The organism is Vibrio sp. R15-SG3-ISO1B, from assembly GCF_059833835.1.
This window is the reverse complement of the sequence record NZ_JCBDGG010000047.1, coordinates 1-230,686: the sequence shown is the minus strand read 5'-3', so window position 1 is coordinate 230,686 and position 230,686 is coordinate 1. Positions and strand designations below refer to the sequence as shown.

The window sequence follows — 230,686 nt, the reverse complement described above, 5'->3', positions numbered from 1 at the left end:
GCGTTTTGACACTGATACCGAGTTTGTTTGCCGACTCAGTTTTATTGCCCTCAGTTTCTTCAAGCGTATTCAAGATAGCGGCTTTCTCTAGCGTTTCCAGTGCAACGCCTGCGGGGACGAGGTTTTCGATGGGGGACCCTGTTTCTAGTGGAGGCGCATCAAACACTAGGTGCTCTTCACCAATGACGTCATCGGCCAGTATGAAAGCGCGCTCTATGGTATGTTTTAGCTCTCTCACATTACCAGGCCACTGGCTAGCGGCGATTTTATCAAGCGCACTGTCAAGAATGGTTTTTACTTGGTTTTCATTTGCATTGCGGTGAGCAATGAAATGCTTCGCTAGGCCGACAATATCATTCCCACGTTCTCTAAGTGGTGGGACGTAAATGGGGAAATGCGAAAGCCTAAAATAGAGATCTTCGCGAAAGAGTTGCTGCTCGATGGCTTCTTTAGGATCACGGTTTGTGGCGGCAATGACACGCACATTCGCGATGTGAACTTTGCTGTCTCCAACGGGACGATACTCTCCTGTTTCAAGGACGCGCAATAACTTAACCTGATGCTCAATCGGCATTTCAGTCACTTCATCAAGAAACAAGGTACCGCCCTGTGCTTGCTTAAATACACCATCATGCGGTTTATTTGCGCCAGTAAACGCCCCTTTTACATGCCCAAATAACTCACTGTCGACGAGCTCTGGGCTAATTGCTCCGCAGTTAATGGCAACGTACGGTTGCTGCTTCCTCTTGCTCGCAAGGTGAATTGTTTGAGCGACCAGCTCCTTACCAGAGCCGCTTTCGCCAACGATAAGGACATTCGCTTCGGTTCGAGCGACGCGACGCAGTGTCCTGTACAGGTCGTGCATTTGCGAAGAGGAGCCGAGCAACAGACCAAACTGGTCTAAGTCGCTGGTGGTAATGGCTTCGCCGTTGGTTTGACTTTGCTGATAGAACTGGCTGATCTCACTCAAAGTTTCATTTAAGACAGACACATTAACCGGCTTTCTATAATGGAAAACGGCGCCTAGATGAGGGAGGGCATCGATGTTGTCATGCGGATCGCCTGAGCTAATCAAAATGATCTCCATCGAGTCGAACAGATCTCGAGTACGAAGACGTTGGTAGTCGTCATGGTTGAGCTGCGTGACTTCAATCAATGCGACATCGGGCTGTTTATTTTCGAGTAGTGTAATCCAATCGTCTGTGTGAGAGCAGAGGGTGACATTAAAATTCGACAGCTCAGAGCTGGAATGAATCATGTCGCTTAATTGAGGATCAGACAACTGGATAAGCAGGTGGGGTAGCGACATAAACGTTGTCCTTTTTACTTTGATAGAGTCAATGTACGCGCATTATTGTATAGGTACAAGGAATGCGAATGTCATCATTCATTCAAATACACGAAAATAACCGAACCAGAAACAATATGAGTTGAGTTCAACGACTTGTGCAGTAAACGATCGCTGGTGAAAGTGAACACTAAAATATTACATGTGCGGTGTGTAAATAATTCAAAACCTTTCGACTTATGAAAGATGGTATTGCTAGGAAAATAATCTAAATCGTTAACATTCAGATGGTTACGTTTTTGGCGTGAGGTTTGCAACGTGACAGTGGCAAAAGTGAACACTCATTAGCAACGTCAATTATGGAGAGTAACAATGAATAAATTAGCCACAGCGATCGCTTTAACGACATTGATTTCCGTTCCAACAGCCGTATATGCGGAAAATAATTGGCAAGAAGAGGCAAACGATGCTTGGTTGGATGGGAAGGCAGAAACAACACTACTTCTAAATAGCAACCTCAATTCGTTTGATATCAACACGGATGTTAATGAAGGTGTGGTGACGCTCACAGGTTCTGTTAACAACGATTTGGAAAAGGCCCTCGCACAGGAGCTTGTTTCTGGTCTAGATGGTGTCAAATCGGTAGAAAATAAGCTCACGGTTTCTGAGACGCCTGCCGACGCTACTTCAGAGACACTCGAAGCGATGACAGACACAAAAATCACCGCAATTGTCAAAACCCGCTTACTGTTGGATACCAACGTCAGTGGCAGTGCTATAGAAGTTACCACGCAAGAGCAAGCAGTGACGCTCGCCGGACAAGTGAGTTCTGACGCCGAACACGATCTGGCTATCTTGATTGCCAGCAACACCAATGATGTGACACGCGTTATCGACAAGCTAGAAATTGTTCAATAGAAACGTCATCGCATTCAAATCCCGTACGTTAATGCAATACGTTCCAATAAGGAGTTTGTGATGATTCGTTGGATATTTATTTTCCTGCTGTTGGCGTTGGTTTCTGCACTCTTAGGGTTTACAGGCATTGCAGGTGCTGCAGCCACTATCGCACAACTTATCTTCTATTTGTTTGTTTTGTCTCTGATTGTTTCTTTGGTGATGTACTTTACAAGTAGACGTTAATAAAAATTGATAACTGACATAGGAAGGCGAAATATGAAAAACAATCACTCTATTATGAAATGGGTAATCCCACTGGGATTAATGTTTACCTTAGCGGCTTGCAGTGAAGAAGGCCCGATGGAAAAAGCCGGTGAAAAAATGGATGAGGCCGTACAAGATACTCAAAATGCCATTGAAGACAGCTGTGAGAATATTAAAGAAGAGCTGAAGGCTGAAGATGAAGATTGTTAATATTTTTCTTAATTTTTAGTAAGCAAAAAGGGAGGGTTAACCTCCCTTTTTTAGTCTAGAATAAATTTATTTCCCTAGAGGGAACGCCCTTACCTATCTTATTATCTTCATCACATGGGAGCTGAACTTAATTAGAGTTGGAGCTGCTTTTCTATTTCATCATTTTCCATCTGCATCGCCGCGACCCAATACGAAATTTGCAGGGTCAATGAACGATCCGTTATCTCTCGCAAATGAGTGCGAAGAGCTATGATCAGTTGGGTATTCGCATGATACATGTGCTGATAGTCATCAAACGATTGGTCATCTTTTGAGTGAGAACGTTGTGCGTGAGCAAGGCGTGACAATACCTGCTGAGACTTCTGTTTGAAAAGCAGCTTGGCGACTCGATTCATTAGCGCTTGCTCTACAACGACAAAGCGATGAGCACTTCTCGTTAATGTATTGTTGGGCCGTTTTTTAAGCAGAGTTAGACTACGGGCATGATGATGGATAATAGAGGTCAGCATATTCTCTAGCGTATGGGTAGTTAACTTCATTGATACCTCTCATGATTCATCAATATTATTTCTCACATTTCAATTTTTAAAAATCATCTGTTTTATTGTTGCAGGTAATATGCCAGTACGAGTTGTTTGTTTAGTGTTGTTCTTTATGGTGATATTTTTATTTGTTCTCTATATGCCATGAAAAATTTACCGACTTTTTGGCTTAACAAAGAAAAAATTACATTAACATTCAACCATGAGAGCATTTAAAGTCATTATTTGATGAGGTGTGGAAATAAATTTATGGGTGGCACGGTTCTCGCTTGTTCTACTTTGAACTCATTACTCATTGTTAGGAGATTTCCATGGCTACAGCAAAACAAACAACAGCGAAAGAAACAGCAGAGAAATCGAAAGAGCAGTTGGAAGAGGCGTACGAACTCGCAGAAAAAGCGGCGTTCGAAGCCGTTAATGCGATCAAGCAAGAAGCACAACAAAAGTGGGGTGAAAGCAGTCACCAAGCAGAGCAGGTCGCTCATTCAGCGGGCGATGTCATTAAGCAGAGGCCACTGTTGAGTATCGGCTGTGCGTTTTTAGCTGGTTGGGCAGTATCTAAATTGATCAAATAGCACTGAGACAAATACTGAACGATTGATGCGCGCAACAGGCACGTTGCGCGTTTGAATCCACCTGTTTAAACAGCATAACCAGTGAGTAACCGAATGACAAAAGACGAACAACACAGTGACAGTGTAGGTATCGACTCAGAGATGGAGAAAGCGCAGTTGAGCGAGCCTCATCGATCACAGCCTCAGGAGATCTGGGACGACTTGGCTGGCATCGCAGCAGAATCAGAACGCTTGAGCGTCCTCATTCGCTCTTGGCTGCTGTCGAGCGCGAAGCTATTTCGGCTAGAAAGTCAATTGAGTGCAAGAGCGTTGGGATCGGCGCTGCTATGCTCGATCCTATTTGTGCTGTTGTTGGTGCTTTTTATTTTTAGTCTTTCGGTTTCACTCGGCATCATCATTTATTGGTGGACATCCCAACTCCCGCTTGCGGTTTTGACTGCGCTATGTTCACTTGGTTTGAGCCTTATCTTGCTGATATGGCGACAAAATCAGTTACTGAGGCTTGTGGGCTATACACACACTAAACAGCAAATTAAGGAGGGTTGGGATGCGCTCACTCAAGCAGTTGAAAAAGGAAACCGAGCTCACTCGAATGGAGAGTAAAGTGGCACTCAATCAGTGCTTACTGCATTACCGATTATGTCGGCACTTAACGGCTCGTTTCATTGATAGGCACCCTTGTTTTGCCTTTGGTGGAATGGCGCTTTACGGTGCAGCTGTGGCACATCAAGCCATTCTGAGGCCGTCACTTTCGAGGTCCTTCAGTCGACTCGTTGTCCGGTCTGTGTTACCACGCCTCGCGGGGAGTAGATAGTTCGATGAAAAGTCGTATCACCATTTCCATGAGTCTCGTCCTATCGGTACTGCTTGTCGTTGTCACGGTAGTGCCGGCTCTTTACTTTGCGAAAGCGTTTTTGATGCCGCTGGTTGTCAGTAGTTTTATTGCACTAATGTGTAGTCCTTTCATCAACTACGTTGAATCCAAGGGGATGCCTCGAACCTTAGTCGTTGTTCTCGTGCTGTCTTGCTTAGTCGGCGTGTCGTTGGTAGGTTTTTCGGCTATGTCAGAGCCCGTCAAGCAGTGGTGGTCACAACTGCCTGATATCGTAAAAAGTGTCACTCAGGAAGTGAGCGAAGTGGCCAAGACCACAGAACAGCAAACCGGAGAGTCGCTATCGATAGCCGGTGATATGGATGACATGGGTGACAGTACGCTCTTTTCGTTGCTGAAAAGCTTAGCAACGGCAACACCCGCCATCGTTATTAACGCGATGATGGTGCTGTTTATGGTGTATTTTATGCTTAATCACGGACGTGGTCTATACAGGCAAATGGTACATTGTCTGGATAGCTTTTCGCAGCAAAAACAAGTCGTGGGGTTAGTTAAAGCGTTGCAAAGCGATCTCTCGCGTTATGTCAGTACCATCACTTTGGTCAACGTAGGGTTGGGTGTCGCGGTGGGCTTAGTGTTCTGGATATTAGGGATGACTGACCCCTTTCTTTGGGGGGCATTGGCAGGCATGCTGAATTTTGCCCCTTATGTCGGACCGCTCATTTCAGCCTTAAGTTTTACTCTTGTGGGCTACTTGCAGTTTGATTCCTTGAGCTTAGTGTTGGCGGCGACCTCGCTTTATTTAGTGTTGAACTTAGTTGAGAGCCAATTCGTCACGCCGACGCTGCTCGGCCGACGATTCAATTTGAATCCACTGGTTATCTTCGTATGGTTATCCTTCTGGGGATGGCTCTGGGGTGGCATCGGATTTTTGGTTGCAGTCCCTTTGCTCGTCAGTGTCAACTTGTTGAGAGAGCGTGTCCAATTGGTCGACTGGCCAACACTGAGCCGAGGAGGTGAGCATGAATGAATATGTGGATGAGCTCGATTTGGATCTGGGAAAGCGTCACCTTGTTGTTCAAAGGCGTTATGACGCCCTCGGGGCAGTCAACGATTTACTCATAGCGATTTGGTTTTTGGTCGGTAGTATTTTTTTCTTAAACGATGCACTTATGTTGGGTGGTACTTGGTTATTTATTGTCGGTAGTGCCCAGTTGCTTATTAAACCGGCTATCAAGCTAACTAACCTTGTGCATGTCAGTCACATCCAGCGCGAATGATGCCTACAAACATTGCTCCGTTCACAGTCATCTTTTTATCCATGAAGTCCGTATATATGAAAAATTGTCGTCGATTCGTTAATCGGTCACATTTCTCATTTATTTATGGTAAGTGTTTGACGATATTGGGCAACCTAACGTATTGACAACTATAATAAGTCTGTTGTGGTCAAGGATGGCACGCAGAGAAAAATGACGTCGTGAGATTGGTTGAACCGTTGATGGAGTACGGAATGAAAGAAAAAGAGATCGAATTGCTGCTAAGCAAAATGAGCCATATTTTCGATATGAGTCGAGATGGTTCATGGTTTATGGGTAGGGATAGAGTGATTCGACACTACAACCAGCACTTTTATAGTCAGTTTGATCTGCCCTCCGATGAGATTACTTTGGAACAGTGGTTGTCATTGGTTCATCCTATCGACAAAGCACTGTTGAGTGAACGTGTGGACGAGCATGAGCAAGGCGACTCTCGCGAAATGGTCACCGAGTACCGCGTGAAAACAAAGAGCAATGGGTACATTTGGCTTGAGGCAACGGGCGTCATTGTTGCCGATGAGGGAGGCAGTTATATGGTCGGCTCTCACCGTGATATCAGTGAACAAAAGTTGCTAAGAGAGTATTTCTATCGTGTCGCCTATCACGATGGGGACACAGGGTTGTACAACAGACTCAAATGGATCGAGGATATCGAACATAATGAGGATGGTGCTGTGCTTATCACTGTGTCTGTGGATAATTTCAAAGATTACGATCGACTTTGGGGTGGCAGCTTCGCGAAAGAAGTCGTTGCGCGGTTAGTCAAATGGGTAAATGAACAACAAAGTGACTACGAAATCTATCGAGTTTCCGAAACCCAATTTGTATTAAGAACGCTATCTGGATTATCTGTTGAGGCATTGACTCTGGCGTTGAAATCATTGCTTGAAGCGTTCAATGACGAGATCTATGTCGATGAGCATCTGCTGACCGATGATGTTGCAGTCGGCGGTTTGTATGAATGCGATTTGGATCGCGATAGCCCATTAAGTCTTCTTTATCAGATTACCGATTATGCGTCTGATAATGGCGGGATCACCGTCTATCAAGGGGATGTGAAAAATGCTATTGACCGCTGGTTTGTTATCAAAGATTCGATTCGATCGGCGATAGAAAATGAAGACATCACCATCGCTGTGCAACCGATTTTTGACAGTGTAACGAATCAAGTCATCAGTTATGAGGCACTCGCTAGGTGGACACATCAGGACTTAGGTTATGTGTCGCCGGTTGAATTTATTCCACTCGCCGAGCAGCGTGGTCTCATTTCTGCATTGGGAAAGCTAGTCTTTAGTAAAGCGTGTGAGTTTGTGCGTCGTTGCCCCATTGATAGTGATAATCGACCTAAGGTCAATATTAATGTGTCGGTGATTCAATTGAGAGATCCAGACTTCGTGACCGATATCGTGTCGATTGCAAATCAATACAAGGTGCCGACTTCGAGGATCGTATTGGAGTTGACGGAGTCTCACATTCTCGATAGTAGTACGGTGTGTCATGACCAAATCTCAAAAGCAAAACAGGCGGGATTTGAGATATCTCTGGATGATTTTGGCGCAGGTTACAGCTCAATCATAAGCTTATTTCGACAACCACTGAATCAAATTAAACTCGATAAAAGCTTAGTTGAAGATTGTCAGCACGATGCGTCCTGCCGAAACTTGGTGACTTATCTGGTTCAGCTATGCAAAGACAAAGGAATGAGCCTTGTCTCTGAGGGGATTGAAAGTGCGGATATGCAAGCTTTTATGCAAGAGTTAGGCGCTTCTCATCTGCAAGGTTTTGGATTGGGTAGGCCTGAACCGATCGAGGCATACCTGCACGAAGAGCCGATTGAAGAACTGAATCAGAGTGTCGAGTGATAGCACACCTCAGTGCAGAGGCTAAAGCTAGGCTATCTCACATCGCTATCACATTTGTTTGTCGACAGGTGGGCGTTGGAACCCACCTAGCGATACCTCAGAGTATGCTGCCACTCTGAGAGGTGGTCAATGTGCTCAGGTCCAATCCCACAACAGCCACCAATGACGCTCGCGCCACGTTTCGCCCATACTTTGGCGAGCTGTAAGTACTCTTGCGGTGAAAAGTGTCGCATTTCTTGGAGTGTACTGTTGGCTTGGTGCCCCGATAGAATAGGCGAAAAGCTATTGGCATAAACCCCTAGCGTCATCGTAGTATTATGGGCGTTGATGACCGAAGTCGTGTCGATAAGTGCTTGTTCGATCACTTCGGGAATCGAACAGTTAAAAAACAGACCATCTGCTTGGCGGCTTAGCATTAGAGTCACCGCCTCTTTTACCGACTCACCAGAACGAAGTTTTGCTTCCTCAGTGACTTCATCGATAAGCGTAAAAGCAAAGTGGACGGGCTTGTCGCTGATACTCATTGCCTTTGCTATCACGCGCGCTTCTTCCAAACTTGAAATCGTCTCGACCAGCCAGAGATCAACATAAGGCGCTTGAGCGTGATACAACGCGTGAGTCAAAGCGCCGGCTCTCTCGGCGTCGAACAATTCAGGCCGATATGAGCCAAAGAAAGGCGGAATAGCACCTGCGACAAGAACGTCGCGTTTGCTTTCGTCAGCGGCTTGTCGAGCGAGCTTTGCTGCTAACTTGGCCAGCTCGGTCCCTCGTTCTGAAAACAAGGTTTCACCCAGGTGAAATGGTACGCACGCGTAGCTATTTACTGTGATGATTTCAGCGCCTGCATCGATGAAGCTTTCGTGGGCTTGTTTCACGTAATGAGGCGCCTCAATTAGGGCTTGAGCACTCCAAAGTGGTTGAGAAAAAGGAGCGCCAATTCGCTTGAGCTCTCTTCCCATTCCTCCGTCAAGAATCGTCAATGTTGTCATTTTTAGCCATCTATACTTCTAAATTTCCTAAGTCCCAATGTAGATCACTTTTTCTTCAGAGTAAAACCCAGCCTTATTCAATTTCATCATGAGCTATGTACAGAAGATGCGCTCAAGTCATTTGGTCGAAGTCACAGATCAACGTTGGCGCCTGGCGTCTAAACATTTTGTTGAATAGTGATTTGTGCTGCCACCCAAGATTTAATAGCCGTTTTGCTAGGCTCTGGTTTTGTATGGTGGCCACCTCAACACCTCGATATTGGTAAGGGTGGCTTTGAATGTAGCGAATAAACCGCTTTAACACACCTTGACCACGCACATAGGGGGCAAAATTTACCGAAACAATGGAGAGTCTCTGGCTGCCGAGCGGGCAGTGAACCAAGCAATGTCCGTGTTCATGACTTATGGTGGCGGAAAACTCGGGAAATGGACTCGTTTGATGAAGTTCTGAGAGAGAGTCGTACTCTTGGCAAAGGTGTTGAAGTAAGTGCTGGGCGTGAGGATCCATAATTAGCCTCCAAGCTGGGTGCTTTGGGTTGCGATGCTTCAGCCGCTATTTTAAAGGTTAATGTAGGAAGAAAAACGGAAAAGAATGGCGAGGTGAATTGCCGCATTTTTTACATCAGCAGAAATGTGCGCTGGTTTTGTGATTCAGAACCAGCGCTAATAATGGAATGCGGGTTATTTGACGAACTTTTTAAAAGGCGCGTCGATCGGTGTATCAGCAAGGTGATTGGTGTAGTTACTCATTACTTTTTGTGCAAGTCCAAGTACGATTTCCAACAGCTGCTGCTGACTATAACCAGCCGCAAAGAATTGTTCGATCTGCGTATCGTCAATCACGCCACGCTGACGCACCATCTGCAGTGTTGTTTCGCGAAGCGTCTCTAGTTTTTGGTTCGCCAGTGGGGTTTGGTTAACCAACGCATCGACAATCTCTTGGTCCACTTTCATTGACGCTGCAATCGCGCTATGAGCTGGTACACAGTAGTGACAGCCATGTTCGACGTTGATGGTTTGCCAAACGACCGTCAATTCTTCTGCGTTGAATGAGGTGCTTTGAAACAGACCATGTAATACCTGATACCCCTCCAGCAGTGCTGGAGATTCAGCCATCACAGCATGAAGGTTGGGTAGCATCCCAAATGCTTTCACTGAGTTTTCGATTAGAGGCTTGGACTCGTTTGGCGCGTTTTCTGCGGTGTATAGTTTAAATTCTGCCATGTTTCATCTCCTGGTAGTGATGTTGATTAAGTTCGACAGAGTCAGCATAGTTGATTTTGAGCGGTCGCTCAATATAAAATTGAGCACATGTTCAAAAATGGTGGTTAATCATGGCGAATACAAAAAAATTTCAACGTGAGGAAGTTGTGAAGGTCGCATCCGATCTATTCTGGAAGAAAGGCTTTCACGCGACGTCTACCCGAGATTTACAAGAGAATGTGAACCTTCGCCCTGGTAGCATCTATGCGACATTCGGGTCTAAAAAAGGCTTGTATTGTGAGGCATTAAAGATGTACGTCGCGAATCTTCAGGCCCAGTTTGAGGATCACTTAGCGCAACATTCAGCGGTTTTGTCCGCGTTAGAAGCGTTTGTTTTAGATGTAGTGATCACGCAGCGCCATACAAATCCCAGTGCCATTTGTATGTTAGTTAAATCGGCCAGTGAGTTTGACGAAGGATTTGATACGCTTCGCTTGCAAACGCAGGGCTTAGCGAATCAATTTGAAGCTTTTCTTGTCACATTGTTCGAACAAGCGATTGCCAACGGTGAGGTAGAAGAGCAAGACCCACTGCACCTTGCACAATGGTTCCAGATCCAGTTCACAGGTCTTAGAGCATACTCACGTCGCAGTGACGACGAAACGTTAAAGGAATTGATCGCAACCATGATGAACGGTTTTCGGCGTGAATGGCCACACAAATAGCTGATTACACGTTTTTCTAAGATTAAACAGGAGTTTTTATGATAGTGATAACAGGAGCGAGCAGCGGTTTAGGTGCGTCATTGGCAAAGCGCTACGCGTTGCAGGGAGAGCGCGTTCTCATTACTGGCCGGAGCAAGCAAAAACTCGAAAGCGTATTGGATGGCATACCGACCACATCAGCCTGTTATGCTTGCGACCTCACTGATCATTTTGAGACAGAGTCGCTGTTTTCAAATATAAAGACGCCGCCTCATACCATTATTCATTGTGCTGGTTCTGGTTACTTTGGAGCGATTGATGATCAAGAGCCCAATAAAATCCGCACACTGATTGATAACAATCTGCACTCGGCGATCAATGTGCTACGAGAGGCCGTGCGTCGGTATCAAGATAAACCGGTGACAATTGTAATGGTGATGTCTACTGCAGCTCTTCAACCGAAAGCCGGTGAATCCACCTATTGTGCGGCAAAGTGGGCAGTGAAAGGTTTGATTGAATCGGTCAGGCTGGAGTTAAAAAGCAAGCCGATGAAGGTGGTCGCTGTCTATCCTGGCGGAATGGATACTGAGTTTTGGCCGACAAGTGGGAAATCGCTAGATACTCATTCGTTCATGCATCCGGACGAGGTAGCAGAGATGATACATAGTGCCTTGCAACAGGTAGGCAATGGATATGTATCAGATATCACGGTTAATCGGATCTAGAGTTAGGAACACCGGTTCACATTAATCTGCTAAACTCTTCGTCCTTTACCTGACTAGGAATCGCTGACAATGAGCCAAGAGCAACCCAATAACCCGTTACATGGTTTAACCCTTGAGAAAATACTTGTACGTTTACAAGAGCACTATGGCTGGGAGGGGTTGGATGCAGAGATTCCAATTAACTGTTTCTATAACAATCCTTCCATCAAATCGTCGCTGAAGTTCTTACGCCGAACTCAATGGGCAAGAGACAAGGTTGAAGCGCTCTATATTGAAACCTTCTGCCAATGAACAAATAAGCTCGTAAAGCTATAGGCTACTCCAACGTTATGCTTGAGAGAGATTGACGCAAGATACGGTTTGAGTGGCCGATGCAGTACTTGAGATACATCAAGTCGACTTTCCAAAATTTGCAGTATCTTGATATGGCACTGGTTGATTATGGAGTAAGCGATGAAAATGTTCAGAATCGAGACCTACACGAACGAAGTGAAAGAAAGTACGGTGAGTGTTCCATTGGCGTTAGCAACGATTGCTATAAAACCGTTCTTAAGCCGCATCATGACCACACAGAAAGACGTGATCTTAGCCGCGTTAGAAGACAAAACTTTTTCAGGTGTGATTTTGGAGCTGGATGATCATGCATCGGGTGAACGAGTGAGCTTTTCTGTAAGTTGAGCAAGACGTAGTCTACTTATGGAATTTGACCATTGGCTTCAAGAAGCAGTCATCGATGTTTCATCTCTTAAAATGTGCTGCATTGTAGTGGCTTTTTAATTCGACCAGAGTGATGTGGTTGTTGAGGGGTGAGATAATTTCGCAGCTAACGGTCAAATTAGCGTTATATACCAGTAATCAGAAAGTCGATAGCAGCGATAATTTCGTTTCTAAATGTGCTTAGATCGTTGACTGGGGTCGTGAGGATTTGAGTTGGTACACTGGCCATTTGTTGAGTAAGAATCACAAAGTCACCTTCATCAATATGGATCGTAGGGCACAGATGCCTAGGGGCTTTGTTCTCTAGCCGTTCGATAGGAGTTAAGGGAATGACCAAGCGACTATTTAGTGAATCGAGCAACTCGCTTTGAACATCAACAAAATACGGGTAAGTGCTTGCGGTGCTCTTATCGTTGTTTTTATAAAGTGTAAATTGTGACATTAGAATACTCGGTATGAATCAGAAAATAGTCCGTGTTTTGCAGTTAAGTCGTTACACGCTTCAATTGCTTCGGCGTTTTGTTCTAACCATTCGGCTTTCAATTGTTGCTTTACTTCTTTTTCCAAAGCCTTTTCCATTGTTGCTGATAGGTTGATGTTTAGGCGCTTAGCTTCGGCAAGTAACTCACTGTTTAAACTAAGGTTTGTCGCCTTTTTAGGTGCATGTGTGCTATATATATTTTTCATGAAGTGTTTTCCATGCGTATTAATGATGCGCATTTAGTATAGGTAAAAGCTAGGCATACGACAAATTGTCCAAGAGGGATTCATCCCGCGTGGCATTTTTACTATGCGGCTGTCAGTTTCACATTTGGTTAGGCCATGTGTTTATTGTTGGAGATACATAGCAATGGAAGTCACTATTGGGAATGATGCCGAGTTGATAAAGAGAGCTCAAACTATCCGCTATCAGGTGTTCACACTTGAGCAACAGATCCCTAAAGAATTAGACCTTGATGGACTAGATGAAGAGTCAATCCACGCGTTAGTTGTGGAACAAGATAAACCCATCGCCACTGCTCGCCTAACAGTGAAACAGGGCAGTACGTGTACTTTGGCTAGGGTAGCGGTCACAAAAGCATATCGAGGGGCTGGAGTTGCCTCAAAAGTTGTCCAGGCTTTGATGGGTTATGCGCAGAGTAATGGTGTTGAGTCTATTGTGATCCACGCTCATAGTTATCTTCGAAATTACTATGAAAGGTTTGGCTTTGAGTTCATCAAAGAAGTGGAGATTGTGGGTGAACATCAGTTAGTTGAAATGCGGCATCAAATAGTAAACAGGTAGTTGCTCAAAGGAAATCTGATGAAACTCTTACTGGATACCTCTTATTTCTCTACCATCTTGCAGGACTTCTTCAATCTCCGCTCCATCAAGCATTTTTCCTAGTGGAGATTGAGGAGTGATGACAACAACGCGGTCGTTATCGAGTTTGTAGCCACCACATGCAGGTAAAAACCAACATGTCATGCCATCTGAGAGCGTCACTATCGCGCCGAGTTTGATCTCATCTTCTTCGTCAAAATCAATAAGCGGCAGGGACTTAAGGCGATTAATGGTTATATCAAATTCAGCCACACGCTGCGATTGGCCATGTGCTAAGTACGCGGCCTCTAGTCCAACGGTATCGTACTGTGTTTCTGCGACACTTTGTTCATGCGTAGCAAGATCATGAGCGGTATCCGCCGCATCCAATGCATTTTTGCGTTGAGTGAAAAGGATCTCTAGGAGCTCGGTGCGCAGTTGTTCTTTGTTCAGCATGGTGTACAAGTGTTTGGGTAGACGCGTTGATAATACTGGATTAGCGATCAGAGTGCGATAGGGGATACAGCAACGATTTTATTTGTTCCAAAAACGGTGAAACCCCGATGTTGGTAGCATCGGGGTTTCGAATTTTTAGAAGTCTCGGTTGGTAAGGCCGATATTCTTTATGCAAAAGGCTGGATTACAATCCGGCTATTCCTTGGTAGGAGGAATTAGATGCGGATGAAGTCCATGTGCTCAACTTTTGGCTTGAAAGCGTGACGTTGAACGTCTTGTGGCTTAACTTTCACTTCAGCGCCGTCGATCACTAGAACGATACCTTCGTAAAACTCAGGCTTGTCCATTTGGTTAACGATGTCATCGTGGTTAAGAACGATCGATACTGGTGCAGCTTCGCCACCGTAAACGATAGCAGGGAATTTACCAGCGTGACGTAGGCGGCGGCTCGCACCTTTACCTAGTTCAGTACGTACTACTGCTTCAAATTTCATAGTAATTACTCTCAAATATGAAAAAATTAACTTCACATCTCGCAATGCGACCTTGCAGATGTGGTGTGCGCTTTAGAGATATTGGTCGTAACTCTTAAAACGAGCGCGGATACTACCATCCATACCGTTTTCTCGCAATAGATATTCGCCGTGCGCGCGACAATTTCGCCTATTTTGTTTCAACGGCTTAGCGCTTTTGCTTCTTGGTTGCACTCGCACGTTGCATGGTGAGGATGGCTTTCAATCCACCTTGAGCACCCGCTTCTAAGCTCAGTGCGCCGCGATAGCTGTGCGCCATCTCTTGTACAATGTTCAAACCTAGCCCCGAGCCAGGGGCGTGCTCGTCTAAGCGCACGCCGCGTTTTAGCACTTGCTGAATGTGCTCTTTGGCAATTCCGGGGCCATCATCTTCAATCACGATGGAGAGTTGATGTCCGTCGTCGGCTTCGCGTTTTGCTTCATCAGTGATGACATCCACACTGTAGATTCTTATCATGCTGCTGGCCCATTTATAGGCGTTCTCCAAAAGATTACCCAGCATCTCGTCGAGATCGGTTTGTTCCACGGCAAGCTCAATATCGGAGTCCAGTTCATTGATGACGGTTAAGCCCCGGCTGGCGTATATTTTGTCAAACGCGAGTGTGATGGCATCGACGCGCTCGGCGGGATTGGATTTTACCGCGAGAATGTTTTTGGCGCCGGCCATGCGCGCGCGTCCGAGGTGATAATCAATTTGGTGCTGAATTTGATCGATGGCTGGGGTCAGCTTCGCTTGTTCTACCTCCCCCAGTTGACGGATTTCATTCTTGAGCACAGACAGCGGCGTTTTTAAGGCATGCGAGAGGTTCCCAGCGTGATGACGGGCACGTTCAAGAAGCTCTTGATAGTGAAACAGCAGCGCGTTGAGGTCACTGATCACCGGAGCTACATCTTTAGGGTAGGCTTCATCAAGGCGATTTTTTTCGCCACGACGCAGCTCGGCCAACTCTTTCTTCATCTTGCCCAGTGGGCTTAATGACCACTCTACTTGCAGCATAATAACAGTCAGAAGCCCAAGATAGAGTAAGCCGAGAATCAGCCACAGCTGACCCATCAACTCGGTGACGGTCGCTTCGATGGGCTGTTCATCCATGCCAATCGTCACTTGAATAGGGCCGCTGTAATCGGGGAAATAGAGGGTCGAATCTATGGTGATGAGTTTCTCGCCTTTTGCCCCAAATACAGCGCTTTTGCCTTTGTGTTTTTTTACGCCTTTGAAGGTCAGCGTCTGATCCCACAGAGAACGCGAACGCAGCGTGTCGCTATCAGTGCTCGCTTGCCAGTAGAAACCACTATAAGGGCGAGTAAAGCGAGGATCGGATAAGCTCGAAGAGAGCGAGAGTTTACCTCGGTCATTGACGTTAAGCGCACCCGCCATTTCATCCATATAAATAGAGAGCTGATCGCGGCTGTCCTCAACCATATAGTGCAGAACTTGGGTCGGTACAGTCACGCCGGCGGCGATGATCATCGCCGTGAGCCAGATGATAGCGGCAAAGACCAGGCGACTTTTTAGGCTGAGCTTTTTAAGGTTGGCGACTCGGAGCTTAGGCATTGAGCTGGTATCCTAACCCACGCACGGTTTTGATGACGTCAGGCGCGATTTTTTTGCGGATACGGCCAATAAAGACCTCAATGGTGTTGGAATCACGATCAAAATCTTGTTTGTAGATGTGCTCGACCAGTTCGGTGCGAGAGATGACTTTGTCTGGGTTGTGCATAAAGTAGGCGACGACTTTGTATTCTAGCGCCGTTAGTGTGACGGGGGTTTGCTGCCAGAGTACGGTAGAGCTGCGGGTATCGAGGCTCAGGTTACCCACCTGCATGACGGGTGAAGCATTACCAGAGGCTCGGCGAAGCTGGGCGCGCACGCGGGCGATCAACTCGACCATCTCAAACGGTTTGGTGAGATAATCATCGGCGCCAGCATTCAGCCCTTCTACTCGCTCGCTGAGCGCGTCACGGGCACTGAGTATCACCACTGGGGTATTGATGTTGTTGGCGCGAATGCCACTCAACACCGAAAGCCCATCCAGTTTGGGTAGGCCCAAGTCCAATACAATCGCGTCCCACTCTTCGCTGGTGGCACGATAGAGACCATCCTCACCATCGGCAGACCACTCACTGACCCAATCTGCATCGTCAAAAGACGCTTGAATTTGTTGCCCAAGGCGAAGGTCGTCTTCAATCACCAATATTTTCATTCTAACCGAGGCTCCTTAGTCAGTGGGTTTAAGCGCGTCGCGAAAGTGTCGGCCTTTGATTTCCAGCATTTCTAAACTGGCTGCATTGTACTCGACTTTAATGATGTTGTTATTGTGGTTGAGTTTGAGCTCATAGATCCAAATGCCATCATCTTGATCCAGTTCGACTTGGATGATTCTACCATGCAAGTCACGCTCGACCGCTGCGTACATCTCGGAAAAGGGTCGAATGTCGCCATTTTGTACCGCTCTGTAGACTTCGTCTTGATCGCCATCGAGATCGACGCGGGTTCCCGGGTGGTACTCATCTTGAACTAGGGCGTGGCCGTCTTGTGCCGCACTGGGCAGAGAAAAGAAGACGGCACTAGCAAGAAGAAAGGAAGCCGGTAAAAATTGACTCATACGGGGTGTTCTCAGTGTATTCATCAGTATATTCCTCTGTTCAGAATCAACATGAGCATACACGCAACAAGATGAACCTTGAGTGAATTATCCGCTCAGCTCATCGTCAAAGATTTTATCGCGCATTTTCCAAAAGCGCCCGACCTTACGCGCAATCACAAACTGCGGCGGGCGAAAGCGGTGTTGGTTATCGACCACTTTACTCGGTGATAGGGTATCAAAGGGGCGATGCTTGTCCGCCAAATGCGGACGAACGAAGCGATCTTTGAAGGTCTTTTTCTGTTTAGGCGTGGTGAGAGACCAAAATTCATGCACCTTGGCATCGTTGTCACCCACGTAGCTGACCCGGAGCTGGTTTTTACCTTGGCCATCTTTGTGCAGCGAAAAGTCCATCGCCAAGCACTCAAACACTAAAGCATCTTTAAGATTTAACGCCTCTTTAAGCTTCTTGTCTGGGTCGACTAAGGTGGCGTCACACTCATGGCAAATACGCGCAGCTATATCGTTATCGGCGCCGCAATCACCGCAGTATTTTGCGCGAAAGCGGTAGTTGCAGTGCTCGCGCTCGCCCGTCTCTTCATCGGTAAAATACCCTTGGCACTTACGGCCAAAATGTTCAATTAAAAAGCCATTGCTATCGAGCTTGCCCCAAAAGTTGTTGTTAAAGCCACAAGCCGGACAGGGGATGGTGATGATCTCGCTGTCCGAGTCTGGTTTTGGATCGCCCACTTCGGGTTGATAGAGATCGTAACTGTTGCCCGCGTAATCAAGCACCAAGCAATCGCTTTTCCCCGGTGATAAACGTAGCCCACGACCGACAATCTGTTGATACAAACTGACCGATTCTGTTGGACGCAGAATGGCAATCAGATCCACATGCGGCGCATCAAAGCCCGTCGTCAGCACCGAGACATTGACCAGATATTTGATTTGGCGCTGCTTAAAGCGTTCGATGATGCTGTCACGCTCCGTAGTAGGCGTATCACCGATGACCAGCGCGGTGTGATCGCTAGGGAGAAGCGAAAAGACCTCCTGCGCATGCCTCACCGTGGCGGCGAATATCATTACGCCTTGCCTGTGCTCTGCGTGTTGGATGATTTGTTCGACGATTTGTGGTGTTGCGCGCTTGGCATTGTCAATCACCATATCAAGTTCTGACTCTTTATAGCGCCCGGTACTGGCGGGTTTGAGTTGCGAGAAATCATAGCTCAGTACCGGGGCATCGAGCAGCGTAGCGGGCGTTAGAAATCCTTCATCAAGTAAATATTGGATAGGCAGTTCAAAGATGCAATCGCGGAAGAATCTCGGTTCATCACTGCGCACTAAGCCACGTGTGTGGTACTGGTAAATCCAACCCATCCCAAGGCGATAGGGCGTGGCCGTCAGACCAAGCACTTTAATGCCAGGGTTAAGCTCGCTCAAGTGGCGAATGACTTTTTGATAACTGGTGTTTTTGTCATCTGGTACGCGGTGACATTCATCGATCACCAGTAGCGAAAATTGGTGACTGAACGCGTCCAAATTGCGCACAACCGATTGCACCGAGGCAAACACCACTTGCTGATCGGTCTCCTTGCGGCCAAGCCCGGCAGAAAAAATCGCCCCCTTTAACCCGTAACCTTCGTACTTGGCGTGGTTTTGCTCAACCAACTCTTTGACGTGTGCCAGCACCAAGACGCGCCCTTTTGCCAAACGCGCTAATTCTGCGATGACTAAGCTTTTCCCTGCACCCGTTGGCAACACAAGCACCGCAGGGGTTTGATTGGCGCGAAAGTAATGGATTACCGCTTTGACGGAGTCTGCTTGGTAGGGTCTGAGGGTGTACATGGTAATGCGTAGCTGAGAATTTTTTACAATTATACACAGGTAAAAGTGTTATTTTAATATGAATTAAATTCATATTAAAACTGTCTTTTGTTCTGTCTATACTCATCTCAATATGTGGTATCTTGATAGACAGTACTGATACGTAGACATTGTGTAGATAAGAGTGCAAATAAACAAACCCGTGTCACAATCAACGAGCATCGCCCTTGCTACATAGGGCTAGCCTTTGCTGTATTGGTGATAGAAGTTTAGCTTTAATCAGGGAAATCGATGCCAAAGGCCACCCATTTTGATTTTAATCTTTTGCGCGTATTTCTTAGCGTCTACAAAAGTCACTCATATACTGTGACCGCCGAGGAGTTGGATTTGACCCCCTCAGCGGTGAGTCATGCGGTCAAACGACTCAATACACAATTAGGGGAAACCTTATTTCAGCGTAAACACGTCGGTGTCGAGCCAACGTTTGTCGCGCATGATCTGTTTAAGCAAGTCGCTGAACCATTTCATTCGATAGAACGGACCATTCTCGGTTATGAGGATTTCTCGCCAAGCAAAACGGATCGAGCGTTTCGTGTCTATGTGCCTGACGTGTATATGTCAGACCTAATTCAGCGTTTGGTTGGCCAGCATGACATTAGCGCTGAGGTGATATTCGCCGCGTTACCCTCCGATCAAGATGACACTTATGATTCACTCGCCAGCGGGGTGGTCGACTTGGTGGTGGATTATGTTGCGCCCAGACTGGGAGGTATTGCCTCTCAACTAGCTAAAGAGGAGTCGATGGTGTGCGTGGTCCATCGTGATCATCCTCGTATTGGCGATACCATTAGTTATGAGCAGTATTTTGCCGAGTCTCACGCTTTTCTGAATTTGGTGCGATTTAATACTCGCGCTGCGGATACCTTGGCTAAGCAGCCGATCCCACAGCGTAAAATACACAGCGACCACAACTCACTGTACTCAATGCTACACACGATTGCACATACAGATGCTATTGGTATCTGTACACAAGACGTCGCCAGCCTTATGCAAGCATCATTACCCATTAAAACGATGGCTGTACCTTATGAGATCAACAAGGTCGCGCTATGGGTCAATTGGCCGAAGAAGCTGGATAATAACCCAGCGAATCAGTGGCTCCGCTCATTGGTGATTGAGTTGCTGGCGCAAGCGTAAAGGGTTCGCAGCGCGCAGTGAACTCTGTATACTGCGCGGCGAACACAGAGTGAGGTAAAAATGCGTTTAGACAAATTTCTCTGCGATGCCTTAGGTGCGACGCGAAAAGAAGCCACGAAAATCATCAAAAGTGGCGAAGTGACGGTCAACGATGTGGTGCAAAAAAGCGGTGCAGTTAAAGTTTCCGACACGTGCGTCGTCGAGTGGCAGGGTCGTGAAATCGGCAAACCAGGACCAAAATACATCATGCTTTACAAACCTGAGGGATTTGTCTGCTCTCATGAAGACGGTTTTAATCACACCGCGTTTGTGCTGCTAGATGAAGTGAAGATTGAAAACCTGCATTTTGCTGGGCGATTAGACGTCGATACCACAGGTTTGGTGTTGATTACCGATGATGGCCAGTGGTCGCACCGCATCACTTCACCGAAGCATAAGTGTGAGAAAACGTACCGAGTGTGGCTGGCCGATCCTATCGGTGACGACTATGCTGAAAAATTCGCCCAAGGCATCGAACTGCGTAATGAGAAAGAGCCGACGCTGCCCGCGAAACTAGAAATCATCAACGCGGATGAGCACGAAGTGCTGCTGACCATTACTGAAGGCAAGTACCACCAAGTGAAACGCATGTTTGCTGCACTGGGCAATAAGGTTGAGCATCTTCACCGTGAACGCATCGGTGCTATAGCGCTGGATGATTCGCTTGAACCGGGTGAATACCGTTACCTGACTCAAGCAGAAATTAATTCTATTTGGAATTAATCCCCCAATTTGGAAGAGCTTTATTTCCTAATAGGAACTAGTAATTTGATCTCAATCGGTTGAATATAGTCCGGTTGACTTCATTTCTTTTGACGAGCCGCCTTTCTGCGGCTCGTTTTTTCGCTATCGGATAGGAGACTTATGTCTGATACTGCTATGACCAAAACCGACACGCCTCAGTTGAGCTTTTTGTTGTTTTTGGTTTTGGGTGCCATTGGTGCCTTAACGCCACTGGCGATTGATATGTATTTGCCCGCGATGCCCTCCATCGCTGCCGATCTCGGTGTCGAAAGTGGCGCGGTGCAAATCACCCTTACGGCTTATACCGCGGGCTTTGCTATTGGTCAGTTGATTCATGGTCCATTGGCGGACAGCTATGGTCGTCGCCCGGTGCTGATCCTTGGCGTGCTGTTTTTTGGTTTGGCCTCATTGGTGAGTGCAACCACCACAAGTATTGAAGCGCTCACTTGGGTGCGTACCGCGCAAGGCTTTGCGGGCGCTGCAGCGGCCGTCATTATTCAAGCTGTCGTCCGTGACATGTTTGATCGTGAGGATTTCGCGCGCACCATGTCATTTGTGACCTTAGTCATTACCATTGCGCCGCTGGTGGCACCGATGATCGGTGGTCACGTCGCCATTTGGTTTGGCTGGCGAGCAATTTTTTGGATCCTGGCGATTTTTGCCGCCATCGTGATCGCTTTGGTGCTATGGAAAATTCCAGAAACCTTGCCAGTGGAAAAGCGTCAGCCGCTGCGTTTTCGCACCACGATGCAAAACTACGCCCGTTTGTGCGCCAACCCTGTAGCGATGGGGTTGATTTTTTCCGGTGCGTTTTCATTCGCCGGTATGTTTGCCTTTTTGACCGCAGGCTCGTTTGTCTACATTGATATTTATGGCGTACGCCCAGATCACTTTGGTTATCTGTTTGGTTTGAACATCGTTGCGATGATCATCATGACCAGCATCAATGGCCGTTTGGTACGTAAAGTCGGCTCGCACGCCATGCTAAGATTTGGTCTTGCGGTGCAACTGCTCGCCGGCATTGGGATGTTTATAACCTGGATGCTGGATCTTGGCCTTTGGGGCACCGTACCTTTTGTGGTGCTGTTTATCGGTACGTTATCGACTATCGGCAGTAACAGTATGGGACTGCTGTTGAGCGGCTATCCGTCGATGGCGGGTACGGCGTCATCATTGGCGGGCACGCTGCGTTTTGGTACAGGTTCCGTAATTGGCGTGGTGGTTGCGATGTTGCCAAGTGATGCGACTTGGCCGATGATAGCGACCATGACGGCATGTTCGATACTCTCTGCCGTGTTGTATGGATTTTTTGGAAGAAAGGCGTAATGTCTGAATACACAGTTGAGATGCGCAAGTTAGTCACACTTGCGCTAGAAGAGCTCGATGCGCAGCATCGTTTAGGAAAGCTGACCGACGCTCCGGTCGCCAACAATCACTATTTAGTGCGTTGGGTGACCCGAGCGCTTAAAGAACAGCGTTTTCATCGCGTGGTTGGCAATGACCTGACGCGTTGGCAAAAAATGGGGCGCTCAAAAGGCAACGAAGCAGGACTATTGTTCACGTTTAAACGCATCGCTAAGCTGTACGATACCTTCTTTAGTGGTGAGGAACGAACGCTGAAAGACAGTGATATTGAGCAGTTCCTGGATCTGATGGAGAACGCGGATTGGGAAGTCTCTACCTCAGAACCCTTAGTGGGTGTGGGTAAGGTGCAACTCTTTACGGAAGGGCAAAATTCCTTGGCGATGTGCGCGGATCAATGTGACGCTTGCTTTGAAGGCGAGGCTTTAGTTAATCCGATGAGCTGGTTTGTTCGTGGTAATCACGCCGAGTTCGTTGAGAAAGCCACCGCCGCAGGCTTTTTGGTGCACAAGGTGACCGACTACAAGTCGAATGTGAAGTACCACGGTGAATATCTGATTTTTCCTGCCAATCGTGGAACGCAGTTGCCCGAAATTCCCCTTAGCTTGACGGCTTAGCCTGAGTTCTTAATCATAAAAACAACGCCTTGCTTCCACGCAAGGCGTTGTTTTTTTGGCTTTATTCTGCTGCCTTTCTCACAATAGCTCTGACCATGCCTTTGAAGATAAACAGGTGCGGTAGCATCATGGCAAACCAATACATTAACCCCCAAAAACCTTGCGGGTGCCACCAAGCGGTGACGCTGAGTGTGCGCTGGGTGCCATCATCCTCAATAGAAAATTCCAAACGGCCCAAACCAGGCCCTTTCATACCAAACAGCAATGAGAGAAACCGCTTGGGTTCACAGCGGATCACTTTCCACGAGTCAATAAAATCACCCACTTTAAGCTCTGGTCCGGGAGGTTGACGCCGAATCGGCGCTCCAGCGCCAAACAAGACGTCAAGCCATTCGCGCGTTCGCCACAAGCCATTGGCGAAAAAGTAACCCTGATCGGGTTGGCCGATGGTTTGAATGATTTGCCATAGTGCGTCGGAACTCAGTGGCGTTTTTATCGTTGCGCCTGCCTGTTTCGGGTAATAGCCATAGCCCGGTTGCCAGCGATTCTGGGCCGCAGGGTCATACCCCCACACGTTACTGCGCACGAATTCTCCCTCTTGCTCTATCGCGCGCTCAATCATGGTTTGAAAGTCAATTAAGGTCTGTGGGTAGCGAGTGCGTATCTCGGCTGAATCCGCGACAAAGTCATGAGACAGCCCCGCCAGAAGCGCTGAGCCGACTGACGCAGGAACGGAGGTCACCAAGGCGAGCCAACGCGAGGCCATCTTAGGCGTGAGCAGCGCAGTGCTGACAAGTCGAACCCGTTTGCCCGCCGCTTGACCGATAACCTGAAACTGTTCTCGATAGGTCAACACATCTGGGCCGCCCACTTCAAAGCATTGATGCTGAGTCACTCGCTCTTTGATCAGGCAGAGTAGGTAGTGATTAAGGTTCGCCAATGCGATGGGATTGGCTTTTGAATCGACCCATTTAGGCGCGATGAGAATAGGCAGGTTGTAAACAAAGTCGAGCATGATCTCAAACGCCGCCGAGCCAGGACCAATGATGACGCCAGCACGTAACTCGGTGATAGGCACGCCCGCTTGACGGATGATCTCTCCGGTCATCAAACGCGCTTTAAGGTGTTGTGAGTTGCCTGTTTGCGGTTGGAGCGCACTTAAATAAATCACATGTTTCACTTGGCTCACTCGAAGTGCGTCGCGAAAATGTTCTGCCAAGCTGATTTCATAATCGACAAAGTCTGAACCGTGGGCCATACCGTGTACCAAAAACAGGACGATATCAAAGGCGCGCACTAGTTTGATGGTCTCGGCGCGATCTGCCAGGTCTAAGTAAGTCAAGGTGAGGTTGGGATGCGGTTGGATACGCGCCTTCAATGCCGAAACATCTCGCGAAGCAGCAGTGACGCTGTAACCTTGTTCGCACAGCTGAGGAAGCAGTTGTGACCCGACATAGCCAGATCCGCCCAGCACCAACACTTTTTTCATCGACATTCCTTATGGCCTTGAGCAACAAAGTGATTCACACCTATAATAGCGACAAGTGGCAGCTCTGCCCAAACCCACCGCTCAACGCTTTGATCACCTTACCAAAAAAGGACGTGCTCTTGTTCATTTCTCAGGTTTTGTCGCACACTCGTGGCGATTTTATTCGTCGCCTTATTGCTATTGCGCTGCCCATCACCTTGCAAAGCATTATGTTCTCTAGCCGAGGCTTGGTGGATGTGATCATGCTGGGTCAGTTAGGTGAAGCGGAGATCGCCGCGGTGGGTGTGGCCGCGCGTGCGACATTCGTGACCACCATTATGCTGGTTGGGGTGACCACCGGAGGCGCACTGCTTACGGCGCAGTATTGGGGCGCCGGTGATCAGCAAGGGGTGAGGCAGAGTACGGCGTTAACTTGGCTTGTTTCGATGGTATTTGCGGCGTTGACCGCAGCGTTTTTCCTCCTCTTTCCGAGTGAGATTATGGCGCTGACAACGGATTCTGAAGAGGTCAATCAACTGGGCAGCGACTACTTGGTGTTAACCTCGGTGAGTATGTTTGCTGTGGCCTGCGTAGCCAGTATGTCTGTGGGTTTGCGCGCCATGCATCGCCCCGGCATTAGTACTTTCTTTAGTGGCATCGGCATTGTTGCGAACATCTTTCTTAACTGGGTGCTTATCTTTGGTCAATTTGGCATGCCAGCCATGGGCATCAAAGGGGCGGCGATTGCTACCGTGCTCAGTGGTGCGATTGAAGTGGGCACCTTGTATGGTTATCTCTATCTGCGTCAACACTTACTGGCGTTTGGTGTCGATGACATCAAGGCTATCCTAAAGCTGGACAAAGTCGTGCGCTTCTTAAAACTCTCTCTGCCGACGACCTTTAATTTTCTCGCTTGGGCTGGGGGACTGTTTGTCTATCACGCCATTATGGGACAATCTGGCGTGCAGGGTTTGGCGGCGCTCTCGGTGATGACGCCGGTTGAGTCGATCTCTCTCAGTTTGTTGATTGGTATGTCCAATGCAGCAGCCGTGTTGGTCGGCAATCAAATTGGTGCTAAAGCGTATAAAGAAGTCTATTACCAAGCGATTGGCGTCACGATATTGAATGTGGCGGTCAGCGTGATCGTGGCTATCTTACTCTATATGGTTCAAGGGGCGGTGCTTGGTGCCTTCAGTGCCCTGACCGATGAGACCCGCGCGTTGGCCGATCAGTTCATTGTGATTTTGAGTGTGGGGATTGTGCTTCGCTCTGTCCCCATGATGCTGATCGTAGGTGTATTGCGTGCGGGGGGCGATGTGAAGTTCTGCCTCTATCAAGATCTTGTCGCGCAGTGGTTGATAGGTATTCCTTTGGCCGCCTTTGCTGCCATAGGTCTTGGACTTGAGCCTCAGTGGATTTATCTGCTGTTTCTAACCGAAGAAGCGATCAAGTGGTTTGGATCCATATACCGTACCAAAAGTAAAAAGTGGATTCGAAATTTGATCGAAAATTAGACATCGTGCAGCGAAGTGGTGGGGTTTGATGCATATGTTGTGATCTCCCCTCCAAAACACTTTCTACTCATCACAATTTAGTGTAGATTCACAGTCCCATTTCTATCAAAGGTGAGACGGTTAATGCTACAACTTACAGACCTATGTAAAGGCTATGTCGACGGCGGTGAGTTTCACCCTGTCTTACAAGGTGCTGAGTTGTTATTAAACCAGGGGCAGCAAATTGCATTAATGGGCGAGAGTGGGGCTGGCAAGAGTACCCTGCTCAATCTGATTGCTGGGCTGGATGTCGTTGATTCTGGCATCATTCGCTTCCCTAACATGTCGATGGACAGCGCAACTGAAAGCGAGCGCACCCTCTACCGTCGCAATAATATTGGTCTTATCTTTCAGCAGTATAACTTGCTGCCCACTCTTAATATTGCCGATAACATTCGCTTCTGCCGCCAATTGAAAGGCTTACCAGAAGACGCCGGATTGTGGCGACAAATATTATCAGCGTTGGATCTCATGCCGCTGCTTGGCCGTTACCCTGAAGAGGTATCGGGCGGTCAGCAGCAGCGAGCCGCGATTGCTCGCGCGCTCTATATGGAGCCTAAACTGCTGCTTGCCGATGAGCCAACAGGAAGCTTGGATGAGCGCAATGCTGAAGCCGTGATGCGACTTTTGACCTCATTGAGTCGCCAATTAGATTGCACCCTACTGTTGGTGACGCACAGTGAGCGCGTAGCTGAACACATGCAAGGAAAGGTACGTCTGCAAGGAGGGCAACTCCATGTTATGGCCCGTCATTAAGGCATTACTGGGGCATTACCGACGTTATCCTTTTCAAATTCTGCTTGTTTGGCTTGGCCTGACACTGGGCGTCTCGTTATTGGTTGGCGTAACCGCGATCAATGAGCATGCGAGACAAAGCTACGCGCATGGCGAAAAACTCTTTTCTAATCCTTTGCCTTATCGCATCCGCCCCAAACACGCGACCAACAAGATTCCGCAAGGTTTTTACATTCAACTGCGCCGAGAAGGCTTTCATCAATGTGCGCCGTTTGATTTCGTTCGCGTCAGAACCAAGGATTACCGCGATCTGGTCGTCGTGGGCATGGATCCTATGTTCATGCTCAAAGATACGCCCGCGACACGCTTAAAAAGCGCTTCAATTCTTGAACTGATGAAGCCGCCATACCCGATTATGGTCAGTGCTGAGTTGGCTGAGCACATGCGTTGGCATAATAACGACTTTGTCGAACTTGGCGATGGCAGTAAGCTAGGGCCGATCATCGTTGATAAGCAAAATTTGATCCACGGGACTCGTATCGTCGCGGACATGTCGTTGGTACGAATGATTGAACGCAGTTCTGGTCTGTCGGTCATTGCGTGTGGTGAGATGCCGCTCGAGAAAGTCGAGCGGTTGAAAGAGCTCTTGCCCAACGGCATGAACTTGACGCGCAACTCTCGGGTTGAACTCGAAGCGCTCACGGAGGCGTTCCACGTCAATCTCAGTGCAATGGGTATGATGGCGTTCGTAGTGGGGCTGTTTATTTTCTATCAAGCGATGTCGCTCTCTTTAATTCAACGCCAGCCATTAGTGGGTGTACTTCGTCAAACCGGTGTCAGTGGCGTTCAATTGGCAGCGTCGCTGTGCATTGAATTAGTGGCGCTAGTCTTGGTGAGCTGGCTGTGTGGTAACGCCTTTGGCATGGTGCTCGCGAAGCAGTTGATGCCAGCGGTATCGGCAAGCCTTGGTGACCTCTACGATGCGAATGTTGGCTTGGTGATTGGTTGGAGTTGGTCTTCCAGTCTTTACAGCCTCTCTCTGACCTTACTCGGTGCCATTATCGCCTGTGGTTGGCCTTTGGTGAGATTGCTGCGCTCTCAGCCGGTCCGTTTAACCACTCGTCTCTCTTTAGTGCGCTTCGCCGGCCGTGAATTCTCAATTCAAGCGTTGATTGCTGTTGGATTAGCGGTGGCGGGGATCGCCATTTACCAAGCGCCACAAACTCAACAGACAGGCTTTGCCATTATTACCTGCTTGCTGCTTGGTGCCGCGCTCATCACGCCGTTTATTATCTGGAAAGTGTTCAATGTCCTTTCCTATAAACTGCGCTGGGTGAAAGCGCGTTGGTTCTTTGCTGACGCCGCATCAAGTATGAGTTACCGCGGTGTGGCAACCATGGCCTTTATGCTGGCGATGGCTGCCAACATTGGGGTGGAAACCATGGTGGGTAGCTTTAGAGATACGACGGATAAGTGGCTATCCCAGCGTTTGGCCGCCGATCTCTACATTTACCCGAGTAACAGTGCGTCGGTTCGAATGAGCAATTGGTTGACCAAGCAACCCGAAGTGAAGTCGGTCTGGTGGCGATGGGAAAAAGAGGTCACGGAGAAAGAAGGCGTGCTGCAAGTGGTCAGCACCGGTGGTTCCGAAGGGGAGCTAGAAGCGCTAACTGTTAAACTCGGTATCCCGAACTATTGGTACTATCTGCACAACACCAAAGGGGTGATGGTCAGTGAGTCAATGGCGTTGAAGCTCGGCATTCGTCCCGGTGATACCTTGGATTTGAAAGGTCGACTTGGCAGTGGTTGGCAAGTGGTCGGCATCTACTACGATTACGGCAACCCTTACAATCAGGTGCTTTTATCACACAGAAATTGGTTGTACGCCTACGCAGGACGCGGCAATGTGGCGCTCGGCGCTGTGCTCAATGATGGCACCGATTCCAGTGCCTTGAAACGCCGTTTGGAGACGGTGTTTAGGATTGACGCTGAGCGTGTGTTTGACAACAGTCATATTCATAAGCAAGCGCTGCACATTTTTGACCGCACCTTCTCTATCGCAGACACCTTGGGCAACATTACCTTGATTATTGCTGTGTTTGGTATCTTTTTCGCCACTGTCGCGGGCGAGATCTCGCGCCAAAAACACGTCTCTTTGCTGCGTTGTCTTGGCATGAAAGGGTGGGAGCTGATCGTGATGGGCGGTTTACAACTGTTTGTCTTTGGTACCATCGCGATGCTGATTGCATTGCCGCTCGGTTGGGTACTGGCGGAGTTGGTGGTGGACATTATCATCAAACAGTCGTTCGGTTGGACGCTTGAGCTGCAATTGATTCCGCAAGCTTATCTCATCACTGGTTTGCTGGCGATGGGCGCATTGATGGTAGCCGGGGCTCTGCCGGTATTGCGGATGGTACGAAACACGCCGATGAAATCGTTAAGGGATGCATTGTAATGACACAAGGTCGAGTGTTGAGTCGTTCAGCCATTATGGCAGTGGGTTTGGTGGTCGCAGGGCTCATTGCGCTGTTGATCATCTTTCGCGAGACGCCACTTGAAGAGCCAAATGACTTCGATAGCATGAATGACATGCTGCGCGCGCAAAAAAGGCAGGTCTTTGAGCCTGTGCTGCCCAACTACCCCGTGATTTTACCCAACGACTTTTCCTTCAATAATGAGTACCAGCACGGTTGGTGGCAGTTCTTCGCTAATGTGCAAGGTGAGGCCGGCACTGAATACGGGATTCAGTGGAGCTTTATTCGGATCGCCAGTCATGATCAACCTTTGCGTGGTTGGTTAAGCCCCGAGGTCTACGTGTCTCATCTTGTGATATCGAGTCAATATGGCGTTTGGAAAGAGCAGCGGGTCGCCAGAGGTGGGATTGGCCAAGCAGAAATGACGTCACAGCCTTTTCGCATGTGGATCGATAATTGGAACTGGCGCTCACTTGGCAGAACACCGTTTCCTGGCATGCTCACTGCGCAAACCGATGAATTTAGTGTCCAGTTGAGTGCGTCGACCAATGGGCCTTTTGTCCTGCCGGGTGAACGTGGCTACGTGGCCAAACACGATTTGCTGCCGATTGCGTCCTACAATATTTTCGCGCCTTTCCTTAATGTTCAGGGCTCAATTACATTGCCGGGCGATCGTCAGATTAAGGTCGATGGCAAAGCGTGGATGAGTAAAGAGTGGGGAAGTGGCTTACTCGCTGAAGGGCAACAGGGCTGGGATTGGTTTGTCGTCCATCTGGATGATGAAACCACGTTATCTGTGAGTCAGTATCGTCAAAACAAGCAACTTCCCTACTGGTTTGGTACCTTATCCAGTAGCGATGGGAAAGTGATTAACCTTGCAGACTCTGATCTTGTCATTACACCCAATGCGCCAAGTCTCGTCGCGCGTGGCAAGCGAGTGCCGATGAGTTGGACGATAGAAGTCCCCGCGCATAATATTCATCTCACCGTATCTGCGACTAATCAGAATCTTTGGCTGCCCTTCTTTGTGCCTTATTGGGAAGGACCAATAAAAACTACGGGTAGTCATAAGGCACAAGGCTTCATGCAGCTGATAGGGTATTAACTTTACGCATTGTTTCTAATTGATTGTCGTTGTTAAGAGCAGGTTATCTCAGGGTGATCTGCTTTTTTTTTGCATGTTCTATACTAATGATTCAGTTTGTTGATAGAAGTGAGGTTGAACCTATTCGTTGGTGCTATTTATGCTGGGCATTGCATTGATTTTATGGTTCGTCGCCTCAATTTGTGATACACAATCAGAGAGTTAGGTTGATTGTGTCCGACAGGTGACATGTTTAGCGACGACATCAATGCGGCATGATAGCCCTAGTGTCTCTAAGCATTCATTGGGTGTTCTCGTCAGGTTTTTATAAATAGCGTTATCAGATAGGTCTTAAATGATGAACAAATGGGTCCGTGACTTCTTCCGATTGGAGTCTGCCAGTGGGATTTTACTTATCGTCGCCGCTGTTGTGGCGATGACTATCGCAAACTCACCTTTAAATGAACATTATCAGCACTTTTTACACATCTATATTTTTGGGATGTCACTATCGCATTGGATTAACGATGGTTTGATGGCGATTTTCTTCCTGGTGATTGGCCTTGAAGTCAAGCGTGAACTGGTGGAGGGGGCGCTCAAGTCAAAGGAAACCGCCACATTACCAGCGGTTGCTGCCGTGGGGGGAATGGTGGTTCCTGCGTTGATTTATGCTGGTATGAACTGGGGCAACGACAACGCAATGGCGGGGTGGGCGATTCCTGCGGCAACGGATATCGCGTTTGCACTGGGTATTATGGCGCTCTTGGGTAAACGCGTCCCGATTGCCCTTAAGGTGTTTCTATTGGCACTGGCGATCATCGATGACCTAGGCGCGGTACTGATTATCGCTTTCTTCTATACGTCAGACTTGTCGACGCTTGCGTTGACCATGGGCTTTATCTCTACGGGTGTGTTGTTTTGGCTTAACGCGAAGCGTATCACGCGCCTGACTCCCTACCTGATTGTCGGGGCGATTTTGTGGTTCGCGGTGCTGAAATCTGGCGTTCATGCGACACTTGCTGGCGTGGTGATTGGTTTTGCTATTCCGCTAAAAAGTGAGAAGGAGCTCTACTCACCACTCAAATACCTTGAGCACTGGCTACACCCTTATGTCTCCTATGGCGTGTTGCCTCTTTTTGCATTGGCGAACGCGGGGATCTCGTTGCAGGGCATTGCAATGGACGGCCTAATGTCAACGGTGCCACTCGGCGTCGCGATGGGGCTATTGCTCGGTAAACCGATAGGCATCATGTTGTTCTGTTGGGCCTCACTGGCGCTGAAAATTACTGTGTTGCCAGAAGGCATCACTAAGCGACATCTGTTTGCCGTCTCTATTTTGTGTGGCATTGGTTTTACGATGTCGATATTCATCTCTTCATTAGCCTTTGGTTTCGATTTTGCCACGCTCGACACTTACGCTCGTTTAGGTATCTTGATGGGGTCAACACTGGCAGCGGTATTGGGCTACATTGCTCTGCGTGTTTCTCTGCCGAAAGAGCCTGTGGCGGTGTCCGCTTCATCCTAGTGATATAAACATCTAACTTCAGCCCGCCAGGTTACCCCGGCGGGCTTTTTTTTGTTAAGGGCCTGCGGAATCGTTCAAAGGGAAAGTACGCGAAGAGGCCAAAGTAAGTAACACGACAAAAAAGTGTTTCATCGTGTTTCGTAAATGTGACCTATGTGAGAGGGTGAAGTATCATCAATGCTTATGTCTGATGGTATTTCCTACTAATTTCTGCTTTGAGTTCGTTTTTTTCGAAAGAAGAGCTCCAGAGAAGCGAATGTTATTGTTAACAGGATTTGAATAAACTTTCGCACATTCAACGTAAGGTGAGCTAGATCAACTATTGTTTCACTAACGTGTGAGTTTCACTCATGTTCTAGTTTCGCTAACGCTTTATAGCTTGGAGGCTTTTTCGATGCTGTATGCAGTCCTGTCCGGTTTTTTCCTGGCAGCGTTTGTTCCTTGGCTGTTTCGCCAATTTGGTGAGAAGACCAGCAAACTGTTGGCACTTTTGCCCGCAGGTTTGTTTGTCTATTTCTCAACCTTTTGGACTCAGATAACAGAGCAAGGACCACTTCTGATTCGTTATGACTGGGTCCCTTCGTTGGGTATCAGTCTCGATTTCTGGTTAGATGGCCTGAGTTTACTCTTTGCGCTGCTGATCTCTGGGATCGGTTTTTTTGTCGTTATCTATACGGGCAGTTATCTGGCCAACAAACCGGATCAACGCAAACTGCTGACCTATTTGATGGCGTTCATGGGCGCGATGTTGGGCGTGGTGTTATCCAACAACCTGATGGCGATGTTTGTCTTTTGGGAGCTGACCAGTATTACCTCTTACATGCTGATCGGTTACTACCACGAAAAAGAGTCGTCGCGTAAATCTGCGCTGCAAGGTCTGTTTGTCACCGTCGGCGGCGGCTTGGCGCTATTGGCTGGTATTATTCTGCTTGGCAGCCTTGCGGGCACTTATCAGATCAACGAGATTCTTTCGCAAGGTACGCAGCTGCAAACGCACGCGCTGTTTAGCGTGATGATGTTGGCGATTTTGGGCGGCACCTTTACTAAATCGGCCCAGTTCCCATTCCACTTTTGGTTACCTAATGCGATGGCAGCGCCGACGCCGGTCAGTTCTTACCTGCACTCTGCAACCATGGTCAAAGCCGGCGTCTATTTAATAGCGCGTTTACAACCGACGATGGCGGGGCATGATCTCTGGACCTGGCTACTGACGTTTGTTGGCGCTACCACTATGCTCTTGGGCGCGGCTATGGCGGTGACCAGCACGGATCTGAAGCGCATTTTGGCCTATTCAACCGTGATGGCACTGGGAACCTTGACCATGCTGGTTGGTATCGGCACGGAAGCGGCGCTGGTGGCGGCGGTGGTGTTCTTACTTGGCCACGCCCTCTACAAAGGTGCACTCTTCATGGCGGCAGGCACCATAGATCATGAAACGGGCACCAAAGATGTGCGCGAGTTAGGTGGGCTACGTAAAGCGATGCCGTACACTGCGGCGTTCATGTCTCTCGCTGCACTGGCTTTAGCAGGCGTTCCGCCTCTTTTTGGGTTCATCGGTAAAGAGATGATGCTCGAAGGCGTGTTATCCAGCCCTTGGGCAGCGTTGCTTGCGCTTATGGCGCTGTTGACCTCCATCTTTATTGTCGCTTGTGCAGGGCTATTGGTGATCAAACCCTTCTGGGGTGAGAAGAAAGCCACGCCAAAGGAGGCGCACGAAGCGCCGCTTGGAATGCGTCTTGGCTTTACGGTGCTTTCGGTGTTAGGTCTGGTTCTTGGCTTGATTCCTTCATTGGCTTCGCCGCTTGTTGTATCTGCATCGACGGCGATTCTCGGTAATCCTGCGAGTAAGGTGGATCTCGCGCTGTGGCATGGTCTCAATCTTCCGCTGATGCTGAGTATTACGGCTATGGTGGTCGGTTACCTCCTATTTAAGCAGTGGGATAAACTCGGCAAACGTGCAATTAAAGCCAAACCATTACTGAACTACGGACCGGAAGCGGGTTACTTTGTCTTTATGGACAACATGGTGAAATTCGCCAAATGGAGTACCGCCAAACTGCAAAATGGTTATATGTCGAACTACATTTTGACCATTTTCCTCACGACGATCGGTTTGGTGGCGTACGCCATGGTTACCCGCGTTGGTTTCCACTGGGATTTGGATTTCTCTGACGTGACGCTCAAAGAGATCGGCCTATCGATTCTGATCATTGCGGTGATTACGTTTGCTTGTTTGACCAAAGTACGTTTGAGCTCGGTGGCGGCCCTTGGCGCACTCGGTTTTGCCATGGCGCTGATTTACGTCTTCTTTAGCGCGCCTGATTTGGCCATCACTCAGGTGCTGATTGAAACTCTGACGGTCATCATGTTGGTGTTGGTTTTGTTCAAACTGCCTAAGTTCCAAACGCTCTCAAGCGCGGATGTGCGTTGGCGTGACACCATCGTCGCCCTGTTGTTTGGTGCAATGATGGCGACGCTATTGATGACAGTAGTGCATTTCTCGATGCCAGGCGGTATTAGCGGGTACTTGATTGAAAACAGTGTACCAATCGCGAAAGGGCGCAATATCGTCAACGTGATTTTGGTCGACTACCGTGCACTGGATACGCTAGGTGAGATTTTCGTCTTGTCGTTGGCGGCGATTGGTGTGACTGCGATGCTGCGTTCGAAGAGGGACTAATGATGAACAAAACCAGTACTTCTATGATTTTGCAGGTCATCGCACGCTTTCTGCTGCCGATGTTGCTGCTGTTTTCTGTGTTTTTATTGGTGCGTGGCCATGATGAACCGGGCGGCGGTTTTATCGCGGGCCTGGTGGCGTCAGCGGCCTTTGCATTGCACTTGTTCGCGTTTGATGCCAAAGAGACGCGCAAGTTGATTGGCATCGACAGCACTTACCTGATGGGTGGAGGATTGATTATCTCGACGCTCAGCGGTTTTGTCGGTGTGATTAAATCTGGCAGCACGTTTTTGACCGCGCAGTGGTGGTACGTCAATGTGCCGGGATTGGGTGAGCTCAAATTGAGCACGCCGCTGATGTTTGATGTGGGCGTCTACTTTGTTGTGATCGGCATGGTGACGACACTGCTTTTCTCACTGGCACAGTTGGAGGATTAAATGACCACATTATTTGCTTTGGTGATCGGTGCGCTCTACGCCGCTGCTCTGTACATGATGTTGCGCCGCAGTGTGGTGAAGTTGGTCATTGGCCTCATCATTCTGTCGAATGCGACCAACTTGCTGATCTTTACCGGTGGCGGTCTGGTTCGTGGTGCGCCACCACTGATTGCTGAGGGTATGACGGCTCCGGTGGGGGCGATTGCTGACCCTCTGCCCCAAGCCCTTATTCTGACTGCTATCGTCATCAGCTTTGGCGTATTAGCCTTTGCCGTGGTGCTGATTAAGCGCGCTTACAGCGTGATCGGTCAAGATGACATGAACGAAATGAAGAGTACAGATTCACAATTATGATACTTCTATTGCCCGTACTGATCCCTATGTTTGCCGCGGCGTTGTCGATGACGCTGTGGAAACATCAAACGCTGCAACGCTGGATCAGTGTGTTCTCTAATTTTGCGTTGCTGATTGCCGCGGTCACCTTGTTCTACACCGTTTATAACGATGGGATCCAAGTGGTCACCTTGGGAGACTGGCAGCCACCTTATGGTATTTCAATGGTGGCGGATCTGTTGGCGGTGATTATGGTCACCGTGTCAGCGGTCGTGGCGTTTTGTATCTCCATTTATGCCTTGGCCACCATGAGTGAGGAGCACGAAAAGTTCGGCTTCTACCCGCTACTGCATCTGATGTTGGCAGGTGTCATTGGCTCTTTCCTAACCGGTGATATTTTCAACCTCTACGTTTGGTTTGAAATCATGCTGGTGGCATCGTTTGGCTTGCTGATTTTAGGTGGCGAACGCAGTCAAATGGAGGGCGCGCTCAAGTATGTGACGCTTAACTTGCTCTCTTCTGCATTGTTCCTCAGTGCGATTGGTTTGCTTTACGCCTACGCAGGTACGCTGAATATGGCGGATCTGGGGCAAAAATTGGCGACCACCGACAGCCCACAAGTGGTGACGGTGATTTCACTGCTTTTCTTGGTGGCATTTGGCATCAAAGCGGCGGCATTTCCGATGTTTTTCTGGCTGCCAGCCTCCTACCATACACCGCCTGTCGCTATTTCAGCGGTGTTTGCTGGCTTGTTGACGAAAGTGGGCGTTTACGCACTGTATCGCGTGTTTAGCCTAATCTTTGTCGGTGATATCGCCTTTACTCACGGCACTTTGTTGATGTGGATGGGTATTTTCACCATGGTGACGGGCGTGCTGGGTGCGGCGGCGCAGTTTGAAGTACGTCGTATCTTGTCTTTTCATATCGTGAGTCAGATTGGCTACATGATTTTAGGTTTGGCGCTCTTTACGCCATTGGCGATTTTGGGCGGGGTATTTTATCTCTTCCACCACATCGTGGTGAAAACTAACCTGTTCCTTATCGGTGGTGTGATGCATCGTATGCACGGCAGTTACGATCTGGGTCGGTTAGGTGGTTTGTATAAATCCGCGCCGTTCCTTGCGATTTTGTTTGCTATCCCAGCCATGTCTCTGGCGGGTATTCCACCGTTGTCAGGCTTCTTCGCTAAGTTTGTCGTGATCAAGGCAGGTATTGATGCGCAAGCATGGATAGGGGTGATTGCTTCGCTCGCCGTGGGGCTACTGACGCTCTATTCGATGGTGAAAATTTGGGCGGAAGCGTTCTGGAAGAAGCTGCCAGAGGATGCAGAAGTGTTGCCAGCGATGTCAGATTCAGAGCGATTCTTCCTTTACCTACCGATCATCTTGATGGCAATCATCACCGTTACGATTGGTATTAACGCAGAATGGTTTGTCAATCTCGCAAGCATGACCGCGGATCAGCTACTGGATCCTGCGCAATACATCGATGCTGTGTTAGGAGGTCAATAAGATGAAAGCCTTTGGTTGGAATATGTTATTGGCGTTGGCGTGGGTGATCTTATCGGGCACCTACACCATCTCAAATCTCTTTGGGGGCATGTTGCTGAGCTATGTGGTGTTGGCTTACGTGCTTCGCGATCAGCCAGCGTTCAAACGTTATTTCGGTAAGTTTCCTAAGTTTGTTAAGTTCGCGCTGTTCTTCATCTGGGATTTGGTTAAATCGAACGCTCGCGTGGCATACGATGTACTGACGCCGACGCATTTGATGAAGCCTGCGGTGATTGCCGTCCCACTCGACATTAAAAGCGATGCCGGCATCACGCTATTTTCGAACTTAATTACCGTTACACCAGGTTCACTAGCACTGGATGTGTCCACCGACAAAAAAGTCCTGTTTGTCCACCTGATGTATTTTGAAGATGAACAACAGCATGTGGCAGAGCTGAAAAAGCTTGAAGCCATGGTGCTGGAAATTATGGAGTAAGGCGACGATGGATACTGTATATACCCTCTGTTTTGCCATGCTAATTCTTGCGCTGCTGATCTCTTCGGTTCGTTTGCTGAAAGGACCGTCGCTACCCGACCGAGTGGTTGCGCTTGAGCTAATGGCCTCACTTACCGTCGGTTTGGTCGTGCTATATGGACTGGCATACCAAGAGCCAGCGTTCATTGATGTGGCTATTGTACTGGCGTTGACGTCGTTTCTGGCGGCTGTCGGGTTCTCGAGCTTTTTGGAGAAAAGAGGAATTCAAGATGATGACTGAGTTTTTTGTTGCGCTATTTGCACTGCTGGGCTCTTTCTTGATGCTCCTTGCCAGCATTGGCTTAAACCGCATGCCTGACTTGCTGACCCGTATGCATGCGACCACTAAAGCAGGTGCGTTAGGTGTGGGTCTACTGGTGATCGCCTTTGCGATTGTTTTTTGGAGCGATGCCGCCATCGTCGTTCGCGCAGCGGCGGTTGTCGTGTTCATCATGGTGACGGCACCGATTGCGGCGCATGTGGTGGCGCGGACCAGTTACTTCGTCGGTGTCCCTGTTTGGGAAGGCACGGTAAAAGATGCCATCAAAGAGCAGTACGATATGGATACGCACCAACTGTCTAGTCAAAACTGTACCGAGGCGACACCCAGCGCTGCAGAGATGCCCGCTGCGGTCGAAACGCCGGGAGTTAAAGACGAATCATCGTCATCGTGATTTTTTCGACGTCGAGTTGTAAAGAAAACCGCCCCCATTGCTCGCAGTGGGGGCGGTTGTTTTATTAGAGAGCCTTATCGATTTAATCCTTAAAGAGTCACTTATCGCAGTGTTACTTAGGAATAGTGGTAAATATCGTCCACTCTTTGACCACTTCTCGGCTCATGCCGACCACGGTGGCGGACACCTTGCGATCTAAGGCTTCAGTAGTCGCGTCACCCGCGCTTTCTTCGGCTGCGCTGTCTCCAAAACCAACAATGGCGATCCGCTCAGGCTCCACACCATAGTAGAGTAACTCTTGCTCAACGGCATTTGCTCGTAGCTTTGACAGCTCTAGATTGCGTTCCGCGCTGCCAGTTTTACTGGCGTAGCCTTGCAGTTGTATAGACGTCTCTGGGTATTGGGCAAGAAACTCTGCCATCGCTTCAATTTGGGTTGAATATTGCCAATCGACTTCGGCCGAATTGTTTGCAAATAAGATAAACAGCTGCGACTCTTCGCGTTTCGCGAGGGCTTGGCCGCAGCCATCGTTGTCAATAAGGGCTCCCAACGGTGTACCGGGGCAGAAGTCACGTGCGTTCACTACGCCATCACTGTCGTCATCGGTGAGATCAAACGGTTGTTCTGCTGTGGGAGTGTCAATATAGTCATACTGATCGTCTTCGGCTTGTGCGGTAAAGGCAAGCGCTACACTGAGCAGAGAAAACGGGAATAGCATCAATTTGTTCATCTTAATACTCCATCTTCTCTTGCCATTCTTTTGGCGTATCCACTAATAGTGCGTCGAGCAAGTTGCCGGTTGCATTCATCACTCGATACTTGGCGTACTGCTCAGCGTAGTGGGCGTCGAGGTAATCTTTACGCGCCTCAAACAGTTCGTTTTCGGTGTTGAGTAAGTCAAGTAGGGTACGTTGGCCGATACGATACTGTTTCTCGTAGGCAATCACTGTTTCTGAGGCAGAATCGACATGGTCGGAGAGGAACTGCTTTTGTTGCAAGGTCAAATCAAGCGCACTCCAAGAGAGGCGTAAACCTTCCTCTACTTGACGATACGCGTTGTCGCGTAAATCTTTGGCCTTGTTAAGTTGATAAGCCGCTCGTTCTGAGAGATCGCTGTCGCTGCCACCATTATAGAGGTTGTAGCGCATGCGAAGCATGGCAAGGGTTTCGTCACTACGCCCTTCATCGCCGCCAGCGTCATCTCGCCAAGTTTGACTCGCTTCAATAGAGAACGTGGGGTAGAAGTTACCTTTAGACTGCTTGTATTGAAAACGTGCAGCATCAACATCCGCGTGTGAGGTTTGAATCACAGGGTGAGAGGCAATCGCCTGATCAAGTGCCTCCTCGAGAGTAAGAGGAATACGTGATTCGTCAGCACGCGGGTAGATGAGCCCAAGCGGTGCTTGACCTACGACTCGCTGAAACTGAGTATGGGTATCAAAGAGGTTATTTTGCGCTGCCAGCAAGTTACCATGCGCTTTGGCGATACGCGCTTCAACCTGCGTAACATCAGCGGTTGAACCAACGCCAGAGTCGGCGCGACGTTTGATGTCTTTGTAGATGTCTTTATGGACCTTGAGGTTGCTCTCTGAAAGCTGCAATACCTCGTAGGCTTTAACGGCATCTAGGTAAATCTCGGTGACTTGAAGTGCAAGGTCTGAAGCCTGCGACAAAAGTTGTAGCCTCAAAGACTCCGCATCCGCCGCGGTGCGGTCGATATCGTTTAATGTTGCGTTACCGTCCCACAGCAACTGCGTTAAGCTTACGGTCGCTTCCTTTCGGGTGAGGTCGCTACTCCCTCCACCTACGCTTTCAGCATCGTTAATTCCTTCATAACCGATACCCGCATCTAAATCGATACTCGGCAAGTACGCACCGACGGCAGCATCGCTAGATTTCACGGCACTGCGGAACTCATTGTAGCTCGATTTTAGATCCGGATTAGTGGCAATGGTATAAGCCACCGCTTGTTCTAACGTTTGTGACTGTGCTGCGAGGCTCAACATCAGTGTGCTCGCGGCGACGCATGATAACTTCCAGTTCAAGGTGATCTCCCTATACATCTCGTTACAGATAAGACGCTGTCACATAAGGTGTTTGTATTTCGTTATAGTTGTTACTAGCTTAGCCTTTCTAATGACAAAGTGAGAGGGGCAAATTCAAAAAATGACCGAATGTAGTACTCATTTACAGGTGTTGTCTCATTTTTGAGATGTTGGAGGTGGTTTTTACTCATTGAGTTTGGGGTAGGACGCAATTTTATACCGAGTTTTTGTCGTTCATTTTCTTATTACTTGCGTAGATGCCGCTACACGCAATGGCTCTTATGACCTCCCGGTTTTTTTGATTCAGCTTATTAACTGAAATCATTTCGATTGACGTGGTCTATTAACACTTTTGTTTTGATAGATTAATTAATAATTTGATTCGATATTGCGAAAATGAGTTGCCAATTTCCGGCAAATTATGATACTTTCGCGCGCAATCTCGGAGAGCAGTCGTAATGACGCTCTGGGGGACACGCGTGAGGTCATTCGGGCTGAGTGAACAACACGTAGGGTAGGTATCGATAAGTCCTTTTATCGATAGACGGGATACTGTTGTCGTATAGCGACATATGAATGGGAAACCCAACATTGAATCCACTAAATAAACACACATTGATCAGCTTAGTTCTTCCTGAGTGCCCTGTTTTACAAGACAGTTGCATCACTGAACCTTGATTTTCTACTAAACGTCGAATCCATCCCATGTGATGGTCTGTTTATGCTTGGTTGCGATTTGCTATCGACACCGAGCCGTTTGCTGTTCCTTTTCCTCTCCCATTTTATCTCGGAAAAGGCCGAAAATTGTTTCAATGGAACTTATCATGAGCACAGCTTTTGAAGTCGATACCAACGCTATCGCAACCCCTTTTTCAACTCAGATTCCTGTTGTGGATGGTCTGTATGATCTCACGCCTGATCAAATTTTGCTTGATCAGCAACAGCACGAATCTGAAGTTCGCTCTTACCCTCGACGTCTACCGATTGCGATTAAACAAGCGTACGGTGCTTTAGTTGAAGATACTCGCGGTCAGTTATTCCTCGACTGTCTGGCCGGTGCGGGCACATTGGCTTTGGGTTACAACCACCCAGAGATCAACCAAGCACTGAAAGATCAGCTCGACAGCGGATTGCCATATCAAACATTGGACATCGCCACCCAAGCGAAGACCCACTTTATCAAGACGGTGAAGGAATTCTTGCCTGAGCAATTAGGCGACAATTGTGTGATTCAATTTTGCGGCCCTTCAGGTGCGGACGCTGTAGAAGCTGCGATCAAATTGGCGAAGCAGACCACCGGTCGTAACACCATGTTTGCTTTCCGTGGTGCGTACCACGGTATGACAAACGGCACTATGGGCATGATGGGCAACCTAGGTACTAAAGCGCGTCGTACTGGCCTGATGTCTGATGTGCACTTTATGCCATTCCCTTACAGCCTGCGCTGCCCATTTGGGTTGGGTGGCGATGAAGGCGCCAAAGCCAGCATTCGTTACATTGAGCGTCTCTTGAATGATGACGAAGCGGGCATCATGAAGCCGGCAGCGATTATTGTTGAGCCGGTTCAAGGTGAAGGCGGTGTCATCCCTGCACCTGCATTCTGGCTGCAAGGCCTGCGTCGTATCTGTGATGAGCACGGCATCCTGCTGATTTTTGATGAAATTCAATGTGGTGTAGCGAAAACAGGTTACAACTTTGCGTTTGAAGAGGCGGGTATTGTGCCAGACGTGCTCTGCCTATCGAAAGCGATTGGTGGCGGTATGCCGATGTCGCTGTTAGTGATCAACAAGCAGCACGACACTTGGAAACCGGGCGAGCACACGGGCACCTTCCGTGGCAACCAGTTGGCAATGGTCTCTGGTGCCAAAGCACTTGAAATCATTCAGCGTGACAACTTAGTGGAGCACGCTAACATCGCCGGTCAATACCTGCGCCTTGGTTTAGAAAATATCCAAAAGCGTGTCAACTGTGTAGCAGAAGTTCGTGGTAAAGGCTTGATGCTAGGCGTTGAAATCAAGAAAACCAACGACGAGAAGAACAAGTTTGGCGAGCCAGCCTCCGATGGTGCGATGACGTTGCGCATTCAACGCGCGGCACTGGAACGTGGTTTGATGGTTGAAAAAGGCGGCCGTGACGGTTCGGTTATCCGTTTCCTACCACCGCTGATTATTTCGTTTGAACAAATTGATTTTGCGCTACGCACACTTGAAGCGGCGATGATTGCTGCTGGCGCGGATTACGTTGAAGCACCTGCGGACAACCAAAAGTGGAACAAGCATTTTATTCACACCGGTGAGCAGGGTGCGGATGAGTTCGCGGCGGTGATGTCTCACACTACGCGTGTGATGAAAGCGATGTTTGAGCAAGTGGAAAAACCATACTCAGGTATGGACCCTAAATTGCTTGAAGCGCAAATCAATGCGGTCAACCTTGATGCCTCTGAAACCAGTTTGAAAGAGGTGATTGCCAGCACGACCGACTTGGTGGCGAAAAATGCCATTTTTACTCAGCACCCAAGCTGTATTGCTCACCTGCATACACCCCCTTTGATGCCATCTGTGGCGGCAGAGGCGATGATTGGTGCACTCAACCAGTCAATGGATTCATGGGACCAAGCGTCTTCTGCAACTTACGTTGAGCAAAAAGTGATTAACTGGCTGTGCGACAAATACGACATGAGCCAAGACGCCGACGGCATCATGACCAGCGGCGGCACGCAGAGCAACCAAATGGGTCTTATGCTGGCGCGTGATTGGATCGCCAACAAACTTTCTGGCCACTCTATCCAAAAATTGGGCTTGCCTGATTACGCCGACAAATTGCGAATCGTCTGTTCGGCTAATGCGCACTTCACCGTGCAAAAATCTGCCTCTTGGATGGGCTTAGGTGAGAAAGCAGTGTTACCCGTTCCAGCAAATATCGACGGCACCATGAAAGCAGAGCTGCTTGAGCAAGTGGTTGCGGATGCAAAAGCGCAAGGCTTGATTCCATTTGCGATTGTCGGTACGGCAGGGACCACGGATCATGGCGCGATCGATGATCTTGAGCGTATCGCCGAGGTTGCCGAGCAGCACGAACTCTGGATGCATGTCGATGGTGCATACGGCGGCGCACTGATTCTCAGTGGCTCAAAAGGTCGCCTCAAAGGTGTTGAGCGCGCAAGCTCCATCAGCGTGGACTTCCACAAGCTGTTTTTCCAAACCATTAGCTGCGGCGCTTTGCTAGTGAACGACAAAGCAAACTTTGCGTTCTTGCTTCACCACGCGGACTATTTGAACCGTGAGCACGATGAGTTGCCAAACTTGGTCGACAAGTCTATCGCGACCACCAAGCGTTTCGATGCACTGAAAGTCTTCATGACAATGCAAAGTGTAGGACCAAAGGCGCTCGGTGAGATGTACGATCACCTGTTAGAGCAAACTCAGCAAGTGGCGGATATGGTTGTGGCGGCACCTGGTTTTGAACTGTTAGCCAGACCTGCACTATCGACGGTGCTATTCCGCAGCACGCTGGGTGACGAAGCGAACTTGGATAAACTCAACCAGAAAGTGCGTATTGAAGCGCTGGTACGCGGTATCGCGGTATTGGGCGAAACCGTCATTGCGGGTAAATCAGCACTCAAGTTTACGATTTTGAACCCAACGCTTTCATTGAAAGATTTTGAGAAACTATTAAACGACATCAACCAGCTTGCGGTTGAACTAGTAAAATAAGGTAACAAAGACCATGGCAATTCTACAGATTGGTGCCGGCGGTGTTGGCTGGGTAGTCGCGCACAAAGCGGCTCAGAACAACGACGTCCTCGGTGATATCACTATCGCATCACGTACTTTAGGTAAGTGCGAGAAGATCATCGAATCGATTCAGAAGAAAAATAATCTGAAAGATTCAACTAAGAAACTAGAAGCGCGCGCAGTGAATGCGGACGACGTGGAGGCACTGGTTGCCTTAATCAAAGAGGTTCAGCCTGATCTTGTGATCAACGCGGGTCCTCCTTGGGTCAACATGGCGATCATGGAAGCGTGTTACCAAGCAAAAGTGTCATACCTAGATACCTCGGTAGCGGTTGATTTGTGCTCAGAAGGTCAGCAAGTGCCTGAAGCGTACGATTGGCAGTGGGGTTACCGTGAGAAGTTTGAAGAAGCAGGCATCACAGGCATTCTTGGCGCTGGTTTCGATCCAGGCGTGGTATCGGTATTTGCCGCGTATGCGGTGAAACACTTGTTCGATGAAATCGACACGATTGACGTGATGGATGTCAACGCGGGTGATCATGGTAAGAAGTTTGCGACTAACTTTGATCCAGAAACCAACATGCTTGAAATCCAAGGCGATTCTTTCTACTGGGAAGACGGTGAGTGGAAGCAAGTACCTTGTCACTCTCGTATGCTTGAGTTTGATTTCCCTAATTGTGGTGCTCACAAGGTGTACTCTATGGCGCACGATGAAGTGCGCTCAATGAAAGAGTTCATCCCTGCAAAACGCATCGAATTCTGGATGGGCTTTGGTGATCGTTACCTTAACTACTTCAACGTGATGCGTGATATTGGCCTACTGAGCCCAGATCCGCTGACGTTGCATGACGGCACTGTGGTTCAGCCACTGCACGTATTGAAAGCGTTACTTCCTGACCCGACCTCATTGGCGCCAGGCTACACAGGTTTAACCTGTATCGGTACTTGGGTGCAAGGTAAGAAAGATGGCGCAGAGCGTAGCGTGTTCATCTACAACAATGCGGACCACGAAGTCGCCTATCAAGATGTGGAGCATCAAGCGATCTCTTACACGACAGGTGTGCCAGCTATTACGGCTGCGCTTCAGTTCTTCCGTGGTAAATGGGCGGATAAAGGCGTGTTCAACATGGAACAGCTCGACCCAGATCCGTTCCTAGAGACCATGCCTGAGATTGGTCTAGATTGGCATGTTCAGGAACTCGAGCCTGGCCAACCCGTGATTCATAAACTCAAATAATCGAGTATCGGGTGTGAGTTCACACCCAGCGATGCTCATCAAAGCAGCCATTGGTCGTGTTCAATGGCTGTTTTTGTCATTTAGGGTTCTGTGGCGGTACAGCACAGTAGAACTCTTAAGCAGGAACTCGTGATGCACAACGAATTGAAAACTCCGTACTTTATGATCAACGAAGACAAGTTGATTGAAAACCTAGAGAAAGCCAAGCAGCTCAAAGAGATTTCGGGTGTTAAGCTGGTGTTGGCGCTGAAATGTTTTTCAACCTGGGGTGTGTTTGACATCATCAAGCCCTATCTTGATGGCACCACCAGCTCTGGCCCATTTGAAGTGAAACTCGGCTACGAAACGTTTGGCGGCGAGACGCACGCCTACAGCGTGGGTTACAGTGAAGAGGATGTGCGTGAAGTCGCGGACATCTGCGACAAGATGATTTTCAACTCGCAATCACAACTTGCTGCGTACCGTCATATCGTTGAGGGCAAGGCGTCGATTGGTTTGCGTCTCAACCCAGGTGTCAGCTACGCAGGTCAAGATCTGGCTAACCCAGCGCGTCAGTTCTCTCGTTTGGGCGTGCAAGCGGACCACGTTAATGCAGAGGTGTTTGATGGCATCGATGGCGTGATGTTCCACATGAACTGTGAAAACAAGGACGTCGATGCGTTTATTGGCTTGCTCGATTCTATCTCTCATCAGTTTGGTGACTACCTAGATAAACTCGACTGGGTGAGCATGGGCGGTGGCGTCTTCTTCACTTGGCCAGGTTATGATATTGAAAAGCTGGGTCTAGCACTCAAAGCCTTTGCCGACAAGCATGGCGTGCAAATGTATCTTGAGCCGGGGGAAGCCATCATCACTAAGACCACAGATTTAGTGGTTACCGTCGTGGATATCGTTGAGAACGGCAAAAAAACAGCGATTGTTGATTCGGCGACCGAAGCGCACCGCTTAGATACGCTTATTTACAACGAGCCTGCCTCGATTCTAGAAGCGTCTGATGGTGGTGAGCATGAATATGTGATCGGATCATGTTCGTGTCTTGCTGGGGATCAATTCTGTGTTGCAAACTTTGACCAGCCGCTTGAGATTGGTCAGCGCCTTCATATTCTTGACAGCGCGGGCTACACCATGGTGAAACTGAACTGGTTCAACGGCCTGCGCATGCCATCTGTGTACTGCGAGCGCTCGTCTGGTGAGGTACAGAAGCTGAACGAGTTTGATTACTCGGATTTCAAACGTTCTCTCTCGCAATGGAGTGTCCGTTAAACATCAATATAATGTGATAAATAGACGGTTCTACAAGCCATTTCTCCAAAACCCTGTCTTCGGATAGGGTTTTTTATTGTCGTCAGAATTGTCTGAAAATTCGACGCTTTAGCTGCATCTGGTATCAGGTTCGCTACAATTAACCATGATCTAGGTTAAATTCTTGACTATTAGGCGTTAACTGTGTGTACTAGATGTGCACATTATTAAATATACCTATAAAAAATTTGTTGCTGGGTTGTTTTTGATTCGGTTGTCAGGTGAGTTAAAGGCTAGGAGAGCAGATGCGCCCTATTATGTATATTGAAGTTGGCGGCGTCCTTTGGCAGATCATGCCAGATGGTAGCTGGCAACAAATCCCTTTCGACACCAGCAAAGAGCCAGATGTGCTGGTGATTACTCAAGATGTCGAGGGTGACAATCTTGTCCTGACGCCAGAGCAAGAAGAGGCCATTGAAGCGCAGCTAGACCAAGTGGTAGAAGAGCTGACTCAATACACGCTTAACAACCGAAGCGGAGAGGCGTACTCAGGCGCGAATTCACAAGAGAGTCAAAGCGCTTCTTTGATTAACTTTGTTCAAGCAACCCTTCAAGAAACCATCGCTAAAGCGGGCTTTGACACCCGTCCTAACGACCCTTTCGCCAACGATGATGCCCAGCCTGAGCCAGAAGTGCTCGATCTCCTTAATCAAAACGCCCAACTGAGCGTGGATATCCTCGATGGCGGAGACGGCTACGAAAACCGATTTGAATCGCCAGGTGTGGTGATCCAAGGAACGGCGCCGAATATTCGTGACGGTCGCACCGTCAACATCACCATTACCGATATCAATGGTAAGAGTGTATCAACCACTGCAGTGACGAATGATGAAATTTACTCGGTAAGCGGAGTGGATTTGACCTCTCTCGCCGAGGGACCCCTGTTGGTTAACGCCGTGGTCGCAGACAACTTTGGCAATAGCGTCAGCGCCCAAGACAACACCATCAAAGATACCCTTGCCACCATTGATGTCGACTTTGATGGTGAGGGTGACGAATACTACAACCAGTTCGAAGTGAGTAACGGCGCCTTAATCGGGCGTGTCGAGTTCGTCCAAGATGGTCAGCCGATCACAGTGCGAATCATTGACAGTGTGGGAACAACGTTAACACTGAGCTCTGTCGTTTCCGGCGGAACTTGGGCGATGGATAACATCGACCTCAGCGCACTCGCCGAGGGCACCTTAACCGTTATCGCACAAACCATCGATGTGGCGGGTAACCCTGCAATCGCGCAAGACACCATCACCAAAGATACGTTGGCGTCAATTACGGCGGATGTCGAAGATGGTGGTGACAACGTCATCAATATTAATGAAAAAGAGAGCGTGACGTTCTCCGGCGCCGTGGCCAATGTCGAAAATGGTCAGCCTGTTCATGTCGTGATCACCGATGGCAGTACAACCCTTGAATTTGACACTGTGGTGGTGAACGGTCAGTGGCAGGTCGAGGATGTCGATATTGGTGATTTTGTCGACGGCACTTTAGAGGTCACGGCCAGTACGCAAGATATTGCAGGAAACCCTGCAACCACGACCGATACGAGTACCATTGTCGATACCACTGTCCCTACCATTGATATCGACACCCTGTCGGGCTTTAGCATTTTAGATTTTCGCCAAGGCAATTTGACTACGATGCAAGGCACAACCACGGGGGTTGACGATGGATTGTTGGTCACCATTACCGTTTCAGACGGTACGCAGACGTTAACCTTTCAGGGCGCTGTAACGGGCGATACATGGAGCGTTGAAGATATCGATATCTCGTCGCTTGACCTCAGCCAAACGTGGACCATTGATGCGTCTGTTTATAACGCCATTGGCAACCAAGCTGTCGACGATATGCCGACGATCGTGCTGCCTGACTCGCTCTCATTTTCTGAAACCGTGGTGGGCATATTTGGCAGCGAAGCAAAAGATGCCAGTATTAATGTTGATTTCGCCGATTTTCGTTTTTATTCCGATCAAAGCTTTCTGACCGATAGTGTCACCTCTCAAAACAGCAGTATCACGGTGACAGTCGCTGGCGATGGGCAAAGTCTTGAAGGGCTGAATAACACTGATGAAGTGGTGTTCAGAGCACAAATCGTCGGCGATGAAGTTCGTGTCACCTTTTACAAAGCGATAGATCAAGGCGAAGGGTTAGATTCACTGCAAACGGCTCTGTTGCTTGAAGGGATACAAACGGACGCCGATGGGACAACCGAAACCGTGATTGCCCATTTACCCATTACGATCAAGGACTCCGATCCGCTAGTGTTTGGCGAAAGCTACACCATGACAGAAGGGACAACGTCATCAGGTAACTTGCTCAACAATGATATTGATTTGGATACGCAACTTCTGATCCGAGAAGTAGAAGTCGGTGCTGAAACTAAAGCCATCACCGGCAATCAGCCAGTCAGTTTTACCACCAGTGATGGCGTATTAACGGTATTTGCCAATGGTTACTGGACGTTCACCGCATCGCGAAACTTAGATCACAACGCAGAGCACTTGGTTTCTATAAACTACAAGGCGGGGGATGAGAGCAATGACTTTGGCACCGCAACCGCCACGATCACCATCAACGATGGTGGCGCGGGTGATATTCTAAACGGTGTGGCAAGTAGCACAGAATCCAACCTAAGCGATGTTTCTGCTTCTCTTAACGCAACGTTTGAGGTATTGGCTGGCTCGGATAATCCCGATCCGTCCTCCCTTGTGTTTGCCAATGGCACGCTCGCTTTGCTCGACGCTTTGGGTTTGCAGTCAACCTTAGATTTAGCCGATATCACCTATACCTTAAGTGGCGATGGTACCCTCATTACTGCCAGTTCGGCTGGCGAAACCATCTTTACCTTAACACTGAGCGCAGTCGCCAATGGCGATGATGTGACGGCAACGGTCACCCTTAATCAGTCGCAGCCCATCAGTCACACCTTAAAAAGTGATGCTGTCACTATTCCTCTTTTGATTGCCGGTAGCGATTTGGATGGAACGCCATTGTCATCCGGTGCATTTGAATGGGTGATTCACGACGGTGCGGATCCTGAGTTGGCCAATGCCACTAGCGTAACGCTCAATGAAAGCGATCTTGGCTCAGCACCGTTAAGTGCAAATGGTAGTTTTTCTCTCACGATCGGCAGTGATTACCTCGATAGTCTGTTTTTTGATTTGGCCGACCAACCAACGTTAAGCAGTGGCGGTCGTGATATTGTCTTTGTTTTGAATGACGACGGCTCGCTTTCTGGCTATACAGAAGATCTGCACACTCGTCTGTTGCCCGATGAACTGGTGTTTACCGTCACCTTTGCTCAGCCTGACAATGACGCGGATGCAACCGTTCCCTATACCGTCACACTCTATCAAGCACTCGACCAACTGGATGGTGATAGCACGTTGCCGATCGTGGTCACCGCCAAAGATAACGATGGCGATGAGTCGAAATTGACCTTGGATATTACCGTCAGCGATGGTGGCGTGCCGAGCATTGGTTCTGGGAACGTCGATTTGTCTGAAACGCCAAGAGCAACAGGCGTGACAGCGAAAGCGACCGCCGACGTTTCGTTTGATGTAAGTGCAGCGTTTGACCCGTTGGTTTATTTGGGCTTGGGCGTTGCAACGGGTGATGCCGTGTTGGACTCGAATGGCGATCCCATCACCCAAAACGGTCAAGCGATCACATGGCGAGACAATGGCGATGGGAGTTACGATGCCATTCTCGCCAGTGGTCAAACCGTTTTAAGCGTTTTTCTGCCTAGCGATTTTGTACTGGCGGCAGGCGACACAACAACGATTGATGTCCGTCTTGAGCTGTATCAGCAAATTGATCACAACCTTGCAGGCAATGATTTAAGCTTAACCATCCCCGTACCGGTCTACACAGTGGATTCAGATGGGACGGAAAATACCGTTGAATCGAGCATCACCATTTTTGATGGCGCGGATCCTCAAATTGAAGTGACTGGGTCGATGGATGTCGATGAAGAGGGGTTGACCTCAGGTCAGCAAGACAGCGGTATTGAAACGTCGACGCCTTCGATCAACTTGATTGAAGGTTCGGATGATATCGTTTCCTTGAGTTTAGATCGCACCGCCTTTGATGCACAAGGTTATACCAGTGGCGGCGTCGCACTGACATTGGCTGAGGTCGACATCAATGGTTGGTACTATGCGATGGCTGATGGCGACGAAGCGTTTCGTATCCGTTTCAACCTAGATGGCAGCGTTGAATTTGAATTGTACCGCCCATTGGATCACGAATCGGGGTTAGGTGAGAACAACCTCGAACTCAACTTTTCTTTGACGGCGACCGATGCGGATGGCGATATCTCAACTGCCGTAGACTACACCGTCAATGTCAAAGACGATGTGCCGATCTCGGTAGATTCGACGCTCAATTTGGTCGAAGGGGACAGCCAATCAGGCAACATGATCACCGCATTTGGTCGTGTTGGCGCCGATGGTGGTCAGTTGGTCAGCATCGGTTATGATGTCGACGGCAATGGTAGCTATGATCAGTATGTTTTTAGTGATGCCAATCCGTCATATACCATCAATCTCTATAACGACAACACCCCATCAGTCAGCTACGGCACGCTAACGGTCAATCGAGACGGCAGTTACACCTTGGTGACCAACGATAGCGTAGATGCAGACCCTGCATTGAATGACTTCCTGCAAATGGTAGTGCGGGACTTTGATGGCGATGAAGCCACCAGTGAGATTAGCTTTGTACTGGGGGACAACGAAGGCTTTATTCGTGTTGCTGATACGCAAACGACCGAAGACAATCTCGCTACGCTGGCGATTGAAGTCTCAACAGGGGATGTCGACCAAGAAGAGCAGGTGAAGCAAATCGCCATCAGCGAAAGTTCGCTTAAAGGTGGTTCACTCTATCTCAATGGTGAGCTGCTTGTTGCCGTTGACGGATTGATTACCCTCTCTGGCAGCCAACTCGATAGCTCGAATCCAAGTTTAGTGGTACCCAATGGTACGTTGACGTATCTTCCTGCGGAAAATCAGTCAGATACTACGTTGCCGGATCTTCCTCCGGAAAATCAGTCAGATACTAAACAGTCGATTTCTCTTGATGTCTCTGCGGTGATCAGCACGGATACGGGTCCTCGAGATCTAAAGGAAACGCTAGAGGTCTCGGTGTTACCGATTGCTGATACCCCTGAATGGGGCCAGTCCCAGTTTACTTACAGTACCGTTGAAGATGCCGACGAGGCGCTGTCACTGGATATCACGGCCAATCTTGTCGACCTTGACGGCTCTGAATCGCTTAAATATGAGATCTCAAATATCCCCGACGGGATCACCGTTACCCTTAATGGCTCGCCCATCAGTGAAGGTAAACAGTACACTCAACCTCAACTCGATCAGATGAAAATCGAAGCGGACCCGAATGTCGCGGGGAGTTTCACGTTCGATATCAAGGCGATTGCGATTGAAGCGGGGAATAGCTTTGCTAGCAGCGATGATAAAACCGCTGAAACCACCTCACAGGTGGTGGTCAACGTGAGACCGGATGCCGACACGCCGACCCTTGAAGTCAAAGACATCAAAGGGCTGGAAGATGAGGGGATCAATCTTCAAGATTACATCTTCGCTGACCTCACCGATACCGACGGCTCAGAAAGCTTGCGCATCAACATTCAAGTACAAGACGGCTGGACTATTGAAGGCGGCAGCGATATCGGTAACAACCAGTACACGGTGTTTGCGGCGGATCTTGCGGCTGGTTTAGTGACGTTGGTGCCTAAAGAAGACATCAGTTCCTACACGGAATCACTCTTTATCAATGTGACCGCTGTGGCGACAGAATCTACCCAAGATGGCTTGATTCCAGAGAACTCTGAAGCGTCAAGCAACACTGAAACGATTCAAATTTACCTCAAAGGCGTGGTGGATGAGCCGACGGTCATCGATGGCGGCCAAGGGCATTGGCAGTATGACGCTGAGAACAAGGTGATCAGCAATCAAGCGGACATGTTGGAAGATGCGCTAATCGCACTCGATTTTGTTGTCCAAACCAGTGACGACGATGTCTCAGAAGCGATCAATATTCTACTCACCGATATTCCAGAAGGTACCCAGTTAGTTGATGCTTCTGGAAACCCTGTTGCGTTAACCATCGCGTATATCGATGACACCACAGGTCCTGTATATCAGGTCAGTAATGACGACTTAGCGTCGCTCTATCTCAAACCAGTTAAAGATTTCAGTGGCCAGCTCACCTTGTCGGTGATCGCGGTGTCGACCGAGCCTGACGGTGATGCCGGCGAGTTCCCAATGACCGTCGAGATTGAGGTGTTGCCTCAGGTGGATCAAGCCGATGGCCAAGTGATTTCGACCCAAGGGGTCGAAGACCGATTGATTTCACTATCGCTTCAGCCGTCCATCAATGCCGATCAGGATGGCAGTGAGACCTTAACCGGTTACGTTATTACGTCACTAGATAACGACCTTACCCTCTACTTTGATGGGAAGCCCATTGAGATTGGAAGCGGCCTCGATTTGAGCAACACGCCCACCCTCGACAGTTTATTAGCCAGTGGCCGTTTGAGCGTGCTGGCCAGCGAAGACTTAAGTGGCGTGTTCAGTGTGGGCATTCAATACCAAGTGACAGATACCTCTAGCGAAGGCGCGACCGATGTTCGCTGGCTTGACGGTTCGCTGAGTGTCAATGTGAGTGCAAAAGTCGAGCTGGATACGCGTCTTGAAAGCTCCGGCAAATTGTACAGCAGTGATGATGGCTCCGCGGTGGATATATCGGATGCGGTCATTTTCATTGACGAAGATCTCGATGGCTCAGAATACCTCGATTACATTTTGCTCGTCGTTCCGGATGGGTACACCTTGATTGTGACGCATCCTAATGGTGCTAGCCAAGACGGTGATGGTAATTGGCTGATTCCAGCAGCGGGTTTGACCAGTGACAGCTTCCAGGAGAGCGTGACACAAATTCTAAATGGTGCGACTATCTCCAGCGCACAAAACACCCCAGTGTTGGATATCGTGGTTCGCGCGCGCGTGCTTGACGGCAGCGATGACCGCTTTATCGATACCAGTTTTGAACTGCAGATCACCGGTCATGATGGCAGCGGAACATGCGATCCAGTCGGAACGCCCGGTGATATTCAGTCAGGCGATATTACGCAACCGGAAGGCGACAACATCGACCTCTCTGGGCTACTCAATAGTGATGTTGCTAGCGATCCAGACAACGTCATCTCGTTCTTTGTGCCGGCCGATTCACTGCCCGAAGGCGTTGAGATTCAGGGCAGTGGTGTCACTGTCGAGTATGATCGTTTGGGGAACGTGATTGGCTATTCCATTACTGCTTCGGCGCTGGACAGTTTGGTCTTGACTGGTATCGATGAAGACTATGCGGGCATCCTTACTTTTACCGTTCAAACCATAGAAACCTCAGCCTGTAATGGCACCTCGGTGACCACTGACCAAACCATTACTATCAAGATTACGCCCGTGGTCGATGACATTGCGGTCACGGCTGATACTTACACGATTCAAGAGGATGCGGTCAGTGACCTCAACCTATCGCTCATTCTTGGCGATAGCATTGAAGACAGCCAGATGATCACTGGCGAGGGCACCGAAGCAACGGGTAAAGAGACAGTCAATAGCTTAACCGTGACTTTGACTGCCGGTGCGACGCTATCTGGCCCTGAGGATGTGTTGCAAGACAACGGCGATGGAACGTGGACTATTTTGCAGCCTGCTCGATTAAATGAAGTCGAGTTGGTGCCGCCAGCGCATTACAGTGGAGACGTCGTGATGACCTTCACTGCCAATATCACCGATGAAGCGAGTGACATCGCCGAAACTGACACACAAGATAAATCCACCACAGTCACCGTCAATGTTGAAGCTGTCGCTGATGAAGCGAATCTTGTGACAGAGAACGTAACTGGTGACGAAGACAGCTATATTTCTCTCGGCTCCATGAGAGCGGCGCTGATCGATCAAGACGGATCGGAAAGCCTCTCTTTGAGTTTAAAAGGTGTCCCTGATGGTGCGGTTGTAGTTTACAAAGTGGGAGACAGTTACGAGCTTGCACCAAACAATGGTCCTGATGGCGGCACTTTTAACGGCAGCAACACCTATGAGTGGCAGTTAGACAGTGCTCGCTTGAGCGATGTGTACATTCTTCCGCCACGTGACTTCAGTGGTGATATGCCTCTCTCCTTGGAAGCGATAACCCAAGAGCTTGAAAACAGTGATGTCAATTTCACCAGCTCTGAATTCATTGTCGGTGTATTGCCGGTAGGTGACCGTGTAGAGTTGGTCGACCTTGCTGATAGCTTGACGAGTGAGGAAAACACCGGTGTAGAGATTACACTCAATGCCTCGAGTTTTGAGACCAACAGTGACGAGTACCTACTACTCAGTTTTATTGTTGAACCGACTTCTGACGCTAGTGCGTTTACGGGCTTAGATCGGATAAAAGTGGGATTGCAAACCTCGGTGTTTTTGTCGACAGGCGATGGCCGAGCGATCGCGACTGTACAGGTTAAAGCGAGCGAAATTAACAACGTCACTTTCTTCCCGGGTGATGCTTTTGGAGAGTTCGACGTGACGATTTCTGTGTCGAGCTATGATCAAGCGATCGTGTTGGGTGAGCTTGCCGATGATCTGGGCGAGGCGACCGAAGAGAGTTTAACATTAACCATTACGCCGGAGCCTGATGCGCCCACTCTGACTGTGGATTATGACACCATTGTCGCCGATGCCGATGGCACCATACCATTGGGGCTGAGTCTTGAACTTATCAATCCAGCCGACAATGAAACGGGCAGCGTGATCATCTCTGGCTTACCGAGTGGCCTAGTGTTAAGCGCGGGTACTAGTCAAAACGGTAAGTACACCGTTGCGATGGAGGACATCGCTGATTTATCGATTGTTGGCGGCTACGATGGCGCCAGCGATTTTCAGTTGTCGATTGAGCCGGTGGCCAGTATAGGTTCCGATTCAGCAAGCGGTGTCGCGCAAGTTATTGACATCAGTTTGCAAGACCCAAGCGTTGTCTCAACCACGTTGACGGGTACTGATGGCGTTAATGACCGATTTGTGATTGGTCAAAGTAGCGGCACCGATACGATTACGGATTTTGAATACAGCGCCGATAGCGATGCCATCGACTTAAGTGCGATTTTAACTGGCGTGACCGACGGCGATAGTGCGGCGCAAAAACTCGATATTCGAGATGACGGCGGGGATGTCTTGATTGAGGTGACACCAGATGGCAGCACAGTTCAGCAATCCGTGCGTATTGCGGGTGTGAGTCTTAACGACTTCGCACCGAGTGTGAGCGGGGAAGCCGAGATTCTGCAAAAAATGATTGATGATCAAAACCTCATCGTGCAGTAAAAGATGGGAAAGAAGGCTATGGAACAAAACGGGGCGTTAGACCCTTGGTATGCGGCCCTTGAGTGGTGGGTAAACCACTTTGATAAACGTTGCCACAAGGATTTGTTGCTGACGGGGTTGCCGTTGTCTGAACACGGTAGGTTGGATCATCAGCTATTTTTCCGTGCGTTGGAACGGGCACAGCTATACGCGACGCCGTTGCCACTGTCAGAGATCACTCCACAATCCTTACCCCTCTTACTGGTGGATAAACACAGCAATCAACCTCATATCGTCACCAAATACGATGAGCAAGGCTATCAGCTGTGGTCGGAAGATGGCGAGAAGACCATGAGCGCCGAAGAGATCAAGCGGTGCTCAGAGCCCAACCTGTGGCGCATTGACGTTCAAGCACACTATGACGAGAGAATCGAAAGCTCGCAGCCTCGTTCCCAAGGGCATTGGCTATGGAACGTGGTCAAAGAGGTGAAGCCTTGGTATCGAGATCTGCTTGTGGCGTCTTTACTTATCAACGTGCTGGCCCTGGTTGTCCCGCTGTTCACGATGAACGTGTATGATCGAGTGGTGCCCAATCAAGCCTTTAGTACCTTGTGGGTACTGGTGGTTGGGGTCTGTGTCGTGATTGTTTTCGACTGGTTGCTGCGCGAGGCGCGAAGCTCAGTGACGGATGTAGCAGGGCGTTATCTGGATAACAAGCTGTCTGCCATCTTGCTTGGTAAAGTATTGGGGATGAAGCTAGAAAACCGTCCGCAATCGATCGGGGCGTTTTCTCGCCAACTTCAAGATTTTGATAGTGTCCGTGATTTCTTCACCTCCATTTCTCTGGTGACCTTGATTGATCTGCCTTTTACCCTGCTGTTTTTGCTTCTTATCGGCTGGCTAGGTGGGGCGATGATGTTGATTCCTATCACTGTGATGTTGGTGCTGATCGGGTTGTCGGTCGCGATGAAAGGCAAGATAGAACAAACCCAACAGGAGACGGCAGCGCTGTCGAGCCAGCGTCAAGCCCAACTGTTTGATTGCTTAAGTTCGTTGCCTGAAATCAAACAGAATAACGCACAAGGGACGATACAAAAGCGCTGGGAGCAGACGGTCGCGTCCTTGTCCGACTGGCAAAATCGTTCTCGTCATTATTCCAACTTAGTGGCGCACTCAATTCAATCGAGTCAGCAAATCGTCACCATTTGCCTTATCGTGTTTGGTGTCTATCAGATTTCTGAGGGCTTGCTCAGTATGGGCGGGTTGATTGCAATTGTGATGCTCAGCGGCCGAGCGGCGGGCAGCATCAATCAACTCTCTCTTCTCATGCTGCGTTATCAGCAAACTAAGACCGCTATCGAAGGGCTTAACGCTATCATCGATTTGCCTCAAGAAGATCAAGAAAGCAGTAAATTGTCCCAAGGCCAGTTCCAAGGTGGCGTGCGTTTAGACAAGGTGAGTTACCAATACCCTCAAACTCCCACACCTTGTTTAGAGAGCGTAAGTATTGCTATTCCCGCCGGTGAGCGTGTTGGGATTATTGGCGCTGCGGGCGCGGGAAAGTCTACGTTACTTGCCATTATCGCCAAGCAGGCCAATCCAACCCAAGGACGCGTCTTTTACGATGAGATTGATAGCCAACTTTGGCCGAGTGCCTCCATTCGTCATCACACCGGCTGGGTGGGACAAAACCCACAACTGCTCTATGGCACAGTGATAGACAATATCACCTTGGGCGCGAACGAGGTCGATCAGAAAAAGTTAGCGCAGGCGATACAGCTTTCGGGACTGGGTGCCTATCTCGATCGTATGAGTAACGGGTTGGAGACCCAAGTGGGTGAAGGCGGACGTTTTTTATCCGGCGGTCAACGTCAAGCGGTGGCGTTGGCGCGTGCGTTTTATCGCAACTCAAGTTTATTGATTCTAGATGAACCGACCGCTTCCTTAGATAGCGATGCAGAGGCGCGTTTATTCCATAGTTTGCAGTCGTTGCCGCGTGACAAAACGATGTTCATTAGCTCGCACAAACACTCCTTCCTCTCCTTGTGCGACCGTATTTTGGTGGTTCATCAGGGGCAGATCGTTGCAGATGGTTCACCCGCAGAGATCTTGCATGCGCGTAAAGAGACCAACAAAAAGCGTGTTCGCTCTGTCTCAGTGGTCAAAGGAGGCAAGCATGAGTAGCACCGCGTGGAACAACGCGCATCTAGCCTATCGCTCACGTCGCTTGATTTGGTTAAGTGGTGCGCTCATTGTTGCCATCATCGTGTGGGCAACGTGGGCCAAACTGGAAGAGGTGGTGGTGGGCGAAGGAAAAGTGGTACCGAGCCTTTCTGTCCAAACGATACAAAGCCTGGAAGGGGGCTTGGTAAAACAAGTGCTCGTCACTCAAGGTGAGCGCGTTGAGCTTGGTCAGCCCATAGCGATTTTAGACGACACGCGTTTTAAAGCGAGCTTTCAAGAGTCGGCTCAACAAGCGCAATCTTTGCTGGCACAAAAGCAGCGTCTGGAAGCCGAATTGATCAGTGTTCAAGTACAAAGCTCGCAAGTTGACTGGCGTGAGCAGGTCAACGTGGTCACCGCGCCCTTTGTGTTAGAAGAGGGCAGCCATAATGCACTATTTAATGAGCGCGCGAACTACTTGGAACGCATCGGCCAGCTCAATGCAGAGCTTGAAGAGTCGACGCTGCGCATAGAGCAGCAAGCGCAGGCCTACAACGATACCTTGAATGCCATCAAAACATTGCAAAGCAGTCTGGCCATTGTCACTCAAGAGCGCGACATGTTACGTGACGTCGTTGCCAGTGGCGCGGTTGCGGAAGTCGAACTGCTCAAGCTCAATCGCGATTACGTCAAGTTACAAGGTGACATCGCCAGCTCACAAGTGATGGCGCAAAAGCAAAAAGCCGCTTACGCCGAAGCGATTGCCGATAGGCGAAGCACGGCGCTCGATTTTCGCGCTAAAGCGCAAGGACAACTGAATGAAGTCGCCACTAAACTGGCTCAACTGCAAGAGAGTCAACAGGCGATAGCGGATCAACTTAATCGCACGCAGCTTGTCTCGCCAGTTGATGGACGAGTCAAAGAAGTCTTTGTTCGCACTATTGGTGGTGTGGTGAGACCCGGCGAGCCGATCATGGAGTTGATACCTGAAAACAGCACCTTGATAGTTGAAGCGAGGATCTCGCCGCAAGACATTGCTTTTGTGCGCAGCGGCCTTGCTGCGACCGTGAAATTCAGTGCCTACGATTTTGTCATTTATGGTGGATTAGCAGGCAAAGTCACCTATGTCAGTGCTGACGCCCTGCAAACGGAAGAGGGCAATGCCTACTACCGTGCTCACATCACGTTGGATGACAACGAAAAGGTGTCGCAATTTACCATTATTCCCGGCATGCAGGTGGCCGTGGATATCTTGACGGGGGAAAAAACCGTCCTGAGTTATTGGCTAAAACCTATTTTGAGAGCAAAAGAGAATGCTCTTCGAGAACGATAATAAACATAAGGATAGATAATGCGTTCCAAATCGTTACTGTTAGGCGTGTTGCTGTCGAGTTCAGCGCACGCCATTTCTCTGGAAGAGTCGGTGGCGTTTGCCATCGATTACAGCCCAGAGTTGTTGGCTCAGTATTCCCGCTATCAGTCTGTAGTGCGTGATGGTGATGCCGCAAGTGGATTTCAGCTTCCACAGGCCAACCTTTATGCTGCGGCCGGTTATGAGGAGACGCGCTACAACAGTGGATCATACATTGACCCAGATGATAGAGGCTTAACGCGCACCGAAATTGGCCTAAAAATCTCTCAGTTGCTGTTTGATGGTTTTAGCACCAGTTCAAATGTGGCTCGTTTGGGGTATGAGGCAGAAGCAGAGCGCCTAACGTTAATCTCAAGGGCAGAAAACGTGTCACTCGACATTGTCCGTATTTACTTGGAACTGCTGAAAGCGCAAACCCTACTTGAGCTTGCAGAGCGCAATGTCCGAGAGCACCAAGAGATCTACCAAAATGTATTGGACAAAACGCAAAAAGGGTTGAGCAGCAATTCCGATTTAGCTCAGATTTCAGCGCGTGTCGCCACGTCTCAATCCTCTCTTATCGCTTCGCAGAACAATCTCGTCGATCTTCAGACTCAGTATTTGCGCCTAGTGGGCAAAATGCCTACGGACTTGGTCGATCCTGTGTTTGATGACGCGCTGCTGCCGAGCAGTGCGGAGGTGGCGAAAACGCAGGCCATCGACAATCACCCCGAAATTAAGGCGGCGGTATTGGATTTGGATGCCGCTCGTAAAGAGGTCCGCCGAGAAAAAGGCGGTTATTACCCAGAGATCAAGCTTGAGTTACATGCCAACAAGAATGACAACGTCAGCAACGCTGAAGGGCCAGATGAAGATGCGCGCATCATGCTGACGATGGATTACGATATTTTCAATGGCTTTGCCACCGATGCGAGTGTTGAGTCTTCCGCTTGGCGCGTAGAAGAGGCTCGCGCTATCCGCTTGCGCACTGAACGTGAAGTCGAAGAGGGCACGCAACTGGCTTGGAACGCCTACGACATGTTAGAGAAACAGATGATGTTACTGCAACAAAACGTGGATGCAGTGAAAATCGCAGAGCTTGGTTATATCCAGCAGTTTAACGTGGGTCGCCGCAGTTTGTTGGATGTGCTGGATGCCAAAGTGGAAGTGTTCTTAGCGAGAAAAAATTATGTCTCAGCCAAATACGATCATACCTTAGCCGCATACCGACTGTTTAATGCGATGGGTATTCTTACTTATGCGCTTCGGGTCGAACATCCGGAAGAGTGGCAAGGGGAGGAGAAACAATGATGAAGTGGTTACCCCTTTCGCTTGTGCTGCTGACCGCTTGTGCGCAAGAGCCAAATATTGAAACGACGCGTCACCAAATTGATGATCTGACCGATGACGATCGCGACGGCGTGATCAACCAGCGTGACTTGTGTGCATCGACGCCGGAAAATGTGGCTGTCGACAGACAAGGTTGTACGCAGTGGCAAATTGAAGAAAAAGCCAACGTGATCAGTTTCTTCTTCGACATGGACAAGGACCAAGAAACGCCAGAACATCAGGCGCCCCTTGAGCAGCTTACGCAACTGCTCGATGCGCACCCCGACGCGTCGGTAATATTGCTCGGTGATACCAGTCCTGAAGCGAGCTTGGCGTACAACCAGGCTCTGGCTAAGCGTCGCACCTACACCATACGTTTGATGCTTGAGCGACAAGGCATCGACCCCAACCGTATTTCAGAGCAGGAGTTCACCCAAGTGACGGCATTGACTCAGTATCTGCATGCGCGTAAACGTCGTGCCATTGCCGTCGTCATGACCGACGTCATGAGCGTAAAGCCAACGTGGACGATTTTCAGCTCCGAGCAACAATTAACACCCAAAAGCAATGCAGAGGTTAAAAATGAACAGTAAACTTTTGCCACTGATGTCGACTGCGTTGTTTATTATGCCTTGGAGTATGGTCTCTAACGCATCGGCGCAAGACTCGATCACCGCAGTGGCGGTGGACAGTCATATGGTCTCTCTCATCGGTGCATTAACGGATGGCAAGTTTGAGCAGTTGGACATTCTTAGCCGAGAAAATATTCCTGCCGCTATGCTTAGCCGAGAAGTTAGGGTCGGTGTGAGCGCTCGTCGTTGGACGGACTTAGAAGTGGCCAAATTTGAAAAGCTCACCGGGTATCGTCCGACCGAGCTTTACTTTACCGCTGATGTGGTGGCCGTATTAGCCAACGAAGAGAACCCAAACCAAGAGGTGACATTGCAACAGCTCCGTGACGTTTTTGGTTGTAACGACGATGTCCTGCCTACGCGCTGGTCAACGTGGGGCAAAGAAGCAGAAACGCCGCTGATGCTGCCTTTTGCGGTGGATGAAGGTTTAAAACTCCATCATACCTTCCACGAGTGGGTCACGTGCAAGGAAGGCACCTATGCGGCGACGCAGTTTGTCGCGGACGAAGAGGGGCTGGAAGAGGCGCTGGATGATAACGAGCAAGCGCTAGCGTATGTGACCTATTCCAAACGTTGGCAAGAGGCGAATATCTTGTCGGTCGTCGATGACCGAGGTGATCGTTACGATGTGAATAAAGAAACCATCTTGTCGGGCCGTTATCCGCTGTCGAGTGTTTATTACTTGTATCTCGATTTGCCACCGCATCGAAATTACTTTTCACCGTCAGAAAAGCAGTTTATCGAGTTGGCACTGAGCCAAGAGCATCAATCGGTGCTCAATCGCTATGGTTTTATCAGTTTACCTGAACAGGCGATTTGGCGAAATTATGTCAAGCTAGGCTTAGAGCCACCTATCGTTGAGGGTGGTTATAAGTAACCATTTCACTGACACTAACTCATTCGATCTAAAAAGCCCCAAACGGGGCTTTTCTATTAATTGAGGCGGTGACAGTCCAATTAGGACTCGACCATGACGCGCGTATCTTCACTCAGCGATTCGAGTTCGTTGGCCACATCGTCAATGCTGATCTCCTGTGGCAATCGAATTGCCATGTTGGCGGTGAACAAACTCGAGCTCACTCCGCCACCGCCCGCAATAAAGACGCGTTGGCAATCCATGTCGAGAATATTAATACCTTGACCATCCAGTACGTGAGTGATCTCATTAACGATGCCGTTGCGATCGTTAGCGTCTAAACGGATTTGATAAATCGCATCCGAGGCATGAGCCGCTGTGTCTGAGTCGACAATTTGTACCAACAACTCATCATAAGATTGGAATGCGGCTTTGACGGTGTCTACGTTCTCCACCGGGACATCGACTTTGATCACGGCTGCGACTTGATCCTCAATAAAGTTCACTTTGCTAATCAGCCATTTACCGCCGTTCTCATGGGTAATGGCCGCGAGGTTTTTGATTGTGGTTGGCGTCGCTTTACCAACAAAATTGACAATAAATGTGTGAGTCATAAGTGCCTCCTGCGTTCTTGGACGAAAACATATCGTCTCATTTCAGTGTAGGATCGCGGTAAAGTTGAGGTTTGACTTAGGTCAATTTTTCAAGCTAATACATTGTTGAAATTGAGAATATTGGTACTTCTGACACAAAAAAGCGACGCATGGCGTCGCTCGATGAAGAAGTGTGAACACGAGACGTTGGGTTTAAAACGTCACTTTAAGCTCAAAGCCGTAAAAGACGGGGTCATAGGTTGCGCCTGAATTGAGGGCAAACGTCGCGGCCTCTTGGTTACCAAACCACGGATTGCTCACGTACTGCCACTCTGCGCTGCCGCCCCAGGCGTCAGTCACCCAGCCATGAATATGGCCAACGGGGTTCAAGAAAAACAGTGTTAAGTCCCCCATGCCTTGGGACCCGAACACTTCACCGCCATCGGCGACGATACTTTGTTCTGCTTCAAACATCATCTCACCAACCACGGCGCCAAAGAATGGGGTGATGAACAGATCTTGCCAAGAGGGCACTTCCGCAAACGCTTCCACCCCGTACTCCCAGAAAAACGCTGACATCGTAGCGGAATAGAGGAAGGACTCAAACTCATTGAATCCAGCGTGACGCGCCGCAGTGTAGTAGACACCCCCAAAATAAGGGTGCATGACGTAATTGAGAAAATGCTCGTCACGATCCCAAACTGGACCATCAGAGACGTTGTCTTTCCACTTCTTACCCAAATTACTCAGGTCACGACTCTCTTCATCCCACTTAGTGATGGACTCAGGCAGTAGAGTCATCAGACCGACAGTGGCGACGCTGAGGCCTAAAATGGTGTAGGTTTGGCCCATCAAGTAATCCCAGTCTTTCTCACTTTGCACCGTTAGATAGCGTGGGCGAGGAGGCTCGGAGAGTTCTAGCTCATTTGCGTTCAGACTTAAGGTAAAAGGATCACCGCTTTGGTATTGGTATGAGTGCGCGTAGAAGGTATGGGGCTTGGCAGGGATATAACTCAACTCTATCGGCTGAATATCATGTTGGCTTCCTGCTGCGGCATAAGACGACGCCGTTAATAATAGTGCACCCACGCTTTTTCTAAACACATGAACTCCAAAGGGTTGTTATATTGATCGCGCTCACAATTATCCCTTATAGAGGGGAGAATGCAAACCAGTAAATGTCATAAATAAGAAACTAGGTGATATTAGTAATGTCTGTCACTATAGAGCGATAACAAAAAGATAAGTTTCACGCGCTGACGCTACCAAATAAAGGAATTCATATGTTAAAAATTGCCATGTTAAGTACTGGGGAAGAAGTGCTCCACGGAGACATCGTCGACACCAATGCCGCTTGGCTGTCTGAGCAGTTCTTTACACACGGATTTTCACTAGCTAAACGTTCTACCGTTGGTGATGAAGAAAGTGCCCTAGTGGAAGAGCTGTTGATGTTGAGCTTTAACTATGACGTGGTGGTGGTTAATGGCGGCCTCGGACCAACCAGCGATGATTTAAGCGCGCACGCAGCTTCGTTGGCTGCAGATGTGGAGCTTGTGCTGTATCCCGAGTGGCTTGATAAGTTGACGGCCTTTTTTGCTGCCCGCAACATGGCAATGCCCGAAAGTAACCGCAAGCAAGCGATGTTACCTAAAGGCAGTGTCTTACTCGACAATCCTATCGGCACAGCGTGTGGGTTTAAGGTCGTGATCAATGACTGCGTGTTTTATTTTACACCGGGTGTGCCGAGTGAATTTAAGCGCATGGTCAAAGAGCAAATCTTGCCTGATTTAAAACAGCAGCACCCTCAAGTGCAGGGGTACGAATGCAGTCGACTCTATACGTTTGGCACGTCCGAATCGGCGTTGTCTGACACGCTCGATAAAGTGTCATTACCTGAGGGGTACACTCTGGGCTATCGGTCTTACCTGCCTTTTATTGAGGTCAAACTCTTTGGCCCGAAAGGAGAGCTAGAGACACGGGTTAAGCTACTGCAACTGATCTTTAATCTCATTGAACCTAGTGTGGTGTCGGTAGATGAAACCATGCAAAAGCATGTCGCGTTTTTAATCGAAGAGCGTAAATCATCGATTGCGACCGCCGAGCAATCGACGTTTGGCGCGCTATCTCAGTGGTTGCACGCTGAGCCCGAGGCAGCGCAATACTGTGGTCATGGCTGGGTGATTGGTCATGCGGTCTCGGTGGGCGAGCAAAAAGAGGATTCATTAGCGGCGGCGTTCGCCTTGGCGGGGGCGACTCGCGAGAAATGCGCGACGGATGTCGCTATTGTGACGGGCAAGGTCATAGAGGGAGTATTCTCCCTCGCGCTCTCTAGCCCCGAAGGTGAATGGGGGCAGACGTTGAAGTTCAATCGCCAATATGGCCGTCAGGATCAAATTACGATCATTACGACCACGGCTGCAGATATGCTCAGACGCTATTTGTCAGCGAAGCCCCTGTTTGCGAAATACAGCTCGTTATCTCGTGAAAAAGAGCTGTTCGTGCCACGAAATGCGCTCGAGAGTTAGTCAATAACAGTGAGTCTGTCAAATGACTCACTGTGTCACTTCTCCTTATCTTTATGAAAAGTAAGTTTATTTTTTACTCCCTCAGAATTAAACCTTTTAGAAGAAATCGTTCTAATGGTTAAACGGATGATTTTCAATAGAAGCGCTGTTTGTCTTACTTTTGCAACGTGCATTTAACAAAATTGATCGTAAACTGGAAATTCGGCAGGGTGTTGCAAAGGAGAGTGACATGTTTAATCAATCGAAGATCCTTATCTGGTATCAAGTGGCGAGCCAGAAAGTATTTCTTGGTGAAGCGCTCAGTGATGAGCATCACGATGTGATTTCTATGTGGCTCAATGCCCCAGAAGAGCTCACACCTAGAGAGAGTTTGGGCTATCGACTTTCACTGTTTGATGATGACGGAAGACAGATTGGTGACAAACCCGTCTCCATGATGACCGCCGATGAGTTTTTGTCCGGTATTCGTCTTCAGATGTAACCTCAATCTCGATAGCTCTCTGGGTTGCTCTGGTCTTTTCAGTGATTCAGTTTCGGCTGTTGAAGATTGGATATGAAGTGTCAAAATTGATAACAGCAGTAAAGAGTAAGGCCAGCATGACGCTGGCCTTAATGTTGTTGGGAATAGGATGGTGCTTGATGTCAATCGGTATGCGCTCACCAATCGCTGTTAAGCGCGTTTTTCCTTAAGGCGATAATTGACGTCAGCCACTTCCACATCCGACTTTGCTCTGCATATACAAGGCAAAATTTCATCACCCTGTGTATAAGCCATCGCAAAACCAACGTACTCCACCTCGCCTGAGACCAAGGTGCAGCGGCACGCTCCACAGTGTCCATCTCGACAGTTATATTCAGGTTCCAGTCCGGCCTGTTCCATCGTCTCCAATATCGTGTTGGACGAATTGGATTGGATGGTGGTAATCGCGTTGATTTTGATACTGGGCATTACAGTTCGAAGTCCTTGAAGTCATCAGCACGTACGTCGCTGTCAATCTGACCGACAAGGTACGATGAGATCTCCGCTTCTTGCGGTGCGACTTGGACATTATCTGATGATAACCAAGCGTTGATCCAAGGGATCGGGTTCGATGTCGCATTTGGATAAGCGGCGCTCAGTCCGACAGCTTGCATACGAATGTTAGTAATGTACTCAACGTATTGGCAGAGGATGTCTTTGTTCAAGCCGATCATAGAACCGTCTTTAAACAGGTACTCAGCCCACTCTTTCTCTTGTTCCGCCGCGGCTTTAAACAGGTCAAAGCACTCTTGCTTACACTCTTCTGCGATCTGCATAAATGAGAAGTCATCTTGACCATTGCGAAGCAAGTTGATCATATGTTGGGTGCCAGTCAAATGTAGCGCTTCATCACGAGCAATCAACTTAATGATTTTCGCGTTACCTTCCATCAGTTCACGTTCTGCAAATGCAAAAGAACAAGCAAAGCTCACGTAGAAGCGAATGGCTTCCAATGCGTTGACAGACATCAAGCAGAGGTAAAGTTGCTTCTTCAAATTGTGTAGAGAAACCGTGACTTCTTCGCCTTTGATCTGATAAGTGCCTTCACCAAAACGGTGATAGTCGTTGGTCATCTGAATCAAATCATCGTAGTAGCGTGAGATGTCGTCCGCACGCTTCAAGATGTGCTCGTTTTCAACGATGTCATCAAACACGAGACCTGGATCATTCACAATGTTACGAATGATGTGCGTGTAAGAGCGTGAGTGAATCGTTTCAGAGAACGACCAAGTCTCGATCCACGTTTCGACTTCTGGCAAAGAGACCAAAGGCAACAGCGCGACGTTAGGGCTGCGACCTTGGATCGAGTCAAGTAGCGTTTGGTATTTCAGGTTGGAAATGAAAATGTGTTTTTCATGCTCTGGCAGTTTGTTGTAGTCGATGCGGTCACTCGACACGTCGACTTCTTCTGGACGCCAAAAGAAAGAAAGCTGTTTTTCGATCAGTTTTTCAAATATCTCAAATTTCTGTTGGTCGTAGCGAGCGACGTTGACAGATTGGCCCAAGAACATAGGCTCTTTGAGTTGATCATTTTTAGTTCGGTTAAAAGTACTGTAAGCCATGATGCCTCAATTCCTTTTATGCCCCGAGACTCGGGGCATTAATTTGGTTAAACGTTGCAAATCCTAGTAAGCGTTAGATCTTACAACCGCCGCCTGCACAATCGTCGTCTTGCGGCTGAACGGCGTCTTTTTGGTCGTCGCTCGCGCCATCACGCGTGTTGTGGTAGTACAGGGTTTTAACGCCGTATTTGTACGCAGTCAGAAGGTCTTGCAGCAGTTTCTTCATTGGCACTTTGCCACTTTCAAAACGGCTTGGGTCGTAGTTAGTGTTCGCGGAAATCGCTTGGTCAACGAATTTCTGCATGATACCCACTAGGTGCAAGTAACCGTCGTTTGAACCAATATTCCAAAGCAGTTCGTAGTTGTTCTTAAGCGCAGTAAAGTCAGGCACTACTTGTTTCAAGATGCCGTCTTTAGAGGCTTTGACAGAGACATAACCACGCGGTGGCTCAATACCGTTGGTGGCGTTAGAGATCTGAGATGAGGTCTCTGAAGGCATCAACGCGGTTAATGTTGAGTTGCGCAGACCGTGTGTCATGATCTCTTCACGTAGGCCATCCCAGTCGTAGTGCAGAGGTTCATCACACACTAAGTCCACGTCTTTCTTGTACGTATCGATAGGCATGAGGCCTTTCGCGTAGTTGGTCTCGTGGAACGATGGGCATTTGCCTTGTTCTTTCGCCAGTGCAACGGACGCCTTAAGTAGATAGTACTGCATCGCTTCAAAAGTGCGGTGCGTCAGTCCGTTGGCGCTGCCATCCGAGTATTTCACGCCATTTTTCGCGAGGTAGTAAGCGTAGTTAATGACGCCCACACCGAGTGTACGGCGGTTCATGGTGGACTTATACGCCGCTGGTAATGGGTAGTCTTGGTAATCAAGCAGTGCATCAAGTGCACGTACGACCAAGTCAGACAACTCTTCGAAGTCATCCAGTGACTGGATAGCACCCAAGTTGAAAGCAGAAAGCGTGCAGAGCGCGATTTCGCCAGAATCATCTTCAACATTGCTCAGTGGCTTGGTCGGCAAGGCGATTTCAAGACACAGATTCGATTGGCGAACCGGCGCAACGCTGGCGTCAAAAGGACTGTGCGTATTACAGTGGTCGACGTTCTGAATGTAAATACGGCCTGTGGATGCGCGCTCTTGCATCAAGATAGAGAACATATCGATGGCTTTCACCGTTTCCTTCTTAATCGATGGATCGTTTTCGTACTTAACGTACAAACGTTCGAACTCATCCTGATCTTCGAAGAATGCATCGTACAACCCAGGGACATCAGAAGGAGAAAATAGGGTGATGTTGCCACCTTGAACCAAGCGTTGGTACATCAAGCGGTTAAGCTGAACGCCATAGTCCATGTGACGAACACGGTTCTCTTCGACACCGCGGTTGTTCTTTAGCACCATCAGTGTCTGAGATTCGCGGTGCCAAATTGGATAGAAGACGGTTGCTGCGCCGCCACGAACGCCACCCTGAGAACAGCATTTGACGGCGGTTTGGAAGTATTTGTAGAACGGGATACAGCCAGTGTGGAACGCTTCACCGCCGCGGATCTCTGAACCCAGAGCACGGATTCGACCTGCATTGATACCAATACCGGCACGTTGTGATACGTAACGCACGATGGAGCTTGCGGTTGCGTTGATCGAATCAAGGCTGTCGCCACACTCAATCAGTACGCATGAACTAAATTGACGCGTTGGGGTACGTACACCCGACATGATTGGAGTAGGCAGAGAAATCTTAAATGTCGACGTCGCATCGTAGAATCGCTTGATGTAGTCAAGGCGCGTCTCTTTCGGGTAGTTTGCGAACAAACACGCTGCCACAAGGATGTACAAGAATTGAGCGCTCTCGTAAATTTCCCCTGTCACACGGTTTTGAACGAAATACTTACCTTCCAGCTGTTTCACAGCGGCATAAGAGAAGTCGAGATCGCGGCGGTGGTCGATGTAAGCATCAAGCTCATCTAGCTCGGACTTAGTGTAGTCCTCTAGGATGTGCTGGTCGTATTTACCCATATCGACAAGACGCGCAACGTGGTTGTACAGCGTTGGTGGCTCATATTGACCGTACGCTTTCTTACGCAGATGGAAGACGGCTAAGCGAGCGGCGAGGTATTGATAATCTGGCGTCTCTTCTGAGATAAGATCAGCGGCTGACTTGATGATGGTCTCATGGATATCAGAAGTGGTGATGCCATCGTAGAACTGGATGTGAGCGCGAAGTTCTACCTGCGACACAGAGACATTATCAAGGCCTTCTGCTGCCCAGGTAATCACTCTGTGGATCTTGTCCAGATCAATGTTTTCTTTGCTGCCATTACGTTTAGTAACGGTGAGTTGTTGGTTCATTCTGCTTCATTTCCCTAACAAAACTGATTAAAGCCGTGTTTATATGTAATTCTTGTAAAATTGATTCCAGCTTTGTGATCAAAATCATTCTATACATTGTAGTACAAACACAATATATAGGGGTGCATCGATGTGCGGGTTACAAGATAGAGCTATCGAAGACGGTTTTCAAGTTACAGTTTTGGGATGACTTGTGGATAACTGACAAAAATAGAAAAAACAGTAAGTGACTACTAACCGATGAGGAAAGGGCAAACAAGATTGTACAAAATTACCGTTTTGGAATCGGTTTAGAAGTAACCATAAACAAAAAAAAATTCCTTGATCTTTGTTAATTTTTTTCTGCGTTTTTTGATGTGTTTAAAATGGAATCACGTGCACAAAAATCGACCTAAAAAGGCGGTGAACTTGTGCTACCGCCTAGGACATGACCACTAGATGTTGTGCGCTGACGGGGTTCGTCGATCAACGTTTTTGGGTGTGGACGATGTAGTTCACGTCAACATTAGTGCCTAATCGATAGCGATCAGTGAGCGGATTGTAGTGTAGCCCGGTAATGCCGAGTTCAGTAAGATCCGTTTGATCAATCATCTTGATAAGCTCAGATGGGCGAATAAATTTCTCATGCTCGTGGGTGCCTTCCGGCACGATTTTGAGGAGCTTCTCCGCACCGACAATCGCAAAAAGATAAGACTTGATATTGCGGTTAAGTGTCGAGAAGAAAACGTGACCACCCGGCTTGACGAGGCGAGCACAAGATTGGACAACGGAAAGAGGCTCAGGAACATGCTCAAGCATTTCCATACACGTCACAACGTCGTAACTTTGGGCATGGGTTTGCGCATGGTCTTCAATGGTACTCTGAATGTAGGTTACCTGAGTGCCGGTTTCCAAGGCGTGCAAGCGAGCGACTTCAAGGGGCTCTTTGCCCATATCGAGACCGGTCACTTCCGCGCCTTCTTTCGCCATGCTCTCAGCTAAGATGCCGCCGCCACAACCGACATCCAACACACGCTTGCCAAACAGCCCACTGGCCTTGTCGAGCACATATTGTAGGCGTAGGGGATTGATTTGATGAAGGGGCTTAAACTCGCCTTCTAAATCCCACCAACGTGATGCCATATCTTCGAATTTCTTTATCTCTTTTGGATCGACGTTTTGTGATTGGCTCATAGTCATCTCTGTATCCATACCTAGGTTATTGGGCGACATTATACTCAATCATCTCCTTGGCACCATGAAAGGGCGCACTTTTCTGTATGGCTGGCTAAAAAGTAGTCATTAATCAGCAAGATAATTCATGAGTGTGCAATTTCTCAGCGTTTGATTCACAACCAAGCTCACAACCTGATAAAACGAGAGGGAAAGTAATGCCGAACTATTGATTTGTGTGTTATATTTTTGCACCTTAAACGTATTGTACATACGATCTATAAATAGAGGGATAATGGCTCTATGAGCGATCTAGCTAAAGAGATCACGCCCGTAAACATTGAAGATGAGCTGCGAGGTTCCTACCTAGACTATGCGATGTCAGTCATCGTTGGTCGTGCTCTTCCAGATGTGCGTGATGGCCTAAAGCCTGTACACCGCCGCGTGTTATTCGCGATGAACGTACTAGGTAATGATTGGAATAAACCATACAAAAAATCTGCCCGTGTTGTTGGCGACGTTATCGGTAAATATCACCCTCATGGTGACAGTGCTGTGTACGATACTATCGTACGTATGGCTCAGCCGTTTTCATTGCGCTACATGCTTGTTGATGGCCAAGGTAACTTTGGTTCTATCGATGGTGACTCCGCAGCAGCAATGCGTTACACCGAAGTACGTATGGCAAAAATTGCCCACGAACTTCTCGCTGACCTAGACAAAGAAACCGTAGATTACGTGCCAAACTATGATGGCACAGAGCAAATTCCTGCGGTACTGCCGACAAAAATTCCTAACTTACTGGTGAACGGTGCCTCTGGTATCGCGGTAGGTATGGCCACCAATATTCCGCCTCACAACCTAGGCGAAGTGATTGATGGCTGCCTGGCTTACATCAATAATGAAGAAATCACGATTGATGAGCTTATGGACTACATTCCGGGTCCTGATTTCCCAACTGCGGCGCTCATCAGTGGCCGTAAAGGCATCGTAGACGCGTACAAAACCGGTCGCGGCAAGATCTACATGCGTTCTAAAGCGGAAATCGAAGTAGAGAAGAATGGCAAAGAGACCATTATTGTCACTGAAATTCCTTATCAAGTGAACAAAGCTCGTCTGATCGAAAAGATTGCTGAGTTGGTTAAAGATAAGAAAGTGGAAGGCATCAGTGCACTGCGTGACGAGTCTGATAAAGACGGCATGCGCATTGTGATTGAATGTAAGCGCGATGCAGTAGGCGAAGTGGTGCTCAACAACCTCTACGCACAGACTCAGCTGCAAACGACTTTCGGTATCAACATGGTGGCTCTAAATAACGGCCAGCCACAGCTATTCAACCTAAAAGACATGTTGAAGTGCTTCGTTGACCACCGTCGTGAAGTGGTCACTCGTCGTACTATCTTCGAACTACGCAAAGCACGTGAACGTGCGCATATCCTTGAAGCGCTATCCCTTGCGCTTGCAAACATCGATGAAGTTATTGAGCTGATCAAAAACGCACCAACACCAGCAGAAGCGAAAGTGGGCTTGGTATCGCGTGGTTGGGATTTGGGTAACGTTGCATCAATGCTTGAGCGTGCTGGTACTGATGCCGCACGTCCAGAATGGCTAGAAGATCAATACGGTATCCGTGATGGTCTGTACTACCTAACAGAAACTCAAGCGCAAGCCATTCTAGAACTTCGTTTACACCGTCTAACCGGTCTAGAGCACGAGAAGATTCTTGATGAGTACAAAGCACTTCTAGATGAAATCGCGGAGCTTATGCACATCCTGGCTAGCACTGAGCGCTTGATGGAAGTCATCCGTGAAGAGTTAGAAGCGGTACGTGATGGTTACGGCGATCCTCGTCGTACAGAAATCACAGCGGCTACCCATGACATCGACATGGAAGAGCTGATTGCTCGTGAAGACGTAGTGGTAACCCTGTCTCACGAAGGCTATGTGAAGTATCAGCTACTGAGTGATTACGAATCTCAGCGTCGTGGTGGTAAAGGTAAGAGCGCCACCAAGATGAAGGAAGAAGACTTTATTGAGCGTCTGCTTGTCGCCAATACGCATGACAATATTCTCTGCTTCTCGACTCGCGGTAAGACCTACCGTTTGAAGGTGTACCAATTGCCTCAAGCGACACGCACAGCACGTGGTAAGCCAATCGTTAATATTCTGCCTCTTGAAGAGGGAGAGCGTATTACCGCTATTTTGCCAGTTGATGAGTTCTCGGCAGACAAATACATCTTCATGGCGACAGGCGATGGTACAGTGAAGAAAACGTCACTGGATCAATTTGCCAATGTTCGTTCAAATGGTCTGATTGCAGTGAACTTGCGTGATGACGATTCACTGATTGGTGTGGATATCACTACCGGCGAAAGCGACATTATGCTGTTCTCTAAAGCGGGCAAAGTGGTGCGCTTTAGTGAAGATAAAGTCCGTGCGATGGGCCGGACCGCAGCAGGTGTGCGCGGTATGAAGCTAGCGGATGATGACCAAGTGGTGTCACTGATCGTTCCTGCGAACGAAGGCGATATCCTCACTGTGACGCAAAACGGCTACGGTAAGCGTACTGAATTGGCGGAATACCCAATTAAAGGTCGCGCGACCCAAGGTGTTGTCTCTATCAAAGTCTCTGAACGTAACGGCCCAGTCGTTGGCGCTGTTCAAGTAGAAGAAGGCGATGAGATGATGATGATCACCGATGCCGGTACACTGGTACGTACTCGTGTGGCGGAAGTGAGCCAAGTCGGTCGTAACACACAAGGTGTGACTCTGATCCGCACCGCTGAAGATGAATCGGTCGTTGGATTACAACGTATCGATGAAATCGAACAAGCAGACATCATCGATGGCGAAGATGCTGAGCAAGATGAGTCAGCACAAGTGAGCGCGCCAACTGACGCACCGGATGTGAATGACGGTGATGACGAGCAAGTGTAATCTTACTCTGTTACGTTGATAGAGAAAGCCGAGGTTAACCCCTCGGCTTTTTTGATCGATTAAAAAATGACGTCAAAAATATATCGTTATAACAATAGTTTAGCTAATTGATGAGCGAAATTTAATTCACGTGCATAGGTGCTATTTTGCCTATAGAATGCGCGCGATGTTTATTTACTCACTCAATGCGAACCATGAAGTTATCACTCAAACAAAAACTCATTATTGCTAGTTTGTCGGCCGTTGTTTTGATGGCCAGCGTCTTGACTTGGCTGTCTGCCCAGCAACTTGCCAATCAAACTCATCAAGGTGTACAAGACCGTGCAGAAAGTATCGCCAATGCGGCGACCTCCGGTATTGCCGACTGGATAGCGATCCGTAAGGATATTGCGTCTGCCTTCAATCAATACGTGGGCGAAGAGAATGTTGTGCCTTATCTGCAACAAGCACGCAATGCTGGTGGCTTCGACGACATTTTCTACGGCACACCGAAGGGAGAGATGTTCCGCTCTCACCCTGACCGCAATCGTGCCGACTACGATCCGCGAGTCAGACCTTGGTATATTGATGCCAAGAATGCAGGACGCCAGATGATCACCACGGCTTACCAAGATGCAATCACTAATGCGTTGCTCGTGACGATCGCTCAACCGATTACGCAGGGTACGCAGCTACGTGGTGTGGTTGGGGCCGATGTGCTGATTGATCAGCTGATTAACGACGTCATCAACCTCAATGTAGGCAAAAATGCGCACGCGATGTTGATTGATACACAAGATGGTAACTTCCTCGCTCATCCTGATAAAAACTTGCTGCTCAAACCGGTCAGTCAGTTGTTCGACCGATTATCTTTGCGAGACATCAAACAAGCAGCAGACAACGGATCGATACATCGTTTACATCAAGGCAATCAAGAGAAGCTGTACTATTTCAAATCCGTTGCCCACACCCCTTGGATTTTTGCCATTGAGATGGATGTGACGACTGAAGAAGCGGCGCTCAATCAGTTGATGATCAAGCTGGTGGTGACGTCACTGGTGATCACGGCAGTGGTCATCGCACTGGTCTCTTGGTTGGTGAGCTTCTTATTTCGCGACTTAGTGCGCGTGTCGACCGCCTTGGAAGCCATTGCGTCAGGCGAAGGGGATTTAACTCAGCGTCTAGAGCCAAGAAGTGACGATGAGGTGGGTCAACTGGCGGCAAACTTTAATACGTTTGTCGGCAATATGCATGCGATGGTATCGAAGCTGAGCCTTGTGTCTGCCTCATTGTCTGAGCAATCGAAAAGCACAGCACGAAATGCCGCGCAGCGAAGTGAACGAATTCGTTTGCAGCAAGATGAGATCAACATGGTCGCCACAGCCATCAACGAGATGGCGGCCGCGACGCAAGAAATTGCCGGCAACGCGGACCACACAGCGCAGAACTCTACCCAAGCGGTGTCAGCCTGTATGCAAGGTGGTAAACAAGTGGTGCAAACGCAAAGCTCGATTCAGAACCTGGCTAATGAAGTTCAAGTGGCGACAAAAGTCATTCAAGAGTTAGAAGTCCATGGCAACAGCATCAATACCATTCTTTCGACGATTCAAGATATCGCAGAGCAGACAAATTTGCTCGCCTTGAATGCGGCCATTGAAGCCGCTCGCGCTGGTGAGCAGGGTCGTGGGTTCGCAGTCGTTGCCGATGAAGTGCGCGTGCTTAGCCAACGCACACACTCATCGACCAAAGAGATCCAACACATGATTGAGACGCTGCAAGGCACCACGCTAAAAGCGGTGGGCATCATGCGTGATAGTGGACAATTAGCGGGAACCAGTGTTGAAGACGCGGATTTGGCGGCACACAGCCTCACTGATATTCAACATGCGGTCGAGCGTATTAGCGATATGGCGACTCAGATCGCCTCAGCGGCAGAAGAGCAAGCCTCGGTGACGTCAGAAATCACGCGTAATACGGTTGGTATTCGTGATGTCTCCAATGAATTAGCCGATGAAGCGCATGACGCTGCGGCGCAAGCAAGACAGCTTTCCGAACTCTCACTTGAGCTTGAACAAGAGATAAAGCGCTTTAAGCTCTAAGCGATGAGATGAAAAGCCACTAAGTAGAGATATCATTGTTAAGATAAAACAACGCCCAGCTTAGCTGGGCGTTGTCGTTTCAGTCGAACAGGTCACTTAGTCAATGAGACCGTAGTCTGCGGCAAGAATATCGATGATCTCTTGCTTAGGATTATCGCTGAGCGTAATCGCTTTTCCCGTGATCTTTTCTGCGATACCTGTGTAGGTCTTTGAGATGTCCATCAACGCAGAGAGAGGAAGGGCATTGTCACGAGCAAGGGCTTCACGCTCAGGCATGCGATCTTTATTGAGCAAGATGTCTGGGTCAGGGAAGTGGTTAAGCAAGAACTGGCGGAACCCTTCTTTTGAGTTCTCGACAATATTGCCGGCTTGGTATTGTGCTTCATCCCAAATACGTGAAGAGTCCGGTGTCCCCACTTCATCCATGTAGATGAGTTTTTCCTGACCCGCCGCGTCGGTGACGTAACCAAACTCAAATTTGGTATCAACAAAGACTTGACCTACTTTCGCCAAAGCCGAGCTAATGACGCCAAAGCCTTCACTGAGTAGCTTCTCATAAATCGCGATGTCGCTTTGCTTTGAGAAGTTAAACGCGGCAAAGTTCTCCTCGATGTTGCGGCGACTGATGTTAACGTCGTCCGCTTCTGGTACACCAGGGATGCCACGTAGAATGCCTTTAGTGGATGGCGTCATAAGTAGCTCTGGAAGCGCTTTGTCTTTCTCTAAACCCTCAGGTAGTGTGATACCACAAAACTCGCGCTCACCTTTTTCGTAAGCACGCCACATTGAACCGGTGATGTATTGGCGGCAGATGGCTTCGATCATGATGGGCTTGGCTTTTTGCACGATCCAAACCAATGGGTGAGGAATGTCGAGAATGTGGCTGTCTGCGAGCCCATTGTCTTTAAACAGTTGGAACCAGTGGTTGGAGATGGCGTTTAACGCCGCCCCTTTACCTGGCACGCCTTTTAGATTCCCTTCACCGTGCCAAATGCAGTCAAACGCGGAGATACGGTCACTGATCACCATAATTGCTAGTGGTGCGTCAGGCGACACGTCGTAACCTTTTTCTTCGATAAGGCGTCGGCTATCGGCTTCGGTTAGCCAATACACAGAGCGGACTTTACCACTGTGAACCGGTTTATCAGTGCGGATGGGAAGATCGTCATTAACGGCGAGAACTTGTTCTGCGAGACTCATTTAGACATTCCTATAATTTGTCAAAAATGGTTGATAAGCCATGAAGGCCCTTCATTTGCAGAGCATGATACCAGAACTTTTTCTCTGTTCCAGATAAAAAGCAAACGTTTGCTTGTTTTTAAGTTGAATGAGTTAGGCCTTGGTTTCAAATCAAGAAACCGCGAAAAGAAACGCCTCTTATCACAATGATAGGAGGCGAAGCAGTGAGGTTTCGATTTAGTGGTAGTGATGCATAGACGCATCAACAAAAAAGACTTCACACTGATGTTGCTTGGCCAGTTCTTTCAATAGTCGCTGTTCGATAAGAGAGAGCTCACTTGAGGCAACCACCGCACTGGCGTTACCTGATTGAATCGCTTTGGTCACAATATCGACTTCCGACTGAATTTGCGATGGCTTCATGTGGATGATTTGATTGCAACGCACTTGATGTGAGGACAGTTGAGCAAAATCTGGACGTGGGCATTGACCTGTAAATAGAATCCACTGTTTCTGCTGTGACAGATCAGCCAGTCGTTCAAGGCTGGTGTCATCCAAAGATAGAGGCTGGGTAGACTGAGCCAACACATTAAACTTTGAGTAGCCGTGACGAGGTGTTTGAACTGAAATCATAATGCTGTCCTTTTATACATGCTGTATGCGTATACAGTAGTTTTATTGTGGCGAAGACGCAAGCATTTTTTGCGCGCAAAATGAGCGGGTCAGGTAGATTAATAGAAGGAGTTTGTTTTCTAACTATCTGATAAGTAGTTAAATTATATTGGTTTGATAGGTTGAATGAGAGCTTTGAAAAGGTGCAGAAAATGTGATGGGTAACTCACTCTACTCAGCAGGAGGCCAAGTAGAGGCGAACAGGGTGAGAAGAGGTGCTAGAGAAAACGTTCTGGATAGTCGCTAAAAATACCATCCAATTGAGAAAGGTGTTTGAGTCGTTTCGGATTATTGATGGTGTAGCACCACACTTCATACCCGGCATCTTGTAGTTTTGAGACGGTAGACTTGGTCGCCCATGTTGCGCCAATATTGCAGCCTGTCGCCTCCACCTCTTTGAGAAGTCGCCAATCCTTGCGCTTCAATCGCTCGGTAAGTAAAGCGCGTCGACACTGAGGAATTTGCTTTGCTAACTCGCGCATCACGTCATGGCTAAAACTCGACAAAATAATGCGCTCTAGCGGTATTGAGGTCACATTGAGCGTAGAGGCCAATAGCGCGCATACCGATTGGGCGTCGTGGGTATCAACTTTCACTTCAATATTCAGCTTGATGTCGCTGGGTTCAATAAGTGTCAGTAGCTCTTCAAGGGTTAACAGGGTTTGTGGTGTCACTTGACCTTCATGGCGCGCCGCAAAATTGAGTTGTTTGAGCGCACTGAGGGTCAAGGTGTCGACTCTGCCTGTACCATTTGAGCAACGGTCAACAGTATGGTCGTGACACACGACGAGATGACCGTCTTTGCAAGGCTGCACATCGACTTCAACCCAAGTAAGGCCAAGATCTATCGCCGCTTGAATGCTGGCGGTGGTGTTTTCTGGATAGTGTCCTGCCACGCCGCGGTGGCCAATAATGAGCATATCTGATTCTCAACGGAGTGATTTGGTCTGAGAATACGCGTCATTGAGTGGATGTGGTAGTCATTTTGATCTCTAAGTTGTGCTCGCTCTTTCAACAGATTGCGATTAACTCTACTGGTTTTTATGTCATGAACGATATTTTTATCTAATATTTAATTTGAAGATAAAATTAAATTGGAAAAAAGAGGTTTCAGACGATTAGAATACGCCCAGAGCACTAAATTTGATTGGAACAAGGAAGAGAGCATGAAGATCGGAGTGATCGGCGCTGGCGCAGTGGGTGTGGGTGTCTGTAATTATCTACTGACATTGGGCAGTATTAGTGAACTGGTGTTGTTGGATCAGAATCTAGCAAGGGCGGAAGGGGAAGCGTTCGATTTTCGCCATACTGCCGCGCTAACATTCACAAAAAATACCCACATTATGCCGACCGATGACTATCTCAGTTTGATTGGCGCAGACATTGTCGTGATTACCGCAGGCGCGCAGATTAAGCAGGGGCAGACTCGAATTGATTTGGCAGAAATCAACGCCAAAATTGGTGTTGATATCGCGAGGAATGTTGAGCGCGTCGCACCGAACGCGATACTCATCGTGGTCTCCAACCCTTGTGACATTGTCACACACTTTATCGCAACCAATACTGGCTACACGGCGGAGAAAGTGATCAGCAGCGGTTGTGTGATTGATACCGCACGTTTGATGAGTATTGTGGCTAACCGCGTCAACTTAGATCCTAAAAACGTTTTCGGTTATGTTCTTGGTGAGCATGGAAGCAACTGCTTCACCCCCAAGAGCTTAATTTCGATCGCCGGACAACCTGCAGATTATTACTGCGATACACACAAAATGCCTCGTATTTGCGCGGATGAACTGCTTGAATCGGTCAAGCAAGCGGGTTACGAGATATTTAAGCGCAAGCAAAACACCACACACGGTATTGCCGCGAGTGTGTTCCGGGTTATTCAAGCCATTATGATCAATGAACGCTCGGTGTTGCCGGTTGCGACCTTGATACAAGGGGATTATGGCCTCGACAATGTTGTGCTTAGTTTGCCAACCGTCGTCGGGCAAAATGGTGCCCAAGCGATTTTGCAACATCCCTTTACTCAAGATGAGCTCAGTACGCTCCATGCGGTGGCGGATAACGTCACGAAAATCGTTGAACAAGTGGCGGCGCAAACAGGTTTGAATGCCCGTTAACGGGGTACTCTTTGCAAGATCACAACCTGTCTCGCTACTGGCTTGAAAAAGAGGATTGGGCTCACAGCTTAGAGTTTTTACTCTTTGCCAAGAGTAAGACGCTGCTAATTTATAATGTGAATACATTGTTAAATTAGCAGCGTTATGCACATTCATACCATTGAAGGTTATATTCAAACCATCTATCTCGCTGAGTATCCCGACAAACTCTTGCTTCTTGACGGCGCTAGTCGAGCCGACATTACCTACTTGTGCCAGTTCATTGAGCAGCAACTTGCGCGTCCTCTGTGCGATCTGAAAGTCGTTGTGGTGACACACATGCACCCCGATCATGCGGGTGCGGCGCATCGTCTTAGAGCATTAACGGGGTGCCAGATAGTTTCTGCCGACAAAAAGACCCATTGGTATCAAGGGTGGTCGGGTGGGGCGATGTTTTTGTCTGACTTGCTACTCGCATTATGGGTAGCGGGCAGAATGAAAAAAGCACGCGTCAACCTCTGGTATGACCGTTACCTCAAGCCTGATAGCGTAGTCAACGAAGGGGACCAGATACCTGGATTTCCAGATTGGACGATTCTAGAGGACGCCAGGCCACACTGATCGGGACCTCTCTTTGTGGCATGAGCCCACACGGCTACTCTATGTGGCGGACTTAATGGTGGAAGTGAAACAGCACCTAATCTCACCTTTTCCAATCTTTTATCCTAATTATTATCGGCGTTCCGTCGAGCGGGTTTTCAAGCTAAACCCAGAGACTTTGCTCGTTGCTCATGGTGGCTCGGTGACTTTCGATGAGAGTGCCTATCGGCACCTTATCGCGACCACGCCCACCACTCCCTCAACGCACTGGAGGGCAACAAAAACCAAGTTACGCGCAGTGCTAAAAGGCCTATTCGCTCAGGTCACCATGAAAAGGAAACAGTAACTGTTCTGTGTCAAAGCCAGCGGATTGGGCAATCCTGACGTATTTATTGAGCTTGTACGTAGGCAAATCAGGCTCTCTGGCGAGAATCCATAAATAGTCTCGATTGTAACCGCTGACGACCGCAGCTGAATAATCCTCTTCTAAATAGAACACCACATAACTGCCGTAAAACGGTCCAAAGAAAGAGACTTTGAGGTGCCCAATCTCCTCTCCATCGACAAACTTGGCGACACCTATCGCTTCTTTCCACTGGTTATCTTCATCGTTCCAGCCACGATTGATCACTTGCACGCTGCCATCATCATTGAGCGAGTATTGTGCGCTGACATGGCTGAGGCCCCGTTCAAAGCTGTGATCAAGCCGAGCAACCTCATGCCATGTGCCAAGATAGCGCTCGAGAGAAAACTCATTGACAGGCGCGATGCCGGTGGGTGTCGAAACACAACCTGACAACAGTGAGATCAGTACCGCAAATAGCGCCAAAATACGGGGATGAAGGGTCATGTTACACCTCTCGTTGTGGATAGAGTGCATTGAAACAAAAAGAGAAACCGGATGGTTTCTCTTAAGTATGGTGCACTCATCGAGTAATGACGATCATTTTGAGTCTAAGCAGACAAATTCGGCTCGCCAACGCAGACGATCCGAGCTGCTCATGGTCGCAAGCAGCTCTTTACCCGACAATTGGGGGTAGGCATGTTTGATGCGATCTTGTTCACCAGAAGGGCAAGATTCATAAGCACGAACGTGAGTGAACGTACCAGTGAGATGGTTTGAAAGTAGCGCTTTTGAAAGGCAGAAGCCGTACATATCCTTTTCCATGTCCAACGTTCCTATCTGTTGAGCAGCATCGAATCTTGTGCGTGAGTCGCTTCTTTTAAACGGTGTGCTGCAGGTTAGCCAATGACGATTACCACTGAGTGTTCAAATAGTATACAAAACAAATGCGGTTTTAGTGCATAAAATGTTCTAAAAACGGTTTGATCTTAATCAACGAAAAGGAGGTTAATAACTGAATAAACATGAAGTGAACTCAAAAAAGCAACCTTGCGGCTAAAAAATCACCAAGTCATTAGCATTTTGATCTCAATTCACTTGGGGAATTCACAGTTTGGATGAGCGCCAGTCGTCCAATACTGGCATCGATGTTAGCCTTAAAATGTCTCATTATAGGAAGGTCTCTTGATCGCAGCGACACGCGATCGGCAGTGAGGAAAAGTATGAATTGGAGCAGTATCAGCTTTCGCAAACGGATGCTGATGATTATGACATTATCTGGGCTAATCGAATTGCTCTTGCTCTCGGCCGCCGGCTTTATTTACATCAAGCATTCGCAAGAAGAAGAGATGGGCTTGAAGGCGCTTGGGGTGGCCTCTTTTCTTGCCAAATCACCGATTGTGATTGAAATGATTGAAACCGGCCAAGTGCAAAGTCAGCAGCGCTATCGTGATTTGACCCAGTTGATTGGCGCCGCGTTTATCGTGATCGGCGACAAGCAAGGTATGCGTTTGGTGCACCCAGTCGATGATCGAATTGGTAAGCCAATGCGCGGTGGTGACAACAAGCGCGCTTTGGTCGACGGGGAGGCGTACATCTCGTTCGCCAAAGGGTCACTGGGTTACTCAGTGCGGGGTAAAACGGCGGTGTTCAATCAGCACGGTGAAATCATCGGCGTTGTGTCTGTCGGGTATTTGATTGACCGGCTTCAAGATAGGATTGAACCATTCCTGTTCTTCTTGATTGTGATGGCATTGATTGTGGTCGGTGCGAACGCCTTGGTCTCTAGCTATGCATCACGGCGCTTTCAAAAAGCGATATTGGGGTTTGAGCCCGAAGAGATTGGCCGACTTTATGTCGAGTTGGATGTGACACTGGAAACCCTTAAAGAGGGCATTTTGAGTATCGATGGGGCCGGTAAACTGCGCTCAATCAATAAAAGTGCCTGCCAAATTTTAGGTTTGGATAAACAGGCATGTTTGAATCAGCCACTCAGTGAAGTGTTGCCACACAGTGACTTACATACTGTGTTGACGACTGCTCGCACCGATAACGACATCAATCTTTACCTCAATAATAAACGTCTTATTGCCAATCGCAGCCCGATTATATTGGATGGCCAGGTGGTCGGTGCGGTGTCCAGTTTCCGCTTGCGTGACGACATCACCGATTTAACTGAGCAATTAGCCAAAACCAAAGAGTACGCAGAGATGCTCCGCTCTCAAACGCATGAGCATCGAAACAAGCTCAACACCATCAGCGGCATGGTGCAAATGGGGGAGTTAGAGGGAGTGCTTGCATTGATTGGCCAAGAGACTGAGCATTATCAAGTCTTAATCGAATTTTTACGCGAGACGGTTAAAGAGCCGCTAATCGCGGGCATGTTGCTTGGCAAAACCGAGCGCGCGCGCGAGCTTGGATTAGAGTTGACGGTAGAAGAAGGCACAAGACTCGAGCCGTTACCAAAGCGAATCAATGCCGAAGACATAGTCACCATCTTAGGTAATTTGATCGATAACGCGTTCGATGCCGTGCGTGAGGCAATTAGCCAAGAAGGGCAATTAGCCCAATCGAGGCGCATCATAGAAGTGTCGATCAGTGATTATGGTAACGAGATCATTCTTGAGGTGAGCGATCAAGGTTGCGGCCTACCGGCACATCTAAGTAAAGAGGAGCTCGTTCAGCGCGGCGTGTCGAGTAAAGACCAATCCAATCGCGGGGTCGGATTATACTTAGTGAATGAGCTCTCTACACGTTACCACGGACAGTTAGATATTACCGATAACAAGGATTTTGGCACCAGAATGACAGTCTATTTACCAAAGGAAGAGCGAGGATGAGTTCGGCGATTCGAATCATGATTGTGGAAGATGACTTAGCCATCGCGCAGCTTCACCAACGTTATCTCGATCAGATGGGCGGCTTTGAGGTTATTGGTATCGCGACAAGTAAAGTGGAGGCAGACATGCAACTCGATCTGCTGACCCCCGATCTCGTGCTGCTCGACGTTCACTTGCCTGATGGAACGGGGTTGGATATTTTGCGTGAATTGCGCGCAAAACAGCGCCAGTGTGACGCGATTTTGATCACGGCGGCGCGCGATGTTGAAACCTTACAACAGGCGATGCGCGGTGGTGTGGTGGATTACTTGCTCAAACCCGTCGTCTTTTCTCGCTTAGAAGCGGCATTGAGCAAATATCGAGATAGGCAGCAACAACTGACGCACAGTGACGGTATCGATCAACGCTTAGTGGATAAAATGCTGCAAGCATCCACACCCGCGACGTCCAATGTGGCCCGATTGCCAAAGGGCATTGATGCCGTCACGTTGGATAAAATTCGTGCACTGTTTAAGCAAGTCGAGAGTTTGACCGCGGATGAGGCGGGCGAGCAGATTGGCGCAAGCCGAACCACAGCTCGGCGCTACTTGGAACATTTAATCAGTACGGGTGAGCTGACGGCGGATCTCAACTACGGCACGGTCGGGCGTCCTGAGCGCTGCTACAAATCTGCTGCGGCGGAATGAAGTTGTGGTAAAGTATTGAAAAGTTAAGCTATTGGTGTGAATGGAATGGAAAGTGTTTTCATCGTTGTTGCGATACTAGTGATCTTCTTTTTCATCGTGCAAAAGCGATTTCTTAAGCAAGATGAGCTCAAAGACAGCGCCTACAAACGCAAGGGCGCACTACTCAACATGCAAGAGACGGCGTTTTACAATGCCCTTATCAGCGCGGTTGGTCAGCAAGCGGTGGTGTTGAGTAAAGTGAACATGGCGAACGTGATAGCGCCCAAAGCCACCGACAAAAAACAGTGGTTTATCGCCAACAACCGCATTGCGCGCAGCTATTTCGACTATGTGGTGTGCGATCCTCGTTCTTTGGATGTGCGGGCCGTGATTGAGCTCGATGACGGCAAAGAGCTCAATAAAGGTAAGGTCGAGCGCCAGAAGCTGTTGATGCACGTATGCAAATCTGCCGGGATCCCGCTCATCGGTGCATCGGTCAAGCACAGCTATCAAGTCGGGAGACTGCGGCGATTGCTCGCCGCACATATTGATCTGATTGAATCGGATAAAGAGGTGCGTTTTTGCAAACGCTGCGGCAGCCCAATGAACATCAAGATTGCCAGCCAAGGGGAGTTCAAAGGTCGGCGTTTCTTTACCTGTAGCCGTCAACCTCACTGTACTTACACAGAAAACTACAACGTTGTGTTTGACGACGAGTCAGACACCGCAGAATAGCGGCCCTATGAGGCCGCCGCTTCATTGCATACCATGACCTGATTGCGGCCATTTTGTTTGGCGCGATAGAGCTCTTTGTCGGCTTCACGCAGCACACTTTCAAGATCGTGGTAGTGGTCGCACTGGTAAACCCCAATACTGACGGTTAAATGAATCGGCTCTTCACGAGAGTGAAAGTTTGCACGTTCAATCGTGGCGCGAATCTGTTCGGCTTTTTGCATCGCCTGCGGTAAGTCCGTGTTGTGCAGAGCAACACAAAACTCTTCGCCCCCAATGCGATAGACCAGATGCTCATCGCTTAAGGCATCAATCAGTGCCGCCGTCTGTATCAGCACCTTATCTCCGACATCGTGGCCAAATTGGTCATTGACCTGCTTAAAGTAATCCAAATCTAAGATCAGCAAAGAGAGAGGCAGTGTTTGACTCTCACGACGATAACGCTCGAAGTTATGCACCAACGCATGGCGGTTGTAGACACCCGTCAAAGCGTCCCGTGACGCCAAGTGACCTAAGGAGGCTTCAGAGGTTTTACGCTTGACCTCCAAGACGTGCGCAGTCACCCACACCGCGGCAAAGGCAAGCGCAAAGTTAATCGAGAGGTGGAAGTAATCAAGTAGGGCGGTATCGCCGTTTTTTTGACAGATGATCACCAACTGTAAAGAGAATCCAATCGCCGTCGCAATGAAGCCTTGTCGACGACCAAGAATCAGATAAAAGAGAACAGGGTAAAGGAACGCCCACACAAACAGACCGTGCGCGACTGGGTGGCTATAGGTCGCGATGCTAATGATGGCCACCACGCTATAAATGTAGAGCACTGCTAAGGTGTTCGAGTGCCTGCCATGATAGCAACAGTAACCCACGTAAAGAGAGAAGGTGCAAAACATCGCTTCTATGTAGGCAAGCGTATAAAACGGACCAACATAGACGTTCACAATGGCCACCAGCATCGACATGGCGGCCAACACTAAACTAAGCCAAAATAACGTTGCCCGTCGCAATTGCCGCGACGGTCGAAAAATATCGAGTTCGTTCCCTGAAGCCATCTGTTAACCGCTGTTTTATTATACTTTTGTTTGATTAATAGACATATTATGCCATTAATTTCACTAATCAAGTTCAGGCGTGAAGTAAGATCACACTAATGGAAATGAAATTAGGTGCACTGTTACAGTGTTAGTGTGATCTCAAAGCATAAATGGCAAATAGGTGTTTGAATACACTGTAGTTCACCTCTACCCCTTTAGGGTAGTTTGATTTTTGAATTGATTTACGTCATGAAATAAATCAGCCAACCGATAAACAATGCGCTCAGATATAAGCACCTAACTCTTAGGAAGTATTATGAGCAAGTTGAAACTGGTCATCGTCGGCAACGGCATGGTTGGCCATCGTTATCTGGAAGATTTGGTCGATAAGACGGATATCTCACAGTTTGACATCACGGTTTTTTGCGAAGAGCCTCGTGTTGCCTATGACCGTGTCCACCTTTCTTCTTACTTTTCTCACCATACCGCGCAAGAACTCTCTCTCGTTAAAGAAGGTTTCTACGAAAAACACGCGATCAACGTCTTGCTCGGTGAGCGCGCAATTAATGTCAACCGAGACAAACGCACCGTCTATTCAAGCTCTGGCCGTGAAATTCAGTACGACAAGCTGATTATGGCGACGGGATCTTTCCCATTTGTGCCACCCATTAAAGGTCGCGAAAGCAAAGATTGCTTTGTTTACCGCACCATTGAAGATCTAAAAGCGATTGAAGCTTGTGCGAAGAAGAGCAAAGTCGGTGTGGTTATCGGCGGCGGTCTACTTGGCCTTGAAGCGGCAGGCGCATTGAAGGCGCTCGGCGTTGAAACACACGTCGTTGAGTTTGCATCTAAGTTGATGGCTGAGCAGCTCGATCAAGCGGGCGGCGACCAACTGCGTAACAAAATTGAAAGCATGGGCGTGAACGTTCACACCAGCAAAAACACACTTGAGATTGCACCAGAAGGCAAAAATGCACGTAACGTGATGCGTTTTGCCGATGGCACTGAGCTTGAGACTGACTTTATTGTTTTCTCTGCGGGTATCCGTCCACAAGACAAGCTCGCTCGTCAAATGGAGTTAGAGGTTGCACCGCGTGGTGGTATCGCGATCAACGACTACTCACAAACGTCTGATGAAAACATCTATGCCATCGGTGAGTGCGCCTCTTGGAACGATATGTTCTACGGCTTAGTGGCGCCAGGTTACAAGATGGCAACGGTCGCGGTTGATCACCTGCTTGGTAACGACAGCAAGTTTGAAGGTGCTGACATGTCGGCCAAACTGAAACTGCTGGGCGTGAAAGTCGGTTCTATCGGCGATGCCAACGGTCGCACGGCGGGTTGTAAGAGCTACGTTTACCAAAATGAAGAGCAAGAAGTTTACAAGCGTCTGATCGTTTCTGAAGATAACAAGAAGCTTCTTGGTGCAGTAATGGTTGGCGATACGTCTGACTATGGCGACCTTCTTCAGCTTATGCTCAACGAAATCGACCTACCAGAACATCCAGATACGCTTATCCTTCCAGCGCACGCAGGCGCAGAGAAGCCAACACTGGGCGCAGACGCGCTACCAGAAAGTGCGGTTATCTGTTCATGTTTCGACGTGACAAAAGGCAAAGTGGCACAAGCAGTTGCTGACGGACACCACACGATTGCTGACATTAAAGCGGCAACAGGTGCAGGTACTGGCTGTGGTGGTTGTATCCCACTTGTGACTTCAGTGCTTAATGCTGAGCTGGCTAAATCTGGTATCGAAGTGAAGAACGATATCTGTGAGCACTTCGCTTATTCACGCCAAGAGCTGTTCCACCTGATTCGCATCGAAGAGATCAAAACGTTTGATGAACTTCTTGAGAAGTATGGTCAAGGCTATGGCTGTGAAGTGTGTAAACCTGCAGTCGGGTCTATTCTGGCTTCTTGCTGGGGTGAGCACATCCTTAAACCACAACAGGTTAAGCTGCACGATACCAACGATAACTTCCTAGGTAACATGCAAAAAGACGGTACTTACTCGGTTATCCCTCGTATGGCGGGTGGTGAAGTCACACCAGAAGCATTGAAAGTATTGGCTGAAGTGGCAGCAGAATACAACCTTTACACCAAAGTGACGGGCGCGCAGCGTATCGGTCTATTTGGCGCGCAAAAAGATGACCTTCCGGCCATTTGGAAGAAGCTGATTGCCGCAGGCTACGAAACCGGTCAAGCGTACGCCAAAGCACTGCGTATGGCCAAGACTTGCGTGGGCTCCACTTGGTGTCGCTACGGTGTTCAAGATTCAGTTGGGCTAGGCGTGATGATCGAGAACCGCTACAAAGGCATCCGTACGCCACACAAGATGAAGTTCGGTGTCTCTGGCTGTACGCGTGAGTGTGCGGAAGCGCAAGGTAAAGACCTTGGCATCATCGCGACTGATGCAGGTTGGAACATGTACGTCTGTGGTAACGGGGGTATGAAGCCACGTCACGCTGACCTGCTAGCAAGTGACCTAGACGAAGCAACGCTAATCAAGTACATCGACCGTTTCATGATGTTCTACATCCGTACGGCTGCGCCACTACAGCGCACATCAGTATGGCTAGAGAACATGGAAGGTGGCGTTGATTACCTGCGTGAAGTGATTGTCAATGACAAACTGGGTATCAACGAACAGCTAGAAACGGACGTGGCGAAATTGGTTGAAGCGTTCCGTTGCGAGTGGACGGATACCATCAACGATAAGTCGCAGTTAAAACGCTTCTCACACTTCATCAACTCAGATAAGCGTGATAACAACGTCGTGTTTGTTGATGAGCGTGCTCAGCACCGCCCAGCCACTTACACCGAAAAACACCCTGAATCCGTCTCCTCGAAAATAAAGGGCGACATCCTTCACGTAGCAGTGACTGAATAAGAGCGGAGTCGTCATCATGGCATTTGAAAAAGTATGTGACATCACAGACATCATCCCAGGCACGGGCGTATGTGCGCTAGTGAAGGAGCAACAAGTGGCAATCTTTCGTCCGTCAGAAGCGGAAGAGGTGTTTGCTATCAGCAACATGGATCCCTTCGCGCGCTCCAACGTGTTATCACGCGGCCTTATCGGTGAGCACAAAGGCGAGCTTTGGGTGGCAAGTCCACTGAAAAAGCAGCATTTCAACCTAGCAACGGGCGTGTGTATGGAAGATGAGCGCTTCAGTGTCAAAGCGTTTAATGCCCGCGTCGTGAAAGGGGCGGTAGAGATTGAGGGCTAGCGTTATCGCTTACTTTCTTTCTTAGAGTCAATAGATTAAAGGTTCCCTGTTGGCGCAGGGCTGCGACAGCTGGGAGCCTTTCCCTATTCACTTTTATTTTTAAACTTTATGGAGAGACAATGATGTTTGATTTCAAGCCTGCTGAATTCGTGCAAACGATGATCAACGTTGGTGAAGCGAAAACCAACACCCATACGCGAGATTTACTTATCCGTGGCTTTATGGCGGGTATTATCCTGTCACTGGCGGTTGTCCTAGCGCTCACCACCATTACCCAGACTGGATTGGGTGTAGTCGGGGCGATGGTGTTCCCTGTGGGCTTTGTGATTTTGAGTATTATGGGTTACGACTTGGTTACCGGTGTCTTTGGCTTAGCGCCGCTAGCGAAATTTGAGAACCGTCCAGGCATCACCTGGGGCCGCGTACTTCGCTGTTGGGGGCTTGTTGGCCTAGGCAACCTAGTAGGCTCTATCTTCATCGCTTCCATCATTGCACTGTCACTGACCTCCAACTTCACCAATGATGGCGGCGCCGTCGCTAAAACCATCATCAATGCATCAACAGCACGCTCGGCGGGTTTTGAATCATTAGGTATGGATGGTTGGATCACCTGCTTCGTGCGCGGCATTTTGTGTAACCTCATGGTGTGTCTCGGTGTGATTGGTAACATGACCGCACGCCGTTTGAGTGGTCGTATCGCCGCTATGTGGTTCCCTATCTTTATTTTCTTCGCGCTAGTATTCGAGCACGCAGTAGTAAATATGTTCCTATTCCCGCTAGGTATGATGCTGGGTGCGGATTTTGGTGTCGCGACATGGTTAAATTTTAACCTAATCCCAACGATTTTAGGTAACATTGTCGGTGGCCTTGTGTTTACCTGCATCCCTCTCTATCTCACTCACGCGAAAACAGCGCCAGCGCTTGACGCAGAAGAGACGAACGCGCAAGCAACTCCGGTATTGAACGCGAAATAATGTCACTCAGCCCCGCTCTCCGCGGGGCTGAATTTCGACAACAAGTGATGATTTCAATAGAGCGATTGTCACTTTTTATCGTGAATTTTTAAGAGTGGTGGCTATGTCTACAAACGCCGTTAACACAAATCAAGGTGGTTTTGTCTCTTTGGTCGGAGCGGGCCCGGGCGATCCGGATTTGCTGACAGTGAAAGGGTATCGAGTTATCCAGCAAGCGGAGGTCTTGGTTTACGACCGATTGGTGTCAGAGGAGATCCTCGCCATCGCTAACCCTGAGGCAGAGCGGATTTACGTGGGTAAACAGCTCGATTTTCACTGTGTACCGCAAGATCAAATTAATCAAATCTTGGTCGAAAAAGCCCAGCAAGGAAAACGTGTCGTGCGCCTTAAAGGTGGTGACTCATTCATCTTTGGCCGTGGTGGCGAAGAGTTGGAAGCGCTCGCCGAACACTATATCTCATTTGAAGTGGTGCCGGGCATCACCGCCGCCGCAGGTGCGACCTCTTACGCGGGGATTCCTTTGACGCACCGAGACCATGCCCAGAGCGTGCAGTTTATTACCGGTCATGTTCAACAGAATGGACAAGAGATTCAATGGTCCGCGCTGGCACAGCCCAACAACACGTTAGTCTTTTATATGGGCTTAAAACAGTGTCGCCACATTCAGGCCAATCTTATTGAGCAGGGTATGGATGTCGACATGCCCTGCGCCATCATCGAAAACGGCACTCGTAAAGAGCAGCGTGTCTTAACGGGTAAACTCGCAGATCTGGCGAGTCTAGGCGAACAAGCCGTGAGCCCCGCGCTGATTGTGGTCGGCAGCGTCACACAATTGCATCGTTCATTGCATTGGTTTGCACCAGAAAATAAGACGGAATAATCGTTATTCCTAGTGAAGCGGCGCAGGGCTGCTTATTCTCCTTAACAACGAATAAACGCGAACGCTTTGTTGGAGCAACGATGAAACGAATGACCACGTTATTTGCCACCCTTATCATGGCAGCCGGCGCAAACGCCAATTTGATTATTGATAAAAACGGCGTTGATGAGAAAGACTTCATCTACGATAAGCATCAATGTGAAGAGTTGGCCAATCAAGTGCAAAAAGACACCCAATCACGTGGTGCTGTCGGTGGTGCAGCCAAAGGCGCAGCGCTGGGCGCGGCGGGTACGGCAATCGCTGGTGGTTCAGGTTCGGAAGGTGCGAAGAAGGGCGCTGGCGTGGGCTTAGCGGTTGGTGTGCTTGGTGGCAGTAAAGATCGCCGTGAAAACCAGAAAAACTATGAAGCTGAACGCCAAACCGTGATGCGTAACTGCATGACCAACCGTGGCTACACCGTATTAAATTAACAACTCGTTGGCTAGACGAGCAATAGCGGCAGGGCTCTCTGCCGCTATTGTTATTGCCAATAGACCGATTTCTCAACCTCATCGAATTCTGTTACAGTGCCGAACCATTGCTAAATCACCAGGTTGGATGCACTTGATGGAAACCATCGCACTCTTTGTGGATGTGCAAAACATCTATTACACCACGCGCGCGCAGTTCCGCGCTCACTTCGATTACAACCAATTTTGGTACGTTGCGACACAAGGGCGTCAAGTGTCGATCGCCCATGCTTACGCCATCGCTTCTCATGATCCTAAACAACGCCAGTTCCACCATATCTTGCGTGGTATCGGGTTTGATGTGAAGTTAAAACCTTTTATCCAGCGTCAAGATGGCAGTGCGAAAGGGGATTGGGATGTGGGTATCGCGCTCGATGTCTATGAGGCGGCGGCCCAAGTCGATAGAGTCGTTCTGTTGTCAGGGGATGGGGATTTTACCTTGTTGCTGGAGCGTATTAAGCAGCGTTTTAATACGCCCGTTGACGTTTACGGTGTCGAGGCACTGACAGCCCAAAGCTTGATAGAGGCGAGTGACCGATTCATCGCCATCGACCACGATCTATTACTGCGTCGCTGATTCTGAATCGGCTGCGCTCTGCTCAGTCTCATTATCTGATACTTGGGTTGCGTTCTCTTCCCCGTTTTCAAGCTTGGCGCGCTCGGCTTTAGAGATGTAACGCGGCTTGTTGCTTTTGTGCAACTTAGCGTTCGCTTTTTTCTGTTTTGACTTCAAAATCTGGTTGATGCGTTTTTTACGATTCATGGTGAACACTTTATCGAGTAGAGGGCGCACATCCTAGCAGATTCCATCTACGCTGCAAGACTCCCCCGTCATTTGAATGGTTGAATTATCACTCGTAATGATAGTTTCAGCATCAAGATTAACCCCGATCAATAAAGGATTGGCAGCATCGCTTTACCCTTAGTGCATATTTCAATAATGACAAAGGGAAATGAGTGTGAATTCATTCAAACTGAAAATATCCGCGGCGATTGGCAGCATGATTGTTGTCATCGTTGCATTGCTGACGGTGACTGGATTTTTATCATTCAAAGAGGAGAGCGTGGCTCTCAGCCAAACAGTGCTGATGGAGAAAAATGCTGCAGTAGAAACCTACCTAACTGAGAAGTTTACTGGCTACCAACACGTCTTGTCGGGCGTTAAGGTGAGCGTTGGTGATATCACTGACCAAGGTTTATCGACCAAAGCGGTGACGCAGTTGGAAATGCTTTATCGCACACAGCAGTCTTTTATTGAGGGCGCGTATATTATTGATGTGGATGGCGGCATATACAACGTGGAAGGTCGCCAAATGGATTTCAACGTTAAAGAGCTCAGCCGGTCTTATTACAATGCACTGTTCACACAAGGGAAGACATTTTTCGTTTCGCCTCCTTTTGTCTCTGCTGTGACACAAAAAGAAGTGGTGGTATTGGCCTACAAAATCAATCCTCAAGTGGCTGTGATCACCTCGATCTATCTCGATTCATTGCTGACTAAAATCAAAGGTCGCAATGACATGTTCCTATACGGTGAAGATGGCACTATTTTGCTATCCCCGTATCAAGATCTATTAGGAAAAGACATCTACCAAGAGCGCCCGCTCTATAAACAATTCAACAAGGATACCCAGATCCTACAATACGAGGCAGTCGTGGATGGTAAGGCGACCGACTTCACCGCCTTTTGGACAAAACTGGACGTCAGTGGATGGAAGTTCGTCACCTTCATCCGCGATGCGCAAATTGAGCGCAATGCGAACGATCAATTGATCACATCTACTGTTATAGGTTTTGTGAGTCTGCTGCTAGCGATTGGCGTGCTGTTTGTGTTGGTCGACAAGCTGGTATTAGTCCCGGTTGGCGGTACGCCCGATGAAATTGCGCATTTGATGGAAGAGATGGCCAAAGGGGATTTCAGTCAAGAGATCCCGCAAACGGGCAAAGAGACGGGTATTTATCTCTCTCTGATCAAGCTCAAACTGCAACTCTCTGAGCTAATTAAGAACACACACGGCATCTCAGAAAGCGTCTCTTCGGCGTCTGAGCAGCTCAACGTCATCATGAATGACACCAAATCCAACGCACATCAAGAGTTGGCGCAGATGGAGCAAATATCCACAGCCATCAATGAGTTGTCTTCTACCTCTCAAGAGGTGAGTCAGCAAGCGGTGCAAGCGGAAGAGGTTGCCAAAGGTGCACGTGAGAATGTCGCCAACGGTAAGCTGACTCTCGAGAAAAATATCGCCTTGACCGATTCTATCAGCGCCTCTGTCAATGACAGCGCGCAAATTGTCAGTGATTTGCGTCAGTTTGCGCTGGAGATCAGCAGTGTGATTGAAGTCATCAATACCATTTCAGAGCAAACCAATTTGCTGGCGCTGAACGCAGCCATTGAGGCGGCGCGTGCGGGTGAGTATGGGCGAGGCTTCGCCGTTGTGGCCGACGAAGTGCGCAGTTTGGCATCCAAAACGCAAGACTCTACCGTAAGCATCAAAGAGATCATTGAAAAGCTGCAAAAACAATCTGATGTGGCGCAGCACAATATGAGCAAAAATGTTGAGTTGATTGAGGAGTCAGTCGAGCTCGCCGATCGCGTCAAAGCCTCATTTGAAGAGATTTATCGTGCGGTGGACGCCATCTCTGAAATCAACACGCTAGTGGCCACCGCCGCGCAAGAGCAATTTAGCGTCACCGAGGACATTTCCCAAAACACCACTCACGCCTATGATCTGGTGCAAAAGAACGTCTCGGGTGTGGATGAAACGCTGCAAGCCTCGGCTGAGCTGTCAAAACTCGCGGTCACGCAAAAAGAAGAACTTGGCTTTTTCAAAGTGTAACGCCTTCGACTTGCACTTGGTTTATCAAGACTACACATTAAGCTCGCCATTTGGCGGGCTTAATTTTTTTGTGTAGCTCCGCTACTATGGCGTAATGAATGGTGGATAGATAATTAGAGGTGTGAATGGATTTGGCCAGTAGGATGGAGCTGTTGCTGGAAGTCTCGAAAGCGGGCTCGTTTGCCAAAGCGGCAGACCGACTCAATCTCGACCGTTCAGTGCTCTCTAAGCAGGTGAAACAGCTTGAAGAGCATTTAGGGGTAAGGCTTATCAACCGAACTACCCGTTCGTTGTCGCTAACCGATGTCGGCTATCAGATTGTGGATCAAGCCAATAAAGTCAGTTCGCTGCTCGAAGAGACCAAGCAAATTGCCGAGTCTTACCATAGTGAGCCGGTCGGCAACTTGAGGATCTCAAGCAGCACGCTGTTTGGGCGTAAGTACATTCAAAAGGTGGTAGAAGCGTTTTTGGAGAAATACCCGAAAGCGACCGTAAACTTGGTGCTGGATGATTTGCGTGTTGATGTGATCAAAGAGCGTATTGATCTCGCGTTTCGCATCGGCCCAATGCGCGATTCGTCCATGGTGGCGAAACGACTGGCGGACAACAAATTGGCGCTGGTGGCGTCTGAAGAGTTTGTTGAGCAGCATGGTTTGCCTGAGACCCCTGAGCAATTGGTGGCCCTCCCTGCGGTTATTTACGCTAACAGCAGTATTGTGATTGATAAATTGCAGATCCACTCGAAAGATAACTTGCGCTTGGACACCTTCACCATGACCGGGCCATATCGCGTCAATGAGCCTCAGTTAGTGATAGACAGCGTTAAATCAGGGATGGGGTATGCCATGATTGGTCAGTTTATGATTTCCAAAGAAATCGAAAAGATGGGGTTGGTTCAGTTGCTCCCCGATTATCACATGCCCTCTTTTGGTGATGTCTACGCCCTGTATACTCACCGCAACGTTTCGCCTTTGGCAAAAGCCTTTATTGATATTGCTCAGCAAGTCATCGGGACGCCGCCAGTGTGGGAGCAGTACTTTAGCTAACATACACCAAGTAGATTGAGTGAAAGCAGAGCGAACCATAACGTCCGAGCAATAAAAAACGCCCAGTTGATACTGGGCGTTTTGATATACGGAGCAGACTGGCCGTACAAGGCGCGTCTCACTGTGACGATTCACGCAGACAGCTGTGGACAGCAACCGTCTAACTTAGAATGAAGTGAGGTAACGTTGTTCGCGAACGACTTCGCCGTTGTCATCAACCAGTTCAAAGGTGAAGGTACGGCCGTTATCGAACAAGTTTGCCGCAACGAAGGTGCCTTTTGAGCCTGAAATGTGAGTTTTGGTGCCGTTGCCGACGACTTTAACCGGTACGTTGCTGACCGGTTGGCCATCTTTCAATACGGTAACTTTCGCTTGGTTGTTGTTAGGTTCAACGTTCAGTGTGTAGTCGCTAGCCGCAAAAGCCATGCTTGAAGTCAGTGTGGTAAGGGCGAGTACTGATAATACTTTTTTCATTTTGATTTCCTCAGAATTTGTTCACATGGGAGAAGTTGTTCTCTGTACGGAATGTATTCTGCGCGAAATCATAAGTGTGATAAATATCACGTTTGTCATTTTACATGTGCAAAAATGGCAACAATGTCGCTATTGAATTTTAATTTAACCACCCCAATGTCACGAAATTAATTTGATTGTGGCTAAATCTGCACGTTTATTTTTCTGGCGAGCACGGATGACAGCACATTGAGCGCTTGATGTCAGCCACGTTGTCGCGTAGCACGTGAAAAGTGAGCTCTAGATCACATTCCAAATAACTCATTGGTATAGTTGCAAAAAGATTGATCCGACACTAGGGTCGTCAGCTTTCTAAAGCCTGATACTGCGGCGAGAAATTATTCTCAGGATGAGCTGTGTCATGCAAAAGTACTTGAAATTCATTATACCGATCGTGATTCCACTGATCGTTCTCGCCTTACCTCTGTCCGCTTTCCCGTTTGACGGATTTACGCTAGTACAACAACGTGTAACGGCGATTTTTTTACTGGCTGCGTTGTGCTGGGTATTTGAGCCGATCCCCATCTATGCCACGTCAGTGGTGATTATTGTGTTGGAATTACTGCTGGTTTCCAACAAGGGTATTTATTGGTTTCGCGCCAATGAGGGTGAGGCGCACTTTGGTACCTTACTCAACTACTCTGACATTATGGCGACCTTCGCAAGCCCAATTATCATGCTGTTTTTGGGTGGTTTTTTCTTGGCGATGGCCGCAACCAAATACCGGTTGGATGTGAACTTAGCACGAGTATTACTCAAACCGTTTGGCCATGATCCTAAGTATGTGATGCTCGGGTTAATGCTGATCACGGGCATCTTTTCCATGTTTATGTCCAACACGGCCACCACAGCGATGATGCTCTCGATCTTAACGCCTGTGATTGCGCTGTTTGGCCCCAAAGATCCAGCGCGTGTGGCGTTTGCACTTTGTATTCCGGTCGCGGCCAATATCGGCGGCATCGGTACGCCAATCGGTACGCCGCCTAACGCGATCGCGTTGAAGTATCTGGTGGGGGAGAACAGCATCAGTTTTGGTGAGTGGATGGCATTTGGTGTGCCGTTTGTCGTGGTGATGATGGCGCTCGCATGGGTGTTAATGAACAGCCTCTACCGTGCGCAGCAGCAACGCATTGAACTGTCGATCAAAGGAAAGTTCCTCAAAACTCCGAAAGCAATCTTAGTGTACGCGACATTCACGCTGACGATTGTATTGTGGTTGATGGGCTCAAGCCACGGTATGAACTCCTACACCGTGGCGCTGATTCCGGTCGCGATCTTCTCGCTCACAGGCATCATCAACAAAGAAGATTTGAAGAAGATCTCTTGGGATGTCCTATGGCTCGTTTCCGGTGGTATTGCGCTCGGTCTCGCGCTGGACAAAACCGGATTAGCACAAAGTGTTGTTCACAGTATTCCGTTCGATGCTTTCTCTCCTTACGTTGTCCTGTTTGGCGCTGCAATGCTCTGCTTGTTGATGGCGAATTTCATGTCTCATACCGCCACCGCCAACTTGTTGATGCCTATTATGGCCGCACTTGGCACCTCGATGACGTCACTGGCGCCATTGGGCGGTGAAGTGACCTTGATTCTTGTGGTGACATTCGCTGCCTCGCTTGGCATGTCGCTGCCAATCAGTACGCCACCCAATGCGCTCGCCCACGCAACCGGTCACGTACAGAGTAACCAGATGGCAAAAGTCGGGGTGATTCTTGGCGTGGTGGGCGTATTACTGAGCTTTGTGTTGGTGTGGATTTTAAATCTTATCGGCCATGTTGGATAACGTCATGGACGAGCTGATTCGTCACTATTTTTCAGATCCAGAACGCCAAATTGATTTGGCGGCGAATCAGGTGATCTTGCAACAAAATGGCAGTAACGATCGGCTCTACTATGTTCGAGAAGGTGAGCTTGAGGGGTTTGTTGAATCCGAATCCAAAGGCAAACGTATTAAGGTGTTTACCGCTGGGCCAAGTGCCTTCATTGGCGTGCACAGTTTTTTCTCCGGGACGTGGATGGCCTCCTCCACGGTCATCAGCAAAACGGACGTCAAACTGGCTTGGATTGATCGCACCACGGCAGCGGTGGAGCCAAAACGGTTGGGGCCGCTCAATGCGCAGTTTATGCCGGTGATGGTCAATGAACTCAATCGCCGCCAGCACCGAGCGACCCAAGAAGCGCTAGCCAAAGAAAAAGCGTTGCAACAGCTGCATACCGCCGAGCAGATGACCACCTTGGGTCAACTGGCTGCGGGGATCGCCCATGAACTCAACAATGCGATTGGTGTTGTCAGTAGCAAAACGGAGCGCCTGCAACAAGAACTGAGTGAACTGCTTTCTGAGGTCAAACCTGCTTATAAGGCGCATTTTGATTTTGGCTTGCGGCAAGGGCAAATGATCTCGTCACGAGAGATTCGCCGTTTGGCAAAAAACATCGAGCAGCGCTATCGCGTTGATAGTAAAACCGCCAGTGCGCTCGCACGCGCGTTGGCCAGTGATGAGGTGCCAAGCGAATGGCTCTGCGATGTCAATTCTGCGCTCAAATATTGGCAGATGGGCAGGGGGATGCACGATTTACGCAATGCAGCGCGCCATTCTGTTGCCATAGTCAAATCGGTGAAACAGCTTGGGCGCACGGACACTGAGCCGTTGGAGCTGCTCGATATTAACGACACCCTCAACAAAGCCCTTGCGTTGCTGCAAAGTGATTTACGCCGAGTGAATGTGCACTTGCGGCCTGCTCAATTACCAAGGATTCAAGGCTCCTCGACCGAATTTGTTCAGGTATGGAGCAACATCATTAAAAACGCGTGTGATGCGATGCGCAGCACAGACGACCCGATGATTGAGATACACACTAAGGTGGTCAACCAGAGGATTTTGGTCACCATCGCAAACAATGGGCCAGAGATTGATGAGCCGACCCGGCGCAAAATTTTTCAGCCCAATTTCACCACCAAAAAAGGTGGTCTATCGTTTGGCTTGGGCCTTGGGCTTGCCATCGTTAAAAGAATCGTCAGCGAAAATGGCGGTAGTGTGGTGGTCAAAAGCGATCCTTCACGCACCATTTTTCGCGTCAAGTTACCGTTAGGAGAGAGCAATGGATAAGCTGAATGTCATTTGTGTTGACGACCAACGAGAAGTATTAAGTGCGGTCGTTCAGGATTTAGAGCCACTCAACCAATGGCTCACGGTGTTAGATTGTGAATCTGGTGAGGAAGTGCTGGAGTTAATGGATGAGCTTGATGCACAGGGCGAGTTTATCGCAGTCGTGGTCTCAGATCATGTTATGCCTGGAATGACAGGGGTAGAACTGTTAACCGAGATCACCAATGACCACCGATTTAAGTACACCAAGAAAGTATTACTCACTGGACAAGCGACCCACACCGACACCATTACTGCTATCAACACCGCCGGGGTGAGTCAATATTTTGAAAAACCTTGGAGCGCAAAGGAATTGCAAGGGTGCGTGCGAAGCTTGGTGACAGAGTATCTGTTTGATACGGGACTCGATTATCAACCTTTTCATCAGCAGCTTGATCAAACCATCGTATTGAAACGACTCAGCTAGGCGCAAACAAAGCGTGAAAGTGCACAGGAAAATTGAATAACCTCGATGTTGAGGTTATGTTTATAATATTATTATAAACAGTAAGTTGAGTTGGCTATGGTTGGATATCGTCAGGTTAAAAAAGCTTCGTCGCGCTTCGCGGTGTATGTCATCCCGCCTCTGTTGATTTTTGTTGCCTCAGTCTACTTTGCTACGCAAAAAATTCACCAAACCTTGCAAGATATCGGTGACCATTACATGGTCACCTATGAGCGCATCATCAACGGTATTCTTGATGAAAACCGCGCCGCACTCATCGCGCCCAATCTCTGTCATGTTATTCAGCAAAACATGCGCTTTGAACGTGAGGTGGAAGAGCAGCAAACCCTCCGCAATGGCCAAGTGATCTGCTCATCATTGAGCAACACCAGTGCGTTGTTTCCGCTGACCGAACCGGTGGAAAATCAGACCATTGAGGTGGTGCCGCTCCCTAACTCTGTGGATGTCTCACTAGCGGTGATTAATTCACGTGTGATTGATGGAGAGATCTACCACGCAGTGTCGCTGGTGGATAGAGATTTTATGCGGGCACGTTTGGGCTATCTGACGGAGCCGAACATCAATACGGCTGTGTTAATCGTAAACGGCAAAGTTGCTCCTGCTGGTGCGAGCATCCCAAACAGTTGGTTCGTGTATTCGATTGAGTCCAGTCAATTTGGCCATCGAATACTCGTCGAGGCGAGCAGCGAGTTAATTCGACAGACCACGCTGTATTACGTGAGTCTCGCAGTACTGGCGTTAATCGTGCTTTATATCGCGGTGTTTTTACTTAGAATTCAGCTGAGCGCAGAGCGGAGCATGTACGCAGAAATTAAGCTCGCACTGCGTCGCAATGAGTTTGTGCTCCATTATCAGCCGCAAGTGGATGCGGCGTGTGGTCGAACGGTCGGGGTGGAAGCGTTGGTGCGTTGGCAGCATCCCACTCGAGGTTTGATCTATCCGGATGTGTTTATTCCCGTGATGGAGGAGTTTGACTTAATCAATGAGTTGACCGATGTGGTGGTCAAGCAAGCATGGAATGATTGGTGCGATCGCCACTTTGATGCGCCGTTCCACTTAGGGATCAATTTCCCGCCGGGTTACTTTGCCTTAGCGGAGAAGCAACTATTTTTGGTGAATCATCACCACCAGTTCGCAAAGCTCAACATTGTATTAGGTTTAGAGGTGACCGAGCGTCAATTACTTGATGGTCAAGCCCGGGAGGGTATAGCAAAGTTGCGCGAAAAAGGCCTCGAAGTGTTGATTGATGATTTTGGCACCGGACAAACCTCACTCGCGGTGTTGGAGCAGACCAAAATCGATGTGCTTAAAATTGACAAGTGCTTTGTTGATACCATCGGCGTCGACAGCGTGAGCGCACCAGTGCTTAACGCCATCATTAATCTAGCCAAAGCGCTCAACCTGACCATGATCGCCGAAGGGGTTGAGTACGCGGAACAAGCCGATTACCTTCTCTCACAAGGGGTCAACTTGCACCAAGGCTACCTGTACAGTAAACCTGTGCCGCTTGGGCAGTTAGATCTATAGTTGTGGCGTGGTTGAATGGATGTAGTGCGTCTAATTCAGCTAGGAGGCAAAACCAAGTACACAAAATTGTCAGACGCTACGGTTTGCATCTCGGTATGGATGTCGCGTTTAGTGACGAAGAGAGTGCTCTGTATATTAATATTGGTAGTGGGTTTTAGGGAATAGCAAAGTCCCCCGTTACATGGCGTGACGGGGGGCTAAACTCAGTGAATCAAACCGAATGCTCGGGGCAGGGCCAAACTGATGTCTGGGACAAAGGTGATGAGCAGGAGAGTGATGATCAATACTGCGCAAAAAGGCAAAACTGCACGTATTACGCTCTCTATCCTTGCGCCGCTGACACTGCAGCCGACGAATAGCGCGGTCCCTACTGGGGGCGTCGCTATCCCGATGCAGAGGTTGAAGATGATCATCATCGCAAAGTGAATCGGGTGCATACCGAGTTGAGTTGCGATGGGCATAAATATTGGCGTGAAGATAAGCACGGCAGGGGTTAAGTCCATAAACATCCCGACGATGAGCAAAATCACGTTCATTAAAATGAAGATAATAATCGGGTTGTCTGAAATCGATAGCATCCATTCACTGATGAGGTTAGGCAAACCGGTGAAGGCCATCGCCCAAGACATAATTGTTGATGCACCAATCAAGAACAGCATAATCCCTGTGATTTCAGCCGTTTCCACACAGATGGTTTTTAGCTCTTTAACGCCGAGAGTGCGATAACATAATGACAAGAAAAACGAATACAAAACGGCGATACACGCGCCTTCAGTGGCGGTAAAGATCCCCCCTATAATCCCTCCAATGACGACCACGACCAACCCCAAGCTCGGTATTGCCCGCCAGGTAATGGTGAGAATTTCTCTCGCTGTTTTGGGTTGCGATAAGGTTCGATAGCCTTTTTTCTTGGCAATAAAGTAGGCGACAACCATACAGCTGAGGCCCATTAAAATGCCAGGCACATAACCGGCGATAAACAGCGCCGCGATGGATGTACCACCACTGACGACAGAGAAGACGATCAATGAATTACTGGGTGGAATTAATAAGCCTGATGGACACGACGCTACATTCACTGCGGTAGCGAACGATTTGTCGTAGCCTTCCTTTTCCAGCTCTGGTTCTAGTGTTTTTCCTACCGCTGCCGCCGCGGCGACCGCTGAGCCGGAAACCGAGCCAAACAACATATTGGCAATCACATTCACATGTGACAACGAGCCGGGCATTTTTCCAACCAAGAGTTTTGCGAACTCGACCAACCGGTTGGCTATTCCACCTCGATTCATGATGTTCCCTGCCAAAATGAAAAAAGGAATGGCAAGCAAGCTGAAGCTATCAATGCCAGTCACAATCTTTTGACCTGCGGTCATGAAGGCCACGTGAGGAGGAAGGATAGTACACATGATCACCAGTGAGGACATTGCGATGGCGATCGCAATCGGAATACTGAAGCTGATCATGACGATAAAGAGGCATAAAAGCCAAAAACCTACAGAGATATCCATATCATTACCCTTGAATGCGTCGCTCTTGTTGGTTGAAGAGCAGTAAGGTGTTGAGAAGAAGGTAAACCAGCATTAACGCTCCTGAGAGCGGCAAAATGAAATAGACATAAGCCATCGGGATCTGTAGCGCAGGCGAAAACTGCAGCATCGTCCGACCAATGAGCTGGCTGCCACCTTTGATCATGGCAAGATAGATAAAGGCACACGACACCAAGTTGATGAGTAGATGGCAGTATTTTTGGTATTTAGGACCCACTGAACCGACAAAAAGGGTGATGGCCAGATGGCCATTTTTACCGAACAGATAACTGGCACCCAGCAGACCGAACCATATCATGGTGTACCGGGCAAGCTCATCAGTAAAAGAACTGGGATCGTTAAGTACGTAGCGACTAAACACCTGCCAAGTCACAGTAATGACCAGACTAATAATGGCCACGCCACACAGTATGAGTATCACTTTATCTAACGTCGTTTTTAACGTGTTAAGAGCAGAAACCATTGAAACTCCTATTTACAATGATTCAAAGTTGCAGCCCCACCGCGATGGTGGGGCTTGTTACTTTAAGGGGAAATCAGAGCTTTTGGATGGCTTCAATGTAGGTGCCTAAGACAGGATCTTGCTTGGCACTGTCCAACATCGGCGCGACTTTTTCGCGGAACTTGTCTTTGTCGACCTCAACAAATTTTACGTCCAATGTTTCGGCTAATTTCTTGTTCTTACTGTCGATATCAGCCCAGATCTTAATTTCTTCTTCCATCGATTCGGCGGCAGCTTCGCGGACTATGGCTTTCTGAGCGTCATTGAGGCTACTCCATGTCACTTCTGAAATCATGATGAGATCAGGCGTCATCATATGTTGATCCATGGAATAGTATTTCGCGACTTCAGAGTGTTTCATTTCGACTAAGCTGGAAATGTTGTTCTCTGCGGCATCAATTACGCCTTGCTGAAGCGCGGTATACACTTCCGTAAACGGAACGGGCGTCGCGCGTGCCCCGAGCAGTCTCACCATTTCCATCATGGTTGGAGATTCTGGAACACGGACTTTGAGGCCAGCAAGATCGTCGGGGGTTTGAATGGGTTTCGAGCTGTAGAAACTGCGTGAACCAGAATCATACAGTGTGAGCCCGATGAACCCTTTTCCTTCGCTAGACTGGAGAAGTTGCTGTGCTGTCTCACTGCGCATAAAGGTATGCATATGGTCTGCATCACGGAACAAGAATGGGATAGAGATCGCTTTGTAAGTGGGTTCAAACGATTCAGCCAACGATCCGTTGATTTTCGCCATATCGATGGCGCCTGTCACGACTTGCTCTGCTTGATCTCGCTCTGACCCAAGCATGCCATTAGGAAAGATTTTCACGTCCATTTCGCCATTGGATTTTTCTTTCACTTTCGCCGCAAAGATTTCCATCCCTGCATGGGCAGCGCTCTCTAGGTTCATCGCGTGACCTAATGTTAGCGTTCGAGCTTGCGCACCGAAAGCCAAGATCATCGAGGCGGCAGCCACCGTCAGAATCGTCTGTTTCATGTTGTCATCCTTTTTATTTTGGTCGGTAGAGTGAAGCGTCTTTCAAACTTCCTCATCAGTATTTTCTTGAATTATTTGTAATACAATGACACAAAAGTTTATATGTGCGGCAAGCCAGCATAATTGAGTGGAATTTAAACTGAATTGTGATTTTACTCATATTAATTGTTGCTAAAATCACCATTTTTGGACTTTGTTTTTACTTTAATGCGTAATTTAGGCTGATTTGGTGGCATTTTGATCTGCGTGGCAAAATACAACTTTATACTGTGAGTTGCATTGGTTTTTTAGTTTTTGGTTATTTTTGAATGAAAATTGATCGATAGTATGTAGGACAATAACACAAAAAGGAGTATCAAAATGAAACAAATGTTAGTGGCAACATCGCTACTTCTGTCCTTACCGACGTTTGCTGATGTGGCCAATAATGGTGTGAACTATCCTGTCCCTGCAGACAAGTTCGACATGCGCCACTGGAAGATCACCATTCCTTCAGACATTAACCAAGATGGCCGAGTCGATGAGATTGAGGGGGTCGCGATGATGAGTTATTCACACTCGGATTTTTTCTATCTCGATAGCCAAGGGCATTTGGTGTTTGAAGTGCACAATAAAGCCATCACCACCAAAAATTCCAAAAATGCTCGTTCGGAGTTGCGCCAAATGGCAAGAGGCGCGAACTTTGCCATCGGAACGCATGATCCTTTAAACAACTGGGCATTGTCGAGCCATCCAGAAGCCGAATCATTCAGTGCTATTGGCGGTAAACTCGAAGCGACGCTCAAGGTTAATCATGTCTCTCTTCATGCTAAGTATCCAAATAAGTATCCCGCCTATTCTGTGGTAGTCGGGCAGATTCACGCTGAAAAAGACAACGATCAAATCAAAGCCAAGACAGGTTTTGGTCACGGAAACGAACCGATCAAAATTTTCTACAAGAAGTTTCCAAATCATAAAATGGGTTCAGTATTCTGGAACTATGAACGAAATTTAGCCAAAGACGATCCCAATAGAGAAGACATCGCCTACCCAGTCTGGGGTAACACTTGGGAAAATGATGCCGAGCCTGGTGAAGCGGGCATCGCCTTGGGTGAGTCATTCAGTTATCAAATTGAAGTCAACGGAACCACCATGTCTCTAACGTTTGAAACGGACCGTCATGAAACCGTGACTTATGAGATTGATTTGAGTAAGGGGATTGATGACAAGGATTCACCGTACGGCTACGCCAAAGACGCGTTCTACTTTAAAGCAGGCGCCTATGGTCAATGTAGCGTTCAGGACAGTCACCCAATATGGGGGCCGGGTTGCGAGGGCACGGGTGATTTTGCCGTGGACAAACTCAACGGTGATTACAACAGCGTGACCTTCACAGAGTTAAAACTGAATGGCCAATAAGCTTAATAGACAGTGTTTCGATAGCTAAAGAGTTCGCCGTGCTCAGTCAGGAGTGCCACTCATTCGCGTCTCAGACGGCGACTCTCCAAACAATTGACGGTAGCTACGGCCAAATTCTCCCATATGATAAAAGCCAAAGCGAAAAGCGATGTCTGAAATCGAACCATCCTCGAATGGCGCCTGTAGAGCACGCCTTACTTGATTGAGCCTGACGCGCTTGATGTACTGTTTGGGTGACACCTGGCAATAGTGTTCGAAGGCGTATTGTAACGTTCTTCGGCTGACATGTGTCGCTTGGCAGAGATCACTGACGGTGATGGGGCGATGAGAGGGCGCTTGAGTGACGTAGTCGATGGCGCTCTGGATAAGACGTTGTTGCTGAGGGGCCGCCACCCGAGGGGTTGGCGCAGAGCTGCGAGATAGTAATTCGCTAATGAAATCACACAATAATCGCTGATGAGTGTGCGCTGACCATACATGCCTTTCTGGATTGAGCAGGACACTGAGGTAACGTCTGAGGAGATTGGCGGATGACTCGTCTGTGATTCCAAGTAATGCGGGGTTGAGACCGGAACCTTGATGGTCGGTTTCACACAGTACATGATCAAGCACTGACTGGTCAGCGACGATACCGTAGATGGCATAATCTCGCGGTGTGACGAGTTCAAACTCGCTGTTGCTATCACGCACGAGAATATCAGAAGCATTCATTGGCCGCTGGTTGACAGTAATCGCACTAGCCTCAACGCTGAGACCTAGCCATATCCCTTCTTCAATCGAGCATTGCTGACGAAGTGAACGATTGCTGTCTTCACGAAACACATGCAGATGACGAAACCGTCGCTCTTGTATCATCCCACTAAAATTCCCCTCGCTGAGTTGATCATACTCTTGATGCCAGTTAATCAATTGGCCTGCTTGCTGATTTGCATCATTACAGTGACGAGTGCACAAGTTTGGTTCACTGGTTGGGGTATCGAGATCCATCCTGTAATACTCCTAATCTCCACTTTGCGCCATTGTGGGGCGCCCATCATTAACTCATTGAATAAAAAGGGGTTAAAGATTGCCAATTCTTGATAGTTGATTGGAACAGTTTTCGCTTCATTCCTCTTAAACACACGCTTAAAGAGTTCATTCTCTTACTGGGAATGATGAAGAGAGCAAGAACTGCACCAATAGCCAAAAAGAGGTAATGGATGGCGATTTATCGACGGCAGCAAGGAACGACAGTATATACCTTTGCTTCACTGACGGAACTGATGGCCAAAGCGACACCTGAGCGATCAGGCGATCGTTTGGCTGGCGTGGCAGCAGAATCCGCCACCGAGCGCGCAATTGCGCAAATGACGCTGGCGGACTTGCCACTGAGCACATTTCTCGATGATCTTCTTATTCCTTATGAGGACGACGAAATCACGCGTTTGATCATCGAGACACACGACCGTGAGGCGTTCAAGTTGATCGCTCACCTGACGGTGGGTGGCTTGAGAGACTGGTTGTTGAGTGATGAAGCCGATAGCCACACTTTGACCGCAATTCGGCCTGGCCTAACCCCTGAAATGGTCGCGGCAGTGAGCAAAATCATGCGCAATCAAGATTTGATTCTCGTCGCGAAGAAGTGTGAGGTGGTGACAGCGTTTCGCAACACGATCGGCTTACCCCAACGTCTATCCACACGCCTTCAGCCCAACCATCCCACAGATTCACTCAACGGGATCGCCGCGACCATTTTCGATGGCTTGATGTATGGCAATGGCGATGCGGTGATCGGTATCAATCCGGCGACAGACAACGTGCCGCAAGCGGTCAAATTGATGACCCTCATGGATGATGTTATTCAACATTACGCGATTCCTACTCAATCCTGTGTTCTGACCCATGTGACCAACACCATCGAAGCGATTGAGATGGGCGCGCCGGTTGATTTGGTTTTTCAATCTATCGGCGGCACGCAGGGTACCAATGACACGTTTGGTATTAACCTCAATATTCTTAAAGAGGCTCAAGATGCCGCACTCTCGCTAAAGCGAGGCACAGTGGGCAACAATGTCATGTATTTTGAGACAGGCCAGGGCACGGCGCTGTCGGCCAATGCCTTTCATGGTGTCGATCAGCAGACTTGCGAGACGCGCGCCTACGCTGTGGCCCGTCATTTTGATCCGCTGCTGGTGAATACCGTGGTGGGTTTTATCGGTCCTGAGTACCTGTTCGATGGGAAGCAAATCATTCGCGCCGGATTAGAAGATCACTTTTGCGGCAAGCTGCTCGGGCTGCCGATGGGTTGCGACATCTGTTACACCAACCATGCTTACGCGGATCAAAACGACATGGATAACTTGCTGACGCTACTTGGTGTGGCTGAGTGCTCCTTCATCATGGGGATCCCTGGCTCTGATGACATCATGCTTAACTATCAAACGACTTCTTTTCACGATGCGCTTTATGCGCGAAAAGTGCTCGGACTAAAGCCCGCACCAGAGTTTGAACGTTGGTTAATGGAGATGCAGATCTTTGAAGATGTCAGCGGTGTGCGCCTCAGTAATCAAGTCGCGAAGTCGTTTTCCAACGCAATGAATCGAATTCAGGGGGTGTAGTTGATGGGTAAAGTGATCAGATTTGAATCTCACCCTGCTCGAGAAAGTGTGGTCGAGAATCCGTGGCAGAAACTGAAAGATTTCACCTCCGCACGCATTGCACTCGGCCGTTGCGGAAGCAGTGTGCCGACCAACGAATGGCTGTCGTTTAGTTTTGACCATGCCAAGGCGATGGATGCGGTGCATTGCGCGCTCGATATTCGCAAACTGGCGCAGGACGTCGCTCAGTCAACTGTGATGACTTCACAGATAGGGCGAGAGCCCATTGTGGTGAAATCAAAAGCCAACGACCGCTTCGAATATTTGCAAAGGCCCGACTTTGGCCGTGAACTGAGCAAAGAGAGCATGGAGGTGGTTGCTGAACACCGACATGACCAACACGCTTATGACTTGGCCTTCGTTGTGGCCGATGGCCTTTCATCTGTGGCGATCCAGCGTCATGCAGTGCCACTGCTAGAAGCTCTGCTTGTGAGACTTACCAGCCAACACAACGCGCCTTGGCGCATCGCCCCCATCACGATTGTTGAGCAGGGAAGAGTGGCAGTCGGTGACGATGTAGCCCAGTGCCTCAATGCCAATATGGTTGTCGTTCTGATTGGTGAGCGCCCAGGGCTCACTTCGCCAGATAGCATGGGGATGTACCTCACCTGGGGCGCCAAGCGAGGCAGTAAAGACTCTGAGCGAAACTGCATCTCTAACATTCGGCCGCAAGGTTTGAACTATTCCGACGCTGCTTTTCGCGCCAGTTATCTTCTTGAAGAAGCGCGTTCGCTCAAGCTGACAGGCGTTAATCTCAAAGATCGATCCAGTATGGATGAGCAGCAAGATGGCCTGACGCTCGGCGAGCAACACCAATCAAACTTTCTAATTTCAAAACAGTAAAGGGAATCACTATGTCTAAACATCAAGAATACCTTGCCAAACGGCAACTGAAACGAGGCACTGCCGGTTGGGTGCTATTAGCAGGACTAGGGGTCTCGTATGTGATCTCGGGAGATTTCGCAGGGTGGAACTTTGGTATTGCCCAAGCGGGTTGGGGCGGATTTCTGATTGCCGCCGTCGCGATGGCAGTCATGTATTTAACCTTGGTTCTCTCTTTAGCGGAAATGTCTGCCGCGATTCCAGCCGCAGGCGGTGGCTACAGTTTTGCACGACAAGCCATGGGCCCAACAGGTGGGTTTATCACCGGGCTTGCCGTCTTGATTGAGTACGCGTTGGCACCAGCAGCCATTGTTATTTTCATTGGGTCTGCCGTCAATGAACTGATCGGGATTGATGGGCCTTGGGTCTATGCACTCTTTTATGCGGCGTTTATCGCTGTGCACCTAGCAGGTGTTGGCGAAGCACTTAAAGTGATGATGGTGATCAGCGGTCTTGCGGTGTTCGCCATCCTATTGACCGCCGCCGTGCTTATTGGCCATTTTGACGCCAGCAATCTATTCGATATTGCCCCAGCAAGCACGCAAGCCACAGAGGCACTGCCTTATGGTTGGTATGGTGTTTGGGCCGCGTTGCCGTTTGCGATGTGGTTGTTTCTGGCAGTAGAAGGAGTGCCACTGGCTGCCGAAGAAGCTAAAGATCCCGCGAAAGATGTACCAAAAGGCATCATAGGTGCGATGTTATTTCTGCTGTTTACTGCGGCGTTAGTTGTGCTTTTGCTGGCGGGCGCAGTAGGCTCAAACGTGATTGGTAGCAGTGCAGTTCCGCTGGTAGATGCACTTAAACTGACAGGTAATCCGACGATAGCCACTATTGTCAACGTCTTAGGGCTTGCCGGTCTGGTTGCGTCTTTCTTTTCTATAATTTATGGCTATAGTCGTCTGGTGTTTGCTTTGTCCAGAGCCGGTTATTTACCGAAGCTCTTGTCACTGACGAGTAAAAATAAAGTCCCTTCTCGTGCGTTAATCTTCCCTGGCATTTTTGGCTTTGTGGTGTCATTAACCGGAGAGGGCGATTTGATCCTCGCCATGGCGGTAGTGGGTGCGACCGTGTCCTATGCGCTGATGGCACTGAGTCATATTCTGCTTAGAGTCAAACAGCCCGAATTGCCAAGACCATACAAAACACCGGGCGGTGTGGTCACATCGGCGATCTGTTTGGTGTTATCGCTGATTGCTATGACAGGGGTGTACGCGTTTGATCCCTCGGCCTTTATGATGACACTTGGCTTGTTCGTGATTGGTGGTGCCTACTATGGTCTCTATAGCCGCAATAACTTAGTAGCGGGTACCGCAGAAGAAGAGTTCGCCATGCTCTCGATTGCTGAACAAGAGCTTGAATCTACCGCCTCTTAATCAATCGCTTTGATACTACTCAAGCCAAGCAGATATCGCTTGGCTTTTATACGTCTGGCGATATGGGCTATTGCGTTGGCTACAGCAACGAGGGGGAGCCTTCTATGACTAGTTGGTGAAAATGTATCAGTCATTGCGGAACAACTGATGAGTTTTAAGAAGGATTTGTTGCAGTCAGAGGATCACGCTAAGGAACGACGAATGCTTAGTTATGTTCGTGAGCTGATCAATTTTTATCGATTAGATTGGACCAGTCGAAGTCGCCGACGTAGAAAAACACAATCAAGTATGCGCGCCGCCTATCAGCGTACTAACTATGAACGAGTGTACGGTACAGATAGTTTATACACGGTGAAACTGATAAAGCCGTCGCTATCCGAAAGAGACAGACTCAGTGGAGAGTGTCCTGAATTCTGTGTAACTGTCTAGACTTAAGCCTTAAAGGCTAAGGATGGACAATATGGATAAGAAAGCACTTGAAGCTTTTGCTCGTGAAGCAGCGAAGTCAATTAAAACAGAATCTGATCTGGACGACTTCCGTAAAATGTTAACCAAGGTGACCGTTGAAACCGCGTTAAACGCTGAACTCGATGAGCACCTTGGGTATCAAAAACACCAACCCAGAACCAGCTCCAACTCCCGCAATGGCTACTCGGGTAAATCAATCATCACCGATGATTGAGAAGTCGATATCGACATCTGTAAACGATCACTGGATCACATTGTTTTAATTCTAAAATTTGCTGCGGAATGACGGTTAGATGACTCCTATCTGCCTTTTATGGTTTAGAGTAAGAGTTTATACACATGCTATTAATATGATTTTCCCCTATGGTTCATATTAATACTTTGTTCGAATATGATAGCTGCCTCGAAAACTAGCTTACTCCTGAATCAAAGATGAACCTGACTCATAAAGACTACTTCAAGATTGCCTTCCCTTTCATTGTATCAACCGTTACGCAACCCTTGTTGGGAGCGATAGACACAGCGGTTATAGGTCAATTAGGCGTCTCAGAGCTACTCGGTGGAGTAGCGGTTGGCACGGTGATTATGAATACCTTGTATTGGTTGTTTGGTTTCTTCCGCGTAAGCACAACAGGGCAAAGTGCGATGGCTCTGGGTAAGGATTGTCATACAGATCAAGCGAGTAGCTTATTTCGTCCGTTGGTTCTTGCCTTGTGTGTGGGGCTGTTCTTTATTGCTTTACAGTCGCTGATTTGGCGAGGCGCAGAGTGGATCATCGAGCCAGATGCCATCGTGGGAAAAAATGCCAGGACCTACTTTGACATTATGATTTTTGGTGCGCCATTTGTACTACTCAACTACACCATCATTGGCTGGTTAATGGGGCAAGCCAAAGCCAAAGTCACTCTGTTCACTCAGGTGTTTGGTAATGTGCTCAATATAGTGCTTGATGTCCTGTTTGTTGTCTATTTCGATATGGGCATTGCTGGTGTAGCAATAGCCACTCTGATCGCGCAAATTACCACGTTCGTAATTGGTGCCGCTTTGGTTGTTAAAACCTGTCAATTTTCACTATTTGATCATATTCGCATGACAAAAATGTCTAGCAAAGACCTCAAAATGATTGTCTCCTCGAATATGGATTTGTTGCTTCGCACCGTTTGTATTCTGGTGTTCTTTAACATGATGGCGCGCGTTGGCTCTCAACTTGGTTCTGATGTGTTAGCAACTAACGCGATCTTGATGCAAGTGACCTTTATTGTCAGCTACATGTTCGATGGTGTTGCGAACGCATCGAGTGTTTTTGCAGGAAAAGCGGTAGGGCAAAAGAATCCATCTCTGCTCGACAGTGTTATCAAGTTAAACACTCAGTGGACAACGGTGTTTGTTATTGTACTAACACTTATCATATTGCTGTTTAAACAGCAGATTGTGATGTTGTTTACTACGCTACCTGAATTGATTGAGCTTTATCAGGAAATGAGTCCTTGGTTGTTGGTTTTCCCATTGGTGGCGGGGTACGGTCTTACTTTCTACGGGGTCTTTACCGGAACGGGAACGACGCGACCAGTACGTAACTCAAGCATTCTTACACTGGTCGTGTTCTTGGTCGTTCAGTTTATCTCTGTGCAATATTGGGGTAATCATGGACTATGGCTAGCTTTTACACTTTTCTATGTTGGGCGTTTTGTTTTATTAGTGCCATATATTGACCAAGTTAAGCAAAAATGCTTATGAGGTGAGGTTCTCTTGGCTAGATTCTCGTGCTAACATTGATATGTTATATTATTACATTATTGTGTTGTTACCTAGATGCCTCAACCTATACTTTCTGTCAATAAACTTTGCCTTGCTGATTCTAAGCGCATATTTTTCAGTGATATCTCTTTCGACCTGTGTGAAGGCGAAGTTATTGCCATTATGGGGCCGTCAGGTATTGGTAAGTCCATGCTGTCGAAAGCGGTCGCAGGGTTTTTGCCATCCGACATTTGTGTTGAAGGTAGCGTCGAACTAAACGAAGTGGAAGTCAGCGGACTAGCTATGCTGCAACGCGCGGTATTTCAACGTCCAGCCGTTATTTTTCAAGACGCTTTAAAAGCGTTGAATCCTTTGGCATCAGTAGAGCAACAGTTATGTTTAGCTCTTACTGGTAACAAAACACGGTTAAACTCAGCAAATAGAGAGACAGTCTTAACTCTGCTCACCCAATTAGGGTTTGTTGAGCCAGTTTCGATACTTAGTTTATATCCAAGCCAACTCTCTGGTGGTCAGCGGCAGAGAATTTGTATCGCAATTGCTTTACTCGGCAGTTCGAATCTCATTATCGCTGATGAACCAACCAGCGCCCTTGATCCAATAACTGAAGCTGAAATCCTCGAGTTGTTTCATACTAGCGTCAAACGGCGTGACATCAGCGGACTGCTGATAACTCATGATCTCTATTCCGCTTTGGCATGCGATAAAATACTGGTGATTGCTGATAACAGAGTGGTCGCTTACGGCGAACCGCGGCATGCCATTTCTCAAAGTCACCATCCTTTCTGCCAACAATTAGCAAAGTTACTCCCTTAACACTGTATTTGGAGCCTATTTTGAATAAGCAAGATCTGTCTATATCTGCTCAAGTCCGCTTTGAACAAGTGACTGTACAGTATTACTCCAAACCACGTTGGTTGGGCGGTAAACCATTTAAAGCGCTAGACCAATTAGACTTACTAATAGAAACCAACGATATTGCCATCGTTGGTCCGTCTGGTGCCGGTAAATCCACTTTGATTGAGTTGCTATTTGGTCTTAGACAACCCAGTTCGGGTGAGGTATATGTTTGTGGCTATCCGCTTTCTAAAAGTTCGGGTAAACAGCATCATGAATTGTGTAAACACATTCAACTGATCCCGCAAGAGCCGCAATCGAGCTTAAATCCTTATTACACGGTTCGTCAGATCCTCACTGAATCACTGAATAATATCAGTGGTCGGCAAGCGCAATACGAACAAGTAGAAAAAGTTCTTCAAGATGTCGGCTTAGATCTATCGCTTTTGGATCGTAATTCTCAGCAATTGTCTGTCGGTCAAGCACAGCGTGTTGCGATAGCGAGAGCGCTGATTGTCGAGCCATGTATTCTCGTCGCTGATGAGCCGACGAGCAGCCTTGATCCGGTTAGTCGTCAGCAGATTATTAATTTGTTTGCTGAGATACAAAAAGCCCGCCACATGCGACTTATTCTGGTCACTCATGATCTCGATGCAGCGCAGACGTTGTGTAATGACATTCTTGTTTTAGATAAGGGGCGTGTTGTTGAACATCGCGAATCGCAAAGTTTAGTAAGTAATCCAACACATTTTATAACGAAAGCGCTGCTAAGTGCTCAACACCGCAGCAATAAATTTACTATCGGAGAAGTATCCTATGCATCTTAATACTCCTAAATTAGCATTAACGCTGGTTTTAGGCTCTTTATTGACAGGTTGTTTTGATTCTGGCGAAACTCAACCAAAAGTAGAAAACGAAAAAGCAGAACAAGCGTCTGAAATTAGAATTGCGATGCTACAACCGCCAAGAACCGGACTGTCACCGCTATCAGATGATGCGTTTAAACTATCTCGTTGGAGCACAGCAGAAACACTAGTGAATCTTAGCGATAAATCTGTTGCAGAACCAATGCTGGCAACTGAGTGGAATCAGGTTGAAGACAACGTATGGCAATTCAAGATTCGCCAAGGCGTTAAGTTCCATGATGGTTCTGCTTTAGATGCCAAAGCTGTGGTTAACTCATTACAAAAAGCGTTAGATGCGGCACCTAAGCCACGTATCTTAGATGGTATCGAATGGCAAGTTAGCGAACTGGATGACTTCACGGTTGAAATCAAAACCACCTTTAATGACCCACTGTTACCAAGTCGTTTATCTAGTCCACAGCTAGCAATTTTGTCGGGCTCGGCATACAAGGAAAACGGTCGTGTTGTACCAACAAATACAGGTACAGGTCCGTTTGTGCTGACTGAAATCAATGGTACAAGCAGCGCTAAGCTAGAACGTTTTGATGGCTATTGGGGCGAAAAGGCTAAAATTGAACGCATCTTTGCTCAATATGTTCCAGATGGTTTTGCTCGAGCGGCAGCACTCCGTACCGGCGAAGCTGATGTGGTAGAAGCTGTACCTGTATCGCAAATTGCGACCATGGATCAATCCCAACTGCACGAAGTGGCGATGCCTCGTACCAATACGCTTTACTTAAACAACAAGTCGGACGTATTTAGCCAGATTGAACTACGTAAAGCAGCAACGCAAGCGGTTGACCGTGAGCAAATTGTTAAAACGGTTTATGAAAATCATGCCGATTTAGCGAAAGGCTTACTAGGTCCTGCGCTGGCCTGGGCAGAATCAGTACGACAAGAATATCCTCGTGCTGAAATGGTTGGTGAATATAAAGCGAATGGTGAAAAGATTACTATCGGTACATTTACTGATCGTGCTGAGCTGCCAGAAGTAGCGGTACTGCTTAAACAGCAATTAGAAGCGGCTGGTTTCGTGGTTGATTTAGATATCCGTGAGTATGCTCAGATTGAAAACGATGCGTTGGCGGGCAAGTTTGATGCATTCTTACTATCACGTGCAACTGTTTTGGATTCTGGTGACCCAGTTGCCTACATGCAAAGTGATTATGGCTGTAACGGCTCATTCAACTTAGGTCTTTTCTGCTCTGAAGAAGTTGATGCTGCGTTAAAACATGCTGATCGCCAGCCTTTGGGTGAATTACGTCAGAAAGCGATCATTGATGTAGAGAATAAAATTCTTGAGCAATTTGCTGCGATTCCACTTCTACACGAACGTGTTATTCAAGGCGAGAGTGCGACAGTGAAGGGGGTTCAGCGCGATCCGCGTGAGCGTCGTCTCGTTGATCAGTTTACTCAGGTAGACTAGTCAGATGGTGTTTCCTGTTTACATACGTTCAATTATGAACGCATGTATGCCTTGGCTATCTCGCATCCTTGCCCTTAGTGCAGTGGTCATATTAGTCGGATTGATGCCGGATATCGCTGGTATCGATCCTGCTCAGGCTATTTTGCGTGCGCGTGCTGGTGCAAATCAGTTATTGACTGCGGAAGCACTGCAATCCATTCGTGATGACCTGCAACTGGACCGCGGTGTTTATGAACGCTTGTGGGACTGGCTCAGATTAGCATTACAGGGAGATTTTGGCGTCTCCTGGGTAGATAGCTCGCCCGTTATGCAAAGTATTCAGCATACCGCGAAGACCTCATTATTGCTTATGATGAATGCGCTCGGTATAACCTTATTACTATGCAGCATTAGTGTGTTTTATACCGTCAATCGCTGGCAAAAGAAACGTCTTGATAATAACCACAATAGTTTGAGTTCGGTTTTGGTTTCTTTGCCTGAATACGTTGTCGCCGCACTGCTGATCTTGGTGTTTTCTATCTGGTTAGGCTGGTTTCCACCCTTTGGCTGGAACGGGGTGCACAACCTCTGGTTGCCGAGTTTAGCTCTGGCTCTGCCTGCAAGTGGGCTATTCAGTCGTTTACTCAGTGACAGCTTGAAACGAGTATTGAATGAGCCTTGGGTTATCACCTGGTTGTCTGCCAATGTTAGCAAATTGCAAATTTTGCGTTTTGCTCTGTGGCGAGCGCTGAGTAATCTCATTCCGCAAATCGCCATGATTGTGATTGGTTTGACAGGCGGTGCTGTTGCCGTTGAACAAGTCTTCTCGATCCCAGGTATTGGCCGTTTGATCTTAGGCGCTGCGAAATCCCAAGACTTGCCAGTGTTACAGGCCGGGTTATTGGTGCTTCTGGTCTTTTCTATTCTGGTCAGCAGTGCGAGTATTTTGATCCAACGCTGGTTGCTTGGTCATAGTGTTTCCAGCGGCAAACTAATCAGTAGCCACAGTACGTTCCGTTTTACGCAGAATAAAATCAAACGCGCGGTGAGCGGTACGATTATTGTTTTATTGGCGGGCTGTGTTGGCTGGGCTTTACTACGTGACCCATATCTGATTCAGTTTAGCCGTTTGGCACCACCTAGTTATGCAGCTCCATTTGGTTCGGATGCCGTTGGTCGCGATTTGTTAGCGAGAGTCGGTGGAGGGATGCTATCGACTCTGAAAATGGGTCTATTGGCGACATTTTTCTGCTTTGTAATTGGATTGCTGCTAGGGTTTGTTACACGTTTCAGCCAAGGGCTGATTGAGATAACAAAAGGCATCCCGTACATTGTCGCTGGCTTGCTCGTAGCTGGGTTGACAGGCATGAATCCAGACAGTGCGCTAATTGCCATTGTATTAGTTTCGTGGGCACCGTTAGCGGCGCACTGTTCAAGTTTGCTGATGGAAGCCAAAGCACAGCCATACACACATTTAGCGCCAACTTGGGGTACTACGCAGTGGCGCGTGCTGCGCTATTACTTACTACCTTATGTACTTCCGCCGTTAATAAGGCACGCATTACTTCGACTGCCGGTGATTACGTTAAGTTTAACCTCACTGAGTTTTATCGGCCTTGGTGTTAAGCCTCCAGAACCCGAGTGGGGCTTGTTAATTGCAGAAAACCTACCTTATATCGAGCGCGCACCCCAAGGTGTATTGCTGCCTATTCTCGGTTTGGTATTTGTTTCAATCGCGGTGAACTTAATCTTTGATGACTAACGGCTAGAAAAAGTGCTTTTGAGGCTGGATATTATCTCTAACAGTATGATATTTAGCCTTGTTCTTATCTATCAATTCTATTTCCAGAACTAATATTTTATTGTCTGGTAATACGTATTGGGGGCAGGCCTATCGGAGTTTGATAATTTGGTAAAAACCTAACTAGTGTGCGGTTTTTTGCTTTTACTTTATGCGGATTGATGAATATACATTCACCATCTGATCGCTATCTAAACAATAATTAACAGCCTAATATAGTTTCGCGGTTTGTCGAAAGAGCGTCGAGAGAGCGATAAATGAGAACAACGTAAGAACCAAAAATGACTCTTTGCAACTGTAATGAATGAGGTGACTTCTATATTTCAAGGACACCGAAATTGAGTCCTACAACTTTCAGTTTGGGCACCGTTTTGGTCACCAAACAATTTTCATTTAGCCACCATTTTGGACACCAGATGGACACCGAGCATTTTTGTGTATTTAGTTGGTTTTTGTGGGTGAATAAATTCCGAGTTTTTATGCACTTAGCAATTGCTGGAGTAGGGTAAGAGTTTAGGATTAAATCAACACCAAGTTATAGTGATTAAATACAACAAAGCCCGCGTAATGCGGGCTTTGTGCTTGTTCTATAAGAACTAATATGGTGGATCCGGGCGAACTCGAATCGCCGACCCCCGCCATGTCAAGGCGGTACTCTAACCAACTGAGCTACGGATCCAAAATTTAATTTATTGCATTTTTATGCAACAGGAATGGTGCGTCCGAGTGAACTCGAATCACCGACCCCCACCATGTCAAGGTGGTGCTCTAACCAACTGAGCTACGGACGCATTCCCTTGGAACGCCGAGAATATTAACCAGTCTTAATTCCCTGTGCAAGCCTAATTTCAATGATTTGAGTGCGTTTGCTTTATATCTAATCGAATTGGCGCCGTTTTAGACGCCGTTGGCGGTAAAGTGTGCATTGGGTCACGTGTTAGCGGCCTCGGCCGTTAAACATTACGCTGACGGTTTTCGTCGTGATCGCCATATCCATCAGTAACCAAGACTTCACTGACGACAAAGAGAGTGCGTAGCTGTGGTCGAATCCGACTTTACGGCGTACATCGTCGATGCAGGAGTCGTAGCCTTGGTTCACTTGCGCAAGGCCTGTGATGCCGGGCATAACGCCATAGGTGCGGTCGGCAAAGTAGGGAATAGCGGTCTCCAATTTTTGATAAAAGACTGGGCGTTCTGGGCGCGGGCCAATCAGTGACATTTCCCCTTTGATGATATTAAGCAGCTGGGGGATCTCATCAGGCGGGTTTTTCTAAGGAAACGGCCGACAGGAGTGATGCGTGGATCGCTGTCGGTGGACCAGACGGCGCCACTCACTTTTTCTGCGTCTTGATACATGGTACGAAATTTAATGATTTCGAACAGCGCCATTCGATCGGGGCTGGATTGACCTACTCGCAACTGCTTGTAGAGCACCGCCAAAGTACGAATTTGGGTTGCCATACCGACGCTCCTGTTTAGTTAGAGTCTTATTGCTCGGGTAGTGCGACATTAATGCAGATTTGAATTCACAGGAATCGCCTGGCTAATGCGCAGCAGATTCATGATTTCCAGTGGCTGCCCGCTGACATTTTCAATACGCATTTGGCGATTACGCTCGACTAAACGCTTGTACAAATACACCAGTGCACCGATGCCTGAAGAGTCGAGAAACAGCACGTCTTTAAAGTCCACTTCGATCTCCGTTTTGTTTTGATCGTCGATAATGGAGTCAATGTAAGGCTGCGCACTGCGACTGCCTTCTGCGTCCATGTTGCCGTGAATAATCAGTGAAATTGTATTGACGTTGAGTTCTAGAGTTTGCATTTCCATGGTCATTCCCTCGATAAGTGTGTTGGGTTTTGTTTGGCTTATCGGTAGTAGAGCATGGAGCGTGCCAATTTTATTTCTTATATATTTTAATGAGTTAAGCTGATCTTCTGTCATTTTCTCATTTTGAGAAATTCGCTTTTGTCATTTTGACAAGCAATTCAACTGCAATTGATAACGTTCTAAGTTTAGGTCAACATGAAGTGGCTCGAACGAATTTTGTTCACAGTTGCATAAGCTTGTAGGCTGAACAATGATGTGCATAACGCTTTTACATGGATGAATCTTATGCATTTACGTTACACATTAACGGCTTTGGCCATCGTCACGGCACTGACAAGCCAAGCGAGTGAACCCACAGGTGCGGATCCCTGGCTGCAAATGCCACTCGCCAACAGTTATGATGCAAATGTCGATGTTGAGGCGTATTGGAAAAGTGAAAAACTCGATGGGATTCGAGCAATATGGACGGGTAATACCTTGCTGACTCGAAGTGGCAATCCAATCCATGCCCCAGCGTGGTTTACCGAGTCACTACCGGATTATCCAGTGGAGGGCGAGTTGTGGGCAGGGCGAGGGCGCTTTCACATCGTGCAACAGACAGTGATGGATACCACACCTCAAGACGCAGCGTGGAAACAGATCGACTTTATGCTGTTTGATTTGCCGACCTCGGCAGGCAATTATCAAAAACGCTATTACAACTTAATTGCCTTAGTCGAGACTATTGACCGGCCACACATCCGTTATGTCGAACACACGCCGATAGGCGATGAAGATGAACTGCTGCGCTACCTAGATAGTATTGATAGTGATAGCGGCGAAGGGGTGATGCTAAGAAAAATTACCAGTCGTTACCAAGCCGGTCGCAGCACGGACCTGCTCAAACTGAAAAAATATCAAGACACCGAAGCGCAAGTGCTTGGTCATAAAGTAGGTAAGGGGAAATACAAAGGCATGCTCGGTGCGCTGCTGGTCAAGCTGCCGAATGGCATAGAATTTTACATTGGCAGCGGGTTTAACGATGAACAGCGCCGCAATCCACCACCCCTTGGCAGTACCGTTACCTTTCGCTACAACGGACTGACCCAAAATGGTGTGCCCAAGTTCGCGCGTTTTATTCGCGTCCACCAAGAGTAAGAGGTCTCACTTTCCTACCAGCTATCAGCGTGGAGAGTCCCCACACCGCGCAAAAAGCTGCTGCCAATACTTAACGTGTTCTAGCGTGGCTTGGCGATATGCCTGGTAGGCCGTGTCAATAGGGTACGCCGGTTCAAGAGGGACGTCAGTGAGAAAAGTGAGATGCGCTTCTAGCGCGTAGTAGATTTTATCGTAATAGCTCAGTTCCGGTTGTATTTTCTCTATATAAACAGATTGGAATACGTTACGTAGATAGCGATACCGAGTGGTGTCACGGCCGGCGCCACACACAATCACATCATCGTACTGATGCAACTGCTTGGTGATGGTATCAAGCCACAATCTACTGTTTTGCAGAGAAAACAGTAGATTCCCCAACCACAATTGCTTGTCCAGCACCTCTTGATGAGGTCGGATTGGATGCGCGTATTGCCACGCAGTGCGTGGCTCTATCAATTCGGAAATGCCTGCCAAGGTTTGCAACGCACTGACAAAACGCTCATCTGGAAATCCGTTACTCGGTGAGAGCCAATCTTGAACTTGAAGTTGTTGCCGCATCGCATCGCTGGTGTAGAGCAAGTTAAACCAATGGCTGCTGAGTTGTGCCTCTTTGCTGGGTAAGAGTGTCGAGAGCGTCGATACGAGCGCAGGAGAAAGAGACTCAGCGTTGATGCAGCGTTGAATACCTCTTAATAACTCTGTTTGATAATCGAAATTGGCGAACTCGTCTTGCACTTTGCCCAGTGACGAATTTTTTTCAGCGATCAGATGAAAGAGCCCACATTTTCTTAACTCATAGCTGTCGAGCAAGCCAATGGTTGTGGCAGCGATGTCGATTCGAATGTCTGATTGCGCGGGGAGCGACCAAAAAAACGCATCTGGCGGATCCAGCATGGGTTTATCTTGAACATTCGCAACACGGCTTAAATAGTCGTCAAATCGTTCACCGGTAGAATGCTCGCCAAATTCGCAGCCTGATAAAAGCGCGAGCCATCCTATCACCACCAACCCTATGATGAGTGTTCGGATGTGAGGACCTAGTGTCATCGTCCGATTGTTCTTTGCTGTTTCATTGACATCATAGCGAGGAGTCATGGAATACTGTCTGGTGGTTTGATTGATAAGTTGTTACGTATGAGGCCAAGTATTCTTCTTAAGACCAGCATGTAGCTGGTCTTAAGAAGAATACAGGTGATGAGCAAACACGTCCTTATTTCGATGCAAACTCTAACTGCAACTGTTCAGGTTGGCGGTGCATCCACTTGAGGCGCAGACCCAGCATCAAGGCAGCGGAGGACAAACCGACAATGAATCCCATCCAAAAGCCGTGTGCGCCCATGGGGTCGGTAATCCAATTGGTCATCGCGAGAATGTAACCGGTGGGTAGCCCTAATACCCAGTAGGCGATAAAGGTACGGTTAAAAATCGCAGACATGTCTTTATAGCCACGCAGCGCACCGGCAGCGACCACTTGAATCGCGTCAGTCACTTGGTAAATCGCCGCGAGTAGCAGCAGTTGCAAAGCAAGATCGATCACCGCACGGTTGTGAGTGTAGAGCAGTGCGATCTGTTCACGAAAGACGACAGTGAGGACGGCTGTGGCTAGTGACAGTGTCACTGAAACAATAATCCCGACACGAGAAGCCACTGCGGCGCCATCCACACTCTCTTCACCCAGCTTATGACCCACGCGAATACTGGTCGCAGCGCCAATGCTCATGGGCAACATAAAGACCAGCGAACTAAAGTTGATCGCCACTTGGTGAGCGGCGACGACCAAGGGCCCAAGTGGGGCAACCAACAGCGCGACGACCGCGAACAGTGTGACTTCAAAAAACATCGCGGCAGCGACAGGAAAGCCTAATTTTAACAAGCGGACTTGAGCAGCCAGCTTAGGCGCACACCACTGACCAAACACATTGATATGCGCTAAGCGTTTCGAGGTCACCACGTAGAACAGCAACATGGCAAACATGATCCAATAGACGATTGCGGTGGCAACGCCACACCCAACGCCGCCTAACGCCGGGGCGCCAAATTTACCAAAGACAAATATCCAGTTGAGAGGGATATTCAGTAAAAGCCCGAGAAAGCCAATCACCATCGCGGGTTTGGTCAACGACATGCCATCGGTAAAACTGCGTAAGGTTTGAAACAGCAAAAAGGCCGGAACGGCAAGCATCACCGCATCCATATAACCGATGGTTTTGGCCGCCATCACGGGTTCGACGTCCATTAGGCCTAAAATGGTTTGTGTTTGCAGTAACACGATCACAGTCGGCACGCTGAGTAGTAGCGCCATAATGATGCCTTGATGAATTTCAAATGGGATTTTGTGCTGACGACCAGAGCCATTGAGCTGCGCGACAACCGGCACTAACGCCATAAGCAAACCGATACCAAACAAGATGGTCGGTAGCCAGATACTGGCGGCAATCGACACCGCCGCCATATCGGTGGCACTGACAGCCCCGGCCATCACGGTATCGACGAATCCCATTCCGGTTTGAGCGACGGAGGCGATCAAGACAGGTGTGGCCAACTTGATGAGGGCTTTGGCCTCTGATTGATAACGTTGCACGGAAATCTCCAACTTACGGTCGTTATTATAATAGAAGTGAATAGTACGCTTGTGCGCGATGATAAAGAAGTGTCACACTAAGCGCCATCAAAATACGTATCAATACTGTCTTATCTTGCACACTGAGCAAGGTGAGCCCGACAAAACAGGTGGAAGTGATTATGTTTACGGGAATTGTACAAGGAACGGCGCAAGTTGTATCCATTGAAAAAAAAGAGAACTTTCAAACTCATGTGATTGCACTTTCAGAGACGATGCGAGAAGGACTGGCTATCGGCGCATCGGTCGCGCATAACGGCTGCTGCTTGACGGTCACACACATCGACGGCGCAAACATCAGTTTCGATTTAATGCAGGCGACGCTGCGTTTGACCAATCTTGGTGAGTTGAACGAGGGCGACCAAGTCAATATCGAACGGGCGGCTAAGTTTGGCGATGAAATTGGCGGTCATTCTATGTCGGGTCACATCAGTGCAGTGGCCAAGATCGTTGAGATCATTGATACGCCTAACAATCGTACTATCTGGTTTGAGTTGCCTGAAGAGTGGCTCAAATACGTATTAGCCAAAGGCTATATTGGTCTAGACGGTTGTTCGCTGACCATTGGTGAGGTTAAAGATTCGCGCTTTTCGGTGCACCTGATCCCGGAAACCATGCAGCGTACCTTGTTTGGCCGCCGTCAAGTGGGTGATTGCATCAATGTTGAGTTTGATCCGCAAACCCAAGCGATTGTGGATACCGTCGAGCGCGTATTGGCAAGTCGCACCTAACCTCGTTAGGCGATCGTGGATGACCAGTCCTGAGCGCTCGTTGCGTTCAATCCGTGCTGTGCTTTAGGCTCGAGCGTTAAAAAATCTGTTCATCATCGGCGTCGACTTGGAGCTCAACCGTATCGTGCAACTCGTCGACCATCATATTGAGATGAATCGTGTGACAACAGGCAGGGCAGTCATCATAAAAGTTTTGACTGCCATTGGACGCGTCGAGCGTAATGGCAATATGGTGCCCGCAATGAGGGCAAGAGATACGTTTTTCGGTGTATTCACGCATAACAGACTCCTTGCAACAAAACCGCCTTGGCGATGAATAAAGCATACGCTGACTTGTTGCTGTTTGACGTGAATTAAGTAAAAAATTTGACCTACTAAGGAAAAATCCCACCAAAGAAGTAGGCCGCGCAGAGTTTATCTACGCGGCCTTTTGGTTAGATTTAACGTATCTTCTCTACACGTAACGTCGAGGCGTAGAGATTAGTCAAGATCAGTAGCTGAGAATCGTGTTGATGCTTTTTTGTGCTTGCTCGAGATAGTGCCCGCCAAATTGGTTGTAGTGATTTAAGAGGTGGTAGAGGTTGTAGATCTCTTTACGCTCGGAATAACCAAGATCGAGCGGTAAAATACTTTCATAACCTTGGTAAAACTCAGGCTGAAATCCCTCAAACAACTCAGTCATGGCAATATCGCACTCGTGATCACCCCAATAGCATGCCGGATCGTAGCAAATCGGACCAAACACAGAGAGCGATGCGTTACCATGCCACAAATCACCATGAAGTAGCGAAGGGCTAGGGTGGTGATTGGCTAAGCGGTCGCGGATGACTTGGGTAAATTCATCAATATCGACCAAATTAATCCCTTTCTCTTTCATCAGTTGCAGTTGCCAACCGATACGCTGCTCTGCAAAAAAGTGGTTCCATTTTTTCGTCCACGGATTGGGTTGTAAGGTCGCGCCAATATAGTTATCGACATCAAAGCCATACTCTTTTTGTTCACCCCACTGATGCAAACGTGCCAGTTGCTGACCAAACTTGTAGCTGTTTTCGGCATCGTCGAGCGGCTTAGTCGGCAGATAGTTGAGGATAATAAAGGCGTGAGTCTTGCTTTTGCCGACGGCGATCAACTCTGGGACAAACACGGTATTGCTCTCACGCATAATACGGATGTTTTCCGCTTCAATTTCGAACTTAGGCAAAAATTCACGTGTGTTCACTTTGACGAAATAACGTTGCTCGCCATCAGAGATCATATAGCAATCACTGATATCGCCGCCGCTGATGCGTGTTTTTTCGAGGATCTCGAAATTGAACATTAGGGTATCGGAAAGGTGCTTAGAGATCGCTTGCCACATAATCTGCCCTCAACTCGTTGCTATAAATCCAGTTTAGAAGAGTTGACGCATAATTACTGGTTTCTAGTGCAAAAATTTCAATCATTTCGAGACTTTAAACGTACGATTAACGAAAGTGTGACCGTGCTCTAATCGAACAGTGAATTCCAGCTTGGTGCAAAAAATCAACATAAGCATGGATTCTTAGCCTGAATTGGTTGTGAAAGGGTAAAAAAATGACTTAGTATTACTACTGTATGGAACGACATAAGTAAGAGGGTGGATTGTGGTCGTTGACACAGATGGTTACTTAGCATTAATTGAACATTTAGCACTTAATATTGATATTTTCACAGCGGCTGATGGTGACACCGGAACAGAGAGCGTGGAAGACGTGGTGACCGATATGGTGGCAAGTAACATCATGGCCATTTTTGAGCAAAATCCTGAACTCCACTCCAGTGTCCGTTTCAAGTTACTCAAAGAAGCCGATTCTGTTGTTGAAGATTTGGGTGAAGTGTTGGCGGGCGTGTGGACCAAACCGGCGACCAATGAGCAAATCACTTTCCTTGATGAGTTTATTGCTCTGTTGAAAAACCTGTTCGATAGCGCTGTCGCCAAATACGACTAACGCAGTGATTCGAGCCTGTCGGTAGCGACAATAAACAAAACCGCCCAAATAGGGCGGTTTTGTTGTTTTGAAATGTTCAGTTTATATTGTTCTCATTAGACGCCATGCCTACGCTGGTGGCGTCTCGATGCGCCTAAAGTGCCAGAACTTCGAGGCCCAATATGGATTATCCAAGCGAGAAATGATTACGCCTTTGGACGTCGAGGCGTGCATGAATCGCTTGTTGCCCACATAAACTCCCACATGACGCACATTCCACGAGGTTTTGAAAAACGCCAAATCACCGACTTGAGCGTCTTGGTAGTCTATTTGTGCGCCGAGTTTTACCTGAGCTTTGGTTGTACGCGGAAGGCTCAATTCAAGCGCGTCGCGATAGGCTATCTGCACAAACGCCGAGCAATCAATACCAGAGTATGAGCTGCCGCCTAAACGATAGGGCACCCCCTTCCACTGCTCATAAACTTGCATAAATGACTGATTAACGGTTTGTTCGTGTGCGCTTAACGGCTGGTTAAGCGGTGCCTGCGCCGAGCGCTGTGGCGAACTGCTGCAGGCGAAAAGCGTGAGCGCCATCAATATTGTCGCTATTGTGCTGCTGGGTATCCTTACGACTTTCTTCACATTCACTCCTGACACGTGGTTGTCATAATCACGTCATACACTACGCGCATCTAAACTTTTGTATGACGTCGGTTCCAAACTATGACTCAAAACAAACCCGCGACTGCGCACGCCAAACATCGTAAATCGTTATCACTGATTCAAACCATCAGTGCGGTGTTTCTCTCCATCACCATACTGGTGATCGTCCAGTCTGTCACCAGTGTGAAAGGCTTAGAGAGAGTGGACGCACAATTTCACCGCTTATCAAACCAAGCGCTGCCATTAGCGATGACAAACGCTAAGTTAACACAAACCATTTTAGACCAGCTCAAGCAACTGAGCTATGGCACACAAGTCGAGAGTCAAACGGAGTTGACGCAGATTCAAGAGCAGGTTGAACAGCGCATTAGCCAATCACACCAATATGCGCAAGACGTATTCACTATTGCCAACGAGTTTGATCAAGCCATTTCCACTGAAGAGCAAACAGCGCTGGCGGACAATATTGATCAACTGAGTCAGTTGACGCGACAAATTCTCGCAACACAAGCAGCCCTTCTTCAGCGTCAAGCGCAGATCAACACAGACGTCAGCGGTTTTCGTTATGGATTGAGTTCAATCGGTCCTGAAATGAACCGAATAAGCTCGTTTTTGGCGATAGACAACCCAGAATCAAGTGATGCGGCGAACCGATTTATTGCCAGTGCCAGCTCAATGGAGAGCACTTTTCTGGTATTGATGATGCAAGACAACTTGGATCAGGCCATGGACGAATACAAAGAGATGCGCAACCGGATCGCCGGCATCACCTTAGCGTACGATGACTTCGCTGAGTGGCACCCGGATGTGGTTGAGTTTGCCAGCTTGATCGCGCCGTATGAGATGGTTTTAGCGGGGTTTGAAGACGCTGGGGTCTTACAACAGATCCTAGACAAACTTGAACTCGCGGATACGCAAAGAGCGAACGTAGCAAAAGCGGCGGTATTGGCTAACCAAACCGTCACTCTTTTGAATCAGCTCTCAGACACATCCGAGGGGCTAATGAACGATAGCCAGGCGGTCGTCAACACGGCGATGAGTCAGATTGTCTCGACCATGTTGCTAAGTAGCGCCCTCTTAGTGACATTGGTGGTAGTCTCTTGGTTGGCACTGCGCAGCTGGACCAGTCGCGGCTTGAAGAACATTCTCGCTAGCCTCACCACACTCACAGAGCATGACTTTTCTCAATCGATTAGTTCAGTCGGGCCGTTTGAATTTAAAGAGATCGCCCGGAAGCTCAATCAAGTCGTTGCGTCAACCAATGAGTCTATTTCGACTGTGACACGCAACTGCGAAACCTTGTATCAAACCGCTGAAATCAGTCACAACGCCGCGGAGCAATCCAATCAAAGTTTGACTCAGCAAAACGAAGCGTTGGCGAGCATGGTGACCACGGTGACCCAACTAGAGGCATCGATTCGTGAAATCGCGCAGGTGACCAATGAATCTTACGGCGAGTCTCAAGCTGCAGCGCAGTTTTCAAGTCAAGGCGTCAACGCTATTGTCGATAATCAAGCCAGATTGCAATCACTAGAACAGACGTTAAACCTGAACGAGTCTTCGATGGTCGAGTTAGATAACCGCGTCAAACAGATCCGTGAAATGGTGGATATGATCGCCGGAATTGCAGAAAACACCAATTTGCTGGCTCTCAATGCTGCGATAGAAGCGGCAAGGGCAGGTGAGCAAGGGCGAGGCTTTGCGGTCGTCGCAGATGAAGTGAGGAAACTGGCCAGCGATACTTCTAAGCAAACTACGCAGATTAGTCAGCGTATGGGGGAGTTGGTCTCTGCGGCGGAGAAGTCGCGCCAAGCCGTCGCTGATACTAGAGCGGAAATGACCCACGCATTGGCGTCGAGTGAAACGGTGAAACACACCTTTGCCGACATCGAACAAGCGGTTAAGCAAATCAAATTGCGCGTTGAGCAGATCACGGTCGCCACTGAAGAGCAAGAGCGCGCCACCGCTGATGTGAGCCAATCCATTACTCAGGTGTCCGATCAGGGTCAACAGACCAAATTGCAGCTGGAATCGATGGTTGAAAGTTCAGAGCAAGTGGCCGACATTGCGGGCCAACAGCAGACAATGTTGCATAAGTACCACTTGTCCTAAGAAAAATAAGTGATAGAAATGTCGATAGTTAGGTTTTGGGGCGGCGAAAGGGCTGAGACAGCATTTTATCGAGCCACTGCTCGCGTGCTTGGTTGAAGATCGGTAAACCGATCTTCACTTCATCGTGGCCCAAAGCGGGCTGGTCGATGTAAGTGCCAAACCCTCTATCCCATATTGAAAGAAAGAAGCCAAAGTTGGAGTGGGTCTCACGGGGGATGACTGAATGATGCACGCGATGCATGTCTGGTGTGACGATGAAGTGACGCAGCTTTCGGTCCCAATCAAGACGCAGCTTGGCGTTGCTATGATTGAACATCGCACTTGCATTGAGCAGAACTTCAAACACCACTACAGCAATCGGCGACACCCCCAGACTCAATACCAAGGCCATTTTAATCAGCATCGAAAGGAAAATTTCTAGCGGATGAAATCTCGCCCCGGTGGTGACATCGATGTCTTGATCCGCGTGATGCATGCGGTGTAATCGCCACAGCAAAGGGATACGATGAAACAGGCGGTGCTGAACATAGATGGCTAAATCGAGCAGTAACACAGATAGGACAACATTGAGCCAAGCAGGTACATCCAGCCAATGCATGACGCCAAATTGATACTCGAGCGCGTACAAAGCAACGCCAAAAGCAAGGGTTGGCAGCAAAAGGCTAAGAACAATAGAGTTAAACGCCACAAGCGTGAGGTTATTTAGCCAACGCACCGCTTTACTCTGGGTCAAGGTTTTACGCGGCACACACCACTCCCACAGCCCACACGCGAGCAGTACACCGATAAATACGCTGAGTCGAATAAATTGTGGGTCTTGCATGGAGTCCTCTACATTTTCTACTTCTACATCGGGGTGAGTTTTGATTGAATCTCCCATCATGCTAGGTACACTCTAGCTCCCTAATTTGACCTTGCCAAACATTGTATGAGAGTTCACGCGTTTCATCGCTTATATCAACACCGATTAGACCGCTCAACTAAGCCGTTTATTGCACGCGGCTGCAAAGTGGTGCGCTGTCCCTATTGCCAAGTGGCGCAGTCGTATTGCCTATGCGCGCATCAACCCAACATCGAGTGTGGCGTGCAGGTTTTGCTCATTGTGTCAGATAATGAAGTGTTCAAACCGAGCAATACAGGGCGGTTAATTGCCGATACCGTGCGTGAGACGCATGTCTATCAGTGGCATCGCACAGAACCCGATCCAGACATGCTCGCCCTCATCGCCGATCCAAGTAACGCGCCGGTGTTGGTGTTTCCAGATGCCTACGTAGACGATAGTTCTCGTTTAGTGACGCCGGAGTGGATTCAAAGCCAAAGCCTCAATCAACCCAATAAGACGCCATTATTGATTTTGTTTGATGGCAGTTGGCGAGAAGCGCGAAAAATGTTTCGCAAATCGCCTTATTTGGCGCATTTACCCGTGGTTTCGCTGACACCAGAAAGCGTGTCCCAATACCTGATTCGCCGCTCTGACAATGAGCAGCACCTCGCGACAGCAGAAGTGGCCAGCCTGTTACTGGCGCAACTGGGCGAAGTCAAGGCGTCTCGCACACTGAGCGATTGGTTTTCGGTATTTCGTGAAGCCTATCTACTGACCAAAAGTCGTGGTTTGGGCGATGCCACTCGTCCGGCGCTGAAACATTTCATCGAACAGAATCAAAATGAGAATTCGCTCTAAAAGCCACGCTTTGAGTGGCGATTGTCTGCGCACCTGGTTTTAAGCAACAACTAAATCCGTCATCGGTCACGGAATGTAGGCGTAGCAATATGGATAATGAGTCGATTTATAAAATTAATAACATTGATTTCTGGGAGAGAAACCATGTACTACGGCTTTGATGTGGGTGGCACTAAGATTGAGTTTGGTGCGTTCAATGAGCAGTTAGAGCGTGTTGCAACCGAGCGTGTGCCTACACCAACCGATAACTATGAATTGCTGGTCGAGACCATCGCTGGCTTGGTGAGCAAATACGATGCGCAGTTCGGCTGCGAAGGCAAGATTGGCCTGGGTTTGCCAGGTATGGAAGATGCCGATGACGGCACTGTGCTGACCGTTAACGTTCCTGCAGCGAAAGGCAAACCGCTGCGCAGCGATCTGGAAGCGAAAATTGGTCGCGGCGTTAAAATCGAAAACGATGCGAACTGTTTTGCTCTATCAGAAGCGTGGGACGATGAGCTGAAAGATGAGCCTTCAGTGATGGGCCTTATTCTCGGCACCGGTTTTGGTGGTGGTTTGGTGTATGAAGGTAAAGTATTTTCAGGTCGTAACCACGTTGCGGGTGAACTGGGTCATATGCGTTTGCCTATCGACGCTTGGTTCCACCTTGGTGACAACGCGCCACTGTTGGGTTGTGGTTGTGGTAAGAAGGGCTGTTTGGACAGCTACCTGTCTGGTCGCGGCTTTGAGCTCATCTACGATCACTACTTCCAAGAGTCCAAAAAAGCGATCGATATCATCACCGCCTACCAACAAGGCGAGAGCAAAGCCGTTGAGCACGTTGAGCGCTTTATGGAGCTACTTGCGATCTGTTTTGCCAATATCTTCACCGCTAACGACCCACATGTGGTCGCACTGGGTGGCGGTCTTTCGAACTTCGAATTGATATATGAAGAGATGCCAAAACGTGTGCCGAAATACCTACTCTCTGTGGCCAAGTGTCCGAAGATCATCAAAGCGAAACACGGTGATTCTGGCGGCGTGCGCGGTGCGGCGTTCTTGAATATCAAGTAACGGATGGTCATAAAGAAATAAGAAGAGAGCTTGCCTAGGCAAGCTCTCTTTTTGTCCGTGGATTAATGGGTCGTGGTGTTTACGGCTCATAGCAATTAAGTTAGTGAGCGCAGAGACATCTCTACGACTTCTTTTTACCCACACCCAAGTTTTCTTTTTGCGCTAGGGTGATTTTGTCAAACCCTAACTTTCTGAAGTGGTTGTCGCGGTAGTTGCGCATCGCCTTGGTGTCAGAGACGGCTTCGATTTGCTGCTCCATCTTGAGATAGGCTGAAATATCAAGACCTTCCGCTTCGGCGACGGCTTCATGAATATTGCGATGCTGTTGGTAGGAAAAAGTCAGGGTTTTGTCTTCACCTTTGTAGGTGTAGAGGATGGTACGCGCCATAAATCTTCTCTATAAAAGTCACTAAAGCGTTGAGGCTTTGGTTAGCGTCCACGCTGGCAAATCGAATCGTGGTGCGATCACAAGGATCGTCGTTAGGGTTAGATTCTGCCTTGAAGTGGGAGGATTGTCACGCTTTCACCCACCTTAACCATCTCAACGCTGGGTGAAATCTCAATCAAACAGTTTGCTTCACTCATTGAGCGCAAAATGCCGGAACCCTGACTGCCAGTGGTGGCGACGCACAACTGTCCTTTGGCATTGATGTGATAGATGCCGCGGCTAAACTCGGTGCGGCCAAGGCGAGAGCGTAAATTCTCAGTGGCAATGGCGGGCACCTTGAGTGGTTGCCAGTCGGTTTCACCCTGCATTTTCCTCAGCGCAGGTTCAACAAAGTTAATGAATGACACCATTACGGCAACCGGGTTACCAGGCAAACCGAAAAATGGGATACCTTGCACTTGACCAAAAGCCAGTGGTCGCCCGGGGCGCATATTAATGCGCCAAAAATCGATGCTGCCTAAGCGCTCAAGCGCCAGTTTGATAAAGTCGGCATCACCGACGGACACGCCGCCAGAGGTAATAATCACATCGGCTTGGTTGGCCGCCTCAGCAATCACTTGCGTCATCGTTTGCTCATCATCCTCAATGATCCCTAAATCGACGATGTCGCAGCCTAACTGGGTAAGTAAACCAAACAGTGTAAAGCGGTTCGAGTCGTAAATGGTGTTGGCTTGAGCCGCGCAGCCTGGGGCTTGCACTTCATCGCCAGTGGAGAATATCGCCACTTTAAGACGGCGGTAAACCTCGCATTCGGCAAAACCGAGTGACGCCATCATACCCATCTCCGGCGAGTTGAGGCGCTGACCTGCCTCAAACACCGCGCTGCCGATGTTTACGTCTTCCCCGGCCATACGCACATTCTGGCCAGCTTTAATGCTCGCGCCTGCAAAGGTGACATTGTCACCGTCAGTTTGCGCTTGTTCACGCATCACCACGGTGTCGGCGTTGATTGGCACCGGAGCGCCAGTCATGATTTTGACCGCTTGACCGGGTTCGAGTGGGTGATTGTAGCTCGAACCTGCCAACACTTGCGCCACAACCTGATAGTGGCTGCGATCAAGATCGTCGCCGCGAATGGCAAACCCATCCATCGCTGAATTGGTATACGCCGGGACATCAATCGGTGAGGTGACCGGTTTAGCCAATACGCGTTGGTAACTGCTCTGGGTGGAGGCGGTTTCACGCTCTTCAATCGGGCTTACCGCGGCAAGTATGTTGGCTCGTCCTTGCTCAACCGAGAGAAACGCTGGCGAGAGGGCGTCGCAACTGGCCGGTGTGGATGCGCTTTGTTGGATACTTTGTCGGACGTATTGTTGCGAGCTCTGCACAATGTAGTCTTTAACAAACTGCGCAATACCATCGAGGTCATCGATATTGAGTGTGGGTAGCGAGGTGTCGAGTGAGTCGCTGTCCGAGGCCACGGCGATAATGTTGCTGTCCGTCGGGTATAGCCAAGGTTTTCCTACTGCTTCACGATGCAGTTCGATTTTGTTGAACGCAATGTTCTTACAGCCTTCCACCAAAATGACGTCGAGTGCGCTGCGATCGAATCGTTTAAGCAAATAGTCGAACTGCGCTTCTGCTTCCGGTGTTTCTGTCATCAGAGCGTAGCGATTGCGTGAGGCGATCAGCATTTGACTGGCGCCCGCTTTACGGAGTCGGTAGCTGTCTTTACCGGGTTTATCGACGTCAAAATTGTGGTGCGCATGTTTGAGCATTCCGACGCGCAACCCCGCCTGGGTTAGTTTAGGCAATAGGGCTTCAAGTAGGGTAGTTTTTCCTGTGCCTGAGTAGGCAGCAAAACCAAGCACTGGTACGCCAAGTTCGGCATAAAACGATCTATTCATGAGGTAAGGTGTCCAAAACGCTGCAATTCTTCAGGGGTATTGAGATTGACAAAACAATCGGGCGAATCACTGAAATCGACCCATTTGGTCTGACACTCTTGGTAGAGGAGAATGATTTTGCGATCGCCTCGGCGTAAGAACGTCTCAAGCCTTGGCAGAACGCTGGTGTGAAACAGAGTAAAGACCGGTTGCAGATGATCGCCATCATGGGCGACCAAGATTTCAACGCCATCGTCAATCGCCGCGCAAAAACGTTCCACGAGATCGAGATTGAACATCGGGCTGTCACACGGCACAAATCCGACCCAAGGGGATGAGGATTGCGCTAGTGCATAGTGAAGACCGGCATGAATGCCGCCTAGTGGCCCGGGGAAGTCTTTGAATTGATCCTCAAAAACCGGCGCCATCTGCCCGTAACGCTCAAGGTTGCGGTTGGCATTGATGGCAATCTGGGAGGTTTGCGTTGCAAGACGTTGGTAGACATGTTCAATCAACGGTTTATCGCTGAGCGTAATCAGCCCCTTGTCTTGTCCACCCATTCGGGTTGCTTGCCCACCCGCTAAGATAACCCAACTAGTTTGCGTTGGATGAAGCATAGTTATTCTCTTTCGCTTGTTCTGAAATGACGTGCAGTAGCGGCGATTCGATTAGCGTCGTATTTTTAATCCACCACTGCTTACGGCACAAATTGGTTAGGGCATTTTGCTGGTGGCTGGTGACGACGATACTCGAACCTCGATCTAATAAATCCTTCGCCATCAACACCAAACGCTCGATAGACGCTTGGTCGAGTGAGGCGCTCGGTTCATCCATTAACAGAATCGACGGTTTCAAAATCCATGCTCGAGCCATTGCCACTCGCTGCTTTTCACCACCTGAGAGCACCGAAATGTGCTCATCGGCCAAGGTTTCCAATCCTACCATGCGCAGCGCTTGAATAACTTGCGCTCGCTTGTCTTTTGCCGTTGCTTGCTGAAACTTTATCCCATACACCACGTTTTGATAGACGCTACCATCAAACAGATAAGGTGACTGATGCAAATAGATAACGTCACTGCGGCCAAGCCTTGGGAAGAGGCGTTGTAGCCAGTGATCGTTTTGTGCCAATACTTGACCTGTAGTGGGCTTGATTAAGCCCGAGAGAATTTTAAGCAGTGTCGTCTTACCGACGCCGTTGGCCCCTTTAAGGTAGATGGCGTCATTAGGGCCAATCGTCAGACGAGGAATGTGAAACAGCACTCGGTCTTTAAAGCGCATCGACAATTGGGTCGCGTTAAGTTTGATGGTCATAGTCGAGCCTTATTGATTTCTGAGATGGCCTTTGCCACGCATCGAAGTGAGTACAAAATTCAACGCCAGCGCCAAAGTAAGCAACACAATCCCCAGAGCTACCCCTTGCGCGAATGCGCCTTTATGGCTCTCCATCGCAATAGCGGTAGGGATGTTTCGTGTGATCCCCATGATATTGCCGCCCACCATAGTAGAACAACCCACCTCAGTCACAATCCGTGAGAAGGCCGCAATCGCCGCCGCCAGGAGAGGAAAGCGGGTTTCCCAAATCATGGTGGCGATGATACGCGGTATCGACGCGCCAAGGGTGACGGCGGTTTCCACTGCGCGGCGATCGCTCGATTGAAGTGCACCATGCATCATGGACACCATCACAGGAAAGCCGATCAGCATTTGCCCAACCACCATCGCTTTTTGGGTAAACAGCATTTGCCAATCGCCCAGTGGCCCCGCACGTGACAGCAGCATATAGAGGAGCAGACCGATGACCACCGTCGGGATCGCTTGTAGAGTATTGACGATCGCAAGCAGCAGCCATTTGCCCGTGAATTCAGTATAGGCAAGCAAAAATGACAGCAAAATCGCCGGTAACAATACAATCGAAATAGCGCTGAGAGAGACGGAAAAGGAGACCGCAACGATCTCCCACAGCTCTTGGTCAAAGTGAATAAGTAACGCTAGCGCTTCTAGCGTCGTTTGCCAAACGGTCATCGACGATCAGTTCTTCTCAGCATTGGCAACAAACAGTTGCTGGTTGTTGAGTTTGAACTCATTGATCAACGTTTGCCCTTGAGGGTTGACCAACCAGTCGCTGAACGCTTTTGCACCTTGGTAATTAACACTCGGGTAGCGTTTAGGGTTCACTAGAATCACCTGATAAGGGTTAAATAGCGCTTGGTCGCCCTGATAAACGATGCTCAACTCAAGCTTGTTATTGTAAGCCAGCCAAGTGCCACGGTCAGTGAGAGTGTAACCTTGCATTTCATTGGCCATATTCAGTGTCGGGCCCATACCTTGGCCTACTGAGCGATAGCCACCAAAGTTAGGTTCCATCTCGGTTTGTTGCCAAATGCCAAGCTCTTTTTTGTGTGTGCCTGAGTCATCGCCTCGAGAGACAAAGGTCACGCCTGATGTTGCAATCGCTTTGAATGCGTCCATCACGCTCTCTTGCTCACTGACTTTGGCCGGATCGCTGTCTGGGCCGACCAAGACAAAATCGTTGTACATTAACGCGCGAGGCAGCACGCCGTAGCCTTTGTTGACAAATGCTGCTTCGGCTTTGGGGGCGTGGGTCATCACCAAATCGACATCGCCGTTCTCGCCCATCTTCAGTGCTTTTCCAGTTCCTGCGGCAATCACGTCGACGCGATAGCCACTCTCTTGTTCAAACTTGGGCAAAAGGTAGTCGAGCAGTCCTGAGTGATAGGTACTGGTCGTGGTGGCTAAGCGTACATGTGAAGGTGAGTCACTTGATTGCGCGGAGTAACTGACGATGGCTAAAGACGCCGATAGGGCGACGAGTGAGGTTGATTTCATGCTAACTGTCCGTAATTGTTATTGTCTTTATCGTTGCTCTCAAAAAATGAGGCGTGTTCACTAAAATAGAACACGCTTAGTATGCAATTCAAATGCCATTGAATCATCTCATATATTTCAATAAGTTAGATTTGCATAACGTGAGGTGGGACAAATTGTCGCACATAAAATAGGGTGAAAAGACCATTTGTTGATACACTCAAGCGCAATGATACCCAACACAGACACTGCGGTTATGCCAAGTTCACTCGATATGCAAAAAGCCAATCAATACCATGCCTTTTCGGTTCTTGTCGTTGACGATGAAGAGGGCATGCAGGCGATATTAAAAAAAGCCTTGAGTAAATGGTTCACGCGCGTCGACTGCGCCGGAAGCATTGAAGAGGCAGAAGGACTGCGCAGCCAACACCATTTTGATCTGATCATTCTCGACATCAATTTGCCGGGAAGATCCGGAATTGAGTGGGAAGAAGCGTTTGATGACGATGATAAACGTGCCGATGTGATTTTTATGACTGGCTATGCGGATCTCGATACAGCAATCAGCGCGTTAAAACTCGGCGCGTCTGATTTTATTCTCAAACCGTTTAACTTAGAACAGATGCTCGCCGCGGTGCAGCGCTGTATGAATAAGCGTTTGGCAGAGCGTCATCAATACGCGCTGAAGCGCGATGTTGCACGGCACATCAAAACCGACATTGTCGGTGGCTCAGAAAAAACCAAGCAACTGAAACAATTGATCGCTCAGTTTGCGCCGTCTCGCGCTTCTGTACTTATTGAGGGTGAATCGGGTACGGGTAAGGAGTTGGTCGCAAGGGGGGTTCATGAAGCCAGTCAACGCAGTGGGCCGTTTGTGCCGGTGAACTGCGGTGCGATTGCACCTGAGTTATTAGAAAGTGAATTGTTCGGCCATACCTCGGGCGCGTTTACCGGTGCAAAGAAAAACCGAGAAGGTCTGTTTCGCGTGGCCAATGGCGGCACACTGTTTTTAGATGAAATTGGTGAGATGCCGCTCTCGATGCAATCGGCGCTGCTGCGGGTACTCGAGCAACGAACCATACGTCCGGTCGGTAGCGAGCGAGAGATCACGGTGGATGTGCGCGTTGTCGCCGCCACCAACCGCAACTTGCAAGAGGAGGTCGAAAAAGGGCAGTTTCGCGCGGATCTCTATTATCGCCTAAATGTACTGAAAATCGACGTCGCGCCACTTCGTCAGCGTAAGCTCGACCTGATTGAGTTGATCCCCTTTTTCACGCGCATGTTGGCGTCTGAGCTGGGTATGCCCGATCCTAAGTGGGCACATGAGGACATCGTTGCATTGAACGATTACGATTGGCCCGGCAATATTCGTGAGTTGAAAAACGTCATCGAGCGCTGCATTTTGCTCGGTAAGCCCCCAGCGCATTATTGGCGCGAGACCGACACTCTGCCTGTGCACAGCGCGATCAGTGTCAATGTATCGACCGGCAGTGAGCTGATTGACTTTGGTAGTGATAATCCGCCCACCGGTTACCCCAATAACTGGTCACTTAAAGAGGTAGAAAAAGCGCACATTTGCCAAGTGGTCGAATTGCATGACGGCAATAAATCCGCAGCGGCGCGCGATTTGGGTGTGGCGAGAAAAACCCTTGAACGCAAGTTTAAAGAGTGGGAAGACTCTGACCATGTCTAATCGCCTTAGTTATAAGTGGCGACGCCGTTTTCAGAGTATGGTGCGCTATCGGTTGATGTTTTTGACCTCCGCGCCTATCGCTCTGACGTTGATTGCCTTGATTGGCATTACCATCTACTGGTCGATTCAATACACTTGGCAGAGCGCGTTGGTGGATGTCTCCGAGCGACTTGGCGTGGCCAATAACAGCATCGAACTGATTCAAGAGAAGCAAGCCAATCACGTTAAAGCCTTTGCCGATTCTTACCAATTTCGTGTGCGTTTATCCAAGCGTCTCTCTCTGCATAAAAACAACGCCGATTTCATTTCATGGGTGGCGAGCAAAAAGCGCGATTACCAACTCGATTTTTTGCGATTTCACAGTGTCGATACGATTGAAGACAAGTTCCGTTTTCTCGATCTCACGCGCCGCGAATCCTTTTTTGACCTGTTGTCAAAGCAAGAGCTAGCGATGCTCGGCGGCGATCTGAAAAATCGCGCTCAAGTGCCCATTCTTGGCAGTGACGATATTGTGAGAGAGGGGCTGGTCAGTCGTACTGTGGTTCCGATTCATGATGATCAGGGCGATCTGATGGGATTTCTAGACGGCGGGTTACTGCTTAATAACAGTACTGTTCTGGTCGATCAAATTCGCGATCTTATTTATCCCACCAAACAAGATGCCTTAAGGCCGGTTGGCACCTTGACCCTGTTTCTTGATGATATCCGCGTCAGCACCAATGTACCGCTCGATAGTGAAGATCGCCTCGGCCGCGCCATCGGCACGCGCGTGTCCAATGAAGTGCGCCAAAGCGTGCTTGAGGACGGACAGGAGTGGGTCAATTTGGCCTTTGTCTATGACGCTTGGTACATCACCGCCTATCAGCCACTGCGCGATCAATACGATAACGTGATTGGTATGTTGTATACCGGTTACTTGCTGTGGCCATTTGTCATGACCTACATGACCAACATTGCTGAGGTGTCGATCATTACCGTGCTGCTTTTGATCGGTTCTGGGGTGATGGTCTATCGTGGCTCGCGCGACTTGTTCAAACCTATCGAGCACATTCACCGTGTCGTCAAATGGATTCAACTGGGTAAGGAGACCCGCATTGGCGATTTAGGGCTTGACGAAAACCACGAGCTGGCGCAACTGGCTAAGCAATTTGACAATATGTTGGACTTGCTTGAGAAACAAAAACGCCAGCTCGAGATGGCGGCGAGCGAGTTAGAAGGTCAGGTGCGTCAACGCACGGCCAGTTTAGAAGAGAAGACGCAACAACTTGAGCTGCATATCCAATTACTCAACCAAACCCGCGATAAGCTGGTGGTCAGGGAGAAGCTGGCGGCACTCGGGGAGTTAACCGCAGGCATCGCGCACGAGATCAACAACCCAACCGCGGTGATCCTTGGCAATATTGAGTTGATTCAATTTGAACTCGGTCAGGAAGCCTATCGAGTCAACGATGAAATAGTGGCGATTCACGGCCAGATTGATCGGATCCGAAATATCACCCGCAGTCTGTTGCAATACAGTCGTCAGGGCGGCGTGCAAGATGAAATCACCTGGCAGCATGTTAATCCCATCATTGAAGAGAGCATTACCCTAGTCAAGACGGGCAGTAAAAAGCGCCAAGTGACCTTTGAGACCGAGCTTTGTGCACACACGCCGGTTGAAGTGAATCGACATCATCTGCTGCAAATCTTGGTGAACCTACAGATGAACGGCATTCATGCGATGCAAGGGGAAGGGACGCTGATCATTCGCAGTCACGATTGGCAAGAAGAGGGGCAGATCCTTGGCGTGGTGATTAAAGTCGAGGATCACGGCTGCGGCATCAAGCCAGAAAACCTAACGCGTATTTTCTCGCCTTTCTACACCACCAAACGCGAAGGCACTGGCCTTGGGCTGTCGGTCTCGCAAAGTTTACTTAGCCAAACGGGCGGCGAGATCACAGTGGCATCAACACTAGGAAAAGGCAGCTGCTTTAGTCTTCAACTGCCATGCAAAGCAGATAACGGTATCAAGGTCGCCACCCTATAAAACATCACACGAAAGGAAAAGCGGTAAAAGGCTTGCAGTTGCCGCCTTGAGCAAGTAGTGTGGCGCCGTTTTTAACGGTTTCAAAAAATAAGGTAACGATTGTGATATCCACCAACAACATCACGCAGCAATTTGGTGCTAAGCCGCTGTTTGAAAATATCTCGATAAAGTTTGGCGAAGGTAACCGCTATGGCTTGATTGGCGCGAATGGATGTGGCAAATCAACCTTTATGAAAATTCTCAGTGGTGAGCTAGAGCCAACCGGTGGTAACGTCAGCTACGACCCGAACGAGCGCGTTGCTAAACTGAACCAGGACCAATTCGCCTACGAAGAGTTCACTGTGATTGATACCGTGATCATGGGTTACAAAGAGCTTTGGACGGTGAAAAAAGAGCGCGATCGTATCTACGCTTTGCCAGAAATGACCGAAGAAGAAGGCATGCTGGTGGCAGACCTGGAAGTTCAATTTGCTGAAATGGACGGTTACATGGCCGATGCCAAAGCGGGTGAATTGCTACTCGCAGTGGGCATTCCTGAAGAGCAACATTACGGTTTGATGAGCGAAATAGCCCCAGGCTGGAAACTGCGTGTGCTGTTGGCTCAGGTACTGTTTGCTGACCCGCACATCATGTTGCTTGACGAACCAACCAACAACTTGGACATCGACACCATTCGTTGGTTGGAAGAGACGCTCAACCAGCGTAACTGCACCATGATCATCATCTCGCACGACCGTCACTTCCTCAACTCTGTCTGTACGCACATGGCGGATCTCGATTACGGTGAATTGCGTGTCTACCCGGGCAACTACGATGAATACATGATGGCCGCTATGCAGGCGCGTGAACGTCTACTGGCCGACAACGCGAAGAAGAAAGCGCAAATTGCCGAGCTGCAAACCTTCGTCGCGCGCTTCTCTGCCAACGCTTCAAAAGCTAAGCAGGCCACCTCTCGCGCGAAGCAAATTGATAAGATTCAATTGCAAGAAGTCAAGGCATCAAGCCGTCAAAACCCGTTCATCCGTTTTGAGCAATCAAAAGAGCTGTTCCGAAATGCGCTGGAAGTGGAAAACCTTAGCCAAGGTTTTGAATCCATGCTATTTGAAAACTTCAATGCGATTTTTGAAGTGGGCGAACGCGTCGCGATTATCGGTGAAAACGGTGTGGGTAAAACCACTTTGCTCAACACGCTTGCTGGCGTCCTTGAGCCGAAATCGGGGGCTTATAAGTGGTCTGAAAACTCAAATCTTGGTTACTACGCCCAAGATCATGCGCATGACTTTGAAGAAGACATGAACTTGATGGAGTGGATGGGTCAATGGCGACAAGAGGGTGACGACGAGCAAGTGATTCGCAGCTTCTTAGGCCGTATGTTGTTTTCACAAGATGACATCAAAAAGTCCGTCAAAGTGCTTTCTGGTGGTGAACAAGGCCGCATGTTGTTGGGTAAATTGATGATGCATAAACCCAACATGTTGTTGATGGATGAGCCTACCAACCACATGGACATGGAATCGATCGAATCACTCAACAATGCGCTAGAGCAATACAAGGGCACCTTGTTCTTCGTCTCGCACGACCGCGTCTTTGTTGACTCTTTGGCGACACGAATCATCGAACTCAAAGACGGTAAGATCACTGACTTCAAAGGCACTTACGCTGAGTTCTTGAAAGCCAAAGGCATCGATGGCTAATGGACGATCCCTAGGATGACATCATCAATGCCATCCTAGATGAATGATAACGGCCGCTTCAGGTACTCTTTCGATAGAAAGCATCCTGAGGCGGCCGTTTTTGTAGGTCGCGTTGATTGATGTTGCTTAGAAGATTTAGAGTCTTAACGCGTCCCGCTACTCGTTTCCCCTTTGACATCAAACACCATTTTTTGCGCGCCGGTAAAGACCTGAAAACGCAGCCCTTTGGCGCGCGCAATGGTGGTGATGCCAAACTGCTCAGCAAGCTCTAACCCCATTTGCGTGACACCAGAGCGCGAGAGCAGAACAGGAATGCCCATTTGCGCGACTTTAATCACCATCTCAGACGTCAAGCGACCCGTGGTATAGAAGATTTTATCCTCGCCGGACTCTTGATTGATCCACATCTCACCCGCCAAGGTGTCTACCGCATTGTGCCTGCCTACATCTTCGACAAAAGAGAGCACTTGATCGCCATGACAAATCGCGCAGCCATGCACCGCGCCGGCTTTTTTGTAGGTATCATTGTAATGGGTGAGCGCTTCTAGGGCTTGGTAGATGGCGCTTTGCTTGATCGAGATTTGCGGGACTTGATACCCCTCCAGTTGCTTCATGACATTGCCATACATGGTGCCTTGACCGCAGCCCGACGTGACCGTCTTTTTCTTTAGCGCACCTTCAACGTGTTCAATATCCTCTTTGGTTACCACCGCGGCGGTGTGCGTTTCCCAATCGATGATGACTGACTCAATCGCGTCCGGGTCAGTGAGGAAACTCTGGTTTTTCAAATAACCCAATACTAACGATTCGGGTCTTGAACCGAGTGTCATCAGCGTGACCACTTCTTTCCAATTGAGCATCACAGTCAACGGACGCTCACAGGCGATCTGCTTAACGAGTTTCTCTCCGTACTCGTCATAAACGTCGACTTCAATCGTTTGCTCAGGGTTGGGTTGGGTTTTAATGATGTTGGGTTTCACGTCGACACGGCCTTTCGCATGGGTTTGTATTGTTGTTGAGACAAACATATAGCAATTTGCGTTCCTAAACTCTAGTGAGATCAATATTTAGAATACTCAACCTCATTAAGCACGATCGATGTGCACTCTGTTGTCTATGTTATTAGAGCGACTGAGGCATCGTGTCTCTTTGCGCACACATCAACGCTAGGTACGATATTTGCAGAGCGTTATTTTACTGTTCGTTCTTTAAGACTCGTCTTTTAAGAAATCAATAGTGGGTCTTGTCAGGCGAATAGATAATACGAGCGCCATTCATTTTCTCGAATGGGCTGATAACAATGATACGCTGGTGAACCATGTCAAACTCAATACATCGAATTAAAACCGAGGATAGCTGGCCCATCGCGAGCCGATTGGTGTCGCATGAAATTTCAACTGGGATTTGGTCAACCACCCAATGGCAACTCAAGGAGTTTGAGCTCAACCCCACCTCCGGTGAGCCATTTGTTAGCACGCTGCGCTTATTTAAAGATGAGCGCACGGACTATCGATTCAACTTAAGCGCTCAGCAACCCAAGCTATTCTTAATATTGGATGTTATGGAAAGCGATGAAACGCCAAAAATCGTGATGATCACTGCTTCGCAAAGTGTTGCGGGGCAATACATGGATGGCGATTACCTAGTGCTTTCCAACGCCATGCCACTGCCCGTCCAAGCGTGGATGGAAGCGTTTATCGGCCGACACGGCGAGCTACTCGAAGTGAGACGTAAGAAACGCAAAGGAGCAGGGCGCGCCAGTGGCAAGTAATTTTTTACAGCGTTGGTCCCAGCGCAAACTCGAGGACGTGAGAGAGGAGGCTCAACCTGTCTTACCGTCCGATTCAGAGGCGCAAGATTCGGACGATAGCGGAGCACAGCCGTCGACCAGTGGTGTTGAGGCGAAGCAAGATACGTCAGCGCCGGGTAGTTCGTCACATCATTCTCTCGATGAGTCCTCTGGCGACATCGCCGCACTATTGTCATCAGATGCAGAGCAGAGCATAAAAAAGCTCGCGCTAAGACAACTGTTTCAATCCGGCGCCTTTAGTGAAGTCGATAATCTCAATGATTACGATCATAACTTTAAGGCGGTCAAGAGCTTATCCAGCGATGTGGTGAGTCAATTGCGTGACTGGATGGGTGAACAAGATAAGGCATCCACCAGCGACCCGATAGAAGAACCGTCGCAAGCAGACACGTCATGCTCTGATCTTGACACGCATTCGGATGAAAAGCTCCCAGAGATCGCAGATCCCGTTAATGTGAGTGGGACAAAAGATCCCACATTGTAATAAGGGACATTTTGACCAAGAGATAAAGAAAAGGTGAGACAAATTGTCTCACCTTTTTTATGGTCTTTAGCTGATCAGCACTAACTGTTTATAAAATAGAGCTAATTTACTGATTAATTTGAAATTATTTTTTGGTATGGCATTTGCTTTGCTCTGTTCCATCAAAATAAAACGATAATAAAACACTGGAACGCAGCAATGCATGATCACACACACGTGAGCAGTCACCCGGCGCAAGGTGGGGGAGGTCAACACCTGCCTAGCGAACTTGGCTTAAGGCAACTGCTCGAACAAAGTCAGTCAATCAATGGCCTAGCACGCGCCGCCGCCATTCAAAGCACGGTTGAGCTTGCCAACCTCATCCCACCCACCGTCAGTTATGAAAGCCAAGGCGATACGCTGATCATTGGCCCAACCGCCATTATCGAGAGCGCTGCCGAGCAGTTAACCATGATGGGCAGCGTTACTTTGCTTTCTACCGACGGAGAAGCAGGCACACATCAATCCCTTTACTTTACTCGTAGCGTGCGAGTAAGTGGGTTTCTCGGCGCATTTGAGGTGATGATCGAGAGTCAAGGCGGCGAAAGCAATCTCGCTGCTGCAACACTGGGCCGCAGTCAATTCGATATTGTGCTTGATCTCTGCTTAAGCAGTTGCATGAGTGAAGAAGTGCCGGTGCCGGGTTATTACCCTGTAGGCCGAGGTTACCCCAAACTGACTCAAGCGCTTGAAGAGATCCCGACCTTAAAAGGCACCTTTGATAAGCCTAAATATTTTCGTCTCGATACCGACTTGTGCGCGCACAGCTCACGAGGTGTCAAAGGGTGTGAGCGCTGTGTCGATGCCTGTCCGGCAGGCGCACTTTCCAGCCAAGGGAGTGAGAAAACGGGGCATAAGATAGAGATTAATCCGTTTCTCTGCCAAGGGGTTGGCACCTGTGCAACCAGCTGCCCGACGGAAGCGATTCATTACGCGCTACCTAACCCGACACAAACGCAGACGTTTGTTGAGCGTCTATTGGCCAACTACCGCAAGCACAACGGCCAAGCGCCCGTCCTTCTATTTTGCAGTGAACGCCATGAAAGTTACAACGTCATAGCGCTTAAGCAGTTACCTGACAATGTTATTCCTGTCGAGTTGGAAGAGATCGCCAGCGTCGGTATCGATACGTGGTTTGCAGCATTGAGCAATGGCGCTTGCCAAGTGTTGTTTGCCGTCAGTCAGCACATGCCACAAACCATATTGCGCGTACTCAATAGTGAGATTGACACTGCTCAACGCTTTCTTGCGCAACTAGGGATTGAGACCTCGCGTATTGAGCTACTCTATATCGAGTCACTGCGCAGCACGATACCTCAGTTGATCACCGAGCCGTTAAGCATCTCTTTGGGTGAGATCAGTGGCAACAAACGTCAGCGTCTGTTTAGCTGTTTAGATGCCCTCGCGCAGCACTACCCGCCAAGCCAGGTTATCGCCGATGTTCCTGCTCATGTGCCTTATGGTCAAGTGAAGTGTGACAGCACTAAGTGTACCTCTTGCATGAGCTGCGTGGCGGTGTGTCCGACGCGCGCCTTACATACCGACGGTCAATCGCCCTCTTTGCAGTTTGTCGAGCAAGATTGCGTGCAGTGCGGCTTGTGTGAAAAAGCGTGTCCAGAGAGCGCGATTGAGTTAGAAGCGCGCATGAACTGGAATCAGCAAGAGCGAGAGAGCGCCAGAATCATTCACCAAGAACCGGCTGCCAAGTGTTTACGCTGTGAAAAGCCGTTTGCTCCTCAATCTATGATAGACATGCTGCAATCCAAGTTACAGGGTCACTCACATTTCACCGATCAAGCAGCAATCAATCGTATTGCCATGTGTGAAGATTGTCGTGTCGTCGATATGTTTGAGTCGATGGCGAACGACCCGATGCAACAGCTCAACTATTAGGATTTCAAATGGAAACGACAATGGACCCTCATCCATCCCCGCGCGCAGAAGTGTATCTGTTGATTGCGACCTTGCTGCGCCAGTGCCCCAATGAGCCGATGTTGAACTTTTTGCGAGAGTTAGAGACCGAGTCTGCGAACAATGACATGGTCAAGGCGTGGCAATCACTCAACAGCGCAGCAAAGCACGTCGAGCCAAGCCAACTTGAAGATGAGTTCTTTGAGCTGTTTATCGGTATTGGCCGAGGCGAAGTGGTGCCGTTTGCCTCCTGGCACCTGACGGGCTCTTTGATGGAGAAACCGTTGGCAGAGCTGCGTCAGACGCTAGCCAGACTCGGATTCGAACGCGACAGCCATGTTAAAGAGCCCGAGGATCACCTCGCAGCATTGTGTGAAGTCATGGCGATGCTGGTTCCTCAAGATGAAGTGACTCAGCAACAGTTTTTTAACGACCACATTGCGCCTTGGTTTTATCTGTTTACCGAGCAACTGAATGAAGCAAAGCACGCCCAGTTCTATCGAAGTGTTGCTCAATTGATAAGCGCTTTTCTCACTGTCGAGCAGGTGTGTTTTACGCGCTCGCCAGATCATCACACCAGTACACGAATTGAAGTTAAAGATGCCACCGAGTATGGACCGAGTTCTCTATAGAGATTTGGTCTGAACTCAGGAATAAGAGAGGGCACGACAACAGAGTGACTCTCTCAATACCAATAAGGTAAGGAAGCAAAATGAAAAACAAAAGTGAAGTGGATAATGGACGCCGCGACCTGCTCAAAGGCGTGGCCAGTGCCGCCGTTGTTGGTGCGGCTGTCGCCGGAACCAGTCAAGCCGTAGAGGCAAAAGAGAGCAGCGTTACAGCCACCGAGCCAACCAAAGCTGGCTATCGTGAAACGCAGCATGTGCGCGATTACTACGACACGCTATAGGAGTGAAGACGATGAAACTAACCAAACGCTCCGATACGGTCAGCCAGCAAAATAATCCGCTGGGTATTTCGCGTCGCGCCTTTATGAAAAATAGCTCGCTCGCCGCAGGAGGTGCAGTGGCGGGTGCGTGTCTCTTCACCCCGGGAATGATGAAAAAAGCCGAAGCGAAAGCGGTTGATCCTGAGGCGAAAACCGAAGTAAAACGCACGATTTGTTCGCACTGCTCTGTGGGTTGCGGTATTTACGCCGAAGTGCAAAACGGCGTATGGACAGGGCAAGAGCCTGCGTTCGATCACCCGTTTAACGCAGGCGGTCACTGCGCAAAAGGGGCAGCGCTTCGAGAGCACGGTCATGGTGAGTGCCGCTTAAAGTACCCAATGAAGCTTGAATATGGCAAATGGAAGAAGTTGTCATGGGAGCAAGCGATCAACGAAATTGGTGATCAGTGCTTGTCTATTAGAGAGCAGTCGGGCCCAGATTCGGTCTATTTCCTTGGCAGCGCCAAGCACAATAACGAACAAGCTTACATGTTCCGTAAAATGGCGTCGTTGTGGGGAACCAACAACGTCGACCACCAAGCGCGTATTTGTCACTCAACGACGGTCGCCGGTGTAGCCAATACTTGGGGCTACGGCGCGATGACCAACTCGTTCAATGATATGCACAACTGTAAGTCGATGTTGTTTATTGGCTCTAACCCAGCAGAAGCGCATCCTGTGGCGATGCAGCACATCCTGATCGCCAAAGAGAAGAACAACTGTAAGATTGTCGTCGCTGACCCGCGTAGAACGCGCACCGCAGCGAAGTCGGATCACTACGTTTCTCTACGACCGGGCTCGGACGTTGCTTTTATTTGGGGCATCTTATGGCACGTGTTCGCTAATCAGTGGGAAGATAAAGAGTTCATTCGTCAACGCGTGTTTGGTATGGACGAAATCCGTCAGGAAGTCGCCAAATGGACGCCAGCCGAAGTAGAACGTGTAACAGGCGTCAGTGAAGCGGATGTTTATCAGACAGCGAAACTGCTCTCAGAAAATCGACCTGGCTGCGTGGTTTGGTGTATGGGCGGGACTCAACACACCACAGGTAACAACAACACACGTGCTTACTGCGTATTAGAGCTGGCACTGGGTAATATGGGTAAGTCGGGCGGCGGCGCTAACATTTTCCGCGGGCACGATAACGTGCAAGGTGCGACGGACCTTGGCGTTTTGTCGCACACTCTTCCCGGGTATTACGGTCTCGCTGATGGAGCATGGCAACATTGGGCGCGCGTATGGGATCTGGATTTTGACTGGGTGAAGAATCGCTTCGATCAAAACGAGTATCGCGGTCAGAAACCGATGAATAACATGGGTATCCCAGTATCACGCTGGATTGATGGTGTACTGGAAAACAAAGAGAACATCGAGCAAAACGACAACATTCGCGCCATGTTCTACTGGGGACACGCGGTCAACTCTCAGACCCGTGGTGTAGAGATGCGTCAGGCGATGAAAAAGCTCGACATGATGGTGATTGTCGATCCATACCCAACCGTCGCAGCCGTGATGAACGATCGCACCGATGGCGTCTATCTGCTGCCTGCCACAACGCAATTTGAGACCTATGGTAGCGTTACTGCGTCAAACCGCTCAATTCAGTGGCGCGATAAAGTGGTTGAGCCCTTGTTTGAATCCAAACCGGATCATGAAATCATCTATTTATTGAGTCAGAAACTGGGTATTGCCGATCAACTGTTTAAACACATTCGGGTCGAAAACAATCAGCCTGTGATTGAAGACATCACGCGTGAATTCAACAAAGGGATGTGGACCATTGGCTACACAGGACAAAGCCCTGAGCGATTGAAGGCGCACCAACAAAACTGGCACACCTTCCACAAAACCACATTGGAAGCAGAAGGCGGCCCGATCCACGGTGAAACCTACGGACTGCCTTGGCCATGTTGGGGAACGCCAGAGATGAAGCACCCTGGCACACACATCCTATACGATACCTCCAAGCCAGTGGCACAAGGTGGCGGTAACTTCCGCGCCCGTTACGGGGTTGAATTTGAGGGCAAAAACCTATTGGCAGAAGACAGCTATTCGAAAGGCTCTGAGATCCAAGATGGTTACCCTGAGTTCAGTGACAAGTTGCTGAAATCGCTCGGCTGGTGGGACGATCTCACGGAAGCTGAGAAAGCCGCCGCAGAGGGCAAAAACTGGAAAACCGATCTCTCTGGCGGCATTCAACGTGTGACCATCGCCCACGGATGTATTCCATTTGGTAATGCGAAAGCACGAGCGATTGTCTGGACCTTCCCAGATCGCGTGCCGCTGCACCGCGAGCCACTTTACACACCTCGTCGTGATCTTGTTGCCGATTACCCAACTTGGCATGACAGTGAATCGATTTACCGATTGCCGACGCTCTACAAATCCATTCAAGACCAAGATAAATCCGGTGAGTACCCGATTATTTTGACCTCCGGTCGCTTGGTCGAGTACGAAGGTGGCGGTGATGAAACGCGCTCAAACCCTTGGTTGGCAGAGCTGCAACAAGAGATGTTTGTTGAGGTGAACCCGAAAGATGCCAACGATCTCGGCTTTAAAGATGGCGATATGGTTTGGGTTGAAGGGGCTGAGAAAGGGCGAATCAATGTTAAAGCCATGGTAACGCGCCGAGTTCGCCCGGGTATGGCGTTCATTCCTTTCCACTTTGGCGGCAAATTCCAAGGCGAAGATCTGCGCAGTCGTTACCCTGAAGGCTCTGATCCTTATGTGATTGGTGAGTCTGCCAACATTGCCACGACATACGGTTATGACCCTGTGACGCAAATGCAGGAAACCAAAGTCACCCTCTGTAACATTCGCAAAGCGTAAGGAGTTACCCCATGGCTAGAATGAAATTCCTATGTGACACCAAACGCTGCATCGAATGTAACGGCTGTGTCACGGCATGTAAAAACGAAAACGATGACGCATTAGAGTGGGGCATACAGCGCCGCCGCGTTGTGACCCTCAATGATGGTGAACCGGGTGAAAACTCGATTTCGGTGGCGTGCATGCACTGTACCGATGCACCATGTATGGCAGTGTGTCCCGCCGATTGTTTTGAACACACTGAAGATGGCATCGTGCTGCACAACAAAGATCTCTGCATTGGTTGCGGCTACTGTTTGTTTGCTTGCCCATTTGGTGCACCGCAGTTTCCAAAACAGGAAGCGTTTGGTGAACGTGGCAAAATGGACAAATGCACCTTCTGTGCAGGCGGACCGGAAACAGAGCCAGGCTCGCCAGAAGAGCGTCAAAAGTACGGGGCTAACCGCATTGCGGAAGGTAAGTTGCCGATGTGTGCGTCATTGTGTTCAACCAAAGCACTGCTGGCGGGCGATGCAGAGAAAGTATCTGACATTTTCCGCCAACGTGTGGTTGAACGGGGGGCAAAAGGGGCTGGTTGGACCGATGGTCATGATCTCGCCTTTGATGCCACTAAGAGCTGAGCACGGAGAGTAGAATGAGTTCTATTTTTAAACGTGTTTGGGTCACCATGCTGTCAGTAATGGCGGCATGGTGGGCCGTATCTCTGCCCGTGCACGCGGAGCAAGAGACAAACGTGGCACAAAGTGAGATGACCCAACTAGCCGGCGCCGATTATTGGCGCCAAGTGCGCGAAGGCGAGGCGGGGTATACAACCTCGCAGTTTCCTGAGCATGGCGTTCTGATCAGTGCCCCAGGGCAAACCTGGTACATCCTCAAAGAAAAGTGGATGTCGCCCGCAGGCGCAGTGGCGATATTTGGCAGTATTGCGATGGTGACCTTGGTCTACTTAGTGATGGGGCCAATTAAGTTGAGTGCACCGCGTACAGGCAGAAAGATCAAACGCTGGTCGCGCCTAGACCGCGCACTGCACTGGAGTATGGCTTTTACCTTTCTGACATTGGCGTTTAGTGGCTTGATGTTGGTTTACGGCAAGCATTTTCTTAAGCCGTATATTCCGAGTGAGCTATGGGGCTGGGTGATCATCACTGCGAAGCAGTATCACAACTACATTGGCCCTATTTTTTATCTCTTGCTGCTGTGCATCCTCGTTAAGTGGTGGCGAAAGTCGGTGTTTAAAAAGGTGGATCTGGTTTGGTTCTTCAAACTGGGTGGCATGGTGGGCAAACACAAAGGTAGCCATCCGTCCGCAGAGTTTTCAAATGCGGGGGAGAAGGCGCTGTTTTGGCTCTTGATCGTGGTGGGCACCGTGGTTGCGTTTAGCGGGTTGGTACTGGATTTCCCAATATTCGGTCAAACTCGCCGCGATATGGAGCTTTCTAATCTCGTGCACGGCTTAGCGGCGCTGATTTTGATTTGTGGTTTTGTCTTCCACATCTATATCGGTCTGTTTGGTATGGAGGGCGCACTAGAGGGCATGGTCACGGGTGAAGTCGACGAAACTTGGGCGAAAGAGCACCATGATTTGTGGTACGAGGAAGTCATGGCAAAAACGCCCGAGGGCAACAAAGGAGATAAGCATGAACCAAACGCATAAAGGAATTTGGGTCGCCTATATCCTGAGTTGCTTCACTCCCTTTACCTGTTTGATTTCAGGGGTGATCGCCATTGTGTACGCGGGTTATCGACTCGATAAAGGTGAAGATGGACAGGTGGTGGATTCACACTACTATGGATTGATCAGAACCTTTTTCCTTAATTTGACCTATTTTGTGGTCTTGATCATCACCGTCGCGACATCCAATGGCTTGCTTAAAGGGGTGAACGACTACTGGTATAAAAGCCAGTGGATAGATTCGATGGCTCATGCGATTCCATACATCGGTTTTGCTTTAGGCTTAGTGGCCATTGCAGTCTGGTTTGTGCGTATGGCACAGGGCATGCGATTGCTTCGCCAGAATCAACCGTTTCACTTCTCCAAAGGGCCCAACCTCTAACGGTAACGTGGCATTCACATATATTGATAGCGCTCCAATATGGGGCGCTTTATTGATTTGGTGGGTGCATTAAATTGGTGCGTTATCACCAAGTTGGTGCCATTGGTTTAAATCTCTCTCACTTTTAGTCGCTCTCCCTTCAAGCTTGAGAATTATTATCCACATAAAATCAATGCCTTATTTTTACTCTGACATATTGCTCAATACTGGCACAGATATTGTTTACTGGCTTTCCTGATTCATTTTTCACTAATTTGGTGAATGGAAAATAACCGACGCACATAAAAAGTGCGCTACATGGAGACAGACAATAATGAGCCTAGATGTAAGTCAGGTACACGGAGCCGTTCAAACCCTGACACAGAGTTCAGATACCCTTTTTTTGCTGCTTGGTGCAATCATGGTGTTTTTGATGCACGCGGGCTTTGCTTTTCTCGAAGTAGGGACGGTGCGCCACAAAAACCAAGTCAATGCACTGGTCAAGATCCTCGCTGATTTCGGCATTTCAGCCCTCGCTTACTTTTTCTTTGGTTACTGGCTTGCCTATGGGGTGAACTTCTTTGCCGATGCGCAAACCCTATCGCAAGGCAATGGCTATGAACTGGTGAAGTTCTTCTTCCTTCTCACCTTTGCGGCGGCGATACCAGCGATTGTCTCAGGCGGCATTGCTGAGCGTGCACGATTCTATCCGGTACTGATTGCGACGTTCTTTACCGTCGGTCTGGTCTACCCAATTTTTGAAGGTATGATTTGGAACGGCAACTACGGCGTTCAAGCTTGGTTTGAAAATCAATTTGGTTATGGCTTCCATGACTTTGCAGGCTCTGTCGTTGTGCATGGCGTGGGCGGTTGGATAGCCTTGGTTGCCGTGCTGTTTCTAGGTATGCGTAATGGCCGTATTCGTGCAGGTAAGCACACCAACTTCGCGCCTTCAAATATCCCATTTTTGGCACTTGGTGCATGGATTCTATGTGTCGGCTGGTTTGGTTTTAACGTGATGTCTGCACAAACGCTGGAAGGCATCAGCGGCCTAGTGGCGATGAATTCACTGATGGCGATGGTCGGGGGTATTGTGGCGGCCTTAATTGCGGGTAAAAATGACCCAGGCTTTATTCACAATGGACCACTCGCAGGTTTGGTTGCTGTGTGTGCCGGTTCCGATCTGATGCATCCGATTGGCGCGCTTGTCACTGGTGCGGTGGCTGGCGCGTTGTTCGTTTACCTCTTTACCTATCTACAAAACAAAACCAAGATCGATGATGTGCTCGGCGTATGGCCTCTGCACGGCGTTTGTGGCGCGTGGGGTGGTGTTGCGGCTGGAATCTTTGGCCAAACGGCACTCGGTGGCTTAGGCGGCGTGAGCTTGACGGTTCAAGTGCTTGGCACCATCGCTGGTATCGTGATTGCGGTCGTAGGCGCAATGCTTGTCTACGGCATCATCAATAGTGTGACCGGATTACGCTTGTCCGAGGAAGATGAGTTTAATGGCGCCGATTTGGCGATTCACAAGATCTCTTCGACCAACGAAGACTGATCAAAGCGCAGTATCCAACGAACTCGGGGCGTGATTAGGCGCCCCGTTTTTGATCATCCATCACAGAAACCACACCTCGTTTAAAACGCTTCGACTATGGTCTAATCCTTATTCCTATTGTTGTTATTGATGAAGTGCTAAGCTAACAGCAAAGGAAGAAAACCAATAAAGGAAGACCTATGAAGTTTCCGTACCGCAACGTCGTTATTTTGACTGGCGCAGGTATCTCCGCTGAATCTGGTATTAAGACCTTTCGCGCTCAAGATGGCCTTTGGGAAAACCACCGTATTGAAGATGTCGCAACGCCAGAAGGATTCGCGCGCAACCCAGACTTAGTGCAAGAGTTTTACAATCAACGTCGTCTCAAACTCCAAGATGATTCGATTAAACCTAACGCCGCCCATCTCGCATTAGGTAGGCTAGAGCAAGAGTTGGAAGGCAGTGTCACCATCATTACGCAAAATATCGATAACTTACATGAGCGCGGTGGCAGTACCAATGTCATTCATATGCATGGCGAGCTACTGAAAGCGCGTTGCAGCGTCTCCAATCAAGTAGTCGATGAACAGGGGCCGATTCACACCGGTGATTTATGTCACTGTTGTCAAATCCCGTCACAGATGCGCCCCCACGTTGTGTGGTTTGGCGAAATGCCGCTGCGCATGGGCGACATCTATGAAGCGTTGGAAAAGTCGGATCTGTTTATATCCATCGGCACTTCCGGTGTGGTGTATCCCGCCGCAGGATTTGTTCATGATGCAAGAATGCACGGTGCCCATTCGATTGAAATCAATCTTGAGCCCAGCGCTATCGAGAGTGAGTTTGAAGAAAAACGCTACGGTAAAGCAAGTATTGAGGTGCCGAAACTTGTGGATGAAATTTTGTCGCTACAGACACCATCACGCAAACATGCATAACTGGCGCGACAGGAGCTCAAACGACTCACTTTCAACGATTAAAGTGAGCAGTTAAATACAACAACGGCCACATTGCGTGGCCGTTTTACTTTGATACTCTTATCGACAATGGATTATCGATATGAGTGAGTCATTCGTGGACTAGTTGTTCACTTTGAGTTTTTGGAAGTACTCATCGTAAAGCACGCTGGCTTCACCCACCTCATCTTGCCATGTGCCGCTTTCCATCACCTCTTGTGGTGGGAAGATGCTTGGATCGTTGGCAAAATCTTCGGGCAGCAAGTCGTGCGCGGTGGCGACGGGGGTCGGGTAGCCGATTTCAACGGCAATTTTCGCTGCGTTCTCAGGACGCAGTAGGAAATCGATCATCTTGTGCGCGGCTTCGATGTTTTTCGCTTCTGCTGGAATAGCTAAGCTGTCCATCCAAAAAATGGCGCCTTTTTCTGGCCAAATGATGTCGATGGATGCGCCCTCTTGACGAGCCATGTAGGCAGACCCATTCCAGAGCATACCCAGCGAGACTTCACCGGCAAGGTAGGGGTTAGCAGGGAAGTCAGAGTTAAATACCAACACATTAGGCATCAGTTTTTTCAGCTCTTGATACGCCGCTTCAATTTCGTCAGGGTTGGTGGTGTTGGGTGAGTAACCGAGTTTGGTTAAGGCGATGTGGAATACCTCACGCGAATCGTCCATCAGCATGAGTTGGCCTTCCCACTTGGTATCCCAAAAGTCGTCCCACTTGGTGACAGTTGAGCGGTCTAGCATATCAGAGTTGATGCCAATCCCCGTCGCGCCCCAAATGTAGGGAATCGAGTAATTGTTGCTTGGGTCAAAAGGTTTGTTCAAGAAATTACTGTCGAGATCGGCAAAGTGCGACAACTGTGTTTTATCGATTTGTTGAAGCATGCCTTCCTTACGCATCTTCGACACAAAATAGGTAGACGGTACTACCAGGTCATAACCTGAGCCTTGAGTCTTTAACTTGGCGTACATGCTTTCGTTAGACTCGTAGGTTGAGTAGATCACTTTGATCCCAGTTTCTTTTGTAAAGTCTTCAAGAACTTCAGACGGAATGTATTCCGACCAGTTGTAGAAATAGAGTTCTTGATCAGCAGCCATAGCAGGGGAAGCGATAAGTGTCGCTGCGCACAAGGCGCTTGCATAGAATTTACTTTTCATTGTATTTCCGTTTTTTGGTGCGCCATCAAGATCCATCGTTCCTGACGTATCTTATTGATAGTGCAGTGAGTAATAATATTTATCGACAAGATAAACCATACGCGAAAAGTATATCAGCCAAACAAAAAAATAGGCAGCATCCGCTACCTATTTTGTTCTTTTTCGTCTGTTAAACGGTTATTGACCCGCTTTCAACTTCATAAAGTAGTCTTCGTACTTAACCGTCATGTCACCAACCGCATCTTGCCATTCTACTCGGTCAAGATCCTCTTGCGATGGGAAGAGCGGCGCCACATCTTTAAACTTGGCATTAGACTCTGCTACAGCGGTCAAATAACCGGTATCACGCGAGATTTGTTCAGCGATTTCAGGGCGTAGTAAGAAATCGATCATCTTATGCGCGGCTTCTACGTTTTTCGCTCCGGAAGAGATAGCAAAGTTATCGACCCAACCAATGCCTCCTTCTTTTGGAAAGACCAGTTTAAGGTTGAGACCTTCGTTTTGCACGGCGGCAGCACTGCCATTCCACAACATGCCGACACCCACTTCGCCCGATAAGTAAGGCGCTGCTGGGTTGTCTGAGTTAAAGACTAAGACGTTTGGCATGAGCTTTTGCAGTTCAGCGTACGCTTGGTCGATTTGCTCTGGGTCAGTGGTATTGCCTGAGTAACCCAGTTTACGTAAAGCGATATGGAACACCTCACGCGTGTCATCCATCAACATGACTTGACCTTGCAAATCCGGGTTCCATAGGTCTGCCCAGCTGGTAAAGTCGTTGGTATCGTACATGTCTTCATTTACGGCCAGACCTGTGATCGCTACTACATGTGGAATCGAGTATTCGTTGTTTAGATCATAAGGTTTGTTGAGGTAGTTTTTGTCCAAGTTGGCAAAGTTTGACAGCTTGCTCTTATCAATTTTCTGCAACATACCTTCGTCACGCATTTTAGCGACGAAGTAGGTAGAAGGGACGACTAAATCGTAGCCTTGGTTGTGCGTTTTTAGCTTGGCATAGAGTGTTTCATTCGACTCATACGTCGAGTAAATCACTTTAATGCCGGTTTCACTGGTGAACTGCTCAAGCAAACTGCTGTTAATGTACGGCCCCCAGTTCATAAACACTAATTCTTTGTCTTCTGCACGCGTTTGCGCTGAAAAGAGAGAGAACATGCATGCACTTGCCGTAATTAAAGTTGCCCATTTTTTCATTGACGTTAGCTCCAAACCAAACGTACAGGCCAGCAACACTGGCCATTATCGATAAAAAACAGGACGGTGAGTGCCGTCCCGTACAAAGTCATGGGTATCAGTCCTTCTCGCGAGCAATCAATTGCGAGAGGATAACCAGTGTCAACGACACCACCAACATGACGGTTGCAATAGCATTCACCTCTGGTGAAATGCCCACCTTCACCATTGAATAGATCTTCAATGGTAGAATTTCATAAGTCGGCCCTGTGACAAAGGAACTGATGATCACATCGTCCAGTGATAGCGTGAAGCTCAGCAGCCAACCGGCAGCGACCGCTGGCTTCGCCAAGGGTAAGATGATTTTGCTTAAAATCGTCCACTCACTCGCGCCCAGATCTTTTGCTGCCTCAAGCATTTTTACATCAAACCCGTTTAAGCGGCTGTATACCGTCACAACCACAAAAGGCAGACAGAAGGTAATGTGGGCGATCAACAAAGTGAAAAAGCCCAGTTGGGCGCCTAGCACCAAGAATAGGGCAAGCAGCGAAATCGCCATCACGATATCCGGTGACATCATGACAACAAACAGCATGCCATTCACCGCGTTTTTGCCTTTGAAGTTATAGCGAAATAGCGCCACCGCAGTTAGGCTACCAATCACGGTGGCGGCAGTAGCGGAAAACACCGCCACGTTGATCGAGTGCCACGCAGCTTGCATTAGGCTGTCATTGTTGACCAAGGTTTCGTACCACTTGGTGGTAAAACCATCCCACTTCATGCCGAATTTATTGGCATTGAATGAGTTAACGATCAGCACGATGATAGGCAGGTACAAAAAGCCGTACACAACGCTCATAAAGCTAAATCTAACTGTTTTTCCCATCAGCTTAGCTCCACTTTCTTATTCAAGAGTTTTCCTGCCCGATAGTAGGCGTACAACATTACCGCCATCGCAATGGTCAATGCGATACTGGTTGCCGCGCCGAATGGCCAATCACGTGCATTGAGCACTTGGCTTTTGATCACGTTACCAATGAGCAAGTTCTTCGCACCACCGAGCAAATCGGAGATATAGAACATGCCGAGTGCAGGCAGCAGAACTAATAAGCAACCACCAATAATGCCCGGCATGGTCAATGGTAAGGTGACACGCGTGAAGATTTGCAGTTTGTTGGCACCGAGATCTTTCGCCGCCTCAATGTAGGTATCGTCTAATTTTTCAATCGCCGAATACAACGGCAGAATCATAAACGGCAGCAAGATGTAGACAAGGCCAATCATCACGGCGCTCTCGGTGTACATAATGCGTAGTGGCTTATCGATAAGTTCTAGTGCCATCAATGATTTGTTTAAAATACCCTGAGTACCTAAGACAATTTTTAGCCCATAAGTACGAATCAGCGAGTTGGTCCAAAAAGGAACGATGACCAAAAACAGCATGATAGGGCGCCACTTGGCCGGCATCTTTCCCACGATGTAGGCAAAAGGGTAGCCAATCACCAAGCAGATCAAGGTGGCGACGATCGCCATATAAAACGAATGCCACAGTACTTTGGCGTACAATGGGTCGAATAAGCGCGCGTAGTTGTCTAAAGTAAAGGTCAGATCGATGAGATTCGCTTCGTCACGCGTAAGGAAACTCGTACCAATGATCATCAGGTTGGGTAACAGCACAAATAGTGTTAACCAGCCGACAATCAGTGTGATGATCGCATTTTGAAGATTAAACTTCGACGCTTTCATTGAGCACCACCTCCCAGCTCTCCACCCAAGTGATGGCAACTTTTTGACCGAGAGAGTGATCAACATCCGGGTCATCTTCATTGAAGAATTCACTCACCATGACGCGCATACCTGATTCAAGTTCTATCACGGAGTCGAGCGTCATCCCTTTATAGGTACGCTCAGTGACATGACCAACGATGCCACGCTGCTCGGACTCTTTGATCTCTTCGATACGTAAGTCTTCAGGGCGTAGCATCACTTGTAGCTTGTCGCCGGCTTGAGCTTCACCTTCGAAGTAAACAACGCTATCGACGCCTTCAATTTCGGCGCGCACGCGTTTGTCGTCCAAACGCTCGATCATGGTGGCATGAAAGACGTTAATTTCACCGATAAAACGCGCAACGAATAGGTTCTTCGGCTCTTCGTAAATCTCACGTGGGGAGCCATCTTGCTCGATGACGCCATCGCGCATCACGATAATGCGGTCCGACATCGATAGCGCTTCCTCTTGGTCGTGGGTGACGAAGATGAAGGTGATGCCCAGTTTGCGCTGAAGCTGCTTAAGCTCAATTTGCATCTGCTTGCGCAGTTTGTAGTCCAACGCTGACAACGATTCGTCTAACAGCAATACCTTGGGTTTGTTGACCACCGCGCGTGCAATGGCTATGCGCTGCTGCTGGCCTCCGGAAAGCTGGTGAGGCTTGCGTTGCGCCATCTCTTCAAGGCGCACCATGCGCAGCGCTTCAAGGACTCGGGGTTCAATATCTTGGCTCGGCACTTTTTGCATACGCAAACCAAACGCGACGTTCTCAAACACCGTCATGTGCGGGAAGAGGGCATAACTCTGGAAAACAGTATTGACGTGTCGCTGCTCAGCAGGAACATGAGTCACAGTTTGACCATCAAGAATGATGTCACCGTTATCTGCAGACTCGAAGCCCGCAATCATACGTAATACGGTTGTTTTACCACAGCCTGAAGGGCCTAAAATGGTCAAAAACTCACCGTGATTTACATCGAGATTTAGGTGACCGATGATTTCTTTACCATCGAAGCTTTTATTGATGCCGGCTAAGCGTATAACCGGTTGTTCTGCTGTATTTTTGCTGTTCAACGTCTGTATTTCTCCTACTTAAACAGAACCATAGCGTTGTACCTAGCCATCACTATGGGTATTGATTCATTTCCCTAATGAGAAAGCGCATAAAATAACGTGAAGTTAGAGGCGCGAATCATAATCACCAAAATCGTGAAATCAAAGCAATTTATCAGCCTCCAAGTGAAAAAATTTTTATGAAGTCTGACCTGTATGTTTGTTAACGAAACTAGCCCCCGTTATCTAACGTGGGTGGACGAGACTACGACCCGTGATTTGTTCAACCTGTTGCCCACTTTAAAACACAAAAAGTTCAAATATCAATCAAATCGTTGATAAAACTGGCAACAATGACGGTTCTGATTTTAGAGTGCGAGATGTTTCAGTATAATGATGTTAATTTTTTCTCTAAAAGTGAGTGTGCCAGCGTAACATGGCAGGCAGACCAGTGATGGAATTCCAATGAAGAGTGAGTTTGAAAAAGACTTCAACCTTGGCGGCAGTATCGAGCGCGCCTTATCCGGAAATTACGAGCTGAAGGTGGTGGATGTGCTCAAAGAAGCGGGCCAGCACACCATGAAACATTTCATCTCTTTCTCTCCGGCGATCATCGCCTTGATTGCGTTGCAACTGGCGATTTTTTATATCGCTCTAAAATTGCAACTGGGTAATCCTTCTATCATCTTCGATGCGATTTTAGGTACCGCAGAGTTCGACCCCAGTATTTTCAGTGCGATTATGGTCGCCAACTTTAGTTACGAAGTGATCAGTGCACCGATTTATGCCGGGATCAGCTTAATGGCGATGAGTCACGCGGCTGGACTCTCAACCAAGCCCCGCCACATGCTCAAAGGGCTACAACATACCATTCCAGTTATTATGGCGACACTGTTTAGCCTGCTCCTTCAAGGCGTGGCCGGAATGATTCTGCCCTTTGTTTCTATGTATTTGTCGCTAGCGTTTAGCAACTCTATGCTCCTTATCTGTGAGAAGCGTGTACCGCCCATGCAATCGCTGCTGTTGTCGCTGCGCGCCGTTAATAAGAAGTTTTTCCCACTAGTGGGTTTGTATTCCGTCGTAACGGTGCTGTTTATCGTCGGTGTGATGTTCTACGGAATCGGCCTCATTTTTGTGCTGCCGTTTTTCTTCCACGTCAAAGGCATCGTGTACCGCAATATGTTTGGTATTAAGCTAAAAATTGTCACCAAAGAACAACCTACAGATGAGAATGATGATGACAACGACCCACAAATTTTCAATGCGTAAGACGGAACTACTTGTTTTAGTGATCGCAGCTCTGGTTGCCAGTTGCAGTTACTACCAGTACGAGAAACAGGATCGAGAAGAGGCGGTGAGCGTTTCCTATTCTCAAGCGAAGAAAGTCGGTAAAGCGCCAGATTTTACTCGCTTTGATGATGTCTCCGAGAAAAAACAGGCGTTCTTCGACTACCTACGCCCGGGTATCGAGTTGGAAAACCAGAGAGTCAAAAAAGAGCGTTCGCGTTTAGACATCATTCAACGTCGTTTTCAAAAGGGTCAGTTAACAGCCAAAGATCGTCAATACGCCTCTGAGTTGGGTGAACGTTACAACGTCCAGCTTCCAGAAGGCGGCATTGATCAAGCTTGGCTTGAGACTATGTTGCATCGCGTCGATGTATTGCCGGAATCTCTGGTGTTGGTTCAAGCCGCCAATGAGTCAGCTTGGGGCACGTCGCGTTTCGCCCGCAAGGCAAACAACTACTTTGGTCAATGGTGTTACTCCGAAGGGTGCGGTGTGGTACCGCTGAAGCGGGGCGATGATATGAGCCATGAAGTTGCCAAGTTTAAATCGGTCCAGCAGTCCATTCATGGCTATTTTATGAATGTGAATCGTAATCACGCGTATGAAGACTTGCGTGAGATCCGTTACCAACGACATGTAAAAGATAAAAGTCTTACCGACACTGAAGCAGCTATCGCTTTAACTAATGGCTTGCTGCGCTATTCTGAGCGCGGTGAGGACTATGTCCAAGACATCAAGACGATGATCATGCATAATCAGGACTTCTGGGAAGATAACCTGACAAAACAATAAGTAACGATAATGACTCGATTAAAGTTAGCCCTAGGACTTGGGTTTGCAGCGGCGATAGCGTGCACGCCCGTCGCAGCGCAAGAATACATGTTTACCTACACCAAGCTTTACACCCACATGAAGCAAAACGCCAAAGAGGGACATGAAGACGTTAAAATCGGCTTCTTTTTTCTCAATGCCGATACGAAGCGTAATTGCGTGATTGAGAAAGCCTGGATGGAAAAAGAGCAGCACTACGAAGAGCTTAAGTCCTCTCAGTACCATGAGCTTTTGGTACCACTCGATAACAATTTGCGTTCTGCGAATCCATTGGTTTTCGTGCGCACCCCGCAAGATCAGCGCTGTGATTTCTCGATGGTCGTCATGACCAAACAGCCAATGGAAGGAGAGGTCTCGTACCAAGAGGTTGAGGTGCTCCTTCCTCAAATGCATGCCATGCTTGTCGATCTCGGAGGGATGTTCGCTAGCTGGTTCACGCCAGATGTAGAAGGTGTCACGTTGGAGTTTCCCAACGATCTCAATGGTGTGATTCAGTTCTCCAATGGCTCAGAGAAAGCGATTGTGGATGGCAAAGTGCAAGTGGCGTTAAGTGAGATTGGTGAGGGGGGCAAGATGACTCTCCCAACCCAAACTGCGCGAGTGTTGCCATACTTACCCAAGGCAAAATAGCCATCTACTTGTCTTTACCTAAACGTAATAAGGGCCGCATCTGCGGCCCTTATTCTTTATGACGACTAAACCTGACTACAAGTTGGTCACATTGAGCTGAAGGCTAGGATCGAACTCTTGTACACGATCGTCTTCATCAAGCTCTGGAGTCGGGATCTCTTCTTTATCGAAGCCAATATCTCCACCGTTGATGACACCAGAGTCTTTATCAACGGATTTAAAATCGAACAGTTCAAAGTCAGCCAAGTGGCTAGGTACCACATTTTGCATAGCGCGGAACATGCTTTCGATTCGACCAGGGAAGCGTTTGTCCCACTCATTAAGCATCTGTTTGATGTTCTGGCGCTGCAAGTTTGGCTGTGAACCGCACAAGTTACACGGGATAATTGGATAGCCGCGCAAATCTGCATACTTGATGATGTCTTTTTCACGGCAGTACGCCAGCGGACGAATCACCACGTGCTCACCGTTATCCGACACCAATTTAGGTGGCATGCCTTTCATTTTTCCGCCGTGGAACATATTCAAAAAGAGTGTTTCGAGAATGTCATCGCGGTGGTGGCCAAGGGCAATCTTGGTTGCGCCCAACTCTTTTGCAGTGCGATACAAGATACCACGACGCAAACGTGAACAGAGTGAACAGGTCGTTTTGCCTTCAGGGATCTTATCTTGAACGATAGAGTACGTATCCTCTTCGACAATTTTGTATTCGACACCAAGTGACTCTAAATACTCTGGCAGGATGTGTGCAGGGAAGCCAGGCTGTTTTTGATCAAGGTTGACCGCAATCAATTGGAAATTGATTGGCGCACTCTTTTGTAAACTCATCAAAATATCAAGCATAGTAAAGCTGTCTTTGCCGCCGGATAAGCAAACCATAATGCGATCACCGTCTTCAATCATATTGAAGTCTTGGATGGCTTGGCCGGTGTTGCGGCGGATACGCTTTTGCAGCTTATTAAAGTTGTATTGTTGAGCTTTAGTTAGCTCTTGAGTTTGCTCAGTCATCAGCTTGCAGTCTTAATCAATCATGAATCCAAATGAAGTGCGTATGATACGGATAAATCACTCAGATGCCAGCGTTAGCGCAGAAAATAATTTACCGGCTTGAGGTCCAAACCGCGGTCTTTTGAGAGGAAAGAAAATAGCCTCACCAAAGGGTGAGGCTATTGAAGGAGAACAAGTCCATTAGATTGCTGTTTTAGGATCGAGTGGGCTGATATAACCAGCGGGTTTCAGTGCGAGTACATCGCAATTGATCTTATCAATCACATGTTCAGCGGTATTCCCGATAAACACCGCTGAGAGTCCGGTGCGTCCAGTGGTACCGATAATCACCATAGCGGCATTCTCTTTTATAGCGGCGTCTGGGATAACGTCCTCTGGCAAACCTTGCTCTACAATGGTTTGCTCTTCATCAAAACCATGTTTTTGTCTCAGTGCTTTCATCGCTGTTAAGTGGTGGCCGCGAACAGCATCGGTATAGGTGGTCGGGTCAAACTCTGGTAACTCAATAGTAATGTTGGCCGGTGTGACTGGATAAGCGTTAACAAGCAGCGGACGTGCGCCTAATCGCTCAGACAAACTCTTTAGCTGCTCAACCATTTCATCGTTTAACCCAATGTGTGTGTCATTTTCTGAACCCACGTGCACGGAGGCGAGAATACTTGCGTCCTCTGGCCACGTTTCGTTTTTAACCAGCAACACAGGAGAAGGGCATTTACGCAGCAAATGCCAATCGGTTGGGGTGAAAATCACCGATTCTAAGACGTCATGCTTGCGTGTACCTTTAATAACGATGTCGTGTTCACCAGAAAAGACTTCGGCTATAATCGCTTCATATGGACGGTTGTGCCACACCACTTTGACTTCAAACTCCACGTTGTCATTCAAATAGGGCTGTGCGACTTTTTGCATCCATTGCTCGCGTTGACCGATCACACCTCGGCGCATTGCATCTCTTTCATCAGAAGAGAGCATTGAGGTCATGTCATAAGAGAAGTCATAGATAGAGAGAAAGAACGTCACTCGACTCGGTGAACGGCTCTGCGCGGCAAGCTGCATCGCTCTGGAAAGGGCGGGTTGTTCTTCTTTATTGATATCGGCAACCACTAAAATCTTATTGTAAATGCTCATAATTACTCCTTGGAGTAGAGTTGGGCTATAAGATTAATGTAGCTTACTTTTGAGGAGAGTATTAGGAAAACAATGCGGAAAGTAGAAGAAGTATGATGTAGCTCAGAATAGAGCTACATCATTGAACTGATTACGATTCTTTTGAAACGCCCGCCAGATCCATCAGCGCATCGTGGTCGATGATGGTGATGTATTTCCCTTTCACGCTGAGAATTTCAGACTTTTGGAAACGGCCTAGCAAACGCGAGATTGTCTCTACCGTCAATCCGAGATAGTTACCAATATCACCACGAGTCATGGTTAAACGGAACTCACGAGGGCTAAAGCCGCGCTGCGAAAAACGAGTTGAAAGGTTGTATAGGAAAGCAGCGAGACGCTCTTCTGCGTTCTTCTTTGAGAGCAGGAGAATCATGTCTTGGTCGCCTTTGATTTCATTACTCATCAGGCGCATGATTTGCTGACGCAACTTAGGCATTTTACCTGAAAGGTCGTCCAAGATTTCATAAGGGATCTCACACACCATCGACGTCTCAAGCGCTTGAGCGAAACTTGGGTGACAATCACCAGTAATCGCATCAAAGCCTACAAGGTCACCGGCGAGGTGAAAGGCTGTAATTTGTTCATCGCCTTGCTCGGTAATGGTGTAGCTCTTAATGGTTCCTGAACGAATTGCGTAAAGAGATTTAAGCTCATCACCCGCTTTAAATAGCTCTTGGCCTTTCTGGATAGGCTTCTTTCGTTCGATAATTTGGTCAAGCTGGTCAAGTTCGGACTCGTTCAAAGTGAACGGAATACAAAGCTGACTGATACTACAGTCCTGACAGTGAATCGCACAACCACCGGACTGAATTCGCTTTGTTGCAGGCTTTTCAGAAATCATAACAACCTTTCACTATTTGATATACATCAATATTTTAGCACCCATTAGCGGCAAAAGGTAGCGGAAAAAAATGTATAAAAACAGGTATCTATAAACTAATTAATAAAATCGATATTGCATCATATCCGGTAAAAATGCCGTAGATTAACAGCATAAACGCAACAATTTGACGAAATACTGAAGAATTTTGAATCCGCTTAAGCGCCTCAGCCCCCATGCCAACCGCCAGCATCGCGGGTAGGGTTCCCAGCCCAAACATCAACATGACTAAGGCGCCGTTTAGCGCGCTGCCAGACACCGCAGACCACGTCAATGTGGAGTAGACAAGTCCGCAGGGTAGCCATCCCCAGACCATGCCAAACGGAAGGGCGTGCAAGGGGGATTGTAAAGGCAGTAGGGATTTGCCCGCTGGAGCGATATAACGCCAAAGCTGCTGACCCAGCTTTTCAATATGCAGCAGTCCGTGCCACCATTTTCCGATGTAACACGCCAGCAAAATCATGAAAAGTGCCGCCAGCAAACGAAGCCATATCAAGACACTATTTATTTGGCTCAGTTTGCTCAACGACGCCACTGCGCCGCCGACGATGGCTCCAAGCAGTGCGTAACTGATTAATCGACCAAGATTGTAATAAACGGGCGTCCAGCGAGAGGGCGAGGTTTGCCCGATGGTGAGCATTGAGGCGATACCACCACACATCCCCATACAATGTCCGGCCCCGACAAGACCGATAACAAACGCGCCGAACCAATCAATCATCATGGCTCACGTTTCTTTTGCTCAGACTCATCTTCGTCAAACAGAATGTTGTGACCTTGACGCTCGAGATCTTCAAACTGCTCGCTTTTCACTGCCCACAGAAACACCGCTACGGCAACACAAACCAGTACGATGGCAATAGGGATTAAGATATACAAGCTTTCCATTTACTTACCCTGTTCTTTGAGCAAACGCAGAGAGTTCGATACTACAATAATTGAGCTTGCAGACATACCAACCACAGCAAAATAAGGCGCGACCAAGCCGGCAACAGCGAGTGGCAAAATCAATACGTTATAGCCCAGTGACCACGCGAGGTTTTCACGGATGATTTTTCGAGTTTGCAGCGCGAGTTTGCGTGCATCAAGGATTCGTTCCAAGTGATCACCAAGCAACACCATGTCCGCTGAGGCTTTGGCAACATCGGCACCACCACCCATGGCGACAGACAGATGCGCGCCGGCGAGAGTAGGGGCATCGTTAATGCCATCCCCGATCATCATGGTGACGTCATTCGCATCAACGTGGTTTAAGAATTCGAGCTTGTCTTGAGGCTTGGCTCCTGCGACTACATCCTCAATCCCAATTTGCTCGGCGACCAATGTCGCGTTGGTGTGGGAATCACCCGTTAGCAGCGTCACTTTGATGCCCGCTTGCTGAAACTGCTCAATAAACGGCTTGGCGTCCTTACGAATCGGGTCGTGATATTCAAAGGTGGCCACTAGCTCGTTATTCAGTGATAAGTAAATGCAGTTAGGTGAGGGACTCGCCCCTTCACCAATCACAAACGAGGCACTGCCTATTTTCGCAATCGCACCATCAATCGAACCGGTTACACCAGAACCAATTACGTTCTCGATGTCTTGAATCTCCAGGCTCTGAACCGCATAAGGCTTAAACGCACGGGCCAGAGGATGATTGGCGTGGGACTCCAATGCTGCGGCCATAGAGAGCGCTTCTTCACGAGTGATATCTCCATGGAGCGTCACGTGACGAATTTCAATGTCACCATGCGTTAAGGTCCCGGTTTTATCGATGATCAAATGGTTCACTTTACACAGCGTTTCGAACACGTGGCTTTTGCGCAGAAGTATGCCAAAATTGCCCATGCGAGATGTCGCGCAGGTCAACGCCGTTGGTGTCGCGAGAGAGAGGGCGCAAGGACAGGTCGCGACCAATACTGACAACATGATCCAGAATGCATCGTCTGGGTTTGCTTGGTGCCAAAAGAACCAGGTAACCGCAGCAATCACCAAAATAATCGCGACAAAATAGCGCGCAACGACGTCGGCTATCTCGGCGATTTTGGGTTTCGCAAGCTGTGCTTCATCTTGCAGGCGTACAATTTTCGAGATCATCGAGTCCGCTTTGCTGGATGTCACCTCAAGTTCAAACGCTTCCTCGCCGTTGAGGGTACCGGCGTACACATAATCCTCGACATTTTTCACGACAGGAACGGATTCGCCCGTTAACATCGACTCATCGATGTGGACTCGGCCTTTGATGATCTTGCCATCGGCAGGAATGTGCTCACCGGGTAACACGCGGATTTGATCACCAAGTTTTAGGCTTCTGACGGCAATTTGGTCACCTTGAACCGTGGTGGCCATTGCAGGTATTAATTTAAGCAGGTTTCCACTTGCAGCGGCGGCTTTGCGTCTTGCGCGCATTTCAAGAAAGCGGCCAACCAAAAGGAAAAACGCAAACATCGAAATGGATTCAAAGAAAACTTCACCTTGCTCTGTAATGGTCGCCACCAAACTGGCAAAGTAGGCAAAAATCATCGCCAAAGAGACGGGGACATCCATGCCGAGAGTTTTACTGCGTAAGCTACGCCATGCATTTAGGTAAAAGGGCAGCGCCGAGTAGAGCATAACCGGTGTGGCAAAAATAAGGCTTACCCAGCGAAAGTAGTGTTTAAACTCGGGTTCTAGATCGCCAAACACTTCAAGGTAGAGCGCCACTGCCAACATCATGACTTGCATGGTCGCAAGGCCAGCTATACCTAACCGATAGAGGTACTGCTTCATTTGCTGATGGTAAGCCGCTTCTTGCTGGTCAGCTTCAAATGGCGCAGCTTTGTAACCCAATTGGTGAATCGACGAGAGAAGATCGCTGAGTCGAGTTTTGCTTTTATCCCACGCGAGTATCGCACGATTGGTCGTGGTGTTGACACGAATAGACAAAACGCCAGATTGGGTCGAAACTTGTTTCTCAATCAGCCAAGCACAAGCCGCACAAGAGACACCATCGAGTGACAATGTCACCTCTGCATGTTCTTCATTGGTTCTGACAAACTCCGATTGAACCTCTTCGTTGTCATAGTGAATGAGTGCCTTGAGCTGCTCGGGAACCAGTTCGACTTTTTCTGCAGGCGCTGTTCGATATTGATAGTAGGACACGAGCCCGCTATCAATAATCGTTTGGGCGACGGTTTCACACCCTGGGCAACACATATCGCGAGATTCGCCGAGGATCTCCACCTTATAATCCGTGTTGTCTGGTACTTCTTCACCACAGTGGTAACACGATTTACACATAGCTACGCTTACATCAATTAGTTGGAAAGAGGGATGGCCATCTCAGAAGGGAATGTCACGCGGCCTTGAATTAACCATTGTGCATCATGAGGGGTCAGTTCGATAAACCAGGGGCCTTGCAGCGCCTCGTCGAGCTCAAAGCGATATTGACCTTTGGCGTCAGACGTCAGTAATCGGCTAAAATCGCGATCAGGCAGTGTGCGATGGGCAAACATCGCGGTGATTGCGGGGAAGTGTTCGAGAGTGCCTTTATCAAGCGTGATGACGATAGCGTTTTCGTTAGAGACGACTTGAGCGCTGAGTCCTAACTCTTTTGCAACGTTAATCTTTGAAATATCAACGTTGATCCCTTTTCCTTTTTTATAGTAATCCTCAGTAACCAGGTCGACCGAGTTCTGAGTGAAAATAACGACCGTTATAATAGTCCACACCACCACGATCGATGGAAGGATGATTAGAAACCACGGCCAAAACTGCTTATACCAAGGCTTTTCCATAAAAAAGTTCTCAATTTATAAAATGAAATCAGGGCTTTAACTGTAAAGGAAAGACAGCCCCATTACCATCTGTTGACAGCATGGGGCTGGAATTGAAATGTAACTTATTGTTCTGAGTTGCTTAGGCTCCATACATAGGCAGCGACAAGTTGCACTTTGTCTTCACCTAGTATGTCTTTCCAAGCTGGCATTACGCCTGAGCGGCCGTTCATGACCGTCTCTGTCACTTCAGCACGCGAGCCACCGAACAACCAATCTTGGTCAGTCAGATCCGGTGCACCCACAGCTGGGTTACCTTTACCGTCCGTACCATGACAAGCCGCACAAACCGCAAAACGTACTTTACCCGATTCTGCTTCGCGCGCGTTCACGCTACGACCTGACAAGCTCAGCGTATAGCTCACGACTTCTTTCACGCCTTCTTCGCCAAGCGCATCTTTCCACGCAGGCATTTGACCGATTCGGCCTTGCATGATGGTGGTCACGATAGCTTCTGGCTCGCCACCGTATAGCCATGCGTCGTCAGTCAAATTAGGGAATCCTTTTTGACCGCGAGCGTCAGAGCCGTGACACTGCGAACAGTTTTGTAAGAACAGGCGCTGACCCACTTTTACTGCTTCATCATCCGCTGCAATCGCAGGGATAGGGCGCAGATCAGAGGAGCCATCAACATACGCAAGTCGCTTGAATGCTTCACCAAAGTAGGCATCTGCATCATCAAGCTCTTTGGCGTATTGTACTAGCTGCTTGTTCCCTTGAGAGGCGGCAATCGACGCTTTTGACTCTTCAACCGAACGAACGGTTTGATCTGAGCTCTGCCAGCCCAAGACACCTTTAAAGCTGCCAAGACCTGGATAAAGCGTTAAATAGATCGCTGCAAATACGAACGTACCAATGAAAAGGTAGGTCCACCATTTAGGTAGAGGATTGTTAAGCTCACGAATACCATCGTATTCATGGCCCATATCAGCGCCTTCCTCTACGCCCATTTTGTCTTTAAGACACCAGATAAGTAGTGCAGCACAGCCGACCAGTGTTCCGACCGTGATGATAATTATCCAAAGACTCCAAAACGTCGTCATTGCTTAGTCACTCCCTGTTCTTTTTTGGGCTGTTCAATCTCGTCAGCAAAGACAAGGTTGGCATCTTCTTCGAAGCGAGCTTTACGGTTTTTGCCGTAAGCCCACCACACAACTCCAATAAAGCTCACGAACAGAACGATGGTCCAAATACTGTGAATAGTACCGATATCCATTACGTCACCCCTTATTTACTTCATTGCGTGACCAAGAGACTGAAGATAAGCAATGATGGCATCCATCTCTGTTTTACCTTCTACATCTTTAGACGCGTTTGCGATTTGTTCATCTGTGTAAGGCACGCCGAATAGGTCGCGGAAAATACGCAGTTTCTTCTCAGTGTCCTTACCATCCAGTTCATTGTCAGCCAGCCATGGGAAACCAGGCATGTTTGACTCAGGAACCAACTCGCGTGGGTCAATCAAGTGAACGCGGTGCCACTCGTCAGAGTAACGGCCACCAACGCGCGCAAGATCTGGACCTGTACGCTTAGAGCCCCATAAGAACGGATGCTCCCAAACGCTTTCGCCCGCGACGGAGTAGTGACCGTAGCGCTCTGTTTCCGAACGGAAAGGACGAATCATTTGGCTGTGACACACGTTACAACCTTCGCGAATGTAAATATCACGACCTTCGAGTTCCAGCGCAGAATAGGGACGCAAGTTTTCAACCGGCTCCGTTGTCTGTTTTTGGAAAATCAGTGGCGTGATTTCTACCAGCGCACCCAAACTGATGGCAAACACAATCAGGATCGCAAGCAAACCGACATTACGTTCTACTAGTTCGTGGCGATTGTTAGAATTTGAACTCATTCTTTAATCTCCTTATGCCGGTTGCGGGATAGCTTTCAGGCTATCTTTTGGCGCGGTAACGGTTTTGTACGTGTTGTATGCCATGAGGAACATACCTGCTAGGAAGATGAAGCCACCTAGGAAACGAACAAAATAGAACGGGTAAGACGCTTGCACAGACTCTACAAAACTATACGTTAATGTGCCGTCTGAGTTCACTGCGCGCCACATTAAGCCCTGCATAACGCCCGAAATCCACATCGCGACGATGTAAAGAACAGTACCGATAGTGGCAAGCCAGAAGTGGGCGTTGATCATGCCAACAGAGTACATACGTTGCTGACCGAACAGACGCGGAACCAAGTGGTAAACCGAACCAATCGACACCATAGCAACCCAACCTAACGCCCCTGAGTGCACGTGACCGATTGTCCAGTCAGTGTAGTGGGAAAGGGCATTGACGGTCTTAATCGACATCATCGGGCCTTCAAAGGTTGACATGCCATAGAACGACAGAGATACGATGAGGAAACGCAAAATTGGGTCATAACGAAGTTTGTGCCATGCGCCAGATAGCGTCATGATGCCGTTGATCATGCCACCCCAAGAAGGTGCGAACAGTACGAGAGACATCACCATACCGAGCGACTGAGTCCAGTCAGGCAGAGCCGTGTAGTGAAGGTGGTGTGGGCCTGCCCAGATGTATAGCGAGACCAATGCCCAGAAGTGAACAATCGATAAACGGTATGAATAAACGGGACGTTCAGCTTGCTTCGGAACAAAGTAGTACATCATGCCAAGGAAGCCAGCGGTCAGTAGGAAACCTACCGCGTTGTGTCCGTACCACCATTGTACCATTGCATCAACGGCACCGGAGTAGACAGAGTAAGACTTACCCATAGAAACCGGAATCGCCATGCTGTTGACAATATGCAATACAGCGACAGTGATGATGAACGCACCAAAGAACCAGTTTGCCACGTAGATGTGTGATGTTTTACGCGTAATCAGTGTGCCGAAGAACACTACTGCGTAAGCCACCCAGACAACAGCGATCGCAATATCGATCGGCCATTCTAGTTCCGCGTACTCTTTACCCGAGGTAAAACCGAGTGGGAGAGTGATCGCGGCTGCGAGGATAATTGCCTGCCAACCCCAGAAGGTGAAGGCGACGAGAGGGCCACCAAATAGACGTGTTTGACAAGTTCTCTGTACAACGTAATAAGACGTTGCGAATAGGGCACTTGTACCAAACGCAAAAATAACCGCATTAGTATGCAGAGGACGTAAGCGACTGTACGTCAACCACGGCGTATCAAAGTTTAGCTGTGGCCAAACTAATTGAGCGGCAATCAAAACACCAACAGCCATGCCGACGATACCCCAGAGAATAGTCACTAAGGTAAACTGACGGACGACCGTATAGTTGTAGTTTTGTTCTAGCTGCTTTTCTTGGCTCATTTGCATGCTTCCAATTTCTAATTAACTACACTTTACTTCCAACACGACACATGTCGTAATGCCACCCAAAACCTCAAGAAAATGTCGCCAATCTCAGTTGGTTAAATAATCTTGCCAGTTTTTAAAAAAAGTGGCACTTTCAGCCGCCAACTATACTTCATTTAACAATTCAATGACAGCATAGTAACCTTACACTTGGTCAGGTTTTGACCTTTTATTTTAAAAGTTTGAAGTTTGTTACACGGAGAACCCAACAGAATGGCTGCCCAAAAACTAACAAGAGGTCGTTTTGCTCAAATAATCATCATGTTAACCCTGCTTCTGACGGCGTTTTTCTGGCGTACTATCACGCACAAAGATGCGATAGAAGTGGTGTGCGAACTCAAACCCGCGTGCACATTTGTTGTCGAAAACGACCGCTTCACCGCAAAATTTGAGGCAAACGAGATTATCATCACCAAGCCCAATACAAACTGGCTGCTAAAATCGTTAGAATCACCGCAAACAATTACGGAAAGTGATACTGACTGGAGACTCGAGGCTACCGTCAATGAAGCGTTAAGTCTAAGCTTGCAAGACCTCAACAAGACCAAAGAAGCGACAATCAAGTTTCGAATGTAACTGAGCCCAAATTTGGGATAATTAACGTCCTACAATCCATTTTGATAGCCAATGGCTCGAACAGTGAGATGTTAAATTTGACGCGAACGAGCGAGAAAACGTGCGAGTTCTTCGTCGAAATCACAAATTATGGTATCGCTCAGCACTAATAATCAGCTTTGGAAATCTTTGATTAACAAACTGATTATTAGGTATTTTATGGTAAATACAATTATGTTTAATGGAATAGCTTATGGGATGGGTAGATTGGATAGGGAGTGGTACTCCCTGTGTTTGCTTATTGCACATTTAACATAATATACATAATGCGCACTAATTATGTAGGCACAATCTAGTTGTGTCAGGTTCTAGTCTAGCTATTTATAGTTATCCGTATTTGCTTAATTAAATTTTTGAGCTTTGAGGACCTCAACCGATGCTAACTCCCATGAGTGGCCAAGAAATTAATCGCTTCTAAATACGATACCGCCTTCATCAAATCCAAGGCAGACATCCTAAAACCAAATTCGACGTTTATCGAGTCAGCTAAGTCAATATAGCGCCTTTTCTTTGGCACATTTCTCCCGGGGCGATCCTAGTAACCGACGTTATCCCGCTGCTTTTGTTGGTTCAACTGCTAAGATTTGAGTTTAGATTTTTCGCGCAAGTTTGCTTATTAGGCTAATTGGTGGTTTGTATTTACCTCAAGCAAATTAGTTATAGTGCCTAATATCTACTGACATGGATATGAATGATGGCGTGTGGTATTGAGGATTTGTAACGCTTTCCTTTGGGGATCACATTCTTTGACTGGTCACATACCTGATGATCACCAGATGAGTTAACTCGGATAACTTTCAGATACTTATCGTCAAATTTAGTGTGTACGTACACGTCACAAAAACCTTGAACACCAGATTTATTTAACTGCTTAAGAACGTGTTTCTTGATCTTTTTTGCTACAGGGTAACGCTCTGCGTCGTCAGCAAAAGCTGAGAATGCGTGAAAGAAACAAAAGAGAAAGATTAGTAAAGATTTCATGTGGTCACCTCCTCTACCACCTTACTTATTGCAAGGTGGCGTGGTGAGACTAGATGACCGTTTTACGACGAGGCACTTTAATTATCATGCGAAAGCCATACGTTAATGGGCTTTCTTTCCAGATTTCGATTTAAACCCTTGATGTGGAAATACATTTCTAATGCGTTGCTGGACCTTTTTAGGAACTTGCTTAGAGAACACAAGTTTAGTCCCGGTACGTTGTTGATACACTTTCAACTCACCATCAAAAGGCGTTCTTTCCGCAATCTCTAAGACATTGTGGCGAAAGCTTGGTGGGAAATGGCCTTTCTCGCTTTCTAATTTACCGTTTACGAACTTCGCTTTTAAAATCGGTCTATCGACGGCGACTAACCAAAAGATAAAGACCGCCGCAATAACAATCACATACAACATACAAACCCCTTAATCTAACAGCTTACTTAAATCTTCTTTCAAGCTACTGACCGTCTTACTCGCTTTTTCGCTGCGCGATGCCTCGGTGAGTAAGTATTCGATCGCGTCTGATAAGGTACACCCCAACTCATTGGCGCGATAAGACAGCTTCTCCCATACACGATAATCAAGATCGATGGACTTCTTCTTAGTGTGGATTTGTTCCGCATTAAAGTGACGCTTTCTTTTGGCTCGGATTGCTTGCTTTAACTTGATGTCCAACTCGGGCGACATGTGTTTGTCTATCCATTCGAGAACCTTTACTGGCTCGTACTGGATTTGCTGAAGAGATTTAACAGCGGTCTCGGCTTCACTTCGATCAACATAGCGTGTAATCGACTCACCGGCCTTCCACTTGTTGATGAGATAAGTCCACTTCCATCCACATTCCAAGTTTTCCAATTGTTGATATTTCATGTCAGCCGTTCCCTAGTCGTTCTTCCCCTAACCGTTTGGGTGACAGCGTAACTCACAACGCACTGAGTTGAAAGTGATTTGTGAGCAAATTAAGAGCAAGATCAATGACACAATACGTTATTGCCCGTTATGCCCCCGATGTGTAACTTATACCTGTTCCCCCTATATAAGCCAGGCAGTTTTCTATATAATTCCACTCCATTTTTTAATTAAACAATTGGATTTCAATGAAGCAAGAAAGCTGGCGCACCGTGACCCCACACTATGATCATTTTGACGCAGTGTTGGCTCAATTCTCGACTCTACCGCAAGTGAGTTTTCTCGATATTCAAACGCGCCTTAAGCAGACATTGAACACGTATTGCAAACTAGAACACTATCGTTGCCTAATTCTGAATGCACCCGATAATGCACACTACCGAACTCTGCTGAAGCAATCCCTTCACAAGATTGATGAGTCCAAACAGGTTCTATGCTCTGAGTCCATTGACGCATCCTCACTTTTGGGTCACTACAGTTGCAATGAATCTGGTGACGTTGTCACCAAAATAACGGGTCAACTTCAACAAGCGACTGACGACGGAATCGTCATTATCTCTGCCAACTTGCTACTTGCTCACCCTGTTCATTGGCCAGCAATCAAGTCAGCGATAATGGGAGAGTCCTACCCGCTGATCAATAGCAACCCCGCGCGCCCTGCAAATCAAGCCCCTACGGCAGTAACCCAAGCGAAACTCATCGTATTGGGCGATCAACACCAACTCGCTGAGCTCGAATACCTAGAACCTGATCTTTTTAGCCGTCTGTCGATGTACAGCGAGGTGGAACTAGATGTTGCTCTCAACGAAGCGTCGATTGAACGTTACTTGGGTTATCTCTCTTGGTTATCGACACAGTACCAACTTCCAAGCTTGGAGGTAGATGCGGTTAAGCGCGTCATGGTTGCCGGTGCAAGGCACACCGAAGACCAAAGCTTTATGCCACTTGATGTGAGTTGGTATCAATCGATTATTAAAGAGGCACAGCTATTTTCTAACAGCGATGTCATCACTGCCAACGACATAGACAGTGCGATTGATGCTAAGTACCAGCGTGAGTCATATCTTTGCGAACGCGCCCTGTCGGACATCACCGAAGGACAAGTCGTGATTGAAACGCAAGGTGAGTGTGTTGGCCAAGTGAATGGACTCACTGTAATTGATGTCCCAGGACACCCGCTCTCATATGGTGAGCCGGCACGTATCTCTTGCGTGATTCATTTTGGTGATGGCGACATCTCTGATGTAGAGCGAAAGGCCGAGCTAGGCGGTAACTTACACGCGAAAGGTATGATGATCATGCAAGCGTTCGTCAGCAGCGCACTTAATCTCGATGAACCGCTGCCATATTCCGCCTCTGTCGTGTTTGAGCAATCGTATAGCGAAGTGGATGGTGACAGTGCGACTCTCGCTGAGCTCTGCTCTTTTGTCAGTGCCCTTTCCGAGTACCCTATTAATCAGCAAATTGCCGTAACGGGTGCGGTCGATCAGTTTGGTCGTGTTCAGGCGGTCGGTGGATTAAACGAGAAAATCGAAGGTTTTTATCACGTCTGTAAGCACCAGGGATTCACCGGGCATCAAGGCGTCATTTTACCTAAGACGAACTTAAAACACTTAGCGCTTCACAAAGACGTCATAGAAAGTATCAAGAATAACGAGTTCCATATTTGGTCGGTGTCTACGGTTGATGAGGCCATCCCGTTGATCATGGGTAAGCCCTTCCGAGGAGAAGACGAATCGAGCGTTATCAGCAAAATCGCTGAGCGTATAGAGAGCTTTGAGCGCCATGACCAACCCCTAAGCTTAATGGACAAGATCAAGAGTTGGCTTAGCTAAAGCTTTCTTTTCGTCACATTTTTACTGATCGGAGTTGTTTAGCGTACACGTGTTCACTAACATGCTGCTATCAAAATTTGGAGTAATTGATAATGCAAAACAAACAAGATTCTTATAACCGCGAAGATTTACTGGCATCAAGTCAAGGTGAGCTGTTCGGACCAGGCTACCCTCAGCTTCCTGCACCGAACATGCTAATGATGGATCGCGTCACTAAGATGTCTGAAACAGAAGGTGATTTTGGTAAAGGTTTGATTCTGGCAGAGCTTGATATTACTCCTGACCTTTGGTTCTTTGATTGCCACTTCCCTGGTGACCCAGTGATGCCAGGCTGTCTTGGTCTTGATGCGATGTGGCAATTGGTTGGTTTCTTCCTCGGTTGGGTTGGCGGTAAAGGCAAAGGCCGTGCACTTGGCGTGGGTGAAGTGAAATTCACCGGTCAAATTCTCCCAACAGCGAAGAAAGTGACGTACGAAATTCACATGAAGCGCGTTGTTAACCGTAAGCTTGTTATGGGTCTAGCGGATGGTCGCGTACTTGTCGACGGTAAAGAGATTTACGTAGCGAAAGATCTTAAAGTTGGTCTTTTCCAAGATACGTCTGCTTTCTAACATTCTAAATCTTTTCTCTAGCGACTCACTCGAGTCGCTTTTTTGTGCTCAATCTGGCCAGTTATAGTGCACTAGATATCTACGATAAAGCCCCTTTCGGGGCTTAGTTCCTTGCAGTATGTGGGTTAAGAGTTATTTGTAGAGACCTGACTGCTTGTCGTCCCTGGCATCACGCCAACCACCGAGCCAATACGACCGAGCATCCATCTGCTGATACGGGCAGGCTTCCATTGAGCGGCCATTCAGCCCCGCTTTGTACCCTTGAGATTGAGCTCGCTCTAAGCGGTCACGCTTTTGTCTCTTCATAGTGTCGTCCTCATACATACGGTGTTTCTTAACGTACTACTATTAACTTTTCATGGAGCTTTTGTGACTCCACAGTTAAGAATCGTCGATCAACGGCACTTTCACAAGATATAAAAAAAGCACAGCGCCAAAATTGTGAGGCTGTGCTCTAGTTTAAAATTTAACCTACTTTCTACGGAACCCTAGGAATGAAAGTAGCATCAAAGCAAAGAAACCTAGTGAACCGCCCTGTCTGTCAACGGTGTCAGTAGTAGCGGCGGGACGTGACTCAATCGTTTGACTAGACGAGTTTGGTATAAGTTTAACTGCGACGACTTCACTCCCGCTGTCGCAAGATGATTCAATTGAATACGTAGAGAATCCACCAGCACAATAATAAGCAGTACCGGAAATGACACCTGCATCATTGATATCGGTCGCATCAATAATACGATACTCATTATTTGTATCTGGTGAACTAGCAGAATAGGTGAGGTCATCTAGATAATGACTCGTTTTAATAGGTGTACTATTGCTGCTATCCAGCGTAGTAATGAATGCTCTCTGAGCTCGCGGTTTACCGTTGTACTCGCGGTGCGTTTCAAAATCAACAGCACCAACAACTAAATCATCATTGTTGATACCACCAGCTTTACCGTTGGCACCGTAGAAAAGCACGTCATCGTTAAACAAAGTTGCAGTGGGAGAAGTGACATCACTGACGTAAAACAGGCCATTTGAATATGAACCATTTACGACAATGTCACGCAGTTTATAGGTTCCTATCGCCTTACCATTTTCATTGACAGCGGATACAACGGAGTTGAGGTAGTTACTAATGCTCCTGTCGCCAGAGTCGAAACCGGAGACGAAGGTACTTGACCAACTATTTGCTCCCGTTCTGGTAAATACAGCAGCTCTTAAGTATTCATCACTGTCGCTATTATACCCGACTGCGTACATCGTACCATCTACAGACGCAATATCTCTAGCTGCACCTTGAGGTTGAATACGATCGTTGGACGCTGCTCCAATCCACCCGATTTGCGTTGCTGTACCATCTTCCCAAATGGTTGCTTTGGATGTGTAGTCAGAAGAATTATTAGTGGCTGATATTGACACACTTCCCGCAACATATTCAATACCATCAGATTCAACATACTTCCATGCACGAGAAGTTTCTCCAGATTCTAACGTTGAATTACCAACGAAAGCGGTGTTTCTTCGAGTGGACGTTTGGTAGTTACCTACCGCTTCGCTACTTGATGAAATACTATTAACAACGACATTGCCAAAACTACTTTGAACAGGTTCTGTTACCGTCTCCACAAACGAAGCAGTACCATCAAAATTGTTACTCTCTTCGTTCAAGTAGCCATAAGTATACTGGTTGGTAGCCCAGTTCTCGCACAAAGTATCCGCATACCCAAGATAGTTATAGCAGTAATTTCTGAAATTCGACCAAACATCATCACCTGAGTCAATATAATCGAAACCAAAACGCGTCAAGAATGGGGCCTCATGACGGTATTCAAAGCCTTCATTATAGTTCTTGCCTTCAAATGCAATCTTATGATCTGTTGCATGAGTAGAACTACAATCTGTGTTCCAGCAATTTACTGAAGACGGCTGAATCGCGACACCATAATGTTTGTCGTATCCAGAGTTGTCATATCTCTCTACAACTTTATATAACGCCGCATTAGCACTAAATGCCGCCGATACCGTGGCGGCAATCATGGATATTTTGAAGATCTTACTACTCATCGTATTGTTTAACTTTCCTGTTGCATTGCCTCGAGCTCTTCCCAACGCTCGAAAGCAACGTCTAACTCTTGCTCTGTGTGAGCGAGCTTATCTAAAATAGTTTGTGTTTGCTCAGTCGGTTTGGCGAAGAAATCTGGGTCATTTACCTGCCCTTGTAGCGCTTCAATTTGCGCCTCGAGCTCTTCCAACTTAGCGGGTAAGGCTTCTAATTCTCGCTGCAGTTTATAAGATAACTTCTTCGGTTTTGCCTTAGTGACTGCAGATTTGGGAGTTTCCTCAACTTGTTTGACTGCTTTTGCTGAATTTTCCACCACGCGAGTTTGATGAGCTTGTGCTCTTTGTTGCTGAGCATCGTGGTAGCCACCAACAAACTCTTCAATCACACCATTACCTTCAAAGATCCAACTGGTCGTCACTGTGTTATCAACAAACTGACGATCGTGGCTCACCAAAAGCAACGTACCCTGATAGTTGGCAAGCAAATCTTCTAAAAGTTCCAGAGTTTCGATATCCAAATCGTTGGTGGGTTCATCCAGCACCAATAAATTGTTCGGTCTGAGGAAGATACGCGCCAGAAGTAGTCGGTTTTTTTCACCGCCAGAGAGCGCTTTTACCGGTGTACGCGCGCGTTTTGGCGCAAACAAGAAATCTTGCAGGTAGCTCAGTGCGTGCCTTGGCTTTCCGCCGACAATCACTTCTTGTTTACCGTCTGCAAGGTTGTCGATCACCGTCTTTTCCGGGTCTAGTATTTCTCGATACTGGTCAAAGTAAGCGACTTCCAGTTTAGTTCCACAGTGGAGTTTACCGCTATCAGGCTGTAAAGAGCCAAGTAACAGCTTGAGAAGCGTACTCTTCCCGCATCCATTCGGCCCAACCAATGCAATCCGATCGCCACGCATGATATTGAAAGAGAAATCGCGCACAATTGGGTTACCCTCAATGGAGTAATTGATGTTCTGCGCTTCGAAAACAATTTTTCCTGAACGCGCAGCGTCATCAATCTGGATATTCGCTTTACCCTGCACTTCTCGCCTGTCGAGACGCTCCTCGCGTAACTTTTTCAGCGCACGAACACGTCCTTCGTTACGCGTACGACGGGCTTTGATGCCCTGACGAATCCAAACCTCTTCTTGCGCTAGTTTCTTATCAAACTCTGCGTTTTGCATCTCCTCAACGCGCAACATCTCTTCTTTTTCCACGAGATAGTTGTCGTAGTCACCGGGAAACGAGGCAAGCTGACCGCGATCGAGATCAACGATGCGCGTCGCCATAGATTTGATAAAAGCGCGGTCGTGAGAGATAAAGATGATGGAACCACGAAAATCTTTAAGGAAGGTTTCTAACCACTCAATCGTGGTCACATCGAGATGGTTAGTCGGCTCATCAAGCAGCAATACATCGGGATCACGCACTAAAGCGCGTGCCAATGCGGCTTTACGCTGCCATCCACCTGACAAGTCGGTCAATTTAGTGTGGCCATCAAGTTTAAGCGCGGCTAGGACGTTTTTAATCCTGTCTTCGAAACGCCACGCACCAGTGTGTTCAAGTTGCTCCTGAATACGGGCTAATTTGTTGATGTTTTGCTCAGATGGATCAACCGCTAATAGATCGAGTTGATCTTGGTAGATCTTAATTTGCTCACCAATTTCAGCCAGTCCACCCGCGACATAATCAAACACGGTGCCTTCTTGATTTCGTGGCGGATCTTGCTCAAGACGTGATACCACCACATCTTGCGTGACGGTCAGTTTACCGTCGTCAAGCAGCACTTCGCCCGCGAGCACTTTCATGAGCGTCGATTTACCAGCGCCATTTCGCCCAACCAAACAGACACGCTCATTGTCTTGTAATGCGAAGTCTGCGTGGTCAAGTAAAGGGTGATCACCGTATGCGAGTAATCCGTTATTGATGGTAAGTAATGCCATTATTCTCTAACCATTGAATCAGTTGTTGTTTGTCAAAGGGCCAATTAAGCTCACTCTCGTTTGCGCGAAGCACAGGAATAGTGACACCGTAACGAGAGAAGAGCTTATCGTCGAACGCGATATCGACGTGCTCAACGAGACGGTCAATGCCGACACTTTGACAGAGCGTAAACGCCATCTCACAGAGATGGCATCCTTCAGTGCTGTATAAAGTAATCATCGATGCTCTCTATCCTTGTTCATACACCGAGTTTACTGGCGATGCGTGATCAACCAGCAGTTATGAATCTGTTTATTGCGAGCGAAGTCCATCGGCAACGTTTGGTGTGAGATATTCTTTGCCTCTAAACCAAGCTCGGACAACGCATCATTGTCCATCTTAAAGTGACGCTTGTTATTGGAGAACACAATCGTACCGTCAGTGCGCAATAGGCGTTTCAACTGACTCATCAGTTGAATGTGATCTCTTTGCACATCGAACGACTGCTCCATGCGCTTTGAGTTCGAAAACGTCGGGGGATCAATGAAGATGAGATCAAACTGAGCCGTCGATTTCTCAAGCCATTGCAAACAATCGGCTTGCTCAAAACGGTGTTGACGCCCCACTTGACCATTCAACGCCATGTTCTCTTTCGCCCAATCTAAATAGGTTTTGGACATGTCGACGGTGGTGGTCGACTTTGCACCACCACACGCGGCGTGGACGGTCGCAGAACCTGTGTACGCAAACAAGTTCAGGAAGTCCTTACCCTTTGCCATCTCACCCAGTCTACGACGTGTGATTTTATGATCTAAAAACAGGCCGGTATCGAGATAATCATGCAGGTTCACGAACAGCTTCACGCCGTACTCGGAGACCTCCATTTTTCGTGACTCTTGCGACAACTTCTGATATTGAGCGCGCCCTTTCTGCTTCTCACGGACTTTGAGCACGACTTTATTCGCATCGGTCCCCGTCACTTCAATCGTCGCTCGAATAATGTCGGTTAGACGTCGCTTCGCCGTTTCCTCTGGAATGCTTTTAGGCGCAGCATACTCTTGAATCACGAGGTGATCACAGTACACGTCAATCGCCACGTTGTAATCGGGCAGATCTGCATCGTAGACACGATAGCAATCAAGCTTTTCTTTACGCGCCCACTTTCCAATTTTCGCGAGATTCTTTTTGAGTCGATTTGAAAAGTCAGGTGCAATACTGCTTTGACGAGTCTCACCCGACTCTGCATCTTTACGTGACTCTGCTGAGCGAGCTGAAATCGAGTAGTTCTTTTGGTGACAGGGTAACGCACCATTATTTAACTTAAACTGTTTCTCTGCACGCATGCGTAAACAGCTAAGCAACTCATCAGAGCTTGAGAATATTGACGCGTGACAGCCACCAAATTCCGCCTTCAACTGGGCGCCGAACGCCGTATAAAGCGCAATTAAGCCAGGATGCGTACCTAGACGTTCACCGTAAGGTGGGTTACAGATCACGACTCCAGAATCGAAATCCGCTGGGCGTGTCACTTTTGCTGCGTCACCCACCTCAAAGTGGATCAATCCATCAACACCCGCGCGACGGGCATTATCTTTGGCAATCTGAATTACGCGGCTATCGTTATCAAATCCGTAAAACTTAGAGTCAACTTTCTTGACACCACGACGAGCTTGAACCGCCGCTTCAGATTTAATTTCCGCCCACACCTCAGGTTCGAAATCTTCTAAGGATTCAAAGCCCCACTTTGCGCGTTTGACGCCTGGCGCCATGTTGGCTGCCATCATCGCAGCTTCTATCAGCAAGGTGCCAGAGCCACACATAGGATCTAGCAAGTTACTACCTGCTTGCCAACCACTGCGGCCGATAATGGCTGCCGCGAGTGTCTCACGCAATGGCGCTCGGCCAGATTCGCTACGGTAACCCCGTTGGTGTAAGCCGCCACCGACCATATCAATACCTAACAAGGCTTTATCTTTGTGTAAGCGGACATGGATACGAAGATCACTATGATCTTTACTGATCGATGGTCTCGGTAAGTTTTTCTTTTCAAAGCAATCGACAACCGCATCTTTGACCTTCATCGCACCATACTGGCTGTTACGAATCTCGCGGTTTGTGCCGTTAAAATCCACGACAAACTTCTTTGAGCTGTGGAAATGGTTGAACCAGTTGACCGCAGAGGCAGCAAGGTAAAGATCCATATCATCATTACAGGTGAACTCTGAAAGCACGCGAACAAAACGTGAGGCCAAACGGCTCCATAGACACACACGATACACTTGCTCATTCGTGGCTTTAAAGCGAACCCCTGCCTGAACAGGTTTCGCGTTCTCTATTCCCAAGTTCGTCAGCTCTTCAACTAACAGGTTCTCCATACCATTGGATGTAACCGCAAGATATTGATGCATAGTGATGTTTATTTCTTTAAAAAATGACCCGGCATTATAACCGACATTCGTTCATTGCGTTACTCCCTGCGCACTTTATCTCACTCAATTACTACGTTAATCGAGGATTCATTCACCACTCATCCTGTTTATGGTGCTCCGAACGGCATACCCGTGATCTGTGTTGCCTAATCCAACTTCACTTTTTGTAAGCAACGACGCTATGTACCTTTAAAGCGAAGTGAATACTTATTTACACTCAAATTGGTATATACCAGCTGGCGTTTTCAGTGTAATTTTATTTCAGAAACACCTCAATAGAGGAATTTTTCGTTGGATTTTATGATTGTAAGGGTTCAGAGCGCGTGGTTTAACTGGTCACTTGTTGAGCAAAACTGGCAACTAACTCACACTTGTGAGACAGATAAACGTTCAAAATTAAGACAAAAAAAATCGGCGCTTGGCCGATGGAAATGAAAAATGAATCAAAGGAATGAATACAACAAGGAGAGTCTTATCGTTAATTCGCTAACAGCTACCCCACCAGCGCCATAGGTTGCGTTTGAAACTGTTGGTTGGCCACGCGCATGCGATCATGCATCACCTTAATGGCTTGGCCAAACTGGAGTGATTTAGAAACGTTGAGGTGAAATGCTTCGAGGCTGACCTGGGCACACAAGCTGGCGCTATCCCCAACTTCCAAAACAATAAAATAACCTTGGCTAAGCTGATTCGACAGATAAACAAAATCGCCCTCTTCAAGGGGTTGTTCACCGTCAGAAATATTGTCGAAAAACCAGCTCTTCGGCTGAACCGGCTTGTGAAAACGCTTAGCCGCTACACAGTAGAGTGCGAGCTCGGCTTGACGCGGTTCACTAAGACCAAGGAGAGAGATTTGTTCTTTGTACGTTTGAAATGCAGACGCATCATCAACGCTAAATTCGTTAACGCCAACGGCACAGTCTACGATAAGTTTGCGGGAAAGGTTGGTTTTGAAGACCATGTTGTCACCGAGATCGAGCATAAGGTGCCCTTCGGTGTCATCATAATACCAAGTCCATTTGTCACTGGGTTTAAGCATCGTTCCGTCTCTTCGCCTGATGGGTTTAGGTAAAACGCTTAATTACCTTTCCAAGTCTTAAGGCTGATTTTATGCACTCATTGGCAAAAAAAAAGAGGAAATGAATTCTCATTTCCTCTTAGATTACTCTATTTATAGTGATATATTTATCAGGTGACGGCGTCACTCTATCCAGAAATAGGACGACTGATTATAGATTTTTAACAATGTCTTTCACTAAGCCAGGGCCGTGGTAGATAAAACCAGAATAAACTTGTACTAGCTTTGCCCCTGCCATCAGTTTTTCTTTGGCGGCGACATATGAGTCGATACCACCCACACCAATCACAGGGATCGCATCCCCCAACTCTTCATGTAAACGTCGAACGACTTCGGTGCTGCGAGATTGCACTGGACGACCACTTAGGCCCCCTGCTTCGTTGGCGTGTTTCATTCCTTCCACAATCGATCGGTCTAGAGTCGTGTTAGTCGCAATGACACCATCGATGTTGTTCTTAAGGAGCGACTGACAGATCTGGCTGATCTCATCATCGCTCAGATCCGGTGCGATCTTAAGTGCTAGTGGCACGTACTTACTGTATTTTTCAGCAAGCTCCGCTTGTTTGGCTTTGAGTTCACTCAATAATTCATCGAGCGCTTCACCATATTGCAACGAACGTAGTCCCGGAGTGTTTGGTGAGGAGATGTTGACGGCAATATAACCCGCATATTGGTAAACCTTCTCCATACAGATTAGGTAGTCATCGGCACCTTTTTCGATCGGTGTGTCTTTGTTCTTACCGATATTGATACCAAGTACGCAGTCATACTTGGCTTTTTTAACATTCTCGACAAGATTATCGACGCCGAGGTTGTTGAAACCCATGCGGTTGATGATCCCTTGTGCTTCAACAAGACGGAACAAACGCGGCTTGTCGTTACCCGGTTGCGGACGTGGTGTGACCGTCCCTACTTCGACAAAACCAAAACCCATGGCATCAAAGGCTTCAATACATTCGCCATTTTTGTCCAGACCCGCTGCAAGGCCTACTGGGTTGCGGAAAGTCAGACCCATGCACTCGACTGGGCGATGCGGGAGTTGCTGTCTGTAGAAAAGATCCAATGGTGTGCCGGTAAAACGTTTGAAGTTTTCAATGGCGAGATCGTGTGCCTTCTCGGCATCAAGTTGGAAAAAGCCAGCTCTGGCAAGACGGTAAAGCATTGTGCCTCCGAAAGAAAAAAGCCCCGTATAAACGGGGCAGTATTATTCAACGTTTTACCGAATAATTCAACGATTAACGCAAACGGTTACTCATTGGCAGAGCAGTTTAGGTTGAGGAGCATCAATTCACGCAATGCGACTGAGAACTTGGCGAATTCATGGACTGCCCCCACTTTAAACTCGTTGAGAATATTTTCCCATCGATGCAGCGACACTTCGTTTTTCTCAATCCAGTCTTCGAGTGCTTTCATTACATCAAGATCTTTCGGATCGCAGTTGCAACTCAACACTTGCCCAGTTAACTGACGTTGTTGCCAATCAAGATCCTCTCTAAATGCTGCGCGAGCCAAGGCTTGCCAATGGTTGTCCACGGCTTGAGTATTGATTTGTTTCAAGAACCAGTGGAGAGACAAACGATCGCCCAAGTTGTAGTAGAGTTTTGCACTTTGCTCAACCGATTTGCCTTTTTCACGAGCCACTGTAGATATATCCAGTACTGAGTATAGACTCGACAAACGCGCAACATAACTCGCTAACGCTTCGGATACGCCCTGCTCAATCCAACGGTTTGCCACCTGGTTGTGCTCTTCCACTTCCGCCGGAACCAACATGGTATCAAGCTGCTGTTTGATGGTTTCTACGTCTGCTTTATAGAGATCAATCATGGCTTTGACACATTGGCGACCAGTACGATTACGGATCAACCAACGTGACAGACGGCGCAGCGTACGTCTGACATAAAACATCATGTCATACTGAGCATCAGTCGATGCATGGTTATCAAGAGCACGAAGTTGAGTGAACACCTCACCCAAACCGAAGATCTCACGCGCGGCGACATACGCATTGGTAATGTCGACGACATGCGCCCCCGTCTCCTCACGGAGTCGAGTCACAAAATTGCACCCCATCTCATTCACCATTTGATTGGCGAGCATGGTGGCAATGATTTCGGCTTTCAGTGGATGGTTGTCCATCTGCTGAGTATAGTTACGGCGTAACTCTGTTGGGAAGTATTGGATCAGTTGCTGCGCATGCACCTGATCATTGGCAATGTCGTCATGCACCAATTCTTCTTTCAGAACCATCTTGCCATACGCCACCAGCACAGAGAGCTCAGGACGAGTCAGCGCTTTGCCCTGCTTTTCTCGCTCTAATAAGGTTTCATCGTCAGGAATGTACTCTAACGCTCGATCCAGTTGACCCGCTTTTTCTAACGTGTGGATGAAGCGAATTTGCTCCTTAACCAGTGATGTACCTTGGTGTTCGGTGACAGAGATCGATTCAGATTGGCAATACGCATCTTCAAGAACAATCTCACCGACCTCATATTCCATCGACTCTAGGATTTGATTGCGCTGTTTAACCGTTAAGTCACCATTCGCCACTAATCCGTTGAGGAAGATCTTAATGTTGACCTCATTGTCCGAGCAATCTACACCGCCGACGTTATCGACAAAGTCAGTATTGACGCGGCCACCTTTCAACGCGTACTCCACTCGACCGAGTTGAGTCATGCCCAAGTTGCCACCTTCACCGACCACTTTAGCCCGCAGATCGCGTCCATCAATACGCAATACATCGTTCGCACGGTCACCAACATCCGAATGCGTCTCCTTAGACGATTTCACGTAAGTACCGATACCACCGTTCCACAACAAATCGACTTTCATTTGCAGGATCAGTTTGATCAGTTCATTCGGTGCCGCCGACGCTTTCTTCACCCCTAGCATTTGTTGGATCTCAGGGGAAAGAGGAATAGATTTCGACTTGCGTGAGAACACACCGCCGCCTTTGGAGATAAGTTCCGGCTTGTAATCTTCCCAACTTGAACGCGGTAGATTAAACAAACGCTGGCGCTCTTCCCAACTGCTCGCAGAATCAGGATCAGGGTCAATGAAAATATGCAAATGGTTAAAGGCAGCCTGCAAGCGGATATGCTTCGATAGCAGCATGCCGTTACCAAACACATCCCCCGCCATATCACCCACACCAATCGCGGTAAAATCTGTCGTTTGACAGTTGATGCCCATTTCACGGAAATGTCGTTTGACCGACTCCCAACCACCCTTTGCCGTAATGCCCATTGCTTTGTGGTCGTAACCGTTCGAGCCCCCAGAGGCAAACGCATCCCCTAACCAGAAATTGTATTCTGCGGAGACTGAGTTCGCCAAATCCGAGAACGTCGCGGTTCCTTTATCTGCTGCGACAACAAGATACGGGTCATCCTCATCATGACGCACCACATGACTTGGCGCGATGACTTCCCCTTCAATGATGTTGTCAGACACATCAAGCAGTGCACGAATAAAACGTTTGTAACAGCGCTGACCTTCAGCAAAAATTTCGTCACGACCGCTCAATGTGTGCTGACGTTTACAAACAAAACCACCTTTCGCGCCCACCGGCACAATCACGGTGTTTTTCACTTGCTGTGCTTTCACCAGACCTAAGATCTCGGTACGGAAATCTTCTTGACGATCCGACCAACGTAAGCCGCCACGCGCGACTTTTCCGCCGCGCAAGTGAACACCTTCAATGTCCGGCGCATAAACGAAAATTTCAAAGGCCGGGACCGGCTGAGGAATATCTGGGATCTTACGCGGCTGAAGTTTTAACGAGAGCCAAGGTTTAGGCTGGTTTTGATCATCCACTTGATAATAGTTGGTCCGAACCGTCGCGGTGATCATTTCCATGTAACGACGGATGATGCGGTCATCGTCCAAGCTTTCAACGTGATCAAGCTGCTCAGTCATTTTTTCCACTAAGTCCGCTTGCCCTTTTTTGCTGCCTTTGAATTTAGGATCAAAGCGCTTAGCAAACAGCGTGACTAGGCCTTTGGCAAGATCAGGGTAATGGCTCAGTGTTTCTTCAATGTACTGTTGGCTAAATGGGAAGCCGACTTGACGCATGTATCGAGCGTAAGCGCGTAGAATCGAGACTTCACGACCAGTTAACGAAGCGCCAAGAACCAATCGGTTAAAGCCATCGCTCTCTAAGTCTCCCGCCCAGATTGACGCAAAGGCTTGTTGAAAACGATCGCGTGCGACGCGAAGATCAACGGTTTTCTCGCTCTTATGCAGCATCGAGAAATCCAGGATCCAATAAACTTGTCCATTAGCTTTGTGCACTTCGTACGGAGATTCACCGATGACGCGCAGCCCCAAGTTTTCCAACATCGGCATCACATCCGAAAGATGAATCGGCTCATCACGGTGGTAAAGTTTGAGTCTCACCGATTTCGAATCTTTGGCCAGCTCTTGCGGACGATAGAACAACATGCCCAGTTTGTTGTCGTCACTGAGCGCTTCGAGGCGTTCAATGTCGGCGACGGCCGAGCCTGGCATCACATCTTCTTTGTAGGATCTTGGGAAAGCGCGGTTGTACTCTTTCGACAACGGCAACCCTTTGCTCTCACCAAAGTTCGCAACGATCGCATCAGAGAGACGATCATCCCAAGTCGACGATGCTTCCATTAAATTTTGCTCTATTGTTTTCACATCAATGTCCATGTTGTTGTTGTCAACACGAACGATGTAGTGGGTTCTTGCCAGTGGGCTTTCAGAGAAGTAAGTGGTGAACTCCACTTCTTGCTCACAACCAAAATACTGCTTCAAGATGCGTTGAGTTTGTCGGCGCAGCTCGGTGTTGTAGCGATCTTTCGTCACATAGACCATGCAGCTAAAGAAACGACCGAACGGGTCTTTGCGCACAAACAGACGCAGCAAGTCACGGTCTTGCATCTGCACCACGCCCATACCGACTTCAAGTAACTCTTCTTCCTTGGCTTGCAGCAGTTCATCACGCGGATAGTTTTCTAGGATATTGTGTAGCGCTTTGTATGAGTAGGAACCTTCGCGATACCCGCTGGCTTTGAGGATTCGTTCAACCTTTTCACGAATCAGTGGAATGCTCGCCACACTTTGGTTGTACACCGCAGAAGTGTAAAGCCCAGTGAAACGATGCTCACCAATCACTTTGCCATTCTCATCAAATTTTTTGATCCCGATGTAATCGGTATACGCAGGACGATGAATACGAGAAGCGACGTTTCCTTTGGTCACAATCAATAAAAAGGGTTTCTTCGCTTCGAGTCGCGCAGAATCAGGGAAGTCAGACAGTTTCACGCTTCGCACACGATCGGGATTAGCAAACAAACCCAGACCTTGTTCTTTGGTCGGGCGCAGTTCTGTATCGCCGTCTGTGGAGACGAGGTCATACTCTTTATAACCCATGAAGGTGAAGTTGTGATCGCCAAGCCAACGCAAAAAGTTCAGTGTATCTTCATAGCGATCCCCTTCGACGGGAATACGCTCTTTTTGTGCTTCCAGTTGGTTGGTCACTAATTCAAGTTTCTCAACCATTTGACGCCAATCTTTGACCACCATACCGGTATCGGTGAGAATTTTGATCAGCTCATCTTTGAGTGACGTCATCGCCGATTTGTCACTGAGTCTATCCACTTCGATATGAAACAGCGATTGCAACGCGCCCTCACCCTCATTAATCGATTTAATCACCCCTTTGGCACCGCGTTCGATTTGCGTTGGACCATGCAACATCAGATGTGACGCCATGTCTAAACGGCTCAGCGCCATTTTGATTGAGTCGACAAGAAATGGACTGTCGGGGACGACAATTTCAACGATAGTGTGCGTCGATTGCCAACCTTGACGGCTTACCGTCGGGTTAAAGACGCGAACCGATATCTCATCGGGTTTCTTTTCATTGATGTGATGCCACAAACTGACGACCGCACCGTAGAGATCCGATTCGTTTCGTTCAATCAGGTCGTCTTGAGCAATATTACTGAACAGGTGTTGAGCAAGTTGAGTGACTAAAGGTTGATGAGCAAGCTCGAGTTTGTCTTGAATCAGCTTGTAGACTTTTTCAAGCAGAACCGGCATTAGGGTTTCACGCGCGGTCATATTCACACTCCACTATTAGAATTTTTTTAAGTAGGGGGATGTCGTAAGCATCGTTCTTTAGTTGTAAGAATAGTGCTTTACACGGGTAATGCCGCTTTATTGTAAAAGCTTTATTGATAAATGGTTAATTCTTTTAGGAGTGGTAGGAGGTGAAATGTTTGAGAATGTGATTAAGGTTCTATTTAAACTTCTATGAAATCAATCTCTCACAGAACTTCTAACTTAATAAACTTGTTATTCTGGTCAGTTGTTAATCTGAATCGTCCTTTCAAGCCGATTTGACTGACAAACGGTCGAAAACGCATCGCTGGCAGTTGCAAACGAAGTCCATTGTCCGTGGTTACCAATATCTGGCTCGCCGCACCATTGTAGTGGTTTAGAAACGATTGATAAGAGATATTGAGCGAAAAATAGTAGTGGTTCATGAGTTATTAATGCATTACTGTATAAATAAACAGTAGCACAATTACGTGCTACTGTTGGGTAGTGGATGACTTAGGCTTCTAGCGCCTTGCTGACTTTTTCGAACAAGTCTTTGGCAAGGTTATCCATCGATTTCAGCGCTTCTAACTCTTTGCGAATCAGCGCTTGTCTCTGCTCATCGTATTTACCCAGCTTAAGCAGAGGATCAATCAAACGCGACGCCACCTGAGGGTTCGAGCTGTTGAGTTCTCTTAAGATTTCGCCCGCAAACTCATAACCTTTACCAGATTTGTCATGGAAAGCGACAGGGTTCATGTTCAAGAAAGAACCAATCAAACTGCGCGTACGGTTAGGGTTTTTCAAGCTAAACGCACTGTGATTCATAGTCGACCTGATCACATCAAGTGCGTTGCCCGCTGGGTTGGTCCCTTGCAATATGAACCACTTGTCCATCACCAATCCATCATGTTGCCATTGCTCGCTGTAGTCACTCATCAAACGCTCGCGACACGGCAACTGCGCGCTGTTTGCTGCGGTCATGGCCGCCATGGTGTCCGTCATGTTGTTGGCCTGATCATATTGCGCTTCAACGAGACGATTTCCCTGCTCTGTATACGCTAAATACGCCAGCGCCGTGTTTCTAAGTGTACGTTGGCCAATCGCTTGATGGTCAACTCGATAGTCACTTTGCACTAGAGCATGGTACAGCGCACTGAACTCATCCTCTAACTGCTGTGCAAGTTGAACTTTAATACCTTTAAGTACCGCAGCAATGGCATCCACATCAACCTGTTTGTACCAACCTGACACTTCATTGTGACTTGGCAGCGCTAACATCTCTGCAATAAACGCAGGTTCAAGAACATCAGACAAGAGCACGCCGCGGAACGCATCAATCAGCGCATCCGGTAGCGTGACATCGAGATTACCTTGCTGAATACGTTCAACATTACTGCGAATGTATTTTGCTAATAACATTTGGCCTGCATCCCAACGCGCGAAGTCATTGCTAGCATGAACCATAAGGAAGGTTAATTCATCGTCACTGTAATCGTACTCCAACTTCACTGGCGCGGAGAACTCTCTCAATAACGATGGGATCGGACGCTCAGCGACGTCTTCGAATACAAAACTCTGCTCACTTTGAGTGACATCGAGAACGTGATGAATCGGCTTTCCGTTACAGCGTAACCCAATAGCTTCTCCCGTTGGGGCGTACAACTCGACATCAAATGGAATGTGCAACGCTTGTTTGTCTTGCTGATCCTGCGTCGGCTCAGTCGATTGCTTGACATGCAAGGTAAACGTCTTGGCATCACTGTCGTAATCACTGGTCACACTGACCGTCGGCGTTCCTGACTGGCTGTACCAGAGACGGAATTGCTTGAGATCGACACCCGATGCATCTTCCATGGCGGAAACAAAATCTTCGCAAGTCGCCGCAGTGCCGTCGTGGCGTTCAAAGTAAAGCTTCATCCCTTTTTGGAAGCCCTCTTCACCCAATAACGTGTGCATCATTCGAATAACTTCGCTGCCTTTTTCGTACACGGTTAAGGTGTAGAAGTTATTCATCTCGATCACTTTGTCAGGACGAATTGGGTGAGACATCGGGCTGGCATCTTCGGCAAACTGCGGTCCACGAATAATGCGTACGTTGTTGATACGATTGACAGCGCGAGAACCAAGATCAGAAGAAAACTCTTGATCACGGAACACAGTCAACCCTTCTTTGAGACTGAGTTGGAACCAGTCACGACAGGTCACGCGATTACCCGTCCAGTTGTGGAAGTACTCATGGCCAATGACCGCTTCAATACCAAGATAATCGCTATCGGTCGCGGTGTTCTCATTGGCCAACACATACTTGGAGTTAAAGATGTTGAGTCCTTTGTTCTCCATCGCGCCCATATTGAAAAAGTCGACAGCGACAATCATGTAAATATCAAGGTCATACTCAAGACCGAAACGCTCTTCGTCCCACTTCATTGAGTTGATTAGGGAGGTCATCGCGTGAGGCGCTCTGTCCAAGTTGCCTTTGTCGACAAAAATCTCTAAATCGACAGGGCGGCCAGAGCGAGTCACGAAGGTGTCGCGCAGAACATCAAAATCCCCAGCGACCAAAGCAAACAGATACGCCGGCTTAGGGTGTGGGTCTTGCCACTGAACCCAATGACGGCCATGATCTAAATCGCCAGCGGCCACTCGGTTCCCGTTACTCAATAAATAGGGGTATTGCGCCTTGTCTGCAATCACTTTAGTGGTGTACTTGGCCAACACATCAGGTCTGTCCAAGTAATAGGTGATTCGACGAAAACCTTCCGCTTCACATTGGGTGCAAAACGCACCGCCCGATTTATACAAGCCTTCAAGCGCGGTATTGGCTTCAGGATCAATGTGCGTCACTATGGTCAGTGTAAACTCGCGCGGCAACTGGTTGATGGTCAGCGTGCTCTCCGTATGCTGATAATCGCTCCAAACCTCACCATTCACTTGCAGCGAAACCAAAGTTAAGTTCTCACCATCGAGCTGTAAGGTACTGCTCTCTTTGCATTGCTGAACTTTAGAGATAGCCGTAACCACCGTTTGGTTATCATGCAAATCAAAGGTGAGGTCTATAGTAGAAATCGTATGAGAAGGCGATTGATAATCTTTGCGATATTTGGCTTGTGGAGTCTGAGCCATGTCTGAATCCTTTTGACTGAATATGAGATGAGCCAACACGGGCATCAAGCACTCGTGGGCAAACGTAATTAGCTTACCTCTAGCCAATCAAAAAAACGAGGTATTGACGACAATAACCTCGCTTTTTATTCATGTAGAACACATTTTGTCTATATATCACCCATCGATTCGCCGATATCACTAGCGAACGCGATCGAGCACCGCATAAAGTGCCCCTTCTTCCATTTCAAGTGTCAAGGTATCACTGTCGAGTACGTAACGTGTTTCGTGCTCGCCATTTTCGTAGAGAAGCACAAGGTGTTCACCTTCTGTGTAATAGACACCGCGGTGCACCGCTTCATCTCCTTCATCGTTGCTGACACGGAACATAAACACAAAGTCGGGTTGCAGCACTAAATCCATCTTATCAACATCACTGGCTGAGACATCGTGCCCGCCTAAACTCTGACTCGACCAAATGCCAGCCAGTGAATTGGAGAGCGCCTTAGTAAATGTCACACCGTTGAGATTAAGCAAATGGTGATTACCCGAATAGCGGTACGCTTGTGGCTCAGAAGAGTTGAGTCCGAGTATTAGGGTATCATCGTTGGCTGTGTAGAGACCTTGCCAATGATCCACCGAGTAGTCTCGCTTCTGAATGTCGATTTGAAACTGATAGTTGGAGCTTAACGAAAGCTTGATGGCGAGAAAGTTTTCTGCTGATTCATCAGGACTCGGATTGACGAGATACCAGTCCCCCAACAAGAAAGGGTGATCAAATTGAGTAAGATCACTGTTGTCGTGTACTTCGGGCGAGAGCCTTTCTGCACTGACCCACGCGCTACCCATTAAAAGAATTAGTCCGATCCATTTCATCACGCATCCCTCACTCTTTTCTTAAAGCTTAGGTAGGGTTTTACGAATACGCGAAAAATTAGATCCAAATCACATTAATTGTCTGCACAAAAAAAGCGAGCACATAGGCTCGCTTGGTGTTATTTGCGGATTACAAGACAGGTAACAGGAAAGATGCCGACTTACTGCAACTTCAACATGTCCACCATGATCGCCACCGACTCATCCAAATAAGCGTCAGGCGCTTCGTAGTCTTTGGGTAAGTCGTCAAGATCGGTGTACGGCTCCTCACCCAATGCTTTTTGACGTAAATTGATGCGAGCCAGGCGTTCTTTATCTGCCTGTTCACTCTCCGCTTTACGCACTTTTTCATTGAGAGACAAAGCGTTGTCATCTTTTTCAGCACGATACTTTTCAATATCTTGCGCGATAAAACCGAACTCTAAATCGTTGGCAATACGCGCTTTGTGCTTGTCGTCTAATGCAGAAATCAAGGCATCGTTACGTGCTAACACGGTGTAATTGGCGCGATCAATACTATCCCAAGGTAGAGCGTTATCTTCGACACTCTCCCCGGTTTCATCCGCGTCTACAGCGGTTGGGAGAGGAATGTCAGGTGCTACACCTTTGTTTTGCGTACTACCACCATCGATTCGATAGAATTTTTGAATCGTGTACTGCACGTAGCCCAACTCTTTATCAAACAAATCGTAGATATGGTTGAGAGAGCGGTGCTGCTGCACAGTGCCTTTACCAAATGAGTTCTCACCGAGAATGATTGCTCGACCGTAATCTTGCATCGCAGCGGCAAAAATTTCTGACGCGGACGCACTATAACGGTTAATCAATACCGTCATCGGTCCGTCGTAGCTGATTTTGTCGTCTGTGTCTGCATTCACGTTCACACGGCCATAACTGTCGCGAACTTGCACCACCGGACCGCTAGTAATAAAGAGACCAGATAGCGCAGTGGCTTCGGTTAACGCACCGCCGCCGTTGTTGCGGAGATCGACAATGATGCCATCGACACCTTTCGCTTTCAGTTGGGAGATTTGCTCGTCGGTATCTTTAGATAGGCCGACATAAAAACTCGGCACTTCGAGCACACCAATCTTCTTACCATCACGCTCAATCACTTCTGATTTGACCGCACGATCTTCTAAACGAATTTTGTCGCGCACGATAGTAATGACTTGCGATTTCGCCTCTTTACCCTCAGGCAAGATTTGCAAATTCACCTTAGTGCCTTTCGGCCCTTTGATCAATTGAACCACATCATCAAGGCGCCAACCGATAACATCAACGATCGCTTCACCATCTTGGCCGACACCAATAATACGATCCCCTTCGGACAACTGCTTGCTGTTCGATGCCGGTCCACCAGCCACTAATGAACGAATGACAGTATAGTCATCAGTCATCTGCAACACTGCACCAATTCCTTCGAGCGATAAATTCATCTCAGTTTGAAATTGATCAGCACTGCGCGGAGAGAGGTAACTGGTGTGCGGGTCAACTTCACGCGCAAAGGCATTCATGTACAACTGGAAGGCATCTTCATTGTGCGTTTGGCTGAGACGCTTAAGCGCATTGTTGTAACGTTTCTCAAGCACCTCTTTGATCTCTTTCCACTCTTTACCTGTGAGTTTGAGATTCAATGCATCATACTTAACACGTTTACGCCACAACTCATCCAACTCAGCTTTATCTTTTGGCCAAGCGGCTTTGCTGCGGTCAAGCTCAATGCTTTCATCGACATCAAACGTCATTTCGTCATCAAGCAGCGCCAGAGCAGTTTGAAAACGTTCATAACGACGCTTCATCGACAAGTTATAGACATCAAACGCAATTTGGTTGTTGCCGGATTTGAGCTGATCGTCAATCCCTACCGCCCACTCTTTGAACGAGTCAATATCCGCTTGAGTAAAGATATTTTTGTTGTAGTCGAGCATTTCGATGTAGCGATCGAAAATGGCTTGAGAGAAGGTATCGTCGAGAGTGAAATGTTTGTAGTGAGAGCGTGTGAATCGAGAAGTCACGCGCTTACTGGCAGTTTCGTGTTGAGTCTCGGGAGCGAGTACGGGTAAGTCTTTTAGACTCAGTTTAGCTTCAAGAGCATGGGCTGAAGACGCTGCCAGCCAGAGGCCAGCAGCAATCAGCGAGAGTTTTGAACGGCATTTCATGCGTAGGAGATTCTCCTTTATGCGCGCAAGTGCTCCGCTTTCACAACCATTTGTAGGCCGTTAGACAGTTGGACGCGCACATCTTCCTTATTGATTTCAACGATAGTCGCAGCCATATTTCCTTTGCCCATGTTCACGTTCACTTGGTTGCCGACGGTCATTTCGTCTGCATTCAATGCGCGCGTTTCTACAGGCTGTTTGGCTTTCTGTTCTTTACTTTGTTGTGGGCGGCGGCTCTGCGGCTTTTTCGCTGCCGGTTTCGCTTTAGCCTTCCCTTCTTCGCGCGCTTTTTGAGCTTGTTCTTTACGACGAGCCTGAACTTTTGCTTTGCTCTCTGCTAGTGCAGTTTTCGCATGTTCAACGTGCTCTTCTTCCAGTTCACCCGCTGGGTTACCGTCTAAATCTACACGTACTGCACCTGGCTTAACACCATGTAGGTAACGCCATGATGAAGTGTACTGTCTTAACGCTGCACGAAGCTGGGTCTTACTCACTTTTGGGTCGTCATTGAGACGGTCCGCAAGATCTTGAAAAATACCGATTTTAAGCGGCTTTGCTTCACCTTCTAAAGTAAAGCACTTAGGGAAACATTCAGCAATATATGCAATCACTTCTTTGCTGTTTTTTAACTTTTCAGTGTTTTCCATGAGGATTCCTGGTTATTGCGGCTTGTCCGCGAGCATTAAGAGTTTTAATTGAGGTATTATAGTGACCTGCAAATGAAAAACCACAGCCAATAGGCAAATTATGCCGCGATAGCGTGCGAATTAAGCAGCTTTTCCACTTCAGTCATCAAAAATGTTAGCCCCTGCTCGTCAATTTCGCTGAAACGCCCCACACTCGGGCTATCAATATCAAGCACGCCTTGGATTTCACCATTGATTGAAAAAGGAATCACGATCTCTGAATTACTCTCGGCGTCACACGCAATGTGGCCCTCGAATTCGTGTACGTCATGGATACGTTGAACGCTGTTAGTGGCGACCGCGGTACCACACACTCCTTTACCAACGGGAATACGTACACACGCAGGCTTGCCTTGGAATGGACCCAATACCAACTCACCGTCTTTCATCAGATAAAAGCCCACCCAGTTAAGGTTCTCCAGCTCCATATTCAATAGCGCACTGACATTGGAGAGATTGGCAATAAGGTCTGTTTCTGATTCGATAAGTGCAACCGCTTGCTTGGTTAAACGTTGGTATTGTTCTATGTTCATTGTATATACATCCGATTGAAAACTAGAGACTTCCACACGGTTTGTGCGTACAATTCGCACAAACTAAATAGTAAGCATTCTCATTATAATGATTGATAATCCCAACACTATTAGCCGTTCTTGGTTGATAACTCAAGTAAAACTTCATAAGACCAAGTTAATCGCTGCGAATTTGGTGGCGATTGCTGCGACTTTAATCAGTGTCCCTATCCCACTCTTGATGCCATTGATGGTCGATGAAGTGCTATTAGACCAACCCGGAGCCGGGCTGCGTGCCATGCAATGGCTCTTGCCGAGTAACTTTCATACCCCTACCGGCTATATAGTGTTGACCTTACTACTGGTCATTGTGATGCGCACGGCAAGCCAGGCGCTGAACATAGTTCAGAGCCGTCAGTTCACTCTGGTCTCCAAAACCATTACTTTTGAAATGCGACGTAAGATGATCGACAAATTGGGTCGCATCAGCATGAAGGAATACGAGACAAGAGGCAGTGGCGGCATCAATGCCCACTTGATTACCGATGTTGAAACCATTGACCAGTTTATTGGCTCTACGTTAAGCAAGTTCCTGATAAGCCTACTGACCGTTCTCGGCACCGCTGTTGTTTTGCTCTGGTTAGATTGGCGCTTGGGGCTGTTCATCTTACTGGTTAATCCGGTGGTCATTTACTTCTCCCGCTTGCTGGGCGGCAAAGTGAAACATCTTAAAAAGCGCGAAAACCAATCGTTCGAGCGCTTTCAAAATCGGTTGATAGAGACACTCGATGGCATCTATCAATTGCGCGCCGCAAATAAAGAAAAAGCGTATCTCAAACAGTTAACCGAACAGGCCGATCAGATCCGATCCGATGCTGACAAGTACGCCTGGCAATCGGAAGCGGCAGGGCGTGTCTCCTTCTTACTGTTCCTACTTGGCTTTGAGCTGTTTCGCGCTGTCGCTATGCTTATGGTGCTGTTTAGCGACCTGACGATTGGTCAAATCTTCGCAGTGTTTGGCTATCTGTGGTTTATGCTCAGCCCTGTGCAAGAGTTGTTGGGCATTCAGTTTTCGTGGTACAGCGCCAAAGCGGCATTGACTCGCATCAATACCCTATTGAGTATTGGCGAAGAGCAGCGCCCAGTGTCAACCGTCAACCCATTCACGCCAGACCGAGAAGTGGACGTCTCGATAGAGAAGGTCAACTTTGCTTATAACGAGGAAAACAAGGTGTTACGCGATTTATCGCTCACCATTCCGGCAGGCAATAAAGTCGCACTGGTTGGAGCAAGTGGCGGGGGGAAATCTACCTTAATTCAATTGTTAATCGGTGTTTATCAACCGGACTCTGGCATCATTCGTTTCAATGGTGAGCCATGCCAGGATATCAGTTTCAATATCATTAGAGATCAAATTGCTGTTGTATTACAACAACCTATACTATTTAACGATAGCCTGAGGCATAATCTGACCCTTGGCTCAGACTACCCGGATGAGCAGCTGTGGCAAGCCCTTGAGATTGCTCAAATGCACGATGTCATTCGTCAACTCAGTGAGGGTCTCGAGACGCAAGTGGGCCGCAACGGGATTCGTTTGTCCGGTGGACAGCGCCAACGGTTGGCCATTGCGCGCATGGTGCTGAGCAATCCAAAATTTGTTATTTTAGACGAAGCAACGTCCGCGTTGGATACCGCAACGGAAGCCGCCCTCCACCGTGCTTTGACGGAATTTTTGAAGGGACGCACAACTCTGATCGTTGCTCATCGCTTATCTGCCGTAAAACAGGCGGATCTGATTTACGTTTTAGAAGATGGACAAGTCACTCAGGCAGGGACACATGGCGAACTGGTCGAACAGCAAGGTTTATATCAAACGCTTTACGGCGCTGTACAAACTCACGCCTAAACCGCGTCTTTACAGTGACAACGTCACACAAAGAGGCGCTCAATGAAACGCGCCTCGCCGCGCCACTCTCACACTAGCGAGATTCGCCAAGTTCGTCTTTGTCATGGCTGCGAGCTCGCAGTGGACACCTGTGAGGTAGAACAAGGAAAGAGCGCATTTTGTCCGCGTTGTGGAACGCAACTCTATCGGGGTGGCACCCCTTCTCTCTCTGGCAACTTAGCCATCGCCATCACCTGTTTGATGCTGTTTATTCCCTCGCACTTTTTTGACTTCATCAGTATCCGGTTGTTTGGTGTCATGATCCCAGCGACACTCCCGGCCGGTATTATCGCGCTCATTGATGAAGGCTTTACATGGTTAGCACTGCTGGTGTTTTTTTGCAGTTCGATTGCGCCGTTTTTGGTGTGCTCGAGCGTTCTGCTTGCCCACATTGCCCTCCCCAAGCGCCACTTCTCTTTACTTAAGTGGTCATTGCAAACCATCGCGGCACTCAAGCATTGGGTGATGATTGATGTCTTTCTGGTTAGCGTTGCGATCTCTTGCTTCAAGTTGCAAGACTATTCAGACATCTTCGTCGGTGTCGGGCTTTATGGCCTAGTGCTATTGCAGTTAGCGACCGTGCTACTCTTAACTCGGATTAGTATCCGACGTTATTGGGAAGCCTACCTGCCTGAAGAGACATTAACTCTGGGCGAAAAATCGCTCCACTGCCACCATTGCCACTTGTCACAGCCAGAAGGTACGCACTGTCGCCGCTGCGAAAAACCTATCCATCATCGTAAACCGCGCTCAGTCCAAACAACCTGGGCTTACTTGGTGGCGGCAACGATAGCGATTTTTCCCGCCAACCTGATCCCGATCTCGATATTAATCACCAACGGACAACGTTTAGAAGACACCATCTTCTCGGGCGTTGCTTCATTGGTGAACAATGATATGGCGGGCATTGCGGCCATCATTTTCATCGCAAGTATTGTCGTTCCGGTCGCAAAGATTCTCGGCTTAGCGTACATCTTGCTCGCCATCCATTTTCAACGTTCGATCAATCATATTTATCGAATGAAAATCTACTTTATCGTCAAGTGGATTGGCCGCTGGTCAATGATGGATCTGTTTGTTATCTCCATCATGATGACCTTGGTTGACCGTGGCCAAATTTTGAATTTTACCCCAGGGTACGGCGCCGTCTTTTTTGGTATCGTGGTCATCTTAACCATGCTGGCCGCAGACAGTATCGACCCAAGACTCATTTGGGATAACCACCCTAAAACCTCCTACAAGGACACCCCTTCACATGAGTAATGCTTCGCCCAATCAGAATGCTTACACGCCAGATATTAAGCGCAATAAAGGCTTATCGCCGCTATGGATATTGCCAATTTTGACCATGGCACTGGCAGGTTGGCTGGTGTTTAAAGCCATACAGGATGCAGGCCAGCGCGTGCAGATCTATTTTTCTGATGCACAAGGTTTGGTCGCCGGGCGCACCACCATTCGCTACCAAGGGCTCGAAGTGGGCATGGTGCGCGACATCAACCTGTCGAGCAATCTGGACAACATTTACGTGGATGTCGACATCTATCCCGAAGCGATTCAGTTACTTGGTCAAGATACGCGTTTTTGGATGGTCAAACCGACCGCCAGCCTTTCCGGCATTTCCGGTTTGGATGCTCTGGTCTCAGGGAACTACATTGCGATTCAACCCGGTGATGAAGCGTCTGAACCTAAGAGTGTTTATACCGCGCTGGATCGCGCCCCGTCCGATCTTCTCGCACGTCAAGGGTTAAACATCACCTTGAAATCGCGCGATCTGGGTGGAATCTCTATCGGATCACAGATCGTCTATCGAAAAATCCCAATTGGCGAAGTCTACAGCTACAAATTGGATGACGACGCGAAGAACGTTCTCATCAAAGCGTCAATCCGCGAGCAATATCGCCACATCATTACCGATCAGAGCCGCTTTTGGAACGTCAGTGGCATTGGCGCCAATATTGGCTTTGAAGGGGTTGATGTGCGCCTGGAAAGCTTGAGCGCCCTGCTCAGCGGTTCGATTGCGGTTGACTCCCCCGATGGCGGAGAGCCCGTCGAAGACAACGAAGAGTTTCGTTTGTACCGTGACCTAAAGACCGCTGGACGCGGTATCGCCATCCAAATTGGGCTACCTGACGATAACCATATCAAAGCCTCAGGTGCGCCCATTATGTACCGTGGTATTGAGGTCGGGCAGATTACCGGATTGCAGCTCAGTGAAGGACGCGAAAAAATCATCGCTTCCGCGGCTATTCAACCAGCATTCAGCGATATGCTCACCACAGGCAGTCGTTTTGTTCTCGAAGAGGCGAAAGTCTCGCTATCGGGTGTGGAAAACTTGGCTAACTTAGTCCAAGGTAATTACCTCACCTTGATCCCCGGAGATGGTCAGCGCGCAAGGCAGTTTAACGCCGTGCGTCAATTTGAATTTAACAAGCAGCAAGCACGTTCAATTGCGCTGCAACTGACGTCCAACAACTCGTTTGGATTAGATGCCGGGGCGAACATACTCTATAAAGGCATCACGGTTGGCTCCATCACGCAGGTATCACTCATTAATGATCAAGTCATTTTCGACCTGCTGATTGACGCGGAATATTCCGAATTAATCCGTTCTCAAAACCGATTTTTTGTCACCGGCAGTGCCAGCGCTGAGCTCACCGAATCTGGACTCAACATTTCTGTTCCGCCGGCTAAACAGCTGTTGACAGGCTCGGTGAGTTTTGTCAGTGAAGGCAGTGGTGAAGCCAAAGAGCGCTATCCGCTGTATGCGAGTCAGTCTTTGGCTGAGCTTGCCAAATACAATGTCTCTGGCTGGCAAACCCTTACACTGTTTGCCCCCGAATTGCCCTCAATCAGCAAAGGTAGCCCACTGCTTTATCGCAACTTGCAAGTCGGCAGCGTCTCGGATTTTCGCTTGGTTGACGGTGGTGTGATCATCGATGCGAATATTGAAAATCAATACAAACACCTGTTGAGTGAGCAAACCGTGTTCTGGAATCGCTCTGGCGTTGAGGTGGATGCCTCTTTAACGGGAGTCAACATTACCGCTGCGCCACTGAAAACCATCATCCAAGGTGGGATTGCTTTTGATTCCTTGCCGGGGGTCGACAACCGCCAAAAAGACAAGTGGTTGCTGTACAAAGATTTCAAAACCGCACGTAAATACGGCCAACGTGTCACCTTGCACTTTGACGGCAGCACAACGATCACAGCAGGCACACCTATCCACTACAACGGTGTCCAAGTCGGCGAAGTCACGCTTGTCACCCCCATATTTTCCAACGGAGAGTTCTCCAAAGGCGGCGTTGAAATTCAAGCTCGCATCTTGCCGGAATATGCCCAAACCATTGCGGTTTCAGGGTCGCATTTTTGGCAATCACAGGCCGAGATTGGCCTCTCGGGGGTAAAAAACATCCACAATCTAATCACGCCAAGTATTAATGTTGAGCCTGGCAATGGCCAGCCCCAACATCAGTTCGCACTTAACACTGCGCCTCAAATTCATAAGGGTGTGCAATTTAGATTGCAAACCGAAAGCCGAGGCTCAGTCACCAGTGGCACCCCGATTTTGTATCGTGAGATCGAGGTGGGCCAAGTGCGAGCAGTATCGTTAGGTGAATTTGCCGATCGCGTCGATATCGACATTGATATTCTGCCGGAATACGCCTATCTAGTGCGCCGTAATAGCGTATTTTGGAACACCTCTGGTGTGGATGTCTCGATTGGACTAACCGGCGCTAATATCAAAGCAGGTACGGTTGAAAGCATAGTGCGAGGCGGGATCACTTTTGCTACACCACAACAAACACAGCTCGAGCCGATAGCTCAAGATGGCCATACCTTCTACCTGCACCCGAAAGCAGAAGAGAGCTGGCGCAGCTGGCGAACGGTGATACCAAAGCCTTAGCCAAGACCTATCACCTATCATCAGTAAAAGCGCAGCCAAGTGGCTGCGTTTTTGCTACACTCTCGGCAAATTTTCTACTTAGAGATGCAGAGTGCACCAAAACGTTTATCTCCCAGACGACTTTCTCGCTGAAATGCAAACCATCCTTCCGTCTCATTTGACGATGGATGACTTCATCGCAGCTTGCCAACGACCACTTAGAAAAAGTGTCCGCGTCAACACTCTCAAGACCACAGTGGACGATTTTAAAGCGCTGGCTGAGCAGCAAGGATGGGTATTGACCCCAGTGCCTTGGTGTGAAGAAGGATTTTGGATTGATGCTGATGAAACCCGCGTGCCACTGGGGAATCGTGCTCAACACATGTCGGGACTGTTTTACATCCAAGAAGCCAGTTCCATGATGCCTGTCTCTGCGCTCTTTTCTGGTGATGACACCTTTCAGGCGGTGCTCGATATGGCGGCTGCACCAGGGTCAAAAACGACACAAATCGCTGCGCTGATGGACAATGAAGGTGTATTGGTGGCGAACGAGTTTTCCGCTAGCCGCGTGAAAGTACTCCATGCGAATATTGAGCGCTGCGGTATTCGTAACGCCGCATTGACCAACTTCGATGGCCGCGTGTTTGGTGGTTGGCTGCCAGAGCAGTTCGATGCCGTTCTCATCGACGCACCCTGCTCTGGCGAAGGTACGGTTCGCAAAGATGCCGAAGCGATGAAAAACTGGAGTAAAGCGTCAGTGCTATCCATCGCCGAGACGCAAAAAGATCTGATCGAAAGTGCTTTTCACGCCCTAAAACCGGGCGGTGTCATGGTCTACTCGACCTGTACGCTCAGCGTGGAAGAGAACCAGCAAGTCTGCCAGCACTTAAAGTTAACCTTTGGCGAGTTGGTGGAATTTGAAAGCCTTGAATCCTTATTCCCGGGTGCTGACGAAGCGCTAACCGCCGAAGGCTTTTTGCACATATTCCCTCAAGTCTATGACTGTGAAGGATTCTTTGTGGCAAAAATACGTAAAACTGGCACTGCGACACCACCTGATGTAAAAAAACGCCTCGGTAAATTTCCGTTTCAGAAAGCATCGGCAAAAGAGCAGCAAGCGATCGCTAGCGCACTGCAAGACGCGCTGTCTGTTTCGCTGCCTCAACACACCACGATTTGGCTGCGTGACAACGATGTTTGGTTGTTCCCCGATGCGCTCGAGCCAATGCTCGGCGAACTGCGCTTTTCACGTATGGGAATAAAAATCGCCGAAGCGCATAAGAAAGGCTATCGCTGGCAACACCAAGTCGCCACCGCACTGGCAAAGGGGAATGAGGCCAACAGTGTCGAACTTTCTATTGATGACGCCAGAGAGTGGTACATGGGAAGAGATGTGAGACCGGGGCAAACAGGCAAAGGTGAAGTGCTGGTCAAATACGGTAACGATGTGATTGGACTCGGGAAATGGGTCGGAAATCGAATCAAAAATGGCCTACCTAGAGAGCTGGTAAGAGACAAAAATCTGTTTTAATCCCTAAACCAAGGTATGAAATTTCGTCATTGCCTGGCGCTACACTGATCTTGAACTACAATTGAAGTATTGATTGGTGATGAATATCAGACAGTTAGCGCAGGCTCTGTAGGAGCCCTTCCCCTAGGCCCAAAGCATGATCCGCTTCGGGCCTTTTTTTCTCAAGTCGATTAATCGGCGAGATAAATCCCATCTTGCTCGATACGAATACGACCTTGCTTGTATAGACCGCCAATGGTTTTCTTGTACGTCCCTTTACTGGTTCGAAACGTTGAGAAAATGGCTTCTGGCGATGACTTATCATTAAGAGGGAGGAAGCCGCCCTTTTTCTCCAATAACTCAAGGACTTTCTCACTCAAGTCATCCATCTTACCTACACCGACTTTTTGCAGCGAGAGATCGATTTTGCCATCTTCACGGATCGCTTTGATGTAGCCTTTAAGACGCTTACCAATAAAGAGTTTTCCAAACACGTCAGACTTAAAGATCATGCCCCAGTGTTGGTCTTCAACGATCGCTTTAAAGCCTAAGTCACTGCGCTCTGCAATCAACAACTCGACTTGCTGGTTTTTGCTATAAGGCGCCGGCGTTTTATCCAGCAGCTTGTTGAATTTGGTGGTCCCGACAATGCGCCCAGATGCTTTGTCGGTATAAACGTATACCAACACAGTTTGACCTTCTCTAAAACGGGCACGCTGCTCACTGAAAGGGATCAACAGATCCTTGCCTTTAATTCCCCAATTAGCGAAAGCGCCGGTGCTGTTGACCCCTTGGATTTCCATCAGCCCCCACTGGCCCACTTCGGCAATCGGTGTTTCAGTCGTCGCCACCAACTGGTTGTCGGAATCAAAGTAGAGAAACGCATCAATAAATTGGCCCACTTCCGCGTCTTTTGGCGCAAAGCGATTTGGCAGCAAAGAGGTGCCGTATTCTCCGGCATCCAAAAATAGTCCAAAGTCGGCTTTTTTTACAATTTCTAAGTGGTTTACCTTACCAACGTTAATCATTTCAACGGTCTCTTGCTAAATTTGCGGCGATTATACCCAATCTCTGATATGCTTTCGCCAGCTAATTTGAACTTTATGGAGATTTTCTTGGTCACGGTAGACAAACAAGATGGCATCACTCTCAAAATTTCTCACGCAATGGCTTCGACCAAGAAGTCGGATCTCGACCTCTACTTTTTCATTCCCGGTGAGCTTGGCTTAAACGCTGACATCGTCAAAGAGAGTGAATTCTATTACGAGTCTCTGGCGCAAAAACGCGCTTATTTCAGTGACAAAACTCTGCTTCCGCTCGTGCACAGTCGACTTGCCAAACGAGGACGACTCTCTTCAACTCAGTACCGCGTCAGTTTAAGTTTGTTCGCCTACCAATATGTGATTGCGTTAGATAAAGCGGTCAGCGAATTGAACAAACACAACTCCGAGTCCGTCACCACCGATGAAGTAGACGAAGTCATCGAACTCTCTCTCGATATTTTGAAAAAGCTGCGTCGGAGTATTCCGTATGAAGAGGGGCTGAAACGCTACTACGCCAACATCGATAACTACCTCTCTTGGTACACCGGGCAAAGGCTGATGTCATTGGTTGCCCACATGCCACGTGACAGTGAATACAAGACGCTCAAAGAGCGCTTGCTCACTATCGTTGAGAAAGAAGCTGCGCACCGAAAACTCAACAACTACAACTCAGAAAGCGTTAGAGGCGATGTGACCCGCTTGAGTAACAAAATGCGCTTATTAAGACGTTTGATAGAACATCCCATCGTCCTGCAAGAAAAAACGCAATCATTGGGCAACAATCTAAAGCGAATTGTGAAAGGCAGTGCAACGGGGTTTGTGATGGTGTTTGTCACCATTACCGCGATTCTGGCTCGTGATTATTGGGGTGAGATCACCGCATCGTTCATCATTTTGATGTCATTTGTCTACGCGCTACGCGAGATATTTAAAGACGATCTGCGGGACGTCATGTGGCGCTGGATTCGACGTGGCCGACCTAAGTGGCGTAAAACCTACCTGGATCCGACAACCAAAAAGACCGTCGGGCAAAAACTCGAATGGCTTGATTATCTTGGGCTCGACAAACTTCCCGACCGCATCAAGTCGATTCGCAAAAAGCGCGTCGTCCAACGGGAAGAACAAATTTTACACTATCGTTCAGAGACGGAGATGACTACATCGAAGTTTATGAGCGGTTATGAAGAAACGCGCGAAACCTTGTTACTCAGCATGCGACCGTTTACCCGTTTGATGGATAAGGGCTCAAACAAAATTTATACTCTGAACAACAGTCAGGTGAGCCGCGAATCCGTTGAAAAGCGTCACCTGCTCAACTTGATTGTCAAAGAAGACAATCACGACGGAAACCCAAACTATTACCGTTGGAAAATCGTGCTCAACCGCAGCAAAATCGTTGCGATTGAGCAAATTGAGGTGGATGACTTCACTCACCCCTTCGCTTTAGTGACAGAGTAAGTAAGAATTCCGCCATCGGCTCATCGCCATGTAGGCTTGGGCAGAGGGCGGTAATTTTCACCGCTTGGTTGACACGCTCACCGGTCGCGAACGTCTCATCAAGCATCTTGTCAATCAGCTCCCCATCGTCACAGACAAAGTGGACATCCGCCTCAGGTCGCTTTAAGAATTGCCCTTCCACCGCTTTAAAAGCCAGAGACACCTGCTTGCCTCGCGCCTGAGCTTTACTCATCGCCATGAAACCGCCTGCGACGTCAGCACCAACCGCCAAGACACCAAAATACATACTGCCGAGATGATTTTTAGTCCGTCTTTTTAGTGGAATTTTTACCTCTACGCGCTGCTCATCCAATTGGAGAATTTTAGGTCGACAGAGCCAAATTAGGGGGACTTTGAGAAAGCCAAAGTAATTGAGGTAAAAGTTCGCTTTAGTAAGAGGGCTTAACATAAACTGGTCCGACTAGTGGATTTAGAGCCAGTTGAATATGGAAGGCGTGCAATGTCAACATTTTGTTAACATTGCACTTTCAGATAGTGAGATAACTCAGATTACTTAGTCAGTTACACCGTCACAACAAGTTCGACGTGTTCACGTTCGACCAAATACTCTTGGATTTTTGCGTAGTTCAAGAGGCCACTGCTGGTTAGGATTACCGGCTTATTGACGCTCTCTGCCGCTTTGGTCGTCATGTCAATCAGTTGTAGCACCGCTTCACTTTGTGGTTCAAACAAATAGTGTAGTGTCTCGTCTAGACGATCGATACCCAGCGTATATTGGGTTAGGTTTTCCAAATTAATCACGACGCCATCAAAATAGTGCAATAGACGCTCGGCCATCAGCGCAGAAGACGGTACATCGACAGTATAAAGCACCTTGAGCCCGTCAAGGCCACGCGGCAGTCCTTGCTCGGCAAGCAAATCGATGATCTTCGCGGCATCAGATAAAGCACGAACAAATGGCACCACAATTTCAACCTGATGACCTTGCACTCTTAATGCTTTGATCACATCGCACTCTAGGACAAAACTGGCGCTAAACTCTGGCTGGGCATAGCGAGACACGCCACGCATACCGAGTGCTGGATTCACCGCCTCAGGCTCCACATCACCACCCAATAGCGAACGCATTGCATGGCTGTCCGCATTGCTTAGCGATACACGCACAACTTTGTGCTCAGGGGAGATGGCGTCAGAGATGATTGAGACCAAGGTAGAAACAAAGTGCGTCTTGAGATCTTGTTCACCCAACATCGCATCGATAGAGCTACGTTGTAGTGGATCGAGCGGCGATGTGGCTGACTCAAAGCTAGGATGGTAAAAAATGTGCTCTAGGATGAGCTCAGATAAGGAAACAAAGAGGTGTTGTCCACCTTGTTGACCGTCGACCTTAGGTAGGGCGTCGCCACTACTCAATGCAGAATGCAAATTACTTGAACCGGATAAACTCATTACTGCTCCGTACTTAGATTATTATTGTGATATTTGAAACATACCGACTCGCGCCAGTGAAGACAAGGGCAAAACAGAATTTAAAACTAACATTTTTGAATAGTTTTTCAGATCTACGCTTCGCACTTGAAGAGTTTCAGGATAAGTAGTTTATTACTTGATTCGTTTCCGTTATCTTTAGCGCTTCGCAATAAAAAGAACAGGCTCTGGTATGCCATTAAAAACCGATGAATTAAGAACGCAGCCTTTAGGCCCTATGCCAACTCCGGCAGAACTTGGAAGCGCCCACCCGATTACTGATGATGTCGCCGAGCGTATTGCTGTTTCGCGCCGTCAAATTGAACAAATTCTCACTGGTGAAGACTCTCGCCTACTCGTAATTGTTGGCCCGTGCTCGGTACACGATACAGAGGCGGCGATCGACTACGCACAGCGTCTGTCTACGATTCAAGCGCAATATAAAGACGAGCTTTTTATCGTCATGCGCACTTATTTCGAGAAACCGCGCACCGTCGTAGGCTGGAAAGGCTTAATTACAGACCCTAACCTAGACGGTTCGTACGCGCTGGAAACTGGTCTTAACAAAGCACGTAAACTCCTGCTTGATATTAATAAACTTGGCTTGGCAACCGCCACTGAGTTCTTGGATATGATCACCGGCCAGTACATCGCTGACTTAATCACTTGGGGTGCGATTGGCGCGCGCACGACAGAGTCACAAATTCACCGTGAAATGGCGTCTGCCCTCTCTTGCCCTGTCGGTTTCAAAAACGGCACCAACGGCAATGTTAAAATCGCCATCGATGCGATTCGTGCCTCTATGGCCTCGCACTACTTCTACTCGCCAGACAAAAATGGACGCATGACGGTCTATCGCACGAGCGGTAACCCATACGGCCATATCATTCTTCGCGGTGGTGACACAGGGCCGAACTTTGATGCGGCATCGGTCGCGCAAGCTTGTGAGCAACTCGCTCAATTTGATTTACCGCAGCGTCTTGTGGTCGACTTCAGCCATGCCAACTGTGAAAAGCAGCATCGCAAACAGCTGGATGTGGCACAGGACATCTGTGAGCAGATCCGTTCAGGAAAGCATCAGATTGCCGGTATTATGGCCGAAAGTTTTATTGTCGAAGGCAACCAATCCATGTGTGACCTCAACAATCTCACTTATGGTCAATCCATCACCGACCCATGTTTAGGCTGGGAGGACACTGTGCAGATGCTGGACATGCTTGCTGACGCTGTGAAAGCGCGACCTTAATCAACGACTATTTCGGAGTACATTATGCCCTCTTTTGACATTATCTCAGAAATCGACGCGGTTGAATTGCGCAACGCCGTCGACAACGCATCACGTGAACTATCGACTCGCTTCGACTTTCGTGGCGTTGAGGCGACGTTTGAACTGCAAAAAGACGAATCCGTGAAACTGAATGCCGAAGGTGAATTCCAGCTCAAGCAAATGCGTGACATTTTACGCTCTAACCTCACTAAGCGCGGTGTAGACGTCAATGCAATGGAAGCGAAGCCCGAAGAGGCCTCCGGTCGCAACTGGCACCAAGTCATCATTTTTAAGCAAGGCATTGAAACGCCAGTTGCGAAGAAAATTGTCAAGCACATCAAGGACTCTAAGATCAAAGTCCAAGCCTCTATTCAAGGTGAAAAAGTGCGCGTGACTGGTAAAAAACGTGATGATTTACAAGCGACGATGGCACTCATCCGCGAAGCAGAACTCGGCCAACCTTTCCAGTTTGAAAACTTTCGTGACTAACGATTAACGAAGCCATGCTCACATAGCAGTGAGTAATTCGCACAAACCCGCTGTACAGCGGGTTTGTTTTTTTCTAAACAGACAAAACGCAAGGGTTAGCGCTTTGCTGCGATCGTGGCTTGTTTAATCGTTAAATCATTACCCTGTAACAACTTGGTGTCACTTGTCCCGGCCTCAACCAAGACAACCACTTTCAGCCCTTCCTGTTTGGCAGACATCAAGTACTGAGCCAGGTCGGCGCTACTTTCAAAAGGCGTGCGCTCAGCATCGCGGCGAACCAAATCGACAAACGCGAAAGGACAGTTCTCACTATGAAGCACGAGTTCCGCTTCTTGCATGATTTTCAGCGCTTTTAGCGACAATAACTCGACATCTTCACCACATTCAATCCAGACAGTCGAAGCGGGTTTGGTGATGCCTTCACTGAGTAAGGCTTGATAGTGCGTTTCAAGCTCATCAAGGCTGGTCATCTCTTGCACATTTGAGTTGGCAAAAAACGCTTCCCAAAATGTTCGTCTTTCATCAACGCTAGCGAGATGTTGCTTAATATCATTGCGCTTTGAGGCTGCAAAGTCAGCTTGCAGTGATAAGTTGTGAGGTAAAATCGACTCGAGCTTTTCGCGGATATTTCTCACTAGCACAGGGGAAGCACCACCGCTAGAGATGGCGATTTGAATTCGACCACGATTCACTATCGAGGGAGTAATGAAATCACAATAAGGTTGGTCATCCACGACATTGACGAGCAGGCGTTTCTTTTTCGCATCGAAATGGACCTGATGATTTAACTCAGGATTGTCTGTGGTTGCCCATACTTGGAGGTAATGTTGATCTAACAGCTCACTCGAATAGAAGCTTTGTATCCAGCGACAACGTTCCTGCTCCACCAAGCGTGCTAAATAGGGCTCAATCTTGGGTGACACAATGGTCACATCGGCGCCAGCTCTCACTAAGCTGTCCACTTTTCGACTGGCGACCTCGCCCCCTCCCACCACAAGAACTGGCTGGTGATTGAGGTTTATAAACAGCGGAAAATACTGCATTTCAATCCTTGGTAAACCATTTGTACTAGCTCATGATACTACCAAAAATGGGGCATCGTGTTCACCCTACCTTGACAATTAAAATAATATTACTCTGAATTTAACCTTGTTCGCAGTCATTCATACCAATTCAGCATCCTGGCAACAATTGATAGTCTGATCATTTAGAATTATTAGCTATCACATTCTGACGCACCAATCTGATCCCTAGTTGCACTATTTACATTCAGATAACATTTCGCCATTCTAATCATTGTTGAGGTTTGTGATTTCATTCAAAAATTCTTTTAAATTATGAAGTTGAGAATTTCGAGATCCTTACCTACGCTTATAAACGATTGATTTGGTTACCAGTGGTGCAATCAGCTCAGTCAATAAATACTAAGACACAACATATTTCACTCGTTTTTTCAGGTTCTGCCTGACTTAACATGGATCATACAGGAAGGATACAAATGGCACATAAACTAACAGTTCTTGCTTCTGTCGTAGCTGCATCTACTGCTCTGATGTCTACAAGCGCATCTGCAGCTGATAGCACGTTGGATAAAGTGACTAAACAAGATTTTATTACTTGTGGTGTAAGTACTGGTCTACCGGGCTTCTCAAACCCAAACTCTAAGGGTGAATGGGAAGGCATCGACGTGGAATACTGTCAAGCACTTGCTGCAGCCGTACTGGGTGACAAAACAAAAGTTAAATACGTTCCGCTCACTGCAAAAGAGCGTTTCACTGCACTTCAATCCGGTGAAATCGATGTACTGTCACGTAACACAACGTGGACATTGCACCGTGATACGGCGCTTGGTCTTAACTTCGTTGGCGTAAACTACTACGACGGCCAAGGCTTTATGGTTAAAAAAGACCTAGGTCTTACGAGTGCTAAAGAGCTGGACGGCGCATCAGTATGTGTTCAGTCAGGAACAACTACCGAACTTAACCTAGCGGACTACTTCCGCAACAATGGCATGTCATACAAGCCAGTGGTATTTGATACCGCAGCGCAAACCTCAAAAGGTTTCGATGCAGGCCGTTGCGACGTGCTAACAACTGACCAATCTGGTCTGTACGCACTTCGCTTAAATCTACAAGATCCGAGCTCAGCGCAGGTTCTACCAGAAATCATTTCTAAAGAGCCCCTAGGCCCTGTGGTTCGTCAGGGTGATGATCAGTGGTTTAACGTTGCGAAATGGACTCTTTCTGCCATGGTCAACGCAGAAGAATACGGTATTACATCTAAGAATGCAGATGAAATGCTGAAGTCTGAAGATCCAAACATCAAACGTATTCTTGGTGTTGACGGTCCTAAAGGTAAAGGCCTAGGTATCCGTGATGATTGGGGTTACCAAGTCATCAAGCAAGTGGGTAACTACGGCGAGAGCTTTGAGCGTACCGTAGGTACAGGATCTCCACTACAGATCTCTCGTGGTGTGAACGCTCTGTGGAATGCAGGCGGCTTTATGTACGCTCCACCAATCCGTTAATCGCAGTACATAACAACAAGCAAAGAAAGGGCGGTCTCCCCGCCCTTTTATTAAAAATGGATTTGAGGTTATAGCTGTATGAAACCTACTGATACTGTTGCTGGTAAGTCAGGTAGTGCGCCTGCTTCCAATGCAAACCTTTTCTACAATCCCACTTTTCGATCGATCGTCTTCCAAATCATTGCGATAGTCGCCTTGGTCTTTTTCTTTTACACAATAGTCAATAATGCCTTAACGAACCTCGGAGCTAGGGGCATTGCCACTGGTTTTGATTTCCTCGGACAAGAAGCGGGCTTTGGGATTGGCCTCACCCTTGTTGAATATGATGAAACCTTCTCTTATGGAAGAACCTTTTTAGTTGGCTTACTGAACACCGCATTGGTCTCTTTCTTGGGGATCATTCTTGCGACTGTGATTGGTTTTGCCATGGGTATCGCACGTCTCTCCAGCAACTGGTTGGTCAGTCGACTTGCGGCAGTCTATATCGAAATTTTCCGTAACGTCCCCCTGTTACTGCAAATTTTCTTTTGGTATTTCGCCGTTCTGCAAGCACTGCCTTCAGCGCGCCAGAGCCTAAGCTTAGGGGAAGCTATTTTCCTTAACGTTCGCGGTCTGTATTTTCCAGCCCCTGTTTTCGGTGAAGGGTCATCTGTCGTGGTCGCTGCCGTTGTGTTCGGCGTAGTCGCGACGCTATTTGTTGCCATTTGGGCCAAAAATAAACAAAAGCTCACCGGACAGCAAACCCCAGTTGGGCGAATCGCGTTAGGGTTAATCGTTGCGTTACCCGTTGTGACCTACTTTGTGATGGGCTCGCCTATTCACGCAGAATACCCTGAACTGAAGGGCTTTAACTTCCGTGGTGGCATCAGCATCATCCCTGAACTTGCAGCGCTTCTGCTTGCGTTGAGTATTTATACCGCGTCCTTTATTGCAGAAATCGTACGTTCCGGTATAAACGCGGTGAACCACGGTCAGACGGAAGCGGCCATGTCGCTAGGTTTACCTCGCTCACGTACGTTGAAGCTCGTCGTCATTCCACAGGCGCTGCGTATCATTATTCCTCCGCTCACAAGTCAATACTTGAACCTGACTAAAAACTCATCGCTCGCAATGGCGATTGGTTATCCTGATTTGGTTTCAGTATTTGCAGGTACAACGCTTAACCAGACCGGTCAGGCAATTGAGATTATCGCGATGACCATGGGCGTATACCTGACTCTCAGCTTGCTCACGTCAGCACTGATGAACTTGTACAACAAAAAAGTCGCTTTGGTGGAGAGATAGAATGAAAGTACATCAATTTCAACCTAGCCTACCGCCACCGGCAAATACTGTGGGTGTGATGGGATGGCTGCGTAAGAACTTATTTAACGGCCCGGTCAACTCCGTGGTTACCGTCATACTTGCCTATGTCGCCTTCAGCTTGATCTGGAACATCGTCGATTGGGCACTGATTAACGCTGATTGGGTTGGCACAACTCGTGACGCTTGTAGTCGAGACGGTGCATGTTGGGTATTTATCAGCGTACGCTGGGAACAGTTTATGTATGGTTTCTACCCGCAAGAAGAGCTTTGGCGCCCTCGCCTGTTCTACTTCACGCTAGCAGTGTTTACTGTGTTGCTCGCATACGAGAAGACACCTAAACGTACTTGGATATGGCTGTTCTTTGTCAACGTCTACCCGTTTTTAATTGCAGGCCTTCTGTACGGTGGATTCTTCGGCCTAGAAGTCGTTGAGACACACAAATGGGGCGGACTTCTGGTCACATTGATCATCGCTCTGGTCGGTATCGTCGTCTCACTTCCAATTGGTGTTGCTCTTGCACTCGGAAGACGCTCAGATATGCCGATTATTCGCAGCATCTGTACCGTTTACATCGAAGTATGGCGTGGTGTGCCACTGATCACTGTTCTATTCATGGCGTCGGTAATGCTGCCATTGTTCCTGTCGGAGGGTTCGGAGACAGACAAATTGCTACGCGCTTTGATTGGTGTGGTGATGTTTAGTTCTGCCTACATGGCCGAGGTTATCCGTGGTGGTTTACAAGCCATTCCAAAAGGCCAGTATGAAGCAGCGGATGCGCTTGGCTTAAGCTACTGGAAAAAGACAGGACTGATCATATTGCCTCAGGCACTTAAGATCACCATTCCTTCTATCGTGAACACCTTTATTGGCCTATTCAAAGACACCAGTCTTGTATTGATTATCGGTATGTTTGACGTACTCGGTATCGGCCAAGCCGCAAACACTGACCCCGAGTGGTTAGGTTTTGCTACGGAAAGTTATGTTTTTGTCGCGTTAGTGTTCTGGGTATTTTGTTTCGGCATGTCGAGATATTCGATTTGGCTAGAGAACAAACTCCATACCGGTCACAAACGATAATTTATAAGCTCAAGGACGTATTATGACGCAACAACAAGATTACATGATCCAACTTAAGGATATGAACAAGTGGTATGGTGAGTTTCATGTACTGAAAAACATCAACCTCAATGTCAAAAAAGGCGAAAAAATCGTTATTTGTGGCCCGTCAGGCTCTGGTAAGTCCACGATGATTCGCTGTATTAACCGCTTAGAAGAACACCAGAAAGGGCAAATTATCGTTTCTGGTAACGAGCTGACAGAAGACCTCAAGAACATTGAGGCAGTCAGACGCGAAGTCGGTATGTGTTTTCAACACTTCAATCTCTTCCCTCACCTCACTGTGCTAGAAAACTGTACGCTAGCACCGATTTGGGTTAAGAAGATGCCAAAAGAAGAAGCGGAAGCCGTCGCGATGAAGTACCTTGAACGCGTAAAGATTCCTGATCAAGCGGATAAATACCCAGGTCAGCTCTCTGGTGGTCAGCAGCAGCGCGTTGCGATTGCTCGCTCGTTGTGTATGAGCCCGCAAGTGATGCTGTTTGACGAACCCACGTCTGCACTCGACCCAGAAATGGTACGAGAAGTGTTGGATGTTATGGTTGAACTGGCCGGTGAAGGGATGACCATGCTTTGTGTTACCCACGAAATGGGGTTTGCGAAAGAGGTCGCCGATCGGGTCATCTTTATGGATGCAGGCGAAATCATCGAAGAAAACAACCCTGTAGACTTCTTCGAAAATCCGCAGTCTGATCGAACTCAAAACTTCCTAGCACAAATTCTCCATCATTGATTGATGGGTAAGCAAAGGGCGACTTCGGTCGCCCTTTTTTGATTGTTATATTGTGTTACATCTTTCAAAATACTTAAGTTTCTATTTCTATTATTATTTTACTAACGACTAGACTCCTTGGGGCTTGATCTTTTTACTGATAAGCCTCATATATGTCGGTATAAACATAAAACTTCACGAGGAAGATTATGAACAGTCCTATGTTTACCCGCACTTCTACACAAGAAAGTGCTCTACAAACCAATAAGGTGTTGCGTAATACCTACGCACTCCTTTCTATGACCCTGCTTTGGTCAGCGGTCGTGGCTGGTGTGTCTATGGCGATGAATCTACCTCGCCCTGGCCTTATCATCATGCTGGTCGGCTTCTACGGTCTGCTATTCCTAACGGAGAAAAACCGCAATAACAGCATGGGCTTGGTATTTACATTCCTATTCACTGGCTTCCTAGGGTACACACTCGGTCCGATTCTCAACGCGTATGTTGGCGCAGGCATGGGTGATGTTATCGTTACCGCATTAGGTGGTACTGCATTGGCGTTTCTTGGCGCTTCTGCTTACGCACTAACCACTAAACGTGACCTTTCTTTCCTAGGTGGCGTGCTTATGGCGGGCTTTGTTGTCTTGCTTATCGGCATGGTGGCGAACATCTTCCTGCAAATGCCGATGTTGTACCTCGCAATGAGCGGTATGTTTGTCCTCTTCTCTACCGGTGTGATTTTGCTAACGACGCAGCAAATCGTTCGTGGTGGTGAGACAAACTACATCTCAGCAACAGTGAGCTTGTACGTTTCTATCTACAACCTCTTCATCAGCCTTTTGAGCATTCTAGGTGTGATGAACGACGATTAATCGTCTCGCAATAGCAACATCGTTTAGAGCCCCGACATTATGTTGGGGCTTTTTGTTATGACCGCCCCGCGAAGTGTTAGGATTGTGTCATGTGCAAAGCTACGCTAACCTATAGCCGTTTTGAATCCAGCAAGGTAATAAGATGTTCGAATACAAGGGCAAAACGATTGAGACTGACGCACAAGGTTACCTCAAAGATCATAAGGATTGGGAGGAAGCGATGATCCCCACCTTGGCTGAAATGGAAGGAATAGAACTGACCGATGCCCACCTTGAAGTGATCTTATTTGTGCGTCACTTCTATGAAGAGTTTAATACGTCGCCTGCGGTCAGAATGCTCGTCAAAGCGATGGAAAAAGCACATGGTCCAGAGAAAGGAAACAGTAAATACCTGTTTAAGCTGTTTAAACAAGGCCCAGCCAAACAAGCGACAAAATTAGCCGGATTACCCAAGCCAGCGAAATGCCTATAGCCACCTGCTTAGTACGTAGTCATGGATGGCATCAGAGAATTTCAAACCCTTTAAAGTCTCGATAGGTTAACGGTTCCGAAATCATTGACTCCACATGTGACGTTTTGGGACCGTGCGTTAGCCAAGAGGCCATCTGTTCAATGGCCTCTTCCTCACCACACACGACCACTTCAACATCACCGTTGTTCAAATTCTTCGCGTAGCCGGCTAGCCCTAGAGTCATTCCTTGATAAGAGGTGTGATAGCGAAAACCTACCCCTTGAACTGTCCCCGATACGATAAACCGCTTGCATTGCTGCACCATAATATCATCCTCTCAATGCCTATTATCTCAGTATGGACCAACGTCATCCGTTTGGGATTGAGCTCGCTCCCAACAGCGAACATTCGATAGACGGGGTTTTATTTGATTTTCCCGGTGACATCCTCGAAAATACCCGACCTTTGTTTCCAAACTAATGAGCACAGTAATGACAGCAGCGATTTACCTTGTGAAAGGCCGTGATAAATCACTAAAACGTAAGCATCCTTGGATTTTCTCGCGCGGTATTGAGAGAGTCGAAGGCAAACCCCAGCTCGGTGAAACGGTGGATGTCTATGCCCAAAATGGCCAATGGTTGGCGAAAGCCGCCTACTCTCCAAATTCTCAAATTCGTGCACGAGTATGGTCTTTTGAACAACAGCCCATTGATCACGCTTTTTTTGTCAAGCGTATTCAAGATGCACAATTGCTTCGCCAAGATGTCATCGAACGTGACGGGTTAACGGGTTACCGTCTTATCGCGGCTGAATCTGATGGCTTACCGGGCATTACTATCGATAAATACCAGAACTATTTGGTCTGTCAGCTATTAAGTGCCGGTGCCGAATATCAGAAATCGGTGCTTATCTCTGCGCTCACTGAAGTCTTTCCTGATTGCCATATCTACGAGCGATCAGATGTTGCGGTGCGTAAAAAAGAAGGATTAGTGGAAACAACCGGAGTTCTTCATGGTGAATTACCCCCACCATCAGTTGTCATTGAAGAAAACGGCGTCAAAATCAGCGTAGACATTGTTAACGGCCATAAAACCGGTTTCTACCTCGACCAACGTGATAGCCGACAGCAAGCCACCAAATACGTTAAAGACAAAGAAGTGCTTAACTGTTTCTCCTACACTGGTGGCTTTGGTCTTTATGCACTCAAAGGGGGTGCAAAACGCGTTATCAATGCAGATGTTTCTCAGCCAGCACTCGATACTGCCAAGTTTAATGCCGAGCTAAACGAGTTTGATATCTCTAAGAAACGCGCGGTATTTCTTAATGCAGATGTGTTCAAGCTATTGCGTGAATACCGAGATCAAGGCACTCAATTTGATGTCGTCATCATGGATCCGCCAAAGTTTGTCTCGAGCAAGAACAATTTAACCTCCGGCGCGAATGGCTACAAAGACATCAACATGCTCGCGATGCAAATTTTAAAGCCTGGCGGCACACTGCTCACCTACTCCTGTTCAGGCCTTATGAGTGGTGAGTTATTCCAGAAAGTCATCGCTGACGCCGCTATCGATTCCGGTCGCCAAGTAAAGTTTGTTGAACGCTTTGAACAAGCGGCCGACCACCCTATTGATAGCTCTTATCCAGAAGGTTTCTATCTGAAAGGGTTTGCGTGTAAGGTGCTATAACACTAAAAATAAACCGCTTCGGGATGACCAAAGCGGTTTCTCACTGAAATTGGTGAATTTCAGGTAACACAAAACAGCCGGAGTCATTTCTGACTCCGGCTGTTTTTATTTTAGTGCTTTAAATGTTCAAGGCTGTCCATCAAGCTACTGGTGATATCGGATGCAGAGGCTCCATCGAAATCTACCGTTAATGTATGATTTCCTTTCTCGATCACCATGGTAGAAGAGTGTTCATCCCCAGTGACAGATATTTTCACAGAGTCAGTTTCTCCTGCGCGTTTGTCACCTAACTCACTAAGTAGCTCCGAAATATCATCTTTCGAGACATCCGAGAATAGATCAGCCAAATCAATTGCGTCTTTTTCAGCACGACTAAAGTCGGTAACACGATCGGTAGCTGTTTCCATTTCTTTCCATGAGTAAGTGTCACTTCCTGACCCACCCGTTAACATGTCATCTCCAGAACCTCCGACAAGCAGGTCGTTACCAGAGCCACCAACGAGTATGTCATTCCCAATGTCTCCTAAAAGCACATCATTTCCTGAGCCGCCACGAATCGCGTCATTGCCCTCCCCTCCATCCAAAACATCATCACCGGAACCGCCGAAGATTAAGTCGGAGCCACCTTGACCGTATATGTGATCGTTGCCGCCCCCACCATGGCCAATATCAATAAAGGCATCTGAAGATGCAGACACATTAAGAGCACCATCTTCACTGTTAGCATCGAGCAATATAGTAGAATCATCACCAGAGCCGAAACTATCAACCGCAATTTGCGCGGCTAATTGCTTATCTATCATATTCGCGTTGATATCAAGCTCGGTATGGCTCTCACCAAGGTAGATGACATCATCTCCACGCCCTAGATAAACTTCATCGCCAGCTCCACCTACATCAATTACCAAGCCATCAACCGTTTCTTGGTGTGAAATTGTTCCTGTTTCTGGAATGCCAACTAAATGTAACGAACTCCAGTGCGTATACTCGACGCCTGTACGAACAAAACAAGTATTTACGGTATCTACTGAGTCATTTCCTGTATCTAGGTGAGGGACTACATCAGATGCATCTATCGTAAACACCAGTTGGTTCACACTAGAATCACCATCTGAATCGGTAATTTGATAACCGAATGGTAGATATACTGGCCTTCCTACGTTTGCCCCATAGAATTGATAACTTCCGTCACTCATATCAATCACAAATGAATGTTTTGCATCAACGAAAATACTTAACTCATTTGTTGTTGAGTCAAACGAATGTGAAATATCAGAGTGGCTACCGTGATTCCAATAAGTAGTGCCATTGAAAGAGAATGTTACGCCTTGGATACTTATTTCACTGACATACGAACCATCAGCACCTGATTGACCTACAGTCAAAGAACCGGAGACAGCAGGAATGACTGACTGCAACAGAATAGGTGGCAACTGAGAGACATTTTCTACGATAACAGAGTCAATATTCTTCTCCGCTTCACCATCATAAGCAACCTTGTCCAACTGGTCGTGTTTCACAGATGAACCTAGCCCATAGGCAAGAGCAGTGACATCATTTTGAATCAAATGCGAGATCCAACTTCTCTCCTCGCCGTCATCTATCGAGTTTCGATTGCGACCATCTTTACCTTCAGGTTTTCCATCTGATAAGAAGTACGAGACATTGGTGCCGCCCGAGATTTTTGCAACTCCACCACTCTCAACGTTCCACTGTTGTGCCGCTTCGGCTAGCGCATCATCATAGTCTGTCTGATTGGAAGCACTTAGCTTATCAATATATTGATAAGCTTCAGAAACCGTTAACCAAACAGAGTTGTCATGTTCTACGACCTTTGCATCATCATTAAATGTGATGATTTGTACCCTAGTTTCTCCAATCGCTTCATATTGCGCGAGTAATAAATACGCGGAAGCCTTCATAATATCGAGTCTAGAAACTTTTTCGCTTTGTGAACTATCGTACTCAAGTGTGTTCATTGAGCCAGAAATATCGAGAACTAGCTGTACGTTAGCGCCACTTTTCGGTTCACTAGCTACGCTATTTTCTAATCGGAGTGCATTTGGCGAATCATCTTCAACAACAATGCTCGCAACTGCCGTAGCAGTCGAACCAAACTCATTAGCTACAGTAACGGGCACTTCGATCGTTAGAGAGTCTTCGCCTTCTTGAACAGGGTGATAGTGGTCGAGCGGCCCTTCGAGCGTGCTAGATAATTTACCATTTCCATCCACTGAGATTGTTATTACCACTTGACCGTTGGCAAAGCCTGTTAATGTTGCCCCATCATTGGACAATGTCCAAGATACTGAATAACCCTGACTTGTCATTGGCTCTGAAGGTATGCCGAGAGAAAGTTGTGTTACATTATCCGACATGACCAGATCAGCTTCAGACGTTGAAGAGTCTGTCGTATCTTGAAAACCGTGACTAGCGTTACTGTCTTGTAATCCTGACAGCAATCCTTCTTCAGAGACTGTCAAGGTGATATTTTCGACACTCGCTGCGACTAGCGGAACTACAGCAAAAGTTCCAACCACTGTATCCCCATCGCCGTCTGTGATTGCAAACTCAAAATCTATATCCCCGTCAGACTCTGGAGACTCAACGACTTGGTATTGGTAGTACTCCCATTTACCGGTAGCTGGTGTAAATTGAAGTTCAAACACGATTGCGCCTTCAGCATATCCAACTAAGCGATTACTGTTACTTGCATCGACTGAAAGCTGAATTTGCACACCATCTTGAGTATACAGCTGCTCGTCACTGCCAACTAAAGTGATGTGTCCTGCGCCATCAGCTCCATAGCTAAAATCAACGAAGTCAGACGCGCTCGCGATTGGTGTCTGTTCGCTTGCCCCTATAAAGGTAATAGACTTAACCGTGAAGTCACTGTTATCGTGATGCCGAACTAGATTGCCATTGTCAGTCGCTTGTAATACAACTTTATCAAAACCACCCTCTGATACAGAAAAATTCTTGGCATAATTGCCGCTTGAGGCGTCCGAACTAAACTCTTGAGTTGCGACTAGCACACCATCGCGATAGAAGAATGCAACACCAGTCTCTTTTTCGTCACCAAACATGTATTCAAATTGAATACTCGCTCCATAGGCAACCTTGCCATCAAGATCAATAACCAACTGTTCAGAAACACCTTCTCCATCCACATTTCTGAATTCCACTTCGTTGGCTAAACTATGCCCATGACTGACTGAACTTTGAACACCTATACCGCCGGGTGACGAGTTAATTTTCACCGCCCCCAATTCACCCGTGGAAGCGTTGACGAACCCAACACCAGTCACAAGCACACCACCAACAGCTAACTTGTCGACACTACCGCTGCCAGTGAAATCAATCGTACCTACTAGGACGTCCGGTGTGTTGCTCACGGATACAACAACAGCATTCGCGACCTGAACGGTAGGACTATCATCTTCGACATTCACCACTAAATCTGAATTAACCTTCGTAGTCCCGTCATCGACAACAATGTCAAAGTTCAACTGAAGTACATCCTCAGTTAATGCATTGGTATGATCTAAAGGTTGATTAATCGTGACTTCATAATTCCATGAACCCTGATTTTCCTCAGTTAACGAAATCACAAGAACGCTAGTATTCTCTTGGGTAAAACCTATTAGTTGCATTGTCTCAGAGTTCCAGTTCCACTGTACTTCTAAGTCATTGCTAAATATTCCAGTTGGACCTTTGATAGAAAGTGAAAGTGAATCACCATCCACGTCACTAACACTAAACGTACCGCTAGCTGACGGATTATTAGTCGTATCGTCTTGACCAACGTCATCCCGATTACCACCTACTAGCCCTTCTTCTGAAACAGAAGCAGAGCCAATCACTGTTATAGTAGGAGCATCATTTACCGAGTTGACGGTAACAGAAACAACGGATTGAGACGTTGCTTTCTGACCATCTGAAATGGTGTAACTAATTTCCGCCACACCGTTAAAATCATGCTCAGGGATAAACACCAATTTGTTGTTGACCACTGATACGGTTCCTTGACCGCTCAAAATTGTAGCGCCTGCTACTGTTAGAGTATCACCGTTGCCGTCTGTATCGTTTGAAAGGACATTGATTGTAACTGCTGTATCCTCATCCGTTGATGCTGAATCTTCAGATGCAACTGGGCCCTGATTCACTTCAAGGATATCAGTATCCTTAAACTCAAGACCTACGGCTTGTCCTGGGTATACTAATTCTGCAGAAATAGTGAGCTCTTGACCTTCAATGTCTGAAGCAGAAACAAAACCTTCAATTTTGCCTGATTGAACATCTTCGTTTGTTAGCGAGTACTCTGACTCAACGCCTTCGATAACTAATATCAAAGTCGCACCAGAAACTGCTCCAACCGGTAGTCCAACTGTAAAACCAACCGTTGTTCTATCACTGTCGATAATATCGTCATTATCTCGAGCTAGAGTAACTACTGGCGCAAATAAATCTGTGTATGTCTTAGTACCATCAGTAAATTTAAAGCGTTCAAACTCAATTAAGGTATTAACATCACCGTTTGATTCTGTAACAGTAACCGACCCATCGGTGTTTAAAACGATTTGCGCGTCACTGGATGCAAAGTTGAACTGAGCGGTATCTCGACCTGCCCCACCATCAGCAACTAGCTTGTCATTGGCGTCATCTTGATCAATTTTGAATAGGTCATCACCTTCACCCAAAAGCACAAAATCATCAGATGCTTCAGACTGCGCAGGATTAAACGTACCGTGATAATAGTGAACGGTATCTGACGGCTCGCTGATATTACCGGCACTGTCGATTTCCTTAGCGTACAGGAATTCATTGTCATTTAGAGGGATCGCTGACTCGTTAGAGATGTCTAAAGTCCATTGTCCGTTTACGACAGTAGTAACTCCAATGGATACGTACTCGCCATTAGACGCTCTTGCAAATACCTCAATGGAGTTGCCATTTTCACTACCGGTACCATGCAGAGTGACAACCGAGTAGTCAGAAGATATGGAGTCATCGGTAATGTTTGTGATTTCTGGCTTAACAGTAGAGTCGGTGTCTTTCTGCACATCATCAGTGATGTTATTCACCGTGTTGCCATCTTGGTCTGTGAACGTCGCCGTCGCCGTCAACGTGCCATCTTTCTGGCCGCTCACGTCCACGCCTTCTATGGTGTACTGGCCTGCTGCGGTGCTGGTCACGCTGTACGTCTTGTCGCCGTCCGTTGCCTCGACGGAGCCGTTGTCTGCCCACGTCAGCGTCAACGTGATGTTGCCGGTCGTGTTGTCTTCATCGCTGATGACCACTTCCGCCGTGCCTGACGTCACGCCTTCGCCGAAGTTCACCGTGATGTCCGCGGTTTCTGTGGCGTTGATGACCTCTTCACCATTCTCATCGGTGATCGCGACCGTTGGGGCGCCGTCTTCACCCGCCTGGCCGTAGTCGGTGTCTTTCTGCACATCATCAGTGATGTTATTCACCGTGTTGCCATCTTGGTCTGTGAACGTCGCCGTCGCCGTCAACGTGCCATCTTTCTGGCCGCTCACGTCCACGCCTTCTATGGTGTACTGGCCTGCTGCGGTGCTGGTCACGCTGTACGTCTTGTCGCCGTCCGTTGCCTCGACGGAGCCGTTGTCTGCCCACGTCAGCGTCAACGTGATGTTGCCGGTCGTGTTGTCTTCATCGCTGATGACCACTTCCGCCGTGCCTGACGTCACGCCTTCGCCGAAGTTCACCGTGATGTCCGCTTTTTCTGTACCACTGATGAGTCCGGCATTATTGCCCGTGTTGTCGGTGATGATCACCGTCGGTTGCGTGATGCCGTCGGCTGGCTCATCGGTCTCTTCACCGTAAGCCGTGTCTTTCTGCACATCATCTGTGATGTTATTCACCGTGTTGCCGTCTTGGTCTGTGAACGTCGCCGTCGCCGTCAACGTGCCATCTTTCTGGCCGCTCACGTCCACGTCTTTGATGGTGTACGTCCCATCCGTGTTCGTCACCACAGAGTAACCGTCCACGCTCGGCACCCCATTGACCAGGGTCACCGCCAAGGTGATGTTGCCGGTCGTGTTGTCTTCATCGCTGATGACCACTTCCGCCGTGCCTGACGTCACGCCTTCGCCGAAGTTCACCGTGATGTCCGCTTTTTCTGTACCACTGATGAGTCCGGCATTATTGCCCGTGTTGTCGGTGATGATCACCGTCGGTTGCGTGATGCCGTCGGCTGGCTCATCGGTCTCTTCACCGTAAGCCGTGTCTTTCTGCACATCATCTGTGATGTTATTCACCGTGTTGCCGTCTTGGTCTGTGAACGTCGCCGTCGCCGTCAACGTGCCATCTTTCTGGCCGCTCACGTCCACGTCTTTGATGGTGTACGTCCCATCCGTGTTCGTCACCACAGAGTAACCGTCCACGCTCGGCACCCCATTGACCAGGGTCACCGCCAAGGTGATGTTGCCGGTCGTGTTGTCTTCATCGCTGATGACCACTTCCGCCGTGCCTGACGTCACGCCTTCGCCGAAGTTCACCGTGATGTCCGCTTTTTCTGTACCACTGATGAGTCCGGCATTATTGCCCGTGTTGTCGGTGATGATCACCGTCGGTTGCGTGATGCCGTCGGCTGGCTCATCGGTCTCTTCACCGTAAGCCGTGTCTTTCTGCACATCATCTGTGATGTTATTCACCGTGTTGCCGTCTTGGTCTGTGAACGTCGCCGTCGCCGTCAACGTGCCATCTTTCTGGCCGCTCACGTCCACGTCTTTGATGGTGTACGTCCCATCCGTGTTCGTCACCACAGAGTAACCGTCCACGCTCGGCACCCCATTGACCAGGGTCACCGCCAAGGTGATGTTGCCGGTCGTGTTGTCTTCATCGCTGATGACCACTTCCGCCGTGCCTGACGTCACGCCTTCGCCGAAGTTCACCGTGATGTCCGCTTTTTCTGTACCACTGATGAGTCCGGCATTATTGCCCGTGTTGTCGGTGATGATCACCGTCGGTTGCGTGATGCCGTCGGCTGGCTCATCGGTCTCTTCACCGTAAGCCGTGTCTTTCTGCACATCATCTGTGATGTTATTCACCGTGTTGCCGTCTTGGTCTGTGAACGTCGCCGTCGCCGTCAACGTGCCATCTTTCTGGCCGCTCACGTCCACGTCTTTGATGGTGTACGTCCCATCCGTGTTCGTCACCACAGAGTAACCGTCCACGCTCGGCACCCCATTGACCAGGGTCACCGCCAAGGTGATGTTGCCGGTCGTGTTGTCTTCATCGCTGATGACCACTTCCGCCGTGCCTGACGTCACGCCTTCGCCGAAGTTCACCGTGATGTCCGCTTTTTCTGTACCACTGATGAGTCCGGCATTATTGCCCGTGTTGTCGGTGATGATCACCGTCGGTTGCGTGATGCCGTCGGCTGGCTCATCGGTCTCTTCACCGTAAGCCGTGTCTTTCTGCACATCATCTGTGATGTTATTCACCGTGTTGCCGTCTTGGTCTGTGAACGTCGCCGTCGCCGTCAACGTGCCATCTTTCTGGCCGCTCACGTCCACGTCTTTGATGGTGTACGTCCCATCCGTGTTCGTCACCACAGAGTAACCGTCCACGCTCGGCACCCCATTGACCAGGGTCACCGCCAAGGTGATGTTGCCGGTCGTGTTGTCTTCATCGCTGATGACCACTTCCGCCGTGCCTGACGTCACGCCTTCGCCGAAGTTCACCGTGATGTCCGCTTTTTCTGTACCACTGATGAGTCCGGCATTATTGCCCGTGTTGTCGGTGATGATCACCGTCGGTTGCGTGATGCCGTCGGCTGGCTCATCGGTCTCTTCACCGTAAGCCGTGTCTTTCTGCACATCATCTGTGATGTTATTCACCGTGTTGCCGTCTTGGTCTGTGAACGTCGCCGTCGCCGTCAACGTGCCATCTTTCTGGCCGCTCACGTCCACGTCTTTGATGGTGTACGTCCCATCCGTGTTCGTCACCACAGAGTAACCGTCCACGCTCGGCACCCCATTGACCAGGGTCACCGCCAAGGTGATGTTGCCGGTCGTGTTGTCTTCATCGCTGATGACCACTTCCGCCGTGCCTGACGTCACGCCTTCGCCGAAGTTCACCGTGATGTCCGCTTTTTCTGTACCACTGATGAGTCCGGCATTATTGCCCGTGTTGTCGGTGATGATCACCGTCGGTTGCGTGATGCCGTCGGCTGGCTCATCGGTCTCTTCACCGTAAGCCGTGTCTTTCTGCACATCATCTGTGATGTTATTCACCGTGTTGCCGTCTTGGTCTGTGAACGTCGCCGTCGCCGTCAACGTGCCATCTTTCTGGCCGCTCACGTCCACGTCTTTGATGGTGTACGTCCCATCCGTGTTCGTCACCACAGAGTAACCGTCCACGCTCGGCACCCCATTGACCAGGGTCACCGCCAAAGTGATGTTGCCGGTCGTGTTGTCTTCATCGCTGATGACCACTTCCGCCGTGCCTGACGTCACGCCTTCGCCGAAGTTCACCGTGATGTCCGCTTTTTCTGTACCACTGATGAGTCCGGCATTATTGCCCGTGTTGTCGGTGATGATCACCGTCGGTTGCGTGATGCCGTCGGCTGGCTCATCGGTCTCTTCACCGTAAGCCGTGTCTTTCTGCACATCATCTGTGATGTTATTCACCGTGTTGCCGTCTTGGTCTGTGAACGTCGCCGTCGCCGTCAACGTGCCATCTTTCTGGCCGCTCACGTCCACGTCTTTGATGGTGTACGTCCCATCCGTGTTCGTCACCACAGAGTAACCGTCCACGCTCGGCACCCCATTGACCAGGGTCACCGCCAAGGTGATGTTGCCGGTCGTGTTGTCTTCATCGCTGATGACCACTTCCGCCGTGCCTGACGTCACGCCTTCGCCGAAGTTCACCGTGATGTCCGCTTTTTCTGTACCACTGATGAGTCCGGCATTATTGCCCGTGTTGTCGGTGATGATCACCGTCGGTTGCGTGATGCCGTCGGCTGGCTCATCGGTCTCTTCACCGTAAGCCGTGTCTTTCTGCACATCATCTGTGATGTTATTCACCGTGTTGCCGTCTTGGTCTGTGAACGTCGCCGTCGCCGTCAACGTGCCATCTTTCTGGCCGCTCACGTCCACGTCTTTGATGGTGTACGTCCCATCCGTGTTCGTCACCACAGAGTAACCGTCCACGCTCGGCACCCCATTGACCAGGGTCACCGCCAAGGTGATGTTGCCGGTCGTGTTGTCTTCATCGCTGATGACCACTTCCGCCGTGCCTGACGTCACGCCTTCGCCGAAGTTCACCGTGATGTCCGCTTTTTCTGTACCACTGATGAGTCCGGCATTATTGCCCGTGTTGTCGGTGATGATCACCGTCGGTTGCGTGATGCCGTCGGCTGGCTCATCGGTCTCTTCACCGTAAGCCGTGTCTTTCTGCACATCATCTGTGATGTTATTCACCGTGTTGCCGTCTTGGTCTGTGAACGTCGCCGTCGCCGTCAACGTGCCATCTTTCTGGCCGCTCACGTCCACGTCTTTGATGGTGTACGTCCCATCCGTGTTCGTCACCACAGAGTAACCGTCCACGCTCGGCACCCCATTGACCAGGGTCACCGCCAAGGTGATGTTGCCGGTCGTGTTGTCTTCATCGCTGATGACCACTTCCGCCGTGCCTGACGTCACGCCTTCGCCGAAGTTCACCGTGATGTCCGCTTTTTCTGTACCACTGATGAGTCCGGCATTATTGCCCGTGTTGTCGGTGATGATCACCGTCGGTTGCGTGATGCCGTCGGCTGGCTCATCGGTCTCTTCACCGTAAGCCGTGTCTTTCTGCACATCATCTGTGATGTTATTCACCGTGTTGCCGTCTTGGTCTGTGAACGTCGCCGTCGCCGTCAACGTGCCATCTTTCTGGCCGCTCACGTCCACGTCTTTGATGGTGTACGTCCCATCCGTGTTCGTCACCACAGAGTAACCGTCCACGCTCGGCACCCCATTGACCAGGGTCACCGCCAAGGTGATGTTGCCGGTCGTGTTGTCTTCATCGCTGATGACCACTTCCGCCGTGCCTGACGTCACGCCTTCGCCGAAGTTCACCGTGATGTCCGCTTTTTCTGTACCACTGATGAGTCCGGCATTATTGCCCGTGTTGTCGGTGATGATCACCGTCGGTTGCGTGATGCCGTCGGCTGGCTCATCGGTCTCTTCACCGTAAGCCGTGTCTTTCTGCACATCATCTGTGATGTTATTCACCGTGTTGCCGTCTTGGTCTGTGAACGTCGCCGTCGCCGTCAACGTGCCATCTTTCTGGCCGCTCACGTCCACGTCTTTGATGGTGTACGTCCCATCCGTGTTCGTCACCACAGAGTAACCGTCCACGCTCGGCACCCCATTGACCAGGGTCACCGCCAAGGTGATGTTGCCGGTCGTGTTGTCTTCATCGCTGATGACCACTTCCGCCGTGCCTGACGTCACGCCTTCGCCGAAGTTCACCGTGATGTCCGCTTTTTCTGTACCACTGATGAGTCCGGCATTATTGCCCGTGTTGTCGGTGATGATCACCGTCGGTTGCGTGATGCCGTCGGCTGGCTCATCGGTCTCTTCACCGTAAGCCGTGTCTTTCTGCACATCATCTGTGATGTTATTCACCGTGTTGCCGTCTTGGTCTGTGAACGTCGCCGTCGCCGTCAACGTGCCATCTTTCTGGCCGCTCACGTCCACGTCTTTGATGGTGTACGTCCCATCCGTGTTCGTCACCACAGAGTAACCGTCCACGCTCGGCACCCCATTGACCAGGGTCACCGCCAAGGTGATGTTGCCGGTCGTGTTGTCTTCATCGCTGATGACCACTTCCGCCGTGCCTGACGTCACGCCTTCGCCGAAGTTCACCGTGATGTCCG

The 230,686-nt window shown here is 48.4% G+C and carries 194 protein-coding genes, 2 tRNA genes and 3 pseudogenes (1 of these 199 cut by a window edge); 109 read left to right on the top strand and 90 right to left on the bottom strand.

From position 1 onward, the window contains the following. On the bottom strand, positions 1-1,309 hold the 5' portion of the coding sequence (locus AC6R0S_RS15325; RefSeq protein ID WP_500638275.1) for a sigma-54 dependent transcriptional regulator. It extends 35 nt beyond the left edge of the window; only the first 1,309 of its 1,344 coding nucleotides appear in the window; it begins with the start codon at positions 1,307-1,309; its stop codon lies off the left edge, out of view. 351 nt (positions 1,310-1,660) lie between these two features. On the opposite strand from AC6R0S_RS15325, the gene AC6R0S_RS15320 reads away from it, so the two are divergent. From AC6R0S_RS15320 to AC6R0S_RS15310, 3 genes are read left to right on the top strand one after another with little or no spacing between them, the layout of a single operon-like run. Further along, positions 1,661-2,206: a BON domain-containing protein gene (locus AC6R0S_RS15320; RefSeq protein ID WP_500638274.1), complete on the top strand. Its 546-nt coding sequence runs from the start codon at positions 1,661-1,663 to the stop codon at positions 2,204-2,206. 60 nt (positions 2,207-2,266) lie between these two features. Then, positions 2,267-2,431 carry a DUF1328 family protein gene (locus AC6R0S_RS15315; RefSeq protein WP_334552359.1) on the top strand — a complete coding sequence of 55 codons (165 nt, stop codon included), beginning with the start codon at positions 2,267-2,269 and terminating at the stop codon, positions 2,429-2,431. A gap of 33 nt (positions 2,432-2,464) precedes the next feature. Then, positions 2,465-2,662, top strand: coding sequence for a hypothetical protein (locus AC6R0S_RS15310; RefSeq protein ID WP_500628664.1), 198 nt, complete (start codon positions 2,465-2,467; stop codon positions 2,660-2,662). Positions 2,663-2,793: 131 nt separating this feature from the next. Here AC6R0S_RS15310 and AC6R0S_RS15305 read toward each other — a convergent pair whose 3' ends face one another. Next, the gene (locus tag AC6R0S_RS15305) at positions 2,794-3,201 is read right to left on the bottom strand and encodes a hypothetical protein (RefSeq protein WP_500633300.1); all 408 of its coding nucleotides are present in this window, start codon (positions 3,199-3,201) and stop codon (positions 2,794-2,796) included. Positions 3,202-3,515: 314 nt separating this feature from the next. Between AC6R0S_RS15305 and AC6R0S_RS15300 the strand changes: the two genes are divergently transcribed. The 5 genes from AC6R0S_RS15300 (at position 3,516) to AC6R0S_RS15280 (ending at position 7,792) form a co-directional block, all read left to right on the top strand. Then, entirely contained in the window at positions 3,516-3,779 is a 264-nt protein-coding gene (locus AC6R0S_RS15300) for a hypothetical protein (RefSeq protein WP_487903790.1), read from the top strand. Between the two features lie 93 nt (positions 3,780-3,872). Further along, positions 3,873-4,382, top strand: a complete 510-nt coding sequence (locus AC6R0S_RS15295) for a hypothetical protein (protein ID WP_500630452.1) — start codon at positions 3,873-3,875, stop codon at positions 4,380-4,382. A 215-nt stretch (positions 4,383-4,597) separates the two neighbouring features. Continuing rightward, positions 4,598-5,641 (top strand): AI-2E family transporter, encoded by a 1,044-nt coding sequence (locus AC6R0S_RS15290; RefSeq protein ID WP_500630453.1) that lies wholly within the window; start codon positions 4,598-4,600, stop codon positions 5,639-5,641. After that, positions 5,634-5,891, top strand: coding sequence for a YrhK family protein (locus tag AC6R0S_RS15285; RefSeq protein WP_500638273.1), 258 nt, complete (start codon positions 5,634-5,636; stop codon positions 5,889-5,891). Before AC6R0S_RS15290 ends, AC6R0S_RS15285 begins: the two co-directional genes overlap by 8 nt. 233 nt (positions 5,892-6,124) lie before the next feature. Next, on the top strand, positions 6,125-7,792 hold the full coding sequence (locus AC6R0S_RS15280; protein WP_500638272.1) for an EAL domain-containing protein: 1,668 nt from the start codon (positions 6,125-6,127) through the stop codon (positions 7,790-7,792). A gap of 86 nt (positions 7,793-7,878) precedes the next feature. Here the strand turns inward: AC6R0S_RS15280 and AC6R0S_RS15275 are convergent, their stop codons facing one another. The 3 genes from AC6R0S_RS15275 to AC6R0S_RS15265 form a co-directional block, all read right to left on the bottom strand. Beyond that, positions 7,879-8,781, bottom strand: coding sequence for a homocysteine S-methyltransferase family protein (locus AC6R0S_RS15275; protein ID WP_500638271.1), 903 nt, complete (start codon positions 8,779-8,781; stop codon positions 7,879-7,881). 112 nt (positions 8,782-8,893) lie between these two features. Continuing rightward, positions 8,894-9,289, bottom strand: coding sequence for a hypothetical protein (locus tag AC6R0S_RS15270; RefSeq protein ID WP_487903783.1), 396 nt, complete (start codon positions 9,287-9,289; stop codon positions 8,894-8,896). A 173-nt stretch (positions 9,290-9,462) separates the two neighbouring features. Continuing rightward, on the bottom strand, positions 9,463-10,005 hold the full coding sequence (locus AC6R0S_RS15265; RefSeq protein WP_500631171.1) for a carboxymuconolactone decarboxylase family protein: 543 nt from the start codon (positions 10,003-10,005) through the stop codon (positions 9,463-9,465). A gap of 110 nt (positions 10,006-10,115) precedes the next feature. Here AC6R0S_RS15265 and AC6R0S_RS15260 point away from each other — a divergent pair, with 110 nt between their 5' ends. The 4 genes from AC6R0S_RS15260 (at position 10,116) to AC6R0S_RS15245 (ending at position 12,091) form a co-directional block, all read left to right on the top strand. Further along, positions 10,116-10,709, top strand: a complete 594-nt coding sequence (locus tag AC6R0S_RS15260; RefSeq protein ID WP_500638270.1) for a TetR/AcrR family transcriptional regulator — start codon at positions 10,116-10,118, stop codon at positions 10,707-10,709. Positions 10,710-10,747: 38 nt separating this feature from the next. Next, a complete protein-coding gene (locus tag AC6R0S_RS15255) occupies positions 10,748-11,413 on the top strand; it encodes an SDR family NAD(P)-dependent oxidoreductase (RefSeq protein ID WP_487903780.1) in 666 nt (221 codons plus the stop codon). A 69-nt stretch (positions 11,414-11,482) separates the two neighbouring features. Then, positions 11,483-11,704, top strand: a complete 222-nt coding sequence (locus AC6R0S_RS15250) for a VF530 family protein (protein WP_334552347.1) — start codon at positions 11,483-11,485, stop codon at positions 11,702-11,704. Positions 11,705-11,866: 162 nt separating this feature from the next. After that, positions 11,867-12,091: a hypothetical protein gene (locus AC6R0S_RS15245; RefSeq protein ID WP_500638269.1), complete on the top strand. Its 225-nt coding sequence runs from the start codon at positions 11,867-11,869 to the stop codon at positions 12,089-12,091. Between the two features lie 163 nt (positions 12,092-12,254). Here AC6R0S_RS15245 and AC6R0S_RS15240 read toward each other — a convergent pair whose 3' ends face one another. Then, a complete protein-coding gene (locus AC6R0S_RS15240) occupies positions 12,255-12,572 on the bottom strand; it encodes a CcdB family protein (RefSeq protein ID WP_500628653.1) in 318 nt (105 codons plus the stop codon). Next, positions 12,572-12,817 (bottom strand): type II toxin-antitoxin system CcdA family antitoxin, encoded by a 246-nt coding sequence (locus tag AC6R0S_RS15235; protein ID WP_500628652.1) that lies wholly within the window; start codon positions 12,815-12,817, stop codon positions 12,572-12,574. The genes AC6R0S_RS15240 and AC6R0S_RS15235 overlap by 1 nt, the downstream gene beginning before the upstream one ends. A 163-nt stretch (positions 12,818-12,980) precedes the next feature. On the opposite strand from AC6R0S_RS15235, the gene AC6R0S_RS15230 reads away from it, so the two are divergent. Next, positions 12,981-13,415 (top strand): GNAT family N-acetyltransferase, encoded by a 435-nt coding sequence (locus tag AC6R0S_RS15230; RefSeq protein WP_500638268.1) that lies wholly within the window; start codon positions 12,981-12,983, stop codon positions 13,413-13,415. A 27-nt stretch (positions 13,416-13,442) separates the two neighbouring features. Here AC6R0S_RS15230 and AC6R0S_RS15225 read toward each other — a convergent pair whose 3' ends face one another. From AC6R0S_RS15225 to radD, 6 genes are all read right to left on the bottom strand, one after another. Continuing rightward, positions 13,443-13,889 (bottom strand): hypothetical protein, encoded by a 447-nt coding sequence (locus AC6R0S_RS15225; protein WP_500638267.1) that lies wholly within the window; start codon positions 13,887-13,889, stop codon positions 13,443-13,445. A gap of 215 nt (positions 13,890-14,104) precedes the next feature. Beyond that, positions 14,105-14,383 (bottom strand): 50S ribosomal protein L25, encoded by a 279-nt coding sequence (gene rplY, locus AC6R0S_RS15220; RefSeq protein ID WP_334552334.1) that lies wholly within the window; start codon positions 14,381-14,383, stop codon positions 14,105-14,107. A gap of 187 nt (positions 14,384-14,570) precedes the next feature. Next, positions 14,571-15,977 (bottom strand): ATP-binding protein, encoded by a 1,407-nt coding sequence (locus AC6R0S_RS15215; RefSeq protein ID WP_500638266.1) that lies wholly within the window; start codon positions 15,975-15,977, stop codon positions 14,571-14,573. Then, positions 15,970-16,626: a response regulator transcription factor gene (locus AC6R0S_RS15210; protein ID WP_500627637.1), complete on the bottom strand. Its 657-nt coding sequence runs from the start codon at positions 16,624-16,626 to the stop codon at positions 15,970-15,972. Before AC6R0S_RS15210 ends, AC6R0S_RS15215 begins: the two co-directional genes overlap by 8 nt. Before the next feature lie 15 nt (positions 16,627-16,641). Beyond that, on the bottom strand, positions 16,642-17,052 hold the full coding sequence (locus tag AC6R0S_RS15205; protein WP_500638265.1) for a PepSY domain-containing protein: 411 nt from the start codon (positions 17,050-17,052) through the stop codon (positions 16,642-16,644). Between the two features lie 63 nt (positions 17,053-17,115). Further along, positions 17,116-18,855 (bottom strand): DNA repair helicase RadD, encoded by a 1,740-nt coding sequence (radD, locus tag AC6R0S_RS15200; protein WP_500638264.1) that lies wholly within the window; start codon positions 18,853-18,855, stop codon positions 17,116-17,118. Between the two features lie 270 nt (positions 18,856-19,125). Between radD and AC6R0S_RS15195 the strand changes: the two genes are divergently transcribed. The 4 genes from AC6R0S_RS15195 (at position 19,126) to AC6R0S_RS15180 (ending at position 22,793) form a co-directional block, all read left to right on the top strand. Beyond that, complete coding sequence (locus tag AC6R0S_RS15195) at positions 19,126-20,031, top strand: LysR family transcriptional regulator (RefSeq protein ID WP_500627639.1); 906 nt, start codon at positions 19,126-19,128, stop codon at positions 20,029-20,031. A 60-nt stretch (positions 20,032-20,091) separates the two neighbouring features. Next, positions 20,092-20,793, top strand: coding sequence for a 16S rRNA pseudouridine(516) synthase RsuA (gene rsuA / locus AC6R0S_RS15190; RefSeq protein ID WP_500631167.1), 702 nt, complete (start codon positions 20,092-20,094; stop codon positions 20,791-20,793). A gap of 141 nt (positions 20,794-20,934) precedes the next feature. Beyond that, positions 20,935-22,140, top strand: coding sequence for a Bcr/CflA family multidrug efflux MFS transporter (locus tag AC6R0S_RS15185; protein WP_500631166.1), 1,206 nt, complete (start codon positions 20,935-20,937; stop codon positions 22,138-22,140). Beyond that, positions 22,140-22,793 carry a DUF2913 family protein gene (locus AC6R0S_RS15180; protein ID WP_500631165.1) on the top strand — a complete coding sequence of 218 codons (654 nt, stop codon included), beginning with the start codon at positions 22,140-22,142 and terminating at the stop codon, positions 22,791-22,793. The genes AC6R0S_RS15185 and AC6R0S_RS15180 overlap by 1 nt, the downstream gene beginning before the upstream one ends. Before the next feature lie 61 nt (positions 22,794-22,854). Here AC6R0S_RS15180 and AC6R0S_RS15175 read toward each other — a convergent pair whose 3' ends face one another. After that, a complete protein-coding gene (locus tag AC6R0S_RS15175) occupies positions 22,855-24,282 on the bottom strand; it encodes a DUF2867 domain-containing protein (RefSeq protein ID WP_500638263.1) in 1,428 nt (475 codons plus the stop codon). A 119-nt stretch (positions 24,283-24,401) separates the two neighbouring features. Here AC6R0S_RS15175 and AC6R0S_RS15170 point away from each other — a divergent pair, with 119 nt between their 5' ends. The 12 genes from AC6R0S_RS15170 to mnhG all read left to right on the top strand — a co-directional run bounded on the left by AC6R0S_RS15170 (position 24,402) and on the right by mnhG (position 37,781). Beyond that, positions 24,402-25,775: an MATE family efflux transporter gene (locus AC6R0S_RS15170; protein WP_500628453.1), complete on the top strand. Its 1,374-nt coding sequence runs from the start codon at positions 24,402-24,404 to the stop codon at positions 25,773-25,775. A gap of 123 nt (positions 25,776-25,898) precedes the next feature. After that, on the top strand, positions 25,899-26,570 hold the full coding sequence (locus tag AC6R0S_RS15165; RefSeq protein WP_500628454.1) for an ABC transporter ATP-binding protein: 672 nt from the start codon (positions 25,899-25,901) through the stop codon (positions 26,568-26,570). Beyond that, a complete protein-coding gene (locus AC6R0S_RS15160) occupies positions 26,551-29,004 on the top strand; it encodes an ABC transporter permease (protein ID WP_500638262.1) in 2,454 nt (817 codons plus the stop codon). Before AC6R0S_RS15165 ends, AC6R0S_RS15160 begins: the two co-directional genes overlap by 20 nt. Beyond that, positions 29,004-30,128 (top strand): lipocalin-like domain-containing protein, encoded by a 1,125-nt coding sequence (locus AC6R0S_RS15155; RefSeq protein WP_500638261.1) that lies wholly within the window; start codon positions 29,004-29,006, stop codon positions 30,126-30,128. The genes AC6R0S_RS15160 and AC6R0S_RS15155 overlap by 1 nt, the downstream gene beginning before the upstream one ends. A 337-nt stretch (positions 30,129-30,465) precedes the next feature. Then, positions 30,466-31,632, top strand: a complete 1,167-nt coding sequence (gene nhaA / locus AC6R0S_RS15150) for a Na+/H+ antiporter NhaA (protein WP_500638301.1) — start codon at positions 30,466-30,468, stop codon at positions 31,630-31,632. Between the two features lie 394 nt (positions 31,633-32,026). Continuing rightward, a complete protein-coding gene (locus AC6R0S_RS15145; RefSeq protein WP_500638260.1) occupies positions 32,027-34,312 on the top strand; it encodes a putative monovalent cation/H+ antiporter subunit A in 2,286 nt (761 codons plus the stop codon). Further along, positions 34,312-34,749: a Na+/H+ antiporter subunit B gene (locus AC6R0S_RS15140; RefSeq protein WP_334552317.1), complete on the top strand. Its 438-nt coding sequence runs from the start codon at positions 34,312-34,314 to the stop codon at positions 34,747-34,749. Before AC6R0S_RS15145 ends, AC6R0S_RS15140 begins: the two co-directional genes overlap by 1 nt. Further along, the gene (locus AC6R0S_RS15135) at positions 34,750-35,103 is read left to right on the top strand and encodes a Na+/H+ antiporter subunit C (RefSeq protein ID WP_334552316.1); all 354 of its coding nucleotides are present in this window, start codon (positions 34,750-34,752) and stop codon (positions 35,101-35,103) included. Continuing rightward, positions 35,100-36,593, top strand: coding sequence for a Na+/H+ antiporter subunit D (locus AC6R0S_RS15130; RefSeq protein WP_500638259.1), 1,494 nt, complete (start codon positions 35,100-35,102; stop codon positions 36,591-36,593). Before AC6R0S_RS15135 ends, AC6R0S_RS15130 begins: the two co-directional genes overlap by 4 nt. Position 36,594: 1 nt before the next feature. Next, a complete protein-coding gene (locus tag AC6R0S_RS15125; RefSeq protein ID WP_500631160.1) occupies positions 36,595-37,068 on the top strand; it encodes a Na+/H+ antiporter subunit E in 474 nt (157 codons plus the stop codon). A 7-nt stretch (positions 37,069-37,075) separates the two neighbouring features. Next, on the top strand, positions 37,076-37,348 hold the full coding sequence (locus AC6R0S_RS15120) for an MrpF/PhaF family protein (RefSeq protein ID WP_334552313.1): 273 nt from the start codon (positions 37,076-37,078) through the stop codon (positions 37,346-37,348). Beyond that, a complete protein-coding gene (gene mnhG, locus AC6R0S_RS15115; RefSeq protein ID WP_500627650.1) occupies positions 37,338-37,781 on the top strand; it encodes a monovalent cation/H(+) antiporter subunit G in 444 nt (147 codons plus the stop codon). Before AC6R0S_RS15120 ends, mnhG begins: the two co-directional genes overlap by 11 nt. A gap of 112 nt (positions 37,782-37,893) precedes the next feature. On the opposite strand, the gene AC6R0S_RS15110 is transcribed toward mnhG, so the two are convergent. Next, positions 37,894-38,511: an OmpA family protein gene (locus AC6R0S_RS15110; protein ID WP_487903721.1), complete on the bottom strand. Its 618-nt coding sequence runs from the start codon at positions 38,509-38,511 to the stop codon at positions 37,894-37,896. Position 38,512: 1 nt separating this feature from the next. Continuing rightward, positions 38,513-39,787 (bottom strand): TolC family outer membrane protein, encoded by a 1,275-nt coding sequence (locus tag AC6R0S_RS15105; RefSeq protein WP_487903725.1) that lies wholly within the window; start codon positions 39,785-39,787, stop codon positions 38,513-38,515. Between the two features lie 863 nt (positions 39,788-40,650). On the opposite strand from AC6R0S_RS15105, the gene AC6R0S_RS15100 reads away from it, so the two are divergent. From AC6R0S_RS15100 to AC6R0S_RS15060, 9 genes are all read left to right on the top strand, one after another. Continuing rightward, positions 40,651-43,539 carry a pyridoxal phosphate-dependent class III aminotransferase gene (locus AC6R0S_RS15100; RefSeq protein WP_500638258.1) on the top strand — a complete coding sequence of 963 codons (2,889 nt, stop codon included), beginning with the start codon at positions 40,651-40,653 and terminating at the stop codon, positions 43,537-43,539. 13 nt (positions 43,540-43,552) lie between these two features. Further along, positions 43,553-44,797 carry a carboxynorspermidine synthase gene (locus AC6R0S_RS15095; RefSeq protein ID WP_500627653.1) on the top strand — a complete coding sequence of 415 codons (1,245 nt, stop codon included), beginning with the start codon at positions 43,553-43,555 and terminating at the stop codon, positions 44,795-44,797. Between the two features lie 129 nt (positions 44,798-44,926). Then, entirely contained in the window at positions 44,927-46,060 is a 1,134-nt protein-coding gene (gene nspC, locus AC6R0S_RS15090) for a carboxynorspermidine decarboxylase (RefSeq protein ID WP_500638257.1), read from the top strand. A gap of 284 nt (positions 46,061-46,344) precedes the next feature. Next, positions 46,345-55,479 (top strand): T1SS-143 repeat domain-containing protein, encoded by a 9,135-nt coding sequence (locus AC6R0S_RS15085; protein WP_500638256.1) that lies wholly within the window; start codon positions 46,345-46,347, stop codon positions 55,477-55,479. A gap of 18 nt (positions 55,480-55,497) precedes the next feature. After that, the gene (locus AC6R0S_RS15080) at positions 55,498-57,642 is read left to right on the top strand and encodes a type I secretion system permease/ATPase (RefSeq protein ID WP_500638255.1); all 2,145 of its coding nucleotides are present in this window, start codon (positions 55,498-55,500) and stop codon (positions 57,640-57,642) included. Next, positions 57,635-58,954 carry an HlyD family type I secretion periplasmic adaptor subunit gene (locus AC6R0S_RS15075; protein ID WP_500638254.1) on the top strand — a complete coding sequence of 440 codons (1,320 nt, stop codon included), beginning with the start codon at positions 57,635-57,637 and terminating at the stop codon, positions 58,952-58,954. Before AC6R0S_RS15080 ends, AC6R0S_RS15075 begins: the two co-directional genes overlap by 8 nt. Before the next feature lie 18 nt (positions 58,955-58,972). Beyond that, on the top strand, positions 58,973-60,283 hold the full coding sequence (locus AC6R0S_RS15070) for a TolC family outer membrane protein (RefSeq protein ID WP_500631154.1): 1,311 nt from the start codon (positions 58,973-58,975) through the stop codon (positions 60,281-60,283). Continuing rightward, positions 60,280-60,894, top strand: a complete 615-nt coding sequence (locus AC6R0S_RS15065; RefSeq protein WP_500631153.1) for an OmpA family protein — start codon at positions 60,280-60,282, stop codon at positions 60,892-60,894. The genes AC6R0S_RS15070 and AC6R0S_RS15065 overlap by 4 nt, the downstream gene beginning before the upstream one ends. Continuing rightward, positions 60,884-61,810: a PstS family phosphate ABC transporter substrate-binding protein gene (locus tag AC6R0S_RS15060; protein WP_500638253.1), complete on the top strand. Its 927-nt coding sequence runs from the start codon at positions 60,884-60,886 to the stop codon at positions 61,808-61,810. The genes AC6R0S_RS15065 and AC6R0S_RS15060 overlap by 11 nt, the downstream gene beginning before the upstream one ends. A gap of 80 nt (positions 61,811-61,890) precedes the next feature. On the opposite strand, the gene AC6R0S_RS15055 is transcribed toward AC6R0S_RS15060, so the two are convergent. Then, positions 61,891-62,403 (bottom strand): glycine cleavage system transcriptional repressor, encoded by a 513-nt coding sequence (locus AC6R0S_RS15055; protein ID WP_500631151.1) that lies wholly within the window; start codon positions 62,401-62,403, stop codon positions 61,891-61,893. Positions 62,404-62,595: 192 nt separating this feature from the next. Beyond that, positions 62,596-63,486: a DUF3943 domain-containing protein gene (locus AC6R0S_RS15050; protein ID WP_500631150.1), complete on the bottom strand. Its 891-nt coding sequence runs from the start codon at positions 63,484-63,486 to the stop codon at positions 62,596-62,598. Positions 63,487-63,665: 179 nt separating this feature from the next. Here AC6R0S_RS15050 and AC6R0S_RS15045 point away from each other — a divergent pair, with 179 nt between their 5' ends. Both AC6R0S_RS15045 and AC6R0S_RS15040 read left to right on the top strand, forming a co-directional pair. Continuing rightward, entirely contained in the window at positions 63,666-64,907 is a 1,242-nt protein-coding gene (locus AC6R0S_RS15045; protein WP_500631149.1) for a CinA family nicotinamide mononucleotide deamidase-related protein, read from the top strand. Between the two features lie 229 nt (positions 64,908-65,136). After that, positions 65,137-65,388, top strand: a complete 252-nt coding sequence (locus AC6R0S_RS15040; RefSeq protein WP_487903140.1) for a hypothetical protein — start codon at positions 65,137-65,139, stop codon at positions 65,386-65,388. A 189-nt stretch (positions 65,389-65,577) separates the two neighbouring features. On the opposite strand, the gene yfaE is transcribed toward AC6R0S_RS15040, so the two are convergent. From yfaE to ubiG, 4 genes are all read right to left on the bottom strand, one after another. Next, on the bottom strand, positions 65,578-65,856 hold the full coding sequence (yfaE, locus tag AC6R0S_RS15035; RefSeq protein WP_487903141.1) for a class I ribonucleotide reductase maintenance protein YfaE: 279 nt from the start codon (positions 65,854-65,856) through the stop codon (positions 65,578-65,580). Then, complete coding sequence (gene nrdB, locus AC6R0S_RS15030) at positions 65,856-66,989, bottom strand: class Ia ribonucleoside-diphosphate reductase subunit beta (RefSeq protein ID WP_500631148.1); 1,134 nt, start codon at positions 66,987-66,989, stop codon at positions 65,856-65,858. The genes yfaE and nrdB overlap by 1 nt, the downstream gene beginning before the upstream one ends. 73 nt (positions 66,990-67,062) lie before the next feature. Continuing rightward, complete coding sequence (gene nrdA / locus AC6R0S_RS15025) at positions 67,063-69,345, bottom strand: class 1a ribonucleoside-diphosphate reductase subunit alpha (protein WP_500631147.1); 2,283 nt, start codon at positions 69,343-69,345, stop codon at positions 67,063-67,065. A gap of 465 nt (positions 69,346-69,810) precedes the next feature. Then, positions 69,811-70,518, bottom strand: a complete 708-nt coding sequence (gene ubiG, locus AC6R0S_RS15020; protein WP_500638300.1) for a bifunctional 2-polyprenyl-6-hydroxyphenol methylase/3-demethylubiquinol 3-O-methyltransferase UbiG — start codon at positions 70,516-70,518, stop codon at positions 69,811-69,813. 282 nt (positions 70,519-70,800) lie between these two features. On the opposite strand from ubiG, the gene gyrA reads away from it, so the two are divergent. Further along, positions 70,801-73,434 carry a DNA topoisomerase (ATP-hydrolyzing) subunit A gene (gyrA, locus tag AC6R0S_RS15015; protein ID WP_487903143.1) on the top strand — a complete coding sequence of 878 codons (2,634 nt, stop codon included), beginning with the start codon at positions 70,801-70,803 and terminating at the stop codon, positions 73,432-73,434. A gap of 194 nt (positions 73,435-73,628) precedes the next feature. After that, a complete protein-coding gene (locus AC6R0S_RS15010; protein ID WP_500638252.1) occupies positions 73,629-75,512 on the top strand; it encodes a methyl-accepting chemotaxis protein in 1,884 nt (627 codons plus the stop codon). A 96-nt stretch (positions 75,513-75,608) separates the two neighbouring features. On the opposite strand, the gene AC6R0S_RS15005 is transcribed toward AC6R0S_RS15010, so the two are convergent. From AC6R0S_RS15005 to AC6R0S_RS14995, 3 genes are all read right to left on the bottom strand, one after another. After that, on the bottom strand, positions 75,609-76,712 hold the full coding sequence (locus tag AC6R0S_RS15005) for a phosphoribosylaminoimidazolesuccinocarboxamide synthase (protein ID WP_500631143.1): 1,104 nt from the start codon (positions 76,710-76,712) through the stop codon (positions 75,609-75,611). Between the two features lie 216 nt (positions 76,713-76,928). Beyond that, positions 76,929-77,321, bottom strand: coding sequence for a hypothetical protein (locus AC6R0S_RS15000; RefSeq protein WP_500631176.1), 393 nt, complete (start codon positions 77,319-77,321; stop codon positions 76,929-76,931). Positions 77,322-77,581: 260 nt separating this feature from the next. Then, the gene (locus tag AC6R0S_RS14995) at positions 77,582-78,283 is read right to left on the bottom strand and encodes a glycerophosphodiester phosphodiesterase (RefSeq protein WP_500631142.1); all 702 of its coding nucleotides are present in this window, start codon (positions 78,281-78,283) and stop codon (positions 77,582-77,584) included. 246 nt (positions 78,284-78,529) lie between these two features. Here AC6R0S_RS14995 and AC6R0S_RS14990 point away from each other — a divergent pair, with 246 nt between their 5' ends. Both AC6R0S_RS14990 and AC6R0S_RS14985 read left to right on the top strand, forming a co-directional pair. Next, positions 78,530-79,486 (top strand): lactate/malate family dehydrogenase, encoded by a 957-nt coding sequence (locus AC6R0S_RS14990; RefSeq protein ID WP_500638251.1) that lies wholly within the window; start codon positions 78,530-78,532, stop codon positions 79,484-79,486. 144 nt (positions 79,487-79,630) lie between these two features. Further along, positions 79,631-80,411 (top strand): annotated as a pseudogene (locus AC6R0S_RS14985) (MBL fold metallo-hydrolase). On the opposite strand, the gene AC6R0S_RS14980 reads toward AC6R0S_RS14985, so the two are convergent. Beyond that, positions 80,376-80,915 carry a lipocalin family protein gene (locus tag AC6R0S_RS14980; RefSeq protein ID WP_500631139.1) on the bottom strand — a complete coding sequence of 180 codons (540 nt, stop codon included), beginning with the start codon at positions 80,913-80,915 and terminating at the stop codon, positions 80,376-80,378. The pseudogene AC6R0S_RS14985 and the gene AC6R0S_RS14980 overlap by 36 nt on opposite strands. Positions 80,916-81,008: 93 nt before the next feature. Continuing rightward, complete coding sequence (locus tag AC6R0S_RS14975; protein ID WP_500631138.1) at positions 81,009-81,233, bottom strand: hypothetical protein; 225 nt, start codon at positions 81,231-81,233, stop codon at positions 81,009-81,011. A 398-nt stretch (positions 81,234-81,631) separates the two neighbouring features. Here AC6R0S_RS14975 and AC6R0S_RS14970 point away from each other — a divergent pair, with 398 nt between their 5' ends. The 3 genes from AC6R0S_RS14970 to AC6R0S_RS14960 are packed head-to-tail and all read left to right on the top strand — an operon-like array spanning position 81,632 to position 84,648. Then, positions 81,632-83,248 (top strand): ATP-binding protein, encoded by a 1,617-nt coding sequence (locus AC6R0S_RS14970; RefSeq protein WP_500631137.1) that lies wholly within the window; start codon positions 81,632-81,634, stop codon positions 83,246-83,248. Continuing rightward, complete coding sequence (locus AC6R0S_RS14965; RefSeq protein WP_500633337.1) at positions 83,245-83,934, top strand: response regulator; 690 nt, start codon at positions 83,245-83,247, stop codon at positions 83,932-83,934. The genes AC6R0S_RS14970 and AC6R0S_RS14965 overlap by 4 nt, the downstream gene beginning before the upstream one ends. A 45-nt stretch (positions 83,935-83,979) precedes the next feature. Next, positions 83,980-84,648, top strand: a complete 669-nt coding sequence (locus AC6R0S_RS14960) for a DUF2726 domain-containing protein (protein ID WP_500629772.1) — start codon at positions 83,980-83,982, stop codon at positions 84,646-84,648. A gap of 5 nt (positions 84,649-84,653) precedes the next feature. Here the strand turns inward: AC6R0S_RS14960 and AC6R0S_RS14955 are convergent, their stop codons facing one another. After that, positions 84,654-85,694, bottom strand: coding sequence for a GGDEF domain-containing protein (locus AC6R0S_RS14955; protein WP_500631135.1), 1,041 nt, complete (start codon positions 85,692-85,694; stop codon positions 84,654-84,656). A 298-nt stretch (positions 85,695-85,992) separates the two neighbouring features. On the opposite strand from AC6R0S_RS14955, the gene nirB reads away from it, so the two are divergent. From nirB to AC6R0S_RS14925, 6 genes are all read left to right on the top strand, one after another. Continuing rightward, on the top strand, positions 85,993-88,566 hold the full coding sequence (nirB, locus tag AC6R0S_RS14950; RefSeq protein WP_500638250.1) for a nitrite reductase large subunit NirB: 2,574 nt from the start codon (positions 85,993-85,995) through the stop codon (positions 88,564-88,566). 16 nt (positions 88,567-88,582) lie between these two features. After that, positions 88,583-88,906, top strand: a complete 324-nt coding sequence (nirD, locus tag AC6R0S_RS14945; protein ID WP_334552280.1) for a nitrite reductase small subunit NirD — start codon at positions 88,583-88,585, stop codon at positions 88,904-88,906. A 119-nt stretch (positions 88,907-89,025) separates the two neighbouring features. Beyond that, positions 89,026-89,880, top strand: a complete 855-nt coding sequence (locus tag AC6R0S_RS14940; protein ID WP_500638249.1) for a formate/nitrite transporter family protein — start codon at positions 89,026-89,028, stop codon at positions 89,878-89,880. A 103-nt stretch (positions 89,881-89,983) separates the two neighbouring features. Further along, entirely contained in the window at positions 89,984-90,760 is a 777-nt protein-coding gene (cobA, locus tag AC6R0S_RS14935; RefSeq protein ID WP_500627674.1) for a uroporphyrinogen-III C-methyltransferase, read from the top strand. A gap of 80 nt (positions 90,761-90,840) precedes the next feature. Then, complete coding sequence (locus AC6R0S_RS14930) at positions 90,841-91,230, top strand: glycine zipper family protein (protein ID WP_500633341.1); 390 nt, start codon at positions 90,841-90,843, stop codon at positions 91,228-91,230. A 136-nt stretch (positions 91,231-91,366) separates the two neighbouring features. Continuing rightward, complete coding sequence (locus AC6R0S_RS14925) at positions 91,367-91,846, top strand: LabA-like NYN domain-containing protein (RefSeq protein WP_500638248.1); 480 nt, start codon at positions 91,367-91,369, stop codon at positions 91,844-91,846. On the opposite strand, the gene AC6R0S_RS14920 is transcribed toward AC6R0S_RS14925, so the two are convergent. Beyond that, positions 91,832-92,032, bottom strand: a complete 201-nt coding sequence (locus AC6R0S_RS14920; protein WP_500627677.1) for a DUF2986 domain-containing protein — start codon at positions 92,030-92,032, stop codon at positions 91,832-91,834. The genes AC6R0S_RS14925 and AC6R0S_RS14920 overlap by 15 nt on opposite strands. Positions 92,033-92,228: 196 nt before the next feature. On the opposite strand from AC6R0S_RS14920, the gene AC6R0S_RS14915 reads away from it, so the two are divergent. Together AC6R0S_RS14915 and AC6R0S_RS14910 are read left to right on the top strand one after the other, a co-directional pair. After that, the gene (locus tag AC6R0S_RS14915) at positions 92,229-94,109 is read left to right on the top strand and encodes a methyl-accepting chemotaxis protein (protein ID WP_500638247.1); all 1,881 of its coding nucleotides are present in this window, start codon (positions 92,229-92,231) and stop codon (positions 94,107-94,109) included. Positions 94,110-94,234: 125 nt separating this feature from the next. Continuing rightward, the gene (locus tag AC6R0S_RS14910) at positions 94,235-95,155 is read left to right on the top strand and encodes a LysR family transcriptional regulator (RefSeq protein WP_500631129.1); all 921 of its coding nucleotides are present in this window, start codon (positions 94,235-94,237) and stop codon (positions 95,153-95,155) included. 165 nt (positions 95,156-95,320) lie between these two features. Here AC6R0S_RS14910 and AC6R0S_RS14905 read toward each other — a convergent pair whose 3' ends face one another. After that, positions 95,321-95,629, bottom strand: a complete 309-nt coding sequence (locus AC6R0S_RS14905; RefSeq protein ID WP_487903459.1) for a hypothetical protein — start codon at positions 95,627-95,629, stop codon at positions 95,321-95,323. A gap of 400 nt (positions 95,630-96,029) precedes the next feature. On the opposite strand from AC6R0S_RS14905, the gene AC6R0S_RS14900 reads away from it, so the two are divergent. The 4 genes from AC6R0S_RS14900 to AC6R0S_RS14885 all read left to right on the top strand — a co-directional run bounded on the left by AC6R0S_RS14900 (position 96,030) and on the right by AC6R0S_RS14885 (position 100,804). Continuing rightward, complete coding sequence (locus AC6R0S_RS14900) at positions 96,030-97,448, top strand: SLC13 family permease (protein WP_500627680.1); 1,419 nt, start codon at positions 96,030-96,032, stop codon at positions 97,446-97,448. Then, a complete protein-coding gene (locus AC6R0S_RS14895; RefSeq protein WP_500638246.1) occupies positions 97,438-98,772 on the top strand; it encodes an ATP-binding protein in 1,335 nt (444 codons plus the stop codon). Before AC6R0S_RS14900 ends, AC6R0S_RS14895 begins: the two co-directional genes overlap by 11 nt. Then, entirely contained in the window at positions 98,765-99,238 is a 474-nt protein-coding gene (locus AC6R0S_RS14890) for a response regulator (protein WP_500638245.1), read from the top strand. The genes AC6R0S_RS14895 and AC6R0S_RS14890 overlap by 8 nt, the downstream gene beginning before the upstream one ends. A 96-nt stretch (positions 99,239-99,334) precedes the next feature. Beyond that, complete coding sequence (locus tag AC6R0S_RS14885; RefSeq protein WP_500638244.1) at positions 99,335-100,804, top strand: EAL domain-containing protein; 1,470 nt, start codon at positions 99,335-99,337, stop codon at positions 100,802-100,804. A 203-nt stretch (positions 100,805-101,007) separates the two neighbouring features. On the opposite strand, the gene AC6R0S_RS14880 is transcribed toward AC6R0S_RS14885, so the two are convergent. From AC6R0S_RS14880 to AC6R0S_RS14870, 3 genes are all read right to left on the bottom strand, one after another. Then, positions 101,008-102,312: a TRAP transporter large permease gene (locus tag AC6R0S_RS14880; protein WP_500631125.1), complete on the bottom strand. Its 1,305-nt coding sequence runs from the start codon at positions 102,310-102,312 to the stop codon at positions 101,008-101,010. Between the two features lie 4 nt (positions 102,313-102,316). Then, positions 102,317-102,814: a TRAP transporter small permease gene (locus AC6R0S_RS14875; protein ID WP_487903464.1), complete on the bottom strand. Its 498-nt coding sequence runs from the start codon at positions 102,812-102,814 to the stop codon at positions 102,317-102,319. A gap of 73 nt (positions 102,815-102,887) precedes the next feature. Beyond that, complete coding sequence (locus AC6R0S_RS14870) at positions 102,888-103,847, bottom strand: TRAP transporter substrate-binding protein (RefSeq protein ID WP_334552255.1); 960 nt, start codon at positions 103,845-103,847, stop codon at positions 102,888-102,890. A gap of 360 nt (positions 103,848-104,207) precedes the next feature. Here AC6R0S_RS14870 and AC6R0S_RS14865 point away from each other — a divergent pair, with 360 nt between their 5' ends. After that, entirely contained in the window at positions 104,208-105,245 is a 1,038-nt protein-coding gene (locus AC6R0S_RS14865) for a polysaccharide lyase family 7 protein (RefSeq protein ID WP_500638243.1), read from the top strand. Positions 105,246-105,287: 42 nt separating this feature from the next. Here the strand turns inward: AC6R0S_RS14865 and AC6R0S_RS14860 are convergent, their stop codons facing one another. Then, the gene (locus AC6R0S_RS14860; RefSeq protein WP_500638242.1) at positions 105,288-106,232 is read right to left on the bottom strand and encodes a helix-turn-helix domain-containing protein; all 945 of its coding nucleotides are present in this window, start codon (positions 106,230-106,232) and stop codon (positions 105,288-105,290) included. Positions 106,233-106,444: 212 nt separating this feature from the next. Between AC6R0S_RS14860 and AC6R0S_RS14855 the strand changes: the two genes are divergently transcribed. The 9 genes and pseudogenes from AC6R0S_RS14855 to AC6R0S_RS14815 all read left to right on the top strand — a co-directional run bounded on the left by AC6R0S_RS14855 (position 106,445) and on the right by AC6R0S_RS14815 (position 117,268). Beyond that, positions 106,445-107,842, top strand: a complete 1,398-nt coding sequence (locus tag AC6R0S_RS14855; protein WP_500638241.1) for an ethanolamine ammonia-lyase subunit EutB — start codon at positions 106,445-106,447, stop codon at positions 107,840-107,842. Positions 107,843-107,845: 3 nt separating this feature from the next. Continuing rightward, entirely contained in the window at positions 107,846-108,724 is an 879-nt protein-coding gene (gene eutC / locus AC6R0S_RS14850) for an ethanolamine ammonia-lyase subunit EutC (RefSeq protein WP_500638240.1), read from the top strand. Positions 108,725-108,735: 11 nt separating this feature from the next. Continuing rightward, positions 108,736-110,136, top strand: coding sequence for an ethanolamine permease (gene eat, locus AC6R0S_RS14845; protein WP_500638239.1), 1,401 nt, complete (start codon positions 108,736-108,738; stop codon positions 110,134-110,136). Between the two features lie 460 nt (positions 110,137-110,596). Continuing rightward, positions 110,597-110,815, top strand: a pseudogene (locus tag AC6R0S_RS14840) (transposase); the annotation flags it as partial. Positions 110,816-111,036: 221 nt separating this feature from the next. Continuing rightward, complete coding sequence (locus AC6R0S_RS14835) at positions 111,037-112,341, top strand: MATE family efflux transporter (RefSeq protein WP_500638238.1); 1,305 nt, start codon at positions 111,037-111,039, stop codon at positions 112,339-112,341. Positions 112,342-112,416: 75 nt separating this feature from the next. After that, the gene (locus AC6R0S_RS14830; RefSeq protein WP_238851735.1) at positions 112,417-113,175 is read left to right on the top strand and encodes an ATP-binding cassette domain-containing protein; all 759 of its coding nucleotides are present in this window, start codon (positions 112,417-112,419) and stop codon (positions 113,173-113,175) included. Between the two features lie 17 nt (positions 113,176-113,192). Beyond that, on the top strand, positions 113,193-114,023 hold the full coding sequence (locus tag AC6R0S_RS14825) for an ABC transporter ATP-binding protein (RefSeq protein ID WP_500633396.1): 831 nt from the start codon (positions 113,193-113,195) through the stop codon (positions 114,021-114,023). Continuing rightward, a complete protein-coding gene (locus AC6R0S_RS14820) occupies positions 114,013-115,527 on the top strand; it encodes an ABC transporter substrate-binding protein (protein WP_500638237.1) in 1,515 nt (504 codons plus the stop codon). Before AC6R0S_RS14825 ends, AC6R0S_RS14820 begins: the two co-directional genes overlap by 11 nt. Before the next feature lie 4 nt (positions 115,528-115,531). After that, positions 115,532-117,268, top strand: a complete 1,737-nt coding sequence (locus AC6R0S_RS14815) for an ABC transporter permease subunit (RefSeq protein WP_500638236.1) — start codon at positions 115,532-115,534, stop codon at positions 117,266-117,268. 641 nt (positions 117,269-117,909) lie between these two features. Here the strand turns inward: AC6R0S_RS14815 and AC6R0S_RS14810 are convergent. From AC6R0S_RS14810 to AC6R0S_RS14795, 4 genes and pseudogenes are all read right to left on the bottom strand, one after another. Then, positions 117,910-117,986, bottom strand: a tRNA-Val gene (locus tag AC6R0S_RS14810). Between the two features lie 35 nt (positions 117,987-118,021). After that, positions 118,022-118,098, bottom strand: a tRNA-Val gene (locus tag AC6R0S_RS14805). A 146-nt stretch (positions 118,099-118,244) separates the two neighbouring features. After that, positions 118,245-118,741: pseudogene (locus AC6R0S_RS14800) on the bottom strand (sugar transferase); the annotation flags it as partial. 75 nt (positions 118,742-118,816) lie between these two features. Next, on the bottom strand, positions 118,817-119,137 hold the full coding sequence (locus tag AC6R0S_RS14795; protein ID WP_500638235.1) for an STAS domain-containing protein: 321 nt from the start codon (positions 119,135-119,137) through the stop codon (positions 118,817-118,819). A gap of 285 nt (positions 119,138-119,422) precedes the next feature. Here AC6R0S_RS14795 and AC6R0S_RS14790 point away from each other — a divergent pair, with 285 nt between their 5' ends. Then, positions 119,423-120,274, top strand: a complete 852-nt coding sequence (locus AC6R0S_RS14790; protein WP_500638234.1) for a DNA ligase — start codon at positions 119,423-119,425, stop codon at positions 120,272-120,274. Positions 120,275-120,298: 24 nt separating this feature from the next. Here the strand turns inward: AC6R0S_RS14790 and AC6R0S_RS14785 are convergent, their stop codons facing one another. Together AC6R0S_RS14785 and AC6R0S_RS14780 are read right to left on the bottom strand one after the other, a co-directional pair. Next, complete coding sequence (locus AC6R0S_RS14785; RefSeq protein WP_500638233.1) at positions 120,299-121,321, bottom strand: DUF3080 domain-containing protein; 1,023 nt, start codon at positions 121,319-121,321, stop codon at positions 120,299-120,301. 163 nt (positions 121,322-121,484) lie between these two features. Next, positions 121,485-122,897 carry an MATE family efflux transporter gene (locus tag AC6R0S_RS14780; RefSeq protein WP_500638299.1) on the bottom strand — a complete coding sequence of 471 codons (1,413 nt, stop codon included), beginning with the start codon at positions 122,895-122,897 and terminating at the stop codon, positions 121,485-121,487. 119 nt (positions 122,898-123,016) lie between these two features. Between AC6R0S_RS14780 and AC6R0S_RS14775 the strand changes: the two genes are divergently transcribed. Further along, positions 123,017-123,625, top strand: a complete 609-nt coding sequence (locus AC6R0S_RS14775) for a riboflavin synthase subunit alpha (protein ID WP_500633357.1) — start codon at positions 123,017-123,019, stop codon at positions 123,623-123,625. A gap of 76 nt (positions 123,626-123,701) precedes the next feature. Here the strand turns inward: AC6R0S_RS14775 and AC6R0S_RS14770 are convergent, their stop codons facing one another. After that, positions 123,702-123,905 carry a CPXCG motif-containing cysteine-rich protein gene (locus tag AC6R0S_RS14770; RefSeq protein ID WP_334555318.1) on the bottom strand — a complete coding sequence of 68 codons (204 nt, stop codon included), beginning with the start codon at positions 123,903-123,905 and terminating at the stop codon, positions 123,702-123,704. Positions 123,906-124,115: 210 nt separating this feature from the next. Continuing rightward, the gene (locus tag AC6R0S_RS14765; protein ID WP_500629807.1) at positions 124,116-124,982 is read right to left on the bottom strand and encodes a fructosamine kinase family protein; all 867 of its coding nucleotides are present in this window, start codon (positions 124,980-124,982) and stop codon (positions 124,116-124,118) included. A 265-nt stretch (positions 124,983-125,247) separates the two neighbouring features. Here AC6R0S_RS14765 and AC6R0S_RS14760 point away from each other — a divergent pair, with 265 nt between their 5' ends. Continuing rightward, the gene (locus tag AC6R0S_RS14760; protein ID WP_334555320.1) at positions 125,248-125,592 is read left to right on the top strand and encodes a DUF3802 family protein; all 345 of its coding nucleotides are present in this window, start codon (positions 125,248-125,250) and stop codon (positions 125,590-125,592) included. A gap of 108 nt (positions 125,593-125,700) precedes the next feature. Here AC6R0S_RS14760 and AC6R0S_RS14755 read toward each other — a convergent pair whose 3' ends face one another. Next, positions 125,701-126,165, bottom strand: coding sequence for a C40 family peptidase (locus tag AC6R0S_RS14755; RefSeq protein WP_500638298.1), 465 nt, complete (start codon positions 126,163-126,165; stop codon positions 125,701-125,703). Between the two features lie 129 nt (positions 126,166-126,294). On the opposite strand from AC6R0S_RS14755, the gene AC6R0S_RS14750 reads away from it, so the two are divergent. Continuing rightward, positions 126,295-128,346 (top strand): methyl-accepting chemotaxis protein, encoded by a 2,052-nt coding sequence (locus AC6R0S_RS14750; protein WP_500638232.1) that lies wholly within the window; start codon positions 126,295-126,297, stop codon positions 128,344-128,346. Positions 128,347-128,374: 28 nt separating this feature from the next. On the opposite strand, the gene AC6R0S_RS14745 is transcribed toward AC6R0S_RS14750, so the two are convergent. Further along, positions 128,375-129,169, bottom strand: a complete 795-nt coding sequence (locus AC6R0S_RS14745; protein ID WP_500638297.1) for a sterol desaturase family protein — start codon at positions 129,167-129,169, stop codon at positions 128,375-128,377. A gap of 105 nt (positions 129,170-129,274) precedes the next feature. Between AC6R0S_RS14745 and AC6R0S_RS14740 the strand changes: the two genes are divergently transcribed. Continuing rightward, positions 129,275-130,027: a tRNA-uridine aminocarboxypropyltransferase gene (locus AC6R0S_RS14740; RefSeq protein ID WP_500638231.1), complete on the top strand. Its 753-nt coding sequence runs from the start codon at positions 129,275-129,277 to the stop codon at positions 130,025-130,027. A 144-nt stretch (positions 130,028-130,171) separates the two neighbouring features. Next, positions 130,172-131,080, top strand: coding sequence for an N-acetylglucosamine kinase (gene nagK, locus AC6R0S_RS14735; RefSeq protein ID WP_500638230.1), 909 nt, complete (start codon positions 130,172-130,174; stop codon positions 131,078-131,080). Positions 131,081-131,201: 121 nt separating this feature from the next. Here nagK and AC6R0S_RS14730 read toward each other — a convergent pair whose 3' ends face one another. The 6 genes from AC6R0S_RS14730 to AC6R0S_RS14705 all read right to left on the bottom strand — a co-directional run bounded on the left by AC6R0S_RS14730 (position 131,202) and on the right by AC6R0S_RS14705 (position 136,201). After that, the gene (locus AC6R0S_RS14730) at positions 131,202-131,468 is read right to left on the bottom strand and encodes a DUF2960 domain-containing protein (protein WP_334555325.1); all 267 of its coding nucleotides are present in this window, start codon (positions 131,466-131,468) and stop codon (positions 131,202-131,204) included. 98 nt (positions 131,469-131,566) lie between these two features. Then, positions 131,567-133,375: a bifunctional molybdopterin-guanine dinucleotide biosynthesis adaptor protein MobB/molybdopterin molybdotransferase MoeA gene (locus tag AC6R0S_RS14725; RefSeq protein ID WP_500638229.1), complete on the bottom strand. Its 1,809-nt coding sequence runs from the start codon at positions 133,373-133,375 to the stop codon at positions 131,567-131,569. Further along, positions 133,372-133,971, bottom strand: a complete 600-nt coding sequence (gene mobA, locus AC6R0S_RS14720; protein ID WP_500638228.1) for a molybdenum cofactor guanylyltransferase MobA — start codon at positions 133,969-133,971, stop codon at positions 133,372-133,374. Before mobA ends, AC6R0S_RS14725 begins: the two co-directional genes overlap by 4 nt. Continuing rightward, a complete protein-coding gene (locus AC6R0S_RS14715; protein ID WP_334555328.1) occupies positions 133,949-134,665 on the bottom strand; it encodes an energy-coupling factor ABC transporter ATP-binding protein in 717 nt (238 codons plus the stop codon). Before AC6R0S_RS14715 ends, mobA begins: the two co-directional genes overlap by 23 nt. A 9-nt stretch (positions 134,666-134,674) precedes the next feature. Beyond that, positions 134,675-135,376, bottom strand: a complete 702-nt coding sequence (locus tag AC6R0S_RS14710; RefSeq protein WP_487901941.1) for an ABC transporter permease — start codon at positions 135,374-135,376, stop codon at positions 134,675-134,677. A 6-nt stretch (positions 135,377-135,382) separates the two neighbouring features. Next, positions 135,383-136,201, bottom strand: coding sequence for an ABC transporter substrate-binding protein (locus AC6R0S_RS14705; RefSeq protein ID WP_500638227.1), 819 nt, complete (start codon positions 136,199-136,201; stop codon positions 135,383-135,385). Between the two features lie 235 nt (positions 136,202-136,436). On the opposite strand from AC6R0S_RS14705, the gene AC6R0S_RS14700 reads away from it, so the two are divergent. From AC6R0S_RS14700 to AC6R0S_RS14690, 3 genes are all read left to right on the top strand, one after another. Beyond that, on the top strand, positions 136,437-137,873 hold the full coding sequence (locus AC6R0S_RS14700; protein ID WP_334555331.1) for a sigma-54-dependent transcriptional regulator: 1,437 nt from the start codon (positions 136,437-136,439) through the stop codon (positions 137,871-137,873). Next, a complete protein-coding gene (locus AC6R0S_RS14695; protein WP_500638226.1) occupies positions 137,866-139,899 on the top strand; it encodes a sensor histidine kinase in 2,034 nt (677 codons plus the stop codon). The genes AC6R0S_RS14700 and AC6R0S_RS14695 overlap by 8 nt, the downstream gene beginning before the upstream one ends. 101 nt (positions 139,900-140,000) lie before the next feature. Further along, a complete protein-coding gene (locus AC6R0S_RS14690) occupies positions 140,001-141,593 on the top strand; it encodes an ABC-F family ATPase (protein WP_500638225.1) in 1,593 nt (530 codons plus the stop codon). 143 nt (positions 141,594-141,736) lie between these two features. Here the strand turns inward: AC6R0S_RS14690 and fdhD are convergent, their stop codons facing one another. Continuing rightward, entirely contained in the window at positions 141,737-142,621 is an 885-nt protein-coding gene (fdhD, locus tag AC6R0S_RS14685) for a formate dehydrogenase accessory sulfurtransferase FdhD (protein ID WP_500638224.1), read from the bottom strand. Positions 142,622-142,911: 290 nt separating this feature from the next. Here fdhD and AC6R0S_RS14680 point away from each other — a divergent pair, with 290 nt between their 5' ends. The 11 genes from AC6R0S_RS14680 (at position 142,912) to cobB (ending at position 154,119) form a co-directional block, all read left to right on the top strand. Continuing rightward, positions 142,912-143,364, top strand: coding sequence for a DUF3305 domain-containing protein (locus AC6R0S_RS14680; protein WP_500631090.1), 453 nt, complete (start codon positions 142,912-142,914; stop codon positions 143,362-143,364). Beyond that, on the top strand, positions 143,354-143,887 hold the full coding sequence (locus AC6R0S_RS14675; RefSeq protein ID WP_500638223.1) for a DUF3306 domain-containing protein: 534 nt from the start codon (positions 143,354-143,356) through the stop codon (positions 143,885-143,887). Before AC6R0S_RS14680 ends, AC6R0S_RS14675 begins: the two co-directional genes overlap by 11 nt. Before the next feature lie 198 nt (positions 143,888-144,085). Next, the gene (locus AC6R0S_RS14670; protein ID WP_500638222.1) at positions 144,086-145,819 is read left to right on the top strand and encodes a 4Fe-4S binding protein; all 1,734 of its coding nucleotides are present in this window, start codon (positions 144,086-144,088) and stop codon (positions 145,817-145,819) included. 8 nt (positions 145,820-145,827) lie between these two features. Further along, complete coding sequence (locus AC6R0S_RS14665; protein WP_500638221.1) at positions 145,828-146,469, top strand: TorD/DmsD family molecular chaperone; 642 nt, start codon at positions 145,828-145,830, stop codon at positions 146,467-146,469. 80 nt (positions 146,470-146,549) lie between these two features. Continuing rightward, positions 146,550-146,747, top strand: coding sequence for a twin-arginine translocation signal domain-containing protein (locus AC6R0S_RS14660; protein WP_500638220.1), 198 nt, complete (start codon positions 146,550-146,552; stop codon positions 146,745-146,747). Positions 146,748-146,758: 11 nt separating this feature from the next. Next, positions 146,759-149,614, top strand: a complete 2,856-nt coding sequence (locus tag AC6R0S_RS14655) for a formate dehydrogenase subunit alpha (RefSeq protein WP_500638219.1) — start codon at positions 146,759-146,761, stop codon at positions 149,612-149,614. Between the two features lie 11 nt (positions 149,615-149,625). Next, entirely contained in the window at positions 149,626-150,234 is a 609-nt protein-coding gene (gene fdh3B / locus AC6R0S_RS14650) for a formate dehydrogenase FDH3 subunit beta (protein WP_334555341.1), read from the top strand. Between the two features lie 14 nt (positions 150,235-150,248). After that, positions 150,249-151,268 carry a formate dehydrogenase subunit gamma gene (locus AC6R0S_RS14645; RefSeq protein ID WP_500633372.1) on the top strand — a complete coding sequence of 340 codons (1,020 nt, stop codon included), beginning with the start codon at positions 150,249-150,251 and terminating at the stop codon, positions 151,266-151,268. Continuing rightward, on the top strand, positions 151,252-151,668 hold the full coding sequence (locus AC6R0S_RS14640; RefSeq protein WP_500629824.1) for a hypothetical protein: 417 nt from the start codon (positions 151,252-151,254) through the stop codon (positions 151,666-151,668). The genes AC6R0S_RS14645 and AC6R0S_RS14640 overlap by 17 nt, the downstream gene beginning before the upstream one ends. A gap of 313 nt (positions 151,669-151,981) precedes the next feature. Then, positions 151,982-153,202 carry an ammonium transporter gene (locus AC6R0S_RS14635; RefSeq protein ID WP_500638218.1) on the top strand — a complete coding sequence of 407 codons (1,221 nt, stop codon included), beginning with the start codon at positions 151,982-151,984 and terminating at the stop codon, positions 153,200-153,202. A 179-nt stretch (positions 153,203-153,381) separates the two neighbouring features. Beyond that, a complete protein-coding gene (gene cobB, locus AC6R0S_RS14630) occupies positions 153,382-154,119 on the top strand; it encodes a Sir2 family NAD+-dependent deacetylase (protein ID WP_500633374.1) in 738 nt (245 codons plus the stop codon). Positions 154,120-154,260: 141 nt separating this feature from the next. On the opposite strand, the gene AC6R0S_RS14625 is transcribed toward cobB, so the two are convergent. The 5 genes from AC6R0S_RS14625 to potA form a co-directional block, all read right to left on the bottom strand. Then, positions 154,261-155,298, bottom strand: coding sequence for an extracellular solute-binding protein (locus tag AC6R0S_RS14625; protein WP_500627724.1), 1,038 nt, complete (start codon positions 155,296-155,298; stop codon positions 154,261-154,263). Between the two features lie 177 nt (positions 155,299-155,475). Beyond that, the gene (locus AC6R0S_RS14620) at positions 155,476-156,507 is read right to left on the bottom strand and encodes an extracellular solute-binding protein (protein WP_500638217.1); all 1,032 of its coding nucleotides are present in this window, start codon (positions 156,505-156,507) and stop codon (positions 155,476-155,478) included. 97 nt (positions 156,508-156,604) lie between these two features. Then, positions 156,605-157,372: a spermidine/putrescine ABC transporter permease PotC gene (gene potC / locus AC6R0S_RS14615; RefSeq protein WP_500638216.1), complete on the bottom strand. Its 768-nt coding sequence runs from the start codon at positions 157,370-157,372 to the stop codon at positions 156,605-156,607. Then, entirely contained in the window at positions 157,372-158,232 is an 861-nt protein-coding gene (potB, locus tag AC6R0S_RS14610) for a spermidine/putrescine ABC transporter permease PotB (RefSeq protein WP_500638215.1), read from the bottom strand. Before potB ends, potC begins: the two co-directional genes overlap by 1 nt. Then, entirely contained in the window at positions 158,213-159,337 is a 1,125-nt protein-coding gene (gene potA, locus AC6R0S_RS14605; protein WP_500638296.1) for a spermidine/putrescine ABC transporter ATP-binding protein PotA, read from the bottom strand. Before potA ends, potB begins: the two co-directional genes overlap by 20 nt. Before the next feature lie 435 nt (positions 159,338-159,772). On the opposite strand from potA, the gene AC6R0S_RS14600 reads away from it, so the two are divergent. The 3 genes from AC6R0S_RS14600 to AC6R0S_RS14590 are packed head-to-tail and all read left to right on the top strand — an operon-like array spanning position 159,773 to position 162,053. After that, positions 159,773-160,576, top strand: a complete 804-nt coding sequence (locus tag AC6R0S_RS14600; RefSeq protein WP_487901958.1) for a DUF2189 domain-containing protein — start codon at positions 159,773-159,775, stop codon at positions 160,574-160,576. Continuing rightward, entirely contained in the window at positions 160,569-161,384 is an 816-nt protein-coding gene (locus tag AC6R0S_RS14595; protein ID WP_500638214.1) for a glucosaminidase domain-containing protein, read from the top strand. The genes AC6R0S_RS14600 and AC6R0S_RS14595 overlap by 8 nt, the downstream gene beginning before the upstream one ends. 9 nt (positions 161,385-161,393) lie before the next feature. Further along, on the top strand, positions 161,394-162,053 hold the full coding sequence (locus AC6R0S_RS14590; protein ID WP_500638213.1) for a DUF2987 domain-containing protein: 660 nt from the start codon (positions 161,394-161,396) through the stop codon (positions 162,051-162,053). A gap of 75 nt (positions 162,054-162,128) precedes the next feature. On the opposite strand, the gene ttcA is transcribed toward AC6R0S_RS14590, so the two are convergent. The 11 genes from ttcA to ccoN form a co-directional block, all read right to left on the bottom strand. Further along, complete coding sequence (gene ttcA / locus AC6R0S_RS14585) at positions 162,129-163,061, bottom strand: tRNA 2-thiocytidine(32) synthetase TtcA (RefSeq protein WP_500628126.1); 933 nt, start codon at positions 163,059-163,061, stop codon at positions 162,129-162,131. 180 nt (positions 163,062-163,241) lie between these two features. Next, a complete protein-coding gene (gene uspE / locus AC6R0S_RS14580) occupies positions 163,242-164,189 on the bottom strand; it encodes a universal stress protein UspE (protein WP_334555353.1) in 948 nt (315 codons plus the stop codon). Between the two features lie 130 nt (positions 164,190-164,319). Then, the gene (gene fnr, locus AC6R0S_RS14575) at positions 164,320-165,069 is read right to left on the bottom strand and encodes a fumarate/nitrate reduction transcriptional regulator Fnr (RefSeq protein ID WP_334555354.1); all 750 of its coding nucleotides are present in this window, start codon (positions 165,067-165,069) and stop codon (positions 164,320-164,322) included. Between the two features lie 88 nt (positions 165,070-165,157). Further along, positions 165,158-165,832 carry a sulfite exporter TauE/SafE family protein gene (locus AC6R0S_RS14570; protein WP_500638212.1) on the bottom strand — a complete coding sequence of 225 codons (675 nt, stop codon included), beginning with the start codon at positions 165,830-165,832 and terminating at the stop codon, positions 165,158-165,160. Then, complete coding sequence (gene ccoS, locus AC6R0S_RS14565; RefSeq protein WP_334555356.1) at positions 165,829-165,996, bottom strand: cbb3-type cytochrome oxidase assembly protein CcoS; 168 nt, start codon at positions 165,994-165,996, stop codon at positions 165,829-165,831. The genes AC6R0S_RS14570 and ccoS overlap by 4 nt, the downstream gene beginning before the upstream one ends. Beyond that, positions 165,997-168,369, bottom strand: a complete 2,373-nt coding sequence (locus AC6R0S_RS14560) for a heavy metal translocating P-type ATPase (protein ID WP_500627731.1) — start codon at positions 168,367-168,369, stop codon at positions 165,997-165,999. It lies immediately after the preceding gene. Positions 168,370-168,386: 17 nt separating this feature from the next. Beyond that, positions 168,387-168,866: a FixH family protein gene (locus AC6R0S_RS14555; RefSeq protein ID WP_500638211.1), complete on the bottom strand. Its 480-nt coding sequence runs from the start codon at positions 168,864-168,866 to the stop codon at positions 168,387-168,389. A 104-nt stretch (positions 168,867-168,970) separates the two neighbouring features. Then, a complete protein-coding gene (gene ccoP / locus AC6R0S_RS14550; RefSeq protein WP_500638210.1) occupies positions 168,971-169,948 on the bottom strand; it encodes a cytochrome-c oxidase, cbb3-type subunit III in 978 nt (325 codons plus the stop codon). Further along, the gene (locus AC6R0S_RS14545; RefSeq protein ID WP_334555360.1) at positions 169,945-170,121 is read right to left on the bottom strand and encodes a cbb3-type cytochrome oxidase subunit 3; all 177 of its coding nucleotides are present in this window, start codon (positions 170,119-170,121) and stop codon (positions 169,945-169,947) included. The genes ccoP and AC6R0S_RS14545 overlap by 4 nt, the downstream gene beginning before the upstream one ends. Before the next feature lie 15 nt (positions 170,122-170,136). Beyond that, entirely contained in the window at positions 170,137-170,757 is a 621-nt protein-coding gene (ccoO, locus tag AC6R0S_RS14540; protein WP_334555361.1) for a cytochrome-c oxidase, cbb3-type subunit II, read from the bottom strand. 12 nt (positions 170,758-170,769) lie between these two features. Continuing rightward, positions 170,770-172,197: a cytochrome-c oxidase, cbb3-type subunit I gene (gene ccoN / locus AC6R0S_RS14535; RefSeq protein WP_334555362.1), complete on the bottom strand. Its 1,428-nt coding sequence runs from the start codon at positions 172,195-172,197 to the stop codon at positions 170,770-170,772. A gap of 258 nt (positions 172,198-172,455) precedes the next feature. On the opposite strand from ccoN, the gene AC6R0S_RS14530 reads away from it, so the two are divergent. Further along, positions 172,456-172,818, top strand: a complete 363-nt coding sequence (locus tag AC6R0S_RS14530) for a hypothetical protein (protein ID WP_500633386.1) — start codon at positions 172,456-172,458, stop codon at positions 172,816-172,818. Between the two features lie 705 nt (positions 172,819-173,523). On the opposite strand, the gene AC6R0S_RS14525 is transcribed toward AC6R0S_RS14530, so the two are convergent. From AC6R0S_RS14525 to matP, 3 genes are all read right to left on the bottom strand, one after another. Then, complete coding sequence (locus AC6R0S_RS14525) at positions 173,524-173,838, bottom strand: hypothetical protein (RefSeq protein WP_500628133.1); 315 nt, start codon at positions 173,836-173,838, stop codon at positions 173,524-173,526. Between the two features lie 102 nt (positions 173,839-173,940). Next, a complete protein-coding gene (locus AC6R0S_RS14520) occupies positions 173,941-174,252 on the bottom strand; it encodes a DUF3634 family protein (protein ID WP_500638209.1) in 312 nt (103 codons plus the stop codon). A 9-nt stretch (positions 174,253-174,261) separates the two neighbouring features. Then, entirely contained in the window at positions 174,262-174,708 is a 447-nt protein-coding gene (gene matP, locus AC6R0S_RS14515; RefSeq protein WP_500638208.1) for a macrodomain Ter protein MatP, read from the bottom strand. A 227-nt stretch (positions 174,709-174,935) separates the two neighbouring features. On the opposite strand from matP, the gene AC6R0S_RS14510 reads away from it, so the two are divergent. Both AC6R0S_RS14510 and fabA read left to right on the top strand, forming a co-directional pair. Continuing rightward, positions 174,936-176,582: a S16 family serine protease gene (locus AC6R0S_RS14510; protein WP_500638207.1), complete on the top strand. Its 1,647-nt coding sequence runs from the start codon at positions 174,936-174,938 to the stop codon at positions 176,580-176,582. Between the two features lie 92 nt (positions 176,583-176,674). Beyond that, on the top strand, positions 176,675-177,193 hold the full coding sequence (gene fabA, locus AC6R0S_RS14505) for a bifunctional 3-hydroxydecanoyl-ACP dehydratase/trans-2-decenoyl-ACP isomerase (protein WP_500633388.1): 519 nt from the start codon (positions 176,675-176,677) through the stop codon (positions 177,191-177,193). 132 nt (positions 177,194-177,325) lie between these two features. Here the strand turns inward: fabA and rmf are convergent, their stop codons facing one another. The 14 genes from rmf to AC6R0S_RS14435 form a co-directional block, all read right to left on the bottom strand. Then, positions 177,326-177,499 carry a ribosome modulation factor gene (gene rmf, locus AC6R0S_RS14500; RefSeq protein WP_334555374.1) on the bottom strand — a complete coding sequence of 58 codons (174 nt, stop codon included), beginning with the start codon at positions 177,497-177,499 and terminating at the stop codon, positions 177,326-177,328. Between the two features lie 165 nt (positions 177,500-177,664). Then, entirely contained in the window at positions 177,665-179,245 is a 1,581-nt protein-coding gene (locus tag AC6R0S_RS14495) for a DUF3466 family protein (RefSeq protein WP_500638206.1), read from the bottom strand. A gap of 8 nt (positions 179,246-179,253) precedes the next feature. After that, a complete protein-coding gene (locus AC6R0S_RS14490; RefSeq protein WP_500631054.1) occupies positions 179,254-181,170 on the bottom strand; it encodes an ABC transporter ATP-binding protein in 1,917 nt (638 codons plus the stop codon). After that, on the bottom strand, positions 181,148-181,390 hold the full coding sequence (locus AC6R0S_RS14485; protein WP_500638205.1) for a glutaredoxin family protein: 243 nt from the start codon (positions 181,388-181,390) through the stop codon (positions 181,148-181,150). Before AC6R0S_RS14485 ends, AC6R0S_RS14490 begins: the two co-directional genes overlap by 23 nt. Before the next feature lie 32 nt (positions 181,391-181,422). Continuing rightward, the gene (gene rlmKL / locus AC6R0S_RS14480; RefSeq protein ID WP_500638204.1) at positions 181,423-183,558 is read right to left on the bottom strand and encodes a bifunctional 23S rRNA (guanine(2069)-N(7))-methyltransferase RlmK/23S rRNA (guanine(2445)-N(2))-methyltransferase RlmL; all 2,136 of its coding nucleotides are present in this window, start codon (positions 183,556-183,558) and stop codon (positions 181,423-181,425) included. A 514-nt stretch (positions 183,559-184,072) separates the two neighbouring features. Then, positions 184,073-184,618, bottom strand: a complete 546-nt coding sequence (locus tag AC6R0S_RS14475) for a cell division protein ZapC (protein WP_500638203.1) — start codon at positions 184,616-184,618, stop codon at positions 184,073-184,075. Positions 184,619-184,808: 190 nt separating this feature from the next. After that, a complete protein-coding gene (gene pyrD, locus AC6R0S_RS14470) occupies positions 184,809-185,819 on the bottom strand; it encodes a quinone-dependent dihydroorotate dehydrogenase (protein ID WP_500626312.1) in 1,011 nt (336 codons plus the stop codon). Between the two features lie 86 nt (positions 185,820-185,905). Beyond that, on the bottom strand, positions 185,906-190,747 hold the full coding sequence (locus AC6R0S_RS14465; RefSeq protein WP_500638202.1) for an NAD-glutamate dehydrogenase: 4,842 nt from the start codon (positions 190,745-190,747) through the stop codon (positions 185,906-185,908). Positions 190,748-190,953: 206 nt separating this feature from the next. Beyond that, positions 190,954-191,172 carry a DUF2835 domain-containing protein gene (locus AC6R0S_RS14460; RefSeq protein WP_334555382.1) on the bottom strand — a complete coding sequence of 73 codons (219 nt, stop codon included), beginning with the start codon at positions 191,170-191,172 and terminating at the stop codon, positions 190,954-190,956. A gap of 70 nt (positions 191,173-191,242) precedes the next feature. Then, positions 191,243-193,852 carry an aminopeptidase N gene (gene pepN / locus AC6R0S_RS14455; protein WP_500638201.1) on the bottom strand — a complete coding sequence of 870 codons (2,610 nt, stop codon included), beginning with the start codon at positions 193,850-193,852 and terminating at the stop codon, positions 191,243-191,245. 180 nt (positions 193,853-194,032) lie between these two features. Continuing rightward, positions 194,033-194,707 (bottom strand): hypothetical protein, encoded by a 675-nt coding sequence (locus AC6R0S_RS14450; RefSeq protein WP_487902002.1) that lies wholly within the window; start codon positions 194,705-194,707, stop codon positions 194,033-194,035. A 161-nt stretch (positions 194,708-194,868) separates the two neighbouring features. Next, entirely contained in the window at positions 194,869-196,869 is a 2,001-nt protein-coding gene (gene prc, locus AC6R0S_RS14445) for a carboxy terminal-processing peptidase (protein ID WP_500638200.1), read from the bottom strand. A gap of 17 nt (positions 196,870-196,886) precedes the next feature. Further along, entirely contained in the window at positions 196,887-197,516 is a 630-nt protein-coding gene (proQ, locus tag AC6R0S_RS14440) for an RNA chaperone ProQ (protein ID WP_334555385.1), read from the bottom strand. A gap of 98 nt (positions 197,517-197,614) precedes the next feature. Then, complete coding sequence (locus AC6R0S_RS14435) at positions 197,615-198,088, bottom strand: free L-methionine (R)-S-oxide reductase MsrC (RefSeq protein ID WP_334555386.1); 474 nt, start codon at positions 198,086-198,088, stop codon at positions 197,615-197,617. An 88-nt stretch (positions 198,089-198,176) separates the two neighbouring features. Between AC6R0S_RS14435 and AC6R0S_RS14430 the strand changes: the two genes are divergently transcribed. The 4 genes from AC6R0S_RS14430 (at position 198,177) to rsmF (ending at position 205,426) form a co-directional block, all read left to right on the top strand. Beyond that, positions 198,177-199,973 carry an ABC transporter ATP-binding protein gene (locus tag AC6R0S_RS14430; protein ID WP_500638199.1) on the top strand — a complete coding sequence of 599 codons (1,797 nt, stop codon included), beginning with the start codon at positions 198,177-198,179 and terminating at the stop codon, positions 199,971-199,973. Positions 199,974-200,015: 42 nt separating this feature from the next. After that, positions 200,016-201,275, top strand: coding sequence for a PqiA/YebS family transporter subunit (locus AC6R0S_RS14425; protein ID WP_500638198.1), 1,260 nt, complete (start codon positions 200,016-200,018; stop codon positions 201,273-201,275). Beyond that, positions 201,268-203,916: an MlaD family protein gene (locus tag AC6R0S_RS14420; RefSeq protein WP_500638197.1), complete on the top strand. Its 2,649-nt coding sequence runs from the start codon at positions 201,268-201,270 to the stop codon at positions 203,914-203,916. Before AC6R0S_RS14425 ends, AC6R0S_RS14420 begins: the two co-directional genes overlap by 8 nt. 91 nt (positions 203,917-204,007) lie before the next feature. Then, positions 204,008-205,426 (top strand): 16S rRNA (cytosine(1407)-C(5))-methyltransferase RsmF, encoded by a 1,419-nt coding sequence (gene rsmF, locus AC6R0S_RS14415; protein WP_500633283.1) that lies wholly within the window; start codon positions 204,008-204,010, stop codon positions 205,424-205,426. A gap of 170 nt (positions 205,427-205,596) precedes the next feature. Here the strand turns inward: rsmF and AC6R0S_RS14410 are convergent, their stop codons facing one another. Further along, positions 205,597-206,433, bottom strand: a complete 837-nt coding sequence (locus tag AC6R0S_RS14410; protein WP_500638196.1) for a CvfB family protein — start codon at positions 206,431-206,433, stop codon at positions 205,597-205,599. An 87-nt stretch (positions 206,434-206,520) separates the two neighbouring features. Between AC6R0S_RS14410 and AC6R0S_RS14405 the strand changes: the two genes are divergently transcribed. Next, positions 206,521-207,906: a hypothetical protein gene (locus tag AC6R0S_RS14405; RefSeq protein WP_500633282.1), complete on the top strand. Its 1,386-nt coding sequence runs from the start codon at positions 206,521-206,523 to the stop codon at positions 207,904-207,906. Here the strand turns inward: AC6R0S_RS14405 and AC6R0S_RS14400 are convergent. Continuing rightward, positions 207,875-208,354, bottom strand: coding sequence for a PaaI family thioesterase (locus AC6R0S_RS14400; RefSeq protein ID WP_487902009.1), 480 nt, complete (start codon positions 208,352-208,354; stop codon positions 207,875-207,877). The two genes, AC6R0S_RS14405 and AC6R0S_RS14400, sit on opposite strands and share 32 nt — an antisense overlap. Positions 208,355-208,467: 113 nt before the next feature. After that, entirely contained in the window at positions 208,468-209,355 is an 888-nt protein-coding gene (locus AC6R0S_RS14395; RefSeq protein WP_500638195.1) for a putative PEP-binding protein, read from the bottom strand. A 211-nt stretch (positions 209,356-209,566) separates the two neighbouring features. Here AC6R0S_RS14395 and AC6R0S_RS14390 point away from each other — a divergent pair, with 211 nt between their 5' ends. Both AC6R0S_RS14390 and AC6R0S_RS14385 read left to right on the top strand, forming a co-directional pair. Continuing rightward, entirely contained in the window at positions 209,567-210,619 is a 1,053-nt protein-coding gene (locus AC6R0S_RS14390) for a 3-deoxy-7-phosphoheptulonate synthase (RefSeq protein ID WP_500638194.1), read from the top strand. 24 nt (positions 210,620-210,643) lie between these two features. Beyond that, entirely contained in the window at positions 210,644-211,129 is a 486-nt protein-coding gene (locus AC6R0S_RS14385) for a YajQ family cyclic di-GMP-binding protein (protein WP_500633279.1), read from the top strand. A gap of 95 nt (positions 211,130-211,224) precedes the next feature. Here the strand turns inward: AC6R0S_RS14385 and AC6R0S_RS14380 are convergent, their stop codons facing one another. Continuing rightward, positions 211,225-212,172 carry a precorrin-2 dehydrogenase/sirohydrochlorin ferrochelatase family protein gene (locus AC6R0S_RS14380; RefSeq protein ID WP_500638193.1) on the bottom strand — a complete coding sequence of 316 codons (948 nt, stop codon included), beginning with the start codon at positions 212,170-212,172 and terminating at the stop codon, positions 211,225-211,227. A gap of 455 nt (positions 212,173-212,627) precedes the next feature. Here AC6R0S_RS14380 and AC6R0S_RS14375 point away from each other — a divergent pair, with 455 nt between their 5' ends. The 6 genes from AC6R0S_RS14375 to AC6R0S_RS14350 all read left to right on the top strand — a co-directional run bounded on the left by AC6R0S_RS14375 (position 212,628) and on the right by AC6R0S_RS14350 (position 218,134). After that, a complete protein-coding gene (locus tag AC6R0S_RS14375) occupies positions 212,628-213,656 on the top strand; it encodes an amino acid ABC transporter substrate-binding protein (RefSeq protein WP_500630149.1) in 1,029 nt (342 codons plus the stop codon). Between the two features lie 78 nt (positions 213,657-213,734). Then, positions 213,735-214,940: an amino acid ABC transporter permease gene (locus AC6R0S_RS14370; protein WP_500638192.1), complete on the top strand. Its 1,206-nt coding sequence runs from the start codon at positions 213,735-213,737 to the stop codon at positions 214,938-214,940. A gap of 1 nt (position 214,941) precedes the next feature. Next, positions 214,942-216,039, top strand: coding sequence for an amino acid ABC transporter permease (locus AC6R0S_RS14365; protein WP_500630147.1), 1,098 nt, complete (start codon positions 214,942-214,944; stop codon positions 216,037-216,039). Positions 216,040-216,061: 22 nt separating this feature from the next. Further along, positions 216,062-216,811, top strand: coding sequence for an amino acid ABC transporter ATP-binding protein (locus AC6R0S_RS14360; protein ID WP_500626443.1), 750 nt, complete (start codon positions 216,062-216,064; stop codon positions 216,809-216,811). A 188-nt stretch (positions 216,812-216,999) separates the two neighbouring features. Further along, on the top strand, positions 217,000-217,662 hold the full coding sequence (locus tag AC6R0S_RS14355; RefSeq protein WP_334555402.1) for a Bax inhibitor-1/YccA family protein: 663 nt from the start codon (positions 217,000-217,002) through the stop codon (positions 217,660-217,662). 142 nt (positions 217,663-217,804) lie between these two features. After that, positions 217,805-218,134, top strand: a complete 330-nt coding sequence (locus AC6R0S_RS14350; protein ID WP_500626442.1) for a TusE/DsrC/DsvC family sulfur relay protein — start codon at positions 217,805-217,807, stop codon at positions 218,132-218,134. Positions 218,135-218,165: 31 nt separating this feature from the next. On the opposite strand, the gene yccX is transcribed toward AC6R0S_RS14350, so the two are convergent. Continuing rightward, positions 218,166-218,438, bottom strand: a complete 273-nt coding sequence (yccX, locus tag AC6R0S_RS14345; protein WP_500638191.1) for an acylphosphatase — start codon at positions 218,436-218,438, stop codon at positions 218,166-218,168. Positions 218,439-218,604: 166 nt separating this feature from the next. Between yccX and AC6R0S_RS14340 the strand changes: the two genes are divergently transcribed. Then, positions 218,605-219,798 (top strand): class I SAM-dependent methyltransferase, encoded by a 1,194-nt coding sequence (locus AC6R0S_RS14340; protein ID WP_500638190.1) that lies wholly within the window; start codon positions 218,605-218,607, stop codon positions 219,796-219,798. Between the two features lie 110 nt (positions 219,799-219,908). Here AC6R0S_RS14340 and AC6R0S_RS14335 read toward each other — a convergent pair whose 3' ends face one another. Beyond that, positions 219,909-230,657, bottom strand: coding sequence for an Ig-like domain-containing protein (locus AC6R0S_RS14335; RefSeq protein WP_500638189.1), 10,749 nt, complete (start codon positions 230,655-230,657; stop codon positions 219,909-219,911). Between the last annotated feature and the right edge of the window lie 29 nt (positions 230,658-230,686).

What these genes read in the sequence shown, in the direction of transcription:
- AC6R0S_RS15320 (WP_500638274.1), top strand. Translation starts at nt 1,661, where the DNA reads ATGAATAAATTAGCCACAGCGATCGCTTTAACGACATTGATTTCCGTT.
- AC6R0S_RS15315 (WP_334552359.1), top strand. Translation starts at nt 2,267, where the DNA reads ATGATTCGTTGGATATTTATTTTCCTGCTGTTGGCGTTGGTTTCTGCA.
- AC6R0S_RS15310 (WP_500628664.1), top strand. Translation starts at nt 2,465, where the DNA reads ATGAAAAACAATCACTCTATTATGAAATGGGTAATCCCACTGGGATTA.
- AC6R0S_RS15305 (WP_500633300.1), bottom strand. Translation starts at nt 3,201, where the DNA reads ATGAAGTTAACTACCCATACGCTAGAGAATATGCTGACCTCTATTATC.
- AC6R0S_RS15300 (WP_487903790.1), top strand. Translation starts at nt 3,516, where the DNA reads ATGGCTACAGCAAAACAAACAACAGCGAAAGAAACAGCAGAGAAATCG.
- AC6R0S_RS15295 (WP_500630452.1), top strand. Translation starts at nt 3,873, where the DNA reads ATGACAAAAGACGAACAACACAGTGACAGTGTAGGTATCGACTCAGAG.
- AC6R0S_RS15290 (WP_500630453.1), top strand. Translation starts at nt 4,598, where the DNA reads ATGAAAAGTCGTATCACCATTTCCATGAGTCTCGTCCTATCGGTACTG.
- AC6R0S_RS15285 (WP_500638273.1), top strand. Translation starts at nt 5,634, where the DNA reads ATGAATGAATATGTGGATGAGCTCGATTTGGATCTGGGAAAGCGTCAC.
- AC6R0S_RS15280 (WP_500638272.1), top strand. Translation starts at nt 6,125, where the DNA reads ATGAAAGAAAAAGAGATCGAATTGCTGCTAAGCAAAATGAGCCATATT.
- AC6R0S_RS15275 (WP_500638271.1), bottom strand. Translation starts at nt 8,781, where the DNA reads ATGACAACATTGACGATTCTTGACGGAGGAATGGGAAGAGAGCTCAAG.
- AC6R0S_RS15270 (WP_487903783.1), bottom strand. Translation starts at nt 9,289, where the DNA reads ATGGATCCTCACGCCCAGCACTTACTTCAACACCTTTGCCAAGAGTAC.
- AC6R0S_RS15265 (WP_500631171.1), bottom strand. Translation starts at nt 10,005, where the DNA reads ATGGCAGAATTTAAACTATACACCGCAGAAAACGCGCCAAACGAGTCC.
- AC6R0S_RS15260 (WP_500638270.1), top strand. Translation starts at nt 10,116, where the DNA reads ATGGCGAATACAAAAAAATTTCAACGTGAGGAAGTTGTGAAGGTCGCA.
- AC6R0S_RS15255 (WP_487903780.1), top strand. Translation starts at nt 10,748, where the DNA reads ATGATAGTGATAACAGGAGCGAGCAGCGGTTTAGGTGCGTCATTGGCA.
- AC6R0S_RS15250 (WP_334552347.1), top strand. Translation starts at nt 11,483, where the DNA reads ATGAGCCAAGAGCAACCCAATAACCCGTTACATGGTTTAACCCTTGAG.
- AC6R0S_RS15245 (WP_500638269.1), top strand. Translation starts at nt 11,867, where the DNA reads ATGAAAATGTTCAGAATCGAGACCTACACGAACGAAGTGAAAGAAAGT.
- AC6R0S_RS15240 (WP_500628653.1), bottom strand. Translation starts at nt 12,572, where the DNA reads ATGTCACAATTTACACTTTATAAAAACAACGATAAGAGCACCGCAAGC.
- AC6R0S_RS15235 (WP_500628652.1), bottom strand. Translation starts at nt 12,817, where the DNA reads ATGAAAAATATATATAGCACACATGCACCTAAAAAGGCGACAAACCTT.
- AC6R0S_RS15230 (WP_500638268.1), top strand. Translation starts at nt 12,981, where the DNA reads ATGGAAGTCACTATTGGGAATGATGCCGAGTTGATAAAGAGAGCTCAA.
- AC6R0S_RS15225 (WP_500638267.1), bottom strand. Translation starts at nt 13,889, where the DNA reads ATGCTGAACAAAGAACAACTGCGCACCGAGCTCCTAGAGATCCTTTTC.
- rplY (WP_334552334.1), bottom strand. Translation starts at nt 14,383, where the DNA reads ATGAAATTTGAAGCAGTAGTACGTACTGAACTAGGTAAAGGTGCGAGC.
- AC6R0S_RS15215 (WP_500638266.1), bottom strand. Translation starts at nt 15,977, where the DNA reads ATGCCTAAGCTCCGAGTCGCCAACCTTAAAAAGCTCAGCCTAAAAAGT.
- AC6R0S_RS15210 (WP_500627637.1), bottom strand. Translation starts at nt 16,626, where the DNA reads ATGAAAATATTGGTGATTGAAGACGACCTTCGCCTTGGGCAACAAATT.
- AC6R0S_RS15205 (WP_500638265.1), bottom strand. Translation starts at nt 17,052, where the DNA reads ATGAATACACTGAGAACACCCCGTATGAGTCAATTTTTACCGGCTTCC.
- radD (WP_500638264.1), bottom strand. Translation starts at nt 18,855, where the DNA reads ATGTACACCCTCAGACCCTACCAAGCAGACTCCGTCAAAGCGGTAATC.
- AC6R0S_RS15195 (WP_500627639.1), top strand. Translation starts at nt 19,126, where the DNA reads ATGCCAAAGGCCACCCATTTTGATTTTAATCTTTTGCGCGTATTTCTT.
- rsuA (WP_500631167.1), top strand. Translation starts at nt 20,092, where the DNA reads ATGCGTTTAGACAAATTTCTCTGCGATGCCTTAGGTGCGACGCGAAAA.
- AC6R0S_RS15185 (WP_500631166.1), top strand. Translation starts at nt 20,935, where the DNA reads ATGTCTGATACTGCTATGACCAAAACCGACACGCCTCAGTTGAGCTTT.
- AC6R0S_RS15180 (WP_500631165.1), top strand. Translation starts at nt 22,140, where the DNA reads ATGTCTGAATACACAGTTGAGATGCGCAAGTTAGTCACACTTGCGCTA.
- AC6R0S_RS15175 (WP_500638263.1), bottom strand. Translation starts at nt 24,282, where the DNA reads ATGAAAAAAGTGTTGGTGCTGGGCGGATCTGGCTATGTCGGGTCACAA.
- AC6R0S_RS15165 (WP_500628454.1), top strand. Translation starts at nt 25,899, where the DNA reads ATGCTACAACTTACAGACCTATGTAAAGGCTATGTCGACGGCGGTGAG.
- AC6R0S_RS15160 (WP_500638262.1), top strand. Translation starts at nt 26,551, where the DNA reads ATGTTATGGCCCGTCATTAAGGCATTACTGGGGCATTACCGACGTTAT.
- AC6R0S_RS15155 (WP_500638261.1), top strand. Translation starts at nt 29,004, where the DNA reads ATGACACAAGGTCGAGTGTTGAGTCGTTCAGCCATTATGGCAGTGGGT.
- nhaA (WP_500638301.1), top strand. Translation starts at nt 30,466, where the DNA reads ATGAACAAATGGGTCCGTGACTTCTTCCGATTGGAGTCTGCCAGTGGG.
- AC6R0S_RS15145 (WP_500638260.1), top strand. Translation starts at nt 32,027, where the DNA reads ATGCTGTATGCAGTCCTGTCCGGTTTTTTCCTGGCAGCGTTTGTTCCT.
- AC6R0S_RS15140 (WP_334552317.1), top strand. Translation starts at nt 34,312, where the DNA reads ATGATGAACAAAACCAGTACTTCTATGATTTTGCAGGTCATCGCACGC.
- AC6R0S_RS15135 (WP_334552316.1), top strand. Translation starts at nt 34,750, where the DNA reads ATGACCACATTATTTGCTTTGGTGATCGGTGCGCTCTACGCCGCTGCT.
- AC6R0S_RS15130 (WP_500638259.1), top strand. Translation starts at nt 35,100, where the DNA reads ATGATACTTCTATTGCCCGTACTGATCCCTATGTTTGCCGCGGCGTTG.
- AC6R0S_RS15125 (WP_500631160.1), top strand. Translation starts at nt 36,595, where the DNA reads ATGAAAGCCTTTGGTTGGAATATGTTATTGGCGTTGGCGTGGGTGATC.
- AC6R0S_RS15120 (WP_334552313.1), top strand. Translation starts at nt 37,076, where the DNA reads ATGGATACTGTATATACCCTCTGTTTTGCCATGCTAATTCTTGCGCTG.
- mnhG (WP_500627650.1), top strand. Translation starts at nt 37,338, where the DNA reads ATGATGACTGAGTTTTTTGTTGCGCTATTTGCACTGCTGGGCTCTTTC.
- AC6R0S_RS15110 (WP_487903721.1), bottom strand. Translation starts at nt 38,511, where the DNA reads ATGAACAAATTGATGCTATTCCCGTTTTCTCTGCTCAGTGTAGCGCTT.
- AC6R0S_RS15105 (WP_487903725.1), bottom strand. Translation starts at nt 39,787, where the DNA reads ATGTTGAGCCTCGCAGCACAGTCACAAACGTTAGAACAAGCGGTGGCT.
- AC6R0S_RS15100 (WP_500638258.1), top strand. Translation starts at nt 40,651, where the DNA reads ATGAGCACAGCTTTTGAAGTCGATACCAACGCTATCGCAACCCCTTTT.
- AC6R0S_RS15095 (WP_500627653.1), top strand. Translation starts at nt 43,553, where the DNA reads ATGGCAATTCTACAGATTGGTGCCGGCGGTGTTGGCTGGGTAGTCGCG.
- AC6R0S_RS15085 (WP_500638256.1), top strand. Translation starts at nt 46,345, where the DNA reads ATGCGCCCTATTATGTATATTGAAGTTGGCGGCGTCCTTTGGCAGATC.
- AC6R0S_RS15080 (WP_500638255.1), top strand. Translation starts at nt 55,498, where the DNA reads ATGGAACAAAACGGGGCGTTAGACCCTTGGTATGCGGCCCTTGAGTGG.
- AC6R0S_RS15075 (WP_500638254.1), top strand. Translation starts at nt 57,635, where the DNA reads ATGAGTAGCACCGCGTGGAACAACGCGCATCTAGCCTATCGCTCACGT.
- AC6R0S_RS15070 (WP_500631154.1), top strand. Translation starts at nt 58,973, where the DNA reads ATGCGTTCCAAATCGTTACTGTTAGGCGTGTTGCTGTCGAGTTCAGCG.
- AC6R0S_RS15065 (WP_500631153.1), top strand. Translation starts at nt 60,280, where the DNA reads ATGATGAAGTGGTTACCCCTTTCGCTTGTGCTGCTGACCGCTTGTGCG.
- AC6R0S_RS15060 (WP_500638253.1), top strand. Translation starts at nt 60,884, where the DNA reads ATGAACAGTAAACTTTTGCCACTGATGTCGACTGCGTTGTTTATTATG.
- AC6R0S_RS15055 (WP_500631151.1), bottom strand. Translation starts at nt 62,403, where the DNA reads ATGACTCACACATTTATTGTCAATTTTGTTGGTAAAGCGACGCCAACC.
- AC6R0S_RS15045 (WP_500631149.1), top strand. Translation starts at nt 63,666, where the DNA reads ATGTTAAAAATTGCCATGTTAAGTACTGGGGAAGAAGTGCTCCACGGA.
- AC6R0S_RS15040 (WP_487903140.1), top strand. Translation starts at nt 65,137, where the DNA reads ATGTTTAATCAATCGAAGATCCTTATCTGGTATCAAGTGGCGAGCCAG.
- yfaE (WP_487903141.1), bottom strand. Translation starts at nt 65,856, where the DNA reads ATGCCCAGTATCAAAATCAACGCGATTACCACCATCCAATCCAATTCG.
- nrdB (WP_500631148.1), bottom strand. Translation starts at nt 66,989, where the DNA reads ATGGCTTACAGTACTTTTAACCGAACTAAAAATGATCAACTCAAAGAG.
- nrdA (WP_500631147.1), bottom strand. Translation starts at nt 69,345, where the DNA reads ATGAACCAACAACTCACCGTTACTAAACGTAATGGCAGCAAAGAAAAC.
- ubiG (WP_500638300.1), bottom strand. Translation starts at nt 70,518, where the DNA reads ATGAGCCAATCACAAAACGTCGATCCAAAAGAGATAAAGAAATTCGAA.
- gyrA (WP_487903143.1), top strand. Translation starts at nt 70,801, where the DNA reads ATGAGCGATCTAGCTAAAGAGATCACGCCCGTAAACATTGAAGATGAG.
- AC6R0S_RS15010 (WP_500638252.1), top strand. Translation starts at nt 73,629, where the DNA reads ATGAAGTTATCACTCAAACAAAAACTCATTATTGCTAGTTTGTCGGCC.
- AC6R0S_RS15005 (WP_500631143.1), bottom strand. Translation starts at nt 76,712, where the DNA reads ATGAGTCTCGCAGAACAAGTTCTCGCCGTTAATGACGATCTTCCCATC.
- AC6R0S_RS14995 (WP_500631142.1), bottom strand. Translation starts at nt 78,283, where the DNA reads ATGCTCATTATTGGCCACCGCGGCGTGGCAGGACACTATCCAGAAAAC.
- AC6R0S_RS14990 (WP_500638251.1), top strand. Translation starts at nt 78,530, where the DNA reads ATGAAGATCGGAGTGATCGGCGCTGGCGCAGTGGGTGTGGGTGTCTGT.
- AC6R0S_RS14980 (WP_500631139.1), bottom strand. Translation starts at nt 80,915, where the DNA reads ATGACCCTTCATCCCCGTATTTTGGCGCTATTTGCGGTACTGATCTCA.
- AC6R0S_RS14975 (WP_500631138.1), bottom strand. Translation starts at nt 81,233, where the DNA reads ATGGAAAAGGATATGTACGGCTTCTGCCTTTCAAAAGCGCTACTTTCA.
- AC6R0S_RS14970 (WP_500631137.1), top strand. Translation starts at nt 81,632, where the DNA reads ATGAATTGGAGCAGTATCAGCTTTCGCAAACGGATGCTGATGATTATG.
- AC6R0S_RS14965 (WP_500633337.1), top strand. Translation starts at nt 83,245, where the DNA reads ATGAGTTCGGCGATTCGAATCATGATTGTGGAAGATGACTTAGCCATC.
- AC6R0S_RS14960 (WP_500629772.1), top strand. Translation starts at nt 83,980, where the DNA reads ATGGAAAGTGTTTTCATCGTTGTTGCGATACTAGTGATCTTCTTTTTC.
- AC6R0S_RS14955 (WP_500631135.1), bottom strand. Translation starts at nt 85,694, where the DNA reads ATGGCTTCAGGGAACGAACTCGATATTTTTCGACCGTCGCGGCAATTG.
- nirB (WP_500638250.1), top strand. Translation starts at nt 85,993, where the DNA reads ATGAGCAAGTTGAAACTGGTCATCGTCGGCAACGGCATGGTTGGCCAT.
- nirD (WP_334552280.1), top strand. Translation starts at nt 88,583, where the DNA reads ATGGCATTTGAAAAAGTATGTGACATCACAGACATCATCCCAGGCACG.
- AC6R0S_RS14940 (WP_500638249.1), top strand. Translation starts at nt 89,026, where the DNA reads ATGATGTTTGATTTCAAGCCTGCTGAATTCGTGCAAACGATGATCAAC.
- cobA (WP_500627674.1), top strand. Translation starts at nt 89,984, where the DNA reads ATGTCTACAAACGCCGTTAACACAAATCAAGGTGGTTTTGTCTCTTTG.
- AC6R0S_RS14930 (WP_500633341.1), top strand. Translation starts at nt 90,841, where the DNA reads ATGAAACGAATGACCACGTTATTTGCCACCCTTATCATGGCAGCCGGC.
- AC6R0S_RS14925 (WP_500638248.1), top strand. Translation starts at nt 91,367, where the DNA reads ATGGAAACCATCGCACTCTTTGTGGATGTGCAAAACATCTATTACACC.
- AC6R0S_RS14920 (WP_500627677.1), bottom strand. Translation starts at nt 92,032, where the DNA reads ATGAATCGTAAAAAACGCATCAACCAGATTTTGAAGTCAAAACAGAAA.
- AC6R0S_RS14910 (WP_500631129.1), top strand. Translation starts at nt 94,235, where the DNA reads ATGGATTTGGCCAGTAGGATGGAGCTGTTGCTGGAAGTCTCGAAAGCG.
- AC6R0S_RS14905 (WP_487903459.1), bottom strand. Translation starts at nt 95,629, where the DNA reads ATGAAAAAAGTATTATCAGTACTCGCCCTTACCACACTGACTTCAAGC.
- AC6R0S_RS14900 (WP_500627680.1), top strand. Translation starts at nt 96,030, where the DNA reads ATGCAAAAGTACTTGAAATTCATTATACCGATCGTGATTCCACTGATC.
- AC6R0S_RS14895 (WP_500638246.1), top strand. Translation starts at nt 97,438, where the DNA reads ATGTTGGATAACGTCATGGACGAGCTGATTCGTCACTATTTTTCAGAT.
- AC6R0S_RS14890 (WP_500638245.1), top strand. Translation starts at nt 98,765, where the DNA reads ATGGATAAGCTGAATGTCATTTGTGTTGACGACCAACGAGAAGTATTA.
- AC6R0S_RS14885 (WP_500638244.1), top strand. Translation starts at nt 99,335, where the DNA reads ATGGTTGGATATCGTCAGGTTAAAAAAGCTTCGTCGCGCTTCGCGGTG.
- AC6R0S_RS14880 (WP_500631125.1), bottom strand. Translation starts at nt 102,312, where the DNA reads ATGGATATCTCTGTAGGTTTTTGGCTTTTATGCCTCTTTATCGTCATG.
- AC6R0S_RS14875 (WP_487903464.1), bottom strand. Translation starts at nt 102,814, where the DNA reads ATGGTTTCTGCTCTTAACACGTTAAAAACGACGTTAGATAAAGTGATA.
- AC6R0S_RS14870 (WP_334552255.1), bottom strand. Translation starts at nt 103,847, where the DNA reads ATGAAACAGACGATTCTGACGGTGGCTGCCGCCTCGATGATCTTGGCT.
- AC6R0S_RS14865 (WP_500638243.1), top strand. Translation starts at nt 104,208, where the DNA reads ATGAAACAAATGTTAGTGGCAACATCGCTACTTCTGTCCTTACCGACG.
- AC6R0S_RS14860 (WP_500638242.1), bottom strand. Translation starts at nt 106,232, where the DNA reads ATGGATCTCGATACCCCAACCAGTGAACCAAACTTGTGCACTCGTCAC.
- AC6R0S_RS14855 (WP_500638241.1), top strand. Translation starts at nt 106,445, where the DNA reads ATGGCGATTTATCGACGGCAGCAAGGAACGACAGTATATACCTTTGCT.
- eutC (WP_500638240.1), top strand. Translation starts at nt 107,846, where the DNA reads ATGGGTAAAGTGATCAGATTTGAATCTCACCCTGCTCGAGAAAGTGTG.
- eat (WP_500638239.1), top strand. Translation starts at nt 108,736, where the DNA reads ATGTCTAAACATCAAGAATACCTTGCCAAACGGCAACTGAAACGAGGC.
- AC6R0S_RS14835 (WP_500638238.1), top strand. Translation starts at nt 111,037, where the DNA reads ATGAACCTGACTCATAAAGACTACTTCAAGATTGCCTTCCCTTTCATT.
- AC6R0S_RS14830 (WP_238851735.1), top strand. Translation starts at nt 112,417, where the DNA reads ATGCCTCAACCTATACTTTCTGTCAATAAACTTTGCCTTGCTGATTCT.
- AC6R0S_RS14820 (WP_500638237.1), top strand. Translation starts at nt 114,013, where the DNA reads ATGCATCTTAATACTCCTAAATTAGCATTAACGCTGGTTTTAGGCTCT.
- AC6R0S_RS14815 (WP_500638236.1), top strand. Translation starts at nt 115,532, where the DNA reads ATGGTGTTTCCTGTTTACATACGTTCAATTATGAACGCATGTATGCCT.
- AC6R0S_RS14795 (WP_500638235.1), bottom strand. Translation starts at nt 119,137, where the DNA reads ATGGAAATGCAAACTCTAGAACTCAACGTCAATACAATTTCACTGATT.
- AC6R0S_RS14790 (WP_500638234.1), top strand. Translation starts at nt 119,423, where the DNA reads ATGCATTTACGTTACACATTAACGGCTTTGGCCATCGTCACGGCACTG.
- AC6R0S_RS14785 (WP_500638233.1), bottom strand. Translation starts at nt 121,321, where the DNA reads ATGACACTAGGTCCTCACATCCGAACACTCATCATAGGGTTGGTGGTG.
- AC6R0S_RS14775 (WP_500633357.1), top strand. Translation starts at nt 123,017, where the DNA reads ATGTTTACGGGAATTGTACAAGGAACGGCGCAAGTTGTATCCATTGAA.
- AC6R0S_RS14770 (WP_334555318.1), bottom strand. Translation starts at nt 123,905, where the DNA reads ATGCGTGAATACACCGAAAAACGTATCTCTTGCCCTCATTGCGGGCAC.
- AC6R0S_RS14765 (WP_500629807.1), bottom strand. Translation starts at nt 124,982, where the DNA reads ATGTGGCAAGCGATCTCTAAGCACCTTTCCGATACCCTAATGTTCAAT.
- AC6R0S_RS14755 (WP_500638298.1), bottom strand. Translation starts at nt 126,165, where the DNA reads ATGGCGCTCACGCTTTTCGCCTGCAGCAGTTCGCCACAGCGCTCGGCG.
- AC6R0S_RS14750 (WP_500638232.1), top strand. Translation starts at nt 126,295, where the DNA reads ATGACTCAAAACAAACCCGCGACTGCGCACGCCAAACATCGTAAATCG.
- AC6R0S_RS14745 (WP_500638297.1), bottom strand. Translation starts at nt 129,169, where the DNA reads ATGCAAGACCCACAATTTATTCGACTCAGCGTATTTATCGGTGTACTG.
- AC6R0S_RS14740 (WP_500638231.1), top strand. Translation starts at nt 129,275, where the DNA reads ATGAGAGTTCACGCGTTTCATCGCTTATATCAACACCGATTAGACCGC.
- nagK (WP_500638230.1), top strand. Translation starts at nt 130,172, where the DNA reads ATGTACTACGGCTTTGATGTGGGTGGCACTAAGATTGAGTTTGGTGCG.
- AC6R0S_RS14730 (WP_334555325.1), bottom strand. Translation starts at nt 131,468, where the DNA reads ATGGCGCGTACCATCCTCTACACCTACAAAGGTGAAGACAAAACCCTG.
- AC6R0S_RS14725 (WP_500638229.1), bottom strand. Translation starts at nt 133,375, where the DNA reads ATGAATAGATCGTTTTATGCCGAACTTGGCGTACCAGTGCTTGGTTTT.
- mobA (WP_500638228.1), bottom strand. Translation starts at nt 133,971, where the DNA reads ATGCTTCATCCAACGCAAACTAGTTGGGTTATCTTAGCGGGTGGGCAA.
- AC6R0S_RS14715 (WP_334555328.1), bottom strand. Translation starts at nt 134,665, where the DNA reads ATGACCATCAAACTTAACGCGACCCAATTGTCGATGCGCTTTAAAGAC.
- AC6R0S_RS14710 (WP_487901941.1), bottom strand. Translation starts at nt 135,376, where the DNA reads ATGACCGTTTGGCAAACGACGCTAGAAGCGCTAGCGTTACTTATTCAC.
- AC6R0S_RS14705 (WP_500638227.1), bottom strand. Translation starts at nt 136,201, where the DNA reads ATGAAATCAACCTCACTCGTCGCCCTATCGGCGTCTTTAGCCATCGTC.
- AC6R0S_RS14700 (WP_334555331.1), top strand. Translation starts at nt 136,437, where the DNA reads ATGCCAAGTTCACTCGATATGCAAAAAGCCAATCAATACCATGCCTTT.
- AC6R0S_RS14695 (WP_500638226.1), top strand. Translation starts at nt 137,866, where the DNA reads ATGTCTAATCGCCTTAGTTATAAGTGGCGACGCCGTTTTCAGAGTATG.
- fdhD (WP_500638224.1), bottom strand. Translation starts at nt 142,621, where the DNA reads ATGTTTGTCTCAACAACAATACAAACCCATGCGAAAGGCCGTGTCGAC.
- AC6R0S_RS14680 (WP_500631090.1), top strand. Translation starts at nt 142,912, where the DNA reads ATGTCAAACTCAATACATCGAATTAAAACCGAGGATAGCTGGCCCATC.
- AC6R0S_RS14670 (WP_500638222.1), top strand. Translation starts at nt 144,086, where the DNA reads ATGCATGATCACACACACGTGAGCAGTCACCCGGCGCAAGGTGGGGGA.
- AC6R0S_RS14665 (WP_500638221.1), top strand. Translation starts at nt 145,828, where the DNA reads ATGGAAACGACAATGGACCCTCATCCATCCCCGCGCGCAGAAGTGTAT.
- AC6R0S_RS14660 (WP_500638220.1), top strand. Translation starts at nt 146,550, where the DNA reads ATGAAAAACAAAAGTGAAGTGGATAATGGACGCCGCGACCTGCTCAAA.
- AC6R0S_RS14655 (WP_500638219.1), top strand. Translation starts at nt 146,759, where the DNA reads ATGAAACTAACCAAACGCTCCGATACGGTCAGCCAGCAAAATAATCCG.
- fdh3B (WP_334555341.1), top strand. Translation starts at nt 149,626, where the DNA reads ATGGCTAGAATGAAATTCCTATGTGACACCAAACGCTGCATCGAATGT.
- AC6R0S_RS14645 (WP_500633372.1), top strand. Translation starts at nt 150,249, where the DNA reads ATGAGTTCTATTTTTAAACGTGTTTGGGTCACCATGCTGTCAGTAATG.
- AC6R0S_RS14640 (WP_500629824.1), top strand. Translation starts at nt 151,252, where the DNA reads ATGAACCAAACGCATAAAGGAATTTGGGTCGCCTATATCCTGAGTTGC.
- AC6R0S_RS14635 (WP_500638218.1), top strand. Translation starts at nt 151,982, where the DNA reads ATGAGCCTAGATGTAAGTCAGGTACACGGAGCCGTTCAAACCCTGACA.
- cobB (WP_500633374.1), top strand. Translation starts at nt 153,382, where the DNA reads ATGAAGTTTCCGTACCGCAACGTCGTTATTTTGACTGGCGCAGGTATC.
- AC6R0S_RS14625 (WP_500627724.1), bottom strand. Translation starts at nt 155,298, where the DNA reads ATGAAAAGTAAATTCTATGCAAGCGCCTTGTGCGCAGCGACACTTATC.
- AC6R0S_RS14620 (WP_500638217.1), bottom strand. Translation starts at nt 156,507, where the DNA reads ATGAAAAAATGGGCAACTTTAATTACGGCAAGTGCATGCATGTTCTCT.
- potC (WP_500638216.1), bottom strand. Translation starts at nt 157,372, where the DNA reads ATGGGAAAAACAGTTAGATTTAGCTTTATGAGCGTTGTGTACGGCTTT.
- potB (WP_500638215.1), bottom strand. Translation starts at nt 158,232, where the DNA reads ATGAAAGCGTCGAAGTTTAATCTTCAAAATGCGATCATCACACTGATT.
- AC6R0S_RS14600 (WP_487901958.1), top strand. Translation starts at nt 159,773, where the DNA reads ATGAAGAGTGAGTTTGAAAAAGACTTCAACCTTGGCGGCAGTATCGAG.
- AC6R0S_RS14595 (WP_500638214.1), top strand. Translation starts at nt 160,569, where the DNA reads ATGCGTAAGACGGAACTACTTGTTTTAGTGATCGCAGCTCTGGTTGCC.
- AC6R0S_RS14590 (WP_500638213.1), top strand. Translation starts at nt 161,394, where the DNA reads ATGACTCGATTAAAGTTAGCCCTAGGACTTGGGTTTGCAGCGGCGATA.
- ttcA (WP_500628126.1), bottom strand. Translation starts at nt 163,061, where the DNA reads ATGACTGAGCAAACTCAAGAGCTAACTAAAGCTCAACAATACAACTTT.
- uspE (WP_334555353.1), bottom strand. Translation starts at nt 164,189, where the DNA reads ATGAGCATTTACAATAAGATTTTAGTGGTTGCCGATATCAATAAAGAA.
- fnr (WP_334555354.1), bottom strand. Translation starts at nt 165,069, where the DNA reads ATGATTTCTGAAAAGCCTGCAACAAAGCGAATTCAGTCCGGTGGTTGT.
- AC6R0S_RS14570 (WP_500638212.1), bottom strand. Translation starts at nt 165,832, where the DNA reads ATGATGATTGATTGGTTCGGCGCGTTTGTTATCGGTCTTGTCGGGGCC.
- ccoS (WP_334555356.1), bottom strand. Translation starts at nt 165,996, where the DNA reads ATGGAAAGCTTGTATATCTTAATCCCTATTGCCATCGTACTGGTTTGT.
- AC6R0S_RS14560 (WP_500627731.1), bottom strand. Translation starts at nt 168,369, where the DNA reads ATGTGTAAATCGTGTTACCACTGTGGTGAAGAAGTACCAGACAACACG.
- AC6R0S_RS14555 (WP_500638211.1), bottom strand. Translation starts at nt 168,866, where the DNA reads ATGGAAAAGCCTTGGTATAAGCAGTTTTGGCCGTGGTTTCTAATCATC.
- ccoP (WP_500638210.1), bottom strand. Translation starts at nt 169,948, where the DNA reads ATGACGACGTTTTGGAGTCTTTGGATAATTATCATCACGGTCGGAACA.
- AC6R0S_RS14545 (WP_334555360.1), bottom strand. Translation starts at nt 170,121, where the DNA reads ATGGATATCGGTACTATTCACAGTATTTGGACCATCGTTCTGTTCGTG.
- ccoO (WP_334555361.1), bottom strand. Translation starts at nt 170,757, where the DNA reads ATGAGTTCAAATTCTAACAATCGCCACGAACTAGTAGAACGTAATGTC.
- ccoN (WP_334555362.1), bottom strand. Translation starts at nt 172,197, where the DNA reads ATGAGCCAAGAAAAGCAGCTAGAACAAAACTACAACTATACGGTCGTC.
- AC6R0S_RS14530 (WP_500633386.1), top strand. Translation starts at nt 172,456, where the DNA reads ATGGCTGCCCAAAAACTAACAAGAGGTCGTTTTGCTCAAATAATCATC.
- AC6R0S_RS14525 (WP_500628133.1), bottom strand. Translation starts at nt 173,838, where the DNA reads ATGAAATCTTTACTAATCTTTCTCTTTTGTTTCTTTCACGCATTCTCA.
- AC6R0S_RS14520 (WP_500638209.1), bottom strand. Translation starts at nt 174,252, where the DNA reads ATGTTGTATGTGATTGTTATTGCGGCGGTCTTTATCTTTTGGTTAGTC.
- matP (WP_500638208.1), bottom strand. Translation starts at nt 174,708, where the DNA reads ATGAAATATCAACAATTGGAAAACTTGGAATGTGGATGGAAGTGGACT.
- AC6R0S_RS14510 (WP_500638207.1), top strand. Translation starts at nt 174,936, where the DNA reads ATGAAGCAAGAAAGCTGGCGCACCGTGACCCCACACTATGATCATTTT.
- fabA (WP_500633388.1), top strand. Translation starts at nt 176,675, where the DNA reads ATGCAAAACAAACAAGATTCTTATAACCGCGAAGATTTACTGGCATCA.
- rmf (WP_334555374.1), bottom strand. Translation starts at nt 177,499, where the DNA reads ATGAAGAGACAAAAGCGTGACCGCTTAGAGCGAGCTCAATCTCAAGGG.
- AC6R0S_RS14495 (WP_500638206.1), bottom strand. Translation starts at nt 179,245, where the DNA reads ATGAGTAGTAAGATCTTCAAAATATCCATGATTGCCGCCACGGTATCG.
- AC6R0S_RS14490 (WP_500631054.1), bottom strand. Translation starts at nt 181,170, where the DNA reads ATGGCATTACTTACCATCAATAACGGATTACTCGCATACGGTGATCAC.
- AC6R0S_RS14485 (WP_500638205.1), bottom strand. Translation starts at nt 181,390, where the DNA reads ATGATTACTTTATACAGCACTGAAGGATGCCATCTCTGTGAGATGGCG.
- rlmKL (WP_500638204.1), bottom strand. Translation starts at nt 183,558, where the DNA reads ATGCATCAATATCTTGCGGTTACATCCAATGGTATGGAGAACCTGTTA.
- AC6R0S_RS14475 (WP_500638203.1), bottom strand. Translation starts at nt 184,618, where the DNA reads ATGCTTAAACCCAGTGACAAATGGACTTGGTATTATGATGACACCGAA.
- pyrD (WP_500626312.1), bottom strand. Translation starts at nt 185,819, where the DNA reads ATGCTTTACCGTCTTGCCAGAGCTGGCTTTTTCCAACTTGATGCCGAG.
- AC6R0S_RS14465 (WP_500638202.1), bottom strand. Translation starts at nt 190,747, where the DNA reads ATGACCGCGCGTGAAACCCTAATGCCGGTTCTGCTTGAAAAAGTCTAC.
- AC6R0S_RS14460 (WP_334555382.1), bottom strand. Translation starts at nt 191,172, where the DNA reads ATGAACCACTACTATTTTTCGCTCAATATCTCTTATCAATCGTTTCTA.
- pepN (WP_500638201.1), bottom strand. Translation starts at nt 193,852, where the DNA reads ATGGCTCAGACTCCACAAGCCAAATATCGCAAAGATTATCAATCGCCT.
- AC6R0S_RS14450 (WP_487902002.1), bottom strand. Translation starts at nt 194,707, where the DNA reads ATGAAATGGATCGGACTAATTCTTTTAATGGGTAGCGCGTGGGTCAGT.
- prc (WP_500638200.1), bottom strand. Translation starts at nt 196,869, where the DNA reads ATGAAATGCCGTTCAAAACTCTCGCTGATTGCTGCTGGCCTCTGGCTG.
- proQ (WP_334555385.1), bottom strand. Translation starts at nt 197,516, where the DNA reads ATGGAAAACACTGAAAAGTTAAAAAACAGCAAAGAAGTGATTGCATAT.
- AC6R0S_RS14435 (WP_334555386.1), bottom strand. Translation starts at nt 198,088, where the DNA reads ATGAACATAGAACAATACCAACGTTTAACCAAGCAAGCGGTTGCACTT.
- AC6R0S_RS14430 (WP_500638199.1), top strand. Translation starts at nt 198,177, where the DNA reads ATGATTGATAATCCCAACACTATTAGCCGTTCTTGGTTGATAACTCAA.
- AC6R0S_RS14425 (WP_500638198.1), top strand. Translation starts at nt 200,016, where the DNA reads ATGAAACGCGCCTCGCCGCGCCACTCTCACACTAGCGAGATTCGCCAA.
- AC6R0S_RS14420 (WP_500638197.1), top strand. Translation starts at nt 201,268, where the DNA reads ATGAGTAATGCTTCGCCCAATCAGAATGCTTACACGCCAGATATTAAG.
- AC6R0S_RS14410 (WP_500638196.1), bottom strand. Translation starts at nt 206,433, where the DNA reads ATGATTAACGTTGGTAAGGTAAACCACTTAGAAATTGTAAAAAAAGCC.
- AC6R0S_RS14400 (WP_487902009.1), bottom strand. Translation starts at nt 208,354, where the DNA reads ATGTTAAGCCCTCTTACTAAAGCGAACTTTTACCTCAATTACTTTGGC.
- AC6R0S_RS14395 (WP_500638195.1), bottom strand. Translation starts at nt 209,355, where the DNA reads ATGAGTTTATCCGGTTCAAGTAATTTGCATTCTGCATTGAGTAGTGGC.
- AC6R0S_RS14390 (WP_500638194.1), top strand. Translation starts at nt 209,567, where the DNA reads ATGCCATTAAAAACCGATGAATTAAGAACGCAGCCTTTAGGCCCTATG.
- AC6R0S_RS14385 (WP_500633279.1), top strand. Translation starts at nt 210,644, where the DNA reads ATGCCCTCTTTTGACATTATCTCAGAAATCGACGCGGTTGAATTGCGC.
- AC6R0S_RS14380 (WP_500638193.1), bottom strand. Translation starts at nt 212,172, where the DNA reads ATGCAGTATTTTCCGCTGTTTATAAACCTCAATCACCAGCCAGTTCTT.
- AC6R0S_RS14375 (WP_500630149.1), top strand. Translation starts at nt 212,628, where the DNA reads ATGGCACATAAACTAACAGTTCTTGCTTCTGTCGTAGCTGCATCTACT.
- AC6R0S_RS14370 (WP_500638192.1), top strand. Translation starts at nt 213,735, where the DNA reads ATGAAACCTACTGATACTGTTGCTGGTAAGTCAGGTAGTGCGCCTGCT.
- AC6R0S_RS14365 (WP_500630147.1), top strand. Translation starts at nt 214,942, where the DNA reads ATGAAAGTACATCAATTTCAACCTAGCCTACCGCCACCGGCAAATACT.
- AC6R0S_RS14360 (WP_500626443.1), top strand. Translation starts at nt 216,062, where the DNA reads ATGACGCAACAACAAGATTACATGATCCAACTTAAGGATATGAACAAG.
- AC6R0S_RS14355 (WP_334555402.1), top strand. Translation starts at nt 217,000, where the DNA reads ATGAACAGTCCTATGTTTACCCGCACTTCTACACAAGAAAGTGCTCTA.
- AC6R0S_RS14350 (WP_500626442.1), top strand. Translation starts at nt 217,805, where the DNA reads ATGTTCGAATACAAGGGCAAAACGATTGAGACTGACGCACAAGGTTAC.
- yccX (WP_500638191.1), bottom strand. Translation starts at nt 218,438, where the DNA reads ATGGTGCAGCAATGCAAGCGGTTTATCGTATCGGGGACAGTTCAAGGG.
- AC6R0S_RS14340 (WP_500638190.1), top strand. Translation starts at nt 218,605, where the DNA reads ATGACAGCAGCGATTTACCTTGTGAAAGGCCGTGATAAATCACTAAAA.